Here is a 230,686-nt window from a genome sequence, read left to right as displayed (position 1 = left end):
AGGACCCGGCGCTGACCGAAGAACAGGTGCAGCAGTGGTGCAAGGACAAGCTGACGGGCTACAAGCGCCCGCGCTTCGTGGAGTTCCGCGACGAACTGCCCAAGAGCAACGTGGGCAAGATACTGCGCCGCGAGCTGCGGCCGGACGCGCAGGCCGCTGCGGCATCCGCCAAGACGTCCGCGTAAAGCGACAGAGGCCGCGCAGGCGGCCTCTGTCGTTCAGGCCGCCGTTTGGCTGCCTGCGGTTTGCGTTTCAGCCCTGCTTGTTCAGATGCGGGGCAATCATTTCATGCAGCGCGCGTTCGATGGCCGGATTGCCCGCCACGACGCGCCCGCCGATCGGCCAGGGATCCTGCTTGTGCATGTCGGTGCAGACACCGCCCGCTTCGCGCAGGATCAGCGTGCCCGCAGCCACGTCCCAGGGCGCCAGGCCCATTTCCCAATAGCCGTCGTATCGGCCGCAGGCGGTCCAGGCCAGGTCCAGCGCGGCGGCGCCCATGCGGCGCACGCCGCGAGACCGGTTGATGGCGTCATGCAACATTGGCATGTACTGCGCGGCAAATGAGAAGTCGCGGAACGGGAAGCCCGTGGCCAGCACGGCGTCTTCGATCGTCTGCGTGCGCGAGCATGAGATCCGCCGGCCATTCAGCCATGCGCCCACGCCGTACACGCCCGTGAACAGTTCTTCGCGGCAGGGGTCGTAGACCACGCCGATGACCGGCGTGTCCACGGCCAGGGTTTCGTTGGCCGACATCGACGTGCCCGCGTGCGCGATCAGGGCGATGGACACGGCGTAGTGCGGGATGTCGTGCAGGAAGTTGGTCGTGCCATCGAGCGGGTCGATGTACCAAGTGGCCGCGCCTTGCGCCTTGCCGCCCGTTTCTTCGGCGACGATGCCGAACCTGGGCGTGCGGGCCTTCAATTCCTGGATGATCGCGGCCTCCGCCTCGCGGTCCGCCTGCGATACGAGATCGTTGCGGGCCTTGCGATCGATCACGAGATCGGCGCGGTGGTGCGCGTAGGATTGCAGGATGGCTGCGCCGGCATGGGCGGCCGTGACCGCCGCGTCGATCGCGGCGCACAGGTCGATGGGCGAAGCCAGCGATTGGGGCTGATCGTAGGTATCCATTGGCCCAGTGTAAGCCCGTCCATGCGTCAAACCCGTGGCAAACGGACTAATCCATTGGGCCGCGTGGTGCGCATCCAACGCGAATCGGCCGGCGGCCCGATAATTCGCGCTTCATCGTGTTTGTATTTATTGGGCTGGATGTCTGTGACTTACGTTCCGCTGGTTCCCGCAAAGGTTGATGTCGATGCCGACGGCAGGCTGGTCAGTTCCGTCTATGGCGATGTCTATCACTCGCCGTCGGGGGCGCTGGGCCAGGCCGAGCACGTCTTCCTGCGCGGCAACGGACTGCCGGAGCGCTGGCGGGGGCGCGCCTCGTTCACCGTCTGCGAGACGGGCTTTGGATTGGGGCTGAACTTCCTGGCGCTGTGGAAAGCGTGGCGGGACGATCCGCAACGGTCTGCGGCTTTGCACGTCGTCTCGATGGAAGCGCACCCATTTTCCCGGGACGACCTGGCCGCACTGCTGGCGCGCCATGCGCCCGAGCCGCTGGCAGGGCTGGCGCGCGCCCTGGCTGCGCAGTGGCCGGCGCTGCTGCCGGGACTGCATCGGCTGGAATTCGAGAACGGCGCCGTCACGCTGACGCTGGGCTTTGGCGATGCGCAGGTGCTGGCGCCGCGCCTGGGCGCACGGGTGGACGCGTTTTTCCTGGACGGCTTCGCGCCCGAGCGCAACCCCGAGATGTGGGCGCCGCCGCTGTTGCGCGCGTTGGCCAGCCTGGCGGCGCCGGACGCCACGGTCGCCACGTGGGCCTGCACCGGCGAACTGCGCCGCAATCTGGCCGATGCCGGCTTCGACGTGCGGCGGGCGCCCGGATATGGGGGCAAATGGCACATGACGGTGGGGCGGGTCCTTCAGGCCGGAAGTGCGGCCCTGCCCGCGGCGGTCCCATCGGAACGGCATGCGGTGGTCGTGGGCGCGGGGCTGGCCGGTGCGGGCATTGCTCACGCGCTGGCGGGCCGAGGCTGGCGCGTCACCGTATTGGACGCCGCCCGGTCGCTGGGCGCGCCGGCGCATGCCGGCCACTTGGCCGCGGCGCTTACACCGGTGGTCGCGCGGGATGACAACGCACGGGCGCGGCTGTCGCGGGCGGGCAGCGAACGGGCGCTGGCGCGCTGGCAGGGTCTGCCGGGCGGCGCGGCGCCACGGGTGTGCGGCACCGTCCAGGTCGAGCGGGACGCGGGCCGGTCGGCGACGCTGGCCGGCACCCTGGAAGCGCTGGCGTTTCCGTCGGATTGGGTGCGCCAGGTGTCGCGCGAAGAAGCCAGCGCACTGGCCGGACTGCCGGTCGCGCGGGGCGGCGTGTTCTTTTCGCAAGGGATGCTGGTGCAGCCGGGGCTGCTGATCGACGCGTTGCTGTCCGCGTCCGGCGCGGTGGTGATCCCCGGCCGCGCCGAGCGGGTGTCGTCTGCGGGCCAGGGGTGGCGCGTGCTGGACGCGTCCGGTGCGGAGCTGGCCCGGGCCGACACCGTGATCCTGGCCAATGCCGCCGGTTCGCGCGAGGTGCTGGCGGCCAGCGGCCTGCTTGACCCGCTGCCCCGCGTCGCCCAGATGCACGCGCTGGCCGGTGAAGTCACCTTGATCCCGGCCGTGGCCCTGGACGGAGGCCCGCGGTGCATCGTCGGGGGCGAGGGGTATCTGTTGCCGGACATCGGCGTGGGCTGCGTCGTCGGCAGCACTTATGTCCACGGCGCCGCCGAGGCCGTGGTGGGCGCCGAAGGGCAGGGCGTCACGCTGGGCAAGGCGGCCGGGCTGCTGGATGGCCGTTTTCCGGCATTCGACGCGCTGGTGCCGGGCAGCCTGCCCGGGTGGGCTGGGTGGCGCGCCGTCCTGCCGGGCCGTCTGCCCGCGGTCGGAGAATTGCCGCATGCCCCGGGTCTGTGGCTGGCCGCGGGATATGCATCGCGGGGGCTGTCGTGGTCGGCGCTGATGGGAGACCTGATCGCGGCCCGTCTGATGGCCGAACCGCTGCCGCTGGAGACCGATCTGGCCCAGCTTGTTTCACCACGATGAAAAAAATTTAATGCGCGGCGGGGGCTTTGCCGGGCTGGCGTAGAATTGTAAGAATTGCCGGAATTTGGCGCGAATAGGCCGCAATTGACCTTTCGGGACGGCAATTCGGCGACTCGGCGGCGTCTGCGCGCCTGGCGCAGGCCAAGGGCTTCATGCCCCTTTTTTGGATGAATTAACCGTCCAAAAGAGGGATCGAGTTTATTTCAAAGCTCAAATCCGTCAAAATAGCGTCTTTTGATGGTTTTTGGCTTAAGCCGGGGGATGCTCTGTGCCGCCCAAGTTCGACTTTGCCCATACTACCCAGCTCGATAATGTCGAGCTGCTGACGTCCCGCCCCAGTCGCATCGATTTCGACGCGGGCGATGGGTTGCACCTGGTAGTCGAGGCGCATGCGCCTGGAGTTTTTCGCCTGCGCTGCGGCGAGGCGAACCACTTCAATGATGACAAGCCCGGCGCGCGCGTGCGCGCCGTGGCCGAAATGCTGCTCGCACGCCAGGAGGCGGTGGGCGAAGCTACCATCGCGCCTCGCGAAAGCGGGGACGGCTGGCGAATCACACAGGGCGACGTCGCCCTGGAGATTCAGACCAACCCTGTGCGCGTCGCCCTGTACCGCAACGAAGACCGCGTCTTCGAATCCGAGGTTTCCGCGCATACGCCCGCATTCGGGTACAACGCGCTGGACCAGGCCGATGACGCTGTCTGGACGGCCGGCTTCACGCTGGCTGCCGACGAGCGGGTGTTCGGCCTGGGCGAAACGCCCGGGGACCTGAACCGCCGCGAGGAATCGGTGGTCTCCGACGACCCCGAGCATCGTGCGCTGCCCTTGGCATGGAGCCCGCGCGGTTGGGGCGTCTACGCCAACACGATGCGCCGCGTGGAACATTCGGTGGGCGTCGCGCCCGCGGATTCGGCCTATGTGCTGACCGTCGACGACGCCGTGCTGGACCTGTTCCTCTTTGCCGGCGAACCCGCCGAAATCCTGAATCAATACACCGCGCTGACCGGCCGCGCCGGCCAGCCTGTCCTGTGGGCAATGGGCGCGTGGCTGCAGCAGGCCGCCGGCGAAATGCCGACGCAGACGGTCGCCCTGGTGGCGCGCATGCGCGAGAACCAGATTCCCGTCGACGCCGTGACGCTGGCCCAGCCGATCGCGTGGGGCTTTCAGGCGGACAAAACGGTTTTCGAATGGGACGCCCAGCGCTTTCCCGACGCCAAGCAGATGCTGGCGCTCTTTCACAAGCACAACGTGCATGTGGCGGCCTCCGGCTTTCCGGGCGTCATCAAGACCAGTCCGCTCTTTGAAGAGCTGGAAGACCGCGGCTGGCTGCTGACCAAGGACGACGGCGCCGCCCAGGTGTTCGACGGCAACGCCGCCACGTCCGGCCAGCCCTACGGCCTGCTGGACCTGACCTACCGCGACATCTACAACCTGTGGGTCGAGCGTCACCGCCAACTGGTGGAAGACGGCCTGGACGCGCCCGCCTGCGACGCGCAGATCGCCATCCCCGATGGCGTGACCGCCCGCAACGGCGAGACCGGCCCGGCCTTGCGCTCCATGTACCCCTTGCTGGTGCGCCGCGCGCTGTTCGACGCGGTGGCCGGACTGAAGGTGCCGCCCGAGGGCGTGGTGCCCAGCGCCGACCTCTTTCCGGCGGCCCAGCGCTTGCCGTGGCAGGTGGGGCCCCAGGTCGACAACACCTGGGAAGGCCTGCGCCACACGCTGCGCACGTCCCTGTCGATCGGTTCGAGCGGCGTGCCCGTCCAGGTGCACAACATCGGTTCGGCCGCGCGTGATCGTTCGGGCATGACGTCCGAGCTTTACCTGCGCTGGCTGACCGCCGGCGTGTTCTCGGCCAATTTCTCGTTCCAAGGCGTGGAAGGGCTGATGCCCTGGGATTTCGGCGACGAAACCCTGTCCCACGCCAAAACCTGGATGCAGTGGCGCTACCGGCTGGTGCCCTATGTGCTGGGCGCCATCGAGGACTCGGCCCGTACCGGCCTGCCGGTGCAGCGCTCCATGGCGCTGTCGTTCCCGAACGATCCGCACGCCCACGAATGGGATCTGCAATACCTGCTGGGTCCGGCCCTGCTGGTGGCGCCGGTCACCGAACCGGGCAATCAGGTGCGCGTCTACCTGCCCAAGGGCGAGGCCTGGTGGGATCTGAACACCGGCCACCGCTACGAGGGTGGCACCACCTGGACCATCGATTGCGAGCTGGGCCAGTTCCCGGTGTTTGGCCGCGAAGGTCACATGCTCTGTCTCGGACCGGCCGCGCAGCATACGGGCGAGTTCAACTCTGCCCGTATCCTGGACGAGGTCTGGATGTTCGGCATGCCGGTGCATAACCCGGTCGTCATGCGCAACAAGATCCGCGTGATGCAGATGCAGGGCTCGAGCTACATCAAGGGGCTGGAAGGGCTGCGGATTTCGCCGTCCGAAGGCCTGGAAGTGAAGCGCCGCGGCGCGGAAGTCCGCATTTCGCGCGCTCGCTGAACCCGGATCGGCCGCCCGTCGGCCGCCAATTAAAAGGGCAGTCAGGAAGGCTTTCCTTCCCGGCTGCCCTTTGTGTCTTTGCCGGATCGCCGTTGTCGGGGCACTTGCGCGTCCTTTGAGAAGCGCAGCGGGGCCGCGTCGGCAACTCATATTACTTGTAGTTATTAAAAATGGAAAAAACGGTCGTTCTCTTTAGAAGAGAAAAGATACAAAATCGCTTGCCATGATTCACATCGAGAACCTATCCAAGACCTATGCCACGCCGCACGGAGAATTCCAGGCGCTGCGCGGCATCAACCTGCACATCGAGCAGGGCGAGGTCTTCGGCATCATCGGTCCCAGCGGGGCCGGTAAAAGCACGCTGGTCCAGTGCATCAACCTGCTGGAACGTCCCAACCAAGGCAACATCTCCATCGGCGGCCAGGCCCTGACGGGCCTTAACGAAGCGCAACTGCGAGAACAGCGCCGCCGTATCGGCATGGTGTTCCAGGGCTTCAACCTGCTGTCGCGCCGCACGGTGTACGGCAACGTGGCCCTGCCGCTGGAAATCGCGGGCGTGGCCAAGGCCGAGATTCCGGCGCGCGTCGAGCGCCTGCTGGCGCTGGTGGGCCTGGAGCATCTGCGGGACCGTTACCCCAGCCAGATCAGCGGCGGCCAGAAGCAGCGCGTCGGCATTGCCCGTGCGCTGGCCAACAATCCGGACGTCCTGCTGAGCGATGAAGCCACGTCCGCGCTGGACCCGGAAACCACGCACAACATCCTGGCGCTGCTGCGCGACATCAACCGCAAGACCGGCGTGACCGTGGTCATGATCACGCACCAGATGGAAGTCGTGCGCGAGGTCTGCGACCGCGTCGCCGTGCTGTCGCAGGGCGAGGTCGTGGAAGTGGGCAGCACGCGCGAAGTGTTCGCCCAGCCGCGCCACGACGTGACGCGCAACATGGTGTCGGCCGCCACCGCGTCGGAACTGACCGACGCCACGCTGGCCGCCGTCCAGGAGCGCATCCGCGCGCTTACCGCCGCCAAGCCCGGCCAGGCCGTGCGTCTGCTGCGCCTGTCGCTGACCGGCACCGACGCCTCGGGCGCCTTCCTGTCCGACCTGACCCGGCAGTTCGCGCTGGACGTGGGCCTGGTGCAGGCGCGCGTCGAAGACATCCAGGGCGTGGCCGTGGGCACGATGTTCGTGCTGGCCCAAGGCGCGCCCGCCGCGCTCAAGGACGGCATCGCCGCCCTGAACGCCCGTGACATTACCGTTGAAGAAATAGCTCATGAGTCCGCAACTGATCGACCTGCTTATTACGTCGCTGCTTGACACCCTGCTGATGGTGGGCGTGGCCAGCGCCATCGCGGTGGTCATCGGCATTCCGCTCGGCGTGACGCTGACGGTGACCGCGCGCGGCAACATGCTTGAAAACCAGCCCGTGAACCACGTGCTGGGCGCCATCATCAACGCCACCCGCTCCGTGCCGTTCGTGATTCTGATGGTCGCGATCATCCCGTTCACGCGGCTGGTGGCACAGACCTCCATCGGCACCACTGCCGCCATCGTGCCCTTGTCCGTGGCCGCGATTCCGTTCATGGCCCGCATCGCCGAAAACGCCATGCGCGAAGTCGATCCGGGTCTGGTCACCGCAGCGCGCGCGATGGGTGCGTCGCCCATGCAGATCATCATGAAGGTGCTGCTGCCCGAAGCCCTGCCGGGCCTCATCGCCGCCACCATCGTGACCGTTGTCAGCCTGATCGGCTATTCGGCCATGGCCGGCGCCATCGGCGGCGGCGGCCTGGGTGACCTGGCGATCCGCTACGGCTACCAGCGCTTCCAGTCCGACGTCATGGCCGCGGTCGTGATCGTGCTGATCGTTCTGGTGCAGGCCATCCAGAGCCTGGGCGACCGCTTCGTGCGCCGCATGTCGCATCGCTGATCCACTTTGTTTTTTCCTACTTCCGTCATATCGGGATATCGCAACATGAGCATCAAGGTTTTGAAGTCGCTGGCCGCGTTCGCGTTGGGCGCCGCCGTTTTCGCCCAGCCCGCGCTGGCTCAGGACAAGCCCCTGAAGGTCGGCGTCACCGCCGGCCCGCACGCCCAGATCTTTGATGTGGTCAAGGCCGAAGCCGCCAAGCAGGGCCTGAACCTGCAGGTCATCGAGTTCTCGGACTACGTGCAGCCCAACGTGGCGCTCGCCGCGGGCGACCTGGACCTGAACAGCTACCAGCACCAGCCCTACCTGGACAACGCCAACGCTGATCGCGGCTACAAGCTGGTCAGCATCGCCAAGACCGTGATCTTCCCGATCGGCATCTACAGCAAGAAGATCAAGTCGCTGGCCGAACTGAAGGAAGGCGCCCGCATCGCGCTGCCGAACGACCCGACCAACGGCGGCCGCGCGCTGCTGCTGCTGCAGGCCAATGGCCTGATCAAGCTGCGTCCGGAAGCGGGCCTGAAGGCCACGCCGATCGACGTAGTCGAAAACCCCAAGAAACTGCGCTTCATCGAACTGGACGCCGCCCAACTGCCGCGCTCGCTGGACGACACCGACGCCTCGGCCGTGAACACCAACTTCGCGTTGGAAGCCGGCCTGAACCCGACCAAGGATGCCATCGCCCAGGAATCGCCCGATTCGCCGTACGCCAACGTGCTGGTCGTGCGTGAAAAGGACAAGGACCGTCCCGAGTTCGCCAAGCTGGTCTCGATCTATCACAGCCCCGCTGTGAAGGAATTCATCCAGACCAAGTTCAAGGGCGCCGTGGTCGCTGCCTGGTAATCCAGGAGCTGGATGCGTTCTGAAGACGGCCGCCGCGAGCGGCCGTTTTCTTGGCGGGTTGCGGTGGCGGGATGCGGACAGATCGCGCCTGCAACACGACCGGCTGTCATTTTTTGACAAGCCCATCGAAATCCGCCATAATTTCGGGCTTCGGTCGGGTTGTTAGCTCAGTCGGTAGAGCAGCGGACTTTTAATCCGTTGGTCGCGAGTTCGAGTCTCGCACAACCCACCACCCCAATTCGCAGGACATTGTGAACGCCGCTATTCATAGCGGCGTTTTTGCGTTTGGGGTCCAAGCGCCCTTGGCGTCGAGGGTCAGCGGCCGGCTACTGACCGCGCCTTACGCAGGTACTCGGTAATTTCTGCTTCCGGCACCGCGCGCGAAAACAGAAAGCCCTGCAGTTCATCGCAGCCCGCAGCGCGCAGGAAATCGCGTTGTGCGGCAGTCTCGACCCCTTCCGCATTGATCGTCAGTCCCATTGACCGTCCCAGCATCACGACCGCATTCACGATGGCGGTCGAATCGCTGCCTTCGCCAATATTGGCCACGAAGCTGCGGTCGATCTTGATCTTGTCGACCGCGAACCGCTGCAGGTAGCTCAGGCTGGAATAGCCGGTTCCAAAATCGTCCAGCGCTATCCGGAATCCCGCAGCGCGCAGTGTGGCGATGGCCTTCTGCACCCGGCCATCGTCTTCAATGAACACGCCTTCAGTGACCTCCAGTTCGATCTGCGCGGGGTCCACGCCCGCGCGTTGCACCAGGTCGATGACGCGCTCGGCGAATCCTTGGCCGCGAAACTGCACGGGCGACAGGTTCACGGCGATGGACAGGCCCGGCCATTGCAACGCGGCGCGGCAGGCTTCCTTCAGTACCCATTCGCCCAGCGGCACGATCAGCCCCGTGGATTCGGCCACCGGCACAAAGATCTGCGGCGACACAGGGCCCTTGCCCGGATGATTCCACCGCACCAGCGCCTCCACGCCCACCAGCTGCTGCGTGCTGCTGTCGATCTGCGGCTGGAAATGGACCTGGAGCTGGCCGCTGCCGGCCAGCGCGCGGCGCAGGTCTTCCTCGATGACCGCCTTGGCCTTCAGCGTGTCGTCCATGTCGGGGGCGAAGAAGCTGTACTGGTTCCTGCCCAGCTCTTTCGCGCGATACAGCGCGATGTCGGCCTTGCGCAGCAGCTCGCTGCGCGTCGTGCCGTCACGCGGGGCCATCGACGCGCCGATGCTGGCGCCCACGAAGGCCCGGCCGCCCAGCAGGTCGAAGGGCTCGCGCACCTCCGCGAGAATGCGTTGCAGCAGGGCGGTCGCGCCAGCTTCGGTCGCGTTCTGCATCAGCACGGCGAACTCGTCTCCGCCCAGCCGCGCGACCGCATCGTCCGGCCCGAGGATGAGCTTGACCCGTCTTGCGAACTCTTCGATGAGCGCGTCGCCCGCGGCGTGGCCCCACGTGTCGTTGACCTGCTTGAAATGGTCCAGGTCCAGCAGCAGCACCGCACAGCACGCATCGGGCCGGCGGCGGACCAGCGCCTGGTCCACGCAGGTGTTGAAATAGGCGCGGTTAGGCAGTCCGGTCAGCACGTCGTGAAAGGCGAGATGCTGCGCGTGCGCTTCGCTGGCCTTCAGTTCGACATGGGCCGTCCGTAGTGCGCTCAGGTGCGCCTGTTGCTGGCGCAGCAGGCGATAGGTGCGCAGCGCCAGCAACGCGATCAGGACCAGCGCGCTGGCCAGCATGGCGGCAACGGATGGCAGCATGGCGCGCCAGAGTTCGGAGCCGGGCAGGTCCGGACGCCACATCAGGAAGCCCAGCGGGGCGCCATCGGACGATGTCAGGGGTATTTCGCGTTCGTCGACGCCGTCATGGCGCGTGCGCGTGGCATGGTAATGGAGCCCGTCGATCAGGTTGTCGCGCGAAAACGCATGCAGGAAATTGCCGTCGATGAACCGGACGCTGACGAGCAGATTGCGGGTCTCGAAGGCCGGCGCATTGAGGTCCGGCGAAAAGCGCGCGACGCGCATGACGCTCACGACCGCCGGCCTTTGCCCGACGATGGCAAGATCGGTGGCGTGCACGGCCGCCCGCGTGGTGCGTGCAGACGCGTCGGCGGACGGCGGCTGGCCGGGCAGGCGTTCGTGGTCGTTGTTCGGCCGGGTGGTCACGCCGCGCGTCAAGGCGACGAACGGACGGATGTCGGGTTCGTAGACGGCGTAGCGCTCCGGGTCGATCATTTCGCCGTGGACATTGCCGTAGCGCAGGGCGTCGTCCGGCCCCAGAATAAACACCAGATCCTGCTCGAACAGCCGGTGCAGCCACGCGCCCACGTTGTCGTCGAGCCAGACCTGGTCGGGCGCGGGCTTGGCCAGTTCGTCGACCAGCATGTCCCAGATCGCGACGGCTTCCTGCGCCTGTGCCACATCGTCCAGGATGTTGCTGATCGCCTGTTGCAGCTCCTTGCTCTGGCGCATTGCGGACATGTCATCGCTTTTTTCCACGGACAGGTGCAGCGAGAACAGCATCGCGGCCAGGAAGCCGCCAAAGGCGACCAGCACCAGGACGAGCAACGCGCCAGCGGAACGGGGAGGCGGCCCTGCTTTTTTTCTCATGCCGATACAGCTCCGTCTTGTTGGGGCACGCAACATACGGATCGGATGCGCTTCGAGGCCGCGTGCCGGCGCGGCGGGATTCGAAGAGGCACGTGACCGATCTGTACGCTGTCGCGGATGTCGACGATTCCGGTGCCCAGCAGGAGCAGCCCGTCGCAAATTGCGTGCCTGCGGCAAACTTGCCCCTTGATTCTGGCTCGCAGGTCTTCGTGAGAACCCTGGCGCCCGGCTGTTGTCCGGCATGGCATTTGCTGCGGGCTCGGTTTCATTTCCTCGCGATCCGCTGCGGATCCAAGACATCGATGTTCTTCACGCAAGCGCTGGGCCCGGCTGACGCCCCTGTGTTGCCCCCATCCCCCCTGGTGGTGATCTCGCCCCATCTGGACGACGCGGTTCTGAGTTGCGCGGGCCTGCTGGCCGCGCGCCCGGGCAGCACCGTCGTGACGGTGTACACGGCGCTCGCGCCGACGCCGCATCTGCGCACCGAGTGGGACCGGCGTTGCGGCTTCGACAATGCGCAAGCGGCGATGACGTGCCGGCTGGCCGAAGACAGAGAGGCGCTTGGCATGGTGGGCGCAGTCGGGCGGGCGCTCGATTTTCTGGATAGCCAGTACACCGCGACGCCTGATGAAGATGCGCCTCGGATCACCGAACGTCTGTTCCACCTGCTGGCGAGCCTCGCGCCTGCGAGCGTGGTCATGCCGCTGGGCCTGTTCCATTCGGATCACGTGCGCGTCAGCGATGCAGCGCTGATGATCCGCGAGGCGCTGCCCGGCGTTGGCTGGTTCGCTTACGAGGACCTGCCGTACCGCCAGCTGCGTGGCGTGGTGCAGGCGCGGCTGTCACAGTTGCTCGCGCGCGGCGTCACGGCCACGCCGGCGCATCTGGCGGTGGATGCGACGTCCAAGGCGCGCGCCATCGGCGCGTACGCGTCGCAGTTGAAAGGATTGGACTGCACGGCCTCGGAATTGGCGCTGCACGAAACCTTCTGGCGGTTGACGGACGGCGCCGTGGATGCGCGCTGATCTGCAACCGCCTTACCCGCGCTGCATCAGGTAGTGCAGCATTTCGCCCAGATCGGCGGGTTTGACGAAATGATGATCGAAGCCCGCGACGCGGCTGCGCTCGATATCCTGGGGGCCGCCGTAGCCGCTCATTGCGAAGATCAGCGCGCCGCTGCCCCACGTTTCGCCGCGTACCCGCCGGCAGACCGCATAGCCGTCCATGCCTGGCATGCTGATGTCCAGCATGATGACCTCGGGTTTGTGCTCCAACGCCAGCGTCCAGGCCGTCTGGCCATCGGGGGCGGTCAGCACGTCGTGATTTTCCAGCTTCAGGATCTCGGCCAGCGTCTCGAGGGCGTCCCGGTTGTCGTCCGCGATCAGGATCTTGAGTGGCCGGTGCGTCCGCCCGCTGGCCGGCGAGGCGCTCGCATCCATGGCGGCTTCCGATTGCGCCATCGGTAGGGTGACCGTGAACTCCGCCCCTTTGCCCACGCCGCGGCTGCTGACTTCGACCTGCCCGCCGTGCAGGTCCACCAGGCGCTTGACCAGGTACAGCCCGATGCCCAGCCCGCCTTGCGCATTGGCCCGATCCACGCGAAAGAACATATCGAAGATCCGGGCGCGGTCCTCGCGCGACAGCCCGATGCCGTGATCGCGCACCCGCACTTGCGCCGTGGCGCCGGCTTGTTCCACACGCACCGATACATCAATCGTGGACTCCACCGGCGAGAACTTCGACGCGTTGTTGATGAGGTTGGCAAACACCTGCGCCAGCCGCACGGGGTCGGCATTGACAGGCATTGCCGGTTCGTCCATCGACAGCATCAGCGCTTGCTGCTTGCTGCGCACCGCGGCCTCGCCCATTTCCATCGCGCTCTTGATGACGTCTTGCAGGATCACGTGTTCCTTTTGCAGCAGGAAGTTGGCCTGGCCGACGCGGCCCACGTCGAGCAGATCGTCGATGAGCCGTGAGAAGTGCTTGATCTGGCGGCCCAGCAGCAAGGCAAGCGAGCGCAGGTTGGGATCAGCGCCAAAACGCCTGTGCAGCAGGTCCGTCACGTTGCGGATCGCGGCGAGCGGGTTACGCAACTCATGCGCCAGCTGCGCCATGAATTCGTTCTTGCGCTGGTCTGCCTCCAGCAGCTTGAGCTCCGTGTGCTTGTGGTCGATGAGATCGCAGGCCTGGCGCACCAAAAGATCAAGCAGGCGTTCGTCGTGGTCGCTCAAGGGGTGCGCATCCTGCCAATGCGTGGACAACATGCCGATCACCGCGCCCGCGCGCGAGATCAGCGGCGTGGCCTGCACGGCCGTCACGCCCAGTGTGTGGAGCGCATCCTGTTCCGCAGCGTTCGACATGAACGCGCATTGGGAAATGTCGGGCACCGAGACCCGCGCCGCCGAGCGTAGCGCCTCCTTGCACAGACAGTGGCTGTCCAGCGACGTGTCGTTCCAGAACGGACTGCCGCGGGGATCGAAGCCCTTGCAGGCCAGGAGCCGCAGCTCCGCACCGTTGCCGTTCTGCGCGCTGAGCAATTGAAGCGCGGCGCTGCTCGATGCCATCATCTCGGTCGCGGCAAAGACGATGTCGTCGTACAGGCCTTGCTCGTTGTCGCCCGACAGCAGCCGTACGCTGATGTCCTGCAGCAGCCGTGCGCGCGCCATCTCGGCCTGAAGGTCGGCTCGGGCGGCTTCCATGCGGCGCTTGGCCTGGTCGCTGTTGATGGCGACCCCGGCAAGGTAGGCGCCGAACGTCGCGATGTTCTTGGCCTGTTCATCCGGTGCCCGCGCCTTGCGCCAGCCCAGGAAGAACGAGCCGATCGCTTGGCCGCTGGTGTCCTCGATGGGCATCGACAGGCAGGATCTCAAGCCGATGCCCAGACAGGCCGTGCGCCAGGGCGGCGCCCATTGGGTGTCGGCCTGGATATCGCTACAGGTGGTCATCCGGTTGGTGTGAATCGCCGTGCCGCATGTGCCGAACTTCAGGTCGTTCACGGGGGCGCCGTGCACCGCCTTGCCGAAGGACTCGGGCAGGCGCGCAGAATGCAGGTCCTGGATGCTGGTGCGATCGGGTGAGGCCAGCACGACACCAGCGCGCACGGCTGGATCGATGCGGCTGGCGGCAACGGTCAGTTCTGACAGGCAGGTCTGCAACGCGACACCCGTCGCGATCATTTCGAGCAGACGTGTCTGCTCCATGACCAGGGTTGCGTAGTTGACGCGATTCGCTTCCGGCCGGGGCGCGTGGCGCTGGGATTCATCGCGAGGATCGTGTGGCGGTGGGGGTTGGAAAGTCACGGTGCAGCCCTCCTTCCATAGGGCAAGCGTAGTCCCCGCGCAGGGCGCTGTGCGGGCACCGTTGTGTCAGTTGATGTCCCGCCAAGTGGGGCAGCCGCGCGGCTTAGTCCTGCAGGACCGGTGCGCCATGACCTGGTAACGAGAACCGCTTCAGAGGCCGATGTGGGCGTATGCCCGATTCGGAGGCCGCAAAATCGGGTCAGAAATCTCCGTTTACATATCGCGTGTAACGTCTAAAATCGGGACAGTTCGCCGTCGGCCGCGTGGCCGGCTCCCAGTCTCCCGCCCCGCGCCGGATGTGCTCGGCGCCCTGACCCGTGCAACCCGTTATGGGCCCGCTTCCCGCCGCTTCGCCGCAAGGTTCCGTGTATGCCGCCCGCATCCATCAGGTGCAGGTGGACGCGCTGCGCCGGATGTTTCCCTTCGCGCTGGCTGGATCGCTGATCACCGCCTGCTTCTCGGTCTTTGCGCTGCTGGACGTGCTGCCCCGTCAGCAGATCCTGCTGTGGATTGCCGTCACGCTGGTGGTCGGCGCATTGCGCCTGGGTGCCATGCTGGCCTACGACCGGCGCCGTGCCGACCCGGCCGCCGCTCGGATCTGGGTGCGGCGCATGCTGGTGGGCAACCTGTGTTCGGGCATCCTGTGGGGCTTGCCGTTCGCCTACTGGACGTTCATCGTTCCGCTGGAATACCAGCTCTTTTTCATCGTCATCCTGTTCGGGCTGGGCACCGGCGCCATCTACTCGAACTACATGATGTTGCCGGTCATGTACGCGTTCGAGATCCCCGCCTTCGCGCCCATGTTCATCGCGCTGGCGGCGCAGCCGTCCGCCATCCACCTGGCGCTGGTCACCAGCGGGCTGGCCTATCTGGTCGCCACCCTGGCATTTATCCACCGCATGAACCGCACGCATCTGGACGCCTTGCGGCTGGGCTATGAAAACCTGGCGCTGCTGGAACAGGTGCGCCAGGAGAAGGCGGCCGCAGAACGCAGCGACCTGGAAAAGTCGCGCTTCCTTGCCGCAGCCAGTCACGACCTGCGTCAGCCGGTGCACGCGGTCAACCTGTTCCTGGGGCTGCTCACGAACGAGCGCCTGTCGCGGCATGGCCGCTATCTGGTCGACAACATCGCCAGCGCGATGGCGGCGATGGGTCAGCTGTTCGACGCGCTTTTGAACCTGTCCCGGCTGGATGCCGGCGTCATCGAGACGCGCGTCGAGGCCTTTGCCCTGCAGCCGCTGCTTGAGCGCTTGCGGGCGGAATACGCGCCCCAGGCGGCCGAGAAGGGCATCACGGTGCGGGTGCGGGCCTGCGCGGTCAGCGTGCGATCGGATCCCATCCTGCTTGAACGCATTCTGCGCAACCTGATCAGCAACGCCATCACGCACACGGCGGGCGGGCGAGTGCTGATCGGATGCCGGCGCGCCGGCGGGCGGCTGCGGATCGAGGTCTGGGACAACGGCCCGGGCATTCCGAAGCCGGAGCAGGAACGCGTGTTCTGGGAATTCCATCAATTGGGCAACCCCGAACGCGATCGCAGCAAAGGCCTGGGACTGGGGCTGGCCATCGTGCGCCGTACGGCGCGGCTGCTGGGGCACGAGCTGTCGCTGCGTTCGCAGGTGGGGCGCGGCACCGTATTTGCCCTGACGGCGCCTATCGCGGAACGTGCAGCGTCGGAGCCGCCTGTGCGTGACCCGGAGCCCGGCATGCCGCAGGTGACCGCGTCCAGCGGCGGCCTGGAGGGCAAGCTGGTTCTGCTGGTGGACGACGATCCGCAGAATCTGGCGGGCCTGTCCATGCTGTTCGAGAGCTGGGGTTGCCGCGTCATCGCCGCCACCAGCGGCAATGCGCTGCTCGAGCGCGTGCTGCCGTTGGCCGAAAGCCCCGCGCTCATCATCAGCGACTACCGCCTGCGCGACCACGAGACGGGCATCCACGTCATCGAAAGGCTGCGCGAGGAATACAACGATCCGGACCTGCCGGCCTTGCTGGTCAGCGGCGACACGGATCCGGCCCGGCTGTCCGAAGCCGCCGCTCGCGGGGTGCCGCTGCTGCACAAGCCCGTGCAGGTCCAGGCCTTGCGCGAGCGCGTGGCCGGGCTGCTGCAAGCCACCCCTGTCCACCCCCTGACCGGAGACTCCGAATGACGGCAGTGCTATTGATCGACGACCATGCCATGTTCCGCGAAGCCCTGGTCATGGCGCTTGACGATGCGCTGCCCGACGTGACCATCCACCCGGCGGCCAGCGGGCAGGAGGCGCTGGACGTGCTGGACCGGCACGACGCCATCCGCAACGTCATCATGGATTTCTATCTGCCCGACATTGCCGGCGCGGATCTGCTCAAGCGCCTGCGGCAGCGGCGAGCGCAACTGCGTGTGCTGGTGCTGTCGGCGTCGCAGGATCCCGAGGACCAGCGCCGCGCCATGGACGCGGGCGCGCAGGGATTCATGAACAAGTCCGCCAGCTGCCAGGAACTGGCGGCCGCGCTGCTGGCAATCGACGAAGCGCCGGCGCGGGTCATGCACGCTGCGTCCGCCGCCGGCAGTGCCGGCGCCGCGCAGGACGAGGCGGCGCTGCTGCGCGCGCTGACGCCGCGCCAGAGCGAGGTGTTGCGGTTGATGTGCGATGGCCTGCGGAACAAGGAAATCTCGGAACAGCTCAACATGACGGAAAAGACCGTCAAGACGCACGTGTCGGCCATTCTGGGCACGCTTGGGGTGCTGAACCGCACGCAGGCCACGCTGGTCGCGCGGCGCGGCGGCGTGTTCGGCAAGCCGGTCTAGGCCGGAACGACCCTAGCTGCGGCGCATGCGCGCCGGCCGCTGTCCCGGACGACCTTGCCGTCCGCCAGCGCGATTTCGCGCTCCGCAGCGCTGATCGTGTCCGGACGATGCGCAACAATCACGCGCGTCATCTCAAGCCTTGCAATCGCGGCGTTGACCGCACGTTCGCGGTCGATATCCAGATGGCTGGTCGCTTCATCCAGAAACAGGATGGCTGGCCGCTTGTACAGCGCGCGCGCCAGCAGCACCCGTTGTTTCTGACCGCCTGACAGCACCGTGCCCATGTCCCCCACCAGCGTGTTGTAGCCCATCGGCATGGCGCGGATGTCGTCGTGGATTGCCGCGATTTGCGCACATTGGGCAGCGCGCTCGGGGTTGTACTGCGGATCGAAGAAACTGATGTTCTCGGCGAGGGACCCGGCAAAGAGCGCGTCGTCCTGCAATACGGTGCCCGCCATCCGGCGCAGGCAGGCCGCGCCGGCGCCGCGGGCCGGCACCCCGTTGATCAGCACGTCGCCGTCCGTCGGCGCCAGCACGCCAAGCAGGATGTTGATGAGCGTCGACTTGCCGCCGCCCGACGGCCCCGTGATGGCGACGGACTCGCCGGGCTCGATCCGGAAGCTGACGCCGTCCAGCACATAGGGTTCCTGCGGGCTGTAGCGAAAGCGCAGGTTGCGCACCTCGATTACGGGCGGGCGCACGGGCATGTCGTCCACCTGCGGCATGTCTTCCATCGGCTCGGGTGACTGGCGCACGATGTCGGCCAGGCGCTCGCCCTGCAGCCTCAGCATCTTCACGTCGACCAGCTTGTCCAGAAGCGCCGCCACGCGCTGGTCGAACAATGTCTTGTAGACGATGAACGCGAGTAGGGCGCCCACGGTGAACTGACCGTCCAGCACGAGCCTGGCGCCCAGCCACAGGATGACGATGGACGACAGGCCAAACAGCAGGCCGTTGCAGGTGCGAAAGAACAGCGCCCACTTCTGCGTGCGAAGATCCGCGTTGATCTCGTTGACCAGCAGCGACAGCCACCGCGACCGGCGGTCGTCCTGATGCTGGAAGAGCTTGATCGCCTTCACCCCGCGCACCGTTTCGAGAAAGTGCGTTTGCTCCTTGGCCGCGTGCACGATGTGCGCCTCGGTGGCATTGCGCAGCGGCGTATAGCCGCTCCAGCGCACGATGCCGTAAAGCGTCATGGCGCCCAGCGAGATTCCTGCGAGCGGCGGACTGTAGACGAACATGAGCACCAGCGTGATGAGCATCACCAGCCCGTCCAGCACGGCTTCCAGGAATGAGGTCGTCAAGGTGCGCTGGATCTCGTCGACGGCCCCGAAGCGCGACACCACATCGCCCAGGTGCCGCTTTTCAAACCAGGCGACCGGCAGGCGCAGCAGGTGGGTGAAGACGTTTGTGCGCCATTGCAGGTTCAGCGTCGTGCTCATGACCATCAGCATCCAGCCGCGCGCCACCGAGGTGAGCTGCTTCATCACCATCAGCAGGGCGAAGGCCAGCGCCAAGGTGGTCAACAGGTCGCGGTCGCCCGTGTTCAGCACATGGTCCACGACCCACTGCAGGAAGAAGGGTTGCACGACCGTCAGGATCTCGAGCGCCAGCGCCAGCAGCAGCACCTGCGAGCATGCCCCGGCCAGGCCGCGGATGCGCCCGGTGAGTTCGCGCAGGCGCACAGGTGCGCTTGCGCGCGTCTCCTGGAACTGCGGCGTCGGCCACAGTTCCAGCGCGACGCCGGTGTAGGACGCTGACAGCGCCGCAAGGGAGCAGGTGCGCTCGCCGCTCGCCGGATCGATCAGGGTGGCCGAGCGCGCGTTGATGGCCGTCAGCACCACGAAGTGATTGAACTCCCAGTGCAGGATGCAGGGCAGCTTCAGGAGGCCGAGCGCGCCCAGTCCGGCCTTGACGGGACGCGCCGCCAGGCCAAGCTGGCCGGCCACCTGAATCAGCGTGGCGAGCGTCGCGCCCTTCATCGACACGGGAAAGCGCGCGCGCAGGGCCGCAAGGTTCTGGTGGTGGCCGTGATAGCCCGCAATCATCCCCACGCAGGCCAGGCCGCACTCGGCCGCTTCGGTCTGCAATAGCCCCGGAACGCGCCGCTTGAAGCCGAGCGCCAGGCGCTCCAGCGCGCTCATAGCTTTTCCGCCAGGCGCATGGCCGGATCGAACGCCCACTGGTACAGCCGGCGCGTCTGCTGCAGCAAATCGGCCTCCAGCCGCATGCCGGGCCGCAGCGCCAGTTCCTGACCTTGCGGGCCGTAGGCGGGCGTCTCAATCGCCACGGTGATGCGGTAGACGGCCTCGTCGTCTGGCGTGTTGCGCTTGGCGTCGTCGAGCTGCCATTCGGGCAGGGCGCTGCGCGCCACGTCCTGGACGATGCCGGTCTGCTGGCCAAACGTCTGATAGGGATAGGCGGCCAGACGGATCAGCACCTTGTCGCCCGGCGCCACGAAACCGACCGCGCGGCTGGGCGCCAGCAGTTCGGCCAGCAGCTTCGCGCCGTCCGGAACAATTGTGGCAAGCGGCCGGCGGCTGTCGACCGCCTGGCCGGCGTCGGCGGTGGCGGCCGTGACCACGCCCGCATGGGGCGCGGTCAGGACGATCTGGCGCCGTGCCTCGCTCTGGGTCAGTTCGACCGCCACGGCGGACAATTCCCGGTCCAGTTGCGCCAGCTGGTTCTGATGGCGCAGCGTCAGCTCGGCCAGCGACTGTTCGTGTGCCGCAAGGGTGGTTGCCAGCCCGATGCGGTCGCGCAGCAGCGCTTGCAGCAGGTTGCGCTGGTCCAGGAGTTCAGCGCGCTTCTGATCGGTTTCCTCGGGCGACAGATAACCCTTATCCCTCAGTTGCCGATAGCGCTGGGCGCTATCCTGCGCGAGCTTGATGCGTTCGCGCTGGCCGGCGATCTGCTGGTCCATGGCGGCAAGTTGCGCCTTCAGGCTGGCGATGGCGGTGGCCTGGGTGCCGACTTCGCTTTGCTGCAGCAGGGCCGTCTTTTGCCGGGCCTCGTGCAAACTGTCGTGGCGCTGCTGTATCTGCATGCTGATCGCCTGATGCGTGTCGCCCAACGCGCTTTGCTGGTCGCCCGACACGACATACAGCACATCACCGGCGGCCACGTGCTGGCCTTCCTGCACGCGGCGCTCGAGCACGATGCCCGGTTGCGGCACGTACAGCTTGAGCAGTCCCGCGTCCGGGGCAAGTTGGCCGCTGACGGTCGCGCGCTTGGTATAGGTGCCGAACGCCAGGAACAGGCAGACGGCCAGCACGAAGCCCGCCAGAACGGTCGTCGCAAGGGCGAAGGACACCGGCCGGATCAGGACGATGTCGCCCAGGCCGGAGATGCGTTGCGCGGCGAGCGCTTGGTCGCGGTAGAGCGGCACGGATCGGGAACGTGAGAGGCTTCGCGCTGCGGGGACTGTCCGGGCTCGGACGGCCCCCGCAATGCTCGTCAGTCAGTTCAGCTCAAGAAAACCTGTCTGATCCCTGCCGTGTTGGGCTTTTGGACATTGGGCTTCGTGGAGAGCTGGGCGTGCGGGTTGTATGACGAAGCGCCCGTGGAGCGGTTCGGGCCGATTCCGCCGCTGACCTGGTTGATCTCGTCGGCGGTCATCGCTTCGATGCGGAACTCCGCGTTGCCTTGCTGAACCTGCTGTTCCATTTTTTCCATTGCTATCTCCTGCTGCATGCCGGCGGAAAAAGCCGCGCCAATGTCGGCTGAGCGCCCCGCGGGCGGATCCAGCCGCGTGTGTCACGCACCTTCAAGGCCGGGGGCTGGTTTGCTCGAGGCGGACAGTAGCAGCGGCCCGGTGCAGGCGCATCGGTCTTTGGTCGTAGATGGCGCGCGGACGCCCGTGATGTCTTTCGCTTTTCAAAGCCATCGCGTATAACTGCCGAACGATATGTGCGCCGCAACATGGTTCATATCGCAATCATTTGATCGCCCGCTCACCCCCCAGCCTCCCGCAAGGAGTACCGCCGTGGCCCGATCCAAAGCGTCGCCGACTGACCGCGATCCCCTGTTGATCGACCTGGCGCTGCAGGGCGGCGGCGCCCACGGCGCATTCACCTGGGGCGTGCTGGACCGGCTGCTCGAAGAATCCTGGCTTGGCATTGACGGCATCTCGGGCACCTCTGCAGGCGCCATGAATGCCGCGGTGCTGGTGCTGGGGCATGCACGGGGCGGCGCCGACGGCGCCCGTGCTGCGCTGGAAGACTTCTGGCGCCGCGTGTCCGACGCCGCGCGCTACAGCCCTTTTCGCCGCAGTCCGCTCGACATCCTGATGGGTTCCTGGTCGCTGGATCATTCGCCCATGTTCATCGCCTTCGACCTGGCGTCGCGGGTGTTTTCGCCCTATGACCTCAGCGCTGCGGCCAATCCGCTGGCCGCCATCCTGCAGGAAGTCATCGATTTCGATGAACTGGCGCGCGCGCCCATCCATCTGTTCATCACGGCGACCAATGCGCGCACGGGGCGCGGCCGGGTGTTCAAGAATGCCGAGGTGAATGCCGACGTGCTGCTGGCTTCGGCCTGCCTGCCGACCATGTTCCGGGCGGTGATGATCGACGGCGACCCCTATTGGGACGGCGGCTACAGCGGTAATCCCACGATCACGCCGCTGGTGCAGGACTGCCAGTCGCACGACACGATCCTGGTGCAGATCAATCCGGTCGAACGCCCCGGGTTGCCCAGCAGCGCCCGCGAGATCATGAACCGGCTGAACGAAGTCACGTTCAACGCGTCGCTGCTGAAAGAGCTGCGCATGATTGCGCTGCTGCGGCAGGTGGCCGACCCCGGCAATGGCGAGGGCAGGATGTGGGCGGACATGCGCATCCATCGCGTCTCGTCCGATCTGATGGTGGAACTGGGCTATTCCTCCAAGCTCAACGCCGAATGGCCATTCCTGTGCATGCTGCGCGACGAGGGCAGGAAGGCAGCCGACCGCTTCCTGGCCGAACATGGCGATGACCTGGGCAAGCGGTCATCGCTGGACATAGACGAACTGCTGGGCGAGGTCTGACCATGGGACTTTTCGGCATCCTGCTCGCGCTGGTATTACTGATCGGGCTGGCCTACCGCGGCTGGAGCATCCTGCTGCTGGCGCCGGCGGCGGCCATGGTGACGGCGGCCGCGGCGGGAGAGCCGCTGCTGGCGCATTGGACGCAGACGTTCATGGGCGGCGCGGCCGGATTTGTGGCCCAGTTCTTTCCGTTGTTTCTACTGGGGGCGCTGTTTGGCAAGCTGATGGCCGACAGCGGGTCGGTCACCGCGATTGCCGACGCGATGACGCGCAAGCTCGGCGCGCGGCGCGCCATCCTGGCGGTGGTGCTGGCCGGCGCCATCGTCACCTACGGCGGCGTCAGCCTGTTCGTGGCGTTTTTCGTGCTGGCGCCCATGGCGCACGCGCTTTTCAAGTCGGCCGGGATTCCGGTGCGCCTGATGCCCGCGGCCATCCTGCTTGGCACATCCACCTTCACGATGTCCGCCTTGCCTGGTACGCCCGCCGTGCAGAACGCGATTCCCATGCCGTTCTTTGCGACCACGCCGTTCGCCGCGCCCGGACTGGGCATTATCGCCAGCGCGATCATGCTGGGTTTCGGACTGTGGTGGCTGAGCCGGGCGGAAGCGTCAGCCCGGCGCGCGGGCGAGGGATATGTGGCGCCCGCGGGCATGGCCGCCGACGTGTCTGACGATGTCCTGGTGCGCGAGCGCGCCACCGTGGCGCGCGAGTTCGATCCGGCCGAAATGCACCACGGCCAGCGCAGCCCCGACGCGCCGTCCACGCTGGTGGCCGCGACGCCGCTCGTGGTCGTCATCCTGGTCAACCTGTTCATGACGCTGGCCGTCCTGCCGCGCATGGACACCGCGTGGCTGGCCGAGGCGCGCTGGGGCGGCACCAGCCTGGCCGCGGTGGGCGGGGTCTGGTCGGTGATCACCGCGCTGCTGGCCGCGATTGCCGTGCTGGTGGTGTTGAACTTCCGGCGCCTGCCGTCGCTGCGCGACACCATGGACGCGGGCGTGAACGCGTCGGCGCTGCCCCTGCTTAGCGTGGCAAGCCTGGTAGGTTTCGGCGCGGTGGTCGCGTCGCTGCCGTCGTTCGCCGCGGTGCGCGATTGGGTGCTGTCGATCGAAGGCGGGCCGCTGGTATCGCTCGCGGTGGCGACCAACGTGCTGGCTGCGCTGACCGGGTCGGCGTCGGGCGGCTTGACCATCGCCCTGCAATCGCTGGCCGCGACGTACATGGAGCTGGCCCAGACGCTGGGCATCGATCCGGCGCTGATGCACCGCGTGTCGGTGATCGGCGCGGGCACGCTGGACAGCCTGCCGCACAACGGCGCCGTGGTGACGCTGCTGGCGGTGTGCGGGTCAACGCACCGCGAGGGCTACATGAACATCGTCGTGGTGGGCATCGTGGGACCCATCATCGGGCTGGCCGCCGTCATTGCGCTGGGCAGCGCGCTGGGGTCTTTCTGACGGGCGAACGCTCAGGACAGCGTGCGCGCGGGCAGCGCCGCCGACAGGTCGTTCAGACTGAGACCGCAGCACCGCGCCCGCTCGGCCAGCGTTTCGCTCTGCGCCAGCGCGCGGCTGCTTTCGTCCAGCAGCACGTCCAGCTGCTCTTGCGGCGTGGCGGCCATCGCCCACGCGCGCTCGGCGAAGCGGACGGCAAACTGGTCCACACAGGTTTTGCAGATGGCCGCGCCGTTCTGTTCGAGCAGCGGCGCGCCCTGCGCGAGCGTCGATTGGCAAAACAGACAGGCGAGGGCGTGGTTCATGCGTCGGGCGGCCGGTGCGAATTGTTCGAAGGCGGCCGCGCGGATGGCGGCGCCTGTCATTGAACAACGGCCGCGCACGCCCAGCCTTAAATCGCGATCCGGCCCCTTAATCGACGTTGAAGCCGCCCGGGCCCGCCTGCCCGAGCAGTTCGCGGGCGCATTGGACCGCTTCGCCCGGCGTCGCGACCACCAGGAACGGGAGGCCGAAGGCGCGGGCCATCTTTTCGCCGCGCTTGCGCAGCTTGTCCAGCGCGTCGGTATCGCGCTCGATGGCGATGAATGCCCGGCAGCGTGCCCGCAGTCGCGGCATGTTGGCCGTCTGCCATTCGATCATCGCCTTGCGGTCCTCGTGCGCGGCCTCGTGGCGGGTATCGGGCACCACCATGACGAAGCTGCGCGGGTTGTCCACCAGCAGCTCCATTTCGCGAATCCACGAGACCGAGTAGCCCAGCGGCGCGCCGCCATGGCGGGCGGTCACGATGGGAAATTGCGACAGGTCGTGGAAGAAAAACTGATCGTGGTTCATTCGAAGGCTCCGTGGGGCAGGGCGGGATCGTCCTTGGCGCAGCCGCAGCTGCCGTATAGCACCAGGCTGTAGGAATCCAGCTCGAAGCCGCTGCGCCGCGCGATCTTCCTGACCAGTTGCGCCATGGCGGGATCGCTGGATTCCCGGATCTGTCCGCAACGCGTGCAGACCAGGTGGTCGTGATGGCCCTTGTCGCTCAGTTCGAACACATTGGTGTGCGTATCGAGCTGGGTGCGTTTGAGCAGGCCGGCGTGCTCCAGTTGCGTGATCACCCGGTAAACCGTGGCCAGGCCGATATTGCTGTGATCCGAGATGAGGCGGCGGTAGATATCCGCGGCGCTCATGTGCTGGTCTGCGTGGCGGTAGAAGATGTCCAGGATCTTCATCCGCGGGAAAGTGGCTTTGATGCCGGCGTCGCGCAGCCGTGTGTGGTCCATGTCGATTCTCCATCCGGGGGGCTGATACCCGGTTGATGAGAATGATGTACATTTTCAAATGGACCCGCTAACGGGAACCCGTCAACCTGTACCTCAAACCTGCCAACCATGCTTCAAGCGGCTGCCGCTTCCTCTATGCCCGACGTCCTGCTGACGCCGTTCAGCCTGCGCAGGCGGCGGGAGTCCAAGGGCATTTCCGTGCCTGCGCACACCCACGCCGAGGGCATGCTGGTGCTGGTCCACGAAGGGCTGGTGATGGTGCAGTCGGGCGAACGCGTGCTGACGGTGCTGCCCGGCAGCCTGGGGTGGATTCCGCCCGGCGTGCAGCACGGGGCGCGATGGTTCGGTGAGGCGCGCGGGTCATTCCTGCACGTGCATCCGGACATCTGCGGGCGCCTGCCGGCGAATTGCCGGGCGTGGCCGTCTTCCCGGCTGATCGAGGCGCTGGTCGAACGTTTTACGGAAGGCAGGTGGCAGGATGCGACGCCGTCTTATCAGGCGCAGTTGTTCGACGTGCTGCTGGAGGAACTGCGGCAGCGCACATCCGATGCCACCGCGCCGCTGCCGATGCCGGCCGATCCGCGCCTGCAGGATCTGGCCAACACGCTGCTGGACACGCCGGACGATACGGCGGGCATTGACGAATGGGCGCAGCGGCTGAATATGTCGTCGCGCACGCTGATGCGCCGTTTTCGTCAGGAGACCGGCGTCACGCTGGGGCAGTGGCGCCAGCAGGCCCGGCTGCTGCGGGCGCTGGAAATGCTGTTCCGGGGCGGATCGGTCACCCAGGCCGCGCTGTCGGTCGGGTATGAAAGCACCAGCGCGTTCATTGGAAGCTTCCGCACGGCGTTCGGCATGACGCCGACGCGGTATCTGGCGGATCGCGGTTAGGGGTTGAACGCGGTCAGGCGTGCCACGCAGTCAGGGGGCCACGCAGTCAGGGGGCCACGCAGTCAGGGAGCAGCGCAGTCAGGGAGCAGCGCAGTCAGGCGGCGGCAGGCTGGTCCGGATGCAACGGGCCTTCCGGGTCGTTTTCCGCGTCCGGCCGGGGCGGTACCGGCGTCAAGCCGAGCGACAGCCGCAGGCGCTGGCAATCCGGATTGGGCGAGCCGTCCGGCATCCAGATGTCGAACTCGCGGCACGGCGTGGGACGGCTCTCGTAGATGTCGCAGTGGATGCCGGGCTTGCCCAGCTCGCCGCGCAGTGAAATGCAGCGTCCGCCGCCCATTTCCGTGCCCTTCATGCAGGCGCGCAGCGGGCTCATCTGGGTGACCAGGTCCAGCGGCACGTGGCCGCCGTTTTCGCCGGCCAGTTCCCCGACGTAAAACGACACGCGAAAATGCGCGCAGCAGGCGCCGCAGTCCAGGCAGGGATTGGCGGACGGGTCGTCGCCGGCCAGTACCGCGGGCGAGACAAACGAGACGAGCGAGGTCAGTGGCAGGGACATGGGCGTAGAGGTCCGAAGGCCGGAAATATTATCTGGATTTGCGTTGCGGCCGCTACGACTTTTTTCAGGGACATTGCAGGAGTAGCATCGGTACCCTGTCAGTCCCGAGGAGCGCTTTCTTGTCCGCAAAAACCGATTTTCCAGATGGCCTGGCCCGTTGCGGCTGGGTGGACACGTCGGCCGAATACATGGCCTATCACGACACCGAATGGGGCCGCCCCGAAGGCGACGATCGCGCGCTGTTCGAACAGCTCTGCCTGGAAGGTTTCCAGTCCGGACTCAGCTGGCGCACCATCCTGAACAAGCGCGAGGCCTTCCGCCGCGGTTTCGCCAATTTCGATCCCGCCAGGCTCGCAACCTTTGGCGAACCGGAAGTCCAGGCGCTGCTGGCGGATGCGGGCATCGTGCGCCATCGCGGCAAGATCGAAGCCATGATCAACAACGCGGCCCGGGCGCTTGAAATGATCGACCGCGAAGGATCGTTGGCCGCGTATTTCTGGCGCTTCGAAGCGCCGCCTTCCAAGGTATCGACCTACGGCGCCTCGACGTCCGAACAATCCGAGGCCCTGTCCAAGGCGCTCAAGAAGCTGGGCTGGAAATTCGTGGGGCCCACCACGGTCTACGCCTTCATGCAGTCCGTGGGCATGGTCAATGACCACAGCCCGGGCTGCCATTGCCACGCCATCATCGAGAAAAAGCGCAAGGCGTTTGTGCGGCCAATCGTGCGGCCAGCCGGCTGACGCCTTGTACTGAACGGCCCGCGTCAGGCTGCGCGGCCGTTCTCCTGCCCGGTCTGTACCGGCGCCTGCCCCGGCAGGCTGTAACGCCCCTCGCGGTAAGCCCAGCTTGGCCACAACGCGTGCGCCAGCGCCTCGGTCGCCAGTTCGGGATTCAGCGGCGCGGGGGCGTAGTCCTCGGGCGCGGTGTAGCGGTATTGCACCGCCGTCTTGTTGGGCGCCAGCACCAGCAGGTCGTCGCCCTTCAGATAGCCGTAGGTGCTGTCGTACTGCATGATCGCGCGTCCCGGCGTGCTGCGCGTGAGGTCGTGCCCGATCATCGGATGCTCGGTATCCACGCCGATCAGCGACAGCAGCGTCGGCGGCAGGTCGATCTGGCTGACCAGGCGGTCGTCGCGCCGAGCCTCGATGCCGGCGCCCAGGATCACGGCCGGGATATGAAAGTGGCGCACCGGCACCAGGCTGGCGCCAAACACCCGCGAATCGTGGTCCGCCGCCACCAGGAAGACGGTGTTCTCCCAATACGGCGACGCCTTGGCCTTCTCGAAGAATCGGCCCAGCGCCCAGTCGGCATAGCGCACCGTGTTCTCGACCGTGGCGGGATTGCCGTCGGTCTCGATGCGGCCCGCCGGATACTCCCACGGCGTGTGGTTGGACACGCTGAACGCCAGCGTGAAGGTCGGCAGGTCGCCGTCCTCGCGCAGCAGGCGGTCCAGCTGGTTGAACATGTCCTCGTCCGAGGCCCCCCAGGTGCCGACGAATGCCGGGTCGACAAAATCGGCTCGGTCGACAATCTGCTTGAAACCGTTGCCCAGGAAGAAGCCCTTCATGTTGTCGAAGTGCGACTCGCCGCCATAGATGAAGCGCGAGTGATAACCGTGGCGTCCCAGCAGATCCGCCAGCGAGAAGAACCCGCGCTGCGAGCGCGGCAGCTTCAGCACCGCCTGCGCGGGGGTGGGAAGAAAGCCGGTGGTCACGGCCTCCAGGCCGCGCACCGAACGGGTGCCGGTGGCGTAGGCGCGCGTAAAGGACCAGGCGTCGCGCGCCAGCGCATCCAGTTCCGGCGTCAGGTTGGCGCCGCCCAGCGCCGCGCTGTACTGCGCGCCCAGGCTTTCTTCAAGAATGATGACCAGGTTGAGCGGGCGGTGCGTCTTGCGGGTGGCCGGCTGGCGGTGCAGGCTGGGGTAATCGGGGTTCGGCGGCGGATACGGCAGTCCGGACTGTGCCAGCACCAGGGCGTGCATCTTGTCGTCGTCCATGCCGCCATACACGGCGGAGGCCGACTTTTCGTTCTTCATGCTGTAGACCGCGTAGAACACGTTGTACAGCGAGTTCAACGCCAGGGTATTGAGCATCCCGTCGGAGCTGTAGGCCACCGAAGACGGGTTGATCGGACGGTGGCTCAGCGTGCCGCGGATGGCCAGGATCACCACGGCCAGGATCGCCACGCTGGCAAGCGGCATCTGCCACCACGTCAAAGGCGCGTCGGGACGCGCGTGGCCCAGCAAGGTCCAGGCGGCCCAGCCGATGAGCGCCAGCGCGCCCAATCCGCCCAGCAGCGCGCCCTTGTAACCGCGCCACAGCATTCCGGAAACCTCGCGCGGATGCTTCAGGTATTCGACAAACAGGCGGTTGGGGCGGGAGTCGTATTCGATGATGAAGGGCGGCGTCGCCACTTCCAGAAACGCCAGCAGCACGAACGCCACCAGATACCAGCCGGCGGCCAGGTTTGCCGCCAAGGGAATGTGACCGAAAAGCGGCGACAGGACGGCCGGCAGCGCCGCCAGCACCGCAATCTGATGCGCGTCGATGCGCAGTCCGCGCAGCAGCAAGGGCGCGAGACCGCCGGCATTGCGTACGCGCTGCCATTGCCACAGCGCAAGCGCCAGACGGCTGAGCGTCAGCAGCGCGAACGCCGCCAACACGAAAATCAAGGTTGAATGCCGCATCGGGCCTCCAGGTTGTCCTGCTTCACCACCCGGCGCGGGCGGATTCGGTCATTTGGCATTGGAACCGCGCCGGCGTCAAAAATTCTGTAAGGGCGTCCGATAAGGCAGTTCTTCGCACGCCCTAGTGGTCTCTGTTTGTAACGGCGGCGCCGGCGCCCGGGCACAGCACTTGCTGCGCAACGCCGCGGACGTTCGTGCCGTTGACATGACTGCCCGGCGCGACCGCCCGGAAAAATCCGCACACATTATGGCGTTGTTCCGTCAGACCGCCGCAACAGGCCGCGATACCCTGGGGTAGCAAGTCCGGCCAGCGGTGTGCGGCCGGCAGCCAAGCCAAGGATAGTAACCATGACGCGCACAAGAAAAATAGCGATCGGGATTGTAGGGGGCATTGCCCTGCTGGTGGCGGTATTGATCATCGTGATCGCCACGTTCGACTGGAACCGCGCCAAGCCCATGATCAACGAACGGGCCACCGCCGCCATGGGGCGCCCCTTTGCAATCAACGGCGACCTGAGCGTGCGATGGCAGCGCGAGCCCGGCGAAAGCGGCTTGCGGTCCTGGGTGCCCTGGCCGCGCGTGGTCGCCAACGACATCACGATCGCCAATACGGAGTGGGGCAAGGCGCCGCATTTCGCCACGCTCAAGCGCGCGGAATTCAGCCTGTCGCCCTTGCCGCTGCTGGCGCAGCACGTCGTTATCCGGCACATTCAATTGACGGAGCCGGCCGCCGACCTGGAACGGCTGGCCGACGGCCGCGCCAATTGGGTCTTCACCCTGCCGGAATCGGGCGAGCCCTCGCCCTGGGTGCTGGACATCAACGAGATCGGATTCGACAAGGGCCGCGTCGGCTATGCCGACGAAATGCTCAAGGCCGACCTGACGGTGCTGGTCGATCCGCTGGGCAAGCCCGTGCCGTTTGCCGACGTAACGGGTAAGTCGTTCGTGCCCGAGGACGGCACGGCCCCGGCGCCGCGCGATTACGTGTTCGGCTGGAAGGTCGACGGCAAGTACAAAGGGCTGGCCACCAAGGGCCAAGGCAAGGTCGGCGGCATGCTGGCCCTGAAGGACCCCAAACAGCCTTTCCCCTTGCAGGCCGATGTGTCCATCGGCGGCACGCGCGCATCGGTCGCGGGCACGCTGACCGATCCTGTGAATCTGGGCGCGCTGGACCTGCACCTGAAACTGTCCGGCTCGTCCATGGCGCAGCTTTATCCGTTGACCGGCGTGACGCTGCCCGACACGCCGCCCTACAGCACCGACGGCCATCTGGTGGCCAAGCTGCAGAATCCCGGCGGCGCGGTGTTCGACTACAAGAACTTCAACGGCAAGGTCGGCGACAGCGACTTGCACGGCGACATCACGTTTGCGCTGGGCGCCCCCCGGCCCAAGCTGACCGGCAAGCTGTCGTCCAAGCTCCTGCAGATGGCCGACCTGGGTCCGCTGATCGGCGTGCAGTCGGGCGGCGGGCCGAAGTCGGCCGTGGATAAATCCAAGGACGCGCCCGCCAAGCCCAAGGGCGGCAAGGTCCTGCCCACGCAAGAGTTCCGTACGGACCGCTGGCGCGACATGGACGCGGATGTCTCGCTGGACGCCGCCCGGATCGTCCATGACAGCAAGCTGCCGCTGTCCAAGCTGTCGGTGCATGTCATCCTGCAGGACGGCAAACTCACGCTGGATCCGCTGCGCTTCGGCATGGCGGGCGGCACCATGAACGCCACTGCGCGCCTGGACGGCTCGCGCGCGCCGCTCACCGGCCGTATCGACATGCAAGCGCGCCGCCTGCAACTCAAGCAACTCTTTCCGTCGGCGGAAGCCATGCAGAAGACGCTGGGCGAGCTGAACGGCGACCTCGCGATCAGCGGCACCGGCAACTCCGTGGCGGCGTTGCTGGGCTCGGCGAATGGCGACGTCAAGATGCTGGTCAACGACGGCGTGATCAGCCGCAGCCTCATGGAGCTTGCCGGGCTGAACGTTGCCAATTACGTGGTCTCCAAGCTGTTCGGCGACGACGAAGTGAAGATCAACTGCGGCGCGGCGGACCTGGAATTGAAGAACGGCGTGATGACGCCGCGCATCTTCGTTTTCGACACGGACAACGCGCTGATCACCATCACCGGCTCGGCCAACTTCAAGGACGAGACCATGGACCTGGATATCGATCCCGACAGCAAGGGCTTCCGCATCTTCTCGCTGCGCTCGCCGTTGTATGTGCGCGGGACGTTCGGATCGCCCGATGTGGGCGTGCATGTCGCCCCGCTGGCGGCGCGCGGCGCGGGCATGGTGGCGCTCGGCGTGCTGTTGACGCCGGCGGCCGGGCTGCTGGCGCTGATCGCGCCCAGCGCCAACGACGAGAATGCGTGCGGCCCGCTGCTGGAGCAGATGCGCAAGCCGCCGAAGGCGCCGGCGCCGGCCAAGAAGTAAGCGGGCGCGTGCCGGCAAATGCGCCGGCTCCGCCCAGGTGACAGGAATATGCGGGCCGGCGTGACCGCAGACGTCCCCGTCCCGCCACGGCGCGTGACGGTCAGCCCCCGGGCATCAGTCGAAAGCCATCCGGCGCGGCTTCGTCGGCCGCGCACACCACATTGCGGCCATGGTTCTTGGCGTAGTAGAGCGCCTGGTCGGCGCGCTCGAATACCGCCTCGAGGGTCGCGCCTTGTTCCGGATAATGCGCTACGCCGGCCGAGATGGTGAGGGGGGCGGGTAGCGGCGTCGCCGCCGGCGTCGCCAACCGCGCGCGCAGCCGCTGCGCAATCGCGATGGCCGCCGCCATGCTGGCGCCCGGCAGCAGCATCACGAATTCTTCGCCGCCCGGCCGCGTCAGCACATCACCGCTGCGCGATCCCTCGCGCATCACGCCGGCCAGCGCCTGCAAGGCCTGATCGCCCGCCGCGTGGCCATAACGATCATTGATGCGCTTGAAGTGATCGATGTCGATCGCCACGATGGCGACCGGCGTGCCTTCGGCGCCCAGCAGCGCCAGCGCCTCATCCATGCCGCGGCGGTTCAGCAACCCGGTCAGCGTGTCGGTCGTGTTTTCGCGGCGCAGGTCGCTGAGCTTGTGATGAAACGACGCCAGTCCCATCAGCAGCGCGCGCCGCAATTGCGCGGCTTCGAAATACCACGAGCGCACGGCACGGATACGGTCCGCGGAATCGGGGTCCTGCATGCGCTTGGCAATGCTGGCCATCTGCCCCAATGGGCGTGCGATCCAGCGCGACAACAGCCAGATCAGCGCCACCGATAGCAGCAGCAAGGGCAGGGTGTTGCGGGCGGTGGCCATCAACAGGTCCGAAAGCGGGGCAAGCGTGCTGTCCACCGGCCGCTGCGCGATGATGCTCCAGCCGGTGCTGGGCACGGGCGCAAACCCGGCCAGCATGTCGCGGCCTTCGTTGTCGATGAAGCGCCGCTCCCCGGTCTCGCCACGCCGCGCCGAGGCAAAGGCTTCGTTGTCGGGGGCCGGCTTGCCAAGCTGCGCGCTGTTGGGGTGATAGATCAGCGTGCCCTTGCGGTCGATGACGTAGAGAAAGGAATCGTCGCGGTAGAAATGCTGGTCCAGCAGACGATCCAGCACGTTGTCTTCGTGCAGGTAAAGCGAGCCGGCGATGAAGCCGAGATAGCGGAAATCGCGGGAAAAAATCGGCTGGGTGTAAAGGATCTGCCAGCGGCCGTTGCTGGCCTGAAACGGCTCGCTGATCGTCGGCTGCCGGGCGGCGAGCGCCTGCTTGACCGCGTCGCTGACCAACTGATGTCCCAGCAATTGCGGATACGACGGCGACACCGCCAGCACCTTGCCTTGGGGTGATGAGACAAAGCTGGAATTGAAAAGCCCCAGCTGCTGCTCCTGCCGCCGCGTTTCCTCGGCCATGCTTTCGGGACGGCTTTCCATGCCGGCCAGCTCGTCGGCGCTGTAGGCGAGGTAGCGGCGAATGTCGTTCAGCAGCGCATCGGTGGTCAGCGCCAGCTTGGACGCATAGATGCGGTTCGTGTCCATGGCATTGCGCAGCAGCAGATCGCGTTGCACCAGATAGCTGGCATGCAGGCCGCCCGCAAGCACCACGACGATCGACAGCAGGCTGATCCACAGGATGAGACGCCGCAGGTCGACGCGGAACATGACGGCATCCGTCAGTTGCGGGCGCGGCCCGGTGGCACGCCGGACGGCGGCGGGGCGTCGCAGATCAGGGCGTCCCACGCGCGCATCGCCTGCCGGGCCACCGCCTGCAAGGTCTTGCGGCTGGCGCCGTCGCGCGCCTGGATGGACATGCCATGCAGCACCGTCGTGTAGAACGCGGCCAGCCCCTTCAAGTCCGCGCCGGCGGGCAATTCGCCTTGCGCGGCGCCTGCGTTCAGACGGGCGAGGATGCGGCTTTGCATCTCGCGCCGGTTGTCTCCCAGGAAATTCCCCACGCCAGGCTGGTTGTCGCAACCGGCGGGTGCGCCCAGCACGATCATGCAACCAGGCGGCAGGCCAGGGGCGGTGAAACGTTCGGCCGATGCCAGCAGCATGGCCTGCACCGCGTCGCGCGCCGTCGGCGCCGCCAGCAGCGCGCGACGCGCCGAGCCGCCCTCGGTCTCGCGGTAGAGCTCGACGGCTTCGCGGAAAAGACCTTCCTTGGACCCAAAGGCGCCGTAGAGGCTGGGCGAGTTGATGCCCATCGCTTCCGTCAGATCGGTCAGCGATGCCCCTTCATATCCCTTCGACCAGAAAACTTCCATGGCCTTTTGCAAGGCCTGGGCACGGTCGAAGTTCCGCGGGCGCCCACGTTCAGCCATGCCCGCGATTTTACTCGCGTCGCGTATTTTGTGTTGATCGATAAAAAATTGTTGACCGTGCCGCAAGGGCGCGGCGATGATATTTGTACCGATCACTACAAAACGAGGTTTCCCATGCAGAACTTGAACGGAAAAGTGGCGTTCGTCACGGGCGGCAGCCGAGGCATCGGCGCCGCCATTGTTCGACGCCTCGCCGCCGACGGCGCGGATGTGGCCTTCACCTATGTCAGCGCATCGTCCGCCGCGCCCGCCCGGGCGCTGGCGCACGAGCTGACGGCGCAGGGCCGTCTCGCGATAGCCATCCAGGCCGATTCCGCGGACGCCGCCGCGGTCAAGCGCGCCGTCGAAGACGCGATCCGTGAACTTGGTCCCGTCGACGTGCTGGTCAACAACGCCGGCATTTTTCTGGCCGGGCATGTCGCGGACACCAGCCTGGACGACTACGAGCGGACGATGGACATCAACGTGCGCGCGCCTTTCGTCGCCATCCAGACGGCGCAGGCCTCGATGCCGGATGGCGGCCGCATCATCAACATCGGCAGTTGCCTGGCCCCACGCGCGGGCCGCGCGGGTGTTGCGCTGTATGCCGCCAGCAAGTCCGCGTTGGTCGGACTGACGCAAGGCCTGGCGCGCGATCTGGGGCCGCGCGGGATCACGGTGAACGTCGTACACCCGGGTCCCATCGACACCGACATGAACCCGGCCGATGGAGACCGCGCGGCTGATCTGATTGCCGTATTGTCTTTGCCGCACTACGGGGAAGCGCAAGACATTGCGGGGATGGTCGCATTCTTGGCAGGACCGGAAGGCCGCTATGTCACGGGCGCGAGTCTGGCGGTGGATGGGGGGTACGCGGCCTGATGTGCTCGTATCTAAAACTTTTTCGCCACCCGACTTGCACAAACAAAAAAAGCCCCATATAATCTTTCTTCTTCGCAGCACACACATAACGAAACGCTACAGCGGCAACGCAGCAGCAGATCAAAGTGAGTGACTTGTAGGGCTGTTAGCTCAGTTGGTAGAGCAGCGGACTCTTAATCCGTAGGTCGAGTGTTCGAGCCACTCACAGCCCACCAGAATTCTTTGGCGGTACTTCTGGCAGTAACTGCAGCAGTACCCCAGCGCTAAGCCCACCGGAAACGGTGGGCTTTTTGCTTTGTGGGAATTTTGGCCGCAATGCTAACGTACTCCGGTTTCATCTCCTCAGCCTGCGAGCCGCATCTCGCAAGTCGGCAGGGGGATTGCAGGAAGGAAGACGCATGTACGACATCATCGGCGACATCCACGGCGAAGACCTGAAGCTTGAGGGGCTGCTGCGTTGTCTCGGCTATGTGCCGGCGGGCAAAGGCTACAAAGCCCCCCAAGGCCGGCAGGCAATATTCCTGGGCGATCTGGTGGATCGCGGCGCGGGGCAGCGGCGTGTCCTGGAAATCGTCCGCGCCATGATGGATGATGGCCAGGCGCTGTGCGTCATGGGCAACCACGAATTCAATGCCATCGGCTACGCCGTCGAAGACCCTCACCATCCCGGCGAGTTCCTGCGGCCCAATCGCGGCGACTCCGCGACGTGCCGGAAGAACCGCAAGCAGCACGGCGCCTTCATCGATCAGATAGGGGAAGGCAGCCCCGAGCATGCCGCCTGGGTTGCCTGGTTTCGCCAATTGCCGCCCTGCATGGACTTGGGCGGCATCCGCGTTGCGCATGCGTGCTGGGACGACCGTGCCGTCAAAGCGTTGACCGAAGCGGGTTGGGTGGCTGGCAAGTCATTGAATGACGCCATGCTGGTGGCCACGCATCAAACGGGCTCTGATCTGGAGCAAGCCAGGAAGCTGCTCACGTCGGGAATGGAATTGGCATTGCCTGACGGCCGCTACATCGAGGACAAGGAAGGGCACCGCCATCACCACGTGCGCCTTGCCAATTGGCGCGATTGGGCGGGTGCCCTGCATGAGGTCGCTTTGGTGCCGGCCGGCCAGGAAGAGCAGATCCGCGGCTTGGCATTGCCCGAGGGCTTCAACCGGACGCCCATCACCGGCGCGCCCGTGTTCATCGGCCACCATTGGTTCAAGGGGCAGCCCAAGATCGAGAGCGGGAAGCTCGCCTGCCTGGACTGGTCGGCCGCAGCCGGCGGTCCGCTGGTGGCGTACCGCTGGGATGGCGAGGACACGCTGTCCAATGACAAGCTGGTCTGGGAAAGGGAATAGCGCCGCGACGGCTTTCAAGCCATGATCCGCAGCGCCGTCTCGATCCCGAACGTCTGCGCAAACTGCTGCGCCGCCATCGGCTTTCCGAACAGATACCCCTGACCCTCTTCGCAATGCTCGGCCTGCAGCCGTTCGCGTTGCGCATCCGTTTCGATGCCTTCGGCGATGGTGTTCAGGTCAAAGCTGCGCGCCACATCCAGAATGGCCCGGACCACCGTGGCGTCCTGGTTCGATTCCAGTATCCCGCTCACGAACGATCGATCGATCTTGATGCGCGTGATCGGATGGGTCTTCAAAAGGCTCAGCGAGGCATACCCCGTGCCGAAGTCGTCGAATGAAATGCCCACGCCTTGGGCGCGCAGGCGCTGCAGCGTTTCCAAGACCGTGTCGTCGCTGTTCAGCACGATGTTCTCGGTGATCTCCAGTTCCAGCGCCTCGGCCGGCAGGCCGTGCCGGGCGAGGGTTTGCGCAACTTCGGCCGCCAGGTCGCCCTCGCGGAATTGCACGCCAAAAAGGTTCACGGCGATGCGAAAGTCGTGCAGGCCGCTGCGTCGCCAGAACGCGGCCTGACTGCACGCTTCATTCAGCACCCATGACCCGACCGTGCCCGCCAAGGGCCCGCCTTCCAGCGACGGCAGGAAGACGCCCGGCGCCAGCAGACCCAGTTGGGGATGGCGCCACCGCAGCAGCGCCTCGGCGCCCGTCAGTGCGCCCGTCGCCAGATTGATCTGCGGCTGATAGAAGAGCTGGAATTCGCCCTTGGCGACCGCGCGGTGCAGCTCCATGCCGTAGAGGCGCCGCGCCACGGCCTCCAGGCGCAGGTTGGGGGCGAAGACAGAGATGCGGCCGCGGCCCACCGCCTTGGCTTTGACCAAGGCGAGATCGGCGTTGCCCACCAGTTCCAGCGCTTCGTGCGCATGCAGCGGGGCCAGAGCCACGCCGCAGCTCGCCGTCAGGCGCAGCTCTTGCCCCTGGACCGAAATGGGGTCGGCGAAGCGCGCCAGCGCCTGTTGCGCCAGTTCCATTGCCTGTTTCAGGTCGCCGACTTCGTGCTGCAGAATGGCGAATTCGTCGCTGCCCAGGCGGGCCACCGTGTCGCACGGACCCGCGATGCCGTCCAGGCGCGCCGCGAGTTCCCGCAGGATCGCGTCGCCCACGGCATGGCCCATCGTGTCGTTGATGTCCTTGAAACCGTCCAGATCCAGCATCAGGATGGCGGCGGCACACGGATGCGCCAGCACTTCCTCCACGCGCCGGTAGAACACCCCGCGGTTCGCAAGGCCCGTCAGGGGATCGAAACTGGTGAGTTTGCGCGCGTCGTCGTCATGGCGCGTGTGGGGGTGGGCCGCCCCGGGCCGTGGGGTGGGGCTGCGCTTCGTCCTCTGTGCGCCCGCAGGCAGTTCGGCCCGCGCGCGGGCGCGTTCGGCGCTGACTTCGACACGCCGCAACTCCAGCCGGTCGGCCGCCATGCGGGCCAGTTCGCGCAGCCGTTCCTTGTCGTCCTCGCTGAAATCGGCGTGCGGTTCCGTGTCGATGACGCACAGCGCGCCGAGCGGATGGCCGTCCGGTGAATTCAGGGAAACGCCGGCATAGAACCGGATGCCGGCAGGGCCCGCGACGAGCGGATTGTCGTGGAAGCGTTCGTCCAGGCGCGCATCTGGCACGACCATGACGTCGTCCTGCAAGACCGCATGGGCGCAGAAAGAGACGTCACGGCGCATGTCGGTGTCGCCGACGCCGATGCTGGCCGCGAAAAACACATGCTCGCTGCCGACCATGTTGATGGCCGACACCGGCATGTTGAACATGCGCGATGCAATGCGCACGACCGGGTCCAGGCTGGGCAGCGGACGCTGCGGATCCAGTCCGTATTCCGACAGGGCGCGCAGCCTCTCGGTTTCGGTCGGCAAAGGTGGGGGGCATTTCATCTACAGCCTCCTTTCTGTTTCTCCTTGTGCTGCGCCGTCTGGTTCCCCCGGCGTTGCGCGGGCAAGCCGCGGAACTGTCCACCACCTTGCTGCGCCGCCATTGCGGGTGACGCAGCGGATGGTGTCGCCCATTCAAAGCGGTCTGTTATGCCTTACAGCGAAACCGGCGCCACATTGCCGGAAGCGCCGGTGGAAGAACCAGTTTTCGAAGTGTGACTTGCCTGAAAAGTTTCGGAAGATGAATCTGTAACTGATTGTTCCGATGTATGAATTTATCGCACGAACCTTCGTTTTTCCAGTGCGGGATGTGTTTTCAGATGCGCACATGGCCGGCCGGATGCGGCCTGTCCGTGTTTGCGAATAGCCACTCCCGTTACACCAGCTACGCGTCAAAAGCATGTCCGGACGCGAAAAATCGACCATTTTCTTGCGCGGAAGGTTTTCAGCTCGCATTCATCGTTGCGTCATACGCGGCAAACAGAATGCGGGCCTCGAATAGCCTCCACGGGAAAAAGGAACATGAAGCACTGGAATCGGAATGCGCTGGCCTGCGCAATGATGAGCGCAATGGCGCTGCTTGCCGGCTGCGGCGGCGACAACGACAACGACAACAGCAGCGACCCCGAAACGCCGCCCGTTACCGAACCTCCCGTGCAGGCGCGTCCGCTTGAGCTGACGATCCTCCACATCAATGACCATCACTCCACGCTGGACGGCAAGGACCGGACGCTGACCCTGAAGAACGCGGCGGGCGCCGATACCGAAGTGACCGTGTCCGCCGCCGGCATGCCGCGCGTGAAGGCCGCCATCGACCAGTTGGCCGCGAATTCTCCGAACGTGCTGAAGCTGCACGCGGGCGACGCGCAGACCGGCACGCTGTACTTCAACCGCGCCGGCGAGCCGGGCGAGGCCGATGCCGCGCTGATGAACACGGTCTGCTTTGACGCCATGGCCGTGGGCAACCACGAGTTCGACAAGGGCGACGATGGCCTGAAGCGCTTTGTCGACTTCCTGCACGCCGGCGCCTGCCAGACGCCGGTCCTGAGCGCGAACGTCAACTTCGGCGCGAGCTCGCCGCTCAAGGGCACCGACCTGATCAAGCCCGCCATCGTGGTGGAACGCGATGCCCAGAAGATCGGCATCGTCGGCCTGACGATCGCCAGCAAGACCAAGGAATCGTCCAGCCCCAACGCGGACACGACGTTCACCGACGAAACCGTGGCCGCGCAGGCGCAGATCGACGCCCTGCGCGCCAATGGCGTCAACAAAGTGATCCTGCTGAGCCACATCGGCTACGGCTACGACAAGGAAGTCATTGCCAAGTTGAGCGGCGTGGACGTGGTGGTGGGCGGCGATTCGCACACGCTGCTGGGTCCGGACGCGATGAAGACGATGGCCGTGGGCACGCCGGGCGGCGCCTATCCGACCCGTCTGGCCGACAAGGACGGCAAGCCCGTCTGCCTGGTGCAGGCTTGGGAATACTCGCAAGTCGTGGGTGAACTGAAGGTCAGCTTCGACGCCAACGGCGACGTCACGAACTGCGCCGGCACGCCGCACGTGCTGATCGACACCGACTACCGCGTCAAGTCGGGCAGCACCCTGGTTGCGGCCTCCGATGCCGATCGCGCCGCCTTCAAGGCCGGGGTCGCAGCCAGCGGCTTCCTGCGCGAACAGACGCCAGACGCCGCCGCATTGTCGGTGCTGCAACCTTTCAAGGCCAAGATCGACAGCTTCAGCAAGACCAACGTCGCGCAGGTGCCTCTGGAACTGTGCTTCCGCCGCATTCCAGGTCCCACGCCCGCCAGCAATGCAGCCAGCCCCGCCTGCGAGAGCGAAGGCAACGTCGCCCTGCGCGGCGGCGACATCCAGCAGTTGGTGGCGCAAGCCTATCTGGACGTGGCCAATGCCGAGTACGGCGGCGCCGACATGACCCTGCAAAGCGGTGGCGGTGTGCGCCGCGCGCTGAACGGCACGGTGACGGCCGCCGACGTGATCGCCGTCGTGCCGTTCGGCAACATGCTGTGGCGCCTGGATCTGACCGCCAACGAGGTCAAGTCCATGATCGAGGATGGCCTGGACGCGACGTACAAGCCGGGCGGCAAGGACGGCCCTTACCCCTACGCGGCCGGCCTGCGTTGGGATGTGACCGCGTCCAACGCCAAGGGCAGCCGCGCCAGCAACTTCCAGTACCTGGACCAGGCCACCAGCACGTGGCTGCCGCTGGATAATGCGCGCACCTATCGCCTGTTCGTGCTGAGCTTCAATGCCACCGGCGGCGACGGCTACACGACGCTGGCCAACGTGCCGGCCGAGCGGCGCTCGGACATCGGTGTGCTGGACGCGGATGTGTTCCAGGCCTACATCGACATGCAGGTGAAGGATTCGGGCACCGGCCTGCCTGTCTTGAACCGCATCGACAACGACCGGTACAGCACGCACAACTGGCAGCAGTAATCGTCAATCCGGCAGGCCGGAACGCCGGTCCTGCCGTGCCGTTGGCGGGTCCCCGATGCGGGGGCCCGCCTTCGCGCCTTCTGAATACGCGCTCGGCCTCGCGCCAGGCGCGTGGCCCGTCGCTCAACCGTATTCCAACTGATAGAAATGCTGGCTGGCGATCAGCGTGGCGCCGCACGACGTGCGCATGCCTTCCAGCGCGGTGAGGCGGTCCGAGCCGACGTTCTGCACGCCTTCGACGATGGTGTGGGTGTCGCCGCATTTGGGGCAGGTGACGCGATCGCCGACGCGGGCCATCGGCTGCCCGAAGATGACGACGGTTTCGTCGCCGGTCACGACGACGCCGCCGTGCGACGTTTTATCGCCCTTGCGGATGACGGAGCGTTGGGACATGGTGCGCGCCAAGTATGTGTTTACAGATACGTGCCGTCCGGCGCCAGCCGTGCCGGGCCCACCACGAATGTTCCATCCGGCGCCATGCGCACGGGACCGCCGCCGCCTTTGTAGCTGCCGTCGGGGGCGCGTTGCGGCGTGCCGGCCACGTAGGTGCCGTCCGGGGCGCGGGTGATCGGACCTTCTCCACCGACGATGGTGCCGTCGGGCGCGCGGCGCGGGGCGCCGGCGATGAAGTGCCCGTCGGGCAACATGCGGATCGATTTCGTCGTCATGAGTGCTCCTTGATCGGAGCGCAAATCATAGCGAAGCATCGTGACGCGCTTTGTAATAGGACGTGTCATCTTTGAACGTCCTGCGTAAACGGTTGTGGGATGATTTGCGCCTACTTACATATGCTCCGCGCCCATGACCGACATCAACGCCCTGTTGCTTCCGATCCCCGGCGACGCGCCTTGCGGCGTCGACCTGGTGTTTTCGCCCGAGTTCGACGCGATCCGCGAGGCGCGCCGGCATGACGATCCCCAACTCGACCAAGGCGATTGGGTCATCGACCTGAAAGAGGCCGACTGGCCCGAGGTGGCGCGCATCTGCTCGACGGTGCTGCGCGAGCGCAGCAAGGACATCCGCATCGCGTCGTGGCTGGCGGAAGCCTGGGCCAAGACGCGCGGGTTCGCGGGGCTGCGTGACGGCTATCTGCTCATCGACGGGCTGTGCCGCGATTATTGGGAAGGGCTGCATCCCGTGCCGGAAGACGGCGACGTGCAGCAGCGCGTGGGCAATCTGGCGTGGCTGCTGTCGCGATCGCAGCAGCTGATCGGCGAGATTCCGCTGACCCAGGCCGATGGCGCGCGCTACGGCGCGGTGCTGTGGGAGGCGGCGAGCCAACTCGCCAACGCCGTCAAGCGTACGCCGGACAACGCCAATGAATTGACGCGCGGCAAGCTGACGCTGGACCGCTTCGACGCCGCGCGGCGCGATACGCCGCCGTCGTTCTATTCCGAGCTGGACACGCAGCTCGAAGGTTGCTCGCAGGCGCTGGCGCAACTGGAGCGCACGCTGGACGAGCGGCTGGGCGACGAAAGCCCGGCGTTCTCCCGTGTGCGCGAGTCGCTGCGCAATGTCACGGAACTGGTGCACCGCTTTGCGCGCGACGCGGGCCTGCTGGTCCGTGCCGACCTGGCGGCCGCGCCGCCGCCCGCGGCGTCCACACCCGCCGTTCCCGTTCGAGTGGAGCCCACCTTGCCCCCCGCCGATCACTTTCCCGCAGTCGATACGCCCGCGCATGGCGCGCCGCCGGCCGCCGTGCGCGGTCCGATCCAGAGCCGCGAACAGGCGCTGGCGCATTTGCGCGAGGTGGCCGATTTCTTTCGCCGCACCGAGCCGCACAGCCCGGTCGCCTACCTGGCCGACAAGGCCGCAAGCTGGGGCGAGATGTCGTTGCACCTGTGGCTGCGCACGGTGGTCAAGAACGACGAGACCCTCTCGGGCCTGGAAGAACTGCTTGGCATCAAGAAGGCCGGCGAGGGCAGCTGAGGCGGCCCTCGGCGCGCGGCCTCAGCGCGCCGCGCGGAATTCGATCCGCCGGTTTTTGGCGCGGCCTTCGGGCGTGGCGTTCGTGGCCACCGGCTGATCGGGGCCGGCGCCCATCGCCTCAAAGCGCGATGCCGGCAAACCCTTATCGACCAGATAATCCCGCACCGCGTCCGCGCGCGCCTGGCTGAGCGCCAGGTTGGTGCTGCGGCTGCCTGAACTGTCGGTGTGGCCGATGATCTGGATCTTGTCGGCACGCAGCTTCGGCACGGCATCGGCCACCCGGTCCAGCAGCTCTCGGCCGCGTGCGGTCAGGCGCGTGCTGCCCGTCTCGAACTCCACCACGCGATTGCTGAGCAGGTTGTCCAGCACGTCCTGCTCGTCCTTGTCCGCCGACACGCGCAGGCCGTTGACGATCTTGTAGGTGGGATTGAGCGAGGTGGCGAAGGTGCTGGCGATCTGCTGGCGCGAGGCTTCGTTGTCCACCTCGCCGCGCAGCCGGATCTGCGTGCCGTCGATTTCCAGCTGTCCGCGGTTGATCTGCTTGAGCGGACTGTCCAGCAGCTTGCCGACGTGTTGCGACCAGTTCGGCGGGGCGACGACGCCGCCCACGTCGATGCGGTCGATCACATTGCCCACGCCATACACCTTTTGCAGCCGTTGCAGCACGTCGGCCTTGGTGGCTTCGTCAGGCACCGCGCCGCTGGCGACCACCTGGCCGGGTTGGGGGATGACGTTGGCGGGAACGACCGTCGCCGCGTCCTGGGCATGCGCCGCCCAGGAGCAGGCCGCGGCCAGGACCAGAGTGAGTGTGCGCATGTCCTAGGCTCCGATGAAGACTTCGCGGTAGGTCTCCAGCGCCTGGCGCAGGGACAGCCGCTGTTGATCCAGATAGCTCGACAGCTTGGCCAGGCCGTGGCTGGCGCTGACGTGGTCGCGCACCCAGGGGGCGGCGTCCAGCATGATGTAGTGCTGCGACAGCGTCTGCGGCGTCGACAGCAGGGTGGCCAGCGTCTGCGGTGACGCGCCGCGAAACCCCACCACCAGCCGGTGCTTGCCCGCGATATGGCCGATGAACATGGCGATCTCGAAGTCGGCGCGATTCAGGAAGGGCGCGATCAGCGTCATCCAGTACGTTGCCACCAGATTGATGTAGAGCGGGTCGTCGGGCAGCGGCAGCGCCAGTCCGGTGTCCAGCTGCGACGAGCCGCTGGACATGACCGGCGTCAGCAGTATTCCCAGCGCCAGCACGATGTCGTGCATGTTGGCGGCGTGGCCGTTGCTGCGCAGCATCGCTTCCACGCGCTCGAGCGTCTGCAGGTCGATGAAGGCGTCAAAGCCGTCGTCGGCTGCGGTGCGGATTTCGCCTTCCAGGCCGTTCAGGGTCTGCAACGCATCGGCGGGGTCGCCTTCCTGCATGAGCTGCGACGCGGCAGCCCCCATGCGGTTCCACATCCGGCTGAAGGCCAGCGGACTGCGCGCAATGAAGTCCAGCGGGCGCGATACCTCGACCGAGGTCGCGCTGATGAACGGGAAGCGCCGTCCGGACAGGTCGCGGCTGGGCTGCAGATGGCCCGCGATGGCCAGCTTGCCGCGCGAACCCAGCACCGCGAAGGGCACCGGCTGCGCCTCGTCGTACAGCGTCTTCCAATGCGGATCCTGCGCCAGGATCTCCATGGTGTTGGCGACCCAGGCGTCCAGCGTCGCCATCAACTGCGGGTGCGAGGTGTTCTTCACGAAGTCGCCACGCGACGGAATCTTGCCGAAGTAGGCCGTGCGGAAAATGGGGGACTGCGGATTGCTCATTGCTGCACTCCGGCAGCCGTCGAGGCGACGGAAGGTTGAGGGGAGGAGCCCGCGACCGTGGCGGGCAGACGCAGGTTGCGCAGGCCCTGGCTGCCGGGCTCGGCGCCGCCTGCGCTGGCCGCCTGGGTATTGCTGATGATGCGCAGGCGGACCGGGACGGTGATGTTGGACTTGGTCCAGCTCATCTCGAAGCTGCCGTCCTGATTGGGCTTGCGCTGGGCGCCCGAGATCAGGCGTTCCAGGCCGAAGCGGCCGGGCTCGTTCACGATTTCGACCACCGTGCCGTCAAAGGCGGTGGCGGTGATGCGCGCGCCGGGTGCGCCCTGCGCGTTGGGCCACACGAAGTTGACCCATTGCGGCGGCGTGTTGCGGTAGCGCAGTTGCTGGCCGTCGATCTCGATCGTGTACTCGGTGACGCCGCCCGCGGGCTTGGGCTGGATCTGGAACAGCGTCTGCGGCTGGCTGGCCGCGCCTGATCCGGCTGCGCCGCCCGACAGCGGCGCCACCCATTGCGCGAAGTTCGCGGTGAACGACGGCTGCAGGTCGATGCCCATGTCGCCCCACGTGCGGGCCGTGAGGATGTCGCCGCGGCGCACGGTGAGCGGGCCCAAGGTCTCATTGACGTACTTGGCGATGCTGCCCTGCGGACCGAAGACCTGCGCGATCTCTTCGCTGCTGGCCTCGATGCCGGCCTTGGTCGAGAACGGATACTTGTCCGCCAGGTTCTGCGTGAAGCCCTGATAGACCTGCGCGTTCCAGACCTTGTTCAGCTCGGTCTGCGCGGGTTGCATGGCGACGGCGTAGCCCTGGATCAGCGGCCGCACCAGCAGCGGGCGCAGCGTCTCGCGCTGTGCCGGCGTCAGACCGGCAAGCATCTGCTCGTCCACCAGCTTGAGCGCGTCCGCCAGTTCGGAGTCCTTGCCTTCCAGCGTCTGGCGCATCAGCAGCAGGGCGCCCGGGCCGGGATCGCCCTGGTTGTTGATCAGGTTGAAGCGCGTCCGGATCTTGGACAGGGCGTTCATGTAATTGCCCAGCAGCGACTGGTTGTCGCGTTGGACCACCAGGCGCGCCACGTCGGAGAATTCGCGTCCCACCGGGCCCATCGGGATCTGCTCGCCGCCGGGCGCCGCCTCGGCCGGCTTGGGCTGGCCCTGGCGCAGGATCACGCGCTTGAACCAGGCGACGACGCCCGTCTGCGCCTGCGTGATGCCGGTGTTGATCAGCGACGGGTTGTCCCACGAGGTCTGTTCATACGTGGTGTTGATGAGCTTGACCAGCGGCGAGTTTTGCGGATCGCCCAGGCGGTTCATGCCTTGCACCGCCTGATCGAAACTGGTGAAGGGCTTGATGGTGACCCCGCGCAGCATCTTCTGCCATTCCTGCGCGTATTCGGTCTTGTACATCGTGGCCAGGCTCTTCTGGATCTGCTCGGGGCTGCCTTCCAGCGTGAGATCGTCGCGCGCGTTCACGCCCAGCACCCAGTCGCTGGTCTGCACCTCGCGGCGCGCGGCTTCGCCGATGGCCGGCTCGATGTATTGCTCCCAGGCCTCGCGCGTGAACGTGCCCGGCACGGCGTAGCTGCCCGCCACGACCGCGGCATCGGCCTCGCCCATGATGCGGGCGACGGTCATCGCGGGGAAGCGCGTGGCGGCGCGCGCCTTCAGCGTGGCATAGGCGCGCTCGCGCGCCGGCATGCCCTGCATCACGCTGCGCAGGTTGCCGCGTGTGCGTTCCACCATGGCCAGATTGGTTTCAATCTGCGGCCAGTCTGCATCGGCGGCACGCGCCACGTAGAACGAGATCAGGCGCTCGGCGCTGCGGATCAACTGGTCGCGCGGCATCGCGCCCCGGTTGGTTTCCAGCCATCCGCGCCAGAATCGGGTGATCTGGTCGGACAGATGCGTGGGATCCACGTGTTCGCGGTTTGCCATCATCAGGTACGTCTTGAGCGCGTTGTAGGCGTCGTCGACGTTGGTGGGCGAGGCGTCCTGGAACAGCGTGTTGCCGGCATTGGCGCTCACCGGCTGAGCCTGCGGCGGCGCCGTACGCGGCGCGCCGCCCGCGGCCGCCTGCGACACGTCCACGCGGCCCAGATAGTCTTCCAGGCTGGCCTTGACCGGCACCAGCATGAACTGGCGCAGACCGTTGTAGTACTCGGCCAGCAGGCGCTGCTTGAGCACGTCGCCCTGGTACAGACCCAGCCCCAGCGATAGCGGGCGGCTCGTCGAATAGCGGTCCAGCTGCTCGATGCGGTCCTGCAGGATCTCCATGGCTTCCAGGCGGCTCTGCAGATCGGTGCGTTCGCTTTGCAGGCGCACCACCTTGTCCAGATCCGCCTGCACATTGCTGGCCAGTTGCCGGTTGCCCAGATACGACCAGCTCCAGCCGCCCAGCACCAATCCCAGCGCCAGCACCAGGCCAAAGAAGGTCAGGTAGCGCATGCGGACCTTGTTGGGGCTGGCGTGCTGGCGCACCAGCTTCTTGTCGGCAAAGATGACGTTGGAGAACAGGTCGCGCAGGAAGAATCCGTTGTGCGACGTTACGCTGCGCGCCGCTTCGCGCGAGGCCGGCCGCAAGCCGAAGCGCGCCGCGAGCTTGTCGGTGGAGGTGCTGCGCGACGCGCCTTCCTGCAATGCGCTGGTGAAGTAGAAGCCCCGGAATACAGGCTTGTACTGGAACGGGTTCGTCTCGAACAGCGTGGACAGGAAGGTGCGCAGCGCCGGCTTGATGCCCGCGAATTCCAGCGGGAAGGTCAATAGCCCCGGCGGCAGGGCCGCATTGCGGCGCAGCGAGATCTGGGCCGTGCCCATTTCCTTCAGGCCTTCATACAGCTCATCGAAGCGCTCGTCGAACAGCGTCAGCACGTCGCGGCTTTCGTCCGCGCCGTACGGCAGCGTCGCGCCCCAGACCCGGTCACGCTCGCGCGCGTCGGCATCGGCGAAGAATTCGGAAAAGCCTGCAATCAGGTCAGCCTTCGTGAAGATCACATAGACCGGCGCAAACACTTCCAGCCGGTCGGTCAGTTCCTGCACGCGCTGGCGCAGGTTCTTGGCCAGGTTGATAGCGAATTCGGGGCCCGCGTCCGTCAGCTCGCTGATGCTGGCCGCCACGATGATGCCGTTGATCGGCGCCTTGGGGCGATGGCGCTTGAGCAGGTCCAGAAAGCTCATCCACTCGTTGCGGTCTTCTTCGTGCACCGAGTAGCGGCCGGCGGTGTCCAGCAGGATGCCTTCGGTGGTGAAGAACCAGTCGCAGTTGCGGGTGCCGCCCACGCCGCGCACGGCGGCGCCGTTCTTGTCGGCAAACGGAAACTGCAGTCCCGAATTGATGACGGCGCTGCTCTTGCCCGCCGCGGGGTTGCCGATGACGATGTACCAGGGCAGTTCGTACAGCGCCTCGTTGCCGGAGGTCTGGCCGATCTTGGAGGTCTTGATGGTGCGGACCGCCTGCGTCAGCCGGGTGCGCAGCGCCTCGATTTCGCTGCGGTTGGCGGCAGGGCTGGCGGCCGCGCCCGTCTGCACCTGCTGTTCCAGCATGTCGCCCAGCTGCTGGTTGGCCCGCCGCGTCCGGCGCCGGCGCCAGAGATAGACGCAAAGCCACAGAAGCAGCAGCACGCCCAGCGCCGCGCCGGCCCAGGTCATGGCGATCTGCATCGTGTCGGCGAACAGGAACAGGAAGACGATCAGCGCGATCAGGCCGATGAGCATGAAGGTGCGTGGGTTGGCGAATACGCGTCCACTCCAATAGCGCACGTCGCTCATGGCGCTGGAAAATCGAGAAAGCAATCCTGATGGGCTACGCATGGTTTTCGCTTTTGTTTTGGGTCAGGCGGTGGCGCTGGCGGCCGGTCGTGAGACCAGCGCGGCGGCGCGCAATGCGGGGTCTTGCAGGGTAAGGGTCAGCACGGGCTGGTCGAATTGCAGGCACGTTTCGCAGGCCACGGCCAGCGTCAGCAGCGAAGCCGCCGCGCCCGTGTGGCCGCAAGTCATGCCGACGGCCTGGCAGTCCTTTGCGGCATCCAGATGGTCGAAAACCTGCGATGCCACGTTCAGCGGCTCAAGCGGACGGGCGCCGCGGTGATCGCCATCGCTGACGATGTGGCCGACGGCGCCGGGCTCCACGGCGGCGGCTTGCAGCAGGTCGCGCGCCAGGTCCGCCAGCGGCGCTTCGGCGAGGGCGCCGCGCGCGTCGGCTGATTTCTGCCGTTGCAGCATCGGCGACAGCGTGACGTGGAATTCGGCCTGCGCATCGGGCGGCGCCAGCAGCAGGCCGGCGGCGGCTTCGCCCGGGACACGGCCCTGCGGATTGGCGTGCGTCAGCAACGTGGCCAGGCCGTCCCAATGGGCGACCTGCTCGGCGTCGATATAACCATCCCCGGCCAGCACGATGCGCCATTGCGGTTCGGCGCGGGCACTAGCTGACTCGGCGGCAATCTGGCGCAGCAGGTGGTCAGTGGCCATGCCGTCGCGTGCGGGATGTTCGGTGGTGTGGATGCGCGCATCGGGCCACGCCCCCGCAGCCGACCGCACTGCCGCGAGCGCGCGGTGGCGCGCCGCTTCGGACCACGCCGCCGGCACGACCACGTCGAAGTGCAGGCGGGGCCAGTCCGCTTCGCGCGCGGGCACGTCCAACTCGGTTGCGCGCGCGTGCGCCTCATGCGTCAGCACCTGTGCGACATCGGCCAGCATGGCCGTCACACGCAACGTGGCGGTGGCCAAGGCGTCAGCGGGCGCGCCCCGGTCCCGCGCGGCGGCATACAGCGCCATGTCGTCCATGCCGGCCACGCGCGCGGCGAAAATCGGATAGCCCTGCGGCGTCTTCAGTTCCGCATCGAGTTCGGGCCGCTTCTGCTCGGCCAGCGCTTCGGCGATCGCCGCGACATTCTCGCCCGGCGCGGCGCGCGCGGCGGCTGCGATCAGCCGCAGCGCAGCGGGCCGGGCCGGCGCGTCGGATGGCGCTTCCGTCTGCGCCTGTGCGGGCGCCGCCTTGGGCGCGCGGGCAGCACGCACCATGCGCGCCCCGATCCAGATCGCGGCCAGGATGGCCAGCGGCAACGCAAACAGGTACAACCCGATGTCGACGCCGGTGGGCAGCGTGCGCGACTCCTGCCACCAGATGATGACGGCCAGCCACACCACGGCGAACAGGGCCAGGACAAGCCCGCCTTTCTTCAGCACGCGAATCATTGTTTCGCGGCCTCCCGTGCGCGTTGCATGACGCCGGGGCGGCGCAGCTCCACGTGGCCGAAGTCCATCATCTTCCAGCGTCCGCCCCAGGTCAGGCCGACGAGCTCGGCGGTCTCGCCGAACAGCTCATAGCCGCGCATGGCCCAGGGGTCTTTTTCCGAAATCACGATCTTGCCGTCGCGATAGAACGCGCTGTCCGCGGCCAGACCGAACTGGTGATAGCTCTGGAAGGCGCCGGCGTTCGTCACGTGCGACCCCATGCCTGCCAGTTCATCCTGCCGCTCGGGACTGCGGTAGCCCTCGATCAGGGTCATTTCATAGCCGTGCTGTTCGCGCATGATGCGATAGGCCAGCAACAGCCGCTGGCGGAAATCGGCATCCAGCAGATCCCAGTTGCGGCTGGCGCCGCCCAGCTTCGGACGCACCTGTTCGACTTCGCGGGTGGTGAATGCTTCAGGGGGCAGGGCGGCGGGCGGAACCAGTCTTTCGCCCTCGAGCAATGCCTGGATTCGGCGGTCCGGACCGCTGGTTGAGGCGCTGTAAACGAATGTGTGATTGTGTCGCATCAAGAAAGCAAACAGTGACGGAAGCAATACAACTGTCAGCCCGATTGCGACCTGCCACCGGTACCTTCCGACCCACTCGAACGAGGCGCCGAACCCTTTTCTTATCGCGCCGGCCGTGCCGCCCACGGCGCCGCCGGCCTGGTTCGCGCCACGCGTCGCGCCCCGTGCCACGCCCGCTACGCAGGCGCGCATCCCCCGCACGGCGCCTTGGCGCAGTGCGGGAAAAAACAGGAGAGCGGAGACGCCCACCGCCAGCAAGAAATACAGGGGCAGAAGCAGCAACAAGGCAGGTCCCTCATGTGAAGGCGTAATCTTTTGTTTTATCCGCGCATGAGGCAAGCGATCCGGCGTTGCAAACCGCGTCGGAGGCTTAGAAATCGTAACAAGAATCGGTGTCTGAAAGGGGTCGATCAGGTATTCTCGGCGGGCTTGGTTACAGGGGGGCTGCACACGCCTCCTGCTGACACGGGAACCCGCATGGCAGAAGAGAAAGAACAAGCTCGCCCTACGATGACCGCGCCGAGTCTGCTGATGACCTCGACTGCCGCGCGTGGCGAGGCCGACTCGCCGCGAATCCTGGCCGCATTGGAAGGACGCGCGCCGGAAGCCGAGGTCAAACACATGGCAACGCCGCGACGTTCGCGCGCGCGGCGCTGGACCGCGCTGTTACTGGTGCTGTTGTTGTTGGCGGGCGGCATCGTCTGGGTAATACATGAGGACGACGCTGCGTCGATGATGGCGCGGGCACCGGCGCAGACGCCTGCCGCCGCGCCTGCGCTTGCGAACGCGTCTGCAAATGCGCCGGTGCCCACGCCGGTGCCCGCGCCGTCAACCCCGCAGCAAGCCGCACTGTCGCGGTCGCCGGATTCGGGCAGCAACCCGCTCGGCACTTTGGAAAAAACACCCGACGTCGCCACGATCATTGACGAGTCGCCGCCTGCGCGCGACGCAGACCTGGGCCGCGGCGAGCCCGAACCGCTTGGCGAGCCGGCCAATCCCTTGTCCATGCTGGCGATGACGCCATCATCGGCGCCCGCCGCCACGTCTTCGCTCGCAACCGCGGCGGCGCCGGGTCCCACGCGGCAGGCCGCGGAGCGGCTAGCGCAACGCGACGGTGCATCGGGCGCCGCTGCGCCGGGCGCCGCTGCGTCGGGCGCCGGTGCGCCACGCGCGGTGAAGTCCGCGCCCGCCGCTCCGCGCAAAAGCGCCAAGACCGCCGATAAGGATGCCGCGCTGTTGTCGGCGCTGATGGACTACGGGTTGCCGCCTGCATCACCGCCCGGCACGCGTGTCTACAAGTCCGACGGCGTGTTCATCCGCGAGATGCCGGGTTCGCCGTTATCCGAGCGGTTGAAGGAATGCCGCCGTTTGAGCTTCATCGCAGGCGAACAGTGCCGCCTGCGCGTATGCGCGGGTCAATGGGGTACCGCACCGGAATGCCCGACCCCGCAGGCCAATATCGAACCTTGAATTCTTGCCGGCTCGACGATGCCGGCGCCGCCCACGTTCCCATGAGGTTTTTCTTCCATGGCTGTCAACGCTAGCAACGGCAGTTTCAGCGCCGAGTCCCGTCTTTTCCGGCTTGATGGCGAGGGCGCGATGTCGTCCCTGCAGGTCGAAGGCTGGGTCGCGCGCGAAGGCCTGTCCACGCTGAGCGAAATGCGCGTGGTGGCCCTGGCCGAAGATGCCGCGCTGGATCTGAACGACATGGTGTCGCGGCCCGCCACGCTGTGGACCACGCGCGCCGACGGCACCGAGGCCGGCCGCAGCGGCGTGGTGCGCGCCGCCGAGATGCTGGGCGGGAATGCGGGCATGGCCCGGTATCGCCTGACGCTCGCACCCTGGCTGTGGCTTGCCACGCAGCGGCGCGACAGCCGCATCTACGAGAACCAGCCGGTGCTGGACATCGTGCGCCATGTGCTGGACAGCTACGAGGGCTATACCTACAAGGTGGCTTCCGATGTGGAAGATCACCTGGCCGGCCTGCCGGCGCGGCCCTACACCACGCAGTACCGTGAAACCGATTACGCCTTTCTGTCGCGCCTGCTCCCGGAAGCCGGCCTGGGTTGGACCACGGTAGAAGACGACAGCGCACCGTCGCGCCACGCGGTGCTGATCTTCGCCGACAGCCGCGGTCTGGCCGAAGACGCGGAATCGGCGGGTGCGGGCGTACGGTTCCAGCGCGCCCATGCAAGCGAATCGCGCGACGGCGTGCAGGCCATCGCGCGCCGCATGCGCCGCACCGTGGAGAAAGTGACGGTGCTGGCCTGGCATGAAAGCGGCAAGCACGCCATCACCGGGCAGGCCTTGGCCGGTCCCGCCGATGACGCCGCGGACGAGCGGGCGCTGGAATGGTTCGAGCCGCTGGGACACGGCGGGCTGCTGAACCAGGCGCACGCTCAGTTTCAGGCGAACCTGCTGATGCAGGCCGCGCAGGCCAGCGCCGAGACCTTTGTCGGCCGCGGCACGGTGCGCACCTTCCGCTCGGGCACGCGGTTCACGCTGCAGGAGATGTCGCCGCTGGGGCCTTCTGGCGAGGCCGGGTTTGAGCCGAACTTCGCACTGGACCGCGTGGAGCACGCAGGGGTGAACAATCTTCCCGGACAGAACGACGCCAGCCTGGCGGACAGGCTGGGCGCCCTGGACGATTTCCTGTGCTTTGAAGACGGGGCCGAGGACGACGGCCATGCGGTGCACGGCGATGCCGATATCGGCGTGGGGCGCCCCGAGGCGGCCGTGATGGCGCGCGCGCACGAGGTCGGCTACGCCAACCGGTTCTGCGCGGTGCGCTGCGACCGCCCGTGGCGCGCCTTGCCCGCTGCGGCACGCGGCGCCAGGCTCGCGGGTGCCCCGTCCGCCGTCGGCGTCCATACGGCCATCGTCACCAGCGCCGACGGCGCGACCGAGGCCAGCGGTGAAGACGAAATCCATCGCAACGCGCGCGGCGACGTGCGTGTGCGCTTCCATTGGCAATCCGACGGCGAGGGTCTGGCGAAAAGCCGTTGGGCGCGCGTGGCGCAGCGCCAGGCAGGCGCGGGCATGGGCATGAGCTTCGTGCCGCGCATCGGGCAGGAAGTGCTGGTGAGATTCCTGGACGAAGACATCGATCAGCCTCTGGTCGTGGGCGCGCTCTACAACGGGCGCGGCGAGGGCGGCATTCCGTCCACGCCCGGCGGCAAGGCGGGCGAGCCGATGAACACCGAGGTGTACGCGGCGGCCATCGACGGCAAACCCAGCGCGCAGGCCAACCTGGCCAGCGGCAACGCGCCGGCGTGGCACGGCGCGGCGGGCGGCGACAACCAGCACCGCAACGCAGCCGCGTTGAGCGGCTTCAAGAGCAAGGAATTCGGCGGCGACGGCTACAACCAGATCGTGTTCGATGACAGCGATGGCCAGTTGCGCATGCAGATCAAATCCTCGCTGGCGGCCAGCGAATTGAATCTTGGCCATCTGATCCACCAAAGCGGCAACTATCGCGGCAACGTGCGCGGCGTGGGCGCGGAACTGCGTACCGACGCGTTTGGCGCGGTGCGCGGCGGGAGCGGCGTGCTGCTGACCACCTACACCGCCGCCGGCAGCGAGCCCGCAGGCGACTCGGCGGGGCCGCTGGCGCTGGCCGGGCAGGCTGACATCATGGCGCAGTCGTTCGACGGCGTGATCGGCGCCCATCAGGGCGTGCGGCTGGCCTCGGCGCGCGGCACGGCCTCGGCGGGCGCGAGCCGTCTGGACGGCGAACGCGCGCCGCTGGCCGCCATGACGCACGCGGTGTCGGGCACCGTCGCGGGCGAGGCCGTGGGCGGCGCGGCCGGCGACGCGTCGGCCAAGCACACCGAAGTCGTCGACGGCAAGGTGCCGCACCTGACCGATCCGCTGGTGCTGATGGCGGGGCGCGCGGGGCTGACGCAGGCGGCGGGGCGCAACGTCCAGGTGGCGGCCGGCGAACTCGTGCATTGGTCGTCGGGACAGGACCACAACCTGGCCGTCATCGGTTCGCTGCGTGTGCATACCGGCCAGGCGCTGGGCATCGTGGCCGGCGTGCAGACAGGCGGCGCGGAATCCGGCCTGGACCTGATCGCCGGCACCGGCGAGGTCGATGTCATTTCGCAGCACGACACGCTGACGGTACAGGCGCAACAGGACCTGCGCATGGTCAGCGCCAACGCGGGCATCGAGTACGCGTCGCCGCAGCGCATCCGCATCGCCAATGCGGCGGGCGCCAGCATCGTGATCGAAGGCGGCAACATCACCGTGACGGCGCCGGGGCGCATCGACGTCAAGACCGGCAACAAGCAGTTCGCCGGCCCGACGCAGATGCCGTATCCGTTCCCGCAATTCACCGTCTGCAAGACCTGCATTCTTGACGCTCAGGAAAGCGTGCAGTCCATCACCGACAAGGCATGACGGCGATGCAATATTCCTGGCAGGACGCGCTGCTGTCCACGTTCGCCGAATTGCCCCATCATCGCGGCCCGTATGGCGAGGCCGCGCGCGCCTATGTGATCGTCGACTTCCGCGGCCATCCGGACCTGCTGGCGCGGCTGACGGCCACCGAAGACCTGAGTTTCGGGTCGGTGTGGGCGCAGACCGGATTGGACATCTACGGCGACGTGGCGCCGCTGCTGATCGAAGTGGACGGCGCGTCGCAAGGCGTACTGCGCGGGCCGCGCCATGGGGACTTCAGCACCGTGCTGGTGCGCGTGCTGGAAGCCCTGCACGAACGTTCCGGCGGCCGCTACGCGATGATGAGCTTCGCGTCGGCCGTGCCGCTGGAGAAGCTGATCGCGCACTTCGGGCCGTTCTGCGACTACGCCTTGCCCGACGCGAGCGAGTTCTTCCTGCATTGGTACGACAGCCGCATCCTGGCGCGCGTGTTGCAGGTCTGGACGCCCGAGCAGCGCGCGCGATTCGCCGGGCCGTTCGTCACGCTGCGCTACGCGCTGCGCGATGGCACGCTGGCTGAATTGCCGGGCGCGGGCAGGCTGCCCGCCGCACGGCCGGAAGGTATCGAAAAATTCTCGCCTGAACAGCACCAGATGCTGTTCGATCTGGACTACCCCGACAAGCTGGCGGTGCAGTTGCGCCGGCTTTATCCAGACATGCTGCCCGGCAATCCCGATCAGGACACGTTGGTGCTCCGCGTGCAGAAGCAGTTGGAACGTGCCCGCGCGCACGGCGTGGCGGGAGATAAGGACACGTTCGACTACGTCGCCTGGGGCGTGGCGATCTCGCCGCGCTTCGATGAGCATCCGGCGATCGCCGACGGGCTGCGCGTGTATCGGGCAGGCGCCGAGGGCGGGCTGGCGAAAGCGCTGGAAGGCGTGCCGGATGCGGTGTGGGATGCGGTGCATCGGGCGGGGAGGGATGGCGGCGATGCGTAAAGCACTGGCCGGCATGCTGCTTTGGCTTGGCCTGTTGGCCGGCTGCCACGCAGCGCCCACTTATCGAGGGGTCAGCGTCATCACCTACAACTACACGCCCTGGGATCTTGAGTCCGTTCGAATAGCCGATGCGTTTGGCGGTGTGGCCGCAAGCGGCATGATTCCATCAGGGGGTGGCGAAGGAAGCGTCTCGTGTTGCTATTCGCTGAAAGGTACTGACTTCACGATGAAGTGGAGAGGGGGCGACGCCGATCTGATGCGCAAGCACATGTACGACGGAAAGTTCGATGACGTGATCTTCACCAAAGAGACGAAGGCGCGTCTGCAAGTTCAAGGGCCTCCTCCTGGCGATGGACCCGTCATATTGGAATTGCACATCTATCCGGACAAGCACATGGAGTTGGCCCTCAGCCGTCAACTGTTGGGGCAAGTCAGGATTCCCATCGTTGAAACCACGCGCTGGCTATACAAGCATCACAAGGAAGAACTCGAGAATTACAGAAGCATTCACGAGCTGAGGTATGTGCTCGCGAAGGTGACAAAGCAGGCTTGGACGCGTTATCGGATTGAGGACGAAGGGGACATGCGGGGCTACATGTATCTCTATTTTGTCGTCGCTTCGGATTTCGACAAGGATTCGAAGCTTGCAGCGGTGTTGACGGATCCGAATAGAAAGCCGGGCGATCTGGGCCGGGCGGTGTCCAGGCTATCCAAAGACAGGCTCGCGCAGATCAAGGCGGCGGGAACAGCCCCCGGAGACAAGGATGTCTGACGACGAGGTGGGAGCAAGGAATGCGCAAGGGCTTGATCGGTGTACTGCTTTGGCTTGGCCTATTGACTGGCTGCAACGCAGAGCCCACTTATCAAGGGGTGAGCTTCATTACGTATAACTACACACCGTGGAACCTGGAGCCCGTGCGCATCAGCGATGCATCGGGTCGCGCGGCAAGTTCCAGCACGCTCCCATCAGGCGGCGGCGAGGGAAGTGTGTCTTGCTGCTATACGTTTTCCGGTACGGAATTCAACGTGAAATGGAGCGGAGGCGATCCCGACCTGCTTCGCAAACACCTGTTTGATGACAAGTTCGACGATGTGCTCTTCAAGAAGGAAACGATGGTGCACTTCCCCGCCACGAAAGTGCCCGAAGGGGATGGAACGCTGATTCTGGAGTTGCACATCTATCCGGATGAACACATGGAACTTGCCTTGAGCCGCAAGTTGCGCGGGCAAGTCAGAATTCCAATCGTCGATACCGCTCGCTGGTTGTATGGGAAATACCGGGACGAGCTTGTGGGGTACGAGAGCGCAGATTATCTGGCCAACGACGTCGCCAGGGTCACCAGACAGGCGTGGATAAATTATCGGCTTGAAGACGCGCAGGACTTGCGCGCGTACATGTATCTCCATTTCATCGTGGCCTCGAACGTCGACAAGGACGCGCAGATTGCGGCCCTCTTGAAGGACCCGGCGCGAAAGCCTGGCGCATTTGGCGACGCGGTGATGTCTTTGCCGGCAGAGAAGATCGCGCAGTTGAAGGCGGGGGGGGCACCACGTGGAGATAAGAATGTCGGAAGTGGGTATGGCGGAACAACTCGGGAGCACTGAATGCGTAAGGGTTTGATTGGGGTATTGCTTTGGCTGGGCCTGTTGGCGGGGTGCAATGGCGAACCCGTGTACCAGGGCGTCAGCTTCATCGCGTACAACTACACGCCCTGGAATCTGGAGCCGGTTCGGCTCAGTGACAAGTCGGGCAATGTGGTCAGTTCCAGTACGTTGGTGCCGGGTGGCGGCGAGGGGCGGGTTTCCTGCTGCTACACGTTCAAAGGGACCGACTTTACGGTGAAGTGGCGCGGAGGAGACCCTGAGTTGCTTCGCAAACATCTGTTGGACGACAAGTTCGACGATCTGATGTTCAAGAAGGAAACACAGGTGCATTTTCCCGCCACCAAGGTGCCCGATGGCGACGGCACGCTTTATCTGGAATTGCACATCTATCCTGACGAGCACATGGAGCTCGCGCTGAGTCGCAATCTGACGGGACAAGTCAGGATTCCGATCGTGGAAACCACGCGTTGGTTGTACGGGAAGTACGGCGCCGATTTGGCCGGATACGAAAACGCGACCCAGTTGAAGCATGTTCTTGCGAAGGTCACCAGGCAGGCCTGGACGAGGTATCGCATTGAAGACCCCGAGGACATGCGCGGCTACATGTATCTCTACTTCGTCGTGGCCTCGGATTTCGACAAGCATGCCGAGATCGAAAAACTCCTGAAAGATCCAAATCGCAAGCCGGGTGACTTCGGCCGCGCCGTGTTTTCCCTGCCGGGCGAAAAGATTGCGCAGATCAAGGCGTCCGGCACGCCTCCTGGAGAGAAGAATGTCCAGTGATCAGATTCCTGACGTCGACAGGACTCCCGCTTCAGTTCTGAAGGCCATGGCGGCCAATGAGGCTGCCTACCCCAAGGATTCCTGCACCGAATGCGGTCTCACGTTGCGTATGGGATTCTTCTTCGATGGCTTCGGGCGGAACAAGGATATCGATGAGGCGAATCCGACGTTCCTGTCGAACGTGAGCCGGCTTTGGATGGCCCACTTCAGCGAAGACGATGAGAGCAGGCCGAACAAGCAGCACTGGTTTCCGTTCTACTATTCCGGCCTTGGCGTCGAGCTTAACGAGAGCGCAAAGGCTGACGTCGTGGTTCGCGCGCTGACGATTGCAGGCGGGAAAGTGGCCGACAAGGCGATCTCCAGCGCGCAGGACGCGGCAAAGAACATCACGCGTCTTGATGAAGTGCCCGATGTGGATGCCGCGGGGCGCGCAAAGTCGGCTGTCAAGCAATCCATCAGGGATGGGTCCTTCCACCCCATGGTGAAGGCCTACAAGGACGTCGTCAAAGACGTCCAGTCGCTTCCTGAGAAGACGGTAAGAATCTGGAATGCCCTGGACCCAGAGCGAATCCGCAATCGCGCAAAGGCCACCGTTCGCGGCTTCTGGTCGGATTTCAAGAAAAACCCATTTAAGGTTGCCTGGACCGCAGGAAAGAACGCTGCGAAAGCCACGTTGCTGGAAGGCGTGCCGGTCGTTCGGGACAATGCCGCCGTCGCCGAACTGATGGGAACCGGTGTCGACACGCGCCTGGACGCGGCCAGGCGTCAGTTCGAGGAAGCCTATCAGAAGGCCAACGCGGGTACCGAAAAAGTCGTGCGTATCGAGATCTGCGTGTTTGGCGCGGATCGCGGCGGGGTCATTGCCAAGCAATTCGTCAACGATATCGTCAAGAAGTACAAGCGCCGCCATGACACGGACCTGGCCATCGTAGGAAAAGACGGTGCGCCGGACGCGAAGATCGTCATCCGATTCCTCGGGCTGTTCGACAGCGTCGCTTCCATCATGGAAGAAAACTGGTTCCTTGAGGTCATTCCGTTCACGGACCTGATCAAACAGACGCACAAGGACCGCACGCTGACCATACCCGCAGCCGTCGAGAAGGCCGTGCATTTCGCCGCGGCGCATGAACTGCGCCGCAATCAGCGGCTGGATTCCCTGGAAAAGACGCGTGGCCTGCAGTATCTCTATCCGGGGTCGAGCGGGGACGTGACGGGCGTGGCCCCCGAGGGCTCGCTTGGCACGCGCGCGTCGCTATCCCGGGTTCCTTTGCGCGAGATGATGAACCTGGCTCTCGCTAACGGCGCGGCGTTGTACAGCATGGAAAGCCTGGCGTCCCGGGATCCGGTGCTCTATCGGATGCTGAGCCTGGCCGGCTCGATCGAAGACGAAGGCCAGACCTATCACGTCCAGGAACTGGTCGATGCCTACCGGGAGATCGTCAAATACGAACCCGGCTGCGATTTCGCGCCGCACATGGAAGTTTTTCTGCGCTGGCTGGCGGTGCGTTATCAGGACCCCGTGTTTCGCGCCGGGATGTCGGACCCCGCGGAAGCGTGGATCAAGGACCGGGATTTCTTCACGCCGGAGCAGGAGCTCGCAGAAGAGCGCAGGCGTTTGAGCATGCTTTCGCGCGAGGAGCTTGCCAAGCCCGAGACCACGGCGCGTGCGCGGGAACTGGAAGCACTTGCCAACGAGCGCCGCGAGCGCGCCAATGCCAGCCGCGGCGAAGCGCCGCCGCAGCGCTTCCTGCCGCTGTGGGAACGCCTGGAAGAAGAGTACAAGGGCTTGGAAGAAGCCGAGCGCCAGGATGCGGCGACGGAGCAGCGGCGGCAGGACATGGAACGCAACCACCCCGAGCAGCTTCGCACCATGGAAAGGTGGGAGCAGGATACGATCGCCATGGAAAACATGCGCCTCGGCAAAAAGCCGGGCGACGCCGATTATGTTCAGTCGCTGCCGGACCCGTTTGCCGACATGAAGGCCGATCGCGCGATGCAGCAGCGTCTGCTGACCGCCTGGCGCGATGCGCGCGACGGCAAGACGCAGTTGCCGCCCAAGGTCATGACGCTGTTCGACTGGCTGGTGCATGACGCGATGTTGAGCAGTTGGCCTGACCATCTGCTGGCCAGCACCCGGATGTATTTCCGAGTGCGCGACAAGGATGTGTTCGGCAAGACCGATGCGAAGGCCGAGATGGATCAGCGCGCCAAGGATATGAAAAACGCTGAAAAGGTGGAGGCAATGGCCGCGCGCAACGAGCAGAACATCCGGCAGATGACGCCTGCGCGGCCCTGAGCGGCGGCGTGTTGGTGATGGACAAACGGCCCTGCAGAGCAGGGCCGTCTTCATTTGTCTGGCCGGCTTTCACTTCTTGCCGAGGTTCACCTCTTGCCGTCTTCGACCTCGATCGTCACCGTGTTCGATTTCACATCCTCGGCCTCGATGTAGACCTCGTACGTGGCCGGCGTGGCCGGCAAATGCAGCACGCCGGCCATGTCGGTGGTGAAGCGCGTTTCCACGGTCATGCCCGGGGGCAGGGCCATCTTCGGGGGGCGCGGTCCGCCTTCCCGCGGGTCCACCGAGACGTTGGGGAGCTTGGGACGCACGTAGTTGAACGCGACGCCGCGGTAGACCTTGCCGGTTTGCGTATCCTTCGCCACGAAGCGGGGCAGTTGCGGATTGTCGATCACGGGCAGGATGCCGCGCGCGCAGATGGGAATCGTCAGGGTGCTGCCGTCGCGGATCTTCACGCGCGAGGGTGCGGCGATGCGCATCTGCGCGTCGTAGCCTTGCAGCGGCGGCATGCAGGCGTGTTCCTGCTGCGAGTGCGTGGGCACCGAGGCAAAGGAGGCGGGCTCGATCCAGTCGGTAGTCATGATGGGCATGTCGATGTCGTGTCAGAGAGCGAAGGGGATCAGGGGGGGGCGTCGTCAGAATGAGGTCCAGCCTTCCGAGCAGTCCACCTTGCGCACGGCCTTGCTGCAACTGGGGCAGAAGTGGATGTTGGCGCAGGTGATGCCGTACATCACGCACTGTCCGATCTCGCTGCTGTACTGGCCATTGCGGTTGGGCAGGCCAAAGTAGCAGTGTCCCCCCATGTTGTAGTAGAAGTGCTGCGGCGGATCCAGCTTGGAATCGTCGGCCGACGGGTCTTCGTCGCGCAGGCCGGGCCAATCGGGGCCGCTGGGCACCATGCCGAGCAGGTGGCCCATTTCGTGGGCCAGCGTTTCCGTCAGGTACGCCTGCGAGTTGGGGACGTAGGGATCCAGCGTGGACACGAAGAGCAGGTTGGTGCCGGTGATGGCCAGACCCGCGTAGCTGGCGGCCACCGTGTTGAACTGGATGTTGAGCACGCCGTTCAAGGGCGTGGACGAGATCTGGGTCAGGTCGACCCTCACGGAGAAGACGGCGCCCGAGCTTTCGCGCAGCGGCGTCATCAGGTGGCGCGGGATGGGAATGGACCGTTCCGCGCCCGACGCGTCCGTATAGATGTAGCGGGCGTGGACGAGCCAGTCGTCGCTGTCGTCGAACTCGTACCAGAGGCTGGCCAGCGTGCGGTCGTCGTTGACGATGGGCACCGTCATCACGCGGCCGCCCGGTCCGGCGGGCACGGGCAGGCGCATGTCGCCGCTGGTGCCGGGCGCCGCCAGCCTGTCCACGTGGCAGACCACCAGCGTGTAGGGCTCGCGCTGTTTGCCGGGCGAGGTGGCGTACACGCGGCGCACGGCATCCATGATGGCCTGCTGCGAGTCCACGTGGTCCGCCGCGTCCACCGCCGAGCGGCCACGGAATTGCAGGCGCGGCAGCTGGATCATGTCGATGCCGTGCAGCGCGAATTCCGCGGTGACGGGCGTCACGTCGGCCAGATGATTGGCTGGCCGGGTGCTCATGCACATGACTTCCTGCACGTACAGCCGGCGGGCGGTCTCGACGCGTTCAGTCTTGATGAGCTGGCCGCGTTCGTCGCGCACTTCGAACAGATAGACGTTGCGACCGGCGGCGGGCAGGTCGATGTCATCGACGATGCGGGTGCCGTCGGCATCCGTGACGTAGCTGCGCGGGTTGGTGTGCGGTTCCTGGTAGCTGGCGCGGCGGCCGCGTTCGCGGCTGGAGTACGTGATGTTTCCGGTATCCGGCTTGACGGTGATGGTGAAGCGGTGCGCGCCCGGGCGGTTGAATTCCACGTGGATGCGGGGACGCCGGGTCTGCCGCTCGGTGGTGGTGAGCGCGTTGCCGTCGTTCCAGCGCTCGTCGGCGCGTTCCAGGTTCACGTATTGCAGGCGCGCGCCGTCCTGACGGCCGCGATAGGTGGATGCGCTGGGCACCACGCGGCCGGCGTCGCCCATCGGAGGCATGCCGCCAGGCAGGTTGGTGCCTTGCGTGCGTGCGACCGGTCCCAGGCCGATCGTGTCGAGTACATCGCGGGCGATCTGGGGCAGCGGCGATTCCGCCACGCCCGGGATCTTCATCAGCACCTCGGCCACTTTCGGCAGCGTTTCCGTGGCCAGCGTGGGCGATTGCAGGATGGCGCCGATCACGCCGGGCACCGACGAGGACGACAACCCCGGCATGCTGAGGATGGCGCCCGCGACGGCGGGGATGTTGGCCTGCTTGACGTCGGGCAGCGTGAACAGCGTGTCGACGGCGGACCCCAGCGCGGCGGCACGGTCGCCGGCCGCGTTCAACGCCTGCGTCATGACCGGCACGATGGCGGCGCCGACGCTGGCGCTGACGCCGCCGGACAGGAGCGTGGACGCGCCGGACATTGCCGTGGACGCGGCGCTGGCCTGCTGCGCAACGGCGGCAAGGCCGCCGCCCGCCGCCAGCGCGCCGAAGCCCGCCGCGCCTGAACCGCCGCCTCCCGCAGCGGCGGCTGCGCCCGTTGCAGCGCCCGCACTCGCCACCGCGTCTGCGCCGCCCGCGGCGGACAGATCGGTGGCGCTCGTGGCGGGCGCGCGGTCGGACATGCCCGCCGCCTGCGCCGTCGTGCTGCCGAGGACAGCGTCAGGGCTCCCGGCCGGGGTGACGGCGGTAGGCGGGGCGGTGGCGCCTGAGACGGTGGTGGTGGGCGACGCGGTCGGCGTGGCGGAGGGGTGGTTGATGGGGGGCGTGGCGCCCGGGGGGGAGGTGGGGGTGGCGGCTGCGCCGGTTCCGATGGTGGTGCCGGTGCTTGTGCCTGCGGTTGCGGTTGCCCCGGTGCCTGCGGCTGCACCAACGTCAGCACCTGCTGCGCCGTCCGCTTGAGGGTTTGTTCCAACGCCAGCATCCGCGCCCGCTCCCATGCCAACGTCCGCCGTTGCTCCGGCGTCAGCATTCGTCGCGGCAGGCGTGGATGCTGTGGCGCCCGTGTTCGCGCCCGGACCAGCATCCGTGCCCGATCCTGTGTTGCCCGCATCGATATTTGCGTGGGTGCTGGGACCTGGGGGCGCGCCAACGGCTGCATCAGCGCCCGCACCTGCTCCTGTCATCGTGCCGTCTGCGCCTGGCGCTCCCGTCACGCTTGCGGAGGAAGACCCGACGGTCGGTGACACTTCAGCGCCCGGCGCTGCCGTGGCTCCGGCGACGGCACCAACGGCCGGCGCCGTGCCTGCCGTCGCGTTGCCGCCGGAGGCCGCGCCGACGGCGGCGCTCGTCCCCGCGATGCCTGCCCCGGCCGACGGCTGCACATCGGGCAGCCCGGCGCTTTGCGGCAGTCCCGCTCCTTGCGGCAGCCCGGCGCCTTGCGGCAAGCCCGCTCCTTGCGGTAACCCGGCGCCTTGCGGCAATCCTGCCGTGCCGGCCTCCGGCACGAAGCCCGGCGTCTGCATCGAGGCTTGCGGCAGGGACGTCGCGGCGGCGGACGAAACATCGGTTGCCGGCAGCATCGTCGCTTCGCTCATGACGGCGTCAGGCGCGGAGGCGGGGGGCGCATGCTGCGCGAATGCGCCTGTCGAGGGCATCGCGGCAGCGGCGTCGCTTTGCGCCGGCGCGGACACGGCCGCCGAAAAGTCTCCGGTCATGGCGTCGCCAGCGGATATTCCGGACGCGGCGCTGCCGGAAGGCGAAGCCATGGAGGGAAGATCCGAAGCGCCGGGCTGGCCGCCTTCCACCGTGGATGCGGAGGCCAGCGGGCCGGCATGGCCGGCTGCCGACGCCGTTGTGCCAAGCAGGCTGCCCGCGCCCGCAGCCAATGAGGCGAGCAGGGCCGTATTCGGCAGCGCGGTGGTGCGTGCCGTGTTGTCGCGGTGAGAACCGGATTGCGCGTTGCCGGTCTTGGCGTCGTGGGAAGCGTGCGGGAGCGTGGCTGAGCCGTCCCCTGCCTGTGCGCGCGCGGACGGCGCGGCGGTCGCGTTGGACTGTCCCGAACGGCCTGCGGCAAGCAGGGCCAGCGCGGACAGCGCGGACAGCGCGGCTGTCTTCGATTCGGAATGCCGATCGTGCGCGGCGGGCGTTGCCTCGCCTTTTGTCGGCGTTCCGTACTGGTCGGGGTTCTCAATGGAGGCAGCGGAGCCGGTCGCGGCGCTGCGCGGTTCATCGGCGGTGTGGGCTTCATCGGCACGGCGGCTGACGCCTTCGCTGTCGGCTTGCGACGACGCTTGTGCCGACATCGCGTGGGCCAATGTCGCCAGCATGCCAGCGGACGCGATCGGTGCGCTGGTTTGGCTGGCGCCCGAAGACGCGGCGTTGGCCAAGCCCGCGAGCAGGGACGGCTGGGCGTCGAAGCGAGAGACGGCGTCCTCTGGCCGGACGGAGCGCTTGATGTCTGCGGCGTAAGCGGAGTCCGCCGGACTCGCCGAATTCGCTGCGGCCGTGGCGGCAAACGGAGCGGCCGTTTCCGAACCCGGGGCGTCCGTGGCTGCACGCGCGCCACTTGCGCTTGGCTCGGGTTCGCGCGAGGCTTGGACCTTGCCGCCAACCGTGCCGGCGGCAACGCCTGCGGCCATCGTCGCGCCAGCCGCTGCGCCCATTGCATCCAGAATGGGCCTTGCTGTTGCGCTCGCACCCGCGGCGTCGCTCGCGAGACCCGCGCCCGCGAATGCTGCTGACGTTCCCGCTGGCGTAGTCGCTGCAATGCCTGCATCTGTCACGCCGGTCGGGAGACCTGCGCCGGCGATCGCTGCTGGCGAACGCTCGATGGTTTGCGTCGCGATGCTTGCGCCATTAGACGGGGCCACCGCTGCGAGCGGCAGCTCTGCCGCCGAGCCCGCGCCTTGGATATCAAGCGCGGGACTCGCGAATTGCGCGCCGGCGTTCATTGCCGCCGCGGACGGATTCACGTCCGCCGGGCCAGCGGTCAGGCCTGCGACCGTGCCGGCGCCGACAGTGCTGGCAGCCAGCCCCGCGCCGGCCTCGGCCGGCAGGGCGTTGGCGGCTACGCCTGCCGCCGCGCCCGTGGCAGAAAGGGCGGAAGCGTTTGCCGCGGCAGTTGCGTTGCCTGCCGCCGCGCCGGAACTCGAGGCAGTGGCTGGTGTAGTCGCGGATTGCGTTGGCGTTGCGTTGGCGGACGCTGTCGGCGCTGCGGAGGGCGCGTCAGCGGCTGCAGACGTGACATTCGGCGCAGATGCGGCCGATTCAGCCGCTGATGGTGAAGTCGATGACGACGCCGATGCTGCTGTCTGTGCGGATGCGGATGCCGTTGCCGGAGCCGAATCCGATGCCAAAGCGGGACCCGATGCCGAAGCAGAGGCAGGCGCTGAAGCCTCGGCGGAAGCCTGTGCGGAGTTCGGCGCCGATGCAGGCGACGCAGCGGCGTCCGCCGTCGTGGCCGAGCTGTTGGTGGCGGGCGATGCCGCAGCGGGTTGCGACGCCTGCGCGGCAGTTGCGCTGCCTTGTGCGCCTTGCGTTCCGGCCGCTTTTGCCTCGCTGGCAGGGGCGGCGGACGCTGGACCAGCCGCTTCACCCGCCGTGCCAACAGCCGCACCAGCACCAGCACCAGCACCAGCACCAGCACCAGCACCAGCACCAGCACCAGCACCAGCACCAGCACCAGCACCAGCACCAGCACCAGCACCCAATCCCCCCGCCACGCCGGCGCCCGCTCCGCCAGCGCCGCTGCCGATCCCCGCCAATCCGGCGGCGCTGCTGATCATCTTCGACGCGCCTTCGGGTGCGACGGAAGCCAGCATGTCGGTGGCCGCCGGCAGGGCGGACATGGGGTTCTTGACGAGTTCAGCCGCCTTGGAAACCGCGCCCGCAGCAGAAGCGGCGCCGTCGATCAGGCCGCCCGCGCCGGGCGCCACGCTACCCAGCAATCCCTTGGCTGCCGGCAGCGCCGACATGGGGTTGGCAACCATGGCCTGCGCCTGCGACACCATACCCATGGTGTTCTTCGCCGTATTCAGCAGGCCGCCGACGGCAGGGCTGGCGTTGCCCAGCAGCCCGGGGGCGGCTGACAGCGCGCTCATCGGATTCTTTGCCATGCCGGCCAGCGCATTGGCCTGGCCGGCCAGTTGCGACAGTTTGCCGGCTGCACCCGCAGCGGTCTTGCCCAGGTCGCTCAAGCCGCTCGGCACCATATCGCCCAATCCGCCCAGGCCACCACCCGCGCCCGCAGCACCCGCCGCGCCGCCAAAGCCCGCCATCAGGCTCGTACCGGCCTTCTTGGCGGCGGTGGCGAACACGCCGTCCTTGTGCACCAGTTCCGCGCTGACGATGAGCGGATCATCTACCGTCGTGCTGGGCAGGGCCGGCAGGCTGGCGGCGTCGCTGCCGGGGCCGACGAAGTTGTGCGTGGCGCCCTTGACCGAGAACAGGCCGGGCCCCTTGAACACGATGTCCGCGCCATCGAGCGTGACGCTGCCGCCGGCGGCCTGCAACGTGACGCGCTGGTTGCCGAGGATCTCGATCCCTTCGGCCGACGAGGTCACGGTGATGTCCTGCCCGGCCAGCGCTTCCAGGATGTCGGTGTGGGCGTGCAGGGAGACGGGCGCCTGCGCCGAGATGGCGCGCAGCGGGCCCTGTTGCGCGAAGACGCTGGCGGACTTGGCCGAGACGGCTGCATACGTCTGCGTGGCCGCGACATGGGCATCGGACTGCGCGGTGGCATGCAGGTGTTCGCCCGCATGCAGCACGGCGCTGGCCGGCGTGGCAAGGTTCAGCGAGTTCGGCGCGTCGACCAGCAGGTGCGGCCCGTCGATGCGTTCGATGTCGGCCTCGGCCATGCGTTGGCCGTTGATCGCCTTGCCTGCCGCCTGGCCATTGACCTGGCGGGCGTAGCGGCCGTCCTGCTCGGGGTCCAGGGCCTTGATGAGATCGTCATAGCCCTCGGCGGCCGCCAGGGGCCGCGCCTGGTGCTGGCCCGCACTGTCGTTGAGCCGGCGCGAGGCGTCCTGCGCGCCGCGCAGCAACAGCAGCGCTTCGTTGATATCGGCCTGTGTCGACTTGCCCTGCTCGCGTGCCGTGGCCGACACCAGCAGGCCCTGGCCCGAGCGCAGCACGGCCCAGGCGTCCGTGCGCAGTTCGAAGCCCGTGCCGCGCCATTGGCCGCGGCTGGCATCGTCCAAACCCTGTTCCACCAGATAGCCCAGGCCCAGTTGCGTGGCGGCGGTGGAACTTGCCAGGCGCGTGCGCAGCTTGCCCTTGGTGTCGTCGAAGACCCACTGGTTGCGGCCGGCGCCGTCCAGTCCCTGGCTATGCCAGCCGCTGAGCACGCCCGCGTGGTTGGCGTCGCCGTTCTCTCCCGCGGACCAGGGCGGCAGATCCGCGTCGTTGTATAGCTGGCCCGCCACGACAGGCTGATCGATATCGCCGTCGATGAACTCGACGATGACTTCGGTGCCGCCACGCGGTAGATGATGAGCCCCCCAGTTCGGCCCGGCCTGCGCGCTGGCCACGCGCAGCCAGGTGCCGGACCGGTCGTCGCCGGGCGCGTTGCCGCTGGCGTCGCCATGGGAGCGATGCGGCAGGCCGCCCGTCAACGGCTTCTCGCCGCGTTGCCACGGAAACTGCACCTTCACGCGCAGGTCGCGGTCGGACGTGATGGGCGCGTCGGCCGCGCTGACGACCACGGCGGCCAGGCTCTCGGGCGCCGTGGGGCGGGGGCGCCAGGCCGGCATGAGCGCTGCCGCCTCCGGCTGCGCGCGGAAGCGGTTGCGATAGGTGCCGCGCTCCATGTCCGGCGTGTTCAGGACTTGCGCGGCTTGCCCGCCCAGGTTGTTGGTCGCTTCGTGCGTGACGTCGAGCAGCACGTACCGGTTCCCGGCAAGCTCATCGATGGCCTCTTTGCCGCCGCCCTGCGCATAACGGTCATGCTGGCTCAGCGCGAACACCCGGCCCGGCGCAAGCGAGCGGGCCGTGCCGGCGCCCTCGAAGCGCACCAGCCGCGACTCGTGCGCGCGCATCGCACGCGCCGCGCTCTGTTCGGCGGCATCGTCGTCGGCGTACTGGCCGTGGCCCGCGTAGTCATAGTCTTCCAGCACGGGCAGCGCCTCGACGACCACCTGCGACTGCAACTGCGCGGCATGCGCGGTCAACGAGCGCTCGTTCCACGCCGCGCGCGCCACGCTGCCCGGACGCACGGATTGCGCGGCGGAAAAGCGTGTGATGCTGTCGCTGGTTTCCGTGGCGTCGCTGCGGTGAAAGCGCAGGGGTGACGACGGGTCTTCCGGACGCGCCGCATCCGCATCGAAGATCACCACGCGGTGGCGTGCGCCGCCGCCGGCGCTTACGCCATCATCCTGCTGGTGCTCGAACCGGTAGCACAGGCCGGCCTGCGCCAGAATGCGCTCCACGAACGCCAGGTCCGATTCGCGGTACTGGGTGCAGATCGCACGGGGCCGCAGCGCTTCGGTGAGTTCGAAGGCGAACGCGGCCTGGGGATAATCCGAAAACACCTCGCTGACGATGTCCTGCACCGACAGGTCCTGATAGATGAAGCTGTCGCGGCGCAGCGCGAGCGCCGCCATCCACGGCGCGGCGTGCAGGCGGTAACGGGCCAGGCCGCCATCGGCGCCCAGCGCGTCGGCGCCTTCGACTACCGCGTGCCAGTGCCGCATCGTGCCATCGGCCTGCAGCAGGCTGACGGTGATCTCCTTGCCCAGCAAGGCCGCCACGTCCAGTTCCGCGCTGGCCGCCAGGCAGTCGAGCGTCATCGAGAACAGCCGCGAGACGCCCTCGGACAGGCTCATGTGCTCGATGACCAGTTCCGCATCAAGCGCGGAGGTCAGGCGCAGCAAGCGGGCTTGTTGCGACAGGGTGGCGATGTTCAGCGTGGAATAGGCCGGGGCGTTGGAAGGCGAGGCGTTCATAGGGCTGGGCGGTATTCGTTTGGCGGAGCCAGAGGCGCGCGGGTGGGCCGGAAGGGACGGGCCCTCTCATGCGTGGCCCGCCCGGGTCTTGCGTGCCGCCGCTAGGGCAGCGAAATCGTCAGGTGCGCGGCACGCGGACCCAGCTTGACGATGTCGTGATAGGGCGCCATCGCGGTCTGCATTTCGGTGTTCAGGAAGTGGCCCATGCCCAGGAAGGCGAGCAGGCCCAGCAATGCGAACAACGCCATGATCGACCACAGCGGCACGTCGCGCTTGAGCGTGTGCGCCACCTTGTCGGGCAGCGGCCAGTGCGGCGCGAAACCGGTGCGCTTGCCGCGCAACAGGGCGATCTCGTCGCCCAGGCGCGCCGTCAGATACCCCAGCTTTTCCTGGCCTTCGATCAGGTACTTGCCCTGGAAGCCCAGCAGCAGGCACATGTAATAGATCTCCAGCGATTGCAGGCGCGGGGCGCCCTGCGCGCGCAGATCTTCTAGCCGGGCGAAGAAGTTCTCGCCCGCCAGTTGCTCGCCAAAGAGCGCAAGCTGCAGCGGCTGAAGCATCCAGGCGTCGCGGATCGCAAAGCCGGAATTGAGCACGGTCTCGTCCACGGCGGCACAAAACGCGTACTTGGTCGCGTACACGTCCTCGGCGGGAATATCCATTTTCTTGGCGGCGCGCTCGTAGTCCGCCAGGAACTGCTGCACGTGGGCGGAGAAGGCGGCCGCGTCGGCGGGCTCCTGGCCGCTCTTGAGCAAAAAAAGCATCAGGAAGCCGTCGTACATCAGATCCAGCAACGACCTGGCGGGACGGCTAGCGTGAAAGGCCGCCGCGTGCGGCGGCAGCGTTGCGCCAGGCATCAGGGAGGGGGCGTCAGCAGTCATGGCGGTGTCGTTCCTGTCAGCGAGTCACTGCGATCAGATCCAGCTTCAGTTCGGGAATCCCGGCGGGGGCATAGATGGCAATGCTTCGCGCCTGCAGCATGCGGTCATACAACGAACCGCGCGTCTGCAACGCGAAATAGACAGCGCCCGGCTTGACGGGCACGGCGGGCGGCACCTGCGGCGTATAGGAAAGCGGCACGCCCGGCATGGCGGACAGCACCAGCTTGTCCACGTCTTCAGGCGCGCCCACCTTGAAGCGCATGGGCACGCTATCGGCCAGTTCGGCGGCGGGCATCGCGGCCTGCACCGCCAGATACAGCGAGGTGGTCTCGTCCAGCTTTTCGGAATCGAGACGGCCCATGTGGAACGAGGGACGCAACTCTTCGAGCACGATCGAGAAGTACCGGGTCGAGATCACCGTTTCGAGCAGGTCGCGCAGGATCTCGTCCATGCGGGCGAACGCCGGTCCGGGCGCATCGTGGCGATACACGGGAAGATCCGCCAGCGTGTGCACCTTGGAAAAGGTCATCAACGCGCCCGCCAGCCGCGCCAGTTCCTGAAACAGGCGCTCGGGATGCAGTTGCGGGTGATGGAACAGGTGCGACAGCGTGGCGTAGGCCTCGTTTGCGGTGTGCAGCAGCCAGAACGAGGCGACGTCGCCGGAGCGGAACTCGATGATGTTCTTGCTGGGTTCGCGATGAAAACCGTAGAGCGCGTTGACCTTGGCCTGCAAGGCGTCGAGCAGCCGCCGGAGCAGCTCGTGCAGGGCGCTGGAGGCGGTCAGCGACAGGCTGGGCGCAATGAAGGTCGTGTCCAGTTCATAGCTGGCGTTGGCCGTGCGCCGCACGCGCGCCACGGGAATTGCCAGCAGTTCGTCACGCGGTTCGAATTCGGAGATCAGGCGCACGTCCTTGCGCAGGAATGCGAGCTCGGCGGAGGCCGCGCCGGTATAGAGATCGGGGGCGGGGGTATTGCTGTGCGTGTAGCGGGAATCGAAGCTGCCCGACGTCTGGGCGTCGCGGTAGTTGCCGCCGATTGCCTTCAAAGGATGGATCGCCAGATAGAACACGGCTTCTGTCACGCCATCCAGCGCGGTCAACGCGACAGGCGGTGGAAGTTCATCGCCATGTGGCGCGCTGTAGAGTTCGCCGTCCGGAAACACGGCGCTCATTTCGGTGGCGCGCAGCATGCCGTTGGCGAGCGCCGAGGCATCGAAACGCGCAGAGCGCAGACCCCATGCATAGGGGTGCAACGCGCGGGCCATTTCGGCCAGCCGATCTTCGTGATACGCATCCTGCCGCTGGAAATGCTGCGGCCGGAGGAACAGACCTTCGCCCCAAAGGACTTTGGCGGAGTAACTCAAAATACGCGCTCCCTGTTTCGTCTTTCCTGGTTTCTCTATTGCTTTAAGAATTGAAGGATGTGAACGGCGGGCGGCTTTGATGCGTCAGCCTGGACACTGCACGCCGGACAGGCGTGACGGATCGTAGGCGGGTACGCCCGCAGGCAACGTGGGGCGGCCCTTGGCCACCGTCAGCGCGCAGGCATGCGCGCCCAGCACGATGCCGTCGTCTTCCACATCCTCGACTTTGAATACGTACTTCCAACGCATGGGCGCGGGTGCATAAAACAGCCCGGCGACAGCGATGTAATCGGCTTGCTTGGGGACTTTTTCGACGGTTTCGTAACGCTGTCCCGGCGTGAGTGTGAGCTCGCGCGAACCCAGCATTGATTCCCCCAGCGCTGCCTTTTCCCCGGCAGTGTCTATCAATTGCGTGAGCGGCGCACGCTGGAATGGCTCAGGATTCTTCAGGTAGTATATTTTTGTAACGACCGCCATCGCCTGGCCGGCGCCGGCATTCAAATTTTCTCCGGCGTGAATCGCCAGGTTCACTTCCACAGGCGCGTTTTCGGGCTTTTTCAGGCCCGCCATCTCCATCGCATTGCCCGTCAAACCGGCCACCGCGCCGATGGCCGAAACGGCTGCACATCCAGTAAGGACGGTGCTCGCGAGCGCACACGACAACCCCGTGAACAAACGTGATAAACGGATATGTTTGGACATGGCTCTTTATACCGGAAGTGTGTGAAGCAATACAGATCACGGCACGATACGTGCAAATTCGACGCAAGTAACATGAAGAAACGTGCTGTAGCGCTGCACTAACAAAAGGTTGATGAAATACGGCCCCTGGTTACAACCTTGCTAGGTGCTTAAAAAATGCCCTTCTTCCGCCTCGTTGTCATCGCAGGTGTCGTTGCATTGATGACCGGCTGTGTGTCGGTCAAGCCGCAGTCCGAAGCCGAGTACAAGCAGTCCCTGGCCGACGCCGAAAAGACGTTGGCGCAGAAAGACGCTGACCAGGCGGTCGCGCAATTTGAAGAGATCGCGCAGCGCAATCCGTCCAAGGGCGAACCCTGGTCCTACATTGCAAAGATCCGCTTCGACCAGCAGAAGTACGGGCAGGCGATCGTGGCCGCCGACGAAACGTTGAGCCGCGATCCGGATGACTTCGTGGCCAAGACGGTGCGCGCCGTCGGTGGCCTGCGCGTGGCCATGCAGTCCCTGGCCGATGTGCGCGCCGACGCGCTGCTGGCCGGCAATGCCCGCCCGGACGCCGTCGCGCTGGCCGAGGCGATGCGTGAAACGCTGGGCCAGGACGTCCTGTTCCCCGAGGGACGCCGCCCGCCGCCCCGGCCGCGCCAACCGCGCAAGGTGGATCCGGCACCTGCAGTCAAACCGGCAGCGGCGCTGCCCGCTGCGGGGTCGCCTGCCGCAGGATCGCCTGCCGCAGGATCGCCTGCTGCATCCCCAGCCGGGTCCCCGTCTTCGCAACAACCCGCCAGCCCGCCTGCCCAGCAGCCCAATCGCGCGCCGAATCCGTTCGGCGACCTGCTGACCAAATGATTCGCCTTGGGGCGCCGCCCTGGCGGCGTCTCCCCGATCGACAGACAAGATCCTTTGCACGGAGCCGTCCATGGCCAAGAAAGAAAGCGTTCAGAAACGATTGCAGAAAGTCCGTCCGCCGCGCGTTCAGCTCACGTATGACGTGGAGAAGGGCGACGCCATCGAACAGAAGGAGCTTCCCTTCGTGGTCGGCGTGGTGGGCGACTTCTCTGCGCAGTCCGAGGCCGAGCTGCCCCGTCTGAAGGACCGCAAGTTCGTCAACATCGACGTCGACAACTTCGACGACGTGATGCGGGGGCTGGAGCCCCGCGCGGCGTATCGCGTGAAGAACCGCCTGACTGATGAAGGCGGGACGTTCGGCGTCGACATGAAATTCCGCTCGATCGAGGACTTCCGTCCGGAAGCCGTCGTGCAGCAGGTGGATCCGCTGCGCGAGCTGCTGGACATCCGCACCAAGCTGGCCGATCTGCGCAACAAGCTTGCCGGCAACGACAAGCTGGAAGACCTGCTGGGCGAAGTGCTGACCAGCACCGAAAAGCTGCAACAGCTCACCAGCGAGACCGACAAGGGAGGCCGCAATGAGTAATTCCGCCGCCGCACAAAACACCGCCGCCACCGCCACCGAAGCGCAAAGCGGGCTGCTGGACCAGATCGTCGAGCAAAGCCGCGTCGCCAAATCCACCGCCGAGCACGACCGCGCCAAAGACATCATCGGCGAGCTGGTGCGTGAGGTGATGAAGGGCACCGTCGTCGTGTCCGACAATCTGTCGGCCATGCTGGACGCGCGCGTCGCCGAGCTCGACCGCCTGATCTCGGCCCAGCTCAGCGAAGTGATGCACGCGCCCGAGTTCCAGAAGCTGGAGAGCACCTGGCGCGGCCTGCACTACCTGTGCCAGGAGACCGACACCAGCCCGATGCTGAAGATCAAGGTGCTGAACACCACCAAGCGCGACCTGGTTCGCGATTTCCAGACCGCGATCGACTTCGATCAGAGCCTGATGTTCAAGAAGGTGTACGAAGAGGAATTCGGCACGTTCGGCGGTGCGCCGTTCGGGGCGCTGCTGGGCAATTTCGAGATCACGCGCCAGCCCGAGGACATGTATTTCATCGAGCAGATGTCGCACGTGGCGGCCGCGTCGCACGCGCCGTTCATCGCGTCGGCGTCGCCGGAGCTGCTGGGGTTGGACAGCTTTGCCGATCTGGGTCGCCCGCGCGATCTGGCCAAGGTGTTCGATACCGTCGAATACACCAAATGGCGCAGCTTCCGCGATTCGGAAGATTCGCGCTACGTCGGCCTGACAATGCCGCGCTTTCTGGGCCGTCTGCCGTATGACCCGGTGGAAGGCACCACGGTCGAAGGCTTCAACTTCGTCGAGGACGTGGACGGCACCGACCATTCCAAGTACCTCTGGTGCAACGCCGCGTGGGCCTTCGGCGCTCGCTTGACGGCGGCATTTGCGGACTTCGGCTGGTGCGCGGCGATCCGCGGCGTCGAAGGCGGCGGCCTGGTCGAGAACCTGCCCACGCATACGTTCAAGACGGACGACGGCGAAATCGCACTCAAGTGCCCGACCGAGATCGCCATCACCGACCGGCGCGAAAAGGAACTGAGCGATCAGGGCCTGATCCCGCTGGTGCATTGCAAGAACTCGGATTACGCCGCCTTCTTTGGCGCCCAATCGGTGCAGAAGGCCAAGAAGTACAACACGGACAGCGCCAACGCCAACGCGGTGTTGTCGGCGCAGCTGCAATACATCTTCTCAGTATCGCGCGTGGCGCACTACCTGAAGGCGATGATGCGCGACAAGATCGGCAGCTTCGCATCGGCGCAGTCCGTAGAGAGTTTCCTGAATCGCTGGGTATCGCAGTACGTGCTGCTGGACGACAACGCGACGCAGGAACAAAAGGCGCAGTTCCCGCTGCGCGAAGCATCGGTGCAAGTGGCCGAGGTGCCTGGCCGCCCTGGCGTCTTCCGTGCCGTGGCGTTCCTGCGGCCGCATTTCCAGCTTGACGAACTCTCGATCTCGTTGCGCCTGGTCGCCGAATTGCCGGCGCAGGCCCAGAAATCCTGAGCGTCATTGCACTGACAACTCATCCATCATCTGAAGAGGCTATCAACAATGAAGGACATCTACGTCAAGTTCGGCAATCCGGCGCTCAAGGGCGAGTCGCAGGACAAGGACCATCCGGACTGGATCGAAGTCAGTTCGTGGCGCCACGAGATCATCCAGCCGCGTTCGGCCACCGCATCGACCTCGGGCGGCCATACCGCCGAGCGCACCGAACACGGCGAAATGGTCTTCACCAAGGATCTGGACGTTGTCAGCCCGCTGCTGTATCAGCACGCGTCGGGCGGCACCACCTTTGACGAAGTGACCATCGACTTCCTGCGCGCCGACGGCGAGGGCAACCGCGTCAAGTACCTGGAGATCAAGCTCAAGTACGTGATCATTGCCCGCGTGGCGCCGGAAGTCGTGGCCGAAGGCCTGCCGCACGAAACGTTCTCGCTGAAGTACGCCGCCGTGCAGTGGAAGTACACGCAGCAGAAGGTGGGCGGCAATCAGGGCGGCAACGCCCAGGGCGCCTGGAGCCTGACCAAGAACGACAAGACCTACTCGGTCTGATCTCCGCCGGGCAGGCACGAAGACCGCGGCCCGAGAGGGTCGCCGTCCTTCTTTTGAGGCCCCGATGAAAGGATTCGAACCGAGTCTCTTCGACAAGCTGTTCGAAGCAGAGGGCCAGTCGCCCTATGCCTTGCGGCGCTTGTCGATCGAGGAGATGAAAGAGACGGTGGCGCGCGACATCGAGGCGCTGCTGAACACCCGCATGGTGTTCACCGAGGAGGACCTGCGGCGGTACCCGAACTGCCGGCGTTCCGTGCTGACGTACGGGCTGTCGGACTTTTCGGGACTCAGCCTGGCCAGCCACTACGACCGCGAGTTCATCTGCCGTTCGCTCGAACAGGCGATTGCGCGCCACGAGCCCCGGCTGACGCACGTGCGGGTCATGCTGCAGGTCGACAGCCGGGCGACGTCGGTGCTGTATTTCGCGATCACGGCCATGCTGGATGTGGGGCCCGCCCACGAGCCCGTGACCTTCGACGCCACGCTGCAGCCCTCGACCTTGCAGTACTCCGTGACCAAGGGTTGGGCCAAAAGCCCGGCCACGGTCTAGCGCATCAACCCGCGGTGCAGGTGCCCTGGCGCGCCGGACAGGAAGACATCAATGGAAGAATTGCTGCCCTATTACGAGCGCGAACTTGGCTTCTTGCGCACTTCGTCGCGCGACTTTGCCGAGCGTTATCCGAAGATCGCCGCGCGGCTGGGGCTGTCGGGCGAGACCTGCGAGGATCCGCACGTCGAACGCATGATCGAGTCGTTCGCTTTGTTGAGCGCGCGCATCAACAAGAAGCTGGACGATGATTACCCCGAATTCACCGAAGCGCTGTTCGAGGTGATGTATCCGCATTACCTGCGGCCGTTTCCTTCGTGCAGCGTGGCGCAGTTCGACTTGGGCGGCGCGGGCGCGCAATTGACCGCACCCGTGCGCATCGGGCGAGGCACCGAGCTGAAATCCCATCCGGTACGCGGGGTGGCGTGCCGCTTCCGCACCGCCTATGACGTCACGCTGGCCCCCATCGAGGTCCGGCGCGCGGCGTTCGAGTCCAGCGCCAATGCGCCGGCCACGGCCAAGCTGCCGGCCGGCGTCACGGGCCGCTTCTCCATTACGCTGGGCTGCCTGGGCGAGAACCAGCACTTCGGCATGCCGGGCGTCGACCGGCTGCGTGTCTATCTGCACGGCGAACCGTCGTTCGTGGCGGCGCTGCGCGACGCCCTGTTCCTGCGCGCGGCTGCGGCCTATGTCGAACTGCAGCCGGGACGGTGGGACCGCCTGGCCACGATTCCGCTGGCGCAGGTCGGGCTGGCCGAGGAAGATGCGCTGATCGACTTTCCCGCCAGCTCGCACCCGGCGTACCGCCTGCTGGCCGAATACTTCGTGTTCGCCGAAAAATTCAATTTCGTCGATATCGACCTGAGCGCGCTGCGTCCCCATCTGGGCGCCGTGCGGCAATTTACGCTGCACGTGCCGGTCAGCGGGGTGCGCGCCGATTCCAACACGGCGCGGCTGCTCGAATCGACATCGGCGGACAACCTGCGGCTGGGCTGCACGCCGGTGGTGAACCTGTTTGCGCAGCGCGCCGATCCGATCCGCGTGACGCACGCCGCGGCGTCGTATCCGGTGGTGGCCGATGCGCGTCGCGCGTACGGATACGAGGTCTATTCCATCGATCGCGTGCGTCAGGTGCGGCAGAACGCCCAGAACGATACGGTGGTGGACTTCCGGCCGTTCTACTCGCTGCATCACGGCGAATCGCCGGAGTCTGCCGGCCACTACTGGACCATGCGGCGCGATGCGTCGATGGCGCAACGCAGCCCGGGGTACGAGACCGAGATTTCCATCGTCGACATCGATTTCGATCCCTCGGTGCCGCAGACCGAAACCCTGAGCCTGGACCTGACGTGCACCAATCGCGACCTGCCGGCGAGCATCGCGGTGGGCCAGTCGGGCGGCGACCTGTTCCTGGAAGGCGGCACGGTGGCGCGCAGCATCCGGATGCTGCGCCGGCCGACGCATTCGCACCGTTTCCAGCAGGGGCGCGCCGCCCACTGGCGGTTGATTTCGCATCTGGCGCTGAATCACCTGTCCCTCGTGCAGAGCGGCCTGCCCGCCTTGAAGGAAACGCTGCGCCTTTACGACCTGTCCGGGTCGGCGGTCGCCGCGCGTCAGATCGAAGGACTGATCGGCCTGGACTACAAACCGGCCACGCACTGGATGCCGGGCGAACCTTTCGCCACATTCGTGCGCGGGATCGAGATCCGCCTGACCGTCAATGAAGATCACTTCGTGGGCACGAGCCTGCATACCTTCGTTGCCGTCATCAACCGCTTCTTTGGCCTGTACGTGCACGCCAACAGCTTTGTGCAATTGGTTGTGTTGTCGCGCCGCGGCGCAGAGGAATTACTACGATGCCCCCCATGCAACGGCGACGCCATCCTAGCGTGATGGACGCGCTGCTGGCAGAGCCGCAGCGCTTCAAGTTTTTCCAGGCCGTACGTCTGCTCGAGCAGTGCTTCGCGCGGCAGGAACGCGGCGCGACGCGCCATACGGTTCCCGTGCACCTGCGCTTTCCCAATGCCCCCGGGCTGGCGTTCCCGCCCAGCGAAGTCGTCGATGCGGTGGCGTATGACAAGGACGGCGAGGCGTTGGCCGACGAGGCGGCGCGCCAGGCTGCCATTGCCGAGGGACGGTTGGGCCGTGTGGAAGTGACGCCGGCGTTCTTTGGTCTGCTGGGCGGGCAGGGGGCGCTGCCGCTGCATTATTCCGAGATGCTGGCAAACCGGGAGAGCCTGCGGCGCGACCGCGGCGCGCGCGCCTTTTTCGATATTTTCTCGAACCGGGCGGCGGCGCTGTTCTACGCCGCGTGGAAGAAGTACCGCATGCCGCTGCGGCACGAAACCGAACAGGACCATCACTTTCTGCCGCTGTTGCTGGCGCTGGGCGGGATCGGTCATCCGGCGCTACGCGACCGGCTGCACAGCGGCGCGGGCAAAGTGTTCGACGAGTCCGTGGCGCATTACGCGGCGGCCGCGCGCCAGCGGCCTGTTTCGGCGCCGATGCTGCAGCGCGTGTTGCAGGACTACTTCGGCGTGCCCCTGCGCGTGGAGCAGTTCGTGGGGCGCTGGTATGACGTGCCGCCGCAGAACCGTACCCGATTGGGACAGCCGGGCGCGGTACTGGGCGTGTCCGCCCTGGCGGGCGATCGCATCTGGCAGCGCGACCTGCGCATACGGTTGTGGATCGGACCGCTGCCGCGCCAGGCCTTCGCCGATTTCCTGCCGGGTGGCGAGCGCGCGCAGGCGCTGGAAAAGCTGTTGACGATGTTCGGCGGCATGACCTTCGAGTACGAGGTGCGGCTGGTGCTGGCGCGCGAGAGCGTCATGCCCTGCCAGCTCGGCGAGGGCGGTGACGTGCGCCTGGGCTGGAATTCGTTCCTGTGCACCGGCCCGGCCACTGAGGACCGCGACGACGCCAGTTATGAACTGCACACCATCCATTGAACCGAAGACAAGCTAAAGACACATGGCCACTCCGCTGAAGACGTTGATCGGGAAGTTGAATCAGACCTGCCGCCAGGCCGCCGAGCGCGCGGCCAGCCTGTGCATGGCACAGGGCCACTATGAGGTGGATCTCGAGCATCTGTTCCTGGCGCTGCTGGAAAAGCCGGCCAGCGACGTGAGCATCATTGCAAGGCGTTGCCACATCCAGGCTGATGCGCTGGAAGCCGATCTGAAGGCGGAGATCGACCGGTTCAAGAATGGCAACACGCGTACGCCCGTGTTTTCGGCGCATCTGCCCAAGCTGTTCGAACACGCGTGGCTGATCGCGTCGCTGGATACGCAGACCACGCGGATCCGTTCCGGGCATCTGCTGCTGGCGCTGCTGACCGAGCCCGATCTGGCGCAGCTGGCGCGCCGGGGCTCGCCGCTGTTCGAATCGTTCCGGCTGGACGAACTGAAGCACGATTTCGCCGCCCTGACGCAAGGGTCGGAGGAGACGGGGCAGGCGGTGGGCTTGGCCGATGACGCGGGTGGGCAAGAAGCGCCCGGGCAGCCCGCGCCGGGCTTGTCGCAGACGCCCGCGCTGGACCAGTACACGACCAATCTCACCGAGCGTGCGCGGGAAGGCAAGATCGATCCGGTCATCGGGCGGGATGCCGAGATCCGCCAGATGATCGACATCCTGACGCGCCGGCGGCAGAACAATCCAATCCTGACCGGCGAGGCGGGCGTGGGCAAGACTGCGGTGGTCGAGGGGCTGGCGCTGCGCATTGTCGCGGACGACGTGCCGCCCGCCTTGGCCGGCGTCACGTTGCGCGTGCTGGACATGGGCCTGCTGCAAGCCGGGGCCAGCGTCAAGGGCGAGTTCGAAAACCGCCTGAAGAACGTGATCGACGAGGTCAAGAAGAGCCCGTCGCCCATCATTCTTTTCATTGATGAGGCGCACACGATGATCGGCGCGGGCGGGCAGGCGGGGCAGAACGATGCCGCCAATCTGCTCAAGCCCGCCCTGGCGCGGGGCGAGCTGCGCACCATCGCCGCCACGACCTGGAGCGAATACAAGAAGTACTTCGAGAAGGACGCCGCGCTGGCGCGGCGCTTCCAGGTCGTCAAGGTCGAGGAGCCGGACGAAGCGCTGGCGGCGTCGATGCTGCGTGGCATGGCGCCGCTGATGGAACGCCACTTCGGCGTGCGCGTCCTGGACGAGGCCATTGTTGCGGCCGCGCGGCTGTCGCATCGCTACATCACGGGCCGTCAGTTGCCGGACAAGGCCGTCAGCGTGCTCGACACCGCCTGCGCGCGCGTGGCGCTGGGCCGCAGCGCCACGCCGGCGCTGATCGACGATGCGCGCCATCGCCTGACGCGGCTGCGCACCGAACGGGAGGCCCTGCGCCGCGAGGCCGCCACGGGGGCGCCGCAGGCGCGGCTGGCGGAACTGGACGCGGAGATCGCCAGCGTGGAAGCGGCGCTGGCCGACGCGGAAGGGCGTCACGTGGCCGAGATGGCGCTGGTCGACAGGATCCAGGCCTTGCGCGCCGAACTGGAAGCCCAGGGGCAGGAGGGGACGAGCGGGGATGCGGCTGCTGCGCCATCCGCCGCGCCGGCCGCCGGACGCCGCAAGCCGGCGCCCGCGCCGCTTACGCCCGAGCAGCAGCGCCTGGCCGGGCTGATGGACGAGCTGCGCGCCTTGCAGGGCGAGCAGCCGCTGGTGCCCGCCTGCGTGGACGCCCAGATCGTGGCGGAGATTATTTCCGCCTGGACCGGCATTCCGCTGGGCCGCATGGTGAACGACGAGATCCGCACCGTGCTGCAATTGCAGCCCATGCTGGCCGAGCGCGTCATCGGCCAGGACCACGCGCTGCATGCCATCGCGCAGCGTGTACGCACGGCTCGCGCCGGGCTTGAAGATCCGGACAAGCCCAAGGGCGTGTTCCTGTTCGTGGGCCCGTCGGGCGTGGGCAAGACCGAGACGGCGCTGGCGCTGGCCGACATTCTTTACGGCGGCGAGCGCAAGCTGGTCACGATCAACATGAGCGAGTACCAGGAGGCCCACAGCATTTCCGGACTGAAGGGCTCGCCGCCCGGATATGTCGGCTACGGCGAGGGCGGCGTGCTGACCGAGGCGGTGCGGCGCCAGCCCTACAGCGTGGTGCTGCTGGACGAGATAGAAAAGGCCCATCCCGATGTGCTGGAACTGTTCTTCCAGGTGTTCGACAAGGGTGTGATGGACGATGCGGAAGGGCGCGAGATCGACTTTCGCAACACGCTCATCATCCTGACGTCCAACGTGGGGTCCAGCACCATCATGCAGGCCTGCCTGAACAAGCCGGCCAGTGAACGCCCGTCGCCGGAGCAGTTGGCGGAACTGCTGGCGCCGCAGTTGTACAAGGCGTTCAAGCCGGCGTTCCTGGGCCGCATGAAGACGATTCCGTACTACCCGGTGGACGACGACGCGCTGGCGCACATCATTGGCCTGAAGCTCGGCCGCATCGCGCGCCGCGTCCAGGCCACGCACCGCGCGGCGTTCGACTGGGACGACGGATTGGTGGAAGCCGTGCTGGCCCGCTGCACCGAGGTCGACACGGGCGCGCGCAATGTGGACCACATTTTGAATGGCGCGCTGCTGCCGGAGATCGCCGAGCAGGTGCTTGGCCGCATGTCGCAGGGTGAGGCCATCGCCAAGATCCGCGTGACCGCGGGCAAGAACCGCGAGTTCCGGTTCCGGATGAGCTGACGAGGGAGACGCAGACATGGCCCTTGAATCCGCTGCCGCCGGCCCGCTGGGCGCAGGCTTTACGCAGGCCGATCGCCTGTTGGACCTGACCACGCCGCTGGGTCAGGACACCTTGCTGGCCGAGCGGCTGCAGGGCCGGGAGCAGTTGAGCGGCGGCGGCTTCGTGCTGGACGTGGACGCGCTGTCCGGTGATGCCCACATCCCGCTGAAGTCGCTGATCGGCCAGTCCGCGCAGGTCAAGCTGCAGACCGCCTTGGGCCGGGACGAACACCGCGTGTGGTGCGGCGTGGTGACCGAGGCGCGCTTCGAGGGCGCCAATGGCGGCTTTGCGCGCTACCGCCTGCGCATCGAGCCATGGCTGGCGCTGCTGCGCCAGCGGCGCGACAGTTTTGCGTTTCAGGACCTGTCGGTGATCGACATCGTCGACAGCGTGTTTGGCGATTACAAGGGCCAGGGTGCGCTTGCGCCCCAATGGCGCTGGGAAGTGAAGGATCGCGATGCTTACGCCAAGCGCAGCCTGACGATTCAGTATCGCGAAACCGACTTCGCTTTCGTGGAGCGTCTGCTGGCGGAAGAGGGGCTGTTCTATTGGGTCGAACATGAAGGCGGCGACGGGGAACCCGGTACGCATACGATCGTGATCGCCGATCACAACGGCGCATTCGAGACCGGCCCGCAGGACAGCGTTCCCTTCCAGCGCGCCGATGCGACCGAGGAACAGGACTCCATCCAGGCCTGGCGCCAGCACCGCGCATGGCGCACCAATGCCGTGCGGCTGGCCACCTGGGACTATCGCGCCATGCAGGCGCGCAAGGTCAGCGCCCAGGTCGAAGACAAGTTCGCCAATGCGCTGGAACTGGCCGACTCGGATTACCCCGGGCAGTATCTGTACGAAGACAGCGCGCAGGGCGAGCGGCTGGCGCACAACGCGCTGGCCGCGCAGCGCGTTCGCCAGTCGTTGTTCGAGGGCGAAGGCACCGTGCGCACCCTGGCGCCGGGGCAGCGCTTCACGTTGACCGGGCATTGGGGGCCCTCGCAAGGCGCAGGGGCGGACTTCGTGGTCATCGGCATCCGCCACGAAGCGCGCAACAACTTCGACGAAAGCCTCGGGCAGGCCGTGGCGCAGGCGCTGGGCGCGGCGGGCGGCGGGGCTGTGGAAAAGGCGGATGGCGAGGCGGCGGACTTCTATCGCAATCGCTTCGAGGCCATTGCCGCTACGCTGGAGTACCGGCCCAGCACACGCGACGGCCACGGCGCGCGCCTGCATCCGCGCCCCACCGTGCACGGCGCGCAGACTGCGCTGGTGGTGGGCGCCGGCGATTCGGTGCACACCGACCGCGATCATCGCATCAAGATCCAGTTCCACTGGCAGCGCGGCAGTGCGTCGAGCAGCCGGCAGGACCATCCGGCCGGCGACGACAATGCGCCCGCCAGCGAGGCGCTGGGCACCTGGGTGCGTGTGGCCGAGCCCGTCGCCGGATCGGATTGGGGCGGGCATTTCGTTCCCCGGCTGGGGCAGGAGGTGCTGGTGCAGTTCCTGCATGGCGATATCGACCGGCCTGTCGTCGTGGGCGCGCTGTACAACGGCGCGGGCACGGAAAACGCCGCGAACAACCAGGTGCAGGGCGGCGCGGCCAATGCGACCGGCAATGCGCCCGCCTGGTTCGCGGGCAGCGAGGCGGGGCACGCGCACAACGTGGTGATGTCGGGCTTCAAGACCCAGGCGCTGGCGTCCAGCGGACAGGGCATGGGCGGTTACAACCAGCTCGTGCAGGACGACACGCCGGGCCAGTCGCGGTTGACGGCCTCGACCACGCAGGCCGAATCGCGATTGAACCTGGGGCACCTGAAGCAGCAGCGCGACAACGAGCGGCTGTCGGACCTGGGCCATGGCGCCGAGCTGGCGACGGCCGAGGCGCTGGCGCTGCGGGCGGGGGAAGGCCTGCTCATCAGCGCCCACAAGCGCGAAGACGCAACGGGCGGGCTGCTGGACAGCGAAGAGGCCATCCAGCAGATGGAAAAGTCCATCGAGCAGGCCGCCGAGCTGTCCGCAACGGCCGGCCGCCAGGAGGCCCTGTTGCCCGGCGACAACGACAAGCCGCGGGCGCTGAACGAGCTGAATGCGGTGCGCGAAATCATCGAAGGCACCAAGTCCGACGCAGAACACCGCGTGCCGGCCTACACCCAGCCGCACATCCAGGTCAGCGCGCCCAGCGGAATCGGGCAATACACGCCGCATAACGCGTACACGGTGGCCGGCGCCACGCTGTGCCAGATTGCCCCGGACGTGAACTGGGCGGCGGGCGCGAATCTGGCGATGTGCGTGGCGCAGGGCGTCGCGCTCTTTACCAAGGGACTGGGCGGCAGCGGAAGGGCGGTGCAAGAGCAAGGCATCCGCCTGCACGCCGCCGGTGGAAAGCTGCGGCTCCAGAGCCAGAAGGCGCGCATGCGGCTGGCGGCGGAAAAGGCGGTGACGCTGGCGTCGGCGCAGGGCGCGGTGGACGTCAATGCGTCCAAGAAGGTGCTGGCGACGGCCGCGGGCGCGTACATGCGGATCGAGGGTGGCGGCATCCAGCTGCATGCGCCCGGCAAGGTGGAACTGAAGGCCGGTGTGCACAACTGGGTGGGACCGCAAAGCGGCGCCGGACCCGCGCAGCCGCCGCAGGGCGACATGGAAGGCTGCGCCGCGGCGCTCGAAGACGCGGCCGGCAGCGGCGCACTGGCGGCATGACGATGGATGTGACGTTGGACATGACGTTGGACATGACGACCCGCCAGCCCGAGTATTGGACGCCAGCCGCCGAGGCCCGCGTCGAGCACGCCATTGCGGGCCTGCGCGCGGTGCTGGACGCGCGCGCCGACCGCCGGGTGCTGCTGTTGTGCGATTCGACGCTGGCCGATCCGCTGGGCGAGAACATCGCATCGGCCGGTCTGCGGCGCTGCGAGGTCGACCTGATTTCACAAGGGGCAAGCGCGCCGCCCTTGTATCTGGCCGAGGTGCCGGATGAAGTGCGGCACGAACGTCTGATCAACCGCAGCCTGCGGCTGGCGGTGGACGAGGCGGTGCGCCCGGCGCCGGCGGCCAAACGGCCCCGCTCGATGTCGGCATGGCTGGCCACCGATCTGCCGCTAGCCGAGGTCGCGCAGCGCCTGGTGCTGCGCGCGCGCCTGCGCGATGCGCAGGGGCGCGTGCGCATCCTGCGGTTCTGGGACCCGCGCACCACGCAGTTCCAGAGCGAGCTGTACGCGGGCACGGCGCCGGCCTCCTGGATCGAGGGCGTCACGTGGATGAGCGTGGACGGGTTCGGCCAGTGGCAGACGCTGCCGGACGCGCGCGGCCCGATGCAGACCGTCACGCCCGATTGGCCGCGTCTGGCGCGGCTAGGCCGCGTCAACGCCGTCCTGCAACGGCTGAACGCGCAAGGGCTGCGTTATGAGACGCCGGCGCTGGAGGCGGTACGGCGCGCGCTGGATGCCGCCGCGGCGTGCGGCATCGCCGATGACGAGGACGCGGCGCTGTTCGCGGCCTGGCGCGTGCGTCTGGCCGCGCCGCTGGAATGCGCGCCTTCGTTCCTGGCGTTGCTGCGCGAAGTGCGCGAGGAAGGCGGCCGCCTGTATCGCGCCGCCGAGGACATGGACGACGAGGATTGGCAGGCGTTTGCGCACGAGGCGCAGGCGCGGGAGGATCTGCAAGCATGACGACTGACTACGACGCGCTGCCCTGCAAGGGCAAGTTCTGCGGCCGGCCGGGCCTGCCCATCCTGCCTATGCGGATCGCCTACGTGCCGGGCGGCAAGAACGACCTGCCCGACGGCGTGTACATGGATCCGGAGCTGTACTACGAGACCATGCGCCAGGGCGCCTACATGCTGCGCGCCATCACCGCCGGCTACGTCTACATCTGGGATCCGCGCCGCAGCTACGGTTGGCGCGCATTCGCGGCGACGGCGACGGGCCAGATGAAGGAAGTGCCGGTCGACGACGACAACCGTCCGTCCGAACAGCCCACGTTCACGTGCACGCGCGAGGGTCACGGCCTGGAATCCACGCTGATCAATGTGGAGGCGCCGGCCAACGCGTCGCGCACGGTGTGGGTGGGATACTCGCGCGTATGGTGGACGCGCGACATCCGCCGCGATCTGACCCGCGACGAACGCTGGCGCAAGAAGATCATGGTGGAGCTGGACGCCAAGGCGGTGTGGGGCGGCGGGTATCCCAAGCCCGAGACTGGCTACCGCGTGGCCGAGGACGGCGCCAATCTGGCCAAGCACTCGATCGAGTTCCGCGACGCGGCTGGCGCTGCCACGCTGTTCAGCAATACGCTGTCCCCGGCCGTCAACGTGTTCGGCGGGCAGGGCGCGGCCGTTGCGGCCAAGATGCGGCAGATGACGCCCAAGGGCGGCATCGTGCTCGCGCTGCGCGACCCCGTCGGCATCCTGGCCGACGTGGCGACGTGGCGCAACAAATGCATGGGCGAGCTGGCCGAACACCATCTGGACCCCACGCGCATGCGCGAAGTGGGCGTCGCGCAGATCATCGACGGCCTGCAGAAGCAGATGGGCAACACGGGCGACGAGATCCGGCGCCTGCGCGAACGTGTCGATACCGGCAAGGTCGCCAAGACGCTCAGCGACAACAAGGTCGCCATCGACCGCATGCGCGAGAAGATCGAAGGGGCGGGCAAGGACTGGGCGTGGTGGTATGGCCGCGAAGCGTTCTGGCTGGCGCTCAAGGCTTATTCGCCCAAGGACGCTGCGGCCGGCGAGCGGCTGGAAGAGGACATGGCGCTGTGCGTGGATGGCGCGGGCGCGATCGAAAGCGAACACAAGGCCATCGACGATTCGCTTAAGGACGAGGACAGCGACAGCACCTATGCGGCGATCTGGCGCGCGCTGGCGGCGAACGACGGCGAGCTGCTGGGTTTCCTGGACCGCGAGGCCAAGGGCAAGGTGATCTCCAAGCAGGTCTCCAATGTCCGCAGGATGATCAAGAGCTACAACGACTGGATCAAGGCGCGGGCGGCCAAGGGCCAATTGCCGCCGATGCGGGTGGCTGGCGCGGCGATCGGCCGGTTCATGGCGACGCAGCTGCTGCGGCTGACCCTGGCGGGCGACCCCATCGCCGAACGTGTCGCGGCGCGGGTCACGCTGACGATGTCGGCGCGGATGAACATCGTGATGGCCGTGCGCACGCACACGACCACCTTGCCGCGGATGATCGCGGACATGCATCAAATCGTTTGGGAACCGAACCCGGCGACGGTGACGGTGGGCGCGGGCAGCAGCGAGGGCCTCGGTGCGAGCAAGCAGATGCAGTCCGGCTGGATGGGCACGCAGGCCGAACGCTCCACGCCGGTCACGCTCAACTACATCATTCCCGAGGAAGTGGATGCGCAGTTGAACGCCGCGGCGGCGGCGCCGCCCCGTCCCGGCGGCGGCCCATCGCCGGCGCTTGCGCTACCGGCGCCCGCGCCCGTGCTGGCGCTGCCCGCACCGACCATGTCGCCGCTGGCGGGCCTGGTCAAGTGGGCAAAGTCCAAGGACGGCGCGAATGCGGGGGCGACTGGCGTGCTGACGCTGGTGGCGCTGTATGCGTCGGTCTCGGACTTGCGCAACGCGCAGGTTGTGCAGGACGCCAAGGCCGCGCGCAAGGCATGGTTCGGCATCACGTCGGGGGTGTTGGGCGTGGGCAGCGTCGCGATCGAAGTGACCGCGGGCGCGATCGGTGCACGCGTGGGCGCCAACACCGCCTTCACGATGAACCTGAAATTGAACATGCGCCTGACTGCGGTGCGGACGGCCGGCGCCGTGTTTGCGGCAGCGGCCACGTTCGTCGACGGCGCCAACAACGCGCTGAATGCGATCGACCAGTACGATGTGAAGAACTACGAGGCGGGCAACGCCTATGCCACCTCATCCGTGTTCCTGCTGTTGTCCGGGTTGACCGGCGTGGCCACCGCCCTGGTTTCGTTGGGCGGCGCATTCAGCACGGCCGGGGTGGTGGCGGGCGCGGGGGGCTTTGGCAGCGCGATGGTCGGCCTTACCAGCGGCGGCACGGTGCTGCTGGGCATTCCCGTGTGGGGATGGATTGCGCTGGGCCTGTGCCTTCTGGCTGCCGGGTTGTACTTCAAATTCTGGGGCGACAGCGCCAAGGAAAGCGAACTGGAAGTCTGGTTCACGCGTTGCTGCATGCGCTCCGCGCAGTTCTCGGACGTGAAGGATCGCGAACTCTATGCGACCCGGGAAGAGGAACTTGAGGATTTCAACTGGGCCGTGTTCGGCGTGCGCGTGATGCTGGAGTGGAAGGGCTTTAAGCAGGGGGAAATCTTTGGCCGCGATCGTCTGGTGCTGGACGTGGTGATGCCGGGCTATACCGAACACAGCGATTACGCATACATCCTGAAGCTCGTCGGACCGGGCATCAGCGTCATCGTGGCAAGCAAGGGATCCCCGCGCGCGACGGACCCGGATCTGCTGCCGCGTGGACCATCCGATATGCAATGGGTGCAGGGGCGCCCGCGCGAGGAGACCTGGGCCGACCGTGTGGATAACTACGTCGACAATATGACCTCCCGCCCCGGGTGGGCGGATGCCTGGCGCTGGATACGCAAGGATCGCAGCCAATCCATCGAGTTCACCGCCAAGCCTTGGGACGAGTCGGTTCAGTTCAATGTGAGCAGCGGCCGCGGGGTGCTGCGCACGGAAGTGCTGGTCGATGACGATATTTTCAATGAAGCGATCCTGAAGGTCGAATACTGGCCCGACCCGGACCGCATGCCCGACATCCGCTCGGTGCCCATGGGCCCCGGCGGTTCAAATCTTGTAAGAGCGACTAACTGACAAGGCGCACGCATGAACAGCAACGAACGGATCCCGGTGTCGGTCTATACGCGATGGCACCAGTTGTCGGTGCCCCTGGCGTTCGCGCTGGCGGCAGGCAGCTTTATGCTCGTGGTCTTCAACCGCGGGCCGATCGGGCTGGCTGCCGTGCTTGCCGTGTTGGGCCTGCTCGTGCCGCCGCTGGTGGCGTTCAGGGGATTTCCCACGCGCAATGACGTCAAGGTGACGGCCGAGGGGCTGGAGTTCTCGCGCCGCAAACCCGTTGCCTTCAAAGATCTGGCTAGTTGGGGCACGGACGATTATCTGAAACTGGTCCGCCCCGGTCTGCCGACCCTGCTGGTCAGCGCGGCGGACTTGCCCAGGCGCGAGCGCCTGCTGCGCGAATTCGAACAGGCATTGACGGCGTGGCAGAAGCGCCAGCCTGCAGGCACGCAGGCTGCGCGCCGCACGCATTTCTATGGGTCCACGGCGGGGCGTCTGGTCGGCTTGGCAATCACCGCCCTGGGCGCGGGATCGGCCATCATGGCGCTGAACCTGCGCGAGCCATCGGTGTCGCTGGCCATCGTGGGCGGGCTGGGGGCGTTGTTCGGGCTGGCGATGGTGTTTGGCCGGCGCGGGTGATCGCACCGCTGATGGCCCGCGACGGCGTGGCCTACCGGATCGTCGGCACACGGGCCGAATCCGAGAACACGACGCTGATCGACGTGTTCGACGTCAGGCGCAGGCTCACGTCAGCTTGAGGATGAACCGCGGAGCCCACCGTCTTGGCGGAGGTCCAGATCAGCCCAAACAATGGCACGGCTGCCGATACCAGATCGCCGATTCCGGGCGCGGGATTGAGCGGGGCACGCACCACCGCGCTGCTCATGCCTGCGTCGCGGCACAAGGCCTGGAGGCGGGTGACGGCGAGTTCCAGGTCGTCGACGTTTTCAAGGAAGAAATCCGCTTTTGCGCCGCACAAGCGGGCGAGTTCGTCGCCGGCCATCCTGTTGAAAAAGTAGGTGCGCGCCGCAGACATGGGTTTCTCCATCGGAAGCGCCATCTTAGCGTTGGCCGCGTACAAAATGTTGCCCGGCGCCCCATTTCCCCTTGCTAGCATGATCCACGCCGGAATGATCCGGCATCTGGATGGATGGACAGTGGAGGTTGCCATGAATTCAAGAAGAACACTCAACCGTATCGCCGTGATTGTGGCGGCGGGTGCCTTGATGGCCGGTTGCGCGACGCAACAGCAAACGAATACCGCTGTCGGTACGGGCGCGGGCGCGGCGTTGGGCGCGGGCATCGGCGCGCTGATCGGGCACGGCAAGGGCGCTGCGATCGGGGCCGGCATCGGCGCGGTGGCGGGCGGCCTGGTGGGCTACAACTGGAAGGTCGTGAAGGATGACGTGCAGAAGTCCGGCGCGTCATCGCTCGGCATCGACGTCGTCGAAATGCCCGACGGCAGCCTGAAGGTCAACATCCCGAGCGGCGTGTCGTTCGATACGGACAAGACGCAGCTCAAGCCGGCGCTGCTGCCGGTGCTGGACAGCGTGGCGCGTTCGCTGAATCAGCATCCCGAACTGCGGGCCAAGGTGGTCGGCCATACCGACAGCACCGGTGCGCTGGCGCATAACCAGACGCTGTCGGTGAACCGCGCCAAGAGCGTGACGGATTATCTGGCCAAGCAGGGCGTGGCCGGCACGCGTCTGACGGTGGAAGGCCGCGGTCCGAACGACCCGATCGGCGACAATGCGACCGCCGAAGGGCGCGCGCTGAACCGGCGCGTAGAGATCTACCTGTACGCGGTCCAGCAATAAACGCGGGCGCGTCATTTGCTGACAGGCGGCTGGCGCGATGCGCCGCCGCCTTTCTTTACGGAGTCTGACATGAGCGATTTTCCCCCCGCCCGCATCGGCACCGATATCGCGATCGCCGCGCTCACCGGCTGGCAGGCCGTGGCCGGGCGCGATGCCATCGAAAAGCGCTACCGCTTTCCCAATTTCAATGCCGCGTTCGGTTTCATGGCGCGGGTGGCGATGTTCGCGGAAAAGCTGAACCATCACCCCGAATGGACCAACGTCTACAACCGCGTGGACGTCACGCTGACCACGCATGACGCCGGCGGCGTGACCGAGCTGGACGTGCGGATGGCGCAGTTCATGGACGAAGCCGCCGAGCACGCGGGTGCGACGGCGCCGAAAGCACAGCCCTGAACGAGGCTGCCGCCGCGCTCAGTCCGCGGCGTCGCCGGCCTCGGCTTGCAGATGGCCGATCAGGCGGTCCAGCATATCGCCGAATTGCCGCTGTTCGTCGGCAGTCAGGCAGCCGAAGATCTCTTCGTTGCGGTGCGCGATGAGGTCGATGATGCGGCGGTAGTGCGTCAGGCCCTCGGCGGTCGGCGCCAGCACGACGCCGCGTCCGTCTGACGCCGACACCGTTTTTTCCACCAGCCCGCGATCCACCAGTGCCTGCGCGGAGCGGCTGGCCTGGCCCTTGTTCAGGTTGGCAGCGCGCGCCAGGTCATTGACCGAGAGCGGCGCAAACCGGCCGATGGCGGCCAGGCACCGCGCCTCGCCCAGAGGAATGTCGCAATCCTTCAAGTAAGCCCGATTCGTGTCCCGGTCCGTGATCTTGTTGAGCACGTGCAGGCGGTAAGTCAGGAATCGTTCCAGAGGGGGCGTTTTCACGTCGGGCGGGCGGGATCTGCGCCCGCGGAAGATGAGGCCGGATAGTTTGCCATAGCGCCGTCCTCGAGGCTGGCGGCTTCGGCCTGCGCCAGCAGGGCCAGCGCGTCCTGCGTGGAAGGCAGGCGGCTCAGCAACGACAAGCCGAGTATCGACAGAAAGAGCGGCGCGCGCGATTCGCCGACGCGCGTCAGCGCCTGCGCCATGCTGGTGTAGACCTGATCCAGAGATTCGTTGTTCATGCTTGGCCTTTCGGGGTGGCGTTCTCGTGCAGCGAGGGGTAGTAGGGCGCCAGCGCGGCGCGCAGTTCAGCGGCGGCGGGCGCGATCCAACGGCCCAGCACGTAACCGTCCGGACGGAGCAGGTAGACCGCGCCTGCCTGATTGCCGTAACGCGCGGCAAGCTGGCCGTGCGGGTCGGCCAGTCCGCCTTCGCCTGCCCGCAGCACCCGCAGTGGCTGGGGCGCGTTCTGCGTGTCCGCAGCCAGTGTGTTCAAAGCCGCCGACAACGCCGCATCGGGCGCAATGGCCAGCGCGACGAAGCCCGCGCCAAAGCTGGCGGTCAGGTACTGCGGGGACTCGCCGTCTTGCAGCAGCACGTCGGGCGCGGGCTGTCCGGGCGCGGCGGCGGGGCCGGCTTCGGGCGCACGGTCCTCGCGGTTCAGCGGCGAGGTGTCATAGGAGATAGGTGCGGACTGGCGCGGATTGATGAGCGACCGCACGCCGTCGTCCACCAGGGCCAGGCGCAGCGCGGCGTCGCGCATGAGCCGGAAGCCGAAATCCGGCGGCGCCATGAATTCCGTGCTTTTGGCGCCATAGGCCAGGTTCTGCCGCGTGGCATGAACGCGCTCGATGCTGTAGCTGTCCAGCAGGGTGTCGGGCGACTGGCCCTTCAGCACCCACGCGAGCTTCCAGGCCAGATTGCCGGCGTCGTCCAGCCCGGAATTCAGGCCGCGCACGCCGAAGATCGGCACGAGGTGGCCCGCGTCGCCCGCGAACAGCACGCGGCCGTGGCGGTAGCGGCCCAGCGTCAGGCACTTGGCGTTGTAGATGGAGATCCAGAGCGGCTTCCAGGGCGCGGTCTCGCCAATCATGTCCAGATGGCTTTGCACGCGCGGCAGCACGTTTTCCGGCTTGACGGCCTCGTCGGGGTCTTCGTCGTCGCGGATCTGGTAATCGACGCGCCAGATGTTGCCGGGCTGGCGGTGCATCAGCAGCGTGGAGCCGGGATTGGATGGGGGATCGAACCAGGCCAGGCGCTCGACGGGCCGTTGCGATTCCTGTTCGATATCGACGATGACGTAGCGGCCTTCGTACTGCATGCCTTCGAGCTTCAGGCCCATGGCTTCGCGGACGGTGCTGCGGCCGCCGTCGCAGGCGACGAGCCAGTCGGCGCGCACCGTGTGACGGGCGCCGCCCGCCTCCACCTCGACCGATACGCCGTCGGGACCGGGCTGCACGGCAGTGACGCGTGCTGACCAGGCGAGGGTGGCGAGGCCGGGATGGCGCTGCATGGCCTGGTGCGCGAATTCCTCCACGTAGTACTGCTGGATGTTCACCATCGGGGCATACCGCTGCAGGGGATCGTGCGGCATCTGGAAGTGCAGGACTTCGCGGTCGCGGTAATAGCTGCGCCCGCCTGTCCAGGCCAGCCCGGTGTCGATCAGCGGCCGGTCGGCGCCGATCCAGCCCAGGATTTCCTGCGACCGGCGCGATATGCAGATGGCGCGGCTGCCGCTGCAGTAGGCTTCATCGGCCTCGATGGTGAGCGAGGCAATGCCGTACTCGGCGAGCAGGGCGGCCAGGGTCAGACCGACCGGACCGCCGCCGGCGATCAGCACGGGAACATGCGAAGGGAGCGTCATGCCGTCTCAAGAATTTGGTTGTTTGCGCAACTATATTCCTGGTATGTTGCGCACGCAACCAAATTTTGAAGACGATAAAAAACCCGCCGAGGGGCGGGTTTTGGGGGCCAGGTCAGGCCGCGAAAGGGGCCTTCAGTGGCACATGCTTTTAGTTGCGCACGCCTCAGTTGCGTACGTTGTAGATGCGCATCGCCTGCTGTTTCTGGTTGGGGTCCAGCACACGCAGCACCACGACCCGTGCGGTGAACCCGTCGGGCAGCTTGAGCTGGCCCAGCGCGTAGTCGTAGCGGTCGACCGTAAGCGCGGGGCCTTCCGGCGTCACGGTGGCGGCGCGGCCGTTGGGGTAGGAGCCTTCGATGGCGAAGGTCAGCGTGCCCTTGAAGGGCGCGCCCGTGCGGTCTTCGCGCATCACCAGCACCTGATAGTCCAGCAGGCCGGGGGCGCGCTTGAAGCTGGCCGATCGGATGCCGATGTTGCCGCCGCGAGGATCGGGCGGCATGGCGTCCTGGAACAGCACCAGTTCCTTGTTCAGCGTTTCGATCTTGGCGCGGGATTCCGCCAGGTCGGTGGTCAGCTTTTCGTGGCCGGCCTTGTTGGCGTCGCGCTGCTGGGTGGCTTCTTCAAGCTGGGTCTGCAGGCGCTGGCGCTCCATGTTGGAGGCGCTGAGCTCGCTGTGCAACTGTTCGGATTGTTCGACGGTCAGGCGTTGCGGGCCGTAATTGGTTTGCAGGAAGAGCACACCGCCCGCGCCAAGCGCAATGCCAACCATCAGCAGGACGAGCCAGCGCGGCATGCGGCGCGTGCGTTGCCCCGGCTGGTATACGGAGGGCTTGAACGTGGCCCGTTGCGATCTTCCAAACATCCCCATTCCTAGAAAACTTCCTGTGTTTATGCCTGTGGGCAAGCGGCGCGCGCATGCCAAAGCGTCAGAGAATACCCCGTTAGCCGGGGGCGATGGTGCGCAGACAAGCCTCGTTGCGCACCTTGATATTGTGAAATATGTGGGCGTCAGCCAGCCCTGTCAGGCGGCCGTGCCAGCCAGTTCCGCGTCCAGGTCGGCAAGCCGCTGCGGGGTGCCGACATCCGTCCATCGGCCCGCATGCCGGGCGCCGTGCACCTGGTCCTGGCCCATCGCCTGCCTGAGCAGCGGCGCCAGCGGCGCTGCTTCGCCGCGCGGGACGTCCGCGAACAACGAAGGATGGTAGACGCCCACGCCGGCAAAGGTCAAACGCGGCTCGCCGTGGGCCAGCACACGCCCATCAGCCGTCAGGACGAAGTCGCCGGCAGGATGGTGCGCGGGGTTGTCCACCAAAAGCAGCCAGGCGCCGCCCCGCGCCACAAGGCTCGCGGCGTCTTGCGCGGCGGCCGGATCCCAGTCGCACCAGATGTCGCCATTGATGACGAGGAACGGGTCGTCGCCCAAGAGGGGGAGCGCCTGCGCAATGCCGCCGGCGGTTTCCAGCGCGGTGGCTTCGGCCGAATAGCGGATGCGCACGCCCTGCGCGGCGCCATCGCCCAGCCCGCGTTCGATCTCGTGGCCAAGCCAGGCATGGTTGATGACGATGTCGCGGATACCGGCCGCGGCCAGGCGTTCCAGGTGCCAGACGATCAGCGGCTTGCCGCCCACCGGCAGCATGGGTTTGGGCAGGCGGTCGGTCAGCGGGCGCATGCGTTCGCCGCGGCCCGCGGCGAGGATCATGGCGCGCATCAGAACGTGTATCCGACGCTGACCTGGCGGTCGTCCAGGCGATCCAGCAGGCGCAGGAGCGGCGTGAAGACGCCGTAGCGCTGCGCCACCTGGCGGACGTAGCCGTTCACGCGCGGCATGTGCGCCAGGTAGTGCGCCTTGCCGTCGCGGTGGTTCAGGCGCGCGAAGACACCCAGGATCCGCAGGTTGCGCTGCAGGCCCATCCATTCATAGGCACGGTGGAATTCGGCGAAATCGGCGTCGACGGGCAGGCCGGCCGCGCGCGCCATTTCCCAGTAGCGGATCGCCCAGTCGAGCTGTTGCGGTTCTTCCCAGGTGGTCCGGGCGTCGGTCACCAGCGACGCCAGGTCGTAGGTGATGGGGCCGGCCAGCGCATCCTGGAAGTCGATGACCCCCGGGTTGGGGCCGTACTGCGGCTGGTCGCAGACCATCAGGTTGGGCGAATGGAAATCGCGGTGCACCAGCACCTGGGGCTGCCCGCCGTTGCTGGCCGACAGCAGGGCGAAGATCTTTTCCAGGGCATTGGCGGTCTTGTCGTCCAGCGTGACGCCGTGGTGCTTCTGCACGTACCACTCGGGGAACAGTTTCAGCTCGTCGGCCAGGCGCGTGCTGTCGTAGGTGCCCAGGCCGTCGGTCGAGGACTTTTGCAGCTTGACCAGGGCGGCCAGCGCCTCGCGGTACAGCGTCTGCAACTGGGCGTCGTCCAGACCGTCCTGGATGCGCTGATAGTAGGTTTGTTCGCCCAGGTCGGACAGCAGGAGCAGGCCCTGGTCCAGGTCCTGCGCCAGCACCGCCGGCACGTTCAGGCCGGCGTCCGCCAGCAGCTTGTCCACGTGCAGGAAGGGGCGGCAGTCCTCGTGCTGGGGCGGGGCGTCCATGACAATCAGGGTGCGCGATCCGGCGTCCAGCCTGAAGTACCGGCGAAAGCTTGCGTCAGCCGACGCGGGGCGCAGCGTCTCCACGGCCAGGTTCAGGGCAGGGGGCAGGCCTTGCAGCCAGTTGCGCACCTGCGCCAAGCGGGGGTCGTGATCGTTTTTCAAGGAAGATCCGTGTCAGAAGGGCAAAATTGCGGAAATTTCGATTTGGCGAACATAAGGCTGGGCGTTGTTCGCGGCTTCTCTATAATACCGGCTCATTTCCGTCAGCATTGGCCCCCCCGTGGGCGCCTTTGTCCGGCTCTCCCGTGGTCTAAAAGGGCTGTTTTCATTCGTGCGCAAGGTTCCGTGGTTGATCCTCTCTGTTGTCAGCGTCGCCGCCGGAGCCGCCCAGGCTCAAGGTAGCCCGGGCACCGCTGCTTCCGCGCCGTCGGTCACGTCAACCCCCCAGCTGCGCACGTCTCCGGGTCTGCGCATGCACCGGTTGCCCGACGAGAGCATTCCCGCTTTCATGGAAGCGGACACCATTTCGGGCGACCCCGACTACGAGCTCACGCTGTCCGGCAACGCGCAGGTGCGCCGCATCGACGGCGTGATCAAGGGCGACGAGATCAATTACCGCAAGGACACCGGCAAGGTCGACGTGCGCGGCAACGCCCGCATGATGCGCGACGGCACGCTGGTGACCGGCCCGAACGCCACGTTCAACGTGGACCGGTATTCCGGCGAAGTCGAAAAACCCAACTTCTGGCTGGGCGCCACGGGCGGCTTTGCCGTCGCCGACCACGCGGACATCTTCAGCAAGTCGCAGATGCGGCTGCACACGGTGACGTACAGCGGCTGCCCGTGCGAAAACCCGTCCTGGTACATCAAGGCCAATTCGGTCGATATCGACTTCGACGAAAACGAAGGCGTGGCCCGCGGCGGCGTGCTGTATTTCAAGGACGTGCCCATCCTCGCATCGCCTTACATGACCTTCCCGGTCAAGCGCGAGCGCAAGTCGGGCTTCCTGATTCCGACGTACGGCACGACCAGCCAGGGCGGCTTCGACATTTCGATCCCGTACTACTTCAACCTGGCGCCCAATTACGACCTGACGGTGCAGCCGCGCTACTTTTCCAAACGCGGCACCCAGCTGGGCGGCGAGTTCCGCTATCTGGGGTCGAGCTATGCGGGCACCATCGATGGCACCTACTTGCCCGATGACCATGTCACCGGCGAAGACCGCTGGATGTACTGGTGGCGTCACCAACAGACGTTCTCGCATGGTTTTTATACCGACTGGGACGTGGCCAGGGTCTCGGACGACAATTACTACCGCGATATTTCGCAGCTGGGCCTGAACCAGGCCTCGACCACCTATCTGCCGCAACGTGGCCGGGTAGGCTGGGCATCCCGCTATTGGAGCACCTATGCCCAGGTCTATAAGTATCAGACGCTGCAGGATCCGGATGCGCCGCTAGTTCCGCCGTACAACAAGGAACCCGAGTTGTACCTGCGAGGTGCCCGGTACGACTGGGGCGGCTTCGATGTCGATTGGACCTCGACGGCCGTGCGTTTCAAAATGCCGGAGTTCGGCGCCGTAAGCCGGTATCCCGACGGGGACCGTCTTCAGACCTATCTGTCGGCGTCCTATCCGATCGTGCGTCCCGGCTGGTTCATCATCCCGAAGGCCGGCGTCAACTACACCGATTACCAGACCAAATGGTATGGCGTGGATACGCTCGGCTTGAACGGCGGCAACGCAGCCGGCCTGCCGCGTTCGCAGTCGCGCACACTGCCCATCATGTCCGTCGATGCCGGCCTGATCTTCGAGCGTGACGCGACGCTTTTCGGCAAGTCCTCCACACAGACCCTCGAACCCCGCCTGTATTACCTGCGCGTGCCGTATCGTGACCAATCCAAGCTGCCCGTGTTCGACACGTCGCTGGCCGATTTCAGCTTCTCGCAGGCCTTCGAGGAAAACATTTACACCGGCGGCTGGGACCGAATCGCCAACGCCAACCAGCTCACCGCGGCGCTGACCACGCGTTGGCTGGATGCCGACACCGGTTTCGAGCGCATGTCGCTGGGCGTCGCCCAACGTCTGTACTTCGAGGACCAGGAAGTCACGCTGCCCGGCGAAACGCCGCGCGAGAACGTGCGCTCCGACTTCCTGGTGGGCGCCAGCGCGGCCCTGACCGATACGCTGTCCACCGACCTTGCGGCGCAATACAACCCCTACGACAACAACTGGTCGCGCGGGCTCGTGAGCGCGCGCTGGTCGCCGCAGCGTCTCACCACCGTTGCCCTGGCGTACCGTTACCAGCGCGATCCGCAGCAAGGCGTGCTCTACCAGCCCCAAGGCCAGAACCAGGTCAGCCTGGCGGTCCAGTGGCCGTTCAGCAAGCGCTGGTACGGCGTGGGCCGGGTGGACTACTCTTTGCGTTCAGGTCCGTCCAGCACGGTGGCCAACACGACGGAATCTCCCCGCGTGACGCAGGCCATTGCCGGCCTGGAGTACAAGGGCGACTGCTGCTGGGTGGGTCGCATGGTCTACCAGCGCTACGCCGTATCGGCGGCGGACACCAACTCCGCGCTGTTCTTCCAGCTTGAGCTCACGGGCCTGGGTTCCCTCGGAACCGACCCGATGAACCTGCTGAACAGAAGTATCCCCGGTTACACGCGCGTCACGCCGCCCGCGCAGGCCGGGACCACATTTGAAAGGTATGAATGATGCGTAGGTTGCACTCTTTGCGCCGCCTCTCCGGCAATGCGCTGCTGCTGGCCTTGTGCGCCGGCTTGCCCGCCGCTCATGCGGCCGAGCAGACCGCCCGCGGCGCGAACAGCGCCAAGGCCGCTCCGGCTGCGCAGAACAAGGAAGCGCCCGCGCCCAAGGGCGAGCAGTTCGTGGACGGCATTGCCGCGATCGTCGACAAGGATGTGATCACGCTGCGCGAACTGCGCGACGCTTCCCAGCGCATCGCAGGCGAACTCAAATCGCGTGGCATCCAGGTGCCGGACGACCAGACGCTGCAACACCAGGTGCTGCAGCGTCTCATCATGGAGCGCGTGCAGCGCCACGAAGCCGACCGCCTCGGCATCCGCGTGGATGACGCCCAGATCGACACCGCCATCCAGGCCATCGCCGCGCGCAACAAGATCACCGTGGCGCAACTGCGCCAGGAGCTCGAGAAGGCCGGCACGTCCTGGGACGGTTACCGCAAGTCGCTGCGTGACGAGATCCGCTCGGATCGCCTGCGTCAGCGCGCGGTCGATTCGACCATCGTCATCTCCGACGCTGAAGTCGACGCCTTCCTGAAGGACCAACGCCGCAACCCGGCTTTCGGCGCGGCTCCCCCGCAGGCTCAGCAACCGCAACCCCAGGCGCAACCGCAGCCCGCGCCCGAGCAGGCCGCCGCGCCCGCCGGTCCCATGCTGTACGCGCTTGCGCAGATTCTGGTGCGCGTGCCCGAAGGCTCGTCGCCCGAACAATTGGCGCTGCTGCGCAAGAAGGCCGAAGGCCTGCTGGCGCAAGCCAAGCGTGGCGACGACTTCGCCAGCCTTGCCGCGGCGGCGTCCGACGGTCCCGAGGCGCTGCAGGGCGGCGTCATGGGCGTGCGTCCGCTGGACGGCTGGCCCGACCTCTTCGTCAAGGCCATCAGCAACCTGCAGAAGGGCCAGGTCAGCCAGCTCATCCAGAGCGGCAACGGTTTCCACATCATCAAGGTGATGGACCGCGGCACCGCCCAGCCCGCGCCCAGCCGCACGGCTCGCGCGCCGGCGCCCCAAGCCGCTCCGCAACCGGCTCCGCAGCCGGCCGCGCGCGCGCAGGCGCCGCAGGGTCCCACGCAGGTCGTTCAAACGCGCGCGCGCCACATCCTGATCAAGACGTCGACCGTCATGAGCGATGAACTGGCCCGCCAGCGCCTGGAGCAGGTTCGCCAGCGACTGGTGAACGGCAGCGCCAAGTTCGAGGAAATGGCGCGCCAGTATTCGCAGGACGCCACCGCGCCGCAAGGCGGCGAACTCGGCTGGCTGAACCCGGGTGAAACCGTGCCGACGTTCGAGGCCGCGATGAACGCGCTGCAACCTGGCGAAATCAGCCAACCCGTGCAGACGCCGTTCGGTTGGCACCTGATCGAGGTCGAAGAACGCCGCGATCACGATGCGACCGACGATCTGGCCCGCATGCGCGCGCGCCAGACGCTGTTCGAGCGCCGTGCCCAACCGGCCTTTGAAGACTGGCTCGAGCAACTGCGTGCGCAGGCGTACGTCGACAACCGCCTCGAAAAGCAACAGAAGATCCAGCAGAACAACCGCTAAACGCATTACGGGCTTTTCATGTCTCAACACCAGGCGCGCAAGCGCTTTGGCCAGAACTTCCTGACCGACGACAGCGTCGTCGAGTCCATCGTCCGGGCGGTTGCGCCCGCCCGCGACGATGCCGTGGTCGAAATCGGCCCAGGCCTGTCCGCGCTGACGCGGCCGCTGCTCGAGCGCCTGGACCATCTCACCGCCGTCGAAATCGACCGCGATCTGGCCGCCCGCCTGCGCAAGCAGTTCGAGGCTTCGCGCCTGACGGTCGTCGAGGCCGACGCGCTGACGGTGGATTTCTCGCAGTTCGGCGGCGCGCTGCGCGTTGTGGGCAACCTGCCCTACAACATCTCCAGCCCGTTGCTGTTCCACCTGATGACGTGGGCCGACCACATCCGCGACCAGCATTTCATGCTGCAGCGCGAAGTGATCGACCGCATGGTGGCCAAGCCCGGCTCCGGCGATTTCAGCCGCTTGTCCGTGATGCTGCAGTCGCGCTATCGCATGCACAAGCTGTTCGACGTGCCGCCCGAGGCCTTTGATCCGCCGCCCAAGGTGGTGTCGGCCATCGTGCGCATGGTGCCTCTACCGGCGGACCGCCTGCGGCCCATCAGCGAGCGTGCATTCGAAACCGTCGTGGCACGCGCCTTTTCGCAGCGCCGCAAGATGCTGCGTCGGGTGCTGGCTGACTGGGCGCCGCAGGTGCCCTGGGAAGCGCTTGAAATTGCGCCCACCGCGCGTGCCGAGGATATTTCGGTGGACCGCTACATCCGCCTGTCGGATGCGCTGGTCGAAGCCGGGGTGTTGGCGCGCGATTGACGTCTTTTCTGTATGACAAGGCAATGCAAAAAGGCCCCTCGGGGCCTTTTTGCTTTTCCGCGCTAAGGCGGGGCGGCAACGTCGCCGGCATGCACGGCGAGGGCAGCCGGGTGCCGGATCACAGCATGCGTTTCTGCGCCGCCATCCATAGCTGCATCACGTCCCGCGCCCGGTCGGTCAGCAGGCGCTCGGCGTCCACCAAAGCCTGCTGCAACGTGATCGGGCCTGGGGCCAGACTGAATGCGGCGCTGATGCCGCAGCTGTGCAGGGCCTCGTAGCCTTCTCCCAGCGAACCGGCCAGCGCTACGACGGGTACGCCCGCGCGCTGCGCAATCCTGGCGACGCCGGCGGGCGTCTTGCCCCGCAGGGTCTGTGCGTCCATCCGGCCTTCGCCGGTGAAAACCAGCGTTGCGCCTTCCACCGCGTCGGCCAGGCCACCCAGTTCCGCGACGATTTCCACCCCGGGGCGGAAGTGCGCATTGAGAAACGCCTTGGCGGCAAAACCCAGGCCGCCCGCAGCGCCGGCGCCGGGCGCATCGCGGTGATCCGCGTTCAGATGCCGGGCGCAGACGTCGGCAAAGTGGCCCAGCATCGAGTCCAGCTTCTGCACCTGTTCCGGCGTCGCGCCTTTTTGCGGACCGAAGACATGTGAGGCGCCCTGCGGACCGCACAAGGGGTTGTCGACGTCGGAGGCGATGTCGATGCGGACCTGCGCCAGCCGCGGGTCCAGGCCGCGAGTGTCGATCGAGGCAAGCTGTCCCAGCGCGCCGCCGCCCGGCGGCAGGCTGTTGCCGCCCGCGTCCAGCAGGCGCAGGCCCAGCGCCGTCAGCATGCCGGCGCCCGCGTCGTTGGTGGCCGATCCGCCAAGGCCGAGGATGATGCGCGTGGCGCCCGCGTCCAGCGCCGCGCGCATCAATTCGCCCACGCCGTGGCTGCTGGCGCGCATCGGGTCGCGCTTTGCCGGTGCAATCAATTCAAGCCCCGCCGCAGCGGCCATCTCGATGATGGCGGTGCCGTCTTCCAGCAGTCCCCAGACGGCATCGACCTTGTGCCCGAGCGCGTCGTTGACCGCGATCTGCCGCTCCTTGCCGCCTGTGGCCGCGAGGACGGCTTCTACGGTGCCTTCGCCGCCGTCAGCCATTGGGACGCAAACCGTATGCGCGCCGGGAAAGGCTGCCTTGACGCCGCGCGCAATGGCGGTGGCCGCATCCGGCGCGGAAACGCTTTCTTTGAACGAGTCGGGAGCGATGACGATTTTCACGGGTGTCGTTGGGCGCGTTGAGGGTCGGAAATGTCACCCATGATACCCGTGGCAACGCGGCCGGCGTACCATAGCGCTTTCGTTGTTTTTGCGAGAGTGGACCGCCATGCCTGTATTGCGCCGCACCAAAATTGTCGCCACCCTGGGACCCTCGACCTCGTCGCCCGAACGCATCGACGCGATGATTCGCGCCGGGCTGGACGTGGCGCGGCTGAACTTCTCGCACGGCAGCGCGGACGATCACCGCGAACGCGCGCGCATGGTCCGCGAGATCGCCGCCAAGCAAGGCCGCTACGTCGCCATCATGGGCGACCTGCAGGGTCCCAAGATCCGCATCGCACGCTTTGTCGACAAGCTGGTGCATCTGCAGGTGGGCCAGCCGTTCACGCTGTCGCGCGTGCATCCCAAGGACGCGGGCACTGCCAGCATCGTGGGCATCGATTACCCCGAACTCGTCACCGACTGCCGCGTGGGCGACGAGCTGCTGCTCGATGACGGCCGCGTCGTGCTGGTCGTCGACCGCGTCGAAGGCGACGAGGTCCACACCACCGTCACGGTGGGCGGCCCGTTGTCCAACAACAAGGGCATCAACCGCCGCGGCGGCGGCCTGTCGGCGCCCAGCCTCACTGACAAGGACCGCGTCGACATCAAGCTGGCCGCTGAAATGGAACTGGACTACGTGGCCGTTTCGTTCCCGCGCTATGGCAGCGACATCGACGAGGCCCGCACCCTGCTTGCCGCCGCCGGCAGTCAGGCGTGGATCATTGCCAAGATCGAACGCGCGGAAGCCGTGGCCGACGACGAAGCCCTGGACGCGCTGATCCGCGCCAGCGACGGCGTCATGGTGGCGCGAGGCGACCTGGGCGTGGAAGTGGGCGACGCCGAACTCGTGGGCATCCAGAAGCGCATCATCCAGCACGCGCGCACGCTGAACAAGGTCGTCATCACCGCCACGCAGATGATGGAGTCGATGATCTCCAGCCCCATGCCGACCCGTGCCGAAGTCTCCGACGTGGCGAACGCAGTGCTGGACTACACCGATGCCGTCATGCTGTCGGCCGAAAGCGCGTCGGGCCAGTACCCGGTGGAAACCGTGCAGGCCATGGCCCGAGTGTGCCTCGGCGCCGAAAAGCACCCCACCTCGACCAAATCGCACCACCGCGTGGGCGAAACCTTCACGCGCTGCGACGAAACCATCGCGCTGGCGGCCATGTATGCGGCCAACCATTTCCCCGGCGTGAAAGCCGTCATCGCGTTGACCGAAAGCGGCCACACCCCGCTCATCATGTCGCGCATCCGCTCAGGCGTGCCTATCTACTGCTACAGCCCGCACAGCGTGACGCAGAACCGCGTAACCATGTTCCGCGGCGTGTACACGATTCCGTTCTCGCCGTCGGACTACGATCCCGCGGACCTGTCCAACGCCGCCATCGACGAACTGCGCAAGCGCAATCTGGTGCAGACGGGCGACTGGGTCATCCTGACCAAGGGCGATTTCTACCGCGACAGCGGTGGCACCAACGGGATGAAGATTCTGCTGGTGGATTGAAGCGGACGCGTTGCGGCGCGGCGCGGGCGTGAATGCCGGCCGCCGCGCCCTGCGGTCAACCAAAGAACCAGTAGCAGACGCCGATCGCGGCCAGCACGCCGGCCAGGTCGGCGATCAGCGCGCAGCCCACTGCATGGCGGGCGCGCAGGATCCCCACCGATCCGAAATACACCGCCAGGACGTAGAACGTGGTCTCGGTGCTGCCTTGCACCACCGCAGCCAGCAGCGCCGGGAAGCTGTCCACGCCAAAGTGCGTCATGGTTTCCAGCATCATCGCGCGCGCCGCGCTGCCCGAGAACGGTTTGACCAGCGCGGTGGGCAACGCGTCCACAAACCGCGTGTCCCAGTTGGCCTGCGCGGCCACCCAGCGGATGCCGTCCAACAGGAAGTCCAGCGCGCCCGACGCGCGCAGCACGCCCACGGCGCAAAGCATTGCCACCAGATAGGGCAGCAGGCTCTTGGCGATGTCGAATCCTTCCTTCGCGCCCTCGATGAAGGCCTCGTACACGGGCACCTTTTTCCAGGCGCCCACGATCAGAAACGCCAGCAGAATGCCGAACAGCGTCAGGTTGCCCATCAGCGAGGACAGCGAGGAGATAGCGGCCGCCGACATGCTGGCCAGCAGCGCCATGAACCCGCCCAGCACCAACGCGGCGCCGCCCAGCCACAGCATGATGACGGGATCGGCCAGGCGCAGGCGCTGGCACAGCGCCACCGCCAGAAAACCGGCCAGCGTGGACGCGCTGGTGGCCAGCAGGATGGGCAGAAACACCAGCGTGGGATCGGGCGCGCCCTGTTGCGCGCGGAACATGAACAGCGTGACGGGCAAGAGCGTCAGCGACGACGCATTGAGCACCAGGAACAGGATCTGCGCATTGGTGGCGGTGTCGGGCTTGGGGTTGAGCGATTGCAGCTCGCGCATGGCGCGCAGGCCGATGGGCGTGGCGGCGTTGTCCAGCCCGAGGCCATTGGCCGCGAAGTTCAGCGTGATGAGGCCGATGGCCGGATGATTGCGCGGCACCTCGGGCATCAGACGCGCGAACAGCGGTCCCAGCAACCGCGCCAGCTTTTCGACGAGGCCCGCGCCTTCGGCGATGCGCAGGAAACCAAGCCACAGCGTCAGTGTGCCAAACAGCAGCACCATCACTTCCACGGACACGCGCGCCATGTCGAACAGGCTGGCGACCATCTGGCGAAAGACCTCGGGATCTCCAATGACCAGCCAGCGGTACAGCGCGGCCGCGGCAGCGGTAAGGAAGAATCCAAGCCAGAGTTTGTTCAGCATGCGGACGTGCCCGGACAGCGGTTGATTGCGCATCAGCGCGGCGACGCTCATTGTCGCAGAGTCGGTAAGCCGCAGCTTGGCCGCACGGCGCCAATTCTGGTACTTTGCCCCGATACGTCTTGTAGCGAACCACAGGGGGACCCATGGATTTCAACGCCTGGCGCCGGCGCCGCATTTCGGAACCCGCATACCGCTGGGCCCGCAATGCATTGCCGGCCATGTCGGCCACCGAACGCGAAGCCATCGAAGCCGGCGACAGCTGGTGGGACGCCGACCTGTTCACGGGCAACCCCGACTGGCGCAAGCTCCTCGCCGTGCCGCCCGCGACGTTGACGTCCGATGAGCAACGATTCATCGACGGCCCCGTGCGGCAGCTTTGCGGCATGCTGGACGAATGGGACATCTCGTGGAACCGCCGCGATCTGCCGCCGCAGGTCTGGGAGTTCCTGAAGGCGCAGCGCTTCTTCGGCATGATCATTCCGCGGCGCCATGGCGGCCTGGGCTTTTCGCCGTACGCGCACTCCGAGGTCGTGCGCCGCATTTCCGCCTATTCCATCACCGCCGGCGTCACGGTCATGGTGCCGAATTCGCTGGGACCCGGTGAGCTGCTCATGCAGTTCGGCACGCAGGCGCAGCGCGATTACTGGCTGCCGCGGCTGGCCGACGGCCGTGAAGTCCCGTGCTTCGGCCTGACCAGTCCCGAAGCCGGATCGGACGCGGCTTCGATGGTCGATACCGGCGTCGTGTGCCGCCAGGTCGTGGACGGCCGAGAGCTCATCGGCATCCGGCTCAACTGGCACAAGCGCTACATCACGCTGGGGCCGGTGGCCACCGTGCTGGGGCTGGCGTTCAAGATGTCGGACCCCGACGGCATCCTGGGCGGCGCCAAGGACATCGGCATTTCCGTGGCGCTGGTCCCCACGGATGCGCCCGGCGTCGACATCGGCCGCCGCCACCTGCCTGCGATGCAGGTCTTCCAGAACGGGCCCAACTCGGGGCGCGACGTCTTCGTGCCGCTGGATGCGCTGATCGGCGGCGTGGAGCGCGCCGGGCAGGGCTGGCAGATGCTGATGAGCGCGCTGGCCGCCGGACGCGGCATTTCGCTGCCGTCGCTGTCGGCCGCCGCCGCGGCGATGTGCGCGCACACCACTGGCATGTACGCCAGGGTGCGCGAGCAGTTCGGCATACCGATCGGCAAATTTGAAGGCGTGCAGGAGCGGCTGGCCAGCCTGGCCGGCAACGCCTATCTGGTCGAGGCCGCGCGCCGCCTGACCTGCGCCGCGCTCAACCAGGGCGTCAAGCCCGCGGTCGTGTCCGGCATCATGAAATACCACGCCACCGAGCGCATGCGCACGTCGGTGAACGACGCGATGGACGTGCACGCGGGCCGCGCCGTCATGGACGGTCCCAGCAATTACCTCGGCTCGCTGTACCGCGCCGTGCCCATCGCGATCACGGTCGAGGGCGCCAACATCCTCACGCGTAATCTGATCATCTTCGGGCAAGGCGCCATCCGCGCCCATCCCTACCTGATGCCGGAGATCCTGGCGCTGGGCAATCCCGACGAGGAACGCGGCATCGAGGTCTTTCACGATGTCTTCTGGCGCCATCTGCGCCACGCGGGCATGAACACGCTGCGCGCGATTGGCCGCGCCTGGACGGGCGGCATGCTGGCGCCCGCGCCGGCCTCGGGACCGGTGGCAGGCCATTACCGGAGGCTGGGCCGGTATGCGTCGGGCTTTGCGCTGCTGGCGGACGCCACGCTGGCGCAATTGGGCGGCGGCCTGAAGCGCCGCGAAATGATCTCAGCCCGGCTGGGCGACATCCTGTCCGAACTCTATCTGCTGTCCGCCGTGCTCAAACGCTGGGAAGACGAAGGCCGCAAGCACGATGACCTGCCGCTGGTGCGGTGGTGCATGGCGCAAGGCTACGCCAGCATCGAGAAAAGCATGGATCAGGTGCTGCGCAACTTGCCGGTCAAGGCGCTGTCGTGGGGCCTTCGGGCGGCCATTCTGCCCTTGCGGCTGGCCAAGGGCCCGGACGACGCGCTCACGCGCGAATGCGCCGAGCTGCTGCTCAAGCCGTCGCCCACGCATGTGCGGCTGGCGGCCGACCTGCAGCGCGAGCCCGGCGATGATCCGTTGGGCCTGTTGACCCGCGCCTTCGCGCTGGCCGACGCGGTGCAACCGATCCGCGACCGTCTGCGGCAGTCCAACGTGCGCGACTGGCGCGAGGCCCATCGGCGCGGGGCGATCACGGACGCGCAGGCGGCGCAGCTCGAAGCCGCGGAAGCGACCGTGCTGAAGGTATTGCAGGTGGATGATTTTGCGCCGGAGGCGCTGACGCCGCAGGGCGAAGGGGCGCCGGTTCGCGCGCAGGAGCAGTAGCAGCCGGCACCGCAGCAACCGACACCGCAGCAACCGACACCGCAGCAACCGGAACCGCAGCAACCGGAACCGCAGCAACCGGAACCGCAGCAACCGGAACCGCAGCAACCGGCACCGCAGCAACCGGAACCGCAGCAACCGGAACCGCCGCAGCCGGAACCGCAGCAGCCGGAACCGCCGCAGCAACCGCCGCAATCGCCGCAACCGCCGCAACAGGAGAACGAGCCCCCCGCTGCGGCAAAGCCCGCCGATAACGCCTAGTCGTCCTGGTTCGGGTCCATGCCCGGAAACAGGATTTCAGTGAAGCCGAACTTCGTGAAATCCTGGATCCGGGACGGATACAGGCGCCCGATCAGGTGATCGCACTCGTGTTGCACGACGCGCGCATGAAAGCCCTCGGCTTCCCGTTCGATCAGCTGGCCGTACGGATCGCGGCCGCTGTAGCGGATGTGGCGGTAGCGCGGCACCAGGCCGCGCAGGCCGGGCACCGACAGGCAGCCTTCCCAGCCGTCTTCCATCTCGTCCGACAGCGGCGTGATGACCGGATTGCACAGGATCGTCTGCGGCACCGGCGGCGCGTCGGGATAGCGGTCGTTGCGGTCGAAACCGAAGATCACCAGTTGCAGGTCCACGCCGATCTGCGGCGCGGCCAGGCCCACGCCCTGCGCGGCCGCCATGGTCTCGAACATGTCGTCGATCAGGGCGTGCAGCTCAGGGGTGTCAAAACGATCCACGGGCGGCGCCACGCGCAGCAGCCGCGGGTCGCCCATTTTCAGGATGGGATGGATCATGGCCGGTGTCCGGGTCAGTCCTGGCGGTCTTTCTTCTGGATGAACTCGATCTTGTAGCCGTCGGGATCTTCCACGAAGGCGATGACCGTCTTGCCGTGCTTCATGGGGCCGGCTTCGCGGGTGACCTTGCCGCCGCGTTCCTTGACCTTGTCACAGGCTTCGTAGGCGTTGTCGACTTCCAGGGCGATGTGGCCGTAGCCGTTGCCCAGGTCGTACTTGTCGGTGTCCCAGTTGTGGGTCAGTTCGATGACGGCGCCATCGACTTCATCCTGGTAGCCCACGAAGGCCAGCGTGAACTTGCCGTCCGGGTAGTCGTTGCGGCGCAGAAGGCGCATGCCGAGCACGTTGGTGTAGAAGTCGATGGACTTGTCCAGGTTGCCGACGCGCAGCATGGTGTGGAGCAGACGCATGGGAAGTTTCCTTAAGCGGTGAGGGGTTGGGGGAAAAGCCGGGCATTTCCGGCGCGTTCCCGGGTGATTCCGATGTCGCGCAGCGCGCCGCCCATGGCGTCGACCGCCTGCCGCATCTGACTGGCGCCAAAGGCGCCGATGCAGCCGACCCGGAACGTGGGTTCTTCGGTGTTGGTGAAGTTGCTGATCACATAGCCGCGCTGCTTGAGCGCGTCCACGAAGAGCTGCAGGTGCCAGGTCGGGGCGTCCGGCGCGCGGACGTTGACGACGATGGGGCCTTGCAGCTCGGGCGGCAGGTATGGGGTCAGGCCAAGATCGATCACGCCATCATAGAGCGTGCGCATGTTGGCGGTGTAGCGCGCCAGCCGGGCCTCGCGGCCTTCCTGGCGGAACAGTTCCAGCGCCACGGCCAGCGCCGCCAGCGTGGGCGCGGCGGGCGTGAAGCGGGGCCCGGCGTTGGGCGCGAGCGTGTGCTGATAGATGTCCGCCAGGTCGAGCGACCAGCTTCCGGCGTTGCCGCGCGCGGCATCCAGGCTGTCGCGGCGCGCGACGACGAAGGCGGCGCCGGGCAGGCCTTCCAGGCATTTGTTCGCGGTCAGCACCACGGCGTCGACCGCGGGCAGGGCCCGCAGTTCGAGCGGCAGGGCCCCAAAGGCGGACACCGCGTCCACGATCACGCGGCGTCCCAGCGCATGGGCGATGCGCGCCAGATGAGGCACGTCGTGGCAGATGCCGCTGCCGGTTTCGCTGTAGACCAGCGCCAGGTGCGTGAGTGTCGGGTCGCGTTCCAGCGCGTCTGCAACCGCTTGCGGATCCACGCGCTCGGTCGTGCCCACCGCAAGCGGCACGGCGACGCGGCCGGCCTCGCCGGCCAGCTTCTGCAGACGGGCCGCATAGGCGCCGGTGGACGGCGCCAGCACGCGGCCGCCGGGCGGCACGAAAGTCCGGATGGCGGCTTCGACCGCGAAATGGCCGCAGCCGGGCAGGGCCAGCGCCACGTGTTCGTCCGCGCTGGCCTGCGCAATGGCCAGCACGCCGTCGCAGACCTGCCGGTACAGGGTTCGGAAATCGTTGTCCCACGGCGCATAGTCCTGCGCCATGGCGGCCTTCACCCGCGCATCGGCCGTGACCGGGCCCGGAATCAGCAGCAACATTTCGATTCTCCTCGGAGCGCGATAGACGCTGGTGTGCCCCGGCGCCTCAGAACTGAGGCAGCGAGGCGGGATCGTGACGCCGCAGGATGTTCTTGGCGTCTTCGAAGTCGGGCAGGATCTGGCCCACTTCGCGCCAGAAGTCCTGACTGTGGTTCATCTCGCGCAAATGGGCAAGCTCGTGCGCGATGACGTAATCGATGATGGCGGGGGCGAAATGGATCAGGCGCCAGTTCAGCATGATGTTGCCGTCGCTGGTGCAGGAGCCCCAGCGGGTGGCGGCCGACGACAGGCGCCAGCGGCGGATCTTCAGCCCGCTGATCTGCAGGAAGTGGGCCAGCCGCGTGCCGAACCAGGCGCCCGCGCGCTGTTGCAGCCAGGCTTGCGCCGCATCGCGGATGCGGCCCTGGTCGGCATTGGATGGCAGCGCCAGCCACAGCGTGTCGCCATCCTGCGGCGCATCGGCGTCGCCGGACAGATTGGCCTGGCGGCTGTCGCCGCCCACGCCGATGATGATGCGGCGGCCCAGATACGGGAGTTCGCCGCCTGCCTGCCAGCGCGTGTGCGCCATCGCAAGCTGCTGCTTGCGGGCATGCCATTCACGCAGCTTGGTCAGGATCCAGCGGGATTTCTCGCGCACGGCGTCGTCGATCTGCGTCAGCGTCACCCAGTTGGGGGCGGTGACGCGCAGGCCGTCGTCGGTGATGACGAAGCCGATGCTGCGCCGCCGCGAGCGCAGCAGCACGAAACCAATGGGTTGCTGTTCGGTGGGCACCTCGCGCCAGCGCGCGCCGGGCGGCAGCGGGTCGGGGCAGGGCGTGGGCACACGTGAGGCGGCGTTGGGCGAGAGCGTCAGCAGCGGCTCGCCGGTGGCTGCGGGCGCCTTGGCGGCATCGGGAAACAGGTTGGCGGGCGTGACGGGCCGGGGAGTGTCTGGACGGTGAGCCTGGGGCCCGGCGGACGGCGCCCGGGGGGCGGCCGTCGGCGTCGGCACGGCGATCAACGGCGGCGCGCCCGCGGGCGCGTCGTCTTCCTGCGTACCAAACAGGAGTTCTAGCTGATCAGTGCTGGGCATACCTTTCGGGGTTGAGACGCCGCATTTCCCCTTCGATCCAGTCCTGAACCTTCTGGTTCAGTTCTTCGGGGGTAAGACCCTTGGATTCTATCGCGGGACCGATCGACAGGGTGACCATGCCGGGATACTTGACGAAAGCGTTGCGGCGCCAGCATTCGCCGGCGTTGTGCGCCACGGGAATGACCACGGCGCCGGTGCGCGACGCGAGCAGCGCCCCGCCCATCTTGAAACGCCCGGCCTGGCCCGGCGGCACGCGCGTGCCTTCGGGAAACAGCAGCGGCCAGCGGCCTTCGTTCAAACGGGTCTGGCCTTGCTTGACCACCTGTTCGAAGGCGTCGCGGCCCTTGGCGCGGTCAATGGCGATCATGCGCAAGAGCGCCAGGCCCCACCCGAAGAACGGCACCATGTGCAGCTCTTTCTTATAAACGAAGCAGACCTCGCGCGGCATGTAGGCCGGGAAGAACAGGGTTTCCCAGGCCGACTGGTGCTTGGACAGCAGCACCGCGGGGCCGTCGGGCAGGTTTTCCCAGCCCTTGACCTGCCAGCGGATGCCGCAGAAGACCTTGGCGCCCCAGATGGCCAGGCGGGGCCAGCCCACCGTGAGCTTGTAGCGCCAGTGCAGCGGCAGCGGCGCCCACAGGATGCAGGCGAAGGCGTACGGGATGACCGTGACGGCCAGGAACACGAAATACAGGAAGGAACGAAGCCGGGCCATCGGGTCACGCGTCCTGCAGCAGGGCGTCGGCCACGGCCGACAGGTCGTTGCAGACGCGCGTGTTGTCCGGCAGTCCGCCCTTGGCTTGCGTCTTGGCGCCGTTGCCCGTCAGCACCAGCCACGGCGAGCACCCGGCGGCCGACGAGGCCTGCAGGTCGCGCAGCGAATCGCCCACGGCCGGGACACCGGCCAGATCGATGTCGTAGCGATGACCGATCTGCTCGAACATGCCGGGACGCGGCTTGCGGCAGGTGCAGTCGTCGTCGGGGCCGTGCGGGCACATGAAGATGGCATCGACGCTGCCGCCTACCGCGGCGAGCTCGCGTCGCATCTTGGTGTGGATGGCCGTCAGCGTGTCCATGTCGAACAGGCCGCGCGCCAAGCCCGATTGGTTGGTGGCAATTACCACCTTCCAGCCGGCCTGCGTGAGGCGCGCGATGGCCTGCAGGCTGCCCGGCAGCGCGATCCATTCGTCGGGCGTCTTGACGAAGGCGTCGCTGTCCTGATTGATGACGCCGTCGCGGTCGAGGATGATGAGCTTCACTGGGCGAGCCTGGAAATGTCGGCGACCTGGTTCATCAGGCCATGCAGTTGGGCCAGGAGCGCGAGCCGGTTGGCGCGCACGGCCGGGTCTTCGGCCATGACCATGACGTCGGCAAAGAACGCGTCGACCGGTTCGCGGGCCTGGGCCAGCGTGGACAGGCTGCCGGCGAAGTCGCCGTCGGCAAGCTGCGCCTCGGCCTTGGGACGCAGGGCGGCCACGGCGGTGGCCAGGGCCTTTTCGGCCGGCTCCACCAGCGCGGCGTCGTTCACCGCGCCGATCTCGCCTTCGGCCTTCTTGAGCAGGTTGCCGATGCGCTTGTTGGCGGCGGCCAGGCTGGCGGCCTCGGGCAGCTGCGCAAACGCGGCGGCGGCGCGCACGCGCTCGGCCACCTGGTGCAGCGGCGGGGTCAGCGCGATCACGGCCTCGACGGCGTTGCGGTCGAAGTCGTTGATGAGCTGATTGCGATAGCGCTCATAAATGAAGGTGCGGACCTCGGCCAGCGTGTCGCCCGGAATCTTGTCCGCCGGGAATGTGCCGGCGGCCAGCTGCAGCAGGCCGTCCAGCGTCAGCGGACCGTTCTGGCTGATCTTCAGCCAGCCGCCCGCGGCCAGTTGTTCGAAGGCGCTGATCAGGCCCAACGCGGCGCGGCGCAGGCCGAAGGGGTCGCGTTCGCCGGTGGGGGCCAGGCCGATGGCCCAGATGCCGACCAGCGTTTCGACGCGTTCGGCGATGAACAGCGTGGCGGCGGTCAGGGTGTCCTGCGTGACCGGCGCGTCGTAGCGGTTGCGGTATTGGGTGCGCAGGGCCTCGACGACGCTGGCGGGCTCGCCGTCGCCGGCGGCGTAGTACGCGCCCATGATGCCTTGCAGTTCGGGGAATTCACCGACCATGTTCGAACCGAGGTCGGCCTTGGCCAGCATGGCGGCGCGGTCGGCGGCGGACACGTCGCCGCCCAGTTCGCCGGCGATGCCGCGGGCGATGGCGCGCACGCGCTCGACGCGCTCGAGCTGGGTGCCCAGCTTGTTGTGATAGACGATGGAGCCCAACTGTTCGACACGTGCGGCCAGCGGCGTCTTGCGGTCGGTTTCAAAGAAGAACTGCGCGTCGGCCAGGCGCGGGCGCACCACGCGCTGGTTGCCTTCGACGATGTTCACCGGGTTGTCGGTGCGCATGTTGCTCACGATCAGGAAGCGGTGCGTGAGACGGCCGGTTGCCGGATCGAACAGCGGGAAGTACTTCTGGTTCAGCCGCATGGTCAGGATCAGGCATTCCTGCGGCACCTGCAGGAACTGTTCCTCGAACTGGCCCACGTAGACGGTGGGGTGTTCGACCAGCGCGGTCACTTCATCAAGCAGCGCGGCCACTTCGGGGTCGTCGCCCAGCGTGGCGGACAGGCGGGTCGCTTCTTCTTGCAGCTGGCGCTGGATCTCGGCGCGGCGCGTCTCGAACGACGCCACGACGTGGCCCTTTTCCGCCAGCGTGGCAACGTAGGCGTCGGCATCGGCGATGGCAACGGCGCCCTCGCTCATGAAGCGGTGGCCCAGGGTTTCGCGGCCGGCGGCCAGGCCCAGCGCCGACACCGGCACCACGTCCGCGCCGAACAGGGCGATCAGGCCATGCGCCGGGCGCACGAACTTGACGGTGGAGACGCCGTCGGCCAATTGGTAACGCATCACCTTGGGGATGGGCAGGCCGTCGATGGCGGCTTCGATGCCTTCCTGCAGGCCGGCGGCCAGTTGCGCACCCGCGGCCGTGCCGCGCGCCACCAGGTAGTCCTGCTTGCCGTCGGATTCACGGTCCAGCGTGGCGAGGTCGATGTTTTCAAGGCCCTTGGCGGCCAGCTTCTTTTGCAGTGCAGGCGTGGCCTTGCCGTCTTCGGTCAGGCCGATCTTCACGGGCATCAGCTTTTCGGCATAGGCCTGGTCGGGCGCCTGCGCCAGCACGGCGGACAGGTGGACGGCCAGGCGGCGCGGCGTCGAGTACGGCGTCACGGCGCAGCCTTCGGCCAGCAGGCCGTGGCGGTCCAGCGTGGCGCGCACGCCTTCGGCAAAGGCCTGGCCCAGCTTCTGCAGGGCCTTGGGCGGGAGTTCTTCGGTCAGCAGTTCGACCAGCAGCGGGCGGATGTTCGTCGTCATTTATGCAGCCTCCCCGGCGGCCTTGTCGCGGCCCAGCATGGGAAAGCCCAGTCGTTCGCGGGAATCGTAGTAGGCCTGCGCGACGGCGCGCGACAGGTTGCGGATGCGGCCGATGTAGGCGGCGCGCTCGGTCACGCTGATCGCGCCGCGCGCGTCCAGCATGTTGAAGGTGTGCGCGGCTTTCAGCGCGGCCTCGTAGGCCGGCAGCGCCAGCGGCACGTCCATCAGGCGCTTGGCCTCGGCTTCGTAGTCGTTGAAATGCGCAAACAGCATCTCGGCCGACGAGTGTTCGAAGTTGTAGGTGGATTGCTCGACTTCGTTCTGGTGGAACACGTCGCGGTACAGCACGCGGTTGCCGTTGGCGCCTTCCGTCCAGACCAGGTCGTACACGCTTTGCACGTCCTGCAGGTACATGGCCAGGCGTTCCAGGCCGTAGGTGATTTCACCGGTGGTGGGCGTGCAGTCCAGGCCGCCGACCTGCTGGAAATACGTGAACTGCGTCACTTCCATGCCGTTCAGCCAGACTTCCCAGCCCAGGCCCCAGGCGCCGAGCGTGGGGTTTTCCCAGTCGTCCTCGACGAAGCGGATGTCGTGCTGCGTGGGATCGATGCCCAGCGCCTTCAGCGAACCGATGTACAAATCCAGGATTTCCGGGGGCGCGGGCTTGAGCACGACCTGGTACTGGTAGTAGTGCTGCAGGCGGTTGGGGTTCTCGCCGTAGCGGCCATCCTTCGGGCGGCGGGACGGCTGCACATAGGCGGCGCGCCAGGGCTCCGGGCCGATCGCGCGCAGGAACGTGGCCGTGTGCGAGGTGCCGGCGCCGACTTCCATGTCGTAGGGCTGCAGCAGGGCGCAACCCTGTTTGTCCCAGTATTCCTGGAGCGTAAGGATGATTTGCTGAAAGGTGAGCATAGGATTCTTGGAATTCGGCCGCCGGGCAAAAACTGCCCTGCGCGTGGGAAACCCGGCATTTTAACTGGCCTGCGGCCGCAGCGGTCCCCGGTGGGGCCGTACCCGTTACATCTGAGGCTGAGGGTGTCCTCGAATGTGCCCCTGGTGGGCACGCGCCGGCCTTTGCCTGCACCCGCAAACCAATGGTCGTATGATTCCGGGTTGAGCCTGAGTCTTATATAAAACCCGGAACCCGATTCCGAGAAATTCGCGAAAAAGGAGCAGTCCCATGTCTGACCTGATCACGGTGGAAGTCACCGACGGCATCCAGATCATCACGATCAACCGTCCCGAGGCCAAGAACGCCATCAACCTGGAAACCGCCGTGGCCATGGCCGCCGCGCTGGACCAGCTGGACAGCCGTGACGACGTGCGCATCGGCATCCTGACGGGTGGCGGCGGCACGTTCTCGTCGGGCATGGACCTGAAGGCATTCGCCGCGTCCGGCCAGCGTCCTTACGTCGAAGGCCGCGGTTTTGCCGGCCTGAACGAACGCCCGCCCAAGAAGCCGCTGATCGCCGCCGTCGAGGGCTACGCCCTGGCAGGCGGTTGCGAAATGGCGCTGGCTTCCGACCTGATCGTGGCCGCCAGCAACGCCAAGTTCGGCCTGCCCGAGGTCAAGCGCGGCTTGGTGGCCGGCGCCGGCGGCCTCCTGCGCCTGCCGCGCCGCCTGCCGTACCACATCGCCATGGAAGTCATCCTGACCGGCGAAATGCTGAGCGCCGAACGCGCCCACGCCTTTGGCCTGGTCAACCGCCTGACCGAGCCGGGCGGCGCCCTGGCCGGCGCGCTGGAACTGGCCCGCGCCATCGTCGAGAACGGCCCGCTGGCTGTCCAGACCGCCAAGAGCATCGTCGCGCAAGGCGGCGACTGGGACCAGGACGGCATGTTCGACCGCCAGCGCCCGCTCATCGCGCACATCTTCACGTCGGCCGACGCGAAGGAAGGCGCCACCGCCTTCGCCGAGAAGCGCAAGCCGGTGTGGCAAGGCAAATAGGGCGTCCAATACTTTTACCTCGCGGCCGCTAGCCGGCCGCGTTTCACGTTTCCCCCTCCAGACCTGCAAATCGCCATGTCCGTCATCATTAAAGAAGAAGACTTGATCCAGTCGATAGCCGATGGCATCCAGTTCATCAGCTATTACCACCCCGTCGATTACATCCGCCACCTGGCGCGCGCCTACGAGCGCGAGGAAAGCCCGGCCGCGCGCGATGCGATGGCGCAGATCCTGACCAACTCGCGCATGTGCGCCGAGGGCAAGCGTCCGCTGTGCCAGGACACCGGCATCGTCAACGTCTTCCTGAAGATCGGCATGAGCGTGCGCTTTGACACCAAGCGCACCCTGCAGGAGCTCTGTGACGAAGGCGTGCGCCGCGGCTATCTGAATCCGGACAATCCGCTGCGCGCCTCCGTGCTGGACGACCCGCTCTTCGCGCGCAAGAACACGCGCGACAACACGCCCTGTATCCTGCACGTCGAGCTTGTTCAGGGTGACAAGGTTGACGTGCAGATCGCCTCGAAGGGTGGCGGTTCCGAGAACAAGACCAAGTTCGCCATGCTGAACCCCAGCGATTCGCTGGTGGACTGGGTGCTCAAGACCGTTCCGTCGATGGGCGCCGGCTGGTGCCCGCCCGGCATGCTGGGCATCGGCGTTGGCGGCACGGCCGAAAAGGCCATGCTGATGGCCAAGCAGTCGCTGATGGAAGACATCGACATGTATGAGCTGCTGGCCCGCGGCCCGCAGAACAAGCTGGAAGAGCTGCGCATCGAGCTCTACGAAAAGGTCAACGCGCTGGGCATCGGCGCCCAGGGCCTGGGCGGCCTGACCACCGTGCTGGACGTCAAGATCAGCACCTTCCCGACCCACGCGGCCTCCAAGCCCGTCGCCATGATCCCGAACTGCGCGGCCACGCGCCACGCGCACTTCGAGCTGGACGGCTCGGGCCCCGCGCGCCTGGATCCGCCGTCGCTGTCCGAATGGCCCGAAGTGCACTGGGCGCCGGACTACAACAAGTCCAAGCAGGTCGACCTGAACACGCTGACCAAGGAAGAAGTCGCCAGCTGGAAGCCGGGCCAGACCCTGCTGCTGTCGGGCAAGATGCTCACCGGCCGCGACGCCGCGCACAAGCGCATCCAGGACATGCTGGCCAAGGGCGAACCGCTGCCCGTGGACTTCACCAACCGCGTCATCTACTACGTGGGTCCGGTGGATCCGGTGGGCGATGAAGTGGTCGGCCCGGCAGGCCCCACCACCGCCACGCGCATGGACAAGTTCACGGACATGATGCTCGAGAAGACGGGCCTGATCTCGATGATCGGCAAGTCCGAGCGCGGCCCCGTCGCGATCGAGGCCATCAAGAAGCACGGCTCGGCCTACCTGATGGCCGTCGGCGGCGCTGCCTACCTGGTGTCCAAGGCGATCCGCGGCGCCAAGGTGCTGGGCTTTGCGGACCTGGGCATGGAAGCCATCTATGAGTTCGACGTGAAGGACATGCCGGTGACGGTGGCGGTCGACGCTCAGGGCACCTCGGTCCACACGACCGGCCCGAAGGAATGGCAGGCCAAGATCGGCAAGATCCCGGTTGCCGTTGCCTGAACGCCTTGACTGCATGAAGTCCGAATTGGCCGCTGACATCAGCGGCCAATTTTTTTGACGGATTTTTTGCCGGGTGCGCGGCGCAATCGATGTATATACTCCGTCCGTCGTTCCGGGATAGTTCAGCGGCAGAACATTCGGCTCCAGTCCGGATAGGCGCTGGTTCGAATCCAGCTCCCGGATCCCTTCCTCTTTTCCAAGCGACGCAGCATGGATGACGCGCCGGATGCGCACGGGGCGGGTGGCGGCTATGCCGCGGCCATGCTCGCCAAAGCCTTCCTGACCCTCGAGACCCACCCGGACCCCGCCGTGCGCGAGCGCGCTGCCGTGCGCGTTGAACGCTGGCGCCAGGTTCTGGCGCATGCGCTGGACGGTTCGGCCAGCTATGGTTCCGCCACGCCGCTGCCCGGCATTCCCGACTGGGTGACGCTGGACGTCGCCACCGGCGGCTTTGCCACGGGGGATCTGCTCGCCGGCGGACCCCTGACGCCCTACGAGCGCGAATTGGCGGCGACGCTTTCCGGCATCACGCCGGGCAGCGAACGGCGCGATCTCAATGCCTGGTTTCTCAGCGAGGCCGGCGTCGCGCAGCTGCAAGACCGCCTGGCGCGTGGCGACTATCGCATCGAGGTGCCGGAAGAAGCCGCGCTGGCCGTGGTGGCGTGGCTGTTGGGTCAAGGGCTTGGCGACGCCGCGCGGGAACTGGTCGCGGTGGTGGCGCCGTTCTTCGACCGGCTGCGATTCTTCCCCGCGCCGGGACCGTCCGATGAGGCGTCGGGCGCCGACATCCATGTCAGCACGGCGGGCGACGTTGCCGCCCGACTGTCGACCCTTCCGGCGCAGCCGCGCATCGCGGCGCAGCGCGTGGCCGTTCAGAACCTGCTGCCCGTTTACGATCGCACCGTCGCGCTGTTCCTTGAAACGGTCGAAGACGATTGGCCGTGCCGGCGTTATCCGCAGGATTGGCGTCAACGCGCGCAGGCGCTGACGAACGAGATCAATGCCGCCCAGGACAGCGGCCAGGTGCCGGCCGGCACGTCGCGCAGACATCGCCACAAACGCGAGCTCTTCGGCCTGCTGGCCCAATGCGCGCAGGACGCTGCCAGCCTGACCGGCAGGCAGGTCGGCCGCATACGCCGCATCGTCCGCGATTTCGTGGCCGCGCATGGCGAGCCCGGGTCCGCGGAGCACGAGGCCCTGCGCCAACGTCAGCGCGAGGATGTTTCCGCAGTGGGATTCCATGAGATCGCGCGCGTGGTGGCCGCTCGCTTGCGGAATCATCCGCCGACGGCCGGCGTGCGCGACCTGGCCCCGGTGCTGGCGCCGATGAGTGCGACCGAAGCCGCAACGCTCCAATTGCCGCCGGGCGTGCAGGTGCCGGCGCCCATCGCGCGGCGCGCGCAGCGCTGCCAGAGCGGCACGCTGGCCGACCTGGTGACGCGGGAACTGATCACCTCATCGGACTTCCTGGCGACGCTGACGCCGCAGATCACGTCGGGCCTGCAAAGCGGCGGCTTCGACGATGCCGCATTGCGCACGCTCTACAGCGCTTGTTATCGCGCGTTCCGCCGGCGCCGATCGCTACTCCTGGTCAATCTTGAACGGCAGGCCTCGTTCGACCGGTTGCCCTGGATCGCGTCCCTGGAGAACCTGCGGCATCCCGCGCGGCAGGATGCCGACGCGGCGCGCGCCGCGCTGACGGAAATCGCGGAACTCGCGCTGGCGTCATTTCCGCATGCGCCCGTGCCGAACAAGCTGCTGCAGGAACTGCATGCGCTTGCCGAGCGCGCGCAATGGTCGCTGCCGCTGGTGGATGAGGTGGCGGCGGACATCTTCATGGGGCGATTCGGACGCAAGTTCCAGGAGGCGGCGCAATGCGCGGCGGCGCTGCTCGGCGACTGTCTGTACACCCGCTATTTCGACATCGACGCCCGCCAGGTGCTGGCGTTGCCGTTGCCGCGCAAATCACGTGACCAGGACGCCGGCGCCGATGCGTTTGACCGGCTTTGCATCACGCGCGCCGGCGTACAGCCAGGATTCGGCCAGGTGGGCGCCAACGGCATGGTGATCGAGCAGCAGCAGATCCTGACGACGCAGAATCTTGCCGTGCTGGTGAAGGGCGCAGGGCTGGATGACAGGCTGCGTGACCAGTACGGCCGCATGGCGATGGCCGGTTTCGAATGGATCTGCGCGCGCCATCAGATGAAGATCCACGATTGGCATGCGTGTGTGCGGATGACCCGCAACACCGCCTACGCCTGGCGGCAGGTGCTGTTCTTTCTGTCGATGCTGCCGCAGGGGGCGCAGGCCGCGACGATCGCCGCCATGGATGCGCATTTCCGGGCGCAGAGCAGGGCGTTTCGCGATCGCTTCGAACCCGTGATTCGCGGCCTGCACGTGGCGGCAGGCGGCCAGCGGCTGCCGCAGCATGACGCCGGCCCGCAAGGCGCGCGCGTGTTTCGAGGCTGGTTCAACACGCGCCACTGGCTGCTCGACGGCATGCACTGAGCCGCGCGGCGATGCCCGGGGTGACGCTGCAGCGTGCTGCCGCGCCTTCCCCCCCCGGCTTACTTCCGAAACGCCGCAATCGCCTCCGCCGACTTGCCCAGCACGTCGCGCAGCACTTCCTCGGTATGCTCGCCCAGCATCGGTGGCGCGCGGCGGTACACGATGGGAGAATCCGAAAACCGCAGCGGACTGGCCGTCACGGGCGCCACGCCGCCCGCCGGATGCGGCATGTCGCGACGCAGCTGCCGCGCCTGCGCCTGCGGGTGCGCAAACGCCTGAGCGATGTCGTTGATCGGCCCGCATGGCACACCCACTGCTTCCAGCTTGGCAATCCAGTCATCACGCCGGCCTTCGCGCATGATGTCCGTCAGGATGCCGATCAGCTCCACGCGGTTGGTGACGCGCAGCCGGTTCGTGGCAAAGCGCGGATCGTCGCCCAGTTCCGGCACACCGATGGCGCGGCAGTAGGCGCGGTACTGCGATTCGTTGCCCGTGGCGACGATCAGGTGGCCGTCGCTGGCCGCAAACACCTGATAGGGCACCACATTCTGATGCGCGTTGCCGGCGCGCGTGGGCGCCACGCCCGAGTTGAAGTAGTTGGAGTTCTGGTTCGCCAGCAGGGCCACGTGGCTATCCAGCAGCGCAATGTCCAGATGCTGGCCCTGACCGCTGCGATGACGCTCCTGCAGGGCCGCCAGCACCGCTACGGTGGCGTACATGCCGGTCACGATGTCGGTGACCGCCACGCCCGCCTTCTGCGGCCCGCCGCCCGGCAGGTCGTCGCGCTCGCCCGTGATGCTCATCAGCCCGCCCATGCCCTGGATCATGAAGTCGTAGCCGGGCCGCTGCGCAAACGGACCATCCTGGCCGAAGCCGGTGACCGAGCAATAGATGAGGCGCGGGTTGATGGCTTTCAGGCTTTCATAATCCAGCCCGTACTTGGCCAGTCCGCCCACCTTGAAGTTCTCGACCAGAATGTCGCTGACCGCCGCCAGTTCGCGAATCAGCGCCGCGCCTTCGGGCGTGGCCATGTCGGCTTCGACCGAGCGCTTGTTGCGGTTGGCGCTAAGGTAATACGCCGATTCGTTGGTGTCCTGGCCGTCCCCGTCCTTTAAGAAGGGCGGTCCCCAAGCGCGGGTGTCGTCGCCGACGCGCGGGCGTTCGATCTTAATGACGTCGGCGCCCAGGTCGGCCAGGTTCTGCGTGCACCACGGGCCGGCCAGGATGCGCGACAGGTCCAGCACGCGGATGCCGTCAAGCGGAGGCGGGCGCGTCATGATTGCACCGTCGCGGTGCCGTGGCTCATGACCACGATGCCGCGCTCTTTCGCGCGCGCAATGAAGCGGATCTGGCCATCCGGCATGCGCCACATGTCGCACTGCAGCGTCTCGCCCGGATAGACGGGCGCCGAGAACCGCGTATTCAGGCTGGTGAGCCGCGCCGCGTCGTAGTCGCAGAAGGTCTTGACGATGGCATGCGCCGCCACGCCGTACGAGCACAAGCCGTGCAGGATGGGCCGGGGATAACCCGCCTGGCGCGCGACTTCCGGGTCCGCGTGCAGCGGATTGCGGTCGGCGTTCAAGCGATACAGCAGCGCGGCGCTGGACGGAATGCGCAGCTCGCAGCGCAATTCCGGGTCGCCATCGGGCGCGGCGGGCAGGGCTTCGGGGCTGGCATCGCCGTCGCCGAATCCGCCATCCCCGCGGCAGAACGTGCTGGAGCGCAGCGTGGCCAGGCATTGGCCGTCTTCGTCGTGCAGCGTGCGTTCGCTGACGATGATGGCGCCCTTGTCCGCACCCTTGTCGATCACGTGCGTGTTGCGCGTTTTGCCGGTGACGACGCCCGACACCGGCAGCGGCGCGTGCAACGTCAGCCGCTGCTCGCCATGCACCACTTTCACCCAGTCCACCGTCGAGCGCGGGTCGCTCACCCAGAACCCCGGGTAGCCGAGGATCACGCTCATCGTCGGGAACGCGCGCAGGTCCTTTTCGTACACGTAGCGCAGTTGTCCCGCATCTTCCGGATCCTGTCCCAGGCCGATGCCCAGCGCATACAGCATCGTGTCCTTCTGTTCATAACGCTGACGCACATCGTCAAAGCGCCAGTCCTTCACGGTTGCATAGTCCAACGGCATGTGGCGGCCTCAGATGGGATCCCAATCGATCACGTCGGGCGAACGCTCCAACGCGTAGAAGTGCTTGCGCATCGCGGGCGCGGCGATCTCGGCGATGCGCTCCGGCGTCCAGCCTTCGCTGTGATGCACCGTGCGCAGCGGGCGGGGCTGGCTCATCAGCATGATCTCGTTCGCGCGCACGGCAAAGATCTGCGCCGTGATCTCGCTGGCCGCGTCGCTGGCCAGAAACACGGCCATCGGCGCCACCTTGCCGGCCTCCATCTTTTTCAGCTTCTCGACGCGCGCCTTTTCTTCGTCGGTCTCCGCCGGAATGGAGCTCGTCATGCGGCTCCAGGCAAACGGCGCGATGCAGTTGGACCGCACGTTGTAGCGCGCCATGTCCAGCGCAATCGACTTGGACAATGCGACGATGCCCAGTTTGGCGGCTGCATAGTTGGCCTGTCCAAAATTGCCGATCAAGCCCGAGGTGGACGTCATGTGCACGAAGGCGCCCGATTCCTGTTCACGAAAGTAGGGCGCCGCCGCGCGGCTCATGTAGAACGAGCCGTTCAGGTGCACGTCGATCACCTGCCGCCATTCCTCTTCGCTCATCTTGTGGAAAACCCGGTCGCGCAGGTTGCCCGCGTTGTTGATCACGGCGTCCACCCGACCGAATGCATCGATCGCCGTCTGCACGACGCGGCTGGCGCTGTCGTACGCCGCCACGCTGTCGGTGTTGGCGACGGCTTGGCCACCCGCCTCCACGATTTCCTTCACGACCGCCTGCGCGGGGCCGTCCGCGCCGCCTTCGCCCGTGAGCGACACGCCGATGTCGTTCACCACGACCTTCGCGCCCGCCTCGGCCATTGCCAGCGCCACGCTGCGGCCGATGCCACCGCCCGCGCCCGTCACGATCACCACCTTTCCGGATACCAAGCCGCTCATTGCTTCTGACTCCTGTGCTGCGGCGCGCACGCCGTCTGTGGAAAACAGTTCCGCATCAACCCGTCTGGTTCATGGGCATGGCCTCATGGTAGATTCGACCCGGCATTCGAAGAATTCAAAATTAGAAATGCCCCCCTTCTGCGTGGTGGAACATGAGACATGATCTGACGGACCTGCGTTTGTTCTTGAACGTGGGCGAAACACTCAATCTGACCCGTGCTGCGGAACGCACTTTCCTGTCCTTGCCTGCGGCAAGCGCGCGGGTCAAGCACATGGAAGAGGCATTCAAGGCCCGTCTGCTGGTGCGCATGGCCACCGGCGTCGCGCTCACGCCCGCCGGCGAAGTGCTGCTCAAGCACGCCAATGCCGTCTTCCGCCAGCTTGAATGCCTGAATGCCGATCTGCAGCCCTACGCCAGCGGCCTGAAGGGACGGCTGCGCCTGCTGGCCAATACCACCGCCACCAATTCCTTCCTGGCCGATGCGCTGTCCACGTTTCTCGCTGAGAACCCGGACGTCGACGTCGAGCTCGAGGAAAAAATCTCCGGCGACATCGTCATCGCGATCCGCGCGGGCGCCGGCGACCTGGGCCTTGTCGCCGGCAACATCGACGTCGAGGGCCTGGACGTCACGCCGCTGTTCCGCGACGAACTCACCGTAGTCACGTCGCTGGACCATCCGCTGGCCGCGCAGAAGTCCGCGCATTTCGCCGATCTTGTGGACGCCTACCAGTTCGTCGGCATCCACCCGGACAGCGCGATCCAGACCTTCCTCGAAGACATCGCCAGCGGCCTGGGCAAGCGCATCTGCCAACGCGTCCACGTAGGCAGCTTCGAAGCCGTGTGCCGCATGGTCGAGGCCGGCGCAGGCATCGCCGTCGTGCCGCGCGCGTGCGCGGCGCGCTACAGCCGCCCTGATTTCCTGCACGTGTTGAAACTGGATGACCCCTGGGCGCTGCGAGATCGCCTGCTGTGCCGCCAGCGCGGCCGCGACCTGCCCAGTTTTGCCGAGTGCTTCATCGGCCACGTGCAACGCGCCGCACGCGGGCAGTAGGGGGGCTGCGACAGACAGGACGCTTGCAGCCCCAATCGCGCCTGCAACAGATAAGGCGTCCGCCACCCATGGCAGCCCGCGTCGTCGTCGTGCGCTTGCGACGCTGAAACGCCCGCGGTCAATCACCTGAATGCACCGGGTCGGGGTTTGTCCTGATCAGAATGTCCTAGCCCGTGTGCCGTAGCCCGGCCTCACCGCGAGATCGCCGGGCGTGCAGTCCGTCTTTCCGGCAGCGCGAAAGAGGGGCTTTTGCAAATACGTAGCGGCGTCGATCCGCATTCGGCAAATAATAAAAAACAGCGGCGGGCGGCAGCACGCGATGTCCAGCCGTGACCAGAACAAAACTCAGGAGACTGCCGTGATTCATCAAGACCGCCGCCGCGTCCTCGCGGGGCTGGGCGCAGCCTGCGCCGCCGCCATGCTTCCATCCTGGGCCCGCGCCGCCACCTGGCCGGGCCACGCCGTCACCTTCATCGTTCCCTTTCCCGCCGGCGGCCCCGTCGACACCACCGCACGCTTCACCACGCAGCCCCTTGGCCAACTCTGGTCCGTGCCCACCGTCGTCGACAACAAGTCAGGCGCCGGCGGCATCGTCGGCGCCCAGTTCGCCGCGAAAGCAGAGCCCGACGGCTACAACTTCTTCTTCGCCTCCATCCACCACGCAGTCCTTCCCAGCCTGCGCAACAACCTCAGCTACGACATCACCACCGACTTCGTGCCAGTAGGCATGGCCGCGGTATTCCCCATCGTCCTCGTCGTCAACGCAGCGCTGCCCGTCAACACCGTCAGCGAACTCATCGCCTACGCCAAACATAACCCCGGCAAACTGTCCTTCAGTTCCTCCGGCACCGGCGGCGGCACGCACCTGGCCGGCGAACTCTTCAACGCCATGGCCGGCGTGCGCATCCAGCACGTCCCATACCGCGGCAGCGCACCCGCCATGCAAGACCTGCTCGGCGGCCAGGTGCAAGTCATGTTCGCCGACGGCCCCTCCGCCGTCCCCCACCTCAAAGGCGGCAAGATCCGCGCCCTGGGCGTCGGCAACCCCACACGATCCAGCATGGTCCCCGACATCCCCACCATCGCCGAATCCGGCCTGCCCGGCTACGAGGCCTACTCGTGGAGCGGCGTCATGGCGCCTAAAGGCACCCCGCCCGACATCGTCAAGCGCATCAACGCGGACATGGTGAAGGTCCTGTCGAACGACAGCACCGCAAAGGCAATGATCGCCGCCGGCGCGGAACCCAAGCCGGGCTCGCCCGAGGAATTCGGCAAATTCGTGCGCGACGAAATCGCAAAGTGGCGCGACCTGATCAAGACCGCGAACATCAAGCTGGAGTGATCCGGTCGGAATCGTGAAAATCAGCATGAACCGGGCTGGTCGGCACTGCCGACATCACCCGAGGAGTGACCTGATGCGCGCGATTGCGCATCAGGTCACTCGCGCAACCGCGGTGGTGATCAGCGCACTGCGAACCAGTTGCCAGACAAACTGCCGTTCATGCCACAAAACGGCGGCCCAAAGCCCTCATTCTTCACACCGGCAGCCGGCGTCTCAACCGTCACCAGCACCGCACCGCGGCGCTTGAGCGTCAGCGACCACGGCGGTCCATCCTGATAGATCACCGTCAGCGTGTCGCCCGACACAATGCCCCGGCCGCTCAAATCGCAAACCCAGTTCCCGCTATACGGCCGCGCCGAATTCGCCGCCACCAGAAACTCGCCACGCGAATTCTGCGTAACCTCGATCTCGCCCTCGATGTTCCTCCACTTGCCGACAAATCCGTCGGCCGGCTTGGGATTGATCGCTTTCAGAAACTCCAAGCGATATCGCATGGTGTCGGTAAGCGCCTGGAAAGGCGTGCTCTGCACGTAGGGCTCTGCATACGCTCTGTCGCGCACGCCCAGAAAGTACTTCTGATCGGCAACCAACGCCTTGGCCGCCTCGGCATCCAGTTGATCGCGCACGGCTTTGTATTGCTGCGCAATGGCAGCATCCTGATCCCCCAACCGCGAATTGCCGCAAAGAGACTTCTCAACCGGCGTGGAAGCCTTGGCGCAATTGAACGAGGGCGCGGCCACAGCGCTGCCAGCCATCGCCAGCGAAGCCGAAAGGACCAGATATCGAATCATGGTGTGAAGCTCTCCAGAGGATGTACAAGTCCGGCCGCCAACCGGCGCCGCATGACCGCGCAGTTTACCGGTGTTGCCGTCATCTCGGAGAGGGTGTCTGACACCCTGCGAGGACTATCGTGATGCCGGGGGTGTGCCTCAAGGGTGTCAGACACCTGCTACACCAGCGCACATCGCGAGCAAAAACACACCCAGAGTACGAACCCGCCACCGCAAGCGCGAAGCGCCATCCCCGAACGCAAGACACCGCGTAAGCGCCCGGAGGCCGCCCGCGCGGCCAACCGGCCGCGGGCCCCGCAAGACGCTCAAAACCCGCGCAAGCGCAGCCAAGAACCTCAAGAACTCAACCCGTCAAAGCGCCCGCCAAGCTGAAGCCACCCGAGCCCGGTGTGGCGTCGGCCTGGGGCGCGCGGGGCGTGTAGATGCGCCCGAGGGAATCGGAAGGCAGTCGCCGAAGGCGACAACGACGATGACGACGGGGCAGTCCGGAGCGAAGGCTCCGGACCGCAATCGTAGCCCCGCGCGCCCCAGGCCGACGCCGCGCCGGGCGTCAAAAGAACCAACTCAGCCCGACGAACCGCCGGGCGTCAAAAGAACTCAAACCGTTCGCGACACAGCACCAATAGCCCCCAGATACTCCCCCTCCAACTGCGCCACCAGATCAGCAACCCCCAACACCTCCTGCACAGCCCCCACCCCCTGCCCAGCACTCCAAACATCCTTCCAAGCCTTAGGCCGCGAACTCTTATCCATATTCGGAGGCGGCGTCACCCCATTGCTGCCCAACACAACCGGATCCAACCCCGCCGCCAAAATACTGGCCGACAAATAATTCGCCGGCACCCCGGAAAAGTAAGCCGTATAAGTCACATCCCCCGCCTGCGCAGCCAGCACCATCTCCCGATAAGCATCCCCCGCCAACGACTCCCGGGTAGCAATAAACCGAGTCCCCATATAAGCAAAATCGCACCCAAGCACCTGCGCAGCCAAAATATCCTTCCCATGGCTGATGCACCCCGACAACGCCAACGGCCCGTCATAAAACGCCCGTATCTCATTCACCAGCGCAATCGGATTCATCTGCCCCGCATGTCCGCCAGCCCCTGCGGCAACCAGGATCAACCCGTCAACCCCCGCATCCAGCGCCCGCTTCGCATGCCGCACGTTCGTCACATCGTGATAGACCACCCCCCCATAGGCATGCGCCGCCTTCACGACAGCCTCCGGCGCATGCAGAGAAGTAATCAGCAACGGCACCCGCCGTTCCGCACAAATCGCCAAGTCGCCTTGCCACCGCGGATTGCTCGGATGCACGATCAGGTTCACTCCATAAGGCGCCACCTTCTCCCCAGGCGCCGCGAGACGCCGCGCCGCCAGTCCATCTTCGATCCGCGTGATCCACTCGTGCAACTGCTCCTGCGGCCGCGCGTTCAACGACGGAAACGTCCCGATGATCCCCGCCGCGCACTGCGCGACCACCAGTTGCGGCCCCGACACCAGAAACATCGGGGCGCCAATCACAGGCAGGCGGATCTGGTCTCGCAATGCGGACGGGGAATTCATCGTGATGCTCCGGGGAAAATCAATTGGCCTGAATGTTCGCGGTCTGGATCACGTCCGACCACAACGCGTACTCGCGGTCGATCCGCGCCTGCAGCGCCTTCGAATCGCCCGCGTTGATCGTGTACCCGCCTTCCGTCATCGCCTGGCGGAAAGCCGGATCCTTCGACACCTCCGACAGCGCCTGTGTCAGCCGCGCCGTCACCGCATCAGGCAGCTTCTTCGGCCCCACCAGGGCATACCAGCCCACCACCTCGTAATCCTTGATTCCGGCTTCCATCATCGTCGGCACGTCCGGCAGCTCCGGATTGCGCGTCTTCGACGTCACCGCCAGCGCGCGCGCCTTGCCGCTTTTCACGAATGGAATCGCCGTGCTCGTGATGTCGAACATGAACGTCACCTTCCCGCTCACCACGTCCATCATCGCCGGTGAATTCCCCCGATACGGCACGTGCAGCATCGACGCCTGGCTCTGCTTCTTCAGCAATTCAGCCGAAAGATGATTCGACGCCCCGATCCCCGCCGACCCGAACGACACCGCCTCCGGATGCTCCCGCGCATAGGTGACGAGTTCGCCCACATTCTTCGCTGGAATCTGCGGCCCGATCAGCAGCACGTTCGCGTAATCCACCACCAGGCCGATCAGCGAAAAGTCCTTGCGGGGGTCAAACAGCGTGCTGCGCTGGACCAGCGGCGACATCGTCAGCGTCGGGCTGGCGGCAAAGCCCAGCATGTAGCCGTCCGGCGTCGCCTTGGCGGTCGCGTCCGTCGCGATCATGCCGCTCGCGCCCGCCCGGTTCTCCACCACCACGGTCTGTCCCAGCTTGTCGCCGAGATACTTCGCAAAGACACGCGCCGTCGTGTCCACCGGGCCGCCCGGCGCGTAGCCCACCAGCAGGCGGATGGGACGGTCGGGATACGTCTGCGCGGCCGCGGTTTGCGCGCCAGCCAGCGCGGCCACGGCCGAGGCCGCGGCGATCAGGGTCTTGATGTTCACGCTCTTGTCTCCTTGTGCATAGGTGGCCGGTCGTCAGAGCGGAACAGCTGTCCGCGCCTACGCCAGCCTTTCTTTCAGCGGCTGCTTCAGGATCTTGCCGCTGACGGTGGTGGGAATCGTCTCGATGGGAATGATCCGCGCCGGCCGCTTGTACGGCGCAAGCTGGGCGCGCAGGTGCAGCATCAGCAGATTCGTGTCGATCGTCGCGCCCGGCAGCGGCTCGACGAAAGCGATGACCTCTTCGTTGTGATCTTCGGTGTCGCGTCCCACCACGGCCGACAGCCGCACACCGGGAAACGCGTTGATCACCGACTCGACCTCGATCGGGTACACGTTGAAGCCCGACCGGATGATCAGGTCCTTCGACCGCCCCGAGATGAACAGCGCGCCGCTGGCGTCGACAAAGCCGATGTCGCCCGTGTTGAGCCAGCCGCCCGGCAGCAGCGCCTGCGCTGTCTGTTCCGGGTTGCGGTAATACCCCAGCATCACGCCCGGACCGCGGATCAGCAGGTCGCCGCGCGTGCCCGGCGCAGTCGCCGCGTCCGGGCTGCCGATACGCAGTTCCACGCCGTCCACCGCATGCCCCGCCGAGCAATCGTCCCGCGGCGAATCGATGTCCGTGATGAACATCGATCCCGCGTACTCCGTGATGCCGTAGCCGTGGTGCATCGGCACGCCGAAGTAGCGTTCGGCGTCGCGCTTCTGTGTCGGATCCAGCGCCGCGCCGCCCGTGTACAGGTAGCGCAAGGCCGGCGCGCGCAGTTCCGCGCGGGGCGGCGCCACCGCCATCAGGCGGCTGAACATCGTCGGCACGCCCTGCAGGATGCTGACGCCGGGATGCGCCAGCGCCTTGAACACGTCTTCCGGATCGAAGCGGCTGCGCAACACCAGGCTGGCCCCTGCGTGCAGCGTGGCCATCAACACGGTCGCGATGCCAAAGATGTGCGACATCGGCAGCGCCGCGTAACCGATATCGTGCGGCGTCAGCCGGCGTGACGCCGCCGACACCCGCGCAAAGTGGATCAGCCCGCGATGCGGCACCATCACGCCCTTGGGCGCGCCAGTGGTGCCTGACGTGTAGATCACCGTAGCGACCTCGCCGGCCAGCTCGCCGGTTTCAGCGTGCGTCGGCTCGGCCGCGCGCGCGGCAGCGACGCCCGGTCCCCAGACGGCCGCGTCCGCGTCGACCGCGCCCGCCGCGGCGGCATGCGCGGCAGCCGCCGCCGACACGCCGCTCGTGAACAGCACCAGCTCGGGCTGCGCGTGCTGGCGGATGTTGTCGATCTCGCGGCCGGACAGGCGCGCGTTCACGCCCACGGGCCAAGCGCCTGCCACGCCGCACCCGAACAGCGCCGCCAGCATCGCCGTGCAGTTCTCGCCCACCATCATCACGCGATGGCCGGGCTGCACGCCCTGGCCGCGCAGCCATTGCGCCGTGTCCTGCACCCGCTGCCACAACTGGGCGTAGGTCACCGTGCCGCCGCCTTCCTCGTACAGGCAGATGGCGTCGGGCTGCCGGCGCGCCTGCAGCGCCAGGATGTCGTGGATGCGGGGGATGGGTTCTGCGTGAGACATGGGTTGATACGTCAGGATCAAAGAGTTGCCTGGGTGCCCAGGATGGCGGTCGATTGGCTGGACAGGGTACCGCCATTGCCATGCACCAGCGCAAGCTGTGCGTCCGAAACCTGCCGTTCGCCGCATTCGCCGCGAAGCTGGCGCACCGCCTCGATCATGATGAAGACACCATACATGCCGGGATGCACGCAGCACAGCCCGCCGCCGTTGGTGTTGACCGGCAGCCGGCCCCCGGGCGCAATGGCGCCGTCCGCGATGAACTCCTTGCTTTCGCCCTTGGCGCAGAAGCCCAGGTCTTCCAGGAACAGCAACGTGTTGATGGTGAACGCGTCGTAGAGCTCGACGACGTCGATGTCCTTGGGGGCAAGGCCCGCCATCGCGAAAGCCCGGCGGCCGGACTCGGACGCGGCGGTGACCGTCAGGTCTTCCATCGAAGAGATCTGCCGGTTCCACACCGCCGTCGCATTGCCCAGCACATAGACGGGCGGACGCGGCAGATCGCGCGCGCGGTCGGCGCGCACCAGCACGTAGGCGCCCGCGCCGTCGGTGACCAGGCAGCAATCGCGCACGCTCAAGGGGTCGGACACCATGCGCGCCGACAGAATCTGATCCAGCGTGGCCGGCTCGCGCAATTGCGCTTCCGGATTGAGCTGCGCCCACTGGTTGGCCGCCAGCGCCACCCGCGCCAGATCTTCGCGCCGGGTGCCGTACTGATGCATGTGCCGGGCGGCTGCCAGCGCGTACGAGGACAACGGGTTGAGCGGATCGTAGGGAGACTCGTAGGGTTGCGGATCGAACTGCTTGCGCACGCGTCCTACCTCGGCGCGGCTGAGCGTGGACGTGCGCTGCGTGCTGCCGTAGCAGACCAGCACGGCATTGCACTGGCCGGAGGCCAGCGCGTGCAGCGCCGGCATCAGATGCGCCACGAAGCTCGACCCGCCCAGCATGGTGCTGTCGATGAACGTCGGGCGGATGCCCAGGTGTTCGATCACCGGCATGGCCCACATCGGCGCGGCCACACTGGCCGTGCAGATGCCGTCGATGTCGCGCATCGTCAGGCCCGCGTCCGCCACGGCGCGCTGCGCCGCCTGCACCAGGATTTCCATTTCGGTAAAGCCCGTGGCTTGACCGAGGCCTGCATGGCCCACGCCGGCAACCGCCACGGCGCCGCGCAATTCGTTCAGCGTCATGCCGCCTCCTTGTTGGGAACAAAGACGACCAGCCCGCGGCCGTCCTGCTGGATCACCTGCGCGCGCACGCCCATGCCGATGCGAACGGCGTCCGGCGCCACACCGTCGACGCGGCTCATCAGCCGCGCGCCTTCCTGCAGATCGATCAGCGCGACGTTGTAGTCGCCACCCGCCTCGGGCTTGCGCCGCACGACGGTGGTGGAATACACGGTGCCGCGCCCGTCGGGCGCCGCGAAGGAAAGCTTGTCCGCGCCGCAGTGCGGGCAGATCATGCGGGGATAGAACACGGCGCGGTCGCAGCCGCCGCAGCGCTGGATGAGGAAGCGGCCGTCGTCGAGCGCCTGGCGGTATTGCGCCTCGACGCCTTGCGAGACGCCATCCGTCTGATCGGGAGCAGTCATGGTGCGATGGGATTCCAGTGATTGAAGCGTGAAGCTGAACAGCGCCTAGTGTCCGCACTGCCAACGGCTTCGGCCATTCTTCATTGCTGAAGCAGGACTTTTGCCAATCCGTAGTGGACCGCACGCCCTACACGCAACGCGAAGCCCGTCTTCGGGAGAGGCAGATTGTCCGGCCGTACGCGCCGTGGCTAGATACCGGGCAAAGGAGGTGGACCATGAACCTGACCTGGACGCCAGAAGAGCGCCAATTCCGCGAAGCCGTGCGCGCCTTCGCCGCCGAGAAGCTGCCGGAAGACATACGCGCCAAGGTGCTGCGGCACCAGCGGCTGGAACGCGACGACTACGTGCGGTGGCACAACATCCTGGCCGACCAGGGTTGGGGCGCGCCCAACTGGCCGGTCGAGCACGGCGGCACGGGGTGGAACGCCTTGCAGCGCCTGATCTTCGAAGTGGAATGCTTCAAGGCAGGTGCGCCGCGGCTGCTGCCGTTCGGCCTGTCCATGATCGGCCCCGTGCTGATGAAATACGGCAGCGCCGAGCAGAAGGCCCGGTTGCTGCCGCGCATGATCCGTGTGGAGGACTGGTGGTGCCAGGGGTATTCCGAGCCGGGCTCCGGTTCCGACCTGGCGTCGCTGAAGACCCGTGCCGTGCGCGATGGCGACGACTACGTGGTCAACGGCCAGAAGACCTGGACCACGTTGGCGCAATATGCGGACTGGATGTTCTGCCTGGTGCGCACCGATCCCGATGCGCGCGCGCAGCGCGGCATCTCGATGCTGCTGCTGGACATGCGCTCGCCGGGCGTCACGGTGCGGCCCATCCGCACGCTGGACGGCGGCCATGACGTCAACGAGGTCTGGCTGGAAGACGTGCGCGTGCCGGTCGCCAATCTTGTCGGCGAGGAAAACCAGGGCTGGACCTACGCCAAGTACCTGCTCGGCCACGAGCGCACCGGCATCGCGGGCCTCGGCCATTGCCACCGCGAGCTGGGCATCCTGAAAGACATGGCGGCGCGTGCGCAGTCGCGCGGCAGGCCGCTGCTGCAGGACAGCCGGATGCGCGACCGCATCTCGCGTATCGAGGTCGACATCATGGCGCTGGAAATGCTGCTGCTGCGCGTGGCCGCCAGCAACGATGGCACGCCCGGGCCGGAGGCCTCGGTGCTGAAGATCCGTGGGTCCGAGATCCAGCAGGACCTGGCGATGCTGCAGATGGAAGTCGCGGGCCCGGACGCCTGGCCTTATGACCCCGACTGGCTGGTGGCCGGCAACGATTTTCACGGCCCCGGCCCCGAGATGGCTGCCGCCGCCGGCGCCGGCTATGCCGATATGCGCAAGACCTCGATCTATGGCGGCACGACCGAAGTGCAGAAGGGCATCATCGCCCGCCTCGTGCTGGGCGTGTAGGCCCGCCGCGCAACCCCGACAGGAACACGACGCATGGATTTCATCTACACGGAAGAACAGCGCATGCTGGCCGACAGCCTGCGCCGCCTGGTGGACCAGGCATGGACCTTTCCCCAGCGGCGCGCCCGCCAGGCCGCGGGCACGCTGGACCGGCAGGCCTGGAATGCACTGGCAGAACTGGGCGTGCTGGGCCTGACCATTTCGCAGGACCACGGCGGCTTTGGCGAGGTGCCGGCCAGCCTGCTGCCGGTGCATGTCGAGCTGGGGCGCGGGCTGGTGTCCGAGCCGGTCATCCCGAGCGCGGTGATGGGCGCGGCGTTGGCGGACGGCTGCGGCGAGGCGGCACGCGGCCGCTGGCTGCCGGCCATTGCCTCGGGCGAGGCCATCGTCAGCGTGGCGTGGCAGGAGCCCGGCCGGCGATATGCGGCTGATCCGCAGGACTGCCGTGCTGCGCAGACCGCCGAAGGCTGGCGGCTGGACGGCGCCAAGCACCTGGTCTGGCACGGCGCGGCCGCCCATGCGTGGTTCGTCAGCGCGCGCGGTGGCGATGGTCAGACCGTCCTGTTGGCGGTGCCGGCCGATGCGGCCGGCGTGCGCGTGACGGACACGCCCACGCTGGATGGCGCGCGCTGCGCGCGGCTGGACTTCGATGCGGTGACGCTGCCCGCGGAGGCGCTGCTCGCAGAAGGCGCTGCGGCCGACGATGCGCTGGCGCAGGCGTTGCAATGGGGCACGGCGGCGCTGTGCGCGCACGCGGCCGGCGCCATGGAGCGGCTGCTGCAAATCACGGTGGAATACCTGAAGACCCGCAAGCAGTTCGCTCAGCCGTTGGCGTCGTTTCAGGCGCTGCAGCACCGGATGGCCGAGATGCTGGTGGCCAAGGAGCTCGCGCTGTCCATGGCCTATGTGGCGGTGGCGGCGTTGACCGAATCCGACGCGGCGCAGCGGCGCCGCATGATCGCGTCGGCCAAGCTGGAAGCCGCGCGCGCCGGCCGTCTGGTCGCGCAGCTGGCCGTGCAGTTGCACGGCGGCATGGGCATGACGGACGAACTGGAGGTCGGCGATTATTTCAAGCGCCTGACCGTCGTGGATCAATTGATGGGCGATACGGCCGAGCAGCTGGCCGTGCTGGAGGAGTTGGCATGAGCGCGCACGTACCGGCTTTTACTCAGATCCAGTTCACGCTGGACCGCGGTGTGGGCGTCATTACGCTGAACCGTCCCGAGCGCATGAACAGCTTCACCGAGGTCATGCACGGCGAGCTTTCTCGCGCGCTGGACCTGCTGGAAGGGCATGAAAACCTGCGCGGCCTCGTGATCACCGGCGCGGGCCGCGGATTTTGCGCCGGCCAGGACCTGGGCGAACGCAAGCCCGCCGAAGACGGCTCGCGCCGCGATCTGAGCCTCATGCTGGAAAAGTGCTATCACCCGCTCATCAACCGCCTGCGCGCGTTGCCGGTGCCGGTGGTGTGCATCATGAACGGCGTGGCGGCAGGCGCTGGGGCCAGCCTGGTGCTGGCGTGCGACGTGGTGTTTGCGGTGGAATCGGCGCGCTTCGTGCAGGCGTTCAGCAAGATCGGCCTGTTGCCCGATGCGGGCGGAACGTGGTTCCTGCCGCGCCTGGTCGGGTCGGCGCGCGCGATGGGCGCGGCGCTGTTCGGAGAATCGGTGTCGGCCGCGCAGGCGGAGGCCTGGGGTCTGATCTGGCGGGTGGTGCCCGACGCGGCGCTGGCGGAAACGATCCAGCAGGTGACGGACACGCTGGCCGCCGGCCCCACGCGCGCCTATGGCGCCACCAAGGCGGCGTTGCAGGCATCCAGCGGCAACACGCTGGCGCAGCAGTTCGATCTGGAATGCCGCCTGCAGCGCGAGCTGGGCTACACCGACGATTACCTGGAGGGCATGCGCGCCTTCGCGGAAAAGCGGCCCCCGGCGTTCACCGGCACATGACGCGGCGCAACGTCAGGGCGTTTGCGGCGTCTGGATCTGGTCGATGAGTTCGCGCGCGCAGCCGGGCAGGGCGTCGATGTCGCGCACCAGCAGCTTGCGCTCGCGCACCACCCACGGCTCGTCCAGCTCGACAACTTGCAGCTTGGTGTCTGCCCCGTAGCGGCGCGCGGCCGAGTCGGGAATGACGCCGACGCCCACGCCCGCCTGCACCATGCGGCAGATCGAGTCGAAGCTGTAGAGCTGGATGCGCTGCGGCAGGCGCTGGCCGACGCGTTCCAGCTGGTCGCGCAGGAAGGCCACCAGCGTGGAGCCTTCGTGCATGGTGATGAACGGATAGCGCACGGCGTCCACCAGCTTGACCTTGTCCTGGTCCTGCAACGGATGGCCGTTGGGCACCACCAGCACCAGGCGGTCGGTGCTGAAGTGAATGGTCTGCAATTCGGGTGCATCCACCGGTCCCGCGACGATGCCCAGGTCAGTGGTGCCATCCAGCACGCCGCGCACGATGTCGCGCGTCAGGCGTTCCTGCAGATCGACCGTGACGCCCGGATGGCCCGACAGGAATTGCGCCAGGATGTCCGGCATGAATTCCGTGACGGCCGTGGTGTTGGCAAAGATGCGGATGTGGCCGGCGTCGCCGTCGGCCTGTTCCTGGAAGTCGTGTTTCAGGTGATCCACCTGCCGCATGATGACGCGCGCGTGCTGCAGCAGTTTCTGCCCGGCAGGCGTTATTTCCACGCCGCGGCTGTCGCGGTAGAGCAGGCGGGAATTGAGCTGGTTCTCCAGCGCCTTGATTCGCACGCTGACCGCGGCCAGGGACAGATGCGCCCGCTTGGCTGCCTGCGTCAGGCTGGGGGATTCGGCGATGTGGATGAACAGTCGGAGGTCGGCAAGGTCGAAGTGCATGGGCCATATATTACGGCGGCCGGCGCCGGCGCGGATGGCCGATTCAGGCGCAGCAAACCCCGCCTTGAGGAAAAACGAATTCACACGCCCGTCGGCTTGCGGGCATGCTTCAGGCTGTAAAAACACCACCAGAGGAACTCGGCATGACATCTACAGATCCGGCCGCGTGGATCGGCAGCGGCGAACGCAAGGCGGACGCCATGGATCCCGGCCACGCCGCGCGTATCGCCGCCACCCTGGGCGGTCCGGTGCCGGCCGAGGGCGACGACCTGCCGCCGCTGTGGCAATGGGCATTCTTCATCTCCACCGTGGGCATGGACGGGTTGGGGACGGATGGCCACCCGTCGCGCGGCGGTTTCCTGCCGCCCGCGCAGGACCGCAACCGCATGTGGGCGGGCGGCCGGGTGGAATTCCGCCGGCCGCTCAAGGTCGGCGTGCCGGCCGAGCGCGTGTCCACCGTGGCCGAGGTCAAGGAAAAGACCGGCCGCACCGGCTCCCTGCTGTTCGTGACCGTGCAGCATGAATTCCGGCAGTCGGGCGAAGTGGCCATCCTGGAAGAGCAGGACATCGTGTACCGCCAGCCCACGCCGCCCAAGCTCACCGGCAGCGAGCCGGCGCCGCTGGCGCAGTGGCGCGACACGGTCAATCCCACGTCGGTGCTGCTGTTCCGCTATTCGGCCGTCACGTTCAACGGCCATCGCATCCACTACGACCATCCCTATGTCACCGGCGTCGAAGGCTATCCCGGCCTGGTGGTCCACGGCCCGCTCATCGCCACCGAGATGGTCGCCGCCTTTGTGCGCGCGCATCCCAAGGCCCGCCTCACGCATCTTGCCTACCGCGGCTTGCGTCCGCTGATTTCCCCCACGCCCTTCCAGGTCGCCGGCCGCCTGTCCGAGCCGGGCGTCGCCCAACTCTGGGCCGAGCAGGACGGCACGCTGGCCCATCAAGCCGAATTGAGGTTCACCGAATGAACATGCAGGCCTCCCGCCCCCTGGACGGCATCACCGTCGTCAGCCTGGAACACGCCATCGCCGCGCCTTTCTGCACCCGCCAGCTGGCGGACATGGGCGCGCGCGTCATCAAGATCGAACGCCCCGGGACCGGCGACTTCGCCCGCGGCTACGACGAGCGCGTGCGAGGCCTGTCCTCGCACTTCGTCTGGACCAACCGCTCCAAGGAAAGCCTGACGCTGGACCTCAAGCGCGATGAAGCCGGCGGCATCATGGACCGCCTGCTGGAATCGGCCGACGTGCTGGTGCAGAACCTGGCGCCCGGCGCCGCGGCGCGCCTGGGCCTGTCGTTCGAGGCGCTGCACCAGAAATACCCGCGCCTCATCGTCTGCGACATTTCGGGCTACGGCGAGGGCGGTCCTTATCAGGACAAAAAGGCCTACGACCTCCTCATCCAGAGCGAAAGCGGCTTCCTGTCGGTCACCGGCACGAAGGACGATCCGGTCAAGGCCGGGTGTTCCATCGCGGACATCGCCGCGGGCATGTACGCGTATTCGGCCATCCTGAACGCGCTGCTGCTGCGCCAGCGCACGGGGCAGGGCAGCCGGCTGGACGTGTCCATGCTGGAAAGCATGGTCGAGTGGATGGGTTTCCCCATGTACTACGCCTTTGACGGCGCCGCGCCGCCCGTGCGCGCGGGCGCGGCGCATGCCTCCATCTATCCGTACGGGCCGTTCCCGGTGGGCGGCGGATCCACCATCATGCTGGGCCTGCAGAACGAACGCGAATGGCGCGTCTTCTGCGCCCAGGTGCTGCGCCAGGCCGAGCTGGCCGAAGACCCGCGCTTCATCTCCAATTCGCTGCGCACCGCCAACCGCGACGCGCTGCGCGCGCTGATCGTGGCCGCGTTTGCCGACCTGTCCATCGAGCAGGTGACGCAACGCCTGGAAGACGCGCAGATCGCCAATGCGCGCGTCAACGACATGGCCGGCGTGTGGGCGCATCCGCAATTGCAGGCGCGCCAGCGCTGGAGCGAGGTCGATAGCCCCGCCGGCATGTTGCCGGCACTGCTGCCGCCCGCCACCAGCAACGCGTTCACGGCGCACATGGGGCCTGTGCCCGCGGTGGGCCAAAACACCGATGCGGTGCTAGCATCTCTGGGATACGCGCCGGATCAGGTGGCGCAGTTCCATGCCTCGGAGGTTGTGTGACGCATCCCGTCGTTCGTAGCGCCCTGTTTGTGCCGGCCTCGCGGCCCGAACGCATCCCCAAAGCGCTGGCTGCGGGCGCGGACGCCGTCATCGTGGACCTGGAAGACGCTGTGGAGCACTTGGCCAAGGCGTCGGCCCGCGAAGCCCTGTGCGATTTCCTGGGCTTGAATCGCGAGGCCCGGCTCTGGGTGCGCATCAACGACGCCTCCACGTCCTGGCACGACGACGATCTCAAGGCCTGCCGCGGCAGGGCCGGCGTGGCAGGCATCCTGCTGCCCAAGGCCGAAAGCATGATGCAGGTGCGGCACGCAGCCCAGACCGGCTGTCCCGTGATTCCCATTCTTGAAACCGCGCAGGGCATTCTCAATGCCGGCGAGATCGCCGCCACCCCTGGTGTCGCGCGGCTGGCGTTCGGCAGTCTGGATTACGGCCTGGACCTGGGCCTGACGCCCGACACGCCGGGCGCCAAAACCGTGCTGGACCACGCCCGGGTGCAGGTGCTGCTGCATACCCGTGCCGCGGGCCTGGCGCCTGCGTTGGACGGCGTCTTTCCCGGTGTGCAGGATCAGGCCGGGCTGGCCGCGGCAGCCGGCCGTGCGCAGCAGATGGGCTTTGGCGGCATGCTGTGCATCCATCCCACGCAAGTCCCCGTCATCCACGCCGCTTTCGTGCCGGCCCAGCAGGAACTCGACTGGGCGCGGCGCGTCATCGCTGCGCACCGCGACACGGCCGCGGGCACGTTCATGCTGGATGGCAAGATGGTCGACGCACCTGTCATCGCACGGGCGCGGCTGGTGCTGGCGCAGGCGGGCGAATCCGCGCGCGGCTGAATCCCGCGCCGGCGCCTCGTCCAGACCCTGCGCCGAGGCGCCCCGCGCATACAACCTGACAAGGCGGGCCCATGGGCGAGGCGCTTTTCATCGGACATACCTACATCGACGTCACCGTGCTGGCCGACGAATGGCCCACGGGCGACCAGAAAAGCGTGGCGCGAGACTACGCGGTCTCGTTCGGCGGCAATGCGGTGACGGCGGCGTTTGCCTGCGCGCGGCTGGGGTTGCCGCCCGATCTGATCTGCTCGCTGGCGCCAGACTGGCTGGGCCACATGTACTCGGACATGGCGGCCGCGCATGGCGTCACGCTGCACGCGCGCCAGGTGCGGCGCTCCTCGCTGTCGTTCATCATGCCCAACCACGGCAAGCGCGCCATCGTCCGCGCGCGCGACGCGGGCTACCTGAACGACTTCCCCCGGTTGGACATTAGCGGCTATCGCGCCCTGCATCTGGACGGCCATCAGCCCGACGCCGCGCTGCATTACGCGCGCGCCTGCCGCCAGGCCGGCGTGCTGACTTCGCTGGACGGGGGCGGCATGCGCGAGAACACCGACGAACTGCTGCGCCATATCGACGTGGCCGTGTGCGCCGAGCGCATGTGCGAGCAGCTAGGTCTGTCGCCCGAAGGGCTGCTGGATCTGCTGAAGGCGCGCGGCTGCCGCATCGGCGCGGTGACGCTCGGCGAGCGCGGCATGCTGTGGTACGACGAGACGGGGCGCGTCGACATGCTGCCGTCGCTTGATGTGCCGGCTGCGCGCATCATCGACACGTCGGGCGCGGGCGACGTGTTTCACGGCGCGTATGTGTGGTCCTACCTGACACGGCCGGAACAACCGTGGATCGAGCATTTCACGTTTGCGCGGGCGGCCTCCGCGCACAAGATCCAGCATCTGGGGAACGAGGCGGGGCTGCCGGGCGTGGAAGACGTCGAGCGGGCGATGATGGCGTTTACGCCGAAGGCGTGAGGGCTGGCACGCGGCGCGCCATGTGTCGCGCTATGTTTCGCGCTATGTGTCGTGTCACGTGCTGCGTAATGCTCTGCGCAATGTGCCGCGCGATTGCGCGGGCGCGCATTGCGCCGCGCTGCTGATCCTGCGCTCAGGGCGCGATTCGTTCGATCGGCTGATCGTGGATCGCGTCGATCCACGCGTCAAGCGGCTGTCCTTGCACGGACAGGCCGGGCGCAAGATCGCGCAGCGGCAGCAGCACGAAGGCGCGCAGATGCAGGCGGGGATGCGGCAGGATCAGCCGCGCGTCATCCAGCCGCGTATCGCCGTGCAGCAGCAGATCCAGATCGAGGGTGCGGGGGGCATTGCGGTAGGGGCGCAGGCGGCCGTGTTCGTTTTCAAGCGCCTGCAGGACGTCCAGCAATGCCAGCGGCGCGAGGACGGTGTCCACAGCCGCCACGGCGTTGATGAAGTCGGGGCCGGTGGCGTCCACCGGCGCGCTGCGGTAGAACGGCGAGGCCGCTACCCCGGTGATGCCCGGGGTGGCCTGCAACTGCGCCAGGACCTGGCGCAGGGTGGCCGCGCTGTCGCCCAGGTTGGCGCCCAGGCCGACGTAGGCGCGCACGGACGGCTGCGGCATGGGGTTACTCGCCGGCGGGCGCGCTGCGCGGTCCGCTGCGGCGCGGACGGCGGCGCCGGCGCGCGGGAGAGGCCGCGCCCGTGGCCGCATCGGAGGCTTCGCGCGGCTGGCGCGAGATTTCCTCGATCATCTCGGCGCGGGTGTCGTCGTCGGCATTGGCCAGATCCATCCACCACTGCGCCAGCACGCTGTCGAACTCGCCGGCGGCGGCGCGCAGCTGCAGGAAGTCGCAGGCGGCGCGGAAGCGCGGCTGCTCGATCATGCGGTAGATGGTCTTGCCCATGCGGCGCTCGAAACGCGGCTGCATGAACCAGATTTCGCGCATGTCGGACGAGAAGCGGCGCTGGATGGCGAGCTTCTCGGTCTGTTCGTCCAGCACCGAGTCCGCCGCCGTCGACAGCGCGGGGATGGTGTGCTCGCCCTGGGCGCGCAGCTGCTTCCAGCGCACGTCCACCTGCTGCCACAACAGCGCGGCAAAGAGGAAGCTGGGGCTGATGGTCTTGCCGGCGCGCACGCGCGCATCGGTGCGTTCCAGCGCCAGTTCCACGAAGTGTTCGCCGCCGGGTTGCTCAAGCACGACGTCCAGGAGCGGCAAGAGGCCGTTGTGCAGGCCGTCGGCGCGCAGCTGGCGCAGGCAGTCCATGGCATGGCCGCAGGTCAGCAGCTTGAGCATCTCGTCGAACAGGCGCGAGGCCGGCACGTTTTCGATGAGGTCGGCCATCGTGCTGATGGGCTGGCGCGTGGCCGGGTCGATCGTGCCGTTCAGCTTGGCGGCGAAGCGCACCGCGCGCAGCATGCGGACCGGGTCTTCGCGGTAGCGCTTGACGGGGTCGCCGATGATGCGGATCTGGCGCTTCTTCAGGTCGGCCACGCCGTCGTGGTAGTCGATGACTTCCTCGTTGTGCGGGTCGTAGTACAGCGCATTCATGGTGAAGTCGCGGCGCTTGGCGTCTTCTTCCTGCGAACCGAACACGTTGTCGCGCAGGATGCGGCCGTGCTCGTCGGTCTCCTGGTCTTCCGAAGCGGGCGCGCGGAAGGTGGAGGTCTCGATGATTTCCTGGCCGAACACGACGTGCACCAGCTGGAAGCGGCGGCCGATGATGCGCGCGCGGCGGAACAGCGGGCGGATCTGTTCGGGCGTGGCGTTGGTGGCCACGTCGAAGTCCTTGGGCTCCAGTCCGACGATCAGGTCGCGCACCGCGCCGCCGACGATATAGGCTTCGTAGCCGTGCTGGCGCAGCACCTCGCACACCTTGATGGCGTGGCGCGACACGTTGCGGCGATCGATGCCGTGCTTGTCGCGCGCGATGCGCAACGGCCCCTTGGGTGTCGGCGCGAAGAGCCGGCCGACGAATTTTCTTATGGTTTCAGTGATCATTTAGGACTTCGAATCTTCCATGTGGTCGAACAGGTCGATCACTTGCCAGCCGCGTTCCTGCGCAATGGCGCGCAGGGTGGGGCTGGGGTTGGCGGCAATCGGACGGGTCACTTTTTCGAGGAGCGGCACATCATTGACCGAATCGCTATAGAAAAACGATTCGGAGAAATCCGCAAGCCCCAGGCCCATGCCGGCGAGCCAGTCGTTGACGCGCACGACCTTGCCTTCCTTGAAGCTGGGCGTGCCCAGGATGCGGCCGGTGTAGCGGCCGCGCAGGTACTCGGCGTCGGTCGCGACCAGGTGGGGCACGCCGAAGGCGCGGGCGATCGGGGCGGTGACGAAGCTGTTGGTGGCCGTGACGATGGCGCAGAGGTCGCCGGCTTCGAGGTGGCTGTCGACTAGGTCGCGGGCAGCCGGCGTGATGGACGGGCGGATGACTTCGCCCATGAAGGTTTCGTGCCAGGCTGCCAGATCGTATGGCGAATGCGCGGCCAGCAGGCCCAGCATGAATTCGGCGGCCTGTTCGGCCGTGAGTTCGCCGCGGTTGTAGCGGTCCATCAGATCGTCATTCAGACGGCGGGCTTCGACGGGATCGCCCGCGCGGCCTGTGCGCGCCAGATAGTCGGCCCATTGGTAGTCGCTGTCGAGCGGCAGCAAGGTGTGATCCAGGTCGAACAGGGCGAGACGTCGGGTGGTCATGTGCGTTGTGAATCAGGATCTGCGAGCATGGCGCGCAGCAGGGGGAGGGTGATGGGGCGGCCGGTGGCCAATGAATAACGGTCCAGCGCGTCGAGCAACGCGGCAAGCTTGCGGATGTCGCGTTCGTGGTGCGTGAGCATCCAGTTGATGATTTCGGGCGCCAGATGCAGCCCGCGTTCGGCGGCCTGCGCGGACAGCGCGGCCAGCTTGTCGGCGTCGGACAGCGGATCCAGGCGGAACACCAGATCCCAGCCCAGTCGCGTGCGCAGGTCTTCGCGCAGCGGCATCGACAGCGGCGCGCGGTCGCCGGCCAGCGCCAGCGCAAAGGCGCGCTGCGTGGCGGCGGATTCGCGCCACCGGTTGTACAGCGCAAACAGGGCAGCCTGGCGGCTGTCGTCCATGCGGTGCACGTCGTCGACCGCCACGAACTTGGGCATGGGCGATTTGGAATCGGCCTCGGCCAGGCGGCGCAGCATGTTTTCGCCGTTGGCCGGGTCGACGTAGACGGCATCGGGCCGGGCGGTCAGCGCGCGCAAGAGGTGGGTGCGGCCGCAGCCGGCGGCGCCCCAGATGTACAGGGCCCGTCCGGGCTTGAGCGCACGCACGGCCGCCACCGCTTCTCCGTTGGGGCCGGCGATGTAGTTGTTCAGCGATGGCGCTGGCGCGGGGAGAACGTCAAGCAGCAGCTGGCGGTTCATGAGAGTTAGCAATCGGGCTTTTCAGGGGCGCTGGAATAGCCATGTTCAGGGGCGCCGGAAGAGCCATTTTCAAAGGCGCCGGAATAGCCAATTCGGGGCGCCACAAAAAGCCAGGAAAAAAAGCCAAGAAAAATCGGTGATGCAAGGGCCATGTAGAAACTGGCAAAATCAATACCGGCCAACCCTACACTTTAAACCACCTGGGGCGCTGATGTCGCGTCGGAACGCACGGCCTGGCGTGGGTTTGCGCCTTACGCGCCTGTCCGTGCCCGCGTCATCGTAAAATGCAGGGCGTTCCACCAAAATCCCAGCAATTGTTACATACCCCACGGCATTTCTCATGACGAACCAACCTAAAGCCCCCCTGACCTACCGCGACGCCGGTGTCGACATCGACGCAGGCGACGCCCTGGTCGACCGAATCAAACCCCTTGCCGCGCGCACCATGCGTCCCGGGGTGCTGGCCGGTATCGGCGGCTTTGGCGGCCTGTTCGAAGTGCCCAAGACCTACAAGGAGCCGGTGCTGGTTTCCGGCACCGACGGCGTGGGCACCAAGCTGCGCCTCGCGTTCGACTGGAACCGCCACGACACGGTCGGCATCGACCTGGTCGCCATGAGCGTCAACGACATCCTGGTGCAGGGCGCCGAGCCGCTGTTCTTCCTGGACTACTTCGGCTGCGGCAAGCTGTCGGTGGACACGGCGGCGGCGGTGGTGGGCGGCATCGCCAAGGGCTGCGAACTGTCGGGCTGCGCCCTGATCGGCGGCGAAACCGCCGAAATGCCGGGCATGTACCCGGACGGCGAATACGATCTGGCCGGCTTCGCGGTGGGCGCGGTGGAAAAGTCCAAGATCATCGACGGCAAGTCCATCAAGGCGGGTGACGTGGTCCTGGGCCTGGCGTCCAGCGGCGCGCACTCCAACGGCTACTCGCTGCTGCGCAAGATCCTGGAACGCGCCGGCGCCAAGCCGGACGACGATTTCCACGGCCAGAAGATGGTGGACGTGGTCATGGCCCCGACCCGCATCTACGTGAAGCAGGTGCTGGCTGCGCTGGCCAAGCACGGCACCGACATCAAGGGCCTGGCCCACATCACGGGCGGCGGCCTGCTGGACAACGTGCCGCGCATCCTGCAGGACGGTCTGGCCGCCAAGCTGCACCGCGACGCCTGGGAAATGCCCAAGTTGTTCCAGTGGCTGCAGGAGCAGGGCGGCGTCGAAGACACCGAGATGTACCGCGTTTTCAACTGCGGCATCGGCATGGTGCTGGTGGTGGACCCGGCCCAGGCCGACGCCATCGCCGCCACGCTGCGCGAGCAGGGCGAGACGGTCAGCAAGCTGGGCGAGATCGTTCCCCAGGAAGCCGGCATGGCGCAGACCTTCGTGGTGTGATGCCGCGGCGATAGCGCTGAAATGAAATGACCGCCGTGATGGCGGTCATTTTTTTTGTGGCGCGAGCGGTCGCCTGGGCGCCACGCTCTCGAATCAGGAAGTGTTGCCGCCCGTCAGTCCGCCAGCGCCACCGCCACGGCGTCGATCGTCTGCGCGACGGCGTCGGCGGCCAGGCAGTCCACGATCACACGCTCCGGCTGCGCGCGCAGCCAGGTGATCTGACGCTTGGCCAGTTGCCGCGTCGCCGCGATGCCCTGTTCGCGGGCGGTATCCAGGTCGATCTCGCCGTCCAGGTGCGCCCACATCTGCCGGTAGCCCACGCACCGCACGGACGGCAGGCCGGGATGCAGGTCGGCGCGGGCGTGCAGGCCGCGCACCTCGTCAAGGAGGCCTTGCCGCAGCATGGCGTCAAAGCGCTGTTCGATGCGCGCGTGCAGCGCGGCGCGGTCCGAGGGTTCCAGGCTGATGGTCAGATACCGGTTGGCGTCGTCGTCCGGCTTGCGCTCGGCCCGCTGCAGCAGCGCCGACATCGGCTGGCCGGACAACTGGCAGATTTCCAGGGCGCGCTGGATGCGCTGGCTGTCGTTGGGCGCGAGGCGCGCGGCGGTGATGGGGTCCAGCACCGCCAGCTCGGCATGCAGGGCGGGCCAGCCAAGGCGGGCGGCGCGCGCTTCCAGTTCGGCGCGCAGAGCAGGATCGGCCTGCGGTAGATCGTCCAGGCCGTCGCGCAGCGCCTTGTAGTACATCATCGTGCCGCCCGCCAATAGCGGAATGCGGCCGCGCGCACGGATCTCGCTGATCAGGCGCAGCGCGTCGGCGCGGAATTCCGCGGCCGAATACGACTGGGCAGGATCCAGGATGTCCAGCAGATGCTGCGGCACGCGGGCCTGCTCTTCTGCAGACGGCTTGGCGGTGCCGATGTCCATGCCGCGGTAGATCGTGGCCGAATCCACGTTGACGATTTCGAGCGGCCAGCGTTCGGCGAGCGCCAGCGTGGACGCGCTCTTGCCGGCCGCGGTGGGGCCGGCAAGGCAGATGACCGGGAGCGATGCGGGAGATTGGGAAGACGACAAGCTATTGTCCGCGCAGAAAGAGCTTGTCGAGGTCCGACATGGACCACTGCACCCAGGTGGGCCGCCCGTGATTGCACTGGTCGGCCCGTTCCGTGGTTTCCATCTGGCGCAGCAAGCCGTTCATCTCTTCAAGCGTGAGCTTGCGGTTGGCGCGCACGGACCCGTGGCAGGCCATGGTCGAGAGCAGTTCGTTGCGCTGTTCGGTGAGCAGTCGCGACACGCCGACGGCGCCCAGGTCGCGCAGCACCGCGCGGGCCAGGGTTTCGATGTCGCCGCGCGCCAGGATGGCCGGCACCGACCGCACGGCGATGGACGTGGGGCCTGACGGGCGCATCTCGAAACCCAGATCGTTCAACTGTTCTTCGAACTCCTCGACCAGCGCCACGTCCTTTTCCTGCGCGTGAAACACCACGGGCACCAGCAGGTCCTGGCGCGGCAGGCTGCGCGCGTCCAGGGCCTGCTTGAGCTGCTCGTAGACTACGCGCTCATGCGCGGCGTGCATGTCCACCAGCACCATGCCGCGGCGGTTCTGCGCAAGGATGTAGACGCCGTGCAGTTGCGCCACCGCCATGCCCAGCGGGTGTTCTTCGTCGGCCGGTAACGCGGCTGACGCGGGCGCCGGTTCGCGCAGGGGCGCGGTGCGGGCTGCGGTGTCGTCAGTCAGCGGGCGATAAAGCGATTGCCAGTCGGCAGCGGGGATCCCGGCCGGTTCGGCGTGCAGGCGGAAGGGGACCTGGGTGTGCGGGCGCTGGGGGGCGGGCGAGGGGCGCAGGTCGTAGGCGGCGCCGTTGCCGTGGCCGCTCGCGCCAGGGTAAGCGCCGGCATTCGAGCCACCAGCCGCGGCGCCGTTCAAGCCGCCATTGCCGCCAATCGTGCTGCCGTAGCCGCCCTTCACGCCACCGTAGCCCGGGCGCGGAGATTCCGTCGTGGACGGCGTGGCCGGCCGGTAAGCCGGTGCGGCGGAGTCGGTCGAGGCCGCGTCGCCCGCCGGGCGCGCTACGGTTTCAAATTCGGCATCTTCAGCGTGCCCCGCAGGCGCAACGGCCGACGAGCCGCCCATCTGGGCCAGCGTCTGGCTGACCGCGTGCGAGACAAAGCGGTGCACGGCGCCGCTGTCGCGGAAACGGACCTCGTGCTTGGCCGGGTGGACGTTCACGTCCACGGCGGCGGGGTCGATGTCCAGGAACAGCACGTACGCGGGCTGACGGTCGCCGTGCAGCACGTCGGCATAGGCCGAGCGCAGCGCGTGGCTGACGGTGCGGTCCCGCACGTAGCGGCCGTTCACGTAGAGGTATTGGCGGTCGGCGCGGGCGCGGGCGGCGGTCGGCCGGGTAATCATGCCGGCCAGACTGACCGTGCCGACCGAATGCGACAGCAGCAGGCCGTGCTCGGCGAATTCGGCGCCCAGCACGTCGCGGATGCGCTGCGGCGGATCAGCCGGCAGCCACTGGCGCTGCGCGCGGTCGTGGTGGAACAGGCGGAAGGCGATCTGCGGATGCGCCAGCGCGATGCGCTCCATGGCGTCGACGCAATGGCCGAATTCGGTAGCTTCGGAGCGCAGGAACTTGCGGCGGGCCGGCACGGCGTCGAACAGCTGGCGCACGTCGACCGTGGTGCCGGGCGGGCCGGACGCGGGGCCGACCTGCATGCTGCCCGCGTCGATCTGCCAGGCGTGATCGCCGTCGCGGGTGCGGGAAATGATGGACACCTGGGCCACGGACGCAATGGACGCCAGCGCTTCGCCGCGAAACCCCATGGAAGCGACCGATTCCAGCTCGTTCAGCGAGCGGATCTTGCTGGTGGCGTGGCGGGCCAGCGCCAGGGGCAGTTCCTCGGGCGGAATGCCGCCGCCATCGTCCGTGACGGCGATACGCCGGATGCCGCCGCCTTCGAGGCGGACCTCGATGGCGCGCCCGCCCGCGTCGATGGCGTTTTCAAGGATTTCCTTGAGCACGGACGCGGGGCGCTCGATGACCTCGCCAGCGGCGATCTGGCTGATCAGCAGGTCGGGAAGCGCAAGGATGGAACGACGTTCGGTCATGAGGCCCAGATCTTATGTAGCAGTGCGGACGATTTTAGCGTCATGCCCCGGTCGGCTATAGTCGCTGACAAATTCCACTCGGATATCAGGGCCGCTTCAATGCTTGAGTTTTTCAATATGGTGCTTCACATCGACCAGACGCTTGGCCTTTGGGTCGAGCAGTACGGCGTGTGGGTGTACCTGGTGCTGTTTCTCATCGTCTTTGCGGAGACGGGGCTGGTCGTGCTGCCCTTCCTGCCGGGCGACTCGCTGCTGTTCATTGCCGGGGCCTTCGGCGCGACAGGGCATATCGACCCCGTTTTGATGTCGGTGTTGCTCATCGTCGCCGCCGTGACCGGCAACTCGCTGAATTACGCCATCGGCCGTTACATCGGGCCGCGGGTGTTCTCGATGAACCTGCGCTTTCTGGACCGGGGCGCGCTGATGCGCACGCACGCGTTCTACGAAAAGCACGGCGGCAAGACGATCGTGATGTCGCGCTTCATTCCGGTGGTGCGCACCTTCGCGCCCTTCGTGGCGGGCGTGGCCGAGATGTCGATGGCGCGCTTCCAGCTGTTCAACATCATGGGCGCGCTGTTGTGGGTGATCAGCCTGGTGGCGGCGGGTTACTTCTTTGGCAACATCCCGATCATCCGCGATCATCTGAACACCATCGTGCTGGTGGGCCTGGCGGCGGCGGTCGTGCCGGTAGTGGGGGCCGGTGTCCTCAAGCTGGTGCGCGCGCGCCGCACGCAATAGCGTCCGCGCTGCGCAAACAAAAAGGCTATGCGCCGGAAGGTGCATAGCCTTTTTTTCGTGGCCCCTGAAATGGGGCCGAGCGCGGGGCCGAATCCCGGCTAGCTCAGATCGCCCAAACGGGCCAGCGGCGGATTGGCCGTGAAGTAGCGCTGGATGCCGGTCATCATGGCCTGCGCCAGCTTGTCCTGGTGCGAGGAGCTGCGCAGCAGCGCTTCTTCTTGCGGATTGCTGATGAAGGCGGTTTCGACCAGCACCGACGGGATGTCCGGCGCCTTCAGCACGGCAAAGCCGGCCTGCTCGACGCTGTTCTTGTGCAGGCGGTTGATCTTCTTGATCTCGTCCAGGAAGGCGTTGCCAACCTTGAGCGAGTCATTGATCTGGGCCGTGGTGGACAGGTCCAGCAGCACTTTCGCGACTTGGCGATCGTGGCTGCCCAGGTTGACTCCGCCGATCAGGTCGGCCGCGTTTTCCTTGTCGGCCATCCAACGGGCCTGCGCGCTGGTGGCGCCGCGCTGGGACAGCGCAAACACCGACGAGCCGTTGGCCGAGGGCTTGACCCAGGCGTCCGCGTGGATCGAGATGAACAGGTCCGCATGCACGCGGCGCGCCTTTTGCACGCGCACGTGCAGGGGCACGAAGTAATCGTCGTCGCGCGTCAGGTAGGCGCGCATGTAGGGTTGGCTGTCGATCAGCGCCTTCAGGCGCCGCGCAATGCGCAGGACCACGTCTTTTTCGCGCAGCCCGGATTTGCCGATGGCGCCCGGGTCTTCGCCGCCGTGCCCGGGATCCAGCGCGATGGTCAGCATGCGCGGCTTGCCGCGGCTGGCGGTGGCGGGGGGCTTGGGCGGGGTGGGCAGGGCGGGCGCCGGCTGCTGGCCGCGCACGCGCGGCGGCTCGGGCGGATCCGCGCGGGTCACCGGGTTGCGCTGGATGTCTTCAAGGATGCGCGCCAGCGGATCGTCCACGTCGGGACCGCTGGATTTGTTCAGGATCGCGATCAGCGGATCCTGCGCGATCTTGGGATACAGGTCGAGCACCAGGCGGTACTGGTAATCGGCCACCGGCTTGAGCGTGAACACCTGCGGCGCCACGGGCTGCTTCAGGTCGAACACCAGCCGCACCACGTTCGGACGGTTCTGCGCCACGCGCAGGCTCTGGATGTAGGGGTCGTCGGGCCGGACCTTTGAAACCAGGTCGTTTAGTGCCGCGCTGAGGGTCAGTCCCTCGATATCGACCACCAGGCGGTGGGGATTTTCAAGGGTGAATTGTTCGGCCTTGAGTTCGCTGTCGAGTTCCAGCGTGACCCGGGTGTATTCGTCTGCCGGCCAGGTCCGGACAGCCAGGATCGTTGCAGCCTGCGCCAGCCTTGGCACGACCGGCAGGACGAGCAGGGTGGCGGCGACGCTGATCAGGCGTCGGCGGGTGGCGCCTGCCGAGGGGAGGGCGCCGTCAGGGGCGGGGGGACAATCGCGTTCAACCATGTTTGTCCTCGAGCGGTGTACGCGGTCAGGCTGGCGTCACGTCCGTCGCCTGCATAGTCCAGGCAGATCAGCAGGTCGGGCGGGGGCAAAAGACCCTCCGCCCGCTCCGGCCATTCGATCAAAACGACTGCTTCGTCACGCAGTAAATCCCGGAATCCTGCGTCCAACCATTCGCGCGAATCACTAAATCTATAAAAATCAAGGTGATAGAAGTATAAGTTAGAAACTTTATAGGATTCAAGCAGCGCGTAGCTTGGACTCTTGATTCGGCCTGTGATGCCGCTTTCCCGCAACAATGCCCTGGAGAAGGCCGTCTTTCCTGCTCCGAGGTCCCCTCGAAGGTGAATACATGCGCCTGGCAGGCCGGTTTTGGCGCCGGTGACCATCGGGGCGAGCTGGCGCGCCAGCGCCTCGGTGGCGGCTTCGTCGGGCAGGTGCAGGGTCAGGGTGGCAAGGGAGGCGGACATGGCGCGGGAGCAGTGGTAAAAAACGAGGATCGGAGCACAGATGGGAGCAATTATAGGAATGCGGGTTTCTGCTAACCTATAACGATTGCTATTCTCAATAATGTCGCGACTTTGCGGCTTTTTGCCGCACGCGACTGACGCCGCCACGGAGTTGTACGCGCCATGAAGACCCGCATCGAAAAAGACACCTTTGGCCCCATCGAGGTGCCGGAAGACCACCTGTGGGGGGCGCAGACGCAGCGCTCCCTGCATTTCTTCGCGATTTCCACCGAGAAGATGCCGGAGCCGCTGGTCAATGCGATGGCAAGGCTCAAGCGCGCGGCGGCTAAGGTCAATGCCGACCTGGGCGAGCTGGACCCCAAGATCGCCGACGCGATCATGCGTGCCGCTGATGAAGTCGTCGCGGGCAAGTGGCCCAACGAGTTTCCGCTGTCCGTCTGGCAGACCGGTTCGGGCACGCAAAGCAACATGAACATGAACGAGGTGCTGGCCAACCGCGCCTCGGAATTGCTGGGCGGCGCGCGCGGCGAAGAGCGCAAGGTGCACCCGAACGACCACGTCAACCGCGGACAATCGTCGAACGACACCTTCCCGACCGCGATGCACGTGGCGGCCGCCGTGGAAGTCGAACACCGCCTGCTGCCGTCGCTGAAGGCCCTGCGCGCCACGCTGGCGGCCAAGAGCGCCAAGTTCTACGACATCGTCAAGATCGGCCGCACCCACCTGCAGGACGCCACGCCGCTGACGCTGGGCCAGGAACTGTCCGGCTACGTGGCGCAGTTGGATCTGGCCGAACAGCAGATCCGCGCCACGCTGCCCGGGCTGCACCAACTGGCCATCGGCGGCACGGCAGTGGGCACCGGCCTGAACGCCCATCCGCAATTCGGCCCCAAGGTGTCGGCCGAACTGGCCCACGCCACCGGCACGGCGTTTGTCTCGGCGCCCAACAAATTCCAGGCGCTGGCGTCGCACGAAGCGCTGCTGTTCGCGCACGGCGCGCTGAAGTCGCTGGCGGCGGGCCTCATGAAGATCGCCAATGACGTGCGCTGGCTGTCGAGCGGTCCGCGTTCGGGCCTGGGCGAGATCAGCATCCCCGAGAACGAGCCGGGCAGCTCGATCATGCCGGGCAAGGTCAATCCGACGCAGTGCGAAGCCATCACGATGCTGGCCGCTCAGGTCATGGGCAACGACGTGGCGATCAACATCGGCGGCGCCAGCGGCAATTTCGAGCTGAACGTCTACAAGCCGCTGGTGATCCACAACTTCCTGCAATCGGTGCGTCTGCTCACGGACGGCATGGCCAGCTTCGACCAGCATTGCGCCGCGGGCATCGAGCCCAACCACGAGCGCATCGCGGAACTGGTGGACCGTTCGCTGATGCTGGTGACCGCGCTGAATCCGCACATCGGCTACGACAAGGCCGCGCAGATCGCCAAGAAGGCGCACAAGGAAGGCCTGTCGCTGAAGGAATCGGCGCTGGCGCTGGGCTTTGTGACCGAAGCGCAGTTTGCCGAATGGGTTGTGCCGGGCTCGATGACGAACGCGCACAAGCCGTCGTAAACGTCACAAGCCGGCCCGCGCCGCCAGTCCCATGAAAATGGCCGCCCCGCAAAGGGCGGCCATTTTTCTTGTGAGCGGGCTAGCCGCCCGCCACGAGCAGCCACAACGGGATCGTGACCGCTGAAAACAACGTGCCCAGCGAGATCAGCACGGCGACCATGCGGCCGTCGCCGCCCATGCGCATCGCCAGCACATACGCCGCGGATGCCGTGGGCAGCGCCGCGAACAGCAGCAACATGCGCGCTTCGAGCGGGGGCAGGTCGAGCAGGTGCGCCACCAGCAGCGCCACCGCGGGCAGCGCGACAAGCTTGACCGTCAGCATCCAAGCGATCAGAGACCCATAACCCTTGCCGCCTTCCCAGGCCAGGCTGGCGCCCACGCAGATGATGCCCAGCGCAAGCGCCGCCGCGCCCAAGCGCGCGAACACCGTGTCGACGGGGCCGGGAAGCTGCAGTCCCGCCAGATTGCAGGCCAGGCCGAGCAGCGTGGAAATCACCAGCGGATTGCGCGCGAGTTCGCGCAGCAGGTTGCCGCCGCTGTGGCGCGCCAGGCCATAGACGGCGGCGACGTTGGCCATGGGCACTGCGAAGCCGACGATCAGCGCCATGACGGTCTGGCCCGGCGCGCCCGCCAGGCTGGCCGACAGCGCCAGGCCAATGTAGGTGTTGAAGCGGTACCCGCATTGCGCGGCGGAGGCGAGACCCAGCGACGAGGGGCGCAGCGCGAGGCCCGCCAGCCACGCCATCGCGACGCCGGCGGCAATGACCGACGCGGTGGCCTGCAGCAGCAGCGCCGCGTTGCCCGCCGTGATGGGTGTGCGCAGGATCGATTGGAACAGCAGCGCGGGGAACAGCACGAAGTAGACGAGACGTTCCGTGCCGGCGAAGAACTCGCGTGAGAAACCCAGTTTGTGACGTAGCGCCCAACCCAGCGCGACCAGCATGAAATCGGGGAGAACCAGGAGTGCAACAGACATGAGGGAGTGGTTTTTCGTCTGGCGCCGGGCGGCGTCGGGCGCGCTATGCGGGTGTAAGCATTTGCTGCTATTCTCCGTCATTCTGGCGGGCGCGTGTGCCACAAGCAACCTATAAATGCGGCGTAGACACGCTGCGCACAAGCAATGCGCCCGCACCGTTATCTGCTGGTCCGTCTACAGGCGGGCACAACACACAACGGTCCGTCTACACACGGGCTCGCAATCTTGGAGGAAACACAACTATGAATAAGGTCCGCTCCCTGGCAGTGGCCATCGCCCTTGCTACCGGTGCTGCCGGCACGTTGGGCGTTTCGGTCGCGCACGCCGCAGACAAGTACCCCAGCAAGGCCATCCGCGTGATCGTTCCGTTCGCGCCTGGCGGTTCCACGGACATCATTGCGCGCCTCGTGACGCAGCGCATGAGCCAGGAACTCGGCCAGCCGATGGTCGTTGAAAACAAGGGCGGCGCCGGCGGCGCCATCGGTGCGGCCGAAGCCGCGCGCGCACCGGCCGACGGCTACACGCTGTCCATCGCCACCGTCTCCACGATGGCTGTGAACCCCGCCTGCCGTCCGAAGGACCTGCCGTACGATCCGATCAAGGACTTCCAGCCGGTCACCAACTTCGCCAACACCGCCAACGTCGTGGCCGTGAACCCCAAGTTCCCCGCCAAGGACTTCAAGGGCTTCATCGAAGAGCTGAAGAAGAACCCGGGCAAGTATTCGTACGGCAGCTCGGGCACCTGCGGCGTGCTGCACCTGATGGGCGAATCGTTCAAGATGGCCACCGGCACCGACATCGTGCACGTGCCCTACAAGGGTTCGGGCCCGGCGCTGGCTGACGCCGTCGGCGGCCAGATCGAAATCCTGTTCGACAACCTGCCGTCCTCGATGCCGCAGATCCAGGCCGGCAAGCTGAACGCCATGGCCATCGCCTGGCCCGAGCAGATCGGCACGATGAAGGGCGTGCCGACCTTCAAGGACGCCGGCTTCCCGGTGCTGAACCAGCCCGTCTGGTATGGCCTGCTGGCGCCCAAGGGCACGCCGATGGAAGTCGTGAACAAGCTGCGTGACGCCGCCGTCGTGGCCCTGAAGGACCCGAAGGTCATCAAGGCGCTGGACGAGCAAGGCTCGGCGCCGTCGGGCAACACGCCGGAAGAGTTCGCCAAGGAAATCCAGGAACAGTTCAACTGGGCCCAGGACGTCGTGAAGAAGCAGAACATCAAGCTGGACTGATGCTGCGCGGGGCGGCCTGGGTTGCCCCAATCGACACCGCAACGGGCGCCTTCGGGCGCCCGTTGTGCGTTTTGCTTTGTGCGTTGTGCTTTGCCGGCCGCGCGCGGTTGGTCAGACGGGCGCGTCCAGCCCTTCGAGCAGCGCGGCGCACGCCGTGCGCAGACGTTCGATCAGGTCTCGGTGCAACGCCGACAGCGGATCCTGGTTGCGCGTCATGATGCTGATCGGCACGCGCAGCGCCGGTTCCAGACGGCGCAGGGTCATGCCGGGACGCAGCATGGCGCGCGCGGTGATGGCGTCGACAATGGCGTCGCCGCAGCCTGCATCGACCAGCGCGCAGGCCACGTAATGGGTCTGCACCTGGATGGCGACCTGCGGCGCCAGGCCCTGCGCGTCCAGCGCCAGTTGCAGCAGGGCGCCCGATGCGTCGCCTGCGTCCAGCACGATGAGCGTGTCGCCGGATGCTGTGGCGTCCGCGGTTTCAGACAATTCCGACAGTCTTAGCGGCCCATTCCCGGGCTTGCGGCTCAGGTGCACGAGTTCCGTGTGCCCCAGCCCCATGCGCGTCAGGCCGGGATAATCGTTCGTGTCGAACGTGATCGCCAGATCGAGCTCCCGCGTCAGCAGCCCTTGCACGAGTTCGGCGCTGTGGTGCGTGTGGATGTCGAAGGTGATGCCGGGTTGCGCGTTGCGGCTGTCGCGCACCACGCCGGGCAACAGGCCAAGTCCAAGCGCGGGCGCGCAGCCCAGGCGTAGATGGCCGTGAGGCCGGTCGCGCAGGTTGGTCGCCAGCCTGCGCACGCTGTTCAGGTCCTGGCTCAGGCGCGCGATCTCGGGGGTGAGGATCTCGGCCTCGCGCGTGGCGACCAGCCGGCCCTTCACGCGGTCGAACAGCTTGAAGCCCAGCTGGCTTTCGGCATGCGCCAGCAGTTTGCTCGCGGCAGGCTGGGAAATGTGCAGCGCGGCGGCGGCTTCGGTCAGGGATCCGGTGCGGCGGATCGCTTCGAATATCTCGATGTGGCGCAGGCGCATGGCGCGGAAAGGGGGGGGTGATCCGAAACCGCGATTCTAAGCCGGATGGCGCGCCGCGCGCCGTGTACCGCGCGCCGCCCTTTGACTATCATGGACGCCAGCCGGATGTCCGGCGACCACCGGAGCCATCCATGCGCCTACGCCGCCACGCCGCCCTGCTGCTCGCCGCCGCGATAACCGGCCTGCCATTTGTTTCCGCCAGCTGGGCGCGCACGCCGCCCGCGGCCGAAGACATCAATCCCGAGGCCGCCAGCGGCGTCCAGGCGCGCCAGCTGGTGCGCGCGCCGCATTTCATGATGGTGTCGGCCAACCCGCTGGCCAGCCGCGCGGGCGAAGCGATGCTGCGGCGCGGCGGCAGCGTGGTGGACGCCGCCATTGCCACGCAGCTCGTGCTGAATCTGGTCGAGCCGCAATCGTCGGGCATCGGCGGGGGCGCGTTCATGGTGCTGTACTCCGCGGCGGACGGCCAGATCCGCACCATCGACAGCCGCGAGACCGCGCCCGCGGCCGCGCGGCCTGATCGTTTCCTGGATGCCGAGGGCAAACCGCTGCCTTTTGCGCAGGCCGTCAACAACGGCATGTCGGTGGCGGTGCCCGGCCTGTTGCGCGGTCTGGAACTGGCGCACAAGACGCACGGCAAGCTGCCCTGGGCCGACCTGTTCCAGCCGGCCATTGAATTGGCGGAAGCGGGCTTTGCGGTGTCGCCGCGCCTGCATTCGCTGCTGGCCGGCAACAAGGCGCTGCCGCAGCAGGCTGCGGCGGCCGCGTATTTCTATGCGCCGGACGGGACGCCCTGGCCCGTGGGCCACGTGCTGAAGAACCCGGAATTTGCACGCACGCTGCGCGCGGTGGCAACGCAAGGCGCCGACGCGTTCTACCAAGGAGATATCGCGCGCGACATCGTGGCCGCGGTGCAGAAGCATGAGAAGCCGGGCGACCTTACCCTTGCGGATCTTGCAGACTATCGCGCCAAGACGCGCGATCCCGTGTGCGGCGCGTACCGCGGCTACCAGCTCTGCGGCATGGGTCCGCCCAGCAGCGGTCCCATCGCCGTCCTGCAGATGCTGGGCGAGCTGGAGCAGTTTCCGCTGAGCCGCTACGCGCCGGGCACGGCGCAGGCGGTGCATTATTTTTCGGAAGCCGGCCGGCTGGCCTTCGCCGACCGCGATTTCTACGTGGCCGACCCGGACTTCGTGCGCGTCCCGGTACGCGGCTTGCTGGACCCCGCCTACCTGCGCGCGCGCGGCGCGCTGATCCAGCCGGATCGCAGCATGAAGGTCGCGCTGCCCGGTGACCCCGAAGGCAAGCTGCTGTCGCTGGGCAAGGACAACGCGCTGGAACTGCCGTCCACCAGCCACCTCGTGGCCGTCGACGCGCAAGGCAACGCGCTCACCATGACGACGACCATCGAAAGCGAATTCGGCAGCAAGATCTTCGTGCGGGGCTTTCTGCTGAACAACGAGATGACCGATTTTTCGTCGTCGTTCAAGGACCCCGAAGGCCGGCTCGTCGCCAACCGCATCGAGCCGGGCAAGCGCCCGCGCAGCTCGATGGCGCCGATGATGGTGCTACGCGATGGCAAGCCTTACGTGCTGGTGGGCTCGCCGGGCGGCAGCGCAATCATCAACTACGTCGCCAAGACGCTCGTGGGCGTGCTGGACTGGAATCTCGATATTCAGTCGGCAATCGACCTGCCCAACTTCGGCAGCCGCAACAAGGAAACCGAACTGGAGAAGGGCACGGCGCTGGAAGCATTGGCGCCGGAACTGGAGCGCATGGGGCACCCGGTGCGCATCACCGAGTTTCCCAGCGGCATCCACGGCATCGTCATCGACGCGAAGGGCCTGCAAGGCGGCGCGGACCCGCGCCGCGAAGGGCTGGCGGTGGGCGGCTGACGCCGCGCTGCGGCGCCAGGCCCGGCGGGGGCGTCCTCGCTGAGACGCCGCGGCCAATACGTGAGTCTGAGGCGCCCAGCTGAGGGCGCCTCAGCCGTGGCGCCACGCATCACTCCAGCGCCGAGGGATCCAGCTCCATCTTGGCCTCGCGGCGCCGCGCCAGCCAGGTGACGAACCACATCACCACGCCCAGCAGCAGCAGCCAGCCAGCGACCTGATACTGGATCACGTCACGGCCCGTCAGCGGCGTAACCAGGAACAGGCAGGCGGCGGCGCCCAGCCACGGGACGATGCGGTTGATGGAAAAGTGCTTGTGCTTGACCTTGTCACGCCGCAGCACCAGCACCGCGACGTTCACGAACGCGAACACGCCCAGCAGCAGCAACGCGGTGGTGCCGCCCAGCGCGCGGATCGCCTGCGAGTCGGTCAGCGAGACCAGGATGATGAGGCCGAAGGCCAGCGCCGTCGTGAACAGGATGGCCGTCCACGGCGTCTGGTTCTTGCGGTGCACGTGCGCCAGGAACGACGGCAGCACGCCCTGGCGCGACATGCCGTACAACAGGCGGCTGGCCATCATCATGTTGATCAGCGCCGAGTTCGCCACGGCGAACATCGAGATGATCGGCATGATGTACTCCACGGGCAGATCCGGCGCGGCGCGCTTGACCACCAGCACCAGCGGCGTGCTGCTCTTGGCCAGTTCGCCCACCGGCACCAGCGCAACGGCGCAGATGGACACCAGCACATAGATGAGTGCCGTGATGCCCAGGCCGGTCAGCATGACCCTCGGGAAGATGCGGCTGGGATCGTGCGTTTCCTCGGCCATGTTGACCGAATCCTCGAAGCCGACCATGGCGAAGAACGCGAGCGCGGTGGCCGAGGTCACGGCCAGGAACACGCTCTTGTCCTCGGGCGTGTCGAACGCGACGACGCGCGAGAAGTCCGCCTGGCCGCCGGAGATGGCGTAAAAGCCCAGCAGGATGACCATCAGCAGACCCGACAGCTCGATCAGCGTAAGCACGACGTTGGCCCGGACGCTTTCAGTCGCGCCACGAAAGTTGACCAGCATGACCAGCGTCATGAAGCCCAGCGCGCCAAGCGTGATCCAGTGCTTTTCGGCCTCGATGCCCATCGCGGCGAACAGGTTGGCGGCGAAGGCCTGCGAGGCGGTGGCGGCCGACGTCAGGCCGGAACACATGACGGTGAAGCAGACGATGAACGTCAGGAAGTGCACGCCGAACGCCTTGTGGACGTAGAGCGCGGCGCCGGCGGCGCGCGGGTACTTGGTGACCAATTCAAGGTAGGACAGCGCGGTCAGCAGGGCCACCCCGAAGGCGACCAGGAACGGCAGCCAGGCCGCGCCGCCGACTTCAGCGGCCACTTGCCCTGTCAGTGCGTAGACGCCGGTGCCCAGGATGTCGCCAACAATGAATAGCAGGAGCAGCTTCGGGCCCATCACCCGTTTCAGCTGGCCGTGGTCTTGTGAGTCTGTCGTGGCCATAGTCTTTTATTTCCTCTTATGTGGCTCGCCTTTTTATGTGGCTCGGGAAAGCGTGCAGATGCGACGCAAAATGCAAAAAAAGTCTACGGCGGCAATAGGGCGGTGTGCTGAAACCAAATGTCTAAGTTGTTGCGCGCGGGGATAGCGGCCCATTTCGGACGGTGTCTGACACCTGGCCAAGCGGAAACGCTGCAGCAAAAAAAACCCGGCGGGCGCCGGGCGGGGTCATCGATGCGGGATCAGTCCTGCCCGGCTGGCGGCGCCAGGTCTGGCGGCAGCTTGCGCAGCGTGGCGGGCGTTCGCGACAGCTTGATGGGCGAGCCCACGCCTTTGTAATCGCCCTGTTCCAGCACCATGCCGCGATGCCGCGTATGCGGATGCGCGAGCGCCTGATCGACCGTCTGCACGGCGGCGGCAGGCACGCCGGCGCGCAGCAGTTGGTCGGCAAGCGCGGCGGCTTCGTGGCGGGCAAGCAGCGCAGAGAGATCGTCGCGCAGCGCCTGGCGATGGCGCAGGCGGTCTGCATTCGTGGCGTAGCGCGCATCCGCCGACAGCGCCGGCGCATCGAGCGTCTGCGCCAGCATCGCAAACTGGCGGTTGTTGCCCACGGCCAGAAAGATCGGCCCGCTTGCGGTTGGCAAGGTTTCGTACGGCGCGATGTTCGGGTGCGCGTTGCCGCTGCGCTGCGGCACCTTGCCGCTGTAGAAGTAATTCGGCGCATGCGGGTGCAGCAGCGACAGCGCGCAGTCATACAGCGTGATGTCCAGGAACTGCCCCAGCCCGCTGCGCGTGCGCTCGTTGAGCGCCAGCAGGATCGCCACCGCTGCGTTCAGCCCCGTCACCATGTCCACCACCGGCAGGCCCACGCGCGTCGCTTCGCCGTCCGCATCGCCGTTTACGCTCATCAGCCCGCACATCGCCTGCGCGCACGCGTCGTAGCCGGGCAAGCCGCCCAGCGGGCCGTCCGAGCCGAACCCGCTGACGCGGCAATGGATCAGCGCGGGGAAGGCCGCCTTCAGGTCTTCATAGCCCAGGCCCCACTTTTCCAACGTGCCGGGCTTGAAGTTCTCGACCAGCACGTCGGCGTCAGCCAGCAGGTGGCGCAGCAGTTCCTGCCCGGCGGGCTGCGACAGGTCCAGCGTCATGCCGTCTTTGTTGCGGTTCACGCCGACAAAGTACGAGGCCGTCTCGCCCAGAAAGGGCGGGCCCCAGCCGCGCGTCTCGTCGCCGCCGGGCGGCTCGATCTTCAGCACGTCGGCGCCGTGGTCGGCCAGGATCTGCGTGCAGTACGGACCGCCCAGCACGCGTGACAGATCGATCACCTTGCAGCCCGCAAGGGCGCCGGCATTGGGTAGGGTGTGAGCCATGGAATTCTTCGCGTCAGTCGATGGAAACGTTGGCGCTCTGGATCAGCTCGCGCCACTTGGGGACTTCGGTGGTGATGAAGGTGGACAGGCCTTGCGGCGTCTTGTCCTGCGCTTCGACGATGCCCTGCATGCGCAGCGTCTGCTCGATGGCGGGATCGGACAGCGCCGTCTTGAAGGCCTGGTTCAGCGTGTTCACCACGTCGGCCGGCGTGTCCTTGGGCGCGACGATGCCGAAGAAGACGCTGACGTCATAGCCCTTCAGCCCCTGCTCGGACAGCGTCGGCAGCTCGGGCAGCGCGTCGGAACGCTGCGCGCTGGCCAGGCCGATGGCGCGCAGCTTGCCCGCCTTGATGTACGGCAGCGCGGTCAGGATGTCGGTGAACGACATCGACACCTGGCCGCCCAGCAGATCGTTCAGCGCGGGGCCGGTGCCCTTGTAGGGGATGTGCATGATCTTGGTGCCGGCCATGCGGTTGAACAGGATGCCGGCCAGGTGCGACGACGCGCCGTTGCCGGACGAGGCGTAGCTCAGCTTGTCCGGATTCTTCTGCGCGTAGGCGATCAGTTCCTGCATGTTGTTGGCGGGCACCGACGGGTTCACGACCAGGATGTTGGGCAGGTGGCCGATGCGGATGATGGGCGCGAAGCTGGTCTCGGGGTTGTAGTTCTGCTTCTTGTACAGGCTGACGTTGATGGCCAGCGGGCCGGACGTGCCGAACAGAATGGTGTAGCCGTCGGGCTTGGCGGACGCGACGTATTCAGAGCCGATGTTGCCGCCCGCGCCGCTGCGGTTTTCGACGATGACGTTCTGCTTGAGCGGCTCGCGCAGCTTTTCGGCCAGGCGGCGCGCCAGCGCGTCGGTGGGGCCGCCGGGCGGGAAGGGCACGACCAGCGTGACCGGCCGCGCAGTGGGGTAGGCGTCTGCGGCAACGGCCGGCGTGGCCGCGACGATGGCGGCGGCCGCCAGGAACAGGGGGGTGAAATAGCGTTTCATGCATGTCTCCAGTGGATGGCGCGCCGGCTGTGCCGCCGGCGTCGGGTTACTGCAAAAGCCGGAAGGGCGTTACAGCGCGTACTGCAGGATGGCCTGGCAGGCCGCGCTTTCGTCAGGCGGGATGGCATAGGGATCGCGCGGCGCCAGGCGGTGCAGCAGCACCTGGTCGGCCAGCCGCGCGCGGCTTTCCAGACCCGTGCCGGTGGCTTCCCAGCGCAACGCGGCCATGGACACCGCGTGATACAGCAGCGATGCGGCCTGGCGCGCCAGCTGGGCATGGTCGCCTTGCGCGGCATGTTCCGCCAGCGCGTAGGTCTTTTCCAGGGCGCTGGCCTGCAGATCGGCCAGTTCGGGCGGGCAGGGCGCGCCGTCCGCCAGCAGGCGGTCGATGTGGCTGCGCAGCGCGGGCAGGGAATGTTCTTTCTTGATGGCGCGCAGGACATCCAGCGCGACGATGTTGCTGGTGCCTTCCCAGATGGAACCAAGATGCGCGTCGCGCACCAGGCGCGGGTCGGTGAACTCCTCGATGTAGCCGCAGCCGCCGCGTACTTCCATCGCGTCGCCGGTGACCTTGCGCGCGTCGCGGCAGGCGCGGAACTTGATCAGCGGTGTCAGGATGCGCGCCAGCGCGGGGTCCGCCGCGCCTTGATCGGCGTCGGCCAGCGCGCGCGCCGTCTGGAACATCACGCTGCGCGCCTGTTCCGCCCACACGATCATCTTGACGAGCTGGCGCTGCATCAGCGGCATGTCGATCAGCCGCTTGCCGAAGGCGCGGCGATGCTGCGACACATAGACGGCTTCAGTGACAGCGCGGCGCATCAGGCCCGCGGCGCGCATGCCGTTGGACAGGCGCGAATTGTTGATCATGTCGGCCATGTGCTTGAAGCCGCGGCCGCGTTCGCCCACCAGCCAGGCCACCGCGCCTTCCAGACGGATTTCGCCGCTGGCCATGGAGCGCGTGCCCAACTTGTCCTTCAGGCGCAGGATGCGGTAGTGGTTGTGCGTGCCGTCCGCCAGGTCGCGCGGCAGCAGAAAGAGCGACACGCCCTTCAGGCCGGGGTCCGTTTCGCTGCGGGCCAGCACCATCGCAAAGCCGGCGTCGGGGTTCGAGCAGAACCACTTGTCGCCGTGAATGCGCCAAGTGCCGTCGTCCTGCGCTTGCGCCGTGACTTCGGTGGCGCTGACATCCGAGCCCGCGCCTTGTTCGGTCATGAACATGGCGCCCTGGCGCAGCGTGTCGAAGTCCTGCGACGTCACCTGCGGCAGCACGCGCTCGACCAGTGCGGGGTCGCCGAACTTGCGCAGCGTGCGCGCCAGCGAGTCCGTCATGCTGACCGGGCAGCACAGGCCGAATTCCGCCTGCACGAAGAGATGGCTGAGCGCGTATTTGGCGGCGGCGGGCATGGGCTCGGGCCAGCCGAGCACACCGCCCCGGTGGGACAGGGCGGCCAGACCGAATTCGCTGTAGGCCAGGCGTTCCAGTTCGACGTAGGCCGGATGCTTGTCGATGCGGGACTCGTCCGTGCCGGCCCGGGTGCGCACGGACAGCGTGGGCGGATGCTTGTCAGCCACGGAAGCCAGTTCGTCCATCACCCCGCCTGCCAGTTCGCCCAGCCGGCTCAGGTGCGGCAACAGATGCGCGTGCAGGGCGGGCGGCAGGTAGCGTCGGCTCAGCGCCTCGGCGTACGGGTCGGCGCTGAACAGGTTCAGCCCGCGGGAATCCGGCACGGGCGTGGCGGGGGCGGCAACGGGCAAGGCAGGGGTATCCATGGCGGCATCCGGGTCGAGATGGGGAGATGCCCTATGGTGCGGGCCTTGATTTATCTATTCAAATACTGTTTTGATGTAGATCAATCCAAAAAAAATATAGATATGCCTTAAGGAGGGACGCATGGACTTGGAACCCCGGCTGCTGCGCTACTTCATCGCCGTGGCCGAAGAGCGCCATTTCAGCCGCGCGGCGGCGCGCCTGCACATCTCGCAGCCGCCGCTCAGCTACGCGATCCGCCAGCTGGAAGAGAACATCGGCGCGCGCCTCCTGGCCCGCACCAGCCGTCATGTCGAGCTGACCGACGCCGGCCAGGCGCTCTACCACGAGGCCCTGATTCTGCTGCGCCAGGCCGAAGAGGTCCGCACGCTGGTGCGCCAGGTGGACGCGGGCCTGCGCGGCCGGCTGCGCATCGGCTTCGTGGGGTCGATGCTGTATCGGGGCCTGCCCGCGCTGCTGAGCGCCATGCGCACGGAACTGCCCGACGTGGAGCACGTGCTGACCGAACTGAACTCACATGATCAGATCGAGGCGGTGCGGCGCGGCGAGCAGGATCTGGGCTTCATCCACGCCAATCCGGTGCCGGACGGCGTGCAGGCGCGTGATCTGATGGCCGAGCCGTTCGTCGTGTGTCTGCCGGACGCGCATCCGCTCGCGCAGCGCACGACGCTGCGGCTGGCGGAGCTGGCGGAGGATGACTTTGTCTTTTTCGCGCGGGCGGCCTCGCCCAGCTATTACGAGACGGTGCTGGCCATGTGCGTGTCGGCCGGCTTCATGCCGGCGATCCGGCATGAGGTGCGCCACTGGCTGAGCGTGGCGTCGCTGGTGTCGCAGGGATTGGGGGTGTCGATCGTGCCGGCGTGCCTGTCGCGCAGCGGGCTGGCGGGCACGCGGTTCATTGCGTTTGAACACGAAGCGCGCTCGATCAGCCAGGTGATCTGGCCCGATGCGGCGCGTTCGCCCTTGCAGGAGCGCGCGGTGGCGTTGGTGGCCCAGGCGTTTCCGCCGTTGCAACCGCCCGCCGCGGTCCCGTCAAAGGCGTGAGGATCAGCGGAACACGACGGTCTTGTTGCGGTTCAGCAGGATGCGGTGTTCGACGTGGCTGCGCACGGCGCGAGACAGCACCAGGGATTCGATGTCGCTGCCCACCTGGGTCAGGTCCTGGGCGGTCATCGTGTGGTCGACGCGTTCGATGTCCTGGTCGATGATCGGGCCTTCGTCCAGGTCCGAGGTGACGTAGTGGGCCGTGGCGCCGATGATCTTCACGCCGCGCGCATGCGCCTGGTGGTAGGGGCGTGCGCCCTTGAAGCTGGGCAGGAAGCTGTGGTGGATGTTGATCGCGCGTCCGGTCAGCGCGCGGCACATGTCGGCGGACAGGATCTGCATGTAGCGCGCCAGCACGACCAGGTCGATGTTCGCCTCGTCGACGATCTTGAGCACCTGCTTTTCCTGTTCCAGCTTGGTGTCGGGCGTGACCGGCAGGTGGTGGAACGGGATGTTGTAGGTGGCGGCCAGGCCGGCGTAGTCGTTGTGATTCGAGACGATGGCGGCCACTTCGGCATGCAGATGGCCGCTGTGCACGCGGAACAGCAGGTCGTTCAAGCAGTGGCCCTGCTTGCTGACCATGATGAGCAGGCGTTCCTTGCGGCGCGCGTCGTGCAGCTTCAGTTCCATGCCGTAGTCGGCGGACATGGCGTCCAGGCGGGTGCGCAGGTCGTCGGCGGAGGCGCCGACCGGCAGGTCGAAGTGCACGCGCAGAAAGAACCGGCCGGTCTCTTCGTCGCCGAACTGCTGCGAATCCAGGATGTTGCAACCCAGTTCGAACAACAGGCCGCTGACGCGGTAGACGATGCCGGTGCGGTCGGGGCAGGACAGGGTCAGGATGTAGTCGTTGTGCTGCATGGCGGAAATGGATGAATAAGAAAGAGGAAGCGGGCGGAGATCAGGCGGACAGGCGCGCCAGGGTTTCTTCCGCCAGGGCCAGGCTGGAGGTCAGCCCGGGGGATTCGATGCCGAACAGGTTCACCAGGCCGGGCACGCCATGCACGGCGGGTCCGGCGATGACGAAGTCGGCGGCCGGCTCGTGCGGGCCCGAGATCTTGGGCCGGATGCCCGTGTAACCGGGCGCCAGCGCGTCGTCCGGCAACGCTGGCCAATAGGTGCGGACGGCTTCGTAGAACACCTCGGCGCGGGATGGGTCCAGCGTGTAGTCCTCGGTCCCGACCCATTCGGTGTCGGGGCCGAACTTGGCCTGGCCGCCCATGTCCAGCGTCAGGTGCACGCCCAGGCCGGCGTGCTGCGGCACGGGATAGATCAGCCGCGAAAACGGCGCGCGCCCGGACAGCGTGAAATAGCTGCCCTTGCACAGGTAATCGGTGGGGATGCTGTCTGCCCGCACGCCTTCGATGCGCCGCGCCAGGGCGGGCGCCTGCAGGCCGGCCGAGTTGATCAGCACGTTGCAGGTCAGTTGCATGGCGTCATCGCCGCCGAACTGCAGTTCAAAGCCGCCTTCAGGACGCACACGCCCCGACACGAGCGGCGTATGGAAGACGCATTGGGCGCCCGCGTTTTCGGCGTCGCCTTGAAAGGACAGCATCAGCGCGTGGCTGTCCACGATGCCGGTGGACGGCGACACCAGCGCGGCGGTGCATTGCAGCGCGGGCTCAAGGCGCATGGCTTCTTCGCCCGAGATGTACTGCAGGTCGTCCACGCCGTTGACACGGGCGCGCTGGGCGATGCCTTCCAGCTGCGTGGCCTGTTCGGGGCTGGTGGCGACGATGAGCTTGCCCAGCCGCTTGTGCGGCACGCCGCGCTCGGCACAGTACGCGTACAGCAGATGCTTGCCGCGCACGCATAGCCGCGCCTTCAGGCTGCCGGCGGGGTAATAGATGCCGGCGTGGATGACTTCGGAGTTGCGCGAGCTGGTGCCGGTGCCGATGGCCTCGGTGGCCTCGGCCACCAGCACCTCGCGGCCGGATTGGGCCAGCGCGCGGGCGATTGCCAGCCCGACCACGCCGGCGCCGATGACGACGCAATCGACGTCGACGCTCATGATTTGGCCTTCTCGGCGCGCGTGCCGGCCGGCGTCAGGTCGAATCCGCCGGCGTGAAACACCAGCGGAGGCTCGCCGCTATGACCGCAACGTTCGACTTCTCCGACCATGATGACGTGATCTCCCTCGACATAGCGGCTGCGGTTGCGGCATTCGAACCACGCGGCGCAGTGGCCGTCCAGCATCGGCGTGCCGCCCGGCGCGTAATGCACCTGCAGTCCGGCATAGCGGTCCGGCGTCTTGCCGGTCGCGAAGCGCCGCGCCAGCGCGATCTGATCCGCGCTCAGCACGTTTACCACGTAGCGCTCGCACTGTTCGAAGGCCTCCAGCGACGAGGAGCCCAGCGACAGGCTCCACAGCACCAGAGGCGGGTTCAGCGAGACCGAATTGAACGAGCTGACCGTCAGGCCGATGGGCGCGCCGTCCTGGCCGGCGGTCGTCACGACCGTCACGCCGGTGGCGTAACGGCCCAATGCGGTGCGAAAGAAGACGGAATCGAAATCAGGGGAGGAGGCGGACATGCAGTAGACAGTTCGGTCGGGCGCGGGAGGCGCCCGGCGTGGGGACGCCCCGCGTCGGGGGCGCCTGTATCAGGGCGACAGGCGTTCGATCTTCCAGTCCGCGCCGTCCGCGACGTAGCGCAGGCGGTCGTGCAGGCGGGACGGCCGGCCCTGCCAGAATTCAAAGGCGGTGGGCTTCAGACGGTAGCCGCCCCAGTGCGGCGGACGCGGCGGCTGTTCGCCGAAGCGTTCGCGGAATTCCTTTTCGCGGGCTTCCAGTTCTTCGCGGGTGATGGGCTGGCTCTGGCGCGAAGCCCAGGCGCCGATGCGCGATCCGGCCGGGCGGCTGTGATAGTAGGCGTCCGACTCTTCGGCGGCCACTTTTTCCACCACGCCCTCGATGCGGACCTGGCGCTCCAGCGGCTGCCAGAAGAACAGCAGGCTGGCGCGCGGTTCGGCCAGCAGGTCCAGGCCCTTGCGCGATTCGTAATTGGTGAAGAACGTGAAGCCTTGGTCGTCAAAGCCCTTGATGAGGACGATGCGGGCGCTGGGCTGGCCGCTGGCATCCACCGTCGCCAGGGTCATGGCGTTGGGTTCGGGCACCTTGGCCGCGAGGGCCTCGTCGAACCAGCGGGTGAATTGCTCGAACGGGGAGCGGGCGGCCTGGCTTTCCAGGAGCACATTCTTTTCGTAGCTTTGACGCAGATCAGAGACGGACATGGTCTTAGGGGTTCAGCGTTGATAACAGGGAGTTTATACCGCCTGGAAGACCGGCCCCTCATTGACCCCGCGCAGGCCCCGGGCAAGTTCGCCGCGCCTGCTTGCCCCGTGGGCGTCAGGGACCTTCGGGCAGCGGGTGGCCGTCCAGTTCCAGCCGGCGTGCGATCGCGTCGAGCCGGGCGTCGTGGATGCCGGCGGACCGCAAGGCCTGGGCGGTCTGCACCACATAGTCCGTGCACGGGCCGTAGCGTCCCGCCGCGCGGCGCACGATCTCCAGCAGTTCCGGCTCGGGCAGTGCGCGGATGTAGGCGGGATTGCTGCGGTTCATGATGAAGACGAGGGCGCGGACGACCCCTTCGTCCGTGGCGCAGTTGATCCAGCGGGGCAGGTAGGCGCCCGTGGACATCTCGCGTTCCCAGAGGGCGGGAAAGTAATTGGGGACCTGGTCGCCGGCCAGGCGGTAGACCACACCCCGGCAGGAACCGCCGCGATCCAGTCCAAACACCAGGCCCGGGCATTCGGGCGTGCCCCGGTTCACCCGCGACCACAGGCAAAGCGCCCGGTGGTGGCCGCGCAGCGTGGCCAGGCGCCGTTCCTGGAAGTCGAAATCCGGCCGCCAGATCAGGGATCCGTACCCGAATACCCATACGTCTTCCCCGGCCTGCCAGTGTTTGAGCGCATCGTCGAGCGAGGCTTGGCGTTCTTCTGCCGTCCAGAGCCGGAAGGGCAAGGACGCGCCGGAGATGTCGGAGGGGGAGGACTGCTTGTTCACAACTACGTTTTCCGTTCAGGCTCGTGCGGAGGATTTCGATTGGCCCAGCCCCCGGCCATCAGCGCCACGGAATAGGCCCAGAAAAGCGGGGCAACGCCAATTACCGCACCCAGCGCGCCGAAGGTCAACGGCAGGGACACCTGCGAACCGTTGATCAGCGCCATGCGCAGGCCCACTGCTTCGGCGGCGCGGCCCGGCGGCGAGTATTGGTGCAGCAGGGACAGCATGCTGGGTTGGCAACAGCCCAGCGCCAGTCCCAGGATGAAAGACAGCACGATCAGGACGGTAACGTCGGTGAACAGCGGGTAAAGCACGAAGTCGATCGCCGCGGTGGCCATGGCCACTCGCACCAGTGTCCAGGATCGCACCCGGCGCTGGATCAGTGGCAAAGCCAGCCGGATAACGAAAGTTGCCGCCGCGAACGACGCAAGAATGACGCCGATGGTGGTGGCGGACAAGCCAATCGCCACGCCGAAGATCGGTACGACGAACAGGTGGGTATCCCACGCGCCGGACAGGATCGTGTTCACCATCAGGACACGACGCAAGGCGGGCACGGCGAGCAATTCGGTCACCCGGCGGCGCTGGGCCTCTCGCACGCCGGTGATGGCAGCGTCGACCGCCTTCAACTGATGCCGCAGCGCATACAGGCCGATTCCCGAGAGCAGGGGCCCGACGGCGAGGAGGCCGAAGGCCGTGCGCGTACCCAGGTGGTCAATGGCCAGACCGGCAATCAAAGGACCGGAAAATCCCGACCCTGCCAGGGCCAATGACATGAACGAGAAATTGCGCAGCCGCTTCTCGGGTTCGGCGTGTCCCAGCAGATCCTGCGTGGCGACCTGATGCAGCATGAAGCCGATGCCGATGCAGCAGGACGCCACCAGCAGCGCGGACTGGGTTTGTGAAATAGAGGGGAGTAGCGTGCCGAAGGCCACCAATGTGGTGCCCATGACCAGCGGACGGACGATGCCGACCCGGTCCACCCAGCGACCCGCGCGGACCGAAAACAGCATGGGCAGCACGGCAAACACCGCCACCAGCGTGCCCACCGTGAATGTGGACAGCCCCATCTGAAGCGCCGTCAGGGAAACGGTGATCCGTCCCCCGGTCAGCGCCACATGATTCATCATTGCCAGCAGGCACAAAAGCACCGCCCCGGAAAATTCCGGGGAACTGGATGGCGAGGAGGGGGATCTGTTGGAGGTAGACACGGCTTAACTGCATTCATTCTGTTCGTAACGTCCGGCTATGTCGAGGCGATGCGATTTTGCGCTGCAGCGGACAGTGACTAGTCACATTGCGAAGTTAACGGTCTCTACCGGACAAGTCTCGCGCTTATTCGGCAAGATGACGGCACGTTCGCGGCAGGTGCGGTAAAACGGTTCCGCAACCGTCCTGGGATCGTTGTATCGTTCACGCAACGGAACACGTCCGCCCGGCGCAATTCACCTGCGAATTACGCCGCTTGTTTGCAGCATTACCGGCGCCGCCCGTGGCGCCTTGCCGTTCCCATCGTCCAGGTTCAATGAAAAAGTCCCGCAGCAAGTTCAAGCGCTACGTCCTGATAGCCGTCATCCTCCTGCTTCTTGTCTTCGGTGCGCGCGCCGCATTCTTTTCGGCGCCGCCGCCGCCTACCTTCGCCGTGGCCGAGGTGTCCCGCGCGGACCTGGAAGACAGCGTCCTGGCCAGCGGCACCATCGACGCCATCGAACGCGTCAGCGTCGGTGCGCAGGCCACGGGCCAGCTCAAGTCCCTGAAGGTGGAACTGGGCGATCGCGTCAAGAAAGGACAACTGGTCGCCGAGATCGATGACCTGACCCAGCAGAACGAGCTGCGCAACGCCGAAGCGGCGCTGCAGACGCGGCGCGCCGAGCGGGCGGCCAAGGTCGCCACGCTGAAGCAGGCCGAACTGGCGTTCAAGCGCCAGCGCATGATGCTGGCGGCCGACGCCAGCTCGCGCGAGGCCTATGAAACCGCCGAGGCCACGCTGGCCGTGACCCGTGCCGAGATCGCGTCGCTGGACGCGCAGATCGCGCAGGCCGAGATCCAGGTGGACACGGCCCGGGTCAACCTGGGTTACACGCGCATCGTCTCGCCGATCGACGGCATGGTGGTGGCGGTGGTGACCAAAGAAGGCCAGACGGTCAACTCCATCCAGAGCGCGCCCACCATCATCAAGGTGGCGCAGGTGGACACCATGACGATCAAGGCGCAGATCTCCGAGGCCGACGTGACGCGGGTCAAGCCCGGGCTGCCGGTCTACTTCACGATCCTGGGCGAACCGGACGAGCGCTACCGCGCCACGCTGCGCGCGGTGGAACCGGCCCCGGATTCCATCCAGAAGGATGACGCGGCGTCGTCGCTGACGTCCTCGACCAGCACCTCCACCAGCGCCGCGGTCTACTACAACGGGCTGTTCGACGTGCCCAACCCCGACGAGAAGCTGCGCATCTCGATGACGGCGCAGGTCTTCATCGTGCTGGGCGAGGCCAAGGGGGCGGTGGTGGTGCCGGCGTCGGCGCTGGGCAAGCGCGGCGCGGACGGGCGCTACGAGGTGCGCGTGGTGCTGGACGGCAACAAGACCGAGACGCGCCAGGTCCGCATCGGCATGAACAACAATGTGCAGGCGCAGGTGCTGGAAGGCCTGGAGGTGGGCGAACGCGTCGTGTCGGCGGATTCGTCGCCGGCCGCCGCCAAGCCGGGAGCCTGACATGAGCGGTCCGCTCATTTCCCTGTCGGGCGTGCGCCGCGAGTTTCCGGCGGGCGACCAGACGATTGCGGTCCTGAAAGACGTCAACCTGACGATCGAGGCGGGCGAGATGGTCGCGATCGTGGGGGCGTCCGGTTCGGGCAAGTCGACGCTCATGAACATCCTGGGCTGCCTGGACCGGCCCACGCGCGGCGATTACAAGGTCGACGGCCGCAGCACGGGCGAGCTGGACCCGGACGAGCTGGCAGAGCTGCGCCGGGAGCACTTCGGGTTCATCTTCCAGCGCTATCACCTGCTGGCGGACCTGAGCGCGCAGGGCAACGTGGAGGTTCCGGCCGTCTACGCGGGCAAGCGCCGCGAGGCGCGGCTGGAACGGGCTTCGGCCTTGCTGGCGCGGCTGGGCCTGGCCGATCGTTCGGAGCACCGGCCCGGCCAGTTGTCCGGCGGTCAGCAGCAGCGCGTGAGTATCGCGCGGGCGCTGATGAACGGCGGCGACATCATCCTGGCCGACGAGCCCACGGGCGCGCTGGACACGCATACGGGCCAGGAGGTGCTGCGCATCCTGGAAGAACTGAACGCGGCGGGACACACGATCATCATCGTCACGCACGATATGAACGTGGCGCGCCACGCGCAGCGCATCATCGAGATCAGTGACGGCGAGATCGTCGCGGACAAGCGCAATCCGGACGCGCCCCGCCATCAGACGGCATTGGACGAGGCCCCGGCGATGGCCCAGCGGCCGGCCTGGCAGGCGTATCTGGACCGCTGCGGCGAGGCGCTGCGCATGGCGCTGCTGGCGATGAACGCGCATCGGCTGCGCACGTCGCTGACGATGCTGGGCATCATCATCGGCATTGCGGCGGTGGTGTCGGTGGTGGCGCTGGGCGAGGGCTCGCGGCGCAAGATCCTGGAAGACATCAGCGCAATCGGCACGAACACGGTTGAGGTTTTTCCGGGTAAGGATTTCGGCGACGAGAAGGCGGTGAACATCCGCACGCTGGTGGCGGCGGATGCCGAGGCGTTGGCGCGCGAGTCGTATGTGGACAGCGTGACGCCGGAAGTGGGCACGAGCAATACGCTGCGTTACCGCAACGTGTCGGTGAATGGGTCGATCCAGGGCGTGGGCGATCAATACTTCCGGGTGCGCGCGATCAAGCTGGCCGAGGGCAAGTTCTTTGACGAGACGAGCGTGGCGCGCCGTGCGCAGGAAGTGGTGATCGACGAGGGCACGCGGCGTGCGCTGTTCGGGTCGCATACGGAGCCCATCGGGCAGGTGATCTTCCTTGGGTCGATGCCGGCGCGCGTGATCGGGGTGACGCAGAAGAAGGACACCGTCTTTGGCAGCAATGATTCGCTGAACGTGTGGATTCCCTATACGACGGCGCTGTCGCGGGTGCTGGGGCAGCAGCACCTGAAGAGCATCACGGTGCGCGTGAACGACGCAACGCCGCCGGCCGCCGCCGAACAGGCCATCGTGCGGGTGCTGACGCGCCGGCACGTAGTGAAGGACTTTTTCGTGTTCAACACGGATGCGGTGCGCAAGACGATCGAGCGCACGACGGCGACGATGACGCTGCTGGTGTCGCTGATCGCGCTGATTTCGCTGATGGTGGGGGGGATCGGGGTGATGAACATCATGCTGGTGTCGGTGACCGAACGCACGCGCGAGATCGGGGTGCGGATGGCGGTGGGCGCGCGGCGCAGCGACATCATGCAGCAGTTCCTGATCGAGGCGGTGCTGGTGTGCCTGATCGGCGGGGCGGTGGGCATCCTGTTGTCGCTGGGCTTGGGCGTGCTGGTCAGCAAGGCGACGGGCGGCTCGTTCCAGATGATCTATTCCACGGCATCGATGGTGGCGGCATTCACGTGCTCGACGCTGATCGGTGTGATTTTTGGCTATCTGCCGGCGCGCAACGCGGCGCGCCTGGATCCCGTCGAGGCGTTGGCCCGGGAATGAGGAAGATGAAAGCAGTTTCTCTTGTGTGCAAACCGCTGGGCGTGGCGCTGTTGCTGGCGCTGGGCGGGTGCGGTCTGCTGCGTACGGATTACGAGCGGCCGGCGGTAAGTGTGCCGGCGTCCTGGACTTATGCGGGGGCGGGCGCTGATGCGGGCGCGCAGGCTTCGCTGGCCGATGGAGGCGACTGGTGGCGCAATTTCGATGATCCGGTGCTGAACAGGTTGGTGGAGACGGCGCTGGCGCGCAACAACGATCTGGCGGCGGCGGCGATCCGGGTGCGGCGGGCGCAGTATCAGGCGGGATTGGCGGATGATCAGCTGATGCCGCAGTTTGGCGGGGACGCGAACGTGTCTCGGGTGCGCAATCTGTATGGGGATCGCGCGATCACGCGGGCCAATTCGGCCGAGCTGACGGTGAGCTATCAGGTGGATCTGTGGGGCAAGCTGGCGCGCCAGCGGGATGCGGCGCAGTGGGAGGCGCTGGCGACGGAGCAGGACCGCCAGGCCGCGGCGCTGTCGCTGGTGGGGACGACGGCGACGTTGTATTGGCAGACGGCGTTCATCAACCAACGCATCGCCAGCAGCGAGGAGAGCATTGCCTACGCGCGGCGCACGCAGGATCTGGTGCGGGCGCAGTACGCGGCGGGCGGGGCGTCGGCGCTGGAGTTGGCCGAGGCGGAGCAGACGGTTGCCAGCCAGGAGGCGGCGCATGCGTTGCTGGTGCAGCAACGGGTGGAGTACATCAATGCGTTGACGATTCTGTTCGATGGGCCGCCGGATCGCATTACGGCGGATCCGATGCGGTTGCCGTCGAGTGCGTTGCCGGAGGCGCGGGCGGGGGTGCCAGCGGAGTTGCTGGGGCGGCGGCCGGATCTGCGGGCGGCGGAGCTGCGGTTGCGGGAGTCGCTGGCTACCGTGGATGCGACGCGGGCTAGCTTTTATCCGCCGGTGACGTTGACGGGGGCGTTGGGGAGTTCTAGCCCGACGTTGTCGGATGTGTTGAAGAATCCGATCGGGACGTTGGGGGCGGGGTTGACGTTGCCATTTCTGCAATGGAACCAGATGCAGCTCAATATCCGGATTTCGAAAGCGGATTTTGAGGAGCGGGTGGTGACGTTCCGGCAGGCGCTGTACCAGGCGATGGCGGATGTGGAGAATGCGCTGTCGAATCGGACGCAATTGTCGATTCGTGCTGAGCAGCTGGATCTGTCGTTGCGGGCGGCTCGGGAGGCTGAGCGGCTGTACGAAGTCAGGTATCGGGCGGGGGCGGTGCCGCTGCGGGATTGGCTGGATGCGCAGGAGAAACGGCGGGTGGCTGAGGTGGCCAGCGATGAGAATATGCTGAATCGGTTGGTGAATCAGGTCACGGTTTATCAGGCGCTTGGCGGGGATGATGTGGTGGCTGTTGAGGGGGATGGGCTGCGGATGTGAGGTTTTCAGCCGGCCGGCGCATCGATTTTCGGCGAAAGTCGGGGGCGGGTGTCGGTTGCGGTTCTGGTGGCGCTCGGCGGGTGTTTTGGGTGTCGATTGTGGTTCTTGTGGCGCTTGGCGGGTGTTTTAGGGGTCGATTGCGGTTCTTGGGGCGCTTGGCGGGTGTTTTAGGTGTCGATTGTGGTTCTTAAGACGCCCGGCGTGGCGTCGGCCTGGGGCGCGCGGGGCTACGATTGCGGTCCGGAGCCTTCGCTCCGGACTGCCCCATCCTCATCCTCGTTGCCGCCTGCGGCGGCTGCCTTCGGATTCCGTCGGGCGCATCTACACGCCCCGCGCGCCCCAGGCCGACGCCACGCCGGGCTCGGGTGGTTCAAACTTGTCGGTCGCTGGGCCGGGCTGAGTTCTTGAGGTTCTTGCCTGCATCTGCGCGGGTTCGCCGCGTCTTGCGGGGCCCGCGCCCGGTTGGCCGCGCGGGCGGCCTCCGGGCGCTTACGCGGTTTCTTGCGTCGGAGGATGACGCTTCGCGCTTGCGGTGGGCGGCGGTACCGCCCGTTTCTGACAGCCTGTCTGTGGGTCCCTCTGGGATCTGGACTGGCGGCGAAAAGTGCGCCGGTGTCTGACACCCTTGAGGCACATCCGCGGCATGACTGCAGTCTCCGCAGGGTGTCAGACACCTTGTCCGCGTGACTTGGGCGGGTAGGCTGGCGGCTGCTGCCATAAAATGCGCTCCATGAACTCGCCCGAACTCATTCCTGAACCCGCCGATCTTGACCGTCGTTTCGGCGCGCTGTCGCGCCTCTATGGTCCTGACGCGCCCTCCCGCATCCGCAATGCCCACGTTGCCGTCGCCGGCCTGGGCGGCGTGGGGTCGTGGACCGTCGAGGCGCTGGCGCGGTGCGGGGTGGGGGCGTTGACGTTGATCGATCTGGATCACATTGCCGAGTCCAACGTCAATCGGCAGATCCATGCGTTGAGTTCGACGCTGGGGCAGTCCAAGGTGGATGCGATGGCTGAGCGGGTGTTGGCGATCAATCCGGAATGCCGGATCACGCGGGTGGACGACTTCGTGTCGCCAGAGAACGTGGGCGAGGTGTTGCCGGGGCCTTATACGGTCATCATCGACTGCACCGATCAGGCGGCCGCGAAGATCGCGATGATTCTGCATGCGCGTGCGCTTGGCGTGCCGATGCTGCTGTGTGGCGGCGCGGGCGGGAAGACGGATCCGTTGGCGTTGCGGGCGGGGGATCTGTCGGGGGCGGTCAATGATGCGTTGCTGTCCAAGCTGCGCAACAAGTTGCGGCGTGAGCATGGGTTTCCGCGGGCGTCGGACAAGAACGGCAAGGCGCTCAAGCGGGTGCCGAAGATGGGCGTGCATGCGTTGTGGTTTGACCAGCCGGCGATTTTGCCGGATGCGTGGACCAGGCCGCTTGAAGGTGAAGATGATATGGGCGCGTCGGGTCTGAACCTGGCGCCGCAGGGCTTGTCGTGCGCGGGCTATGGGTCGGTGGTTACCGTGACCGCCGCCATGGGCATGGCGGCGGCGAACGAGGCGTTGCGGCTGGCGGTTTGAGGGCCGCCGGGGCGGCGGCGCCTCAATTTCTGAGCGCTGCGGTGCGTCAACGGACTGGCGTCTTGTGGTCGCCGCGCCCAGCGTCAGTAAATCAAAGCGCCACGAACACGACGCCATCCTCAATACGCACCGGATAGGTCGCGATGTTCTCCCGCAGTGGCGAGCACAGCGCGCGGCCGTCGCGCACGTCGAAGCGGCCCTGGTGCAGCGGGCATTCGATTTCGTGGCCGGTCAGGAAGCCGTCGCACAGCCTGGCATTGCCGTGCGTACAGAGATTGTCGGTCGCGTAGACCTGGCCTTCGACGCCGTATAGCGCGATTTCTTTTCCGCCTGCCTCTATGGCGATGACGTCTTCTTCGGGGACTTCATCGCGTTCAATCGCCTTTGTCCATTGCACAGTCATTGTTCGTCTCCGGGTCAGATGGGATAGATCAGCGAGTTGGGGATCAGCTCGCTGTCGAAGATGCACAGCCGCGATTCGAATTTGAGACCGTCGGGGGTCTGGCGGATCACGTCGAGGTAGCGGCCTACGTTGAAGACGGTGGTGAGCTGGCTGGGCTTGGTGCGGAAGATGGCGTAGTTGGCTTCGGACTCGATGCGGTCGTCCTGCGCCAGCAGCACGCGGGGGGCGCCGACGACGTGGCGTTGGTAGTAGGGGTCGTGGAAGATGGTTTCGGTGGCGCCGTAGATGCGGTCCTTCAGCATGCCGCGGCTCTCGAACGCCATGGTCGCCAGCGGAAATCCGCGTTCGTAGTTTTCGCGCGGCAGCACTTTGTAGATGCAGTCTTCCGTGAAGAAGTCGGGCCACTTTTCCCATTCGCCGGCGTCCAGGGCGGCGGCGTAGTCGGTGTACAGGCGGGTGAGTTGGTAGTAGCGCGGAAAGTCCAGCATGTCACGCCTCCATCACGCGGCGCCAGTACGCGTACATGCCGCGTATCAGCGTTTCGGTGACCATGTGATCGGTGTTTTCGGCGGTTTTTCCGCCGAGTTCGGCGACGCTGCGGTGCCAGGGCTTTTGTTCGAAGCCGGATTGCGAGAATTCGATGACTTCGCCGTCGTCGGCGGACACGAAGCCGGCGGGGCCGAAGAGGTTGGCCTGGCGCAGGCGGCGCTGGGTCATTTCGGGGGTGTCGTCGGCAAAGCCGAAATGCGTCCAGACGAAGTCGAAAGCGTCGTGGCCGACGGGCTGGATGTGGCGGGTGGACAGTGAGTTCACCTGCTGCTGCATGATGACGCTAGGGAACAGCGTCATGAGCACGGCGGTGGGGCCGTTCCACCAGGGTTCCTGCACGATGTCCAGGAAGCGGTCGTCGTTCAGCGACATCTGCTCCTTGAAGCTGGACACGCCGCTGGTAACGGTGCTTTTGCCGCCCTGGCCGCGTGTGGAGATCATGGCGGCGTGGCGGAAATGGCGGTCCATCTTCAGTTCGGACCGGTTGTCCGCGCGCCATAGGCCGAAGGTGACGAACCAGGTGTGCAGGAGGCCGGGGTGATAGGGGTCTTTGATGTTCTCCTGCATCAGCTTCCAGTTGCCGGGAATGCGCTGGCGGCTGTAGCCGTGGATCACCAGTTCGCGGCCGTCGAAGACGCGGTCGAAGTAATGCGCGATGTCGGGGCCCAGGTAGTCTTCGAGCGGCTCGACGTCGTGGTCGAAGGACGCAAAGACGACGCCGTTGCGGCAGGCGACCGCCAGTTTTGTCAGGCCGTGGTCCTCGGGCTTGAAGTCGGGCGGCATGCCGCCGTTGACCTTGCCGTCCTGCTTGACCCCGCGGCGGAAGGGCACGCCGATCAGGTTGCCCTGCAGGTCGTAATTCCACTGATGGTACGGACAGACGAACTCAGTACGGTTGCCGGCGCGTTCGCGGCAGAACTGCACGCCGCGATGGGCGCAGACGTTTTCCACGACGCGCACTTCGCCATCGTTGTCGCGCAGCAGGATGACGGACCGCTCGCCCACGACCGTGCGTTTGAAGTCGCCGGGATTCGGGATTTCGGCCTCGAGGCCGACGTAGCTCCAGTGGCCTTGGTAGAAGAAGCGCTCCAGTTCCCGCTGGTGCAGCGCGGCGTCGGTGTAGACGCCGAACGGGATGCGATGGGAACCGTCGCCTTGCCAGGGCGGGACGAATTGGACGGGGTGTTCGGGGGCGTTCATGGACGGCCCCAGCTACAGGACGTGGCGATGCGATGCGTGCGGACGCGCATGATTTGTCTCCATTTTTCAGCTGGCCGCATGGCGGCCGGGCAGCGCCTTGCGCGGCATGGGCGCAGGCAGTTTTTCCGCATCTTCGGGCAGGGCGCCAAATTAATAAATAGAATCTGGCTTATTACATAAATCACCAGAATCAATATTGGTGGAGACAGCCGCATGAACCTGAAAGACGTGGATCTGAATCTGCTCGTCGTCTTCAATGAATTGCACAAGCATGGCCGGGTGTCGGCGGCGGCGGAAAGCCTGGGGATTTCGCAGCCGGGCGTCAGCAATGCGCTGAGCCGGCTGCGCAAGCTGCTGGGCGACGAGTTGTTCCTGCGGACCTCGCGCGGCATGGTGCCGACGCCGTATGCCGAGAGCCTGGCTCAGCCGATCGCCGATGCGCTTTCCGCGCTGCAAGGCACGCTGAACGCGCGCGTGGCGTTCGATCCGGCGCGCAGCGAGCGGTCGTTTGTGATCGGGGTGAACGACGTGGGAGAGACCTACTTTCTGCCACGCCTGATGCGGGCGCTGGATCAGGTGGCGCCGGGCGTGACCATCCGCACGGTGCGCACGACGTCGATCGACGTGCGCGACGAAATGGAGCGGGGCCGCATGGATCTGGCCATGGGCTTTCTGCCGGGGTTGAAAGGCGGGTTCTTTCAGCGCCGGCTGTTTCGCCAGCCCTATGTGTGCATCTTCCGGCAGGACCATCCGCTGGCGCGCTCGGGCGTGTCGGCCAGGCAGTTTCGCGCGGCCGAACACGTGGCGATCGTGTCCGAGGGCACGGGCCACGGCGTGGTGGACGAGGTGATCGCGCGTGCGGGCATCCGCCGCCGGCTGCGGCTGACGGTGCCGCACTTCATGGCGGTGGGGCCGGTGCTGCAGGCCACCGACATGATCGCGGTGGTGCCGCAGCGCTTTGCCGACTGCGCGTGCGGCCCGTTCGGCCTGGCCGCCGCGCCCTGTCCGGTGAAGATTCCGGAGTCGGTCATCAACGTGTTCTGGCACGCCCGCAACCACCGCGAAGCCGCCAACCAGTGGCTCCGGCAGGTGGTGGTGGACGTGTTTGCGGATTGAGCGTCAGCGACCAGGACCGGCTGTCAGGCGTCGCGGAACGTCACGGTGAACCATCCGCGCAGCGCATTCGACAACCGGATTTCGTCGGCGGCATGCAGGTCCGCCAGCGTCAGGACGCGTTCCTTCGCCTTGCCGTCGTCGAGCAGTTGCGCGCGCTGCACGCCCGGCAGGCAGCCGCTGTCCACGGGCGGGGTGTACCAGACGTCGCCCAGGCGCAGATAGACGTTGCTGCGGCTGCCTTCGCAGAGTTCGCCGCGTTCGTTCAGATAGACCAGATCGAAGATGTGCGGATGCGAAGGCAGCCATTCGATCGTCTTGGTGTACCAGGGGCGGTGCGTGGTCTTGTAGCGCAGCAGCGGTTCGGAGGAGCGCAGCGCCTCGGGCGCCAGCATGACTTCCTGGTGTGCGGGCAGGGGCGGCAGGACGGCGGTCTGGATGTGGCGGCTGCCGTCGCGCGCGACCAGGAGGCGCAGGCGGTGGGGGCCGGCGGAGCCGAGGGACATGACGGCGACGAGGATGTCGCCTTCGACATCGCGGCCGCCCCAGACATAGCCCAGCGCCTTGCATGACGCTTCGAGGCGGTGGAGGTGGCGCGCCAGCAGCGGCACGTTGCCGGTCGCTTCAACCAGGATGGTCTCGATCAATTCAGGTTGCATGGGACTCTCCTGGGATAAGGCGCGGGGCCGGCTGAGTGGGGCCGCGCCAGGCCGGGCTGCGCGGGCCGCGCTCTATGCTACTACCGGCCGTGGGGTTTGCGCCGTCAGGCGCGCAGGATGCGGGCCTTCCAGTGGCATTCCTGCCATTCGCCGGCCGGCTCCGAATCGTAGACGATGCCGCCGCCCACGCTGTAGACGCCGTGGCCCTGCTGGTCCAGGACCAGCGTGCGGATCGCGACGTTGAGCGAGAAGTCGCCATCCGGGGCCAGCCAGCCGATGCTGCCGCAATACAGACCGCGCGGGGCGGTTTCCATTTGCCGGATGCGGCGCATGGCCGCGACTTTCGGCGCGCCGGTGATCGATCCGCAGGGAAAGAGGGCGTGCAGCACGTCCGACAGCGTGGCGTGCGGCGCGGTGGCCGACACGGTGGACGTCATGGTCCAGACCGTGGGGTATCGCTCCAACGAAAACAGCGCGTCGACCTTCACCGAACCCGGCTCGGCCAGCCGTCCGAGGTCGTTGCGCAGCAGGTCCACGATCATCAGGTTCTCGGCGCGGTTCTTGTCGCTGGCCAGCAATTCCTGGCCCAGGCGTTCGTCCTCGGCCGGGTCGGCATGGCGCGGTGCGGTGCCTTTCATGGGCCGGGTCGTCAGCCGGGCGCCATCGCGCCGCACGAACAGTTCGGGCGAAAACGACAGCACCGTGCGATCGCCGTCCCGGATGTAGGCTGCGTGCGCGACCGGATTGCGCGCCGCGATGCGGCGATACAGCGTGGCCGGATCGCCCTGGAAGCCGACGTCGAGCGGCTGCGTGAAATTGACCTGATACAGCTCGCCGTCCCGGATCAGGCCGCGAATGGCGTCGATCTGGCGCACGTAGGCGGGCTCGGTCATGCGCGGTACGGGCAGGCTGATGGACGCCGTGGGCGCGTCGGCATCCGGCGCGTCCCACGGCGCTTCGTCGATCTTGCGGTCGAACACCAGCGCGGTCAGACGGGGGCGCCCGTCGTCGCGCGGCGGCGTCCACGGCCCGGCAGGCGCGGGCCGGGTGGCCTCGGGCAGCAGCCATTCGCCCAGCTCGTAGTCCAGCAGCAGGGCAATCCAGCGGCCTTCGCGCCGCGCGGCGTCGATGGCGGCCAGCGCCGGGGCGACCTCGGTCGCGGCGCGCGCCTCGATCCGGTCGCAAAACCCGTCGAGGCGCAGCGCGCGACCGGCAAGCCGGTCTTCAAAACGGCAATCCATGGTGCGTTACCGCTGTTGTTGCGCAAGGAACTCCGTCAGGACCCGGCCGGTGTGGGAATGATCGGCCAGCGTCATCACGTGCTCGGGCGAGCCTTCGCCCACCAGTTGCCCGCCGCCCGTGCCGCCTTCGGGGCCCAGGTCCAGCAGCCAGTCGGCTTCGGCGATGACGTCCAGGTTGTGTTCGATCACCACCACCGTGTTGCCGGCTTCGACCAGGCGGTGCAGCACGTGGATCAGCTTTTCGACGTCGGCCATCGACAGGCCCACCGTGGGCTCGTCCAGCACGTACAGCGTGTGCGGGATGCGCGAGGCGCGGCCGGTCTTGATCAGGCCGTCGGTCAGGCGGGCCTTGGACAGCTCGGTCACCAGCTTGATGCGCTGCGCCTCGCCGCCCGACAGCGTGGGCGACGGCTGGCCCAGCGTCAGGTAGCCCAGCCCCACGTCCTGCATCAGTTGCAGCGGACGATGGATCTTGGGATGAGCGGCGAAGTAGCCGATGGCGTCGTCCACTTCCATGGACAGCAGCTCGCCGGCGTTCTTGCCGCGCATCTGCACGCTGAGCGTGTCGTTGTTGAAGCGGGCGCCGTTGCAGGCGTCGCACGGCACCTTCACGTCGGGCAGGAAGTTCATCTCGATGGTGCGCATGCCCTGGCCTTCGCAGATCGGGCAGCGGCCATCGCCGGTATTGAACGAGAAGCGCGCCGCCGTCCAGCCGCGCATGCGGGCCTCGCGGGTGTCGGCGAACTGCTTGCGCACGTCGTCCCAGAAGCCCACGTAGGTCGCCGGGCACGAGCGCGGCGTCTTGCCGATGGGCGTCTGATCCACTTCCAGCACGCGGTCGATGGCTTCCCAGCCCTTGATGCTTTCGCAGCCCGCCCAGCCCGGCGCCTTGCCTTGCGAGACGGCTTGCGTCAGGTTGTCCAGCAGCACTTCGCGCGCGAGCGTGGACTTGCCGGAGCCGGACACCCCGGTCACCACGCTCAGGCGGCCCACCGGGATGCGCGCGTCGACGCTGCGCAGGTTGTGCAGGCGCGCGCCTCGGATCTCGATCATGGGCGTGTCGGCCTCGACGGGACGGCGGCCTTGCAGCGGATGCGCAAGCGGTGTCTTCAGGTAGCGGCCGGTCACGGATTCGGGCGCGTCGATCACGTCCTGCACTGTGCCTTGCGCCACCACGCGGCCGCCGCGGATGCCCGCGCCCGGCCCGATGTCGATGACGTGCGAGGCGCGGCGGATGGTGTCGTCGTCGTGCTCGACCACCACCAGCGTGTTGCCGTTGCCTTCCAGGCGCGCCAGCGCGTCCAGCAGGATGCGGTTGTCGCGCGGATGCAGGCCGATGGTGGGTTCGTCCAGCACGTAGCAGACGCCCTGCAGGTTGGAGCCCAGTTGCGCGGCCAGCCGGATGCGCTGCGCCTCGCCGCCGGACAGCGTGGGCGCGGCGCGGTCCAGCGCCAGGTAGTTCAGGCCCACTTCCTGCATGAAGTTCAGGCGGCCGCGGATCTCGGCCAGGATGTCGCGGGCAATTTCGCCTTCTCGGCCGCGCGCCACCAGTCCGGTAAAGAAGGTGTGTGCGTCCGACACCGGCAGCGAGGCCAGTTCGGCAATCGACTTGTCGCGCCAGCGCACGGCGCGCGCCACGCGGTTCAGCCGCTGGCCATCGCATTGCGTGCAGGTCTTGGCCTCGCCTTCATACCACGCGTTCCAGGCGGTTTCCTCGCCGGTCTGCTCTTCGTCAAAGCCCTGCAGTTGCAGGCCCGTGCCGTAGCAGCCCGTGCACCAGCCGTGCTTGGAGTTGTACGAGAAGAGGCGCGGATCGGGTTCGGGGAAGCTGGTGCCGCAGGACGGGCACGCGCGCTTGACCGAGAAATGCTGCTGCTGCAGTTCGCTGTTCAGCGCCTCGTGCAGCTTGTTGACGGGCCACACGACCGACATCACGCCCTGGCCGTTTTCCAGCGCGCTCTTGACGGCGGCGCGCAGGTCGGCCTCGTTGGCCGGGTCCACCACCACGTCTGCCACCGGCAGTTCGATGGTGTGTTCCTTGTAGCGGTCCAGGCGCGGCCACGGCGCCACGGGAATGAATTCGCCGTCAACGCGCAGATGGGAATGGCCCTTGGAGCCCGCCCACTTCGCCAGATCCGTGTAATAGCCCTTGCGCGCGGTGACCAGCGGCGCCAGCAGGCCGATGTGCTCGCCCTTGTGCTCGCGCAACAGGCGCGCCACGATCTGGTCCGTGTTCTGGGGTTCAACCGCGACATTGCAGTCCGGGCAGTATTGCGTGCCCAGTTTCACGTACAGCAACCGCAGGAAGTGATGGATTTCCGTCATCGTGGCCACTGTGGACTTGCGGCCGCCGCGGCTGGTGCGCTGTTCGATCGCCACGGTGGGCGGGATGCCGAAGATGGCGTCCACGTCCGGCTTGCCGGCCGGCTGCACGATGGCGCGCGCGTAGGCGTTCAGCGATTCCAGATAACGGCGCTGGCCCTCGTTGAACAGGATGTCGAAGGCCAGCGTGGACTTGCCCGACCCCGACACGCCCGTGATGACGGTGAACTTGTCGTGCGGAATTTCGACGCTGATGTTCTTCAGGTTGTGTTCGCGCGCGTTGCGGATTTCGATGGCCATGCTGCCCTGGCGGCGTTCACGCACCAGGGATTGCAGCGGCGTGCCGACGCCGGCGCCGTACTCGGCTTGCGGCTCGGCGATGCGCGCGGTCAGGCCGGCCTGCTCGGCCTCCTGCGCGTCGGCATCGCTGCTGACGATGACGTCGGCCTTGCCGCCCGCGACGGTATCGATGGGCAGGATGCTGACTTCATAGTCGCGCAGGGCGGCGCCCGTGTGCGACTTGGGGTTGTCCATCAGGTCCTGCGGCGTGCCGGTGCCGAGCACCAGGCCGCCGGCGTCGCCGCCTTCGGGACCCAGGTCGATCAGCCAATCCGCGGCGCGGATCACGTCCAGGTTGTGTTCGATGACCAGCAGCGTGTGGCCGGCGGCCAGCAGCTTGCGGAACGCGCGCATCAGGCGCGCGACGTCGTCGAAGTGCAGGCCGGTGGTGGGTTCGTCAAACAGGAACAGGCTGCCCTTCTTGGCGACCTTGGCGGTGGAGATGCCGCTGCGCGCAGCCTCGGCCAAGTGGCCAGCCAGTTTCAGGCGCTGCGCCTCGCCGCCCGACAGGGTCGGCACCGGTTGCCCCAGCCGCACGTATTCCAGGCCCACGTCGGCCAGCGGCGCAAGACCGGTTTGCACGTCGCGCAGCCCCTTGAAGAAGTCCAGCGCCTCGCTGACCGTCATTTCCAGCACCTCGTCGATCGAGGCGCTCTTGCCCAGGTGTTCGACGCGCACTTCCAGCACTTCGGGGCGGAAGCGCTTGCCGTCGCAATCGGGGCAGCGCAGGTACACGTCGGACAGGAACTGCATTTCGACGTGTTCGAAGCCGGTGCCGCCGCAGGTCGGGCAGCGGCCGTCGCCGCCGTTGAAGCTGAATGTGCCCGCCGTGTAGGCGCGCTCACGCGCCAGCGGGGCCTGGGCAAACAGCTTGCGGATCGCGTCGAACGCGCCGACGTAGCTGGCTGGGTTGGAGCGCGCGGTCTTGCCGATGGGGGTCTGGTCCACCATGACGACGTCGGCGATCTGCTCGGCGCCGAGCAGACGGTCGAAGGCGCCCGGCGCTTCCGACGGCTTGCCCTTCTGCTTGAGCAGCGCGGGGTAGAGCACATCCTGCACCAGCGTGGATTTGCCCGAACCGGACACGCCCGTCACGCAGACCAGGCGGCCCAGCGGCAGCTCGACAGAGACGTTCTTCAGGTTGTGCGCATTGACGCCTTCCAGCAGCAGGCGCGGCGTGTTGGCCGCCACCGGCATCGGACGCGGCGCTTCCACACGCAGTCGGCCGCCGAGATAATCGCCGGTCAGCGAGGGCGCGGCGCGCAGTTGATCAGGCGTGCCGTCGAAGACGATGCGGCCGCCCCGCTCGCCGGGACCGGGGCCGATGTCGATGATGCGGTCCGCGGCCACCATGACCTGCGGATCGTGCTCCACGACCACCAGCGTGTTGCCGGCGTTGCGCAGGCGGTGCATGACTTCGACGACGCGGTGCATGTCGCGCGGGTGCAGGCCGATGGAGGGCTCGTCCAGCACGAACAGCGTGTTCACCAGCGAGGTGCCCAGCGCGGTGGTCAGGTTGATCCGCTGGACCTCGCCGCCCGACAGGGTGCGGCTCTGGCGGTCCAGCGTCAGGTAGCCCAGGCCCACGTCGCACAGGAATTTCAGGCGCGCGCGCACTTCGGTCATCAGCAGGTCGGTGGCGGCGTCCAGCGCGCCCGAGAACGACAGCGTGTCAAAGAATTTACGCACCCGCTCGATCGGCAGCAGCATCACGTCGTGCAGCGACAGGCCGTCCAGACCGTTGAGCTGTTCGCGGCTCCAGGTGGTGCCGACGGGCATGAAGCGCTTGTAGCGGCCGTCTTCCGGCGGCAGCACGGCATCGGCTTCATCTTTGTTGCCCAGGCGCCAGAGCAGGGCGTCGGGCTTGAGGCGCGCGCCGTTGCAGGTGGGGCAGGGCGTGTAGCTGCGGTACTTGGACAGCAGCACGCGCACGTGCATCTTGTAGGCCTTGGTCTCCAGCCAGTCGAAGAAGCGCTGCACGCCGTACCACTGATGCTTCCAGGCGTCGTTGCCGCCCTTCCAGTCGGGCGTGCCGTACAGCACCCAGCGCTTGTGCTCGTCGCTCATGTCCTTCCAGGGCACGCCCAGCGGCATGCCCGCGCGCGGGGCGTACTTTTGCAGGTCGTCCTGGCATTCCTTGTAGGACGGCGTGGTCCACGGCTTGATGGCGCCTTCGAGCAGGGTCTTTTTCTCGTCGGGGATGACCAGGCCGAAGTCGATGCCGATCACGCGGCCGAAGCCGCGGCAGGCCTCGCAGGCGCCCAGCGGCGAATTGAACGAGAAGCTGCTGGGCAGCGGGTCGGTGTATTCGATGTCGCAATCGGCGCAATGCAGCCGGTCGCTGTACTTCCAGATATGCGCGTTGCCGCCGTCGGCGTCCATGACGTAGACGGCGATGTGGCCGGCGCCCATGCGCAGCGCCGTGTCCAGCGCTTCCATGATGCGTTCGCGCTCGGTGCCGGCGAAGCGGAAGCGATCCTGGATGACGTGCAGGATGCGGCGTTCTTCGGTGGCGGCCTTGGCGGTCTTCGTGGCCTTGGCCTTCTTGGCGCCCTTGGCGGGCGCGGCGGCGCGGGGCACGGCGGTTTCTTCGGCGTGCACGCGGGTGTAGCCCTGCTGCTCAAGGAAGCCGCGCACTTCGTCTTCGGTGAAGTTGGCCGGCACGGCGATCGGGAAGGTCACCACCAGGCGCGGGTCGCCCACGGTCGCAGCGCGCTCGGCCAGCGAGTGATAGACGGATTCCGGCGTGTCGCGCCGCACCAGCTTGCCGCAGCCGCGGCAATAGAGCTTGGCGCCACGCGCGAACAGCAGTTTCAGGTGATCGTTCAATTCGGTCATCGTGCCGACCGTGCTGCGCGAGCTGCGCACCGGATTGGTCTGGTCGATGGCGATAGCGGGCAGAATGCCCTCGATGCGGTCCACCTGCGGCTTGTCCATGCGGTCCAGGAACTGGCGCGCATAGGGCGAGAAGGTTTCCACGTAGCGCCGTTGGCCCTCGGCGTAAAGGGTGTCGAAGGCCAGCGAACTTTTACCGGACCCCGACACCCCGGTGATGACGACCAGTTCGCCGGTGGCGATGGTCAGATCCAGGTTCTTGAGATTGTTCTGGCGGGCGCCAACGATGCGGATATGGGAGCTCATGGACGGTATCGTAGCCTGACGAAGGGAGCATGCCGGCGCGGCGATCCATCGCTGGTTCCGGGCGCGTCGATATGGAATAATTGACTATATTGTGAGGCGCATGTCCATATTGTGGACAATCGGCGCCTGGGTAGCTGTACAAATAAACAGTATCGCAGATTCGTCTGATATTCGCGCTTGCTGCGTTGCGGATCTGGCCTGGGCTATCGCATGTATTTGGGGACATGAGTGCAGGAATCCAAGGTCGCGGGCGCGGCAGCGTTCGGAAAATTCATGGCGGTGCTGCAGGCGGTGGCCGATGCGCCGCAGCCGCCGACGGCCGCCATGCTTGCCCGTGACTGCGGCTATCCCCGTCCTACCGTCTACCGCATCCTGGCGGCACTGGCCGAACAGGGGATGGTCACAGAATCCAGCGGCGCGTATCGCCTGGGGCCGCGCCTGATGTCGCTGGCCAGCAAGGCATGGTCCCAGTTCGATCTGCGCGCCGCGCTGGCGCCCGAACTGCAGGCGCTGCGCGACCAGACCGGCGAAACCGTCCATCTGGCCGTGCCCGCGGGCCACGAGATGATCTATATCGACAAACTGGAAAGCCCCGGCCCCGTGCGCATGGTGTCGCGCGTGGGGGCGTCCGTCGCGCTGCATTCCAGTGCCGTCGGCAAGGCCTATCTGGCCGCGCTGGACGAGCCCGCGCGCGAGCGCCTGCTGCACGCGCTGCCGATGCCGGCCCGGTTGCCCGCCACGCTGACCACTCTGCCCGCGCTGCGCGAGGCGCTGGGCGTGGCGGCTCGGCAAGGCTACGCTGTCGACAACGAGGAAAACGAACCCGGCATCGTCTGCTACGGCGTCGCGCTGTGCGACGGGGCAGGGCGTCCCGTCGCGGGCGTCAGCGTCAGCACGCTGCTGTTCCGCCGCCGTGGCGATCCGCAGTCCGCCTATATCGAACCCTTGCTGCGGCTGCGTGATGCCGCCGCAGCCAAACTCGCCGTCCTGCCGGTAACGTCCGGCGGCGCCTGATCGTCAGCCCCAGAGGAAATCCATGACCGCAACCGCTGCTCCCACCGCCTCCAAGCTTGCCGCCCTGTTGGCCGCCCGCGTCGTGCCCGTCCTGCGCTACACCGACGCGGCCGCCGCGGCCTATGCCGCCGAAGTCGCGGTGTCGGCCGGCTGCACCACGCTGGAACTGACCTGGACCATTCCGAACGTCACAGATCTGGTGCGCGCGCTGCGCGACAAGCACGGCGCCAGCCTGCTGCTGGGCGTGGGTACAGTGCTGGACGAGTCGCAGGCGCGCGACGCGCTGGTGGCGGGCGCCGACTTCCTGGTGTCGCCCGCGCTGGCGCACGAGATCGTGGATATGGCCCACGCCGCCGACGCGCTGTGCATGCTGGGCGCGTTCACCCCGAGCGAAGTCCTGGCCGCGCGCCGCGCCGGCGTGGACGTGGTGAAGGTGTTCCCGGCGGACACCGGCGGCCCCAAGCACCTGGCCGCGCTGAAGTCGGTGTACCCGGACACGATCTTCTGCCCCACGGGCGGCATCACGCAGGAAAACATGGGTACGTATTTCGCGGCCGGCGCCGGCCTGGTCGGCATCGGCAGCAACCTCTACGACAAGGCCGCCTTCGCGTCGCGCGACACCGCCGCGCTGGTGGCGCAGATCACCCGGACCCGCGAGGCCGCTCATGGCTGACTTCGACATCGTCGCGCTGGGCGAGCCGCTGGTCGAGCTGAACCAGACGCACGACGGCCAACGGCAATACCTGCAGGGATTCGGCGGCGACACCTCCAACGCGGTGATCGCAGCCGCCCGCCAGGGCGCGCGCTGCGCATACCTGACCCGGGTCGGCAATGACGCCTTCGGCAAGCAGTTCCTGGACCTGTGGCAGAACGAGGGCGTCGACACGTCCGGCGTAGAGGTCGACGATGACGCGCACACCGGCCTGTATTTCGTGCAGCACGGACCTGACGGCCATGCTTTCAGCTATCTGCGGCGCGGCTCGGCCGCCAGCCTGATGACGCCGGCCAGCCTGGACGCAGGCCTGATCGAACGCACGCGTTTCCTGCACGTGTCGGGCATCAGCATGGCGATCAGCACCACCGCCTGCGATACGGTCTTCGCCGCCATCGAGCGCGCGCATGCCGCTGGCGCGCAGGTCAGCCTGGATTCCAATCTGCGGTTGCGCCTGTGGCCCGTGGACCGCGCCCGCGCCATCCTGCGCGAAGCCATGCGGACGGCGGACGTGTTTCTGCCCAGCATGGACGACATGCAGCACCTGACCGGCAACGACGACCCGGAGCGCACGCTGGACTGGATCCGCGACGGCGGCGCGCCGGGCGTGGTGGTTCTGAAGCTTGGCAAGGACGGTTCCATCATTGACGACGGCCGCAGCCGCACGGCGATGCCGGCGCTGCGGGTGCAGGCCGTGGACGCGACCGGCGCGGGCGACTGCTTTGCCGGCAGCCTGCTGGCGCGGCGTTGCCAGGGCGATGCCTGGGAAGACGCCGTGCGTTATGCCAATGCCGCGGCGGCGCTGTCCACGCTGGGCTACGGCGCGGTCGATCCGCTGCCGCGGGCGGAGCAGGTGTGGGAACGGCTGAAGGAAACGTCGGGCTGAGCGCGGCAGGGCGGCGGTGCAGCGGGTGAACCGAACGCGGTCCGGCCATATTGCGCCGCGCCTTGGCGCCTTCGCGTATCCGCCGCCGATTTGTCCCTGGTTGTTTCAGGCGGTGCGTAAGCCCCGGTGGGCGCCTTTGAAATCCGCCCATTGGCGTTCGATTCGGATTTCAGGCTAAAATGCCAAGCTATCCGAATTTTTTCCGCCAGTCCGGTTTCCGGTTGTGCGGGCCACTTTCCGCAAATTCAACAGGAGAATCAACATGGCTGAACGCAAACGCGTGCGTCGTAACACCCTGGAACGCCGTTGCCTGGGCAAGGCTTTCAAGCGCTTGTTCGTCAAGTCGCCCAAGGGCGTGTTCAAGATGCTGGAAAAGATCAAGCGCGTCTAAATGATGCGTTCGGCCGGCAGGTCTTCGGACCTGCTTGCCTGATCAAAGAAAAACCGCAAGGCGCGAGCCCTGCGGTTTTTTTTCGTCAGGCCTGCGGGGCCCCGAGCTTGGGCCGGATGAAATCCATGAACGCGCGGGTCTTGGCCGGCTGGATGCTGGAAGGGAAAACCACATAGATCGAGATCGGATCCACCGACCAGCCCGGCAACACGCGCCGTAGCGAGTTGCGCTGGATGATCGGTTCCAGCGCCAGGCAATGCGGCATGCGCGTGATGGCCAGGTCCAGACCGGCCAGCGTGCCCGCGATGCTCATGTTGTTGGCGGCCAGATGTCCGTGCACGGCCACGCGCTGCGAAATCGCGCCGTTATTCAGCGTCCAGTGCGAATGGGCTTCGTCGATGGTCGTGCGCAGGCACTGGTGCTGCGACAGATCGGCCGGCGTCTGCGGTTCGCCATGACGCGCGATATAGCTGTCGGACGCGTACAGATGCGTTTCCAGCGAAACCAGCTCGTGCACCACGGCGCCCTCGATGGCGCGATGCGGCGTGCCGTTGCCATTGCCGTTGTCGGCGGAGGCGCCCGGATAGTCGGCTTCGCGGCCGAACCGCAGCACGATGTCGAACGGCGTGCCCTGTGCGTCGGAGGCCGTCATCATGCTCAGGTCGAACTCGCATTCCACTTCGGGATAGCGATCGGTGAAATCGCTGATGGTCTCGGGCAGCAGCCAGATGGCCAGGCTGTACGGCATGGAGACGCGCAGATTGCCCGACGGGCCGCCTGACAACGACAGCAGTTGCTCGTGCGCCAGGCGGGCTTCGTCGATGAGGCCCTGGCACCGGCGCATGTAGGCCGCGCCCGCGTCGGTCAGATCCAGCCGGCGCGTGTTGCGGTTGATGAGCCGCAGCCCGATCGCGCGTTCAAGTTCGTTGATCCGGCGCGACAGCGTCGACGTCGGCATGTCCAGCGCGCGCGCGGCCTGGCTGAAGCTCTTGCGCTTGGCAACCTCCACGAACAAGGCGATGTCATTGAGCTGGACGGTCGAGGCTTCCATAGGCGTTCCGAATTGGGCCGCCCGAGTTTACGCCAGTCCGCTATGCGCCCCAACGGCTGCGGCCAGGCGCGGTCTCGAAAAAAGGCCGGTGACAAGCTCTTCGTGCAAGTCAAACGAGGCTGGAAACCATATACGCGGCAATAGGTTAGAGCTATTTCGTGCTGATTACAGGCGATGCTGCGTTGTGGGCTGGGAGCCACACGAGAATTTGGGGAAAGCAAGCTTGGGCGCGCTGTGGCGGTCAAAAAATTCAGAGACAGCGATCTCGTTCGTCGTAGTAGCGCATTCTTTCGCACACTATCCAAAACGAATTAAACAGGCCAGCAAACGCAAGGGAAGACGGCTCCTTTGCAACGCTGGTCAAACAGTCAAACCACTGGCCTTGAAAATCAGCGGCGCCGGGACGATATCCGCTGGATTGACTTATTAGGCCCTTTCGTAAGCCACGTCAATCCCAGCAATTGCAATCTGCTCCACACCCTCCAGGCATATAGCATGCTGCATCAACGGGAGGAGAGCTTAAATCAGTTGCTTGGTATGGATTTCGGGGTGCTCCAGATAAAAACTTCTTATTCTCCCAGGAATATATGACTCCTATATCTCTTTCGGAACAGTGGTAGCAATGCATTTCCCGATTATATTTTTCATAGAGAAAATCATGGACTACCCCTCTCATTTCCAAGGGGGTAGCGTAAAACCACTCTGAAAGCCTGCCGGATGTTATATGACTTATGCGTTTGTAGTGCTGACTCAGGTAGTGAATAATACTTACCTCGATTTCACTCACTTTTCCAGCCGCCACTCCTTCCTTAATTTTGAAGGCACAAAGCAATGCATAAAAGGGATTTTGGCTTCCGCTTGCCCTCGTTCCAAGTTGGCCCGTTGTTAGACCAATTTTTGCCATGTTGTTATAACGAGTATCAAGACCAACATATATCCACCCGTTAATGGAATTCTCTTGTCGAAGTCTTTCGTGCTCGCACCATGCCATCTTATGGTCGTCGTAGTCGTTAAAATCGAAGTTTTCTTCCCAATTTCGACTCATATTTTTTGTCTTCTCCGAACCTAATGTAGAAACCAAGTTTGGCGCACTCAGCCCAGAAACTGACGGGGCCAACCTGAAATGCGATATTGCGCCGATCCGCGTACAAGACGCCTAAGCATTTGCCAATCAAACGTTAGATTTGACTCTGCACCAGGGCTGCCTCGTACATTTTTTTGAGGAGTGGATCCACCAGTGCCCGCGTAGGTTCCCAATCCATTTCTGTGAGCATCCCGTACTTCTCCGTCAGGATTTCTTCGCGGTCAAAGGAAAACTCGGTTTGCGTTTCCAATCCAACTATGAGTTGCATGCCGGTGGGCAGATCCTTCGCGATGAAGCTCAGAACGGCCGGAAGGTTAAAGTCGTCCTGAGCCTGCTGGTTAGGAGAGTCGATTACCACCGGGACGTCGTACGAGCCTGATTTTCCATGGACAGTGCGCCAGATAGCAGCGTAATAGGCCAGGATGGACCGTGGGCCGCCGCTACCCGAAAGCGAGGGGCGGGAGGATAGCTGCAACGACTTTGTCGGTACGGAGTGCAGCTGCAATGCAATGCGGCTGGCTGCGTAGTACTCGCGGAATTCCTTTAGGACTGCCTTCGTGCGCTTGGGTGAGCGAAGCTCGTTCATCTTGGTCTCAAGTGCGTCGACAGTGAGAACTATGGCGTCGATGGCAGCCTGGATTCGTTTTCGTTCCTCTTCGAAGGCGGTGAATGCGGATTCGGCGCCAAGGCTTTCGACAACATCCTTGAATTGCAACTCTCCCTTCCTCGAGTCCAGTAGGCGGGAGATGCGCAAGTAATTCTCATTGAGTGAATTCAGCTCAGATAGTGCGTTGTGCGTACGTTTGCGAACTTCCGCAGCATCCTCTCGGAGTCGTGCGGCGAGCTCCCGAAGAACCCGGGCATCCTCGGCGAACTCCAGTAGATCAATGAAGGGCTTCTCGTGCTCGGCGTTGCACGTTGGACAAATGAGCGGTGCTGCGCCTTCCTTGATAAGGAATTTCGCATCGCTTTCATATGCCGCCAAAGCTCCTTCAGCAAGATGAATCTGATGATCCAAACTCTTAAGGAGCTCTTGATTACGGACGGCAACGCTCCGCAGGCTCTCTTGCCGGATGTTGAGCTCATTAACTTCTGTGGTAAGCAGCTCAATCTCAGCGACAAAGTTTTCGGCATTGACTTTAGGGCCTGTCAGCGGGATAGACTGGCTGAAACGCTCAATAGTGCGTTTCAGTAGCTTGTATTCCCGACGCTGCTCTTCAAGCGTCCTGGCATGTTGGGACCGCTCTGCGCTAGCTGCGTAATATTCTGGCGGACAAACGCCAGTGAAATATTCGAGGATGGGTTTAAACGGTGCGGTAAAGCGTTTCATCCCGGCAAAAGTGTTCCATTCCGCCTGCCAACTTCCGTCCTGGTTCACGTAAAACGGGGCAAAGAAGCATGCCGGGTCGGCTGCAACAACTTCTGCCTGCTTTTTGTCAGAGAAGACCAGGTTGAAGTCAGTTATCTCGCAGAAGTGCTTAGACCAATCGCCGAACTTGGTTGTAGAGATCAAGAGTTTGAAAGTTGAGTCAAAGAGCGCGCGTCGACCGTCTTGATGAAGTGCGAAGTAGATTTTTTCGTCGACAGAGAACTCGAGCAGCGAGACTGCGTTCGTGTCCCATTGCTCGAGCTTCCCTTGCGGTGTGGCACCGAGCGTTTCAAATAGACTCCGGATCAACGTCGTCTTGCCGGTATGATTCCTCCCCACCAGCAGGTTTTTGCTCGGATGGAATTCTACGTGTCGAGCCTTTTGCTCCTGATGTGAGAGCAGCCAGATGTTTTTGAATCGGAAGCGATGCATAGTCTTTAGTTCTCAGGCTTCGGACGAGGAGTCTTAGATCGGGTCCACGCATTTCGTTATAGCTCTCATGATAAATCGGGCGATCAGATCGTTGTCGCTAATTGTTCCGAACTGAATCTTAAGCTCGGCCAGAGCGGCCTCGACAAATGGCAGCAAGTTTGATGTGGGCGGATTAGCCGCAATCCAGGAATCGCTGAATTCGTCAATTTCTCTAGAGACGTCAGTTCCTCCGACAAGCCGATCTCGCTGAGCACGCGCGGCTGCGACGCGTACCGATGAAATCGTCATGAAGTCCAGTCCTTCTATTTGAAGCTGGTTCATCCAATCATTGAATAACGCGTGGCGGTCAGGCACAGTCTCTAGTGCCGCCAAAGCCGCGATAAATGAGCCCCTGGAAAATCCACGCTCCTTGATGAGCTCGTCAAACGACGGGCAGTTGTCAGTCCGGCGAGTCAGGGGCGAAATTTTCATCACGAGCGATTCAACAAAAGCCTTGGCTTGGCCGGCGTGTTCCGGGCTGCGCTCGTTCAGCAAGTCCAGCGCAGCTTCAATTGCAGGCGCGTTGAGGTTGTCCGGGTGTATTGCAACCTTCTGCAGCCTTACGCGAGTCAGATCTGGCGGCGTTCCAGCAGACGAGAGTGAAGTGAAAGCATCGGTCAAAAGTTTCACATGCTCAGTTGCTAGATCAGCCAGCGAGCAAGGCATCGTCGTGGCCGTCGAACCGCCGGCTCTAAGGGGGAAGTCGCAGCCTTGATTGGATAGGAATATGCCTTCTGCTGGAAGGGCTGTGAAAGCGTTCAAGCTGAGGTGAAGCTTTCCGAGAATGGATTCTGGGACCTTTTTGAAGTCAGGGAGCTTCGGAAGCTTGGATGGAGAAGCTTTCGTCTTAGTAGGCTTCTTCGAGGAGACAGGTTCGGTCTTGGGTTCGACGGTGCCAGTGAGTACGGACCATGTCCACGTGCCGGAGTCCTTCTTCTTGACTTGGTAGACTTTCACGCGAGTCGGGGCTGTTTCAGAATCAAGTTCTGCGACATCCTGAATGGATTCGAATAAGAGCAAGAAGTCTGGTTCATTGGCCTTTTCCAACTCTATCATTCGGAAAACGGCCCAAATGCGTGAAAAGTCGACCCCTTTAGCTCCGTGCCCACCGCCAGACTCCGAATACTTAGGATTGTTTGCAACGGACAAAAGCTCCGCCGCGCCGTTGGTTTTGCTCAAGCCGCCCTCCCTATGTGCCTCCATTCATGCGGAGGGATACTTGCGTTTAGCGCACGTCATCACTGATGACCGATAAGCTCGCGTAACTCATTGAAACACTCATTATAGTGACGAAAGATGAATTTCTCATCCTTTGATTTGTCGATAACGGACATTATCGAATTCCGCCAGAATCTTGTGATTTCCGCCCGGCCCATTGCAGAATCCCCGATCCCAGCCTGAACACGTCCAGCATGTGCGGGATCAGCGCCATGACATCGACCGCCTCACCATACGCCTGCGCATGCAGCGCGGCGTAGCGGTCGAGGTAGGCTGGGCAAGCGAAGGACAGCTTGATGATCTCGGTCTTGGGCAGGGGCCCCCGGCCGCAGTATCCAGGTCGTACTCATCTCGAAGTCCTCTTGTTGAAGAACAACGCCGAACAGGGGCCACCGGTCACAGCAGGCGGCGGCAATACCCGGTCGTTGAAATTGGTGTCGGCGAAATAGCGCAGCTTCTTCGCCTTGATCGGCACGACACTGGACACCATCACTACCGCTTCATCGGTCGGCGACTGCATCACTTCGCCTGGCGTCAGCAGCGGCCGCGCCGTCTCCTGACGCGACACCATCAGGTGCCCCCGCCAGGGTGCAAGCCAGTGGCGTCAGTAGATGCGTTGGGCGCGCAACTTAGGGGCCGCCCAATGTTTCGGAAATGCGTTTGCCCGTGCGTTTGTCGTTGGTGGCGAAGGGCATCCACCCATGCCCAACCCTTGGCCTTCACCTCGGTGGTAATGCTGGCCAACTTGTTCTGGCCAGCCGTTCCAGCAGCGCGGCATCGGTCAGATAGACGCCTTTGTCGCCTTCCGTGAACAGGTCGCGGCGAATGCCGCTGTCTTCGCGTTCGTAGGTTTTCAGCCATTCATGGTGACGCAGACCCGCACCTGCCACGAAGACCGGCGTGACTACACCAAGCACATGATCCGGCTGCGCCACGCCAGCCAGATGAATGCCCGAGGCGAGGCCAACGAATTCGTCCTGCTTAACTCGCACGATGGCACCAGCAGCTACCAGATGCTGGCCGGAATGCTCCGCTTCGTGTGTAGCATTGGGCTGGTGTGCGGCGAAACCGTGGCCGATGTGCGCTTGCCTCATAAGGGCGACGTGGCCGGACAAATTCTCGAAGATGCCTATTAGGTGCTGCACGGCTTTGATCGGGCGCTGGAATCCCGTGAATCCATGCAGGCCATCACGCGGGACGAAGTCGAGGCCGAAGTGTTCGCACGCGCCGCGCTGTCGCTCAATCACGGCAACCCCGACAAGCCCGCACCCATCACCGAATCGCAAATTCTGATGGCGCGCAGGTTCGACGACCACCGACCGGACTTGTGGAGCGTGTTCAACCGCCCCCAAGACAACCTGACCAAAGGTGTTTTGTCTGGCCACAGCACCAACGGAGGCCGCCTGCAGACCCGCCTGGTACAGAGCATTGATTCCGATATTCGCCTCAATCGCTGCTGGCCGATGGCCTGCGCCAGTTGAAAGCCTGATTCCTCTGCGCGGCAGGGGAAGGCAGCAACCCTTGTCGCGTCATTCTCTGCTGCATTCCATCATCGCAAGGAGTTTTCACCATGAACGCAATCAACCACATCGAAGCACAGTCCATCCACGCCACGGCCAGCGCCGCGCCTGCCGTGCGGGAAGCCGCCGATCCGAGCAAAAACCTGATTTTGGTGCCGTTGTCTCGGCAGGTTTCGCGTCTCATGGGCCGCAACGTGAGCAAGACCCCGCGCATTGTCGATTGCCGAACTCGGCGCCAGCATCCTGCGTGTCGGTCTGCTGCAAAACCTGATCGTGATCGCGACAGCTAACGGAGAGCATTACGAAGTCGTCGCCGGAGGCCGTCGCCTTTCCGCCCTCAAACTGTTGGCTAAGAAGCGCCGCGTCAGCAAGGAATGCGCCGCATGGGCTGCGGACTTGGTGAGCATGATCTTCGCCATAATGACTCCTCGGAAAGTCCGGTTTCCAAGAGCCACATGGGAGCCACGCAAGGGGAAGCCGGATCAAGTGTCGGAAAGCACCGGAATATGCTGAGCTCGCCGAAGTGATTGATAAACATGCTGTATCGAGCCGTGGCGTAGCCCAGCGAAAATGCGATCCTGGAGTTGTGAAACAAGAAAACCGCACGGTTTGTCAGATTTGATTGCAAATTCCAAAGCCGTGGAATCGGTTCCCCGAGGCATATCCCCTACACTTCAGGCGAAATCATAAGAACCAAGACCGCAGCGGTTTCTGGAAGATCGCAAGGGGCACAGCAGGCATGACCGATACACCGATTTTTTTCACCGTTCTGACGCCGACCTACAACCGGGCAGGAACCCTGCACCGCGTCTACGAATCGCTCTGCCAGCAGACTTTCCGGGATTTTGAATGGGTGGTGGTGGACGACGGCTCCACCGACAACACGCACGAGTCCATCCTGCATTGGCAATCGCTGGCGGATTTTCCGATCCGCTATGTCTGGCAGAACAATCAGCACAAGAAGACCGCCTTCAATCGTGGCGTGCGCGAGGCGCGCGGCCAGATGATCGTGGGCCTGGATAGCGACGACGAAATGCCGCCGGACGCGCTGGCCATTTTCCATGAGGCCTGGAACGCGATTCCGCCCGCGCGCCGCGACTCGTATTTCGCCATTACCGGGCTGTGCGCGCGGCCCGACGGCACCATCGTCGGCGACCGTTATCCGCAGGACGTGTTCGACAGCACCGCCGTCGACGTGTATTTCCGCTACCGCATCAAGGGCGAGAAATTCGGCTGTATGCGCACGGACATCCTGCGCAAGTACCCGTTTCCCGAGGACGTGGCGGGCTTCGTGCCCGAAAGCCTGGTGTGGTGGGCGGTGGCGCGTGCGGGGTATCTCAGCCGCTTCATCAACCGCGTGGTGCGCACCTATCACGACACGCCCGGTGGCCTGAGCCAGGGCGCGGTGTCCGTCAGCAACAACGCCCAGGGCCTGTACCTGCTGGCGTGGGACATGCTGCAGCATCACCTGGAATTCTTCCGCTACCGCCCGCGCGAATTCATGATGGCGGCGGCGCGCTACACGCGTTTTCGCCTGCACCTGAAGCATTCCGGCGTGCCGACGGCCGTGCAGGCCTACCGGCTGACCCATCCGGTCGCGACGTTTCTCGTGGCCGTCATGTACCCGCTGGGGTATGCGCTGTACCGCCGCGATCGGCGTCGCGGCGTGGCCTGACCCAGCCTGCCGACCCGGCAGCCTGCGTCACGCAGACGCGCCGTGCCCCAGTCCCAGATAGACCTCCACGACGCGCGGATCCTGCGCCACCTCGGCCGCCGGACCTTCAAGAGTCACCGTTCCGGTTTCCAGCACATAGGCGTAATCGGCCACCTGCAGCGCGGCGCGCGCGTTCTGTTCGATCAAGAGGATGGACACGCCCATCTCGCGCAGCCGCGCGACGATGCGGAACACTTCGCGCACGATGCGCGGCGCCAGCCCCAGGCTGGGTTCGTCCAGCATCAGCAGGCGGGGTTTGGCCATCAGTGCGCGGCCCACGGCCAGCATCTGGCGCTCGCCGCCGGATAGCGTGCCGGCCAATTGCGCGCGCCGTTCCTGCAGCCGGGGAAACAGTTCAAAGACCTCGGCCAGCGTCTGGTCCTGGTCGCGCAGGCCTCGGCGATAGCGGTCGAAGGCGCCCAGCATGAGGTTGTCCTCGACCGTCATTTCCGCGAAAAGCTCGCGCTTTTCGGGCACCAGATTCATGCCCGCGGCGACCATTTCCTCGATTTCGGCGTGTTCCTGCGCCTTGCCGCCGAAGGTGATGCCGCCCTGTGACGGCAGCACGCCCATGATGGCCGACAGCAGCGTGGTCTTGCCCGCGCCGTTGGGACCGATCACGGTCACGATCTGGCCTTCGCCCACTTCCAGGCTGACGCCGGAGACCGCCTCGACCTTGTCGTAGGCCACGCGCAGGTCGCGCACTTGCAGCAGTTTCGCGCTCATTCTTCCACTCCGCCCAGATAGGCCTCAAGCACCGCGGGATTCTGCTGGATCTCTGCCGGCAACCCTTCGGCGATCTTTTCGCCGAAGTCCATGACCACCACGCGATCCACCAGCCCCATCACGAAATCCATGTCGTGTTCGACAAGCAGGATGGCCATGCCTTCGGCGCGCAGGCGCTTGAGCAGCTCGGCCAGCTCGCATTTCTCTTGATAGCGCAGGCCGGCCGCGGGTTCGTCCAGCAGCAGGATGCACGGGTCGGACGCCAGCGCGCGCGCGATCTCCAGAATGCGCTGCTGGCCCAGCGCCAGCGAGCCCGCCTCGTCATGCAGATGCTTGCCCAGCCCCACGCGCTCGACCTGACGCGCGGCTTCGGCCAGCAGGCGCGCCTCTTCGGGCCGGTCCAGCCGCCAGGCGGCCGGCAGCACGCCGCGATGCCCGCGCAGGTGCGCGCCGATGGCCACGTTTTCCAGCACGCTCATGCGGCCCAGCAGCCGCACGTGCTGGAACGTGCGCGACAGACCCAGGCGCGCAATCTTGCGCGCACCCACGCCGGCCACCGGCTGGCCCAGCAGCGTCACCTGTCCCGACGTGGGCGTGTCCACGCCCGAGATCTGGTTGAACATCGTGCTCTTGCCCGCGCCATTGGGGCCGATCAGCGCCAGCACTTCGCCCGCGCGGATCTCCAGGTTCATGGCGTTGTTGGCCACCAGGCCGCCGAACTTGCGCGTCACGTCCACGGCTTTCAACACCACCTCGCCGCGCGGCGGCATGGTGCGCCGGGGCAGCGGTTCGGCCGTCATGTCGACCTGGCGCGGCTTGCGTTTGACCGGCACCCAGCGCGTCAGCACCGGCCACAGGCCGCTGCGGGCGCGGTGCAGCAGCAGCACCATGCCGAAGCCGAAGACGATCACTTCGAAGTTGCCGGTCTGGCCCAGCACCTTGGGCAGCAGGTCCTGCAGCCATTGCTTGAGCACCGTGAAGACGCCCGCGCCGACCAGCGCGCCCCACACCTGTCCGGCGCCGCCGATGACGGTCATGAACAGGTATTCGATGCCCATCTGCAGGCCGAAGGGGTTGGGGTTCACGAAGCGCTGCATGTGCGCGTACAGCCACCCCGACGCGCAGGCCTGCAGCGCCGCGATGACGAAGATCACCATGCGCGAGCGCGCCGTGTCCACGCCCATGGATTCGGCCATTACGCGCCCGCCCTTGAGCGCGCGGATGGCGCGGCCTTCGCGCGAGTCCAGCAGGTTCTGCGTGGACCACACGGCGACCAGCAGGAAAGCCCAGATCAGGTAATAGATGTTGCCGCCCTGGTTGAGCGTCCAGCCGAACAGGCTGATGGCCGGAATGTCCGGGATGCCGGTGTGGCCGCCCAGCCCTTCGACCGAGCCGAAGACGAAGTACAGCGACAGCCCCCAGGCGATGGTGCCCAGCGGCAGGAAGTGGCCGGACAGCTTCAGCGTGATCGCGCCCAGCAGGTAGGCCAGCGCCAGCGTCAGCGCCAGGCCGGCCAGCAGCGTGAGCCAGGGCGATGCGCCCAGCCAGCCGAGCCACGACGGCAGCGTGTCCGCGCGAGTTGTCAGCAGCGCCGTCGTGTAGGCGCCCACGCCCACGAAGGCAGCCTGGCCGAAGCTGGTCAGGCCGCCGACGCCGGTCAGCAGCACCAGGCCCAGCGCGACCAGCGCATACAGGCCGATGTAGTTCAGCAAGGTCACGTAAAACGGCGGCAGCACCAGGGGGCCGAGCGCCAGCAGGGCCAGGAAGGCGAAGAGGATGTGGCGCGGGGTCATTCGTCTTCTTCCTCGACGTGATGGCTGTTGAGTGAACGCCAGAGCAGCACGGGGATGATCAGCGTGAACACGATGATTTCCTTGTAGGCGCTGGCCCAGAACGACGAGAAAGCTTCGATCAGCCCGACCAGCACGGCGCCCGCCGCCGCCAGCGGATAGCTCACCAGCCCGCCGATGATGGCGCCCACAAAGCCTTTCAGGCTGACCATGAAGCCCGAATCGAAATACATGGTGGTGATGGGTGCGATCAGGATGCCCGACACGGTGCCGATCAACGCGGCCAGAAAGAACGTGGCCTTGCCCGCGAATACGGGCGAGATGCCCATCAGGCGCGCGCCGATGCGGTTGAACGCCGCGGCGCGCAGCGCCTTGCCGTACATCGAGCGTTCAAAGAACTGGTACAGCACGACGATCAGCACCACTGACACCGCCACCACCCACAGCGCCTGGCTGTTCACGTTGACCGGGCCGAGCGTCATGCTGGCGTCGCTGAACGGCGCGGTGCGCGCGCCTTCCGCGCCGAAGGCCAGCAGCCCCAGGCCGACGAGCGCCAGATGGACCGCGATGGATACGATCAGCAGCACCAGCGTCGAGGCCGACGCGATCGGCTGATAGAACAGGCGATAGAGCTGCGGTCCCATCGGCACCAGCAACAGCAATGTCAGGAGCGCCTGCACGGCCATCGGCAGTTGTGCGAGCGGCAGGCGGTACAGCAGCAGCGCCAGCGCCAGCGGATAGATCACCTTGGCGGCCATGCGCCAGTGGGTGCGGCCGCGCGCCGGGCGCTTGCGGCGCGCCATCAGATCGGCGATGACCTCGGCCAGCGCGAACGCAAGCAGCAGCCAGACGAGCAGGATGGGCTTGCCGGCCTGCATGGCGGCCATGGTGAGCGCGCCAAAGGCGACAAACTCGCCCTGCGGGATGAACAGGACGCGGGTGACGGTGAAGACGAGCAGGATGGACAACGCCAGGAGCGCGTAGATGGCGCCATTGGTGATGCCGTCCTGCCCGAGTATCAGAGCAATCTGAGCATTCATGCGAAATTCCGGGTGATACAGAGAAGCACGCCAGGCACCCCCGCTCACATGCGGCGCGGGCGTCGCCAGCAAGCAGGCGCTGCGCGTCCCATCGGGATGCCGCGGATCCGGGCTCCGCCGGTCCGCTGGCATGCCCCCTGGGGGGAAGCGCGCAGCGCCTCGGGGGGAACCCCTCCTACTTGACCAGGGTCCAGTTGCCGTCCTTGACGGTGATGAGTTCGCGGCCGCGTTCGTCAAAGCCGCTGTGGTCGGCGGCGCTCATGTTGTAGACGCCTTGCGTGCCGACCAGCTCCTTGGTCTGCTCCAGCGCGTCGCGCAGGGCGCTGCGGAACTCCTTGGTGCCCGGCTTGCCGGCCTTCTCGGCGATCGGCACGGCCTTTTCCAGCAGCAGGCCGGCGTCATAGACGTTGGCGCCGAAGGTGGCGGGCTTGGAGCCGTTGAGCTTTTCGTAGGCGGCGATGTACTCGGTGGCCACCTTCTTGGACGGGTTGCTGTCCGGCATTTCCGGCAGCACCAGCATCAGGCTGGCGGCCAGCACCGTGCCTTCGACCTTCTTGCCGCCCAGCTTCAGGAAGTCGGGCAGCGCGGCGCCGTGGGTCTGGTAGAACTTGCCCTTGTAGCCCTGATCGAACAGCGTCGTCTGCGGCAGCACGCTGGCAGCGCCGGGCGCGGCGACCAGCACGGCGTCGGGCTTGGCGGCCAGGATCTTCAGCGCCTGGCCGGTGACCGAGCTGTCAAAGCGCAGGTAGCGTTCGTTGGCGGCGATCTTGATGCCCTTTTCCGCGGCCAGGCCCGAGAACACCTTGTACCAATTCTCGCCATAGGGATCGTTCAGGCCGATGAAGCCGACCGTCTTGATGCCGGTCTTGGCCATGTGGTCCACCAGCGCGCGCGCGATGATGTCGTCGTTCTGCGTGGTCTTGAACACCCACTTCTTCTGGTCGTTCATCGGCAGCACCACCGCGGCGGTGCCCACCGGCGCCAGCATCGGCACGCCGGCCTCGGCGGCGAACTGGATCACGCCCATGGCGTTGGGCGAGCCCGACGGCCCGATCAGCGCATCCACGTTCTGCTCCGAGATCAGCTTCTTGAAGGCCGTGACCGAGTTCGTGGAATCGCTGGCGTCGTCCAGCGAGATGTATTCCACGGTCAGGTCGCCGATCTTCTTGGGCAGCAGCGGCACCGTGTTCTTCTGCGGAATCCCGACCAGCGCGGTGGGGCCGGTGGACGAGGTGACCACGCCGACCTTGACTTGCGCCAGGGCGGGCAGGGCGAACAGGGTGGCGATGGCGGCGGCAGCGGCCAGGGGGAGTTTCTTCGACAGCATGGCAAAACCTCCGGGGTAGGGAGCAGAGTGGGAGTGCGGCTGGAAAGCGGAGAAAACGGGAACTGCGGGAATACTTGTTGCTTAAACTTTCTTACGTTCAAGGATCAGCACTGTAGACCCGGGTCCCGGTGCTTACCTATCCGTCAAAACCCGAAGCGCGGGGCGGTCAGATGGTGATGGAGCTGACGCTGGCGCCGCCGCAGACGAACAGCGTCTGGCCGGTGACGAAGCTGTTGGCCGGATCCGCAAAGAACATGACGGCGCGCGCCACGTCGTCCGAGCGGCCCAGGCGCTTGACCGGAATGCCCTCGGCAAGCTGGCGTTCGCGTTCGCTGCCGGCCTCGATCACCTCGTAGAACATGTCGGTCTGGATCGGGCCGGGCGCCACCACGTTGACGGTGATGCCGTATGGCGCCAGTTCCAGCGACCAGGTGCGGGCCATGCCCACCATGCCGGCCTTGGTGGCCGAATAGGCGGTGCGCGTGGGCAGGCCCAGCGCGCCGCGCGACGACATCATCACGATGCGGCCGAACTTGCGTTCCTGCATGCCTGGCAGCGCGGCCTGCACCAGGCTGATGGCGGCGCCCAGATGGATCTGCGTCAGACCATGCAGCTCTTCCTGCGTGACCTGCGGCAGCAGATTCGGCCAGATCACGCCGGCGTTGTGGATAACGTGGCTGATCGGAAATTGGGCGGCGGCTTCGGCGCCCGCCTGCGCGGTCGCGGTGGCGTCAAGCAGGTCGACCTGCACGTTGTGCAGGCGCGGATGCGAGAAGTCCGCGGCGCGGCGTGCCATCGAGATCACCTCGTAGCCCGCATCCAGCATGCTGCGGCAGATTTCCGCCCCGATGCCGGCGCTGCCGCCGGTCACGATGGCCACATGGGTTTGCGTCATGGTTCCCCCTTGATTTATTGGTATGGTCCGGCCGCGATCAGGCCGTGGGCGCCAGCGCCAGCACGCGCAGCGGACTGCCCGAGCCGCTGCGGATCTTGAGCGGCGCCGAGAAGATCACCGCGCCGGTGGCCGGCAGCTGGTCCAGGTTGGTCAGGCACTGCAGGCCGTAGCGGTTGTTGCCGTGCATGTAGTAGTGGCAGGGGTAGGGCGGATCCAGGTGCTGGGCTTGTCCCGCGTCCGTGCCCACCGACTCGGTGCCGAACCCGTGCACGTCGCGCTCCTTGATGAGCCAGGGCACGACCTCGGCATCCGGCCCGGGAGAATGCGCGCCGTCGGCCTGCATGTTCAGGTAGTCGGCGGGTTTGGCGCGCTTGGACCAGTCGGTGCGCATCAGCACCCACGACCTTGCGGGGATGCGGCCGTGCTGTTCTTCCCATTTCTTGACGAAGTCGATGGTCAGCAAAAAGTCCGGATTGCCGGCCGCTTCGGCGGAACAGTCGATCACGCAGGCGCTGGCGATGAAGGCGTCGATGGGAATCGTGTCCACCGTGTTGTCCGGCTGGTCCTTGCCCGTGACCCAGTGCGCGGGGGCGTCGAAGTGCGTTCCGGTGTGTTCCGAGCACGAGAAATTGTTCCAGTACCAGGCCGGCCCGCGCTCGTCGTAGCGCGAAATCTCCTCGATCCGGAACGGCCACGCCTGGCCGAATTCCGGCGGCAGCACGATGGTCGGAAACTCCGGCGTCAGCGTCTCGGTCAGGTCCACCAGGCGGATGCGGCCGGAGACCAGCTCGGTCATGAATTGGGCAAGAATGGGTTGACTCACGGTGCTCTCCTGTTGGTGCTTGTTGGGGGACGACGCGCGGGGCAGGCGGTCAGCCGCCCGCGCCCAGCTCCCGTTCCAGTCCCTTCGGGTTCTCGGCCAGCCGCGCGCGGAATTCCTGCGCAACGTCGCCCACGTACACGTCTTCGATACCGTCCTTCAGCGCGCGCACAATCGCGGCGGCGATCGCAGCCGGCGCCACGCGCGGCGGCGGCGTGCGTTGCTCCCATTCGTGATCGACCGGGCCGGGAAACACGTTCACCACCCGCACGCCCGCGCCACGCATTTCGGCGCGCAGGCATTGCGCCAGCGATAGCGCGGCGGCCTTGGACGCCGACCACATGCCGCGCGATGGCAAGTTCATGTGCGCGTAGATCGACAGTACGTTGACCCACGCGGCGGCGTTGTTCACGCCGTCGGCGGCGCGGCCGCACAGCGCGGGGCCGAAGCTCTGCGCCAGCCGCATCAGGCCCAGTACGTTGACGTCCATCGCGTCGCGCGCGGTGTTCACGTCCTTGCGGCTAAGCAGTCCGCCTTCGCGCTCCAGGTCCGCCGTGTTCACCAGGATCTCGACCTTGCCGCCGATGGAAGCTGCCACGCGTTCGACGGAATCGGTGTCGGTCACGTCCAGCGTCACCGCCTGCACGCGCGGATCGGCCGCCAGCGCGTCAAACGCGGCGTCACGCTTCCACGCCTGCGGATCGCCCAGAAAGATCATCGGGCTGCCCGCGTCCAGCAGCGCGCGCGCCACGGCCTGACCGACGGCCGACTTGCCGTCGGTGACCAGCACGCGGCGGAATTTCGGATCGCACGAGGTCTCGCGCAGTGTCTTGTCGTCTTCCATGTTCGGCGTATTCCTTTCGGGCAGGGCGATCATCACGGCCTGGCCGCTGCGGTCCAGTTTCAACGCGAGGCGCACACGCGCGCCATCGGCGCAATCCTGGTGGACGTGCGCCACCACGGACGGACCGGCGTCCATCCGCACCGTGCCCACGCGCCAGGGCAGGCGTTCGCGGAAATACAGGTCGTTGCTGTGATGGAGCGTGGTGCTGACCAGCAGCACGCCGTTCGGATCGGCGGGCCGCCACGGCAGGTGTTCCGACAGGCAATGGCCGCAGACTTCGCGCGGCGGGTACTGCACCGTGCCGCACTCGGCGCAGGTCTGCAGATCGAAACGCCCTTCGGCGGCGGCAGCGGTCAGCCCCAGCGCGCTGCGGCTGCGCGAGCCCGGCGGCAGCGTGGGCTGCCGGGTGCGCGCGACAGGATTCTTGCGAGGCGGCTTGGCCAGCGGCTCGGTCATGCGTCGCTCCTTGCCAGGATGGCCGCGGCCGTGCACAGCCCGCGGTCGTAATTGATCATGCCGAAGCCGCTCACCATGCCCAGCTTCGCATCGCTGACCTGCGTGCCGCCGGCCGTGCCGGTCAACTGGCGCAGCGCCTCGACCATGCCCAGATAGCCGCCGGCCGCGCCGGCCTGGCCGACCGACAACTGGCCGCCATTGGTGTTGAACGGAAAGCTGCCGTCCACGGTAAAGCTGTTGTCCCGCACGAATTGCGGCGCGGCGCCTTTTTCGCAGAAGCCCAGATCTTCCATCTGCATCAGGTTGATGACGGGATAGTCGTCGTAGGCCTGCAGGAAGTCCATGTCGGCCGGCGCGGCATTGGCTTGCCCGTACAGCTCGTCCACGTCCATGGTCCAGCCTCCCCGCGTCTGGATCGGATCGTCGATCCAGGCGTTGTGGCGCTCGATGGTCGACAGGATGCGCGCGTAAGGAAGCTTCAGCGCGCGGGCGCGGTCCTCGCTCATGACCAGGAATGCGTCGGCCCCGGCGCACGGCATGACGCAGTCGAACAGGTGGATCGGCTCGGTGATGACGCGCGCGTCCAGATACTGCGCCAGCGTCAGCGGCTTTTTCATCAGCGCGTGCGGATAGCGCAGGGCGTTGTCGCGCTGGGCCACGCAGAGCTTGCCGAAGTCTTCGCGCGTGGCGCCCGTCTCGCGCATGTAGTTGGCGGTCAGCAGGGCAAAGCTGGCGTTCGGGCCGCCCGCGCCGTACGGGTAGACGGCGTCCTGCGCAAAGCGCGAGAACTGGCTGACCGTGTTGCGGAACGAGTCCACGTGGTTCGTGTCGCCGGCCAGGCAGGCCACGACGTTGGCATCGCCCGCCTGCACGGCGCGCGCCGCACGGCGCAGCGCGGCCACGCCGCTCGCGCCGCCCATCGGAATGTGATCGAGCCAGCGCGGCGTCATGCCCAGATGCTGGACCAGACCGACCGCGGTGTCGGGAGCAAGCGTGAAGCTGGACACGCACAGGCCGTCGACGTCGGTCTTGGCCAACCCGGACTGCCGGATCAGCGCGCCCAGCGCGCGGCCCAGCCACCAGTGCGCGGCGTGCGTGGAATAGCGTTCGTACGGAATCGTGACGGGCAGGGCCGCCACCACGCCGTCGTAGCCCAGGCGGCTCATCGGTGGGCCCCTTCGGCCGGACGCTTCTTCAGGTGGCAGGTGTCCACGCAGCGCGCCGTGCCCGGCAGGCCGGGCGCCAGCGCCTTCATTTCGCCGCGCTGGATCTTGTTGGTGGTGGTGAGCGGCAGGCTGTCCACGAACGCGACATAGCCGGGCGCCTTGTAGTAGGCCAGCTGCGACAGCGACCATTGCACGATGCTGCGCGCGGCCTCGGCCATCGCATCCGCGTCGGCGGGTGCGGCCTCGGGCACCACGCACGCCAGCACTTCGTCGCCGCGCACCGGATCCGGCACGGCGGCCACCGCCACGGCCTTGACCAGCGGATGCTGCATCAGCACGCTCTCCACTTCCACGGCCGAGATGTTCTCGCCGCTGCGGCGGATCACGTTCTTCTTGCGGTCCACGAAGCGCAGCGCGCCGTCGGCCTCGCGGCGCACGATGTCGCCGGTGTGGAACCAGCCGCCTTCCCAGGCTTCGTTGGTGGCGGCCTCGTCCTTCAGGTAGCCGGCAAAAAAGCCATAGCGCGGATCTTCCCCGGCATGGCGCACCAGCAGTTCGCCCGGCTCGCCAATGGCGGCCGGTTCACCCGCGTCGGTCACAATGCGCACCTCGACGTCAGCTTCCTCGCAGCCGAAGCTGCTGGTGCCGACGTGGCGCGGTTCCTGATTGGCGATGATGACGGCGCCCGCGCCGGTCTCGGTCATGGCCCAGGCTTCCAGCAGCGGAAAGCCGAAGCGCGCCTCGAAGGGCGCATGCAGCTTGCGGTCCACGCCCGCGCCGAAGCCGAAGCGGATGGCGGGCTGCAGATCCTGCGGGGTGGGCTCGGCCTTCATCAGAATGGCGGGCATGACGCCCAGATAGTGCAGCACGGTGGCGCGCGATTCGCGCACGCTGTCCCACCACGAGCGCGGGTGGAAGCGGTCCAGCGGAATCAGGCAGCCGCCCGTCAGCACCATCGCCATCGCCGAATACGCCATGGCGTTCATGTGCACCAGCGGCAGCGGCGTCAGCATGCGTTCCTGTCCCGGCCGCAACGCCGCAAGCCCGCCAATGCGTGCGTACCAGCCGCCCGCGTGCAGGAAATAGCGGTTGGGCAGGATGCAGCCTTTCGGCCGGCCGGTCGTGCCGGACGTGTAGAGCAGCGCGCACTCGGTCAGTTCCGACAGCGCCGTGCCTTGCAATGGCGCCGGGAACGGCGCGGCGGGCGGCGCATCGTCCGGCCCCATCACGCGCAGCTCGCGGCCCGCGCGCTGCGCGGCGGCCAGCAGGTCCGCGTGGCGCCCGGGCAGGGCGACCGCCAACGCGATCTCGGAGTGGCCAGCCAGGTATTCCAGTTCGGCGGCGCGCAGGTCCGGGTTGATCGGCACGACCGACACCCCCAGCGCGTTCAGCGCGAACCAGTGCAGGAAGAAGGCGGGACGGTTCTCCAGCAGCAGCCCCGCGCGGTGGCCATGGCCGTAGCCGGCGGCGGCATACGCGGCGCGCAGCGTCTCGATGGCGTCGGCGGCTGCGGCATAGGTCAATTCCCCCGCAGCGATGCCATAGGCCTCGGCGGTTTCGGGCAGGATGCACAGGAACGGCTGGCCGCCGTGGCGGGACGCGGTGTCGGCAAATGCCTGGTGGACGGTGGCGGTCACGGTCCGCTCCTACATGAACAGTTGGATGTTGCCGAACGCAGCGTCGCAGTTGACGAGGTCCACGCGCTTGAGCCGGATGCGCAGCGCGCCGTCCTGCTCCACCAGGTGATGCGTCGCCCAGCCCGCATACAGCGTCTGCGCGTCCTGCCGCGTCTCGACGTAATGGAAGGCGGTGCGCACCACGTGGCGTCCCTCGGCGGGCGCGGCCTCGGGATGGCCGTGTTCGACGGTAGGCGCCTGCAGCAGATGATGGCAGCGGCTCTTGGGCTGCTGCGAAAACGTGCGCTGGCCCGCCAGCCGCTCCACACGCACGCGCAGCAGCAGCTTGTCCTCATACATCAGCGACGCATGCAGCTTCGCATCGGTCTGGCCGTGCGCCAGCGGCATCCAGTAGTAGCCGTCCTCGGTGTACAGGTCCAGCCAGTCTTCGAAGCGCAGCTCATCCAGCAGGCGCGCCTCGGCGTAGACAAAATCGATCAACTCGCGGTCGCTTGCGCTCATACCGACTCCGGTCCGGTCATGTAGCGGCCCCATGCGCGGTATTGGTTGCGCATCTGCCATTCGTTGGTGCCATTGGTGACGACGTTCTTCTGGTCCGCTTCGCCCGGCGCGTAGAGCCGTCCCACGTTCACCCAGTCCCGCGCACGCGAATGCAGGCCGTCTTGCGCGCGTTCGTACATTTCGAGGTCGTCGTGGCCCACCACCGAGGTCGGCGCGTTGATGAGCCGGTTGTACATGAGGGTGCGTTCCAGCAGCAGGTCCGGCGCGCCCACCAGGCGGAAGGTCCAGGACTCCACCAGCGTGCGGTCCGCGGCAATCGGCTTGAAGATCCGCAGCGTCTGGATCGGGCCCTTGACCATGATGTTGGGGAAGTAGACGGTGTTGTGGCGCACGTCGCCCAGGATCTGCTTGGCGCGATCCTCGCCGTAAGCCTCGACCATCGACTCCCAGTAGCCGGGAATGCCGGAGTACGACGCGTGGATCGAGTCCGACACGCCCGTATGTCCGTGGCCGTTTTCCCAGACGCGGATGCCCATGTTCTCGAAGAATTCGTACGGCGAAATGAACGGCGCGAACAGCTCCACCGCCATCGGCTTGGGCGTGCCTTCGGGCGCCTGTTCCCAGACCTTGACGGCCGTGCCCGCCGACGATTCGTGCGCGACCATCGGATGGCAGGTGTCGGTCTGGTTGTCGACCAGCATCTTCCAATTGCAGCGGTGCATGTAGCGCAGCACGCCGCCCGCGACTTCCAGGCGGCCTTCGGGCGACCGATCCACCATGTTGTCCAGCGTGGAAAGCGAGTCGCCGAAGAATTCCTCGAACGACTGGCCTTCGGGATTCAAGCGGCAGAACACGAAGCCGCGATGGTTGCGCACGTCCTTGACGGCGGCCATGCCCTGGCTGGCTTCACAGTTTTCCAGGCCGGTGTTCTCGTAGCCTTTTTTCAGCGGGATCGACAGCAGGCTGCCGTCGGTCTTGAAGGTCCAGGCGTGATACGGGCAGCGAAAGAACTTGCCCGTGTTGCCGCACGCCTCGCCCGCCACCATGGTGCCTTTGTGCGGGCAGCGGTTGTGCAGCACGCGCACCGTCTTGTCGCTGTGGCGCACCATCACCACGGGCTGGTTGCCGACGGTGGTGGTGATGTAGTCGCCGGGGTTAGGCACCTGGCTGTCGTGGCCGACGAAGACCCAGGTGTTGGCGTACAGGCGCTCCATTTCCAGGTCGAAGAGTTCCTGGTCGATGAAGAGGTCCTTGTGCACCTCGGTGTCGCGGAGCAGCGCGCGGATGGCGTCGGGATTGTCGCGGTATTTGGCCATGATGGCTTCCTCGTCGGGCTTACAGGTCCAGCACCAGACGCGCGGACTTGGCGCGCGAGATGCAGATCTGGATGATCTTGCCGCTGGCCTTCTCGGTATCGGACAGGTAGTAGTCGCGGTGATCGGGCTCGCCTTCCAGCACGGTGGCCTGGCAGACGCCGCATTCGCCGCGCTTGCAGTCGTACATCGGGTCGCAGCCTTCGTCTTCCATGACCTCGACGATGGTCTTGTCGGCGGGTATCGTCAGCACGCGGCCGGACTGGCGCAGTTCGACCTCGAAGGCCTGGTCGCCGGCCTGCGCGGCGGCCGTGGTGAAGAGTTCGAAATGGATGTGGGCGTCGGGCCAGTGGCGCGCGTGCGCGCCCTGGATGACGGCGTCGATCAGGCCCTTCGGGCCACAGACATACAGGTGCTGGCGCGGGTTGGACGCGGCAAGCAGCGCCTGCAGATCGAACCGGCAGGACGGATCGTCGTCGGCGTGCAGCGTCAGGTCGCCGCCCGCCAGCGCCTGCAGTTCAGGCAGGAAGGCAAGCTGGTCCTTGCTGCGGCCGCAGTAGTGCAGATGGAAGGCGCGGCCGGCGGACTTGAGCGCGGCGGCCATGGACGCGATGGGCGTGATGCCGATGCCGCCTGCGATCAGCACGACCGGCTCATCGCCCACGGGGGATTCATGCAGCGGAAAGTCGTTCTTGGGGCCTTCCACGGTCAGGACGTCGCCCTCGGCCAGCGCGTGCATGTGGCGCGATCCGCCCTGACTGGGGTCTTCCAGCCGCACGCCCAGGCGATATTCCGCCGGCTCGGCAAAGCGGCCGGCTTCGGGCGCCAACTGCACCAGCGAATAGCAGCGCGGATCGCGCAGGCCCGGCACCGTCACCTTCAGGTGCGCGCCGGGGCCAAACGCGGGCAACGTGCCGCCGTCTTCGCGCGCCAGCCGGAACGAGCGGATCAGCGGTGATTCCTGCCGGACTTCCCGGACGATCAGTTTGAGTGTCTGCACGATGTCTGTCTCTTTCTGGTGTCGGCCTCAGGCGGCCAGTTTTTCCGCGATCTGGCGTTCCATGGGCTCGCACTTCACGTTGGCGAGCGCCGTGTCGCGCAGCGCGCGCAGCGCGTCGGCGGCATCGGGGCGGCCAACCAGCTGGTCGGCGGCCGCGATGAGCTGCCGGTATTTGCCGCCGCCGCGCACATGGGTGTCGCTGTAGCCCTTGACCAGGCGGCGGCAGTTGACGGTTTCGACGGCCAATGCGTAGTCGCGCGGGGCCAGCCGCGCCACCAGCGCCAGCCACGATTCCAGCGATTCGGTTTCGATCTGATGGCGCAGCGTGCTGCGGCGGAAGCGCCGCATGCCGGCCAGCGTGTACAGCATCAGGAATCCGCCCAGCGTGCCGCTGCGCAGGCGGCGGCCCTTGCCGAGCCGGCGTTCGACGAAGCCGCCGAAGGCCTTGGAGTTTTCCAGCCAGCGGCCCAACCGCACCGGCAACGTGCCGCAGATTTCTTCCAGCCGGGGATGCATGAATTCGGTCGTGTCGACGAGCTGGCCGGCGCGCGCGCCGACTTCCGTGCGCACGCGGTCAAAGCGCGTGCCGCGGGTCTTGAGGTCCGCCACGCGGATCACGTCGTCGTAGGCCATGGCGGTGGCCACGTAGCGCGCCGCGGCGCAGGTCAGCGCCCATTGGTGCGCGTCGCCGCCGTGCTGCGCATCCAGGTCGCAGATGGCCTTCAGGCGGCGCAGGTAGTCTTCGGCGTAGGGCAGATCCTGGAATTCGATCTGGCGGCGCACGCCGGCGGTCAGCATGGGCTGGGCACAGGCGGGGAAATCGCGCCGGATGGCGTCCAGCAAGGCCTGCGCGCGCGGGCTGGCGGCGCGCTCGGGTACGTCCGGAACGGGGCGCGTCAGGTCGATGGCGGCAGGCTGCCCGGGCGCCGAGTTGGCCGACTCGAAACCCAGCGCAAAGGCGCGCAGGCTGGCGTCCACGCCCAGGCCCGCGCGGCGCACGGTGGCCTCGAAGTCGTCACGGGTGAAGGGCAGGGCGCCGCTGCCGGCCACCGCGCCAAACAGGCTGGCGCTGATGACGCTGCCGGCGCGGTCGGCCAGGTCCTGCAGATCAAAGCACAGGAAGCGCCGCGCCGCCGCGCGGCCCGCTTCCAGCACCTTGTTGGGATCGGCGATGCCGTTGCCCGGCGCGGACTTTTCGCTGACCGCAAAACTGCGGTGCGACGACGCGATCAACACCGTGCGGTCGGGCGTCACGAGGCCGCGCTGGATGGCCCGGCCGCCTTCCATCAGTTCGGCCGCCACCACCAGGTCCACGTCGCCCGGCGTGGGCATCAGCGCCAGCGCGGGTTGGCGGCCGGCGCGCTGCACATCGGCCTCGGGCAGCAGTTCCAGGTAGTAGATCGTGGCGCCGGTGCGCTGCGCCACGCCGGGCACCGAGGTGGTCTGCGCCCACCAGCCGGCGTGCTCGGCCATGTCGACGATCCAGTCGGCCAGCACGCCGCCGCCCTGGCCGCCCATGGCCAGGATCGCGATCTTGATGGGGTTGCCTTGCTGCATCACCGCCGCGTTCATGTTGCTGGGTTCCTCAAAGCGCGCTTTGCGCCAGACGCGCCGCGCGGCGCCGTTGCAGGAAGCCGATCACCGCGCCGCGCATGCGCGCCAGGAAGCGGTCGGCGCCGGTCGGGTTGTGGATGATGTCGGCACGGTAGAACGACGGACACAGCACGGCCGCGTGCGCGACCTCGCCGCAGTTGCCGCAGCCCACGCAGCTGCTTTCCACGTGCGCGACCGGGTCTTCCTTGAGCGGATCGCCGCTGTCCTTGACCGTCAATGACGGACACCCGGACAGCCGGATACAGGCGTGATCGCCGGTACAGACGTCGGGATCCACGCCAAAGCGTTCCTTCACGACCCGCTTGCCTTCCTTGACCGCCTTGTTGAACAGGGGTTTGACGCGCCGCTGCTTGTTCAGCATGCATTCGGACTGCGCGATGATGACCTTCGGGCCCTTGATGTCGGTGGTCAGCGCTTCTTCGATGGTGGCGCGCACCTTGGCCACGTCGTAAGTGCGGTCCAGCGTGCGGACCCACTTCACGCCCACGCCGCGCACGGCCTGGTCGATCGGGTTGTTGGTCGAGCGATCGGGGTTGTCGGCGCGCGAGGACAGGATGTCCTGTCCGCCGGTGGCCGACGCGTAGAAGTTGTCCACGATGACGATGACGCCGTCGTACTTGTTGAACACCGCGTTGCCAATGCCCGACGCCAGCCCGTTATGCCAGAAGCCGCCGTCGCCCATGATCGAGATGGGCCGCTTGGCGGCCGGCACGTTGAAGGCGGCCGCGCTGGAAGCGCCCAGGCCGTAGCCCATCGTCGTGGCGCCCAGGTTGAAGGGTGGCAGGATGGAAAAGAGATGGCAGCCGATGTCGCACGAAATGTGGTGCTGGCCCAGCGTTTCCTGCGCCAGCGTCAGCGCGGAAAAGATGGGCCGCTCCGGACAGCCCGTACAGAAGCCCGCGGGCCGCGGCGGCACAACGGCCGCCAGGCCTTCGACGTGCTTGTGGAAGGTGATGGGCTGCTCGGCGGGACGGGCGGGCTTGGGCCGCGAGACCTCGGTGATGGTGAGCTGGGGCTCGGGCTGCACTTCTGCCTGCGCATCCACCGCTACCGCCGGATGCGTCTGCAGCGATTCCGGCCGGTTGCGCCTGAGGAATTCGCGCAGGCCATCGCGCATGACCTGGGTCGTGTATTCGCCTGCCATCGGCAGGACGTCCTTGCCGGACAACTGCGTGCTCACACCGGCCCGGCGCAGCACCGCGTGCAGGTTCTGCTCGATGTAGTCCGGCTGGCCTTCTTCCAGCAGCAGCACGGCGCGCTTGCCGCGGCAGAAGTCGATGACCTCGTCCTCGATGACGGGGTAGGTCACGTTCATCACGTACAGCGGGATGCGGCTGTTGCCGAAGTTGTCGGCCAGGCCCAAGAGCTGCAGCGCGCGGATGACGCCGTTGTAGAGACCGCCCTGCAGGATCAGGCCGATGTCGTCCTGGTCGCCGTCAAAGTGCTCGTTGAGCTGGTTTTCCTTGATGTAGCGGATGGCGGCCGGCCAGCGCTCCTTGATCTTTTCCTGCTCGTGCAGGAACGAGGCCGGCGGCAGCACGATGCGGCTGGTGTCGCGCGCCGGGCTTTCCAGCGCCTCGGCCAGACTGAACGCCGGGCGCTTGTTTTCCTTGGCGATGAAGCGGCCATGCACATGACAGCCGCGGATGCGCAATTGCAGCATCACGGGCGTCTTGCTGGCTTCCGACAGCGCAAAGCCGTCTTCCACCGCCTTGACCATGCTTTCCAGGTTAGGGCGCGGGTCCAGCAGCCAGATCTGCGACTTCATGGCGAACGCGTGCGAGCGTTCCTGCATGATCGACGAGCCTTCGCCGTAGTCTTCGCCCACGATGACGAGCGCACCGCCGGTGACGCCGCCCGAGGCCAGGTTGGCCAGCGCGTCGGAGGCGACGTTGGTGCCCACCGTGGATTTCCACGTCACGGCGCCACGGATGGGGTACATGACGGAGGCGGCCAGCGTGGCTGCGGCGGTGGCTTCCGAGGCGCTCGCCTCGAAGTGCACGCCCAGTTCCTGCAGGATGTCGTTGGCGTCGGCCAGCACGTCCATCAGATGCGAGATCGGCGAGCCCTGATAGCCGGCCACGTAACCCACGCCGGATTGCAGCAGCGCCTTCGTGACGGCAAGAATCCCTTCGCCGCGAAATTCCTCGCCCGCGCCGATGCGCAGTTGCTGGACTTCTTTCTTGAAAGACCTTTCCGCCATCTTGGATCCCTTTCGCGGACCCCGTCGGGATCCTTAATCCGTGCTGCCGTGCAGCATCGTCTTGCCACGAAAACACCGCCTGAAAAATACTTTAGGAGTCAACGTTTTAGCTGTCAATAAAAAAGATGAAATTTCATGGAAATTAAAAAATATCACGCAAAAACAAGGGTGTATATACTGGTTGTTCTCTAGGTTTTTGACGGATTGAGGGCGCTGCAATGGTGCAAAAACGGGTTGCGATTTGGGGTATACCCTGTGCTGCGCAACAGCATTGCGGTACATCATGGCGCACGGCTGCGCCGTCGTGGTGCAATGCGCTTTTCGGCAACGGGGCAGGCCTTCGAAATGGGTGCGTGGGAGCAAACCAACATGCAGGCAGATAAGCCACGCGGCACGCGCGCCGCCGCAACGGGCCCGCGGTTCGTCGACGGCTACCTGGCCTATCTGCTTGCGCAGGCCAGTCAGCGCATCTCGGCGGAATTCCATCAACAGGTCAAAGCCGCCGGCCTGTCCGTAACCGAATGGCGCGTGCTCGCCAGCTTGCAAGGCAGCGCCGGCGAAACCATCGGCAGCCTGGCCGTGCTGGCCATCACCAAGCAGCCCACGCTCAGCAAGGTCGTGCAGCGCATGGAGGCCGACGGTCTGGTGGCTCGCACGGGCGTGCGAGCCGACCGCCGCCAGACGCGGGTCTGCATTACGGCTAAGGGCTCCAACCTCATCGGCGGCCTGTGCGATCAGGCTTTGCAGCACCAGAAGGCGGTGCTGGCGCCCTTCGGCGAAGAAAAGGCCGCGTTGCTGATCGACATGCTGGACGTGCTGATGACCGAACACGTGCCCCTGGAACTGCCCATCGACCCGGACGAATAGGTCCGTCCGTTGCACGCGCGCACTTGAACATCGTTCGGTCCGATTTTTTTGTTACATGCTTATGCGTCCCCGGTTGTCGTTCCCCAGTGAAAACGACCGCCGGTACGCGCAAACCCTGAATTGACGCGGGTCTCGTGGGTAGGCACACTCGCGCCGGTATTCAGACTACTGTCAGGAGTTGACACTTATGCGCCGCACTTTGATTGCTATCGCGATCGCCGCCGCCGTGGCAGTGCCCTCGATCGGGCAAGCCAAGACCTTCCGCTGGGCCGCCCAGGGCGACATCCTCACGTTCGATCCGCACTCGCAGAACGAAGGCATGACGATCGCCGCCAACAGCTACATCTACGAGCCGCTGGTCGACTACGACAAGTCCTTCAAGGTGTCGCCGCGCCTGGCCACCGAATGGGAGCAGGTGTCGCCCACGCTGTATCGCTTCAAGCTGCGCCCCAACGTCAAGTTCCATGACGGCGCCGCGTTCACGGCGGACGACGTGGTGTTCTCGATCCACCGCGCCATGGCGCCCACGTCGAACTACAAGGCCTACACCACCGGCATCAAGGAAGCGCGCAAGATCGACGACCTGACCGTCGAGATCGAAACTTCGGCGCCCAACCCCGTGCTGCTGCGCCAGCTGACCAACGTGTTCATCATGAACAAGGCCTGGTCCGAAAAGAACAACATCGCCAAGCCGCAGGACTTCGTCAACAAGGAAGAAACCTACGGCGCGCGCAACACCAACGGCACCGGTCCCTACAAGCTCAAGAGCCGCGAAGTCGACGTGCGCACGGTCTTCGAGGAAAACAAGGACTGGTGGAACAAGGCCGGCAAGGTCGGCAACGTGACCGAAGTCGTCTTCACGCCGATCAAGCAGAACGCCACGCGCACCGCCGCGCTGTTGTCCGGCGAGATCGACTTCGTGCTGGATCCGGCCGCGCAAGACCTGGACCGCCTGCGCCAGTCGCAGAAGGTCGTCGAGGGCAACGAATACCGCACCATCTACCTGGGCCTTGACCAGAAGCGTCCGGAGCTGCAGTACTCCAACATCAAGGGCAAGAACCCGTTCCAGGACGTGCGCGTGCGCGAAGCGCTGTACCGCGCCATCGACGTGGACGCCATCAAGCGCGCCGTGATGCGCGGCCTGTCGGCGCCCACCGGCACGATGATCGCGCCGCAGGTGCATGGCTGGGCCGAGTCCGTGCACAAGCGCGTGCCCTACGACCCCGAAAAAGCCCGCGCCCTGCTCAAGGAAGCCGGCTACGACGGCACGCTGAACTTCACGCTGGACTGCCCGAACAACCGCTACATCAACGACGAAGCCATCTGTCAGGCCGTCGTGGGCATGTGGGCCAAGGTCGGCGTCAAGGCCACCATGAACGCCATGCCGCGCTCCACCTACTTCCCGAAGGTGCAGTCGTTCGACACCAGCGCCTATCTGTTCGGCTGGGGCGTGCCCACGTTCGACGCCATGTACACGCTGCAGAACCTGATCCGCACCAAGGGTGAGGGCGCCGACGGCATGTACAACCTGGGCAACTACAGCAACAAGGAACTCGACGTCATCATCGATCGGATCAAGACCGAGACCGATGAGAAGAAGCGCGACGCCGACATCATCACCGTGCTGGAAGGGCACGCCAAGGACTTCGGGCATATCCCGCTGCACGACCAGGTCATCCCCTGGGCCATGCGGAAGAACGTCACGGTCATCCACCGTGCCGACAACCGCCTCGTTGCCGATTGGGTCAAGGTTGACTGATCCAGGCTAACCAGACGGCGGGACCTACCCGGTTCCGCCGTCTTGCTTTTTTCCGCCTATGTTCGCTTTCATACTGCGTCGCCTGTTGCAGGCCGTAGCGGTGATGCTCACCGTCGCGCTACTGGCCTTTGTGCTTTTCCAATACGTCGGCGACCCCGTCACCATCATGCTGGGGCAGGACGCCACCGATGCCGAGCGCATCGAGCTGCGTGAACGCCTCGGCCTGAACGAGCCCGCCATCGTTCAATTCGGCCATTTCGTGGCCAACGCCGTGCAGGGCAATTTCGGCATCTCCCTGCGCCAGAGCGAACCCGTTTCCACCCTGCTGAAGTCCCGTTTGCCCGCCACCCTCGAGCTGTCCATGGTGGCCGCGTTGCTGGCGCTCGTCGTGGGCGTGCCGCTGGGCGTGTACACGGCGCTCAAGCGCAACAGCCTGGTTTCCCAGATGCTGCTGGCCGGCTCGCTGCTGGGCGTGTCCCTGCCAACCTTCCTGATCGGCATCCTGCTGATCCTGGTGTTCTCGGTGCAACTGGGCTGGCTGCCCAGCTACGGGCGCGGCGATACCGTCAGCCTGGGCTGGTGGACGTCGGGCCTGTTCACCGCCACGGGCTGGAAGCACCTCATCCTGCCGTCCATCACGCTGTCGCTCTTCCAGATGACGCTGGTGCTTCGGCTGGTGCGCTCCGAAATGCTGGAGGTCCTGCGCTCGGACTACATCAAGTTCGCGCGCGCCCGGGGTCTGAAGCGCCGCGCCATCCACTTTGGCCACGCGCTCAAGAACACGATGGTGCCCGTCATCACCATCACCGGCCTGCAGCTGGGCGGCATCATCGCCTTTGCCATCGTGACCGAGACCGTGTTCCAGTGGCCGGGCATGGGCCTGCTCTTCATCCAGGCGGTCCAATTCGCCGACGTGCCGGTGATGGCCGCGTACCTGTGCCTGATCGCGCTGGTGTTCGTGGTCATCAACCTGATCGTCGATCTTCTGTATTTCGTCGTGGACCCGCGGCTGCGTTCCGGGCTGACTCGCGGGGGGGCTCACTGATGCGCGCCGTACTTAAACGCTGGTGGGACAGCGACATTGCCTGGGCCTGGCGCCGGGCGCCCGTGGCCATCGTCGCCACGCTGCTGCTTGCAGCCCTGTTGATCGGTTCCTTCGGAGCCGGCTGGGTCGCGCCGCACAACCCGTTCGACCTGACCAAGGTCGAACTGCTGGACGCGCTGCTGCCGCCGGCCTGGGAACCCAACGGGCAGGCCACGTACCTGCTGGGCACCGACAGTCAGGGCCGCGATCTGTATTCGGCCATCCTGTACGGCACGCGCGTGTCGCTGCTGATCGGCCTGGCCTCGGTGCTGCTGTCGATGGTGATCGGCATCGTGCTGGGCTTGATCTCCGGTTATGCCGGCGGCCGCATCGACGCGTTCATCATGCGCGTCGCCGACGTGCAGCTCTCGTTCCCCGCCATCCTGATCGCGCTCCTGATCGACGGCGTGGCGCGGGCGGCAGTGCCGCGCGAGCTGCACGAGATCATCGCCTTTCCGGTGCTGATCGGCGCCATCGCGCTGGCCGGCTGGCCGCAGTACGCGCGCACGGTGCGCGGCTCGACGCTGGTGGAAAAGAACCGTGAATACGTGCAGGCCGCCCGCGTGATCGGCGTGGCCTCGCCCGTCATCATGTTCCGCCACGTGTTGCCCAACGTGCTGGGTCCGGTGCTGGTGCTGGCCACGGTTCATCTGGCCACCGCCATCATCACCGAGGCGACGCTGTCGTTCCTGGGGGTGGGGGTGCCGCCGACCGCGCCGTCGCTGGGCACGCTGATCCGGATCGGCAACGATTTCCTGTTTTCCGGAGAGTGGTGGATCACCATTTTCCCGGGCGCGGCGCTGGTGCTGCTTGTGCTGTCGGTCAACCTGCTGGGTGACTGGCTGCGCGACGCACTGAACCCGCGGCTGAACTGAGGTAAACCATGAGCGCATTACTCGAAGTCCGCAACCTGCGCGTGGAGTTTCCCACGCGCCGCGGCACGCTACGCGCCCTGGACGACGTGTCCTTTTCCATCCAGGCTGGCGAAGTCCTGGGCGTGGTGGGCGAATCCGGCGCCGGCAAGTCGCTGACCGGCGCCTCCATCATCGGCCTGCTCGAACCCCCGGGCCGCATCGCGGCCGGCGAGATCCTGCTGGCCGGCCGTCGCATCGACAACCTGCCCGACGAACAGATGCGCCGCGTGCGCGGCCGGGAGATCGGCGCGGTGTTCCAGGACCCGCTGACGTCGCTGAACCCGCTGTACACGGTGGGCCGGCAACTGGCTGAAACCATCGTCACCCACCTGGACATGACCTGGTCGCAGGCGCGCAACCGCGCGGTGGAGCTGCTGGCGTCCACCGGCATTCCCGCCGCGCGCGAGCGCATCGACCACTACCCGCACCAGTTCTCCGGCGGCATGCGTCAGCGCGTCGTGATTGCGCTGGCCCTGGCCGCCGAGCCGAAACTGGTGGTGGCCGACGAACCCACCACCGCGCTGGACGTGTCGATCCAGGCGCAGATCATCGAACTGCTCAAACGCCTGTGCCGCGAAAACGGCACGGCGGTCATGTTGATCACGCACGACATGGGCGTCATCGCCGAGACCGCCGACCGCGTGGCGGTGATGTACGCCGGCCGCGTGGCCGAGATCGGGCCGGTGGCCGACGTGATCCACAAACCGCGCCATCCCTATACATCGGGACTGATGGGGTCCATTCCCACGCTGGAAGGCCACACCGAGCGGCTGGTGCAGATCGACGGCAGCATGCCGCGCCTGAACGCCATTCCGCCGGGCTGTGCGTTCAATCCCCGCTGCGTCCAGCGCCTGCCGCGCTGCGCGCACGACCGCCCGGAGCTGATGCCCGCGGGCACGTCGCGCGCCGCCTGTTGGCTGCATGACAAAGGCAATACGTTGGAGGTGGCCGCATGAGCACGCCCTTGGTTCAAGTAAAGGACGCGGCGCGCTGGTTCGACGTATCGCCGCCCTGGCTGGAGCGCACGCTGGCGCGCAAGCCCAAAGTGATGCTGCGCGCGGTGGACGGCGTGTCGTTCGACATCGCCCGCGGCGAAACGCTGGCGCTGGTGGGTGAATCCGGCTGTGGAAAATCCACGGTCGCGCGCATGCTGGTCGGGCTGTATGGCCTGACGCGCGGCGACATCCACTTCGACGGCCAGCCGCTGTCGCGCATGTCCGAGCCCGGCGGGCGCGCCTTGCGCAAACGCTTGCAGATGATCTTCCAGGATCCCTATGCCAGCCTGAATCCGCGCTGGCGCGTGGGCCGCATCATCGCCGAGCCGATGCTGACGCACACGCAGATGTCGCCCGCGGACCGCGTGGCGCGCGTGGGCGAACTCCTGCGGCAAGTGGGCCTGGATCCCGCGGACCAGAGCCGCTATCCGCACCAGTTCTCGGGCGGGCAGCGTCAGCGCATCTCGATCGCGCGCGCGCTGGCGGTCAATCCGGAATTCCTGGTGTGCGACGAGCCCACCTCGGCGCTGGATGTGTCCGTGCAGGCGCAGGTGCTGAACCTGATGAAAGACCTGCAGCGCAAGCTGGGGCTGACGTATCTGTTCATCTCGCACAACCTGGCCGTCGTGCACCATGTGGCGGATCGTGTGGGCGTGATGTACCTGGGCCGCATGGTGGAAGTGGCGCCGCGCGACGAACTCTTCGCGCGGCCGCGGCATCCTTACACGCGGATGCTGCTCGAGGCGATTCCGGACATCAACGGCGCGGGCAAGCCGCGCACGGCGGTGGCGGGCGAGGTGCCCAATCCCCTGAATCCCCCGTCCGGCTGCACCTTCCATCCGCGCTGCCCGCACGCCAACGACCGTTGCAAGGCCGAAGCGCCGGTCGCGAAGCTGGCGGGGGTGTCGATCGTGGCCTGCCACGCGGTCGAGGAAGGCCGGATCACCGTGTGATTCTGTAAACGCCGTGGACCGGGCGCCTGCCCGGGCTGCGGCGCGCCGCTCAATGGCGGTGGTTGTGGTTCTGGACGTCGTCGTACGGCGTGTCGTCGTCTTCGTCGTCCGCGCCGTCGTCTTCTTCGTCTTCCTCGTCGGGATCCGGCTGCGGTTCCTCGGTCAGGGCAAAGGGCAGCACGTCTTCCAGGTTGTCGGACCAGGCGGATTCTTCACCGTCGTGGTCCAGCTTGATGAAGCGCTCGCCGTCGTTCAGCGAGATCTGGATTGCCCACAGGTACAGACAGTCGTAGGTGTCGTCATCGGACTGCGGCAAGCCGCCGCGGTTACCGAGCAGGCGCGCGCCCGGCCCGCCCATCTGCACGTGGGTCTGTTCCTCGTCCGTCTCGGCCTTCTCGTCCATTGGGACGCCGTAGGTCACCCATTCGGTGCCTTCATCGCCCAGCACCACTTCCGCCAGCACGGGTTTGCCCAGATAGGCGCTGAGTGCATCCGCGGTCTTGGCCAGCATGTCCAGTTCGGGTGCGCTGAAATGGGTCAAGGAAGCGGGAGGAGTGGCAGAGGCGGACATGAAGGTTCCTGGGCGCGATGAAGCCGCGACGGCACGGCAGATACGTCAGGCGCTATTGTCGCGCGAACCGCGCTGCGGTGCATCGGGCGCTTGGATTACGAAGAAACGCGGGCGGTGTTCAGATGGCGAGCCGGGGCGCCAACATTTCAGTGACGTATACAGCGGGTCGGACGGAGCCTACACTGGCCTGCTTTTCGTCTTTCTGCCTTCCCGTTTCATCCATGCGCTCCGACGCCCCGCAGCTCCCCCTCCGATTTTTCCTGTTTCCGCTTCTGGCCGCCCTGATCTGGTCGGTCAACATGATCGTCACCAAGATGGCCGCGGGCGTTATCGCGCCGGCGGCCATCGGCTTTTATCGCTGGGCGCTGGCGGGCATCGTCCTGACCCCGTTTGCGCTGCCCGGCGTCTGGGCGCAACGCCGCCAGGTGCTGGCGCACCTGCCGAAGTTCGCGGTGCTGGGCGGACTGGGCATGGCGCTGTACCAAGGCCTGGCGTACGTGGCGGCCGCGTCCACCACCGCCACCAACATGGGCTTCATCACCGCGATGATCCCGCTCATGACCATCGCCGTCATGGCGGTCATCATGCGCGAGCGCCCCACGGCCATGGCGGTGCTGGGCAGCCTGGTGTCGCTGGCCGGGCTGGCGCTGCTGATTGGCGAGGGCGACCCGGCCCGGCTGCTGTCCGTGGGCGCCAACCACGGCGACGTGCTGATGGGGCTGGGCGCGCTGGCCTATGCGCTCTATGGCGTGCTGCTGCGCCGGTGGGCGCTGCCCGTGGGGCCGTGGCAGTCGCTGTACGTGCAGGTCGCGTTCGGCATTCTGTTCCAGCTTCCCGCGTTTCTGATGGCGGCGCCGTCGCCGCTCAATGCCGCCAACGTGCCGCTGGTGCTGTATGCGGCGGTGTTTCCGTCGCTGTTTGCGCCGTATCTGTGGATGCAGGGCGTGCGCCACCTGGGCCCCAACCGCGCCAGCATCTTCCTGAACGTCATGCCGGTGTTCACCGTGGCCATCGCGGCGCTGTTCCTCGATGAAAAGCCGCATCTGTTTCATATCGCGGGCGGTGCGCTGGCGTTGGCCGGCGTGATGCTGGCGCAGATGCGTACGCCGGGTCTGCCGGGCCGGGCCGAGAAGGCCAACTGAAGGCGGGCAAAGGCCCGGATCAAGGCGAGATGGGGCCGGATCACGGCTGCCGCACGCCGGTCAGGGATCCGGCCTACAATCAACGGTTTCTCAGCTATATCTCACCTACGAGCCCATGGCCCAATACGTCTACACCATGAACCGCGTCGGCAAGATCGTGCCGCCCAAGCGGCAGATCCTGCGCGATATCTCCCTTTCGTTTTTTCCTGGCGCCAAGATCGGCGTGCTGGGCCTGAACGGCTCGGGCAAGTCGACGCTGCTGAAGATCATGGCGGGCGTCGACCGCGAGATCGAAGGCGAAGCCGTGCCCATGCCGGGCCTGAACATCGGCTACCTGCCGCAGGAACCGCAGCTCAACCCCGAGCACACGGTCCGACAGGCGGTTGAAGAAGGCCTGGGCGCCGTCGTCACCGCCAAGAAGCGCCTGGACGAGGTCTACGCCGCGTACGCCGAACCCGACGCCGACTTCGACGCGCTGGCCGCTGAACAGGCCGAACTCGAAGCCATCATCGCCGCCGCCGCCTCCAGCGGCGCGGACGACATCGAACACCAGATGGAAATCGCCGCCGACGCGCTGCGCCTGCCGCCCTGGGATGCCACCGTCGGCAACCTGTCCGGTGGTGAAAAGCGCCGCGTGGCCCTGTGTCGCCTGCTGCTGTCCAAGCCCGACATGCTGCTGCTCGACGAACCCACCAACCACCTGGACGCGGAAAGCGTGGAGTGGCTGGAGCAGTTCCTGCACAAGTTCCCCGGCACCGTCGTCGGCGTGACCCACGATCGCTACTTCCTGGACAACGCGGCCGAATGGATCCTGGAACTGGACCGCGGCTACGGCATTCCCTGGAAGGGCAATTACAGCTCGTGGCTGGAACAGAAGGAAGACCGCCTCAAGCAGGAAGAGTCCTCCGAATCGGCGCGCCAGAAGACCATCAAGAAAGAACTGGAGTGGGTGCGCCAGAACCCGAAGGGCCGCCAAGCCAAGGCCAAGGCGCGTCTGGCGCGTTTCGAGGAACTGTCCTCGTACGAATACCAGAAGCGCAACGAAACCCAGGAAATCTTCATTCCGGTGGGCGAGCGCCTGGGCAACGAGGTCATCGAATTCAACAACGTCAGCAAGGCCTACGGCGACCGTCTGCTGATCGATAACCTCAGCTTCAAGGTGCCGCCGGGCGCGATCGTCGGCATCATCGGCGCGAACGGCGCCGGTAAGTCCACGCTGTTCCGCATGATCGCCGGCCGCGAGCAGCCGGATTCGGGCGAAGTCAAGATCGGCCAGACCGTGAAGCTCGCCTTCGTCGACCAGTCGCGCGACGCGCTGGAAGACAAGAAGACGGTGTTCGACGCCGTGTCCGATGGCGCCGACATCCTGACCGTCGGCAAGTTCGAAATGTCGTCGCGCGCCTACCTGGGCCGCTTCAACTTCAAGGGCGGCGACCAGAACAAGGTCGTGGGCCAGCTCTCGGGCGGCGAACGCGGCCGCCTGCACATGGCCAAGACGCTGATCGCCGGCGGCAACGTCCTGCTGCTTGACGAACCGTCCAACGACCTCGACGTCGAAACGCTCCGTGCGCTTGAAGATGCGCTGCTCGAGTTCCCCGGCAGCGTCATGGTCATCAGCCACGATCGCTGGTTCCTGGACCGTATCGCCACGCACATCATGGCCTTCGAAGGCGATTCGCAGGTCGTGTTCTTCGACGGCAACTATCAGGAATACGAAGCCGACAAGAAGCGCCGCCTGGGCGAAGAGGGCGCCAAGCCCAAGCGCCTGCGGTACAAGGCATTGAAGTAAAAACGACAGGCTCCACCGCCAAGAATCCCGGCCACGCGCCGGGATTTTTTTTCTGGTGTCAGACACCCGAATCGGACATTTGCAGGGGTGTCAGACACCCGAACCGGTCCTACATTTGCAGGGGTGTCAGACACCGCCCCACAGCGTTATGCTGACCCCTTGCCCCCAGGAGTCCTCACCATGCTGCTGTCCGCCTCCGATTCCACCCTGTTGATTGTCGACATGCAGGGCCGCCTGATGCCTGTCATCCACGAAGGCGACGCCGTGCTGAACGCCGCGCACAAACTGGCGCAGGCGGCGCGGTTGCTCGATGTGCCGGTCGTCGCCACCGAGCACCACAGCAAGATGCTGGGCGTCACCGTGGACCCATTGCGCGAGCTGGTGCAGGCCACGTTCCAGAAGATGCACTTTTCGTCAGCCCGCGAACCGGGTTTCGACGGCTGGCTGCCCGCCTCGCGCAAGACGGTGCTGGTGGCCGGCTGCGAGGCGCATATCTGCGTGCTGCAAACCGTGATCGGTCTGGTGGACCTTGGCTACAAGACGGTGCTTGTCGCGGATGCGGCCGGATCGCGCAAGCCGTCGGACCATCATGCCGCGCTGCGCCGCGCGCGCGCTCACGGCGCGGAGATCGTCACGACAGAGATGGCGATTTTCGAGTGGATGGAGACGTGCGAGCACCCGCGCTTCCGCGACGTGTTACGTCTGGTCAAATAGCCGCCGGCCCTTGCAACATCGTTCCCAGGGGAGTGCAAAAGTTCGCTCTCCCTTTGACACAATTCCTGGGTAAACCTAACACCGTGTCCCCGGATAATTTGCGATCCTGAAAGCTCTAAACCCCTAAAGGTCCGCTCGCTCGCATTTTGATTCTCCGGTGCGGCCCCGGGTAAAAGAATAGGAGCTACATCATGAAAATCGCATCGCTTTCCAAGATCTGTGCCGCTGTGGCGCTGGCTGCCACCATGGCGGGTTGTTCATCGTGGGATGGCATGAGCCACCGCCAGAAGAGCACCGTGGGGGGCGCCGCACTCGGCGGCGTCGCGGGTGCGGTGATCACTAACGGCGGCGTGCTCGGCACGGTCGGCGGCGCGGCGATCGGCGGTGTGATCGGCGACCAGGTCGGCAAGCGTTAAGCCTTCCTCGTCCCAAAAAGCAACGCCCGGCAATGCCGGGCGTTTTTTTATGCGCAACGCGCGCCGGCAAGGCCGGCGCACAGCAGAGACGTCACGTCTCGTTCTGCGGCATTTCGATCTTCACTTCCAACACTTCCAATGTGTCCTGGCGTTCCAGGTGCACCTTGATGTCTTCAGGATTGATCTTCACGTACTTGGAGATGACCGCGATCAGTTCCTGCTGAAGCTGCGGCAGGTAATCGGGCGAATCCCCGCGGCCACGCTCGTGGGCAAGGATGATCTGCAACCGTTCTTTGGCGACGGACGCGGAGGTCTTCTTTTGACCGAGCAGAAACGACAGGAAGGACATCGCTTACTTGCCTCCGAACAGGCGTTTCAGGAAACCCGGCTTTTCGTAGTCGGTAAAGCGCAGGGCCTTGTCTTCGCCAAGGTAACGGCTGACGACGTCCTTGTAGGCTTCCGAGACGTCGGTGTCTTTCAGGTGGATGGCCGGCAGGCCCTGGTTCGACGCCTGCAGCACGGCTTCCGATTCGGGAATCACGCCGATGAGCTTGATGCGCAGGATGTCTTCGATGTCGGTCAGCGACAGCATCTCGCCGTCGGACACGCGCTTGGGGTTGTAGCGGGTCAGCAGCAGGTATTCCTTGACCGGCTCGTCGCCCTCGACCGCGCGCTTGGACTTGGCGGCCAGGATGCCCAGGATGCGGTCCGAGTCACGCACGGACGAGACTTCCGGGTTGGTCACCACCAGCGCGTCATCCGCAAAATACGCGGCCATCAGCGCGCCGGTTTCGATGCCGGCGGGCGAATCGCAGACGATGTAGTCGAAACCCATTTCCTTCAGGTCATTGATGACCTTTTCCACGCCTTCCTGCGTCAGCGCATCCTTGTCGCGCGTTTGCGAGGCGGGCAGGATGAAAAGGTTTTCAAGCTGCTTGTCCTTGATGAGCGCTTGCTTGAGGGTCGCTTCGCCCTGGATCACATTGACGAAGTCATACACCACGCGACGCTCGCAACCCATGATGAGGTCGAGGTTGCGCAGGCCGACGTCGAAGTCGATGACAGCGGTCTTGTGGCCCCGCATCGCGAGGCCCGCGGAAAAACTGGCGCTCGTCGTGGTTTTGCCCACGCCGCCTTTGCCGGAAGTCACCACAACAATGCGTGTCATGACGATCAAACCCTTATGTTCGAATAAATCGCGTTATCGTAAAGCAAAAAGCCCGTGTAAGGCTTCTTACAGGATGTGTTGAGATTTGAGCGGGCCGCGGCCGCGCCGCCGTCTCGCAGGATGCCGCGCCCGGAGCGCGGCATCAGGCCTTCAGCGCTTCGATGCGCAGCGTGTCACCATCCAGGCGGACCAGCGCAGGCTGGTTCTGCAGCGTGCCATCGAGCTTGTCTTCGACCACGCGGTAGACGCCCGCGACGGCCAGCAATTCCGCATCCAGATGCGTCGTGAAGATGCGCGCCGACGTGTCGCCGCGCGCGCCGGCCATGGCCTTGCCGCGCAACGGGCCGTAAACGTGCACGTTGCCGTCGGCGATGACTTCGGCGCCCTGGCTGACCATGCCGATCACCACCAGATCCGTATGCCGCGCGTAGACGCGCTGGCCCGAGCGCAGCGGCCGCGTGACCACCAGCGCCGACGACGAGTGCGGGGCGGCGGCCGTCGGGCTGGGCGCGGACGTGGTGCTGCTGGCCACGCGGGCGGGCAGGGGATCGGCGTCGGCCGCGGGCTTTTCGGCCTGCGCTTCGGACTTTGCATCGGCAACGTCAGCGGCCGCCGTCTTGTCCTGCGCCGCGGTGTCGGCGGCAGACGTCTGCGCGGCAAGCGCCGACGTGTCGGTGGGTGCGGGCGCGATCTCGACGGCGGCGGCCGGCACGGACGGCACGGGCGTCGCGACGTCGTTCGGCGGCGCGGTGTCCACCACGGGGGCGGGTCGCGCGGCAGGCGTGGACAGTTCGACCGGGGTCAGGCCGGCATCGCGCGCGGCTTGCAGATTGGCGCCTTCGGCCACCACGCCGATCGGAGGCAGGTTGTGGCCGCGCAGCGACGCGACCAGCGCCGGCCAGTCGATCGTTTCCTCGACCCGGCTGGCGTCGATGACGACGGGCTCGTTTTCAAAGAAGCTGCCGGCATCCGCCATGCGCTTGGCCAGCGCTGCGTTCAGGCGTTCGGGATCGGCGCTATGCAAAACCACCCGGATGGCATACAGGGTGGCGCTCTTGAAGTCCAGGGCTAGGGATTCAGTGTTCATCTTGATTGTGGCTGGCGGTCCGGGCGGCGGAAAACGGTGCGCGCAACCGGCTGCGGGATGTCGGGGATGATAACCCGCCGGGGGCGGCCTGCGCCGGGCGCAGGGCGAAAGAAAAAGGCGCCACAAGGCGCCTTTTCCCGGTATTGCGCACGCGGGCGCGTCAGCCTTGCACCCACGAATCGCGCAGGGTCACGATGCGGTTCAGCACCGGCGCGTCGGGCGTCGAGTCCTTCAGGTCCGCCGTGAAGTAGCCCAGGCGCTCGAACTGCCAGGTCGCGCCCGGCGTGGCCACCGTGCCCGGTTCCAGCCAGGCCGTGACGGTCTGCTTGGAGTTGGGGTTCAGGCAGGCCAGGAAGTCCTTGTCGCCGCCGTCCGGACGCGGATCCGCGAACAGGCGGTCGTACAGGTGGATCTGCGCGGGCACCGCGTGCGCCGCGCTGACCCAGGTGATGTTGCCCTTGACCTTGACGCTGTCAGCGCCCGGGGTGCCGCTCTTGGTGTCCGGCAGGTATTCGGCCTGCACTTCGACGACCTCGCCGGCCTCGTTCTTGGTGAAGCCGGTGCAGCGCACGACATAGCCGTACTTCAGACGCACCGTGTTGCCCGGGAACAGGCGGAAATACTTCTTGGGCGCTTCCTCGCGGAAGTCGTCGCGTTCGATCCACAGCTCGCGCGACAGCGGGAACTCGCGCACGCCGGCTTCGGGGTCGTGCGGATTGCGCGGCGCGGTGCAGGTCTCGGTCTGGCCTTCCGGGTAGTTGGTGATGATCAGCTTGATCGGGTCCAGCACGGCCACCGAGCGGGCGGCGATGGGGTCCAGGTCGTCGCGCACGGCCTGTTCGAGCAGGCTGTAGTCGATGCGCGAATCGGACTTGGAGACGGCGGTGCGGTCGCAGAACAGGCGGATCGACGCGGGCGTGTAGCCGCGGCGGCGCAGGCCGAAAATGGTGGGCATGCGCGGGTCGTCCCAGCCGTCCACATGGCCTTCCTTCACCAGCTGCAGCAGCTTGCGCTTGCTGGTGACGACGTAGCTCAGGTTCAGGCGGGCAAATTCGTACTGGTGCGGCAGCGGCTGGGCCAGCTTGCCCAGTTCGGCCAGGCGCGTCAGGATCCAGTCGTAGAACGGGCGCTGGTCTTCGAATTCCAGCGTGCAGACGCTGTGCGTGATGCCTTCCAGCGCGTCTTCCACCGGGTGCGCCCAGCTGTACATCGGGTAGATGCACCACTGGTCGCCGGTGCGATGGTGCGTGGCGTGGCGGACGCGATACATGACCGGGTCGCGCAGGTTGATGTTGGGCGACGCCATGTTGATCTTGGCGCGCAGCACCAGGCTGCCGTCCGGATGCTTGCCGTCGCGCATTTCGCGCAGCAGCGCGATGGACTCGGCGGCCGGGCGGTTGCGCCAGGGCGAATCCGTGCCGGGTTCGGTCAGCGTGCCGCGGTTGGCGCGGATTTCTTCCGCGCTCTGTTCGTCGACGTAGGCGTGGCCGGCTTCGACCAGGGCTTCGGCAAACTCATACATATAGCCGAAGTAGTCGCTGGCGAAGTACAGGTTCTCGCGGCCGTCGGCCTTCCAGTCAAAGCCCAGCCAGTGGACGGCCTCGATGATGGCGTCGACGTATTCCTGGTCTTCTTTCTCGGGGTTGGTGTCGTCGAAACGCAGGTGACAGACGCCGCCGAAGTCGCGCGCCAGGCCGAAGTTCACGCAGATGCTCTTGGCGTGGCCGATGTGCAGGTAGCCGTTGGGCTCCGGCGGAAAACGCGTGCGGATGCGCGCCGGGTCCGCGTCTCCCTGCTGCTGCATGGCCG

General features: G+C 66.4%; 182 protein-coding genes, 3 tRNA genes and 6 pseudogenes (2 of these 191 cut by a window edge). 87 read left to right on the top strand and 104 right to left on the bottom strand.

Annotated elements, in window-relative coordinates:
* On the top strand, positions 1–185 hold the 3' portion of the coding sequence (locus KW836_RS24500; protein ID WP_218345024.1) for an AMP-binding protein. It extends 1,519 nt beyond the left edge of the window; 185 of the gene's 1,704 nt are visible here — the last part of the coding sequence; its start codon lies off the left edge, out of view; its stop codon occupies positions 183–185.
* A 67-nt stretch (positions 186–252) separates the two neighbouring features.
* On the opposite strand, the gene KW836_RS24495 is transcribed toward KW836_RS24500, so the two are convergent.
* Positions 253–1,128 (bottom strand): inositol monophosphatase family protein, encoded by an 876-nt coding sequence (locus KW836_RS24495; protein WP_175139407.1) that lies wholly within the window; start codon positions 1,126–1,128, stop codon positions 253–255.
* Between the two features lie 138 nt (positions 1,129–1,266).
* On the opposite strand from KW836_RS24495, the gene mnmD reads away from it, so the two are divergent.
* From mnmD to KW836_RS24465, 6 genes are all read left to right on the top strand, one after another.
* The gene (gene mnmD / locus KW836_RS24490) at positions 1,267–3,138 is read left to right on the top strand and encodes a tRNA (5-methylaminomethyl-2-thiouridine)(34)-methyltransferase MnmD (protein ID WP_218345023.1); all 1,872 of its coding nucleotides are present in this window, start codon (positions 1,267–1,269) and stop codon (positions 3,136–3,138) included.
* A 268-nt stretch (positions 3,139–3,406) separates the two neighbouring features.
* Positions 3,407–5,632, top strand: a complete 2,226-nt coding sequence (locus KW836_RS24485) for a glycoside hydrolase family 31 protein (protein WP_175125599.1) — start codon at positions 3,407–3,409, stop codon at positions 5,630–5,632.
* Between the two features lie 223 nt (positions 5,633–5,855).
* Positions 5,856–6,944, top strand: a complete 1,089-nt coding sequence (locus KW836_RS24480; protein WP_175125598.1) for a methionine ABC transporter ATP-binding protein — start codon at positions 5,856–5,858, stop codon at positions 6,942–6,944.
* The gene (locus tag KW836_RS24475) at positions 6,901–7,554 is read left to right on the top strand and encodes a methionine ABC transporter permease (protein WP_105237380.1); all 654 of its coding nucleotides are present in this window, start codon (positions 6,901–6,903) and stop codon (positions 7,552–7,554) included. The genes KW836_RS24480 and KW836_RS24475 overlap by 44 nt, the downstream gene beginning before the upstream one ends.
* 45 nt (positions 7,555–7,599) lie before the next feature.
* Positions 7,600–8,397, top strand: a complete 798-nt coding sequence (locus tag KW836_RS24470) for a MetQ/NlpA family ABC transporter substrate-binding protein (RefSeq protein ID WP_218345022.1) — start codon at positions 7,600–7,602, stop codon at positions 8,395–8,397.
* 156 nt (positions 8,398–8,553) lie between these two features.
* A tRNA-Lys gene (locus KW836_RS24465) sits at positions 8,554–8,629 on the top strand.
* 83 nt (positions 8,630–8,712) lie between these two features.
* On the opposite strand, the gene KW836_RS24460 is transcribed toward KW836_RS24465, so the two are convergent.
* Entirely contained in the window at positions 8,713–11,004 is a 2,292-nt protein-coding gene (locus KW836_RS24460) for a bifunctional diguanylate cyclase/phosphodiesterase (RefSeq protein ID WP_218345021.1), read from the bottom strand.
* Between the two features lie 92 nt (positions 11,005–11,096).
* On the opposite strand from KW836_RS24460, the gene KW836_RS24455 reads away from it, so the two are divergent.
* Positions 11,097–12,029 (top strand): PIG-L deacetylase family protein, encoded by a 933-nt coding sequence (locus tag KW836_RS24455; RefSeq protein ID WP_370633073.1) that lies wholly within the window; start codon positions 11,097–11,099, stop codon positions 12,027–12,029.
* A 12-nt stretch (positions 12,030–12,041) separates the two neighbouring features.
* Here the strand turns inward: KW836_RS24455 and KW836_RS24450 are convergent, their stop codons facing one another.
* Positions 12,042–14,303: an ATP-binding protein gene (locus KW836_RS24450; protein WP_218345020.1), complete on the bottom strand. Its 2,262-nt coding sequence runs from the start codon at positions 14,301–14,303 to the stop codon at positions 12,042–12,044.
* 329 nt (positions 14,304–14,632) lie between these two features.
* Here KW836_RS24450 and KW836_RS24445 point away from each other — a divergent pair, with 329 nt between their 5' ends.
* Both KW836_RS24445 and KW836_RS24440 read left to right on the top strand, forming a co-directional pair.
* The gene (locus KW836_RS24445; RefSeq protein WP_255596197.1) at positions 14,633–16,450 is read left to right on the top strand and encodes a hybrid sensor histidine kinase/response regulator; all 1,818 of its coding nucleotides are present in this window, start codon (positions 14,633–14,635) and stop codon (positions 16,448–16,450) included.
* Positions 16,447–16,995, top strand: a pseudogene (locus tag KW836_RS24440) (response regulator); the annotation flags it as partial. The gene KW836_RS24445 and the pseudogene KW836_RS24440, both read left to right, overlap by 4 nt.
* On the opposite strand, the pseudogene KW836_RS24435 reads toward KW836_RS24440, so the two are convergent.
* The 3 genes and pseudogenes from KW836_RS24435 to KW836_RS24425 form a co-directional block, all read right to left on the bottom strand.
* Positions 16,985–19,232: pseudogene (locus KW836_RS24435) on the bottom strand (peptidase domain-containing ABC transporter). The pseudogenes KW836_RS24440 and KW836_RS24435 sit on opposite strands and share 11 nt — an antisense overlap.
* Positions 19,229–20,476, bottom strand: coding sequence for an HlyD family efflux transporter periplasmic adaptor subunit (locus KW836_RS24430; protein WP_218345016.1), 1,248 nt, complete (start codon positions 20,474–20,476; stop codon positions 19,229–19,231). Before KW836_RS24430 ends, KW836_RS24435 begins: the two are co-directional and overlap by 4 nt.
* Positions 20,477–20,553: 77 nt before the next feature.
* On the bottom strand, positions 20,554–20,763 hold the full coding sequence (locus KW836_RS24425; RefSeq protein WP_218345015.1) for a hypothetical protein: 210 nt from the start codon (positions 20,761–20,763) through the stop codon (positions 20,554–20,556).
* A 367-nt stretch (positions 20,764–21,130) separates the two neighbouring features.
* Between KW836_RS24425 and KW836_RS24420 the strand changes: the two genes are divergently transcribed.
* On the top strand, positions 21,131–22,114 hold the full coding sequence (locus KW836_RS24420; protein ID WP_255596228.1) for a patatin-like phospholipase family protein: 984 nt from the start codon (positions 21,131–21,133) through the stop codon (positions 22,112–22,114).
* Positions 22,115–22,116: 2 nt separating this feature from the next.
* The gene (locus KW836_RS24415) at positions 22,117–23,568 is read left to right on the top strand and encodes a GntP family permease (RefSeq protein ID WP_218345013.1); all 1,452 of its coding nucleotides are present in this window, start codon (positions 22,117–22,119) and stop codon (positions 23,566–23,568) included.
* 11 nt (positions 23,569–23,579) lie between these two features.
* Here the strand turns inward: KW836_RS24415 and KW836_RS24410 are convergent, their stop codons facing one another.
* From KW836_RS24410 to KW836_RS24400, 3 genes are all read right to left on the bottom strand, one after another.
* Positions 23,580–23,870 (bottom strand): ClpX C4-type zinc finger protein, encoded by a 291-nt coding sequence (locus tag KW836_RS24410; protein WP_175139397.1) that lies wholly within the window; start codon positions 23,868–23,870, stop codon positions 23,580–23,582.
* A 106-nt stretch (positions 23,871–23,976) separates the two neighbouring features.
* On the bottom strand, positions 23,977–24,396 hold the full coding sequence (locus KW836_RS24405; protein WP_218345012.1) for a hypothetical protein: 420 nt from the start codon (positions 24,394–24,396) through the stop codon (positions 23,977–23,979).
* On the bottom strand, positions 24,393–24,833 hold the full coding sequence (locus tag KW836_RS24400; protein WP_175125566.1) for a Fur family transcriptional regulator: 441 nt from the start codon (positions 24,831–24,833) through the stop codon (positions 24,393–24,395). Before KW836_RS24400 ends, KW836_RS24405 begins: the two co-directional genes overlap by 4 nt.
* Positions 24,834–24,941: 108 nt before the next feature.
* Here KW836_RS24400 and KW836_RS24395 point away from each other — a divergent pair, with 108 nt between their 5' ends.
* Positions 24,942–25,724 carry an AraC family transcriptional regulator gene (locus KW836_RS24395; RefSeq protein ID WP_218345011.1) on the top strand — a complete coding sequence of 261 codons (783 nt, stop codon included), beginning with the start codon at positions 24,942–24,944 and terminating at the stop codon, positions 25,722–25,724.
* A gap of 94 nt (positions 25,725–25,818) precedes the next feature.
* On the opposite strand, the gene KW836_RS24390 is transcribed toward KW836_RS24395, so the two are convergent.
* A complete protein-coding gene (locus KW836_RS24390; protein WP_175125562.1) occupies positions 25,819–26,280 on the bottom strand; it encodes a YkgJ family cysteine cluster protein in 462 nt (153 codons plus the stop codon).
* A 119-nt stretch (positions 26,281–26,399) separates the two neighbouring features.
* Between KW836_RS24390 and KW836_RS24385 the strand changes: the two genes are divergently transcribed.
* A complete protein-coding gene (locus KW836_RS24385; RefSeq protein WP_218345010.1) occupies positions 26,400–27,020 on the top strand; it encodes a DNA-3-methyladenine glycosylase I in 621 nt (206 codons plus the stop codon).
* A gap of 23 nt (positions 27,021–27,043) precedes the next feature.
* Here the strand turns inward: KW836_RS24385 and KW836_RS24380 are convergent, their stop codons facing one another.
* A complete protein-coding gene (locus KW836_RS24380) occupies positions 27,044–28,966 on the bottom strand; it encodes an LTA synthase family protein (protein WP_175125558.1) in 1,923 nt (640 codons plus the stop codon).
* Positions 28,967–29,314: 348 nt separating this feature from the next.
* On the opposite strand from KW836_RS24380, the gene KW836_RS24375 reads away from it, so the two are divergent.
* The gene (locus KW836_RS24375) at positions 29,315–31,390 is read left to right on the top strand and encodes an AsmA family protein (protein WP_218345009.1); all 2,076 of its coding nucleotides are present in this window, start codon (positions 29,315–29,317) and stop codon (positions 31,388–31,390) included.
* A gap of 100 nt (positions 31,391–31,490) precedes the next feature.
* Here the strand turns inward: KW836_RS24375 and KW836_RS24370 are convergent, their stop codons facing one another.
* Both KW836_RS24370 and KW836_RS24365 read right to left on the bottom strand, forming a co-directional pair.
* A complete protein-coding gene (locus tag KW836_RS24370; RefSeq protein WP_218345008.1) occupies positions 31,491–33,083 on the bottom strand; it encodes a sensor domain-containing diguanylate cyclase in 1,593 nt (530 codons plus the stop codon).
* 11 nt (positions 33,084–33,094) lie between these two features.
* On the bottom strand, positions 33,095–33,742 hold the full coding sequence (locus KW836_RS24365) for a TetR/AcrR family transcriptional regulator (RefSeq protein WP_175125552.1): 648 nt from the start codon (positions 33,740–33,742) through the stop codon (positions 33,095–33,097).
* Between the two features lie 114 nt (positions 33,743–33,856).
* Between KW836_RS24365 and KW836_RS24360 the strand changes: the two genes are divergently transcribed.
* The 3 genes from KW836_RS24360 to KW836_RS24350 all read left to right on the top strand — a co-directional run bounded on the left by KW836_RS24360 (position 33,857) and on the right by KW836_RS24350 (position 35,946).
* Entirely contained in the window at positions 33,857–34,603 is a 747-nt protein-coding gene (locus KW836_RS24360; protein ID WP_218345007.1) for a 3-oxoacyl-ACP reductase family protein, read from the top strand.
* A gap of 139 nt (positions 34,604–34,742) precedes the next feature.
* Positions 34,743–34,818, top strand: a tRNA-Lys gene (locus KW836_RS24355).
* Positions 34,819–35,001: 183 nt separating this feature from the next.
* Complete coding sequence (locus KW836_RS24350; protein WP_218345006.1) at positions 35,002–35,946, top strand: metallophosphoesterase; 945 nt, start codon at positions 35,002–35,004, stop codon at positions 35,944–35,946.
* 14 nt (positions 35,947–35,960) lie between these two features.
* Here KW836_RS24350 and KW836_RS24345 read toward each other — a convergent pair whose 3' ends face one another.
* Complete coding sequence (locus KW836_RS24345) at positions 35,961–37,874, bottom strand: bifunctional diguanylate cyclase/phosphodiesterase (protein ID WP_218345005.1); 1,914 nt, start codon at positions 37,872–37,874, stop codon at positions 35,961–35,963.
* Between the two features lie 519 nt (positions 37,875–38,393).
* Between KW836_RS24345 and KW836_RS24340 the strand changes: the two genes are divergently transcribed.
* Complete coding sequence (locus tag KW836_RS24340; protein WP_218345004.1) at positions 38,394–40,328, top strand: bifunctional UDP-sugar hydrolase/5'-nucleotidase; 1,935 nt, start codon at positions 38,394–38,396, stop codon at positions 40,326–40,328.
* Positions 40,329–40,451: 123 nt separating this feature from the next.
* On the opposite strand, the gene KW836_RS24335 is transcribed toward KW836_RS24340, so the two are convergent.
* Both KW836_RS24335 and KW836_RS24330 read right to left on the bottom strand, forming a co-directional pair.
* Positions 40,452–40,721, bottom strand: coding sequence for a PAAR domain-containing protein (locus KW836_RS24335; RefSeq protein ID WP_105237403.1), 270 nt, complete (start codon positions 40,719–40,721; stop codon positions 40,452–40,454).
* 20 nt (positions 40,722–40,741) lie between these two features.
* Entirely contained in the window at positions 40,742–40,996 is a 255-nt protein-coding gene (locus tag KW836_RS24330) for a hypothetical protein (protein ID WP_255596194.1), read from the bottom strand.
* A gap of 133 nt (positions 40,997–41,129) precedes the next feature.
* Here KW836_RS24330 and tssA point away from each other — a divergent pair, with 133 nt between their 5' ends.
* Positions 41,130–42,257, top strand: coding sequence for a type VI secretion system protein TssA (gene tssA, locus KW836_RS24325; protein ID WP_218345003.1), 1,128 nt, complete (start codon positions 41,130–41,132; stop codon positions 42,255–42,257).
* A gap of 21 nt (positions 42,258–42,278) precedes the next feature.
* On the opposite strand, the gene KW836_RS24320 is transcribed toward tssA, so the two are convergent.
* The 5 genes from KW836_RS24320 to KW836_RS24300 form a co-directional block, all read right to left on the bottom strand.
* A complete protein-coding gene (locus KW836_RS24320) occupies positions 42,279–43,073 on the bottom strand; it encodes an OmpA family protein (RefSeq protein WP_175125528.1) in 795 nt (264 codons plus the stop codon).
* Positions 43,074–43,076: 3 nt separating this feature from the next.
* Positions 43,077–44,060, bottom strand: coding sequence for a type VI secretion system-associated protein TagF (gene tagF, locus KW836_RS24315; RefSeq protein ID WP_218345002.1), 984 nt, complete (start codon positions 44,058–44,060; stop codon positions 43,077–43,079).
* Positions 44,057–47,821, bottom strand: a complete 3,765-nt coding sequence (gene tssM / locus KW836_RS24310; RefSeq protein ID WP_255596227.1) for a type VI secretion system membrane subunit TssM — start codon at positions 47,819–47,821, stop codon at positions 44,057–44,059. The genes tagF and tssM overlap by 4 nt, the downstream gene beginning before the upstream one ends.
* Before the next feature lie 63 nt (positions 47,822–47,884).
* Complete coding sequence (locus KW836_RS24305; RefSeq protein ID WP_175139386.1) at positions 47,885–49,246, bottom strand: hypothetical protein; 1,362 nt, start codon at positions 49,244–49,246, stop codon at positions 47,885–47,887.
* Positions 49,243–50,097, bottom strand: a complete 855-nt coding sequence (locus tag KW836_RS24300) for a M15 family metallopeptidase (protein WP_105237410.1) — start codon at positions 50,095–50,097, stop codon at positions 49,243–49,245. Before KW836_RS24300 ends, KW836_RS24305 begins: the two co-directional genes overlap by 4 nt.
* Positions 50,098–50,343: 246 nt before the next feature.
* Between KW836_RS24300 and KW836_RS24295 the strand changes: the two genes are divergently transcribed.
* From KW836_RS24295 to KW836_RS24265, 7 genes are read left to right on the top strand one after another with little or no spacing between them, the layout of a single operon-like run.
* Positions 50,344–51,282, top strand: a complete 939-nt coding sequence (locus tag KW836_RS24295) for a hypothetical protein (protein WP_218345000.1) — start codon at positions 50,344–50,346, stop codon at positions 51,280–51,282.
* 57 nt (positions 51,283–51,339) lie between these two features.
* Complete coding sequence (locus KW836_RS24290) at positions 51,340–54,213, top strand: type VI secretion system Vgr family protein (RefSeq protein WP_218344999.1); 2,874 nt, start codon at positions 51,340–51,342, stop codon at positions 54,211–54,213.
* The gene (locus tag KW836_RS24285; protein WP_255596193.1) at positions 54,210–55,190 is read left to right on the top strand and encodes a DUF4123 domain-containing protein; all 981 of its coding nucleotides are present in this window, start codon (positions 54,210–54,212) and stop codon (positions 55,188–55,190) included. The genes KW836_RS24290 and KW836_RS24285 overlap by 4 nt, the downstream gene beginning before the upstream one ends.
* A complete protein-coding gene (locus tag KW836_RS24280; RefSeq protein WP_218344998.1) occupies positions 55,183–55,962 on the top strand; it encodes a DUF3304 domain-containing protein in 780 nt (259 codons plus the stop codon). The genes KW836_RS24285 and KW836_RS24280 overlap by 8 nt, the downstream gene beginning before the upstream one ends.
* A gap of 20 nt (positions 55,963–55,982) precedes the next feature.
* Positions 55,983–56,795, top strand: a complete 813-nt coding sequence (locus KW836_RS24275; protein WP_218344997.1) for a hypothetical protein — start codon at positions 55,983–55,985, stop codon at positions 56,793–56,795.
* On the top strand, positions 56,796–57,578 hold the full coding sequence (locus tag KW836_RS24270; RefSeq protein ID WP_175123338.1) for a hypothetical protein: 783 nt from the start codon (positions 56,796–56,798) through the stop codon (positions 57,576–57,578).
* Positions 57,568–59,874, top strand: a complete 2,307-nt coding sequence (locus tag KW836_RS24265) for a phospholipase effector Tle1 domain-containing protein (RefSeq protein WP_218344996.1) — start codon at positions 57,568–57,570, stop codon at positions 59,872–59,874. The genes KW836_RS24270 and KW836_RS24265 overlap by 11 nt, the downstream gene beginning before the upstream one ends.
* A gap of 86 nt (positions 59,875–59,960) precedes the next feature.
* On the opposite strand, the gene KW836_RS24260 is transcribed toward KW836_RS24265, so the two are convergent.
* The 5 genes from KW836_RS24260 to tssJ all read right to left on the bottom strand — a co-directional run bounded on the left by KW836_RS24260 (position 59,961) and on the right by tssJ (position 71,750).
* Positions 59,961–60,464, bottom strand: coding sequence for a hypothetical protein (locus tag KW836_RS24260; protein ID WP_218344995.1), 504 nt, complete (start codon positions 60,462–60,464; stop codon positions 59,961–59,963).
* Between the two features lie 45 nt (positions 60,465–60,509).
* Complete coding sequence (tssI, locus tag KW836_RS24255; RefSeq protein ID WP_218344994.1) at positions 60,510–68,804, bottom strand: type VI secretion system tip protein TssI/VgrG; 8,295 nt, start codon at positions 68,802–68,804, stop codon at positions 60,510–60,512.
* Positions 68,805–68,905: 101 nt separating this feature from the next.
* Positions 68,906–69,685 carry a DotU family type IV/VI secretion system protein gene (locus KW836_RS24250; RefSeq protein WP_175123334.1) on the bottom strand — a complete coding sequence of 260 codons (780 nt, stop codon included), beginning with the start codon at positions 69,683–69,685 and terminating at the stop codon, positions 68,906–68,908.
* 16 nt (positions 69,686–69,701) lie between these two features.
* Positions 69,702–71,048 (bottom strand): type VI secretion system baseplate subunit TssK, encoded by a 1,347-nt coding sequence (gene tssK, locus KW836_RS24245; RefSeq protein ID WP_218344993.1) that lies wholly within the window; start codon positions 71,046–71,048, stop codon positions 69,702–69,704.
* Positions 71,049–71,132: 84 nt separating this feature from the next.
* The gene (tssJ, locus tag KW836_RS24240; protein ID WP_175123332.1) at positions 71,133–71,750 is read right to left on the bottom strand and encodes a type VI secretion system lipoprotein TssJ; all 618 of its coding nucleotides are present in this window, start codon (positions 71,748–71,750) and stop codon (positions 71,133–71,135) included.
* A gap of 156 nt (positions 71,751–71,906) precedes the next feature.
* Between tssJ and KW836_RS24235 the strand changes: the two genes are divergently transcribed.
* The 12 genes from KW836_RS24235 (at position 71,907) to KW836_RS24180 (ending at position 88,906) form a co-directional block, all read left to right on the top strand.
* On the top strand, positions 71,907–72,593 hold the full coding sequence (locus KW836_RS24235; RefSeq protein WP_255596190.1) for a tetratricopeptide repeat protein: 687 nt from the start codon (positions 71,907–71,909) through the stop codon (positions 72,591–72,593).
* A gap of 70 nt (positions 72,594–72,663) precedes the next feature.
* On the top strand, positions 72,664–73,179 hold the full coding sequence (gene tssB, locus KW836_RS24230) for a type VI secretion system contractile sheath small subunit (protein WP_008168611.1): 516 nt from the start codon (positions 72,664–72,666) through the stop codon (positions 73,177–73,179).
* On the top strand, positions 73,172–74,665 hold the full coding sequence (gene tssC, locus KW836_RS24225) for a type VI secretion system contractile sheath large subunit (protein ID WP_175123331.1): 1,494 nt from the start codon (positions 73,172–73,174) through the stop codon (positions 74,663–74,665). Before tssB ends, tssC begins: the two co-directional genes overlap by 8 nt.
* A gap of 48 nt (positions 74,666–74,713) precedes the next feature.
* The gene (locus KW836_RS24220) at positions 74,714–75,217 is read left to right on the top strand and encodes an Hcp family type VI secretion system effector (protein ID WP_105237422.1); all 504 of its coding nucleotides are present in this window, start codon (positions 74,714–74,716) and stop codon (positions 75,215–75,217) included.
* A 64-nt stretch (positions 75,218–75,281) separates the two neighbouring features.
* Complete coding sequence (gene tssE / locus KW836_RS24215) at positions 75,282–75,767, top strand: type VI secretion system baseplate subunit TssE (RefSeq protein ID WP_105237423.1); 486 nt, start codon at positions 75,282–75,284, stop codon at positions 75,765–75,767.
* A 51-nt stretch (positions 75,768–75,818) separates the two neighbouring features.
* A complete protein-coding gene (gene tssF, locus KW836_RS24210; RefSeq protein WP_175123330.1) occupies positions 75,819–77,657 on the top strand; it encodes a type VI secretion system baseplate subunit TssF in 1,839 nt (612 codons plus the stop codon).
* Entirely contained in the window at positions 77,621–78,712 is a 1,092-nt protein-coding gene (gene tssG, locus KW836_RS24205) for a type VI secretion system baseplate subunit TssG (RefSeq protein WP_175138886.1), read from the top strand. The genes tssF and tssG overlap by 37 nt, the downstream gene beginning before the upstream one ends.
* Positions 78,713–78,734: 22 nt before the next feature.
* A complete protein-coding gene (gene tssH, locus KW836_RS24200) occupies positions 78,735–81,446 on the top strand; it encodes a type VI secretion system ATPase TssH (protein WP_218344992.1) in 2,712 nt (903 codons plus the stop codon).
* Positions 81,447–81,462: 16 nt separating this feature from the next.
* On the top strand, positions 81,463–84,177 hold the full coding sequence (locus tag KW836_RS24195) for a type VI secretion system Vgr family protein (protein WP_218344991.1): 2,715 nt from the start codon (positions 81,463–81,465) through the stop codon (positions 84,175–84,177).
* Between the two features lie 2 nt (positions 84,178–84,179).
* The gene (locus tag KW836_RS24190) at positions 84,180–85,145 is read left to right on the top strand and encodes a DUF4123 domain-containing protein (RefSeq protein WP_255596189.1); all 966 of its coding nucleotides are present in this window, start codon (positions 84,180–84,182) and stop codon (positions 85,143–85,145) included.
* The gene (locus tag KW836_RS24185; RefSeq protein ID WP_218344990.1) at positions 85,142–88,285 is read left to right on the top strand and encodes a T6SS effector BTH_I2691 family protein; all 3,144 of its coding nucleotides are present in this window, start codon (positions 85,142–85,144) and stop codon (positions 88,283–88,285) included. Before KW836_RS24190 ends, KW836_RS24185 begins: the two co-directional genes overlap by 4 nt.
* 12 nt (positions 88,286–88,297) lie before the next feature.
* On the top strand, positions 88,298–88,906 hold the full coding sequence (locus KW836_RS24180) for a hypothetical protein (protein WP_175138881.1): 609 nt from the start codon (positions 88,298–88,300) through the stop codon (positions 88,904–88,906).
* 31 nt (positions 88,907–88,937) lie between these two features.
* Here the strand turns inward: KW836_RS24180 and KW836_RS24175 are convergent, their stop codons facing one another.
* Positions 88,938–89,303, bottom strand: a complete 366-nt coding sequence (locus KW836_RS24175; protein WP_218344989.1) for a hypothetical protein — start codon at positions 89,301–89,303, stop codon at positions 88,938–88,940.
* Positions 89,304–89,436: 133 nt separating this feature from the next.
* Here KW836_RS24175 and KW836_RS24170 point away from each other — a divergent pair, with 133 nt between their 5' ends.
* A complete protein-coding gene (locus tag KW836_RS24170) occupies positions 89,437–90,084 on the top strand; it encodes an OmpA family protein (protein ID WP_175123323.1) in 648 nt (215 codons plus the stop codon).
* A 69-nt stretch (positions 90,085–90,153) separates the two neighbouring features.
* Positions 90,154–90,480 (top strand): 4a-hydroxytetrahydrobiopterin dehydratase, encoded by a 327-nt coding sequence (locus KW836_RS24165; RefSeq protein WP_175123322.1) that lies wholly within the window; start codon positions 90,154–90,156, stop codon positions 90,478–90,480.
* An 18-nt stretch (positions 90,481–90,498) separates the two neighbouring features.
* Here the strand turns inward: KW836_RS24165 and KW836_RS24160 are convergent, their stop codons facing one another.
* The 6 genes from KW836_RS24160 to KW836_RS24135 form a co-directional block, all read right to left on the bottom strand.
* Positions 90,499–90,954, bottom strand: coding sequence for a MarR family winged helix-turn-helix transcriptional regulator (locus KW836_RS24160; protein WP_218344988.1), 456 nt, complete (start codon positions 90,952–90,954; stop codon positions 90,499–90,501).
* Complete coding sequence (locus tag KW836_RS24155) at positions 90,951–91,193, bottom strand: hypothetical protein (RefSeq protein ID WP_175123320.1); 243 nt, start codon at positions 91,191–91,193, stop codon at positions 90,951–90,953. Before KW836_RS24155 ends, KW836_RS24160 begins: the two co-directional genes overlap by 4 nt.
* On the bottom strand, positions 91,190–92,815 hold the full coding sequence (locus tag KW836_RS24150; protein WP_218344987.1) for an FAD-dependent monooxygenase: 1,626 nt from the start codon (positions 92,813–92,815) through the stop codon (positions 91,190–91,192). The genes KW836_RS24155 and KW836_RS24150 overlap by 4 nt, the downstream gene beginning before the upstream one ends.
* 163 nt (positions 92,816–92,978) lie before the next feature.
* Positions 92,979–93,677 (bottom strand): DUF6776 family protein, encoded by a 699-nt coding sequence (locus KW836_RS24145; RefSeq protein WP_175123318.1) that lies wholly within the window; start codon positions 93,675–93,677, stop codon positions 92,979–92,981.
* A 159-nt stretch (positions 93,678–93,836) separates the two neighbouring features.
* Positions 93,837–94,523 (bottom strand): N-acetylmuramate alpha-1-phosphate uridylyltransferase MurU, encoded by a 687-nt coding sequence (gene murU / locus KW836_RS24140; protein ID WP_218344986.1) that lies wholly within the window; start codon positions 94,521–94,523, stop codon positions 93,837–93,839.
* Positions 94,523–95,563: an aminoglycoside phosphotransferase family protein gene (locus KW836_RS24135; protein ID WP_218344985.1), complete on the bottom strand. Its 1,041-nt coding sequence runs from the start codon at positions 95,561–95,563 to the stop codon at positions 94,523–94,525. Before KW836_RS24135 ends, murU begins: the two co-directional genes overlap by 1 nt.
* A 169-nt stretch (positions 95,564–95,732) precedes the next feature.
* Between KW836_RS24135 and KW836_RS24130 the strand changes: the two genes are divergently transcribed.
* Genes KW836_RS24130 through rsmA form a run of 3 tightly spaced genes read left to right on the top strand, consistent with a single transcriptional unit; the run spans position 95,733 to position 100,513 of the window.
* Complete coding sequence (locus KW836_RS24130) at positions 95,733–98,114, top strand: LPS-assembly protein LptD (RefSeq protein ID WP_218344984.1); 2,382 nt, start codon at positions 95,733–95,735, stop codon at positions 98,112–98,114.
* A complete protein-coding gene (locus KW836_RS24125; RefSeq protein WP_175123314.1) occupies positions 98,111–99,703 on the top strand; it encodes a peptidylprolyl isomerase in 1,593 nt (530 codons plus the stop codon). The genes KW836_RS24130 and KW836_RS24125 overlap by 4 nt, the downstream gene beginning before the upstream one ends.
* Before the next feature lie 18 nt (positions 99,704–99,721).
* Positions 99,722–100,513 carry a 16S rRNA (adenine(1518)-N(6)/adenine(1519)-N(6))-dimethyltransferase RsmA gene (gene rsmA / locus KW836_RS24120; RefSeq protein WP_175123313.1) on the top strand — a complete coding sequence of 264 codons (792 nt, stop codon included), beginning with the start codon at positions 99,722–99,724 and terminating at the stop codon, positions 100,511–100,513.
* Between the two features lie 118 nt (positions 100,514–100,631).
* Here rsmA and KW836_RS24115 read toward each other — a convergent pair whose 3' ends face one another.
* A complete protein-coding gene (locus KW836_RS24115) occupies positions 100,632–101,774 on the bottom strand; it encodes a glycerate kinase (RefSeq protein WP_218344983.1) in 1,143 nt (380 codons plus the stop codon).
* Between the two features lie 106 nt (positions 101,775–101,880).
* Between KW836_RS24115 and pyk the strand changes: the two genes are divergently transcribed.
* Positions 101,881–103,323: a pyruvate kinase gene (gene pyk / locus KW836_RS24110; protein ID WP_175123311.1), complete on the top strand. Its 1,443-nt coding sequence runs from the start codon at positions 101,881–101,883 to the stop codon at positions 103,321–103,323.
* Between the two features lie 55 nt (positions 103,324–103,378).
* Here pyk and KW836_RS24105 read toward each other — a convergent pair whose 3' ends face one another.
* Positions 103,379–104,608 carry a nucleoside recognition domain-containing protein gene (locus tag KW836_RS24105; RefSeq protein WP_175123310.1) on the bottom strand — a complete coding sequence of 410 codons (1,230 nt, stop codon included), beginning with the start codon at positions 104,606–104,608 and terminating at the stop codon, positions 103,379–103,381.
* Positions 104,609–104,751: 143 nt separating this feature from the next.
* Between KW836_RS24105 and KW836_RS24100 the strand changes: the two genes are divergently transcribed.
* On the top strand, positions 104,752–106,995 hold the full coding sequence (locus tag KW836_RS24100) for an acyl-CoA dehydrogenase (RefSeq protein ID WP_218344982.1): 2,244 nt from the start codon (positions 104,752–104,754) through the stop codon (positions 106,993–106,995).
* A gap of 257 nt (positions 106,996–107,252) precedes the next feature.
* Here KW836_RS24100 and def read toward each other — a convergent pair whose 3' ends face one another.
* The 8 genes from def to glyQ are packed head-to-tail and all read right to left on the bottom strand — an operon-like array spanning position 107,253 to position 114,728.
* Complete coding sequence (def, locus tag KW836_RS24095) at positions 107,253–107,786, bottom strand: peptide deformylase (protein ID WP_152383492.1); 534 nt, start codon at positions 107,784–107,786, stop codon at positions 107,253–107,255.
* 14 nt (positions 107,787–107,800) lie between these two features.
* Positions 107,801–108,196, bottom strand: coding sequence for a lactoylglutathione lyase (gene gloA, locus KW836_RS24090; protein WP_063955180.1), 396 nt, complete (start codon positions 108,194–108,196; stop codon positions 107,801–107,803).
* A gap of 11 nt (positions 108,197–108,207) precedes the next feature.
* Positions 108,208–109,350, bottom strand: a complete 1,143-nt coding sequence (locus KW836_RS24085) for a 2-aminoethylphosphonate--pyruvate transaminase (protein ID WP_218344981.1) — start codon at positions 109,348–109,350, stop codon at positions 108,208–108,210.
* A gap of 46 nt (positions 109,351–109,396) precedes the next feature.
* Entirely contained in the window at positions 109,397–110,422 is a 1,026-nt protein-coding gene (locus tag KW836_RS24080; protein WP_218344980.1) for a M48 family metallopeptidase, read from the bottom strand.
* Positions 110,409–111,137 carry a 1-acyl-sn-glycerol-3-phosphate acyltransferase gene (locus KW836_RS24075; protein ID WP_175138872.1) on the bottom strand — a complete coding sequence of 243 codons (729 nt, stop codon included), beginning with the start codon at positions 111,135–111,137 and terminating at the stop codon, positions 110,409–110,411. The genes KW836_RS24080 and KW836_RS24075 overlap by 14 nt, the downstream gene beginning before the upstream one ends.
* A 4-nt stretch (positions 111,138–111,141) precedes the next feature.
* On the bottom strand, positions 111,142–111,681 hold the full coding sequence (gene gmhB / locus KW836_RS24070; protein WP_218344979.1) for a D-glycero-beta-D-manno-heptose 1,7-bisphosphate 7-phosphatase: 540 nt from the start codon (positions 111,679–111,681) through the stop codon (positions 111,142–111,144).
* Positions 111,678–113,816: a glycine--tRNA ligase subunit beta gene (gene glyS / locus KW836_RS24065; RefSeq protein ID WP_218344978.1), complete on the bottom strand. Its 2,139-nt coding sequence runs from the start codon at positions 113,814–113,816 to the stop codon at positions 111,678–111,680. Before glyS ends, gmhB begins: the two co-directional genes overlap by 4 nt.
* The gene (gene glyQ, locus KW836_RS24060) at positions 113,817–114,728 is read right to left on the bottom strand and encodes a glycine--tRNA ligase subunit alpha (RefSeq protein WP_062683440.1); all 912 of its coding nucleotides are present in this window, start codon (positions 114,726–114,728) and stop codon (positions 113,817–113,819) included. It abuts the gene before it with no gap.
* 268 nt (positions 114,729–114,996) lie between these two features.
* Between glyQ and KW836_RS24055 the strand changes: the two genes are divergently transcribed.
* The 4 genes from KW836_RS24055 to KW836_RS24040 all read left to right on the top strand — a co-directional run bounded on the left by KW836_RS24055 (position 114,997) and on the right by KW836_RS24040 (position 119,871).
* The gene (locus KW836_RS24055) at positions 114,997–115,764 is read left to right on the top strand and encodes a crotonase/enoyl-CoA hydratase family protein (protein WP_218344977.1); all 768 of its coding nucleotides are present in this window, start codon (positions 114,997–114,999) and stop codon (positions 115,762–115,764) included.
* 75 nt (positions 115,765–115,839) lie between these two features.
* Positions 115,840–117,363, top strand: a complete 1,524-nt coding sequence (locus tag KW836_RS24050) for a fumarate hydratase (protein WP_105237456.1) — start codon at positions 115,840–115,842, stop codon at positions 117,361–117,363.
* Positions 117,364–117,474: 111 nt separating this feature from the next.
* Positions 117,475–117,546, top strand: a tRNA-Trp gene (locus KW836_RS24045).
* A gap of 27 nt (positions 117,547–117,573) precedes the next feature.
* Positions 117,574–119,871 carry a hypothetical protein gene (locus KW836_RS24040; RefSeq protein ID WP_218344976.1) on the top strand — a complete coding sequence of 766 codons (2,298 nt, stop codon included), beginning with the start codon at positions 117,574–117,576 and terminating at the stop codon, positions 119,869–119,871.
* A gap of 59 nt (positions 119,872–119,930) precedes the next feature.
* Here the strand turns inward: KW836_RS24040 and KW836_RS24035 are convergent, their stop codons facing one another.
* Genes KW836_RS24035 through KW836_RS24025 form a run of 3 tightly spaced genes read right to left on the bottom strand, consistent with a single transcriptional unit; the run spans position 119,931 to position 122,929 of the window.
* Positions 119,931–121,148: a CaiB/BaiF CoA-transferase family protein gene (locus KW836_RS24035; RefSeq protein WP_218344975.1), complete on the bottom strand. Its 1,218-nt coding sequence runs from the start codon at positions 121,146–121,148 to the stop codon at positions 119,931–119,933.
* Complete coding sequence (locus tag KW836_RS24030) at positions 121,145–122,005, bottom strand: MaoC/PaaZ C-terminal domain-containing protein (protein ID WP_175123289.1); 861 nt, start codon at positions 122,003–122,005, stop codon at positions 121,145–121,147. Before KW836_RS24030 ends, KW836_RS24035 begins: the two co-directional genes overlap by 4 nt.
* 9 nt (positions 122,006–122,014) lie before the next feature.
* Positions 122,015–122,929, bottom strand: a complete 915-nt coding sequence (locus KW836_RS24025; protein ID WP_175138867.1) for an SDR family NAD(P)-dependent oxidoreductase — start codon at positions 122,927–122,929, stop codon at positions 122,015–122,017.
* A 152-nt stretch (positions 122,930–123,081) separates the two neighbouring features.
* Between KW836_RS24025 and KW836_RS24020 the strand changes: the two genes are divergently transcribed.
* Both KW836_RS24020 and KW836_RS24015 read left to right on the top strand, forming a co-directional pair.
* Positions 123,082–123,981 (top strand): LysR family transcriptional regulator, encoded by a 900-nt coding sequence (locus KW836_RS24020; protein ID WP_218344974.1) that lies wholly within the window; start codon positions 123,082–123,084, stop codon positions 123,979–123,981.
* Between the two features lie 319 nt (positions 123,982–124,300).
* Positions 124,301–125,323, top strand: a complete 1,023-nt coding sequence (locus tag KW836_RS24015) for a tripartite tricarboxylate transporter substrate binding protein (RefSeq protein WP_218344973.1) — start codon at positions 124,301–124,303, stop codon at positions 125,321–125,323.
* Between the two features lie 119 nt (positions 125,324–125,442).
* Here the strand turns inward: KW836_RS24015 and KW836_RS24010 are convergent, their stop codons facing one another.
* The 6 genes from KW836_RS24010 to KW836_RS23985 all read right to left on the bottom strand — a co-directional run bounded on the left by KW836_RS24010 (position 125,443) and on the right by KW836_RS23985 (position 131,837).
* Complete coding sequence (locus KW836_RS24010) at positions 125,443–126,114, bottom strand: lysozyme inhibitor LprI family protein (RefSeq protein WP_218344972.1); 672 nt, start codon at positions 126,112–126,114, stop codon at positions 125,443–125,445.
* Positions 126,115–126,711: 597 nt separating this feature from the next.
* Positions 126,712–127,677 (bottom strand): nitronate monooxygenase family protein, encoded by a 966-nt coding sequence (locus KW836_RS24005; RefSeq protein WP_218344971.1) that lies wholly within the window; start codon positions 127,675–127,677, stop codon positions 126,712–126,714.
* A 19-nt stretch (positions 127,678–127,696) separates the two neighbouring features.
* On the bottom strand, positions 127,697–128,671 hold the full coding sequence (locus KW836_RS24000; RefSeq protein WP_218344970.1) for a tripartite tricarboxylate transporter substrate binding protein: 975 nt from the start codon (positions 128,669–128,671) through the stop codon (positions 127,697–127,699).
* 57 nt (positions 128,672–128,728) lie between these two features.
* Positions 128,729–130,246 carry a class I adenylate-forming enzyme family protein gene (locus KW836_RS23995; protein ID WP_218344969.1) on the bottom strand — a complete coding sequence of 506 codons (1,518 nt, stop codon included), beginning with the start codon at positions 130,244–130,246 and terminating at the stop codon, positions 128,729–128,731.
* Positions 130,247–130,263: 17 nt separating this feature from the next.
* Complete coding sequence (locus tag KW836_RS23990; protein WP_175123282.1) at positions 130,264–131,436, bottom strand: thiolase; 1,173 nt, start codon at positions 131,434–131,436, stop codon at positions 130,264–130,266.
* The gene (locus KW836_RS23985; RefSeq protein WP_218344968.1) at positions 131,433–131,837 is read right to left on the bottom strand and encodes a Zn-ribbon domain-containing OB-fold protein; all 405 of its coding nucleotides are present in this window, start codon (positions 131,835–131,837) and stop codon (positions 131,433–131,435) included. Before KW836_RS23985 ends, KW836_RS23990 begins: the two co-directional genes overlap by 4 nt.
* Positions 131,838–132,052: 215 nt before the next feature.
* Between KW836_RS23985 and KW836_RS23980 the strand changes: the two genes are divergently transcribed.
* From KW836_RS23980 to paaG, 3 genes are read left to right on the top strand one after another with little or no spacing between them, the layout of a single operon-like run.
* Positions 132,053–133,243 (top strand): acyl-CoA dehydrogenase family protein, encoded by a 1,191-nt coding sequence (locus KW836_RS23980; protein WP_218344967.1) that lies wholly within the window; start codon positions 132,053–132,055, stop codon positions 133,241–133,243.
* Positions 133,244–133,276: 33 nt separating this feature from the next.
* Positions 133,277–134,389, top strand: a complete 1,113-nt coding sequence (locus KW836_RS23975) for an acyl-CoA dehydrogenase family protein (protein WP_218344966.1) — start codon at positions 133,277–133,279, stop codon at positions 134,387–134,389.
* Entirely contained in the window at positions 134,386–135,192 is an 807-nt protein-coding gene (gene paaG, locus KW836_RS23970; RefSeq protein ID WP_218344965.1) for a 2-(1,2-epoxy-1,2-dihydrophenyl)acetyl-CoA isomerase PaaG, read from the top strand. Before KW836_RS23975 ends, paaG begins: the two co-directional genes overlap by 4 nt.
* A gap of 12 nt (positions 135,193–135,204) precedes the next feature.
* Here paaG and KW836_RS23965 read toward each other — a convergent pair whose 3' ends face one another.
* The gene (locus tag KW836_RS23965; protein WP_175123277.1) at positions 135,205–136,098 is read right to left on the bottom strand and encodes a LysR substrate-binding domain-containing protein; all 894 of its coding nucleotides are present in this window, start codon (positions 136,096–136,098) and stop codon (positions 135,205–135,207) included.
* 143 nt (positions 136,099–136,241) lie between these two features.
* Here KW836_RS23965 and KW836_RS23960 point away from each other — a divergent pair, with 143 nt between their 5' ends.
* The 4 genes from KW836_RS23960 (at position 136,242) to KW836_RS23945 (ending at position 140,060) form a co-directional block, all read left to right on the top strand.
* Positions 136,242–137,072 (top strand): MaoC family dehydratase N-terminal domain-containing protein, encoded by an 831-nt coding sequence (locus tag KW836_RS23960; protein ID WP_218344964.1) that lies wholly within the window; start codon positions 136,242–136,244, stop codon positions 137,070–137,072.
* The gene (locus KW836_RS23955; protein WP_175185927.1) at positions 137,069–138,262 is read left to right on the top strand and encodes a CaiB/BaiF CoA-transferase family protein; all 1,194 of its coding nucleotides are present in this window, start codon (positions 137,069–137,071) and stop codon (positions 138,260–138,262) included. The genes KW836_RS23960 and KW836_RS23955 overlap by 4 nt, the downstream gene beginning before the upstream one ends.
* Positions 138,259–139,092, top strand: coding sequence for a CoA ester lyase (locus KW836_RS23950; protein ID WP_218344963.1), 834 nt, complete (start codon positions 138,259–138,261; stop codon positions 139,090–139,092). Before KW836_RS23955 ends, KW836_RS23950 begins: the two co-directional genes overlap by 4 nt.
* Positions 139,093–139,163: 71 nt before the next feature.
* Entirely contained in the window at positions 139,164–140,060 is an 897-nt protein-coding gene (locus KW836_RS23945; protein ID WP_218344962.1) for a sugar kinase, read from the top strand.
* A gap of 133 nt (positions 140,061–140,193) precedes the next feature.
* On the opposite strand, the gene KW836_RS23940 is transcribed toward KW836_RS23945, so the two are convergent.
* The 4 genes from KW836_RS23940 to hda are packed head-to-tail and all read right to left on the bottom strand — an operon-like array spanning position 140,194 to position 143,457.
* Positions 140,194–140,682, bottom strand: coding sequence for a 2-amino-4-hydroxy-6-hydroxymethyldihydropteridine diphosphokinase (locus tag KW836_RS23940; protein WP_218344961.1), 489 nt, complete (start codon positions 140,680–140,682; stop codon positions 140,194–140,196).
* A gap of 4 nt (positions 140,683–140,686) precedes the next feature.
* A complete protein-coding gene (gene pcnB, locus KW836_RS23935; RefSeq protein WP_218344960.1) occupies positions 140,687–142,060 on the bottom strand; it encodes a polynucleotide adenylyltransferase PcnB in 1,374 nt (457 codons plus the stop codon).
* On the bottom strand, positions 142,061–142,759 hold the full coding sequence (locus KW836_RS23930) for an HAD family phosphatase (protein ID WP_056569045.1): 699 nt from the start codon (positions 142,757–142,759) through the stop codon (positions 142,061–142,063). It lies immediately after the preceding gene.
* Entirely contained in the window at positions 142,756–143,457 is a 702-nt protein-coding gene (hda, locus tag KW836_RS23925; protein WP_105237474.1) for a DnaA regulatory inactivator Hda, read from the bottom strand. The genes KW836_RS23930 and hda overlap by 4 nt, the downstream gene beginning before the upstream one ends.
* Positions 143,458–143,797: 340 nt before the next feature.
* Here hda and purM point away from each other — a divergent pair, with 340 nt between their 5' ends.
* Positions 143,798–144,847 carry a phosphoribosylformylglycinamidine cyclo-ligase gene (gene purM / locus KW836_RS23920; protein WP_056320991.1) on the top strand — a complete coding sequence of 350 codons (1,050 nt, stop codon included), beginning with the start codon at positions 143,798–143,800 and terminating at the stop codon, positions 144,845–144,847.
* A 113-nt stretch (positions 144,848–144,960) separates the two neighbouring features.
* Here the strand turns inward: purM and miaA are convergent, their stop codons facing one another.
* Both miaA and mutL read right to left on the bottom strand, forming a co-directional pair.
* A complete protein-coding gene (miaA, locus tag KW836_RS23915) occupies positions 144,961–145,920 on the bottom strand; it encodes a tRNA (adenosine(37)-N6)-dimethylallyltransferase MiaA (protein ID WP_218344959.1) in 960 nt (319 codons plus the stop codon).
* Position 145,921: 1 nt separating this feature from the next.
* Entirely contained in the window at positions 145,922–147,961 is a 2,040-nt protein-coding gene (mutL, locus tag KW836_RS23910) for a DNA mismatch repair endonuclease MutL (protein WP_218344958.1), read from the bottom strand.
* A 99-nt stretch (positions 147,962–148,060) separates the two neighbouring features.
* Here mutL and KW836_RS23905 point away from each other — a divergent pair, with 99 nt between their 5' ends.
* Entirely contained in the window at positions 148,061–148,699 is a 639-nt protein-coding gene (locus KW836_RS23905; RefSeq protein ID WP_175123266.1) for a VTT domain-containing protein, read from the top strand.
* A gap of 98 nt (positions 148,700–148,797) precedes the next feature.
* Here the strand turns inward: KW836_RS23905 and KW836_RS23900 are convergent, their stop codons facing one another.
* Positions 148,798–150,180 (bottom strand): N-acetylmuramoyl-L-alanine amidase, encoded by a 1,383-nt coding sequence (locus tag KW836_RS23900; protein ID WP_175138848.1) that lies wholly within the window; start codon positions 150,178–150,180, stop codon positions 148,798–148,800.
* Positions 150,108–150,647: a tRNA (adenosine(37)-N6)-threonylcarbamoyltransferase complex ATPase subunit type 1 TsaE gene (tsaE, locus tag KW836_RS23895; protein ID WP_218344957.1), complete on the bottom strand. Its 540-nt coding sequence runs from the start codon at positions 150,645–150,647 to the stop codon at positions 150,108–150,110. Before tsaE ends, KW836_RS23900 begins: the two co-directional genes overlap by 73 nt.
* 162 nt (positions 150,648–150,809) lie before the next feature.
* Between tsaE and fumC the strand changes: the two genes are divergently transcribed.
* A complete protein-coding gene (fumC, locus tag KW836_RS23890) occupies positions 150,810–152,207 on the top strand; it encodes a class II fumarate hydratase (RefSeq protein ID WP_218344956.1) in 1,398 nt (465 codons plus the stop codon).
* A 79-nt stretch (positions 152,208–152,286) separates the two neighbouring features.
* Here fumC and KW836_RS23885 read toward each other — a convergent pair whose 3' ends face one another.
* Positions 152,287–153,183 (bottom strand): AEC family transporter, encoded by an 897-nt coding sequence (locus tag KW836_RS23885; RefSeq protein WP_218344955.1) that lies wholly within the window; start codon positions 153,181–153,183, stop codon positions 152,287–152,289.
* 242 nt (positions 153,184–153,425) lie between these two features.
* Here KW836_RS23885 and KW836_RS23880 point away from each other — a divergent pair, with 242 nt between their 5' ends.
* On the top strand, positions 153,426–154,418 hold the full coding sequence (locus KW836_RS23880) for a tripartite tricarboxylate transporter substrate binding protein BugE (protein ID WP_218344954.1): 993 nt from the start codon (positions 153,426–153,428) through the stop codon (positions 154,416–154,418).
* A gap of 111 nt (positions 154,419–154,529) precedes the next feature.
* Here the strand turns inward: KW836_RS23880 and KW836_RS23875 are convergent, their stop codons facing one another.
* Positions 154,530–155,450 carry a LysR family transcriptional regulator gene (locus tag KW836_RS23875; RefSeq protein ID WP_218344953.1) on the bottom strand — a complete coding sequence of 307 codons (921 nt, stop codon included), beginning with the start codon at positions 155,448–155,450 and terminating at the stop codon, positions 154,530–154,532.
* Positions 155,451–155,581: 131 nt separating this feature from the next.
* Here KW836_RS23875 and ggt point away from each other — a divergent pair, with 131 nt between their 5' ends.
* Positions 155,582–157,345, top strand: coding sequence for a gamma-glutamyltransferase (gene ggt / locus KW836_RS23870; protein WP_218344952.1), 1,764 nt, complete (start codon positions 155,582–155,584; stop codon positions 157,343–157,345).
* A gap of 109 nt (positions 157,346–157,454) precedes the next feature.
* On the opposite strand, the gene KW836_RS23865 is transcribed toward ggt, so the two are convergent.
* From KW836_RS23865 to KW836_RS23850, 4 genes are all read right to left on the bottom strand, one after another.
* Positions 157,455–158,846, bottom strand: a complete 1,392-nt coding sequence (locus KW836_RS23865; RefSeq protein ID WP_218344951.1) for an APC family permease — start codon at positions 158,844–158,846, stop codon at positions 157,455–157,457.
* 239 nt (positions 158,847–159,085) lie between these two features.
* The gene (locus KW836_RS23860; RefSeq protein WP_218344950.1) at positions 159,086–160,213 is read right to left on the bottom strand and encodes a CaiB/BaiF CoA-transferase family protein; all 1,128 of its coding nucleotides are present in this window, start codon (positions 160,211–160,213) and stop codon (positions 159,086–159,088) included.
* A 13-nt stretch (positions 160,214–160,226) separates the two neighbouring features.
* Positions 160,227–161,207 carry a tripartite tricarboxylate transporter substrate binding protein gene (locus KW836_RS23855; protein WP_218344949.1) on the bottom strand — a complete coding sequence of 327 codons (981 nt, stop codon included), beginning with the start codon at positions 161,205–161,207 and terminating at the stop codon, positions 160,227–160,229.
* A 69-nt stretch (positions 161,208–161,276) separates the two neighbouring features.
* Positions 161,277–162,977, bottom strand: coding sequence for an acyl-CoA dehydrogenase family protein (locus tag KW836_RS23850; protein WP_218344948.1), 1,701 nt, complete (start codon positions 162,975–162,977; stop codon positions 161,277–161,279).
* Positions 162,978–163,098: 121 nt separating this feature from the next.
* Between KW836_RS23850 and KW836_RS23845 the strand changes: the two genes are divergently transcribed.
* Positions 163,099–164,019, top strand: a complete 921-nt coding sequence (locus KW836_RS23845) for a LysR family transcriptional regulator (protein WP_175123254.1) — start codon at positions 163,099–163,101, stop codon at positions 164,017–164,019.
* Between the two features lie 3 nt (positions 164,020–164,022).
* On the opposite strand, the gene purU is transcribed toward KW836_RS23845, so the two are convergent.
* From purU to KW836_RS23815, 6 genes are all read right to left on the bottom strand, one after another.
* Complete coding sequence (gene purU, locus KW836_RS23840; protein ID WP_175138843.1) at positions 164,023–164,877, bottom strand: formyltetrahydrofolate deformylase; 855 nt, start codon at positions 164,875–164,877, stop codon at positions 164,023–164,025.
* 40 nt (positions 164,878–164,917) lie between these two features.
* Positions 164,918–166,027 carry an NAD(P)/FAD-dependent oxidoreductase gene (locus KW836_RS23835; protein WP_218344947.1) on the bottom strand — a complete coding sequence of 370 codons (1,110 nt, stop codon included), beginning with the start codon at positions 166,025–166,027 and terminating at the stop codon, positions 164,918–164,920.
* Complete coding sequence (locus KW836_RS23830) at positions 166,024–166,548, bottom strand: flavin reductase family protein (protein WP_175138841.1); 525 nt, start codon at positions 166,546–166,548, stop codon at positions 166,024–166,026. The genes KW836_RS23835 and KW836_RS23830 overlap by 4 nt, the downstream gene beginning before the upstream one ends.
* A gap of 69 nt (positions 166,549–166,617) precedes the next feature.
* On the bottom strand, positions 166,618–167,247 hold the full coding sequence (gene pdxH, locus KW836_RS23825) for a pyridoxamine 5'-phosphate oxidase (protein ID WP_175123250.1): 630 nt from the start codon (positions 167,245–167,247) through the stop codon (positions 166,618–166,620).
* A 115-nt stretch (positions 167,248–167,362) separates the two neighbouring features.
* On the bottom strand, positions 167,363–168,019 hold the full coding sequence (locus tag KW836_RS23820; protein WP_175123249.1) for a gamma-glutamylcyclotransferase: 657 nt from the start codon (positions 168,017–168,019) through the stop codon (positions 167,363–167,365).
* 2 nt (positions 168,020–168,021) lie between these two features.
* Positions 168,022–169,230 (bottom strand): MFS transporter, encoded by a 1,209-nt coding sequence (locus KW836_RS23815; protein ID WP_218344946.1) that lies wholly within the window; start codon positions 169,228–169,230, stop codon positions 168,022–168,024.
* A gap of 314 nt (positions 169,231–169,544) precedes the next feature.
* On the opposite strand from KW836_RS23815, the gene KW836_RS23810 reads away from it, so the two are divergent.
* The 4 genes from KW836_RS23810 to KW836_RS23795 all read left to right on the top strand — a co-directional run bounded on the left by KW836_RS23810 (position 169,545) and on the right by KW836_RS23795 (position 175,689).
* Positions 169,545–170,729, top strand: a complete 1,185-nt coding sequence (locus tag KW836_RS23810; RefSeq protein WP_218344945.1) for an efflux RND transporter periplasmic adaptor subunit — start codon at positions 169,545–169,547, stop codon at positions 170,727–170,729.
* Between the two features lies 1 nt (position 170,730).
* A complete protein-coding gene (locus tag KW836_RS23805) occupies positions 170,731–172,689 on the top strand; it encodes a MacB family efflux pump subunit (protein WP_175123247.1) in 1,959 nt (652 codons plus the stop codon).
* Between the two features lie 5 nt (positions 172,690–172,694).
* Positions 172,695–174,119, top strand: a complete 1,425-nt coding sequence (locus KW836_RS23800; RefSeq protein WP_218344944.1) for an efflux transporter outer membrane subunit — start codon at positions 172,695–172,697, stop codon at positions 174,117–174,119.
* 721 nt (positions 174,120–174,840) lie between these two features.
* Complete coding sequence (locus KW836_RS23795; RefSeq protein WP_370633072.1) at positions 174,841–175,689, top strand: ThiF family adenylyltransferase; 849 nt, start codon at positions 174,841–174,843, stop codon at positions 175,687–175,689.
* Positions 175,690–175,780: 91 nt separating this feature from the next.
* Here KW836_RS23795 and KW836_RS23790 read toward each other — a convergent pair whose 3' ends face one another.
* Genes KW836_RS23790 through KW836_RS23780 form a run of 3 tightly spaced genes read right to left on the bottom strand, consistent with a single transcriptional unit; the run spans position 175,781 to position 177,841 of the window.
* Positions 175,781–176,092: a non-heme iron oxygenase ferredoxin subunit gene (locus KW836_RS23790; RefSeq protein WP_218344942.1), complete on the bottom strand. Its 312-nt coding sequence runs from the start codon at positions 176,090–176,092 to the stop codon at positions 175,781–175,783.
* A gap of 14 nt (positions 176,093–176,106) precedes the next feature.
* The gene (locus tag KW836_RS23785) at positions 176,107–176,580 is read right to left on the bottom strand and encodes an aromatic-ring-hydroxylating dioxygenase subunit beta (RefSeq protein WP_175123243.1); all 474 of its coding nucleotides are present in this window, start codon (positions 176,578–176,580) and stop codon (positions 176,107–176,109) included.
* Position 176,581: 1 nt separating this feature from the next.
* Positions 176,582–177,841, bottom strand: a complete 1,260-nt coding sequence (locus KW836_RS23780) for an aromatic ring-hydroxylating dioxygenase subunit alpha (protein WP_218344941.1) — start codon at positions 177,839–177,841, stop codon at positions 176,582–176,584.
* A 213-nt stretch (positions 177,842–178,054) separates the two neighbouring features.
* Between KW836_RS23780 and KW836_RS23775 the strand changes: the two genes are divergently transcribed.
* Positions 178,055–178,957 (top strand): LysR family transcriptional regulator, encoded by a 903-nt coding sequence (locus tag KW836_RS23775; protein ID WP_175138834.1) that lies wholly within the window; start codon positions 178,055–178,057, stop codon positions 178,955–178,957.
* Between the two features lie 23 nt (positions 178,958–178,980).
* Here KW836_RS23775 and KW836_RS23770 read toward each other — a convergent pair whose 3' ends face one another.
* The 3 genes from KW836_RS23770 to uvrA form a co-directional block, all read right to left on the bottom strand.
* Positions 178,981–179,613 (bottom strand): aminotransferase class IV family protein, encoded by a 633-nt coding sequence (locus tag KW836_RS23770; protein WP_218344940.1) that lies wholly within the window; start codon positions 179,611–179,613, stop codon positions 178,981–178,983.
* A 104-nt stretch (positions 179,614–179,717) separates the two neighbouring features.
* Positions 179,718–180,854, bottom strand: coding sequence for an aminodeoxychorismate synthase component I (locus tag KW836_RS23765; protein WP_218344939.1), 1,137 nt, complete (start codon positions 180,852–180,854; stop codon positions 179,718–179,720).
* Positions 180,855–180,860: 6 nt separating this feature from the next.
* Complete coding sequence (gene uvrA / locus KW836_RS23760) at positions 180,861–186,656, bottom strand: excinuclease ABC subunit UvrA (protein WP_218344938.1); 5,796 nt, start codon at positions 186,654–186,656, stop codon at positions 180,861–180,863.
* A 228-nt stretch (positions 186,657–186,884) separates the two neighbouring features.
* Between uvrA and KW836_RS23755 the strand changes: the two genes are divergently transcribed.
* The 4 genes from KW836_RS23755 to KW836_RS28000 all read left to right on the top strand — a co-directional run bounded on the left by KW836_RS23755 (position 186,885) and on the right by KW836_RS28000 (position 189,659).
* Positions 186,885–187,670, top strand: a complete 786-nt coding sequence (locus KW836_RS23755; protein WP_370633071.1) for an IclR family transcriptional regulator — start codon at positions 186,885–186,887, stop codon at positions 187,668–187,670.
* 22 nt (positions 187,671–187,692) lie between these two features.
* Positions 187,693–188,343 carry a bifunctional 4-hydroxy-2-oxoglutarate aldolase/2-dehydro-3-deoxy-phosphogluconate aldolase gene (locus tag KW836_RS23750; protein ID WP_218344937.1) on the top strand — a complete coding sequence of 217 codons (651 nt, stop codon included), beginning with the start codon at positions 187,693–187,695 and terminating at the stop codon, positions 188,341–188,343.
* Positions 188,336–189,268, top strand: coding sequence for a sugar kinase (locus KW836_RS23745; RefSeq protein WP_218344936.1), 933 nt, complete (start codon positions 188,336–188,338; stop codon positions 189,266–189,268). The genes KW836_RS23750 and KW836_RS23745 overlap by 8 nt, the downstream gene beginning before the upstream one ends.
* Before the next feature lie 262 nt (positions 189,269–189,530).
* The gene (locus tag KW836_RS28000; RefSeq protein ID WP_006226408.1) at positions 189,531–189,659 is read left to right on the top strand and encodes a hypothetical protein; all 129 of its coding nucleotides are present in this window, start codon (positions 189,531–189,533) and stop codon (positions 189,657–189,659) included.
* An 85-nt stretch (positions 189,660–189,744) separates the two neighbouring features.
* On the opposite strand, the gene KW836_RS23740 is transcribed toward KW836_RS28000, so the two are convergent.
* From KW836_RS23740 to KW836_RS28200, 6 genes and pseudogenes are all read right to left on the bottom strand, one after another.
* The gene (locus KW836_RS23740; protein ID WP_218344935.1) at positions 189,745–190,710 is read right to left on the bottom strand and encodes a LysR family transcriptional regulator; all 966 of its coding nucleotides are present in this window, start codon (positions 190,708–190,710) and stop codon (positions 189,745–189,747) included.
* A gap of 448 nt (positions 190,711–191,158) precedes the next feature.
* Positions 191,159–191,755 carry a hypothetical protein gene (locus KW836_RS23735; RefSeq protein ID WP_218344934.1) on the bottom strand — a complete coding sequence of 199 codons (597 nt, stop codon included), beginning with the start codon at positions 191,753–191,755 and terminating at the stop codon, positions 191,159–191,161.
* Positions 191,756–191,888: 133 nt separating this feature from the next.
* Positions 191,889–193,595, bottom strand: coding sequence for a hypothetical protein (locus KW836_RS23730; protein ID WP_218344933.1), 1,707 nt, complete (start codon positions 193,593–193,595; stop codon positions 191,889–191,891).
* Positions 193,596–193,628: 33 nt separating this feature from the next.
* Complete coding sequence (locus KW836_RS23725; protein ID WP_218344932.1) at positions 193,629–194,813, bottom strand: dsDNA nuclease domain-containing protein; 1,185 nt, start codon at positions 194,811–194,813, stop codon at positions 193,629–193,631.
* Between the two features lie 154 nt (positions 194,814–194,967).
* Positions 194,968–195,202: pseudogene (locus KW836_RS23720) on the bottom strand (DUF2274 domain-containing protein).
* A 38-nt stretch (positions 195,203–195,240) separates the two neighbouring features.
* Positions 195,241–195,556, bottom strand: a pseudogene (locus KW836_RS28200) (type IV secretory system conjugative DNA transfer family protein); the annotation flags it as partial.
* Positions 195,557–195,700: 144 nt separating this feature from the next.
* Here KW836_RS28200 and KW836_RS23710 point away from each other — a divergent pair.
* From KW836_RS23710 to KW836_RS23700, 3 genes and pseudogenes are all read left to right on the top strand, one after another.
* Positions 195,701–196,341 (top strand): annotated as a pseudogene (locus tag KW836_RS23710) (DUF932 domain-containing protein); the annotation flags it as partial.
* 81 nt (positions 196,342–196,422) lie between these two features.
* A pseudogene (locus KW836_RS23705) lies at positions 196,423–196,747 on the top strand (ParB/Srx family N-terminal domain-containing protein); the annotation flags it as partial.
* A gap of 364 nt (positions 196,748–197,111) precedes the next feature.
* Positions 197,112–198,047: a glycosyltransferase family A protein gene (locus KW836_RS23700; protein ID WP_175123228.1), complete on the top strand. Its 936-nt coding sequence runs from the start codon at positions 197,112–197,114 to the stop codon at positions 198,045–198,047.
* Between the two features lie 27 nt (positions 198,048–198,074).
* On the opposite strand, the gene KW836_RS23695 is transcribed toward KW836_RS23700, so the two are convergent.
* From KW836_RS23695 to KW836_RS23630, 14 genes are all read right to left on the bottom strand, one after another.
* Positions 198,075–198,812, bottom strand: a complete 738-nt coding sequence (locus tag KW836_RS23695; RefSeq protein WP_218344931.1) for an ABC transporter ATP-binding protein — start codon at positions 198,810–198,812, stop codon at positions 198,075–198,077.
* Positions 198,809–200,605, bottom strand: a complete 1,797-nt coding sequence (locus KW836_RS23690) for an ATP-binding cassette domain-containing protein (RefSeq protein WP_218344930.1) — start codon at positions 200,603–200,605, stop codon at positions 198,809–198,811. Before KW836_RS23690 ends, KW836_RS23695 begins: the two co-directional genes overlap by 4 nt.
* Entirely contained in the window at positions 200,602–201,642 is a 1,041-nt protein-coding gene (locus KW836_RS23685) for a branched-chain amino acid ABC transporter permease (RefSeq protein WP_175184095.1), read from the bottom strand. Before KW836_RS23685 ends, KW836_RS23690 begins: the two co-directional genes overlap by 4 nt.
* A 175-nt stretch (positions 201,643–201,817) precedes the next feature.
* Positions 201,818–202,969: an ABC transporter substrate-binding protein gene (locus KW836_RS23680; protein ID WP_175123224.1), complete on the bottom strand. Its 1,152-nt coding sequence runs from the start codon at positions 202,967–202,969 to the stop codon at positions 201,818–201,820.
* A gap of 166 nt (positions 202,970–203,135) precedes the next feature.
* On the bottom strand, positions 203,136–203,864 hold the full coding sequence (locus KW836_RS23675; protein WP_175123223.1) for an SDR family NAD(P)-dependent oxidoreductase: 729 nt from the start codon (positions 203,862–203,864) through the stop codon (positions 203,136–203,138).
* 37 nt (positions 203,865–203,901) lie between these two features.
* Positions 203,902–204,687 carry a cyclase family protein gene (locus KW836_RS23670; protein WP_152383539.1) on the bottom strand — a complete coding sequence of 262 codons (786 nt, stop codon included), beginning with the start codon at positions 204,685–204,687 and terminating at the stop codon, positions 203,902–203,904.
* 49 nt (positions 204,688–204,736) lie between these two features.
* Positions 204,737–205,984 (bottom strand): SDR family NAD(P)-dependent oxidoreductase, encoded by a 1,248-nt coding sequence (locus KW836_RS23665; protein ID WP_218344929.1) that lies wholly within the window; start codon positions 205,982–205,984, stop codon positions 204,737–204,739.
* Positions 205,981–207,150, bottom strand: coding sequence for a thiolase family protein (locus KW836_RS23660; protein ID WP_218344928.1), 1,170 nt, complete (start codon positions 207,148–207,150; stop codon positions 205,981–205,983). Before KW836_RS23660 ends, KW836_RS23665 begins: the two co-directional genes overlap by 4 nt.
* Entirely contained in the window at positions 207,147–208,787 is a 1,641-nt protein-coding gene (locus KW836_RS23655) for an AMP-binding protein (protein ID WP_218344927.1), read from the bottom strand. Before KW836_RS23655 ends, KW836_RS23660 begins: the two co-directional genes overlap by 4 nt.
* 9 nt (positions 208,788–208,796) lie before the next feature.
* Positions 208,797–209,288: an aromatic-ring-hydroxylating dioxygenase subunit beta gene (locus KW836_RS23650; RefSeq protein WP_218344926.1), complete on the bottom strand. Its 492-nt coding sequence runs from the start codon at positions 209,286–209,288 to the stop codon at positions 208,797–208,799.
* Complete coding sequence (locus KW836_RS23645) at positions 209,285–210,604, bottom strand: aromatic ring-hydroxylating dioxygenase subunit alpha (RefSeq protein WP_218344925.1); 1,320 nt, start codon at positions 210,602–210,604, stop codon at positions 209,285–209,287. Before KW836_RS23645 ends, KW836_RS23650 begins: the two co-directional genes overlap by 4 nt.
* Positions 210,605–210,623: 19 nt before the next feature.
* Positions 210,624–211,601, bottom strand: coding sequence for a PDR/VanB family oxidoreductase (locus KW836_RS23640; RefSeq protein WP_218344924.1), 978 nt, complete (start codon positions 211,599–211,601; stop codon positions 210,624–210,626).
* Between the two features lie 27 nt (positions 211,602–211,628).
* Positions 211,629–213,173: an indolepyruvate oxidoreductase subunit beta family protein gene (locus KW836_RS23635; protein ID WP_218344923.1), complete on the bottom strand. Its 1,545-nt coding sequence runs from the start codon at positions 213,171–213,173 to the stop codon at positions 211,629–211,631.
* Between the two features lie 13 nt (positions 213,174–213,186).
* Positions 213,187–215,418, bottom strand: coding sequence for an indolepyruvate ferredoxin oxidoreductase subunit alpha (locus KW836_RS23630; RefSeq protein WP_175123215.1), 2,232 nt, complete (start codon positions 215,416–215,418; stop codon positions 213,187–213,189).
* 369 nt (positions 215,419–215,787) lie between these two features.
* On the opposite strand from KW836_RS23630, the gene KW836_RS23625 reads away from it, so the two are divergent.
* From KW836_RS23625 to KW836_RS23600, 6 genes are all read left to right on the top strand, one after another.
* Positions 215,788–216,285, top strand: coding sequence for a MarR family winged helix-turn-helix transcriptional regulator (locus KW836_RS23625; protein WP_056569521.1), 498 nt, complete (start codon positions 215,788–215,790; stop codon positions 216,283–216,285).
* A gap of 187 nt (positions 216,286–216,472) precedes the next feature.
* Positions 216,473–218,044 (top strand): ABC transporter substrate-binding protein, encoded by a 1,572-nt coding sequence (locus tag KW836_RS23620; RefSeq protein ID WP_175138817.1) that lies wholly within the window; start codon positions 216,473–216,475, stop codon positions 218,042–218,044.
* A gap of 58 nt (positions 218,045–218,102) precedes the next feature.
* Positions 218,103–219,089: an ABC transporter permease gene (locus KW836_RS23615; protein ID WP_105237526.1), complete on the top strand. Its 987-nt coding sequence runs from the start codon at positions 218,103–218,105 to the stop codon at positions 219,087–219,089.
* Complete coding sequence (locus tag KW836_RS23610) at positions 219,089–220,003, top strand: ABC transporter permease (protein WP_175123213.1); 915 nt, start codon at positions 219,089–219,091, stop codon at positions 220,001–220,003. Before KW836_RS23615 ends, KW836_RS23610 begins: the two co-directional genes overlap by 1 nt.
* 8 nt (positions 220,004–220,011) lie before the next feature.
* The gene (locus tag KW836_RS23605; RefSeq protein WP_218344922.1) at positions 220,012–220,998 is read left to right on the top strand and encodes an ABC transporter ATP-binding protein; all 987 of its coding nucleotides are present in this window, start codon (positions 220,012–220,014) and stop codon (positions 220,996–220,998) included.
* Complete coding sequence (locus tag KW836_RS23600) at positions 220,995–221,990, top strand: ABC transporter ATP-binding protein (RefSeq protein WP_175138815.1); 996 nt, start codon at positions 220,995–220,997, stop codon at positions 221,988–221,990. Before KW836_RS23605 ends, KW836_RS23600 begins: the two co-directional genes overlap by 4 nt.
* Positions 221,991–222,039: 49 nt before the next feature.
* On the opposite strand, the gene KW836_RS23595 is transcribed toward KW836_RS23600, so the two are convergent.
* A complete protein-coding gene (locus tag KW836_RS23595) occupies positions 222,040–222,561 on the bottom strand; it encodes a hypothetical protein (protein WP_218344921.1) in 522 nt (173 codons plus the stop codon).
* 221 nt (positions 222,562–222,782) lie between these two features.
* Between KW836_RS23595 and KW836_RS23590 the strand changes: the two genes are divergently transcribed.
* The 4 genes from KW836_RS23590 to KW836_RS23575 all read left to right on the top strand — a co-directional run bounded on the left by KW836_RS23590 (position 222,783) and on the right by KW836_RS23575 (position 226,622).
* Positions 222,783–223,703: a DMT family transporter gene (locus KW836_RS23590; protein WP_175138813.1), complete on the top strand. Its 921-nt coding sequence runs from the start codon at positions 222,783–222,785 to the stop codon at positions 223,701–223,703.
* Between the two features lie 115 nt (positions 223,704–223,818).
* Positions 223,819–225,492 carry an energy-dependent translational throttle protein EttA gene (ettA, locus tag KW836_RS23585; protein ID WP_175123208.1) on the top strand — a complete coding sequence of 558 codons (1,674 nt, stop codon included), beginning with the start codon at positions 223,819–223,821 and terminating at the stop codon, positions 225,490–225,492.
* Positions 225,493–225,672: 180 nt separating this feature from the next.
* Positions 225,673–226,206 (top strand): isochorismatase family protein, encoded by a 534-nt coding sequence (locus tag KW836_RS23580; RefSeq protein ID WP_105237533.1) that lies wholly within the window; start codon positions 225,673–225,675, stop codon positions 226,204–226,206.
* 191 nt (positions 226,207–226,397) lie between these two features.
* Positions 226,398–226,622 (top strand): glycine zipper 2TM domain-containing protein, encoded by a 225-nt coding sequence (locus KW836_RS23575; protein ID WP_056321146.1) that lies wholly within the window; start codon positions 226,398–226,400, stop codon positions 226,620–226,622.
* Positions 226,623–226,713: 91 nt separating this feature from the next.
* Here the strand turns inward: KW836_RS23575 and minE are convergent, their stop codons facing one another.
* From minE to KW836_RS23555, 4 genes are all read right to left on the bottom strand, one after another.
* Positions 226,714–226,971 carry a cell division topological specificity factor MinE gene (minE, locus tag KW836_RS23570; protein ID WP_006217654.1) on the bottom strand — a complete coding sequence of 86 codons (258 nt, stop codon included), beginning with the start codon at positions 226,969–226,971 and terminating at the stop codon, positions 226,714–226,716.
* A 3-nt stretch (positions 226,972–226,974) separates the two neighbouring features.
* The gene (gene minD, locus KW836_RS23565) at positions 226,975–227,790 is read right to left on the bottom strand and encodes a septum site-determining protein MinD (RefSeq protein WP_008158705.1); all 816 of its coding nucleotides are present in this window, start codon (positions 227,788–227,790) and stop codon (positions 226,975–226,977) included.
* 142 nt (positions 227,791–227,932) lie between these two features.
* Positions 227,933–228,877 (bottom strand): septum site-determining protein MinC, encoded by a 945-nt coding sequence (gene minC, locus KW836_RS23560; protein WP_218344920.1) that lies wholly within the window; start codon positions 228,875–228,877, stop codon positions 227,933–227,935.
* Positions 228,878–229,037: 160 nt separating this feature from the next.
* Positions 229,038–230,686: the 3' portion of a glutamine--tRNA ligase/YqeY domain fusion protein gene (locus tag KW836_RS23555; RefSeq protein ID WP_218344919.1), read on the bottom strand. Its footprint extends 118 nt past the window's final position; only the last 1,649 of its 1,767 coding nucleotides appear in the window; its start codon lies beyond the right edge, outside the window; it ends in the stop codon at positions 229,038–229,040.

It is taken from the genome of Achromobacter sp. ACM05, from assembly GCF_019218915.1.
Taxonomy (GTDB): Bacteria; Pseudomonadota; Gammaproteobacteria; order Burkholderiales; family Burkholderiaceae_B; genus Achromobacter; species Achromobacter animicus.
This window is presented reverse-complemented; position numbering and strand designations above follow the sequence as displayed.

Excerpts from the sequence above, each read along its gene's own strand:
- KW836_RS24495 (WP_175139407.1), bottom strand. The coding sequence starts at position 1,128 with ATGGATACCTACGATCAGCCCCAATCGCTGGCTTCGCCCATCGACCTG.
- mnmD (WP_218345023.1), top strand. The coding sequence starts at position 1,267 with ATGTCTGTGACTTACGTTCCGCTGGTTCCCGCAAAGGTTGATGTCGAT.
- KW836_RS24480 (WP_175125598.1), top strand. The coding sequence starts at position 5,856 with ATGATTCACATCGAGAACCTATCCAAGACCTATGCCACGCCGCACGGA.
- KW836_RS24475 (WP_105237380.1), top strand. The coding sequence starts at position 6,901 with ATGAGTCCGCAACTGATCGACCTGCTTATTACGTCGCTGCTTGACACC.
- KW836_RS24470 (WP_218345022.1), top strand. The coding sequence starts at position 7,600 with ATGAGCATCAAGGTTTTGAAGTCGCTGGCCGCGTTCGCGTTGGGCGCC.
- KW836_RS24460 (WP_218345021.1), bottom strand. The coding sequence starts at position 11,004 with ATGAGAAAAAAAGCAGGGCCGCCTCCCCGTTCCGCTGGCGCGTTGCTC.
- KW836_RS24445 (WP_255596197.1), top strand. The coding sequence starts at position 14,633 with ATGGGCCCGCTTCCCGCCGCTTCGCCGCAAGGTTCCGTGTATGCCGCC.
- KW836_RS24425 (WP_218345015.1), bottom strand. The coding sequence starts at position 20,763 with ATGGAAAAAATGGAACAGCAGGTTCAGCAAGGCAACGCGGAGTTCCGC.
- KW836_RS24415 (WP_218345013.1), top strand. The coding sequence starts at position 22,117 with ATGGGACTTTTCGGCATCCTGCTCGCGCTGGTATTACTGATCGGGCTG.
- KW836_RS24410 (WP_175139397.1), bottom strand. The coding sequence starts at position 23,870 with ATGAACCACGCCCTCGCCTGTCTGTTTTGCCAATCGACGCTCGCGCAG.
- KW836_RS24405 (WP_218345012.1), bottom strand. The coding sequence starts at position 24,396 with ATGAACCACGATCAGTTTTTCTTCCACGACCTGTCGCAATTTCCCATC.
- KW836_RS24400 (WP_175125566.1), bottom strand. The coding sequence starts at position 24,833 with ATGGACCACACACGGCTGCGCGACGCCGGCATCAAAGCCACTTTCCCG.
- KW836_RS24395 (WP_218345011.1), top strand. The coding sequence starts at position 24,942 with ATGCTTCAAGCGGCTGCCGCTTCCTCTATGCCCGACGTCCTGCTGACG.
- KW836_RS24390 (WP_175125562.1), bottom strand. The coding sequence starts at position 26,280 with ATGTCCCTGCCACTGACCTCGCTCGTCTCGTTTGTCTCGCCCGCGGTA.
- KW836_RS24380 (WP_175125558.1), bottom strand. The coding sequence starts at position 28,966 with ATGCGGCATTCAACCTTGATTTTCGTGTTGGCGGCGTTCGCGCTGCTG.
- KW836_RS24375 (WP_218345009.1), top strand. The coding sequence starts at position 29,315 with ATGACGCGCACAAGAAAAATAGCGATCGGGATTGTAGGGGGCATTGCC.
- KW836_RS24370 (WP_218345008.1), bottom strand. The coding sequence starts at position 33,083 with ATGTTCCGCGTCGACCTGCGGCGTCTCATCCTGTGGATCAGCCTGCTG.
- KW836_RS24365 (WP_175125552.1), bottom strand. The coding sequence starts at position 33,742 with ATGGCTGAACGTGGGCGCCCGCGGAACTTCGACCGTGCCCAGGCCTTG.
- KW836_RS24360 (WP_218345007.1), top strand. The coding sequence starts at position 33,857 with ATGCAGAACTTGAACGGAAAAGTGGCGTTCGTCACGGGCGGCAGCCGA.
- KW836_RS24350 (WP_218345006.1), top strand. The coding sequence starts at position 35,002 with ATGTACGACATCATCGGCGACATCCACGGCGAAGACCTGAAGCTTGAG.
- KW836_RS24345 (WP_218345005.1), bottom strand. The coding sequence starts at position 37,874 with ATGAAATGCCCCCCACCTTTGCCGACCGAAACCGAGAGGCTGCGCGCC.
- KW836_RS24340 (WP_218345004.1), top strand. The coding sequence starts at position 38,394 with ATGAAGCACTGGAATCGGAATGCGCTGGCCTGCGCAATGATGAGCGCA.
- KW836_RS24335 (WP_105237403.1), bottom strand. The coding sequence starts at position 40,721 with ATGTCCCAACGCTCCGTCATCCGCAAGGGCGATAAAACGTCGCACGGC.
- KW836_RS24330 (WP_255596194.1), bottom strand. The coding sequence starts at position 40,996 with ATGACGACGAAATCGATCCGCATGTTGCCCGACGGGCACTTCATCGCC.
- tssA (WP_218345003.1), top strand. The coding sequence starts at position 41,130 with ATGACCGACATCAACGCCCTGTTGCTTCCGATCCCCGGCGACGCGCCT.
- KW836_RS24320 (WP_175125528.1), bottom strand. The coding sequence starts at position 43,073 with ATGCGCACACTCACTCTGGTCCTGGCCGCGGCCTGCTCCTGGGCGGCG.
- tagF (WP_218345002.1), bottom strand. The coding sequence starts at position 44,060 with ATGAGCAATCCGCAGTCCCCCATTTTCCGCACGGCCTACTTCGGCAAG.
- tssM (WP_255596227.1), bottom strand. The coding sequence starts at position 47,821 with ATGAGCGACGTGCGCTATTGGAGTGGACGCGTATTCGCCAACCCACGC.
- KW836_RS24305 (WP_175139386.1), bottom strand. The coding sequence starts at position 49,246 with ATGATTCGCGTGCTGAAGAAAGGCGGGCTTGTCCTGGCCCTGTTCGCC.
- KW836_RS24295 (WP_218345000.1), top strand. The coding sequence starts at position 50,344 with ATGACCTCGACTGCCGCGCGTGGCGAGGCCGACTCGCCGCGAATCCTG.
- KW836_RS24290 (WP_218344999.1), top strand. The coding sequence starts at position 51,340 with ATGGCTGTCAACGCTAGCAACGGCAGTTTCAGCGCCGAGTCCCGTCTT.
- KW836_RS24285 (WP_255596193.1), top strand. The coding sequence starts at position 54,210 with ATGACGGCGATGCAATATTCCTGGCAGGACGCGCTGCTGTCCACGTTC.
- KW836_RS24280 (WP_218344998.1), top strand. The coding sequence starts at position 55,183 with ATGCGTAAAGCACTGGCCGGCATGCTGCTTTGGCTTGGCCTGTTGGCC.
- KW836_RS24275 (WP_218344997.1), top strand. The coding sequence starts at position 55,983 with ATGCGCAAGGGCTTGATCGGTGTACTGCTTTGGCTTGGCCTATTGACT.
- KW836_RS24270 (WP_175123338.1), top strand. The coding sequence starts at position 56,796 with ATGCGTAAGGGTTTGATTGGGGTATTGCTTTGGCTGGGCCTGTTGGCG.
- KW836_RS24265 (WP_218344996.1), top strand. The coding sequence starts at position 57,568 with ATGTCCAGTGATCAGATTCCTGACGTCGACAGGACTCCCGCTTCAGTT.
- KW836_RS24260 (WP_218344995.1), bottom strand. The coding sequence starts at position 60,464 with ATGCCCATCATGACTACCGACTGGATCGAGCCCGCCTCCTTTGCCTCG.
- tssI (WP_218344994.1), bottom strand. The coding sequence starts at position 68,804 with ATGAACGCCTCGCCTTCCAACGCCCCGGCCTATTCCACGCTGAACATC.
- KW836_RS24250 (WP_175123334.1), bottom strand. The coding sequence starts at position 69,685 with ATGACTGCTGACGCCCCCTCCCTGATGCCTGGCGCAACGCTGCCGCCG.
- tssJ (WP_175123332.1), bottom strand. The coding sequence starts at position 71,750 with ATGTCCAAACATATCCGTTTATCACGTTTGTTCACGGGGTTGTCGTGT.
- KW836_RS24235 (WP_255596190.1), top strand. The coding sequence starts at position 71,907 with ATGCCCTTCTTCCGCCTCGTTGTCATCGCAGGTGTCGTTGCATTGATG.
- tssB (WP_008168611.1), top strand. The coding sequence starts at position 72,664 with ATGGCCAAGAAAGAAAGCGTTCAGAAACGATTGCAGAAAGTCCGTCCG.
- tssC (WP_175123331.1), top strand. The coding sequence starts at position 73,172 with ATGAGTAATTCCGCCGCCGCACAAAACACCGCCGCCACCGCCACCGAA.
- KW836_RS24220 (WP_105237422.1), top strand. The coding sequence starts at position 74,714 with ATGAAGGACATCTACGTCAAGTTCGGCAATCCGGCGCTCAAGGGCGAG.
- tssE (WP_105237423.1), top strand. The coding sequence starts at position 75,282 with ATGAAAGGATTCGAACCGAGTCTCTTCGACAAGCTGTTCGAAGCAGAG.
- tssF (WP_175123330.1), top strand. The coding sequence starts at position 75,819 with ATGGAAGAATTGCTGCCCTATTACGAGCGCGAACTTGGCTTCTTGCGC.
- tssG (WP_175138886.1), top strand. The coding sequence starts at position 77,621 with ATGCCCCCCATGCAACGGCGACGCCATCCTAGCGTGATGGACGCGCTG.
- tssH (WP_218344992.1), top strand. The coding sequence starts at position 78,735 with ATGGCCACTCCGCTGAAGACGTTGATCGGGAAGTTGAATCAGACCTGC.
- KW836_RS24195 (WP_218344991.1), top strand. The coding sequence starts at position 81,463 with ATGGCCCTTGAATCCGCTGCCGCCGGCCCGCTGGGCGCAGGCTTTACG.
- KW836_RS24190 (WP_255596189.1), top strand. The coding sequence starts at position 84,180 with ATGGATGTGACGTTGGACATGACGTTGGACATGACGACCCGCCAGCCC.
- KW836_RS24185 (WP_218344990.1), top strand. The coding sequence starts at position 85,142 with ATGACGACTGACTACGACGCGCTGCCCTGCAAGGGCAAGTTCTGCGGC.
- KW836_RS24180 (WP_175138881.1), top strand. The coding sequence starts at position 88,298 with ATGAACAGCAACGAACGGATCCCGGTGTCGGTCTATACGCGATGGCAC.
- KW836_RS24175 (WP_218344989.1), bottom strand. The coding sequence starts at position 89,303 with ATGTCTGCGGCGCGCACCTACTTTTTCAACAGGATGGCCGGCGACGAA.
- KW836_RS24170 (WP_175123323.1), top strand. The coding sequence starts at position 89,437 with ATGAATTCAAGAAGAACACTCAACCGTATCGCCGTGATTGTGGCGGCG.
- KW836_RS24165 (WP_175123322.1), top strand. The coding sequence starts at position 90,154 with ATGAGCGATTTTCCCCCCGCCCGCATCGGCACCGATATCGCGATCGCC.
- KW836_RS24155 (WP_175123320.1), bottom strand. The coding sequence starts at position 91,193 with ATGAACAACGAATCTCTGGATCAGGTCTACACCAGCATGGCGCAGGCG.
- KW836_RS24150 (WP_218344987.1), bottom strand. The coding sequence starts at position 92,815 with ATGACGCTCCCTTCGCATGTTCCCGTGCTGATCGCCGGCGGCGGTCCG.
- KW836_RS24145 (WP_175123318.1), bottom strand. The coding sequence starts at position 93,677 with ATGTTTGGAAGATCGCAACGGGCCACGTTCAAGCCCTCCGTATACCAG.
- murU (WP_218344986.1), bottom strand. The coding sequence starts at position 94,523 with ATGCGCGCCATGATCCTCGCCGCGGGCCGCGGCGAACGCATGCGCCCG.
- KW836_RS24125 (WP_175123314.1), top strand. The coding sequence starts at position 98,111 with ATGATGCGTAGGTTGCACTCTTTGCGCCGCCTCTCCGGCAATGCGCTG.
- rsmA (WP_175123313.1), top strand. The coding sequence starts at position 99,722 with ATGTCTCAACACCAGGCGCGCAAGCGCTTTGGCCAGAACTTCCTGACC.
- pyk (WP_175123311.1), top strand. The coding sequence starts at position 101,881 with ATGCCTGTATTGCGCCGCACCAAAATTGTCGCCACCCTGGGACCCTCG.
- KW836_RS24105 (WP_175123310.1), bottom strand. The coding sequence starts at position 104,608 with ATGCTGAACAAACTCTGGCTTGGATTCTTCCTTACCGCTGCCGCGGCC.
- KW836_RS24100 (WP_218344982.1), top strand. The coding sequence starts at position 104,752 with ATGGATTTCAACGCCTGGCGCCGGCGCCGCATTTCGGAACCCGCATAC.
- def (WP_152383492.1), bottom strand. The coding sequence starts at position 107,786 with ATGATCCATCCCATCCTGAAAATGGGCGACCCGCGGCTGCTGCGCGTG.
- gloA (WP_063955180.1), bottom strand. The coding sequence starts at position 108,196 with ATGCGTCTGCTCCACACCATGCTGCGCGTCGGCAACCTGGACAAGTCC.
- KW836_RS24085 (WP_218344981.1), bottom strand. The coding sequence starts at position 109,350 with ATGTTGCTGCTGATTCCGGGCCCGGTCACGGCCGATGCGCGGGTGAAG.
- KW836_RS24080 (WP_218344980.1), bottom strand. The coding sequence starts at position 110,422 with ATGCCCAGCACTGATCAGCTAGAACTCCTGTTTGGTACGCAGGAAGAC.
- KW836_RS24075 (WP_175138872.1), bottom strand. The coding sequence starts at position 111,137 with ATGGCCCGGCTTCGTTCCTTCCTGTATTTCGTGTTCCTGGCCGTCACG.
- glyS (WP_218344978.1), bottom strand. The coding sequence starts at position 113,816 with ATGACGACGAACATCCGCCCGCTGCTGGTCGAACTGCTGACCGAAGAA.
- glyQ (WP_062683440.1), bottom strand. The coding sequence starts at position 114,728 with ATGCTCACCTTTCAGCAAATCATCCTTACGCTCCAGGAATACTGGGAC.
- KW836_RS24055 (WP_218344977.1), top strand. The coding sequence starts at position 114,997 with ATGTCTGACCTGATCACGGTGGAAGTCACCGACGGCATCCAGATCATC.
- KW836_RS24050 (WP_105237456.1), top strand. The coding sequence starts at position 115,840 with ATGTCCGTCATCATTAAAGAAGAAGACTTGATCCAGTCGATAGCCGAT.
- KW836_RS24040 (WP_218344976.1), top strand. The coding sequence starts at position 117,574 with ATGGATGACGCGCCGGATGCGCACGGGGCGGGTGGCGGCTATGCCGCG.
- KW836_RS24035 (WP_218344975.1), bottom strand. The coding sequence starts at position 121,148 with ATGACGCGCCCGCCTCCGCTTGACGGCATCCGCGTGCTGGACCTGTCG.
- KW836_RS24030 (WP_175123289.1), bottom strand. The coding sequence starts at position 122,005 with ATGCCGTTGGACTATGCAACCGTGAAGGACTGGCGCTTTGACGATGTG.
- KW836_RS24025 (WP_175138867.1), bottom strand. The coding sequence starts at position 122,929 with ATGAGCGGCTTGGTATCCGGAAAGGTGGTGATCGTGACGGGCGCGGGC.
- KW836_RS24020 (WP_218344974.1), top strand. The coding sequence starts at position 123,082 with ATGAGACATGATCTGACGGACCTGCGTTTGTTCTTGAACGTGGGCGAA.
- KW836_RS24015 (WP_218344973.1), top strand. The coding sequence starts at position 124,301 with ATGTCCAGCCGTGACCAGAACAAAACTCAGGAGACTGCCGTGATTCAT.
- KW836_RS24010 (WP_218344972.1), bottom strand. The coding sequence starts at position 126,114 with ATGATTCGATATCTGGTCCTTTCGGCTTCGCTGGCGATGGCTGGCAGC.
- KW836_RS24005 (WP_218344971.1), bottom strand. The coding sequence starts at position 127,677 with ATGAATTCCCCGTCCGCATTGCGAGACCAGATCCGCCTGCCTGTGATT.
- KW836_RS23995 (WP_218344969.1), bottom strand. The coding sequence starts at position 130,246 with ATGTCTCACGCAGAACCCATCCCCCGCATCCACGACATCCTGGCGCTG.
- KW836_RS23990 (WP_175123282.1), bottom strand. The coding sequence starts at position 131,436 with ATGACGCTGAACGAATTGCGCGGCGCCGTGGCGGTTGCCGGCGTGGGC.
- KW836_RS23985 (WP_218344968.1), bottom strand. The coding sequence starts at position 131,837 with ATGACTGCTCCCGATCAGACGGATGGCGTCTCGCAAGGCGTCGAGGCG.
- KW836_RS23980 (WP_218344967.1), top strand. The coding sequence starts at position 132,053 with ATGAACCTGACCTGGACGCCAGAAGAGCGCCAATTCCGCGAAGCCGTG.
- KW836_RS23975 (WP_218344966.1), top strand. The coding sequence starts at position 133,277 with ATGGATTTCATCTACACGGAAGAACAGCGCATGCTGGCCGACAGCCTG.
- paaG (WP_218344965.1), top strand. The coding sequence starts at position 134,386 with ATGAGCGCGCACGTACCGGCTTTTACTCAGATCCAGTTCACGCTGGAC.
- KW836_RS23965 (WP_175123277.1), bottom strand. The coding sequence starts at position 136,098 with ATGCACTTCGACCTTGCCGACCTCCGACTGTTCATCCACATCGCCGAA.
- KW836_RS23960 (WP_218344964.1), top strand. The coding sequence starts at position 136,242 with ATGACATCTACAGATCCGGCCGCGTGGATCGGCAGCGGCGAACGCAAG.
- KW836_RS23955 (WP_175185927.1), top strand. The coding sequence starts at position 137,069 with ATGAACATGCAGGCCTCCCGCCCCCTGGACGGCATCACCGTCGTCAGC.
- KW836_RS23945 (WP_218344962.1), top strand. The coding sequence starts at position 139,164 with ATGGGCGAGGCGCTTTTCATCGGACATACCTACATCGACGTCACCGTG.
- KW836_RS23940 (WP_218344961.1), bottom strand. The coding sequence starts at position 140,682 with ATGCCGCAGCCGTCCGTGCGCGCCTACGTCGGCCTGGGCGCCAACCTG.
- pcnB (WP_218344960.1), bottom strand. The coding sequence starts at position 142,060 with ATGATCACTGAAACCATAAGAAAATTCGTCGGCCGGCTCTTCGCGCCG.
- KW836_RS23930 (WP_056569045.1), bottom strand. The coding sequence starts at position 142,759 with ATGACCACCCGACGTCTCGCCCTGTTCGACCTGGATCACACCTTGCTG.
- hda (WP_105237474.1), bottom strand. The coding sequence starts at position 143,457 with ATGAACCGCCAGCTGCTGCTTGACGTTCTCCCCGCGCCAGCGCCATCG.
- purM (WP_056320991.1), top strand. The coding sequence starts at position 143,798 with ATGACGAACCAACCTAAAGCCCCCCTGACCTACCGCGACGCCGGTGTC.
- mutL (WP_218344958.1), bottom strand. The coding sequence starts at position 147,961 with ATGACCGAACGTCGTTCCATCCTTGCGCTTCCCGACCTGCTGATCAGC.
- KW836_RS23905 (WP_175123266.1), top strand. The coding sequence starts at position 148,061 with ATGCTTGAGTTTTTCAATATGGTGCTTCACATCGACCAGACGCTTGGC.
- KW836_RS23900 (WP_175138848.1), bottom strand. The coding sequence starts at position 150,180 with ATGGTTGAACGCGATTGTCCCCCCGCCCCTGACGGCGCCCTCCCCTCG.
- tsaE (WP_218344957.1), bottom strand. The coding sequence starts at position 150,647 with ATGTCCGCCTCCCTTGCCACCCTGACCCTGCACCTGCCCGACGAAGCC.
- fumC (WP_218344956.1), top strand. The coding sequence starts at position 150,810 with ATGAAGACCCGCATCGAAAAAGACACCTTTGGCCCCATCGAGGTGCCG.
- KW836_RS23885 (WP_218344955.1), bottom strand. The coding sequence starts at position 153,183 with ATGTCTGTTGCACTCCTGGTTCTCCCCGATTTCATGCTGGTCGCGCTG.
- KW836_RS23880 (WP_218344954.1), top strand. The coding sequence starts at position 153,426 with ATGAATAAGGTCCGCTCCCTGGCAGTGGCCATCGCCCTTGCTACCGGT.
- KW836_RS23875 (WP_218344953.1), bottom strand. The coding sequence starts at position 155,450 with ATGCGCCTGCGCCACATCGAGATATTCGAAGCGATCCGCCGCACCGGA.
- ggt (WP_218344952.1), top strand. The coding sequence starts at position 155,582 with ATGCGCCTACGCCGCCACGCCGCCCTGCTGCTCGCCGCCGCGATAACC.
- KW836_RS23865 (WP_218344951.1), bottom strand. The coding sequence starts at position 158,846 with ATGGCCACGACAGACTCACAAGACCACGGCCAGCTGAAACGGGTGATG.
- KW836_RS23860 (WP_218344950.1), bottom strand. The coding sequence starts at position 160,213 with ATGGCTCACACCCTACCCAATGCCGGCGCCCTTGCGGGCTGCAAGGTG.
- KW836_RS23855 (WP_218344949.1), bottom strand. The coding sequence starts at position 161,207 with ATGAAACGCTATTTCACCCCCCTGTTCCTGGCGGCCGCCGCCATCGTC.
- KW836_RS23850 (WP_218344948.1), bottom strand. The coding sequence starts at position 162,977 with ATGGATACCCCTGCCTTGCCCGTTGCCGCCCCCGCCACGCCCGTGCCG.
- KW836_RS23845 (WP_175123254.1), top strand. The coding sequence starts at position 163,099 with ATGGACTTGGAACCCCGGCTGCTGCGCTACTTCATCGCCGTGGCCGAA.
- purU (WP_175138843.1), bottom strand. The coding sequence starts at position 164,877 with ATGCAGCACAACGACTACATCCTGACCCTGTCCTGCCCCGACCGCACC.
- KW836_RS23835 (WP_218344947.1), bottom strand. The coding sequence starts at position 166,027 with ATGAGCGTCGACGTCGATTGCGTCGTCATCGGCGCCGGCGTGGTCGGG.
- KW836_RS23830 (WP_175138841.1), bottom strand. The coding sequence starts at position 166,548 with ATGTCCGCCTCCTCCCCTGATTTCGATTCCGTCTTCTTTCGCACCGCA.
- pdxH (WP_175123250.1), bottom strand. The coding sequence starts at position 167,247 with ATGTCCGTCTCTGATCTGCGTCAAAGCTACGAAAAGAATGTGCTCCTG.
- KW836_RS23810 (WP_218344945.1), top strand. The coding sequence starts at position 169,545 with ATGAAAAAGTCCCGCAGCAAGTTCAAGCGCTACGTCCTGATAGCCGTC.
- KW836_RS23805 (WP_175123247.1), top strand. The coding sequence starts at position 170,731 with ATGAGCGGTCCGCTCATTTCCCTGTCGGGCGTGCGCCGCGAGTTTCCG.
- KW836_RS23800 (WP_218344944.1), top strand. The coding sequence starts at position 172,695 with ATGAAAGCAGTTTCTCTTGTGTGCAAACCGCTGGGCGTGGCGCTGTTG.
- KW836_RS23795 (WP_370633072.1), top strand. The coding sequence starts at position 174,841 with ATGCGCTCCATGAACTCGCCCGAACTCATTCCTGAACCCGCCGATCTT.
- KW836_RS23790 (WP_218344942.1), bottom strand. The coding sequence starts at position 176,092 with ATGACTGTGCAATGGACAAAGGCGATTGAACGCGATGAAGTCCCCGAA.
- KW836_RS23785 (WP_175123243.1), bottom strand. The coding sequence starts at position 176,580 with ATGCTGGACTTTCCGCGCTACTACCAACTCACCCGCCTGTACACCGAC.
- KW836_RS23780 (WP_218344941.1), bottom strand. The coding sequence starts at position 177,841 with ATGAACGCCCCCGAACACCCCGTCCAATTCGTCCCGCCCTGGCAAGGC.
- KW836_RS23775 (WP_175138834.1), top strand. The coding sequence starts at position 178,055 with ATGAACCTGAAAGACGTGGATCTGAATCTGCTCGTCGTCTTCAATGAA.
- KW836_RS23770 (WP_218344940.1), bottom strand. The coding sequence starts at position 179,613 with ATGCAACCTGAATTGATCGAGACCATCCTGGTTGAAGCGACCGGCAAC.
- KW836_RS23765 (WP_218344939.1), bottom strand. The coding sequence starts at position 180,854 with ATGGATTGCCGTTTTGAAGACCGGCTTGCCGGTCGCGCGCTGCGCCTC.
- uvrA (WP_218344938.1), bottom strand. The coding sequence starts at position 186,656 with ATGAGCTCCCATATCCGCATCGTTGGCGCCCGCCAGAACAATCTCAAG.
- KW836_RS23750 (WP_218344937.1), top strand. The coding sequence starts at position 187,693 with ATGACCGCAACCGCTGCTCCCACCGCCTCCAAGCTTGCCGCCCTGTTG.
- KW836_RS23745 (WP_218344936.1), top strand. The coding sequence starts at position 188,336 with ATGGCTGACTTCGACATCGTCGCGCTGGGCGAGCCGCTGGTCGAGCTG.
- KW836_RS28000 (WP_006226408.1), top strand. The coding sequence starts at position 189,531 with ATGGCTGAACGCAAACGCGTGCGTCGTAACACCCTGGAACGCCGTTGC.
- KW836_RS23740 (WP_218344935.1), bottom strand. The coding sequence starts at position 190,710 with ATGGAAGCCTCGACCGTCCAGCTCAATGACATCGCCTTGTTCGTGGAG.
- KW836_RS23735 (WP_218344934.1), bottom strand. The coding sequence starts at position 191,755 with ATGAGTCGAAATTGGGAAGAAAACTTCGATTTTAACGACTACGACGAC.
- KW836_RS23730 (WP_218344933.1), bottom strand. The coding sequence starts at position 193,595 with ATGCATCGCTTCCGATTCAAAAACATCTGGCTGCTCTCACATCAGGAG.
- KW836_RS23700 (WP_175123228.1), top strand. The coding sequence starts at position 197,112 with ATGACCGATACACCGATTTTTTTCACCGTTCTGACGCCGACCTACAAC.
- KW836_RS23695 (WP_218344931.1), bottom strand. The coding sequence starts at position 198,812 with ATGAGCGCGAAACTGCTGCAAGTGCGCGACCTGCGCGTGGCCTACGAC.
- KW836_RS23690 (WP_218344930.1), bottom strand. The coding sequence starts at position 200,605 with ATGACCCCGCGCCACATCCTCTTCGCCTTCCTGGCCCTGCTGGCGCTC.
- KW836_RS23685 (WP_175184095.1), bottom strand. The coding sequence starts at position 201,642 with ATGAATGCTCAGATTGCTCTGATACTCGGGCAGGACGGCATCACCAAT.
- KW836_RS23680 (WP_175123224.1), bottom strand. The coding sequence starts at position 202,969 with ATGCTGTCGAAGAAACTCCCCCTGGCCGCTGCCGCCGCCATCGCCACC.
- KW836_RS23675 (WP_175123223.1), bottom strand. The coding sequence starts at position 203,864 with ATGACGCAAACCCATGTGGCCATCGTGACCGGCGGCAGCGCCGGCATC.
- KW836_RS23665 (WP_218344929.1), bottom strand. The coding sequence starts at position 205,984 with ATGACCGAGCCGCTGGCCAAGCCGCCTCGCAAGAATCCTGTCGCGCGC.
- KW836_RS23660 (WP_218344928.1), bottom strand. The coding sequence starts at position 207,150 with ATGAGCCGCCTGGGCTACGACGGCGTGGTGGCGGCCCTGCCCGTCACG.
- KW836_RS23650 (WP_218344926.1), bottom strand. The coding sequence starts at position 209,288 with ATGAGCGCAAGCGACCGCGAGTTGATCGATTTTGTCTACGCCGAGGCG.
- KW836_RS23645 (WP_218344925.1), bottom strand. The coding sequence starts at position 210,604 with ATGGCCAAATACCGCGACAATCCCGACGCCATCCGCGCGCTGCTCCGC.
- KW836_RS23635 (WP_218344923.1), bottom strand. The coding sequence starts at position 213,173 with ATGAACGCGGCGGTGATGCAGCAAGGCAACCCCATCAAGATCGCGATC.
- KW836_RS23630 (WP_175123215.1), bottom strand. The coding sequence starts at position 215,418 with ATGGCGGAAAGGTCTTTCAAGAAAGAAGTCCAGCAACTGCGCATCGGC.
- KW836_RS23625 (WP_056569521.1), top strand. The coding sequence starts at position 215,788 with ATGCAGGCAGATAAGCCACGCGGCACGCGCGCCGCCGCAACGGGCCCG.
- KW836_RS23620 (WP_175138817.1), top strand. The coding sequence starts at position 216,473 with ATGCGCCGCACTTTGATTGCTATCGCGATCGCCGCCGCCGTGGCAGTG.
- KW836_RS23615 (WP_105237526.1), top strand. The coding sequence starts at position 218,103 with ATGTTCGCTTTCATACTGCGTCGCCTGTTGCAGGCCGTAGCGGTGATG.
- KW836_RS23610 (WP_175123213.1), top strand. The coding sequence starts at position 219,089 with ATGCGCGCCGTACTTAAACGCTGGTGGGACAGCGACATTGCCTGGGCC.
- KW836_RS23605 (WP_218344922.1), top strand. The coding sequence starts at position 220,012 with ATGAGCGCATTACTCGAAGTCCGCAACCTGCGCGTGGAGTTTCCCACG.
- KW836_RS23600 (WP_175138815.1), top strand. The coding sequence starts at position 220,995 with ATGAGCACGCCCTTGGTTCAAGTAAAGGACGCGGCGCGCTGGTTCGAC.
- KW836_RS23595 (WP_218344921.1), bottom strand. The coding sequence starts at position 222,561 with ATGTCCGCCTCTGCCACTCCTCCCGCTTCCTTGACCCATTTCAGCGCA.
- KW836_RS23590 (WP_175138813.1), top strand. The coding sequence starts at position 222,783 with ATGCGCTCCGACGCCCCGCAGCTCCCCCTCCGATTTTTCCTGTTTCCG.
- ettA (WP_175123208.1), top strand. The coding sequence starts at position 223,819 with ATGGCCCAATACGTCTACACCATGAACCGCGTCGGCAAGATCGTGCCG.
- KW836_RS23580 (WP_105237533.1), top strand. The coding sequence starts at position 225,673 with ATGCTGCTGTCCGCCTCCGATTCCACCCTGTTGATTGTCGACATGCAG.
- KW836_RS23575 (WP_056321146.1), top strand. The coding sequence starts at position 226,398 with ATGAAAATCGCATCGCTTTCCAAGATCTGTGCCGCTGTGGCGCTGGCT.
- minE (WP_006217654.1), bottom strand. The coding sequence starts at position 226,971 with ATGTCCTTCCTGTCGTTTCTGCTCGGTCAAAAGAAGACCTCCGCGTCC.
- minD (WP_008158705.1), bottom strand. The coding sequence starts at position 227,790 with ATGACACGCATTGTTGTGGTGACTTCCGGCAAAGGCGGCGTGGGCAAA.
- minC (WP_218344920.1), bottom strand. The coding sequence starts at position 228,877 with ATGAACACTGAATCCCTAGCCCTGGACTTCAAGAGCGCCACCCTGTAT.